The sequence below is a fragment of the Streptomyces bullii genome (genome assembly GCF_042657145.1).
Taxonomy (GTDB): Bacteria; Actinomycetota; Actinomycetes; order Streptomycetales; family Streptomycetaceae; genus Streptomyces; species Streptomyces bullii.
In genome coordinates, this window is sequence record NZ_JBHSNY010000002.1 from 396,129 (window position 1) to 623,615 (window position 227,487).

Genomic DNA, 227,487 nt, shown 5'->3' on the forward strand with positions numbered 1-227,487 from the left:
GTGGCAGCAGGAACGGGAGCGCTCCACCGATGACCTCGGGGTCGAAGAGCGCGCTGTTCGGGATCAGTTCGACCAGTTCTCGTGCGGTGGTGGTCTTCCCCGCACCGAACGCACCGTTGATCCAGACGACGGTCACAGGTCCCCCTCTTCTGTTGGCCCCCTGTGGCTTGCCCGCTCCACCCTGCCACGGAAACCAGCCCCAGTTGAGGGCGCACGACAACGGCGCCGACGCCCCGCCGTACGGGGGCGCCGGCGCCGTGGGACCGGAAGGTCGGGCCCGTCAGCCGGACTTGCCCGTCTTGCCCGGCTTACCGGGCTTGCCGCTGCCCTTCCCCTTGCCGTTGTCGGGCTTGTTCTCCGGCTTGCCCTCCTTGTCGTCGACCAGGGAGAGGCCGTCCTCGGCGTTGAGGGTCTTGTCGAGGGTGCCCAGGGCGTTGTCGACGTTGAGGCCACCGAGTCCCTCACCGACGGCGTGCGACGGGGTGACCGCCGCGACGACGAAGCCGGTGGCGAGGGAGGCGATGGCGAGCATGCTGCGCTTCTTCATGACGGGCACAACTGCGGGACCGGCCTCGGGGTCACGCATGTGCCGCCGTCCGGGGCCGGTTCACCCGCCGCAGGGCGCCGGAACGTCCACCCGCCCAGGTGGAGGCGCCGTTGGGCGGCCGAGCACAGCGAAGAGATGCCCGTCGGGGCTGAAGGCCGCGTCCCGGGACGCCTGCCGGTACCGGGCGTGGCGCGCGCCGCCGTACGTCCCGCAGTTCGACGGTCCCCACTGCCGGGCGAGCAGCCACCTGCCGTCGGGGCTCGCGGTGAGCGGCCCGTACCCGAGAGCGGATGCCGCCTCTCCCGTGGGCAGGTCGGCGGCCGGGTCGAGCCGCGTCGCGTCCCGGTGCGGCGACGACTGCACCGCGCGCACTCCCGTGACCTGCTCCCGAAGGCGACTCCTGCAAGTTACAGGGGCGTTGGGTGTCGCCGGCGATCTCAGTACAGCGGGGCGTACTCCAGAAGTCCGCGCCAGCCCCCGGTTCTGCCCTCCGCGCGTCCGTGGAGGTAGTTGCTGCCGCGCATGCTCTCCCTCAGCGACGCGGGCGTGGCCTCGTCGCGGAAGAGGTCGTCCAGCCAGCGGGGTTTGGGTCTGAGCTGTGCGGCGGCCGACACGACGGGAGCGCAGTAGGCGGGCTCGTTCAGCATGCGGCGCACCAGGCGCTCCTGGTCGGCGGGGGCGAGCCGGGTGCACAGCTCTCCCAGGAACACCGCCCAGACGCGGGCGATGTCCCGTTTCCACTTGACGTCGGCGGGCTGGATCCGGTGCATCGCCTCGACGACGGTCGCGGTCAGCCGGGCCGCCCCGGAGGGGTCCTCCGCGACGAGCCGCTCCATGAGGAATCCGAGGGGTCTGAGGATTCCGCTGAGCGTGTGGCTGCCGAGCTGGGTGGCGACGTCGTAGCCCGCGCGCTCGGCCAGGCAGAGGACGAAGGCGACATGGGCCTCGGCCCTGTCGAGCGATCCGAGGTGGGCGTGGGCCTGGGCCAGCAGCATGCGGGCGTTCGACTCGTGGCTGATCACCTGCTCGGTGGCGCGCGCGGGCGGCTCCTGCCGCGCCTGTCCGCCGGTCTTGAGCAGGGGCCTGAGCAGGCGCAGGAGCCTGGTGGGGGCCGTGTCGTCCCACACCCGCGCCGGGACCGTCACGGCCGCCAGCTCCAGGATCGCGTTCCGCAGGTCCTGCGCGGCGGCGTCCTGCCACGCCGCCACGATCTCGTCGACCGTGGGGAAGTCGTCGACGCCGAGTTCGAGCAGGACCTTCCACAGGATGAAGCCGTGCCGGCGGAGGTGGGGTTTCCGGTCGCCGATCAGGGTGCGCCGGTGGCCCGTCAGGGTCTGCCGGTGTGCCTCGGGGACCGGCGGCCGGGCCGTCGGTGCCGGTCCGCCTTCCGTCCGCGCGTTCTTGACGAGTTCGCCCAGGGTCTGGTGGAGGACCTCCGGCTGCGCCGCGGTCAGCGCGTAGGTGATCAGATGGTCGAGCAGCGGGAGGTGGCGGGGTACGGCGTACTGGAGGCGGCCCACCATGTTCTCCAGGGCGGCTCGTCCGGCCTTGGTGCCCTCCAGCGCGCGCTGGACCTCCCGGTCGCCGGCGAGTGCGTCGAGGGCCAGCCGGGCTTCGGTGTGCCCGGCGAGGGAGCCGGAGATCAGGAAGGAACTCAGGCCGGTGTTCCGCAGCCAGAGCGACCGCGCCGGGTCGGCGGGCAGGTCGCCGGCCGGGGGCAGCAGGTGCAGCAGGGCGTCCGGTGGGAGCGCCGCCTCCTGGAGGGCGTTTCGCCACAGCCACCTGGGGTCCTTGCCGCCGAGGGGCGAGTTCTCCTCGCACGGCAAAGCGCGCAGCGCCTGCGCGCAGCGGCGCCGCGCCTCCACCGTCAGGGGGTTCTCCGTGTCGGGCGGCGTGGGGCCCGTCCCGCGCGGATCGGTCTCGAAGCGTGCGGCACGGCCGACGAGCGCCTCGGTGAGCACGCCGTAGCACACGGCGAGCTGGCGCTGCGGGTCCCGGGTGGCGAGCACGGTGTCGAGGAAGGCGGCCGCGTCGACGCAAAGGCCGTTCATCACGGCCGCCGTGTGCATCCGCAGGGTGGTCCGCAGCACCAACGGGCTTGCGTGGCCCTGCCGTTCGGCCGCCGCGGGGCTCGGGTCCCCGGCGGTGCCGAGCACGGCACGCAGGTGCGGCAGAACGCTGTCGGCCCTGGGCGCGCTCCTCAGGAAGAACCGGCTGAAGGCCCGTTCGAAGGGGACGGTGTCCTGCTTGCCGGGCCGGATGCCCGCGAGCCCGCGCAGAAATTCCTTGACCGCCTTGCGGACCAGGCGCGGCGGAAGATGCCAGTCCGCCATGCGGACGACGAGGTCGGTCTGCAGGCTCAGCTGCCCCGTCCGGGCGGCCGCGCGCCAGAAGTCCAGGGCGAGGCCGACGGCGCGTTCCTGGTCGGCGGTCACCAAGGCGTCCAGCAGGCGGAAGGCGAGGCGTTCGTGGTGGTGGAGTTCGTTCGGGGGCCAGGACTTCAGCCACTCGAAGCAGCCGTGCCGCCGTGTGAAGGCCTCGACGGCCCCCACGTCCTGCGTCGCCAGCCGCACCAGGGCCTCGATCACGCCCTTCCTGACCCGTTTGCCGTCCTTCCGTCGCGTGGCCCACAGCCGGGCGAGGTCCCGCAGCGGCCGGTCGAGTTCCTCGTGCGTCACGGAGGGAAGCAGCCGCAGGAACCGGTCGATCGTCGGCGTGTCCGCGCGCTCCAGCGCGTCCGCGGCGCTGCTGAGCACCAGGGGCCCGGGGATCTTGAGCTTGGCGTAGACGCGCAGCCCCATGCCCAGCAGGGCCGGATCGCGTGCCGCGAGCCAGCCGGCGAGGGTGGCGTCCGCCCGGTCCGGCGAGTAGGTGTCGCCGCTCGCCTCCGGGAGCCGTCCCGCCATGAGCAGCACCTCGCTCGCCACCTCGCCGAAGTACAGGTCCCCCGGGTCCTGGGCGACCCTGGTCATCAGGTCGTCGACGGCGGCGCTGCCGCAGGCGAGCACCCCGCGGGCCGCGGCGTGCTCGAAGAACGTCTGGTGGAAGAACCACAGATAGCCGGTCTGGTCCCGGATGGTGAGCACCCCCCGCGACCGCAGCGCCTCCAGGGCCGCACCCACCTCGGGACCGTCTGGCAGTACCGGTGTCCGCGTGCGGGCCAGCTGGTACTCGATACGGGACTCCAGCACCGCCCGCTGCGCGTCGATGCGGCTCGACGAGAGCATCAGGCGTGCGGCGGCCCTGGCGTACGGCGAGAGGTCGACGGCCGGCAGGGCGGTCCCGTCCGTCCGCCAGGCCCGCTGGTCGCTGACGACGCGCCTCTTCCAGAAGCGGTCGTACAGGCCGGGGGTGTCCACGTCCTCGTCGGGCACCGCCGGGGCGTACAGCTCGAACAGCAGGCGCAGGGCGAACGGGTTGGCGCACACCTCTCGCAACGCCCGCCCCAGGGAGGCGGCGTTCACGACGCGGTCGACGACCAGGTCGGCCGGCGGCGCGCCGTCGACCCCGTCGTAGTAGCCGTGGGCGTAGCTCCTGACGGCCTTCGGCCACTCGGCCCCGTCGTAGGCGGCCAGGGCCTTGGTGCGGATCTCCACTCCGGCCCGTTCCGCGGCGCTGGCCAGGCGGTGCGCCTCCACCGGACGGCAGGTCAGGAGGGTGGGCAGGTCCAGGCGGTCCGCCGACTGCAGCACCTCCACGACGAGGGCGCAGGCGTCGTCGCTGTGCATGAGCAGATCGACCGTGTCGATCAGGAGCACCGTCGTCGGCTCCCGCCGTGCGGCCTGTTCGAGGGCGCGCAGCACCACGTCGGGCACCAGGACGCCGGTCCTGCGGCGCGTGGCTCCGTCCCGCGGTGGCTCGTACAGGCCGGACAGCAGACTGCTGGCCCGGATGAACAGGGGGCGGTGCCCGCGTTCGGCGAAGCGCCGGTGCACGCTCCAGACGAGGCTGGTCTTGCCGAACCCGGCCTCTCCGACCACGGCCGTGCAGCCCGGCGACTCCAGGGCCGCGACGACGTCCTTCTCGATGCCGCGCTCGATGTACAGCCCTTCGGAGAGCAGCAGTTCCCGCCCCGACGGGTGCAGGCCGACCGTCTCCGCCTCACCGGCGGAGGCCTGCGAACTCCTCCAGACCTCCGCCAGTTCGGGCGGCAGGGCGTCCCCGGGGCCGGTGTCGCCGGCGCCGCCGGCGTGCTCACGGGTCGGGAACCGGGGCCGCGGGCCGAGCCGCGGCTCTCGTAGTGCCGGCTCCTTCCACAGGTACCGGATGAGGTCTTCGGCGCCCTCGACGGTGATCGGGTCGACGGTGAAGTGGCTGACGGTGTCGCCGCCGAGGTACGCCGGAAGGTCGCCGGGCGACCCACCGGGCAGGACGACCTTGAGTACACGCCGGAACCAGCCTGCGGACTCCCCGTAGACGTACTGCCTGAGGAACCCGGCCTCCCAGGTCACCCCCTTCCCGACGCCGGGGGTCTCGGTGCCCTCGGCCCTCCGCTTGTAGGCGGGCGAGGCGATCACCAGGACGAAGTCCGCCGTCACGAACTGACGTTGCATCCACAGAGTCCAGTCCTGTGGCTCCTGGGCGGCCAGGACGTCCAGTTGGGCGTCGACACCCCCCTCTTCGCGCAGCAACCGGTACAGCTCGAACACCCGCCCGGCGTGGGCACCACCGTCGTCCTCGTGCGCGTAGGAGATGAACACGCGTGGTCGTGCGTCCGGTCGAGTGTCCGCCGTCTCGCCCCCGTCGTTCCCCAGCACGACAAGAACCTTACCGGCTGGGGCACTTGAGCGAGGAAGGACTCCTTGCCGGCAGGGCACCGTACGGGGCCGTACCGGCAGGCGGGCGCCCAAAGGGCCGCGGCTACGTGTCGGTCCGTTTCTCCAGGCGGCTGCCGCGTGGCAGCGTGACGGACATGATGTCGCTGGGGGCGTCCAGCGCGATGCGGTGCCAGCGCCCGCGCGGCACGACGACCGCGGTCCCCGCCGTCAGACGGATCTCCTCCTCCTCGTCTCCCGGCCGCTCCGGCCGGAAACAGAGGCGTATCCCGCCCGTGAGGCAGGAGACGACCTCGTCCGCCTCGGGGTGCAGTTCCCAGTGGTCGGCGTGCACGTCGGCGTCGGTCTCCACACGGAAGGCCATCACCTGCCAGCCGTCCCGCTCGGGGTCGAACACCGGCTGCTCGGCGCGTACGTGACCGCCCTCGCGGAGATGGATGAAGGTGGCGAACAGGTCGATCGGGGCAACGGTCATGCCGGGACGTCCTTCCTGAAGTGATCTGTCAACGGGCGGGCCGGGGCGTGGCGGTCGGGCCGGTCGGCCGCGGCCGCCTCACTCGGCCAGGGCACGGCGCAGGGCCGCGGCGAGTTCGGCGATCTGCCGCTGGGAGACGTCGGCGGACAGGATCGCCTGCGACCCGTGGAACGTGCCGGGCCACTGGTGCAGTTCGACCGACACGCCCGCCTGCAGCAGGCGCAGCGCGTAGGTGATGCCTTCGTCGCGGTTCGGGCAGAACTCCGCGGTGGAGATGTAGGCGGGTGGCAGACCGGACAGGTCGGTGGCCCGCGCGGGCGCGGCGTACGGTGTGGCGGGTGTGGAGCCCAGGTAGTGCCGCCAGGTCGCGGCGACCTTGTCCCGGGTCATCCAGGGCGTGTCGGTGAAGTTCCGCGCCGACCAGGTCTCCTGCCGGTCGTCGAGCTCCGGCTGGTTGAGGATCTGCAGGCGCACCGGCGGCCCCTGCTGGTCACGGGCGCGCAGCACGACCGCCGCCGCGAGCCCCGCGCCGGCGCTGTGGCCTCCGACGGCCGTCCGCTCCGGGTCGATGCCGAGCTCGGCAGCGTGCTCGGCCGTCCAGGCCAGCGCGGCGTAGGCGTCGTCCAGGGCGGCCGGGAACCGGTGCTCGGGGGCGAGGCGGTAGCCCACCGAGACCACCACCGCGCCGGAACCTGCCGCGAGCCGGGCGGCCCACGGGTGTTCGGTGTCGAGGTCACCCATCACGAATCCGCCGCCGTGCAGCCAGACGATCGCGCCCCGCGCCCGGTGCGGGCGGTAGATCCGCACCGGCACCTGCGGATCGGCGGTCACCGTGCGGTCCTCGATCTTCATGTCCGTGGTGTCGGGGGGCGGCACCGCGGCCGCCAACCGGGCGAGCTTCCCGCGCTCGGCGACCGGGTCGGTCAGGTCCGAGCGGGGGAACAACGGGAGAAACGCTTCGAGTTCGGGGTCCATGCCGGTCATCCTCACGGTCGCCGCTCCGCGAGGTCATCCGCCATCCGTCGGGCATTGCGCCCGGATCACGCACCGAACGGCGTCTATCCTCCTGGCATGGAGGCACTGGCCGTACGGCTGTCGCAACTGGACGCGCAGGTCGAGGGCGCGATACGCGTCGTGATGTTCTACGACACGCTGATACGCCGCCGGGTGGATCTCACGGCGCTCGCCCGGGCCTCGGCGGCCCTGGCCGAGTGCGTGGCCGGGGTACGGATCCACGGCACGGGGCGGACGATCCGCAGGGCGCCCGACGGCGGGGAGGCGTCCGCCCCGCCACGGCCCCCGTCCAGCATGGCGCCGGTCACCCTCGACGAGGAGGAGATCGGCACGGTGTGGCTGGAACGCCCCGGCCCGCCGGGACCGCTCGACGAACTGCTGCTGGAGCGGCTCGCCATCGCCGTCGCCGCGGTCGTCGAGAGGTACGGTCCGGCCCGTACCACCCTGGCCGACCCCGCCCTCGTCGAACTGGTCGTCAGTGCCGACAGCGACGAGGCGTCCCGGGCGCGGGCGTTACGGCTCCTCGGATTCGCCGCCGATCTGCCGGTCCGGGTCGTCGCCGTACGGTCTCGGCTTCCCCTCGACCGGATCGGCGGTCTGCTCTGTCCGGCCCGCCCGGTGAAGGCGGCACTCCTCGCCGACGTGGGCGTCATCCTGGCCACCACGGTGGATCCGGCCCGGCTGCCGGCGGGTGTACGTGCGGGCATCGGCGCCGCCGACAGCCCCGACCGGTCCTGGCGCGAGGCCCGCACCGCCCTGCGCTTCACCACCCCGCACCAGCCGGTCGTCCACTACGACGGCCTCGGGGCGCTGGCGCTGCTCGCCCAGGTGCCCCAGGACGCCGCGCGGGAGAACGCCGACGTGGCCGCGGTCGACCGGCTGGCCCGCAACCCGGGAGACCTGGAGACCCTGGACACCTACTGCGCCGCCGGCTCCCTGCGCAGGGCCGCCGACGTTCTCCACCTGCACCACAGCAGTGTCGCCCGTCGAGTGGAGCAGATCGGGAAGACCCTGGGCGTCGACCTCACCGAGCCCGCCGGACTGCTCCGCGCCCGGCTCGCCCTCACCGCCTGGCGGCTGCTCGACGAGTGAGGGCTCCTGAACTGCCCCACCTGGACGCGTAAACGTTCCTGCAGGAGCCGTTCACACCGCCGCCGCGGCCGCGCCCTTCGCTCTCCCGGCCAGTGCTGCCGCCGCCGCGCCCACCAGCCCGGCGTCCGTGCCCATCTGGGCCGGGGTCACGGTCAGACGCTGGACGAAGGACAGGGTCGCGTAGTCGGTGAGGGCCTTGCGGAGGGGAGTGAACAGGACGTCGCCCGCCTTGCCCACTCCCCCGCCGATCACGGCGATGTCGATCTCGACGAGGGTCGCGGTGGCCGCGATGCCGGCGGCCAGGGCCTGGGCGGCGCGTTCGAAGGAGGCGACGGCGACCGGGTCGCCGGCCCGCGCCGCCGCGGCCACCGCGGCGGCGGAGGCGTCACCGTCCGGGCCGGGCCGCCAGCCGTTCTCCAGCGCGCGCCGGGCGATGTGGGGGCCGCTCGCGATGCGCTCCACGCAGCCGCGTGCCCCGCACGGGCAGGGGTCGCCGTCGAGGTCCACGCTGATGTGGCCGATGTGGCCGGCGTTCCCGGTCGGGCCGGGGTGCAGCCGGCCGTTCAGCACCAGCCCGCCGCCGACGCCTGTGGAGACGACCATGCACAGCGCGTTGTCATGGCCGCGCGCCGCCCCCTGCCAGTGCTCGGCGGCCGTGATCGCCACACCGTCGCCGATCAGCTCGACGGGCAGATCACCGGCGGCGGCGCGGACGCGCGCGACGAGCGGGTAGTCGCGCCAGCCCGGCACGTTCACCGGGGACACCGTGCCGGCGGAGGCGTCCACGGGACCGGCGCTGCCGATGCCGACGGCCGTGGCGCCGCCCCACAGCGGCGAGGCCGTGAGCTCGCCGAGCACCTCCTCCACGGCACGCATCACCGTCTCGCCGTCCTCCCGCGCGGGCGTCGGCCGCTGGGCGCGGACCAGGATCCGGCCGTGGCCGTCCACGAGGGCTCCGGCGATCTTGGTGCCGCCGATGTCGAGCGCCGCCACGAGGTCGGTGTGCATCAGTGTCTGATCTCCCCGTCAACCAGGAGGAACGATGGGCAAACGTGCGGAAACAGCCGGCCGGTCTCGCGGTGGGGACGCGGGCCGGAGAGTGCGGTGGACAGTGTCTCCCGCATCTGACAACGTTGTCCAGGCTCTATGCTCGACGCCACATCCTCATACAAACCCATGGACCGACGCATCCCCGTGGACGACAGGACAGGACACCCCACCGTGCCCGAGACGACCCGCCGAGCAGACCGCCTCTCCGGGACCCGCTACGGCAACCGTCCCACCATGAAGGACGTCGCCGCTCGCGCCGGTGTCGGACTGAAGACCGTCTCCCGGGTGGTCAACGGCGAGCCCGGGGTCACCCCGGAGACGGAGCGGCGCGTCCAGGAGGCCATCGACGCGCTCGGCTTCCGCCGCAACGACAGCGCGCGGGTGCTGCGCAAGGGCCGTACGGCGAGCATCGGCCTGGTCCTGGAGGATCTCGCCGACCCGTTCTACGGGCCGCTGAGCCGCGCGGTGGAGGACGTGGCCCGCGCCCACGGCTCCCTGCTCATCAACGGCTCCAGCGCGGAGGACCCGGACCGGGAGCAGGAGTTGGTGCTGGCGTTGTGCGCGCGGCGCGTGGACGGGCTGGTGGTGATCCCGGCCGGTGACGACCACCGGTATCTGGAGCCCGAGCTCAAGGCGGGCGTCGCCACGGTGTTCGTGGACCGGCCGGCCGGGAAGATCGACGCGGATGTCGTCCTGTCGGACAACTACGGCGGGGCCCGGAGCGGAGTGGCCCACCTCATCGCGCACGGGCACCGCAGGATCGGCTTCGTCGGCGACATGCCGCGCATCCACACGGCCGCCGAGCGGCTGCGCGGCTACCGGGCCGCCATGGAGGACGCGGGCATACCGGTGGAGGAGTCCTGGATGTCCCTGGGCGTCACCGATCCCGAGCGGGTGCGCCGGGCGGCCGAGGACATGCTCTGCGGTCCCCGTCCGGTCACCGCCATCTTCTCGGGCAACAACCGGGTGACGGTCACCGTGATACGGGTGCTCGCCGAGCACGCGCGCCGGGTCGCCCTCGTCGGCTTCGACGACATCGAGCTCGCCGACCTGCTCCAGCCGGGCGTGACGGTCGTCGCGCAGGACGCGGCGGCGCTCGGCCGTACCGCCGCCGAGCGCCTGTTCCGCCAGTTGGACGGCACGCCGGCCGCCCCGGAGCGCATCGAGCTGCCGACCCGGCTGATCACCCGCGGCTCGGGCGAACTCCCGCCGGCGGACTGAGCGGTCCGTACCGGTGGAGGACCGCACCCTTCGCGCCCTCGGCCCCGCCGAGGCGCCGCGTGTGCATCCGCTGCGGTATCCGGACGCCTGACCCGCGAGCTCCGGGCTCCCCCCTGTATCGGCGTCGCCGTTCAACGCCCCCGCGCGGCGGACGGGAGTTGTTCGTGCCCTGGCTCGACGCCGAGCAGCTCGCGGTGATCGACGCGAGCGTGGGCGTGCCGCTGCGCACCGGCAACCACGACCGGGCCCGGCTGCCCGCGCCGGGCGGGCGCATCGAGCCGGCCGACGGCACCTCGCTGCCCGGCGCCTGCGCGTACGTCAACCGCCACGGGGTGCTGCACGACACGGCGATGCCGAGCGTACGGACTCCCGGGCGGCCGTGGCAGCACCTGCCGGTGGTGGCCGAGGTGACGGCCGGGCCGCTCCGGGAAGCGCCAGGCAGACGCCGCGACCCCCGGGCCGCTCCACGTCAGCGAGGGTCAGGCGGACGCCGTCAGGTCCCCCCGGCGCGGCGCCGCGAACCCCTCCAGGTCGGCGCGGGTCAGGCCGCTCAGCCGGGCGACCTCGGCGATGTCGAGGGCGCCGCAGTCCAGGCCGCGCAGGAGGTAGCCACTGAGGGCCTTGGCGGTGGCGGGCTCGTCCATGACGTCGCCGCCGGCGCGGTTGGCGTAGCGGGCCAGGCGGGCGGCGGCCTGCTCGAAGCCCTCGCGGTAGAAGGCGAACACGGCCGCGTAGCGGGTCGGGATGTGGCCGGGGTGCATGTCCCAGCCCTGGTAGTAGGCGCGGGCCAGGGCGCGGCGGGTGAGGCCGTAGTGCAGGCGCCAGGCGGCGTGCACCTTCTCGGCAGGGCCGACGGGCAGGACGTTGGTGGAGCCGTCCGAGACGCGCACGCCCGTCCCCGCCGCGGCGACCTGCATGATCGCCTTGGCGTGGTCGGCGGCAGGGTGATCGCTGGCCTGGTGGGCGGCGGAGACGCCGAGGCAGGCGCTGTAGTCGAAGGTGCCGTAGTGCAGTCCGGTGGCACGGCCGTCGGCGGCCTGGATCATACGGGCGACGGTGGCGGTGCCGTCGGCGGCGAGGATGGCCTGGCTGGTCTCGATCTGGATCTCGAAGCCGATCCGGCCGGGTTCCAGCTCGTGTGCCTTCTCGAAGGCCTCCAGCAGCCGCGCCATGGCGGTGACCTGCTCGGCGTACGTCACCTTCGGCAGTGTGAGGACCAGCCCGTCGGGCAGGCCGCCCGCCTCCATCAGGCCGGTGAGGAAGATGTCGAGGGTGCGGATGCCCCGTTCGCGTACGGGTGCCTCCATGCACTTCATGCGGATGCCCATGTACGGCGCCGCGGTTCCGTCGGCGTACGCCTCGGCGATCAGCCGGGCCGCGCGGGCGGCGGTCTCGTCCTCCTCGGCGTCGGGGCGGTTGCCGTAGCCGTCCTCGAAGTCGACGCGGAGGTCCTCGATCGGCTCGCGCTCCAGCTTGGCCCGCACGCGCGCGTAGACGGGCTCCGCCAGATCCTCGGACAGCCCGAGGACGGTCGCGAACGAGGCCGCGTCCGGGGCGTGTTCGTCGAGCAGGGCGAGGGCCTGGTCGCCCCAGGAGCGCAGGGTGTCGGCGGCGAAGGCGTCGCCGGGGACGTAGACGGTGTGGACGGGCTGGCGGGTGCCGGGGTCTCCGGGGTAGCGGCGCTCGAGCTCGGCGTCGACCGGGGCGAGGGAGGCGCTGATCTCCTCACTGACGGCGCCCGCGAGGCTCGTCGCCACCTTCTCCTGCTGGCCCTGACCCATCCCAGACCCTCCTATTTTCCGCTCTACGGAATCAACAATCCGTAGAGCGAAGCTATCGGGCGACCTTCGCGCTGGTCAACACCCTGTGACGACCCGATCCCCTCCCACATCTCGGCATGTTCACGTCCATCTGGCACCGTTTCACACGGAAGCACACACAACTCCGCATCACCTCCGCACGACTCGTCCGAAGAACCGCCCCAGCGCCACAGAAGGAGCTCCTGTGCCGAACCACAGCCGCGTCACGCGCCGCCTGGGCATGAAGACCGCGTTAGCGGCCGCGGCCGCCCTTCCGCTGTCCAGTACAGCACTCTCCCCCGCACCCGCCTCGGCGGAGGAGCGCCTGCGCGGCCCACTGGAGGTCATGTCGTTCAACCTGCGCTACGCGAGCACGGCCGAGCCCAACAGCTGGGCGGCCCGCAGACCGGTGATGCGCGATCTGCTGCGCCGCGAGCGCCCCCATGTGATCGGCACCCAGGAGGGCCTCTACCAGCAGCTCCGTGAGATCCGGACCGACCTCGGGGCGCACTGCGACTGGATCGGCACCGGACGCGCGGGCGGCAGCCGCGACGAGTTCATGGCGGTCTTCTACGACACCCGCAGGCTCGCGCCGCTGGAGTACGACCACTTCTGGCTCTCCGACACACCGAACGTGATCGCCTCCAACACCTGGGGCAACGCCTCGATCCGCATGGTCACCTGGGTGCGGTTCCGCGATCTGCGCGACGGCGGCCGGGAGTTCTTCGTCCTCAACACCCACCTGGACAACGCGAGCCAGTACGCACGCGCCCGTGCCGCGTCGCTGATCTCCCAGCGCATCACCGGACTCGCCCGGTCCCTCCCGCTGGTCGTCACGGGCGACTTCAACGTCGCGGCGCACCAGAACCCGGTCTACGACACCATGCTGGGCGCCGGCCTGGTCGACACCTGGGACGCGGCGGCCGAGCGGAGCGAACCGTACGGCACGTTCCACGGGTACAAGCCGCTGGTGCCCGGCGGCGCCCGGATCGACTGGATCCTCGCCACGCCGGGTGTCACGGTGCACCGGGCCTCGATCGACACGTTCGCGGTGAACGGGCAGTTCCCGAGCGACCATCTGCCGGTACTGGCGTCGCTGAGTCTCTGAGGCCATGAGGCCGTCGGACAGCACAGGCCCCTGTGACCGACGTGCGGTCACAGGGGCCTCGTACGGCTGAGGGAGCCGGTCAGCCCTTGCGGGTCTTGATCTCCTCGGTCAGCTGCGGGACGACGTCGAACAGGTCGCCGACGACGCCGTAGTCGACCAGGTCGAAGATCGGGGCCTCGGGGTCCTTGTTGATGGCCACGATGGTCTTCGAGGTCTGCATACCAGCGCGGTGCTGGATCGCGCCGGAGATGCCGGAGGCGATGTACAGCTGCGGGGACACGCTCTTGCCGGTCTGGCCGACCTGGTTGGTGTGCGGGTACCAGCCGGCGTCCACCGCGGCACGCGAGGCGCCGACGGCCGCGCCGAGCTGGTCGGCGAGCGCCTCGATGATCGCGAAGTTCTCCGCGCCGTTGACACCGCGGCCGCCGGAGACCACGATCGCGGCCTCGGTGAGCTCGGGGCGGCCCGTCGACTCACGCGGCGTGCGGCCGGTGATCTTCGTGCCGGTCGCCTGGGCGGAGAAGGTCACCGACAGGGCCTCGACCGCGCCGGCGGCCGGGGCGGCCTCCACGGCGGCCGAGTTGGGCTTGACCGTGATGACCGGGGTGCCCTTGGTGACACGGGACTTGGTGGTGTAGGACGCGGCGAACACCGACTGGGTGGCCACCGGGCCCTCGTCGCCGGCCTCCAGGTCGACGGCGTCGGTGATGATGCCGGAGCCGATGCGCAGCGCCAGACGCGCGGCGATCTCCTTGCCCTCCGCGGAGGAGGGGACGAGGACGGCGGCCGGGGAAACCTGCGCGTGGGCGGCCTGCAGGGCGTCCACCTTCGGCACGACCAGGTACTCGGCGTACTCGGACGCCTCGTGGGTGAGGACCTTGACGGCACCGTGCTCGGCGAGCGTGGCGACGGTGTCGGCGGCGCCGTTGCCCAGCGCGACGGCGACCGGGTCACCGACGCGGCGGGCCAAGGTCAGCAGCTCCAGGGTGGGCTTGCGGACGGCACCGTCCACGTGGTCGACGTAGACGAGAACTTCAGCCATGGGATTGCTCTCCTGCGGATTGCGAAGTCTGAGGGCGGTAAGGGTGTGGAGCCGGAAGCGGGGCCGGTGGCCCTCAGATGAACTTCTGGCCCGCGAGGAACTCGGCGAGCTGCTTGCCGCCCTCGCCCTCGTCCTTGACGATCGTGCCGGCCGTGCGGGCCGGACGCTCGGCCGCGGAGTCGACCTTCGTGTAGGCGCCCTCGAGACCGACCTCCTCGGCCTCGATCTCCAGGTCGTCCAGGTCCCAGGACTCCACCGGCTTCTTCTTGGCCGCCATGATGCCCTTGAAGGACGGGTACCGCGCCTCGCCCGACTGGTCGGTGACGGACACGACCGCCGGCAGGGAGGCCTCGAGCTGCTCGCTCGCGGCGTCGCCGTCCCGGCGGCCCTTGACGGTGCCGTCCTCGACGGAGACCTCGGAGAGCAGGGTCACCTGCGGCACGCCGAGACGCTCGGCGAGCAGCGCCGGTACGACGCCCATGGTGCCGTCGGTGGAGGCCATGCCGGAGATGACCAGGTCATAGCCGGCCTTCTCGATGGCCTTGGCCAGGACCAGGGAGGTGCCGATGGCGTCGGTGCCGTGCAGGTCGTCGTCCTCGACGTGGATGGCCTTGTCGGCACCCATGGACAGCGCCTTGCGCAGCGCGTCCTTGGCGTCCTCGGGGCCCACCGTCAGAACGGTGATCTCCACGTCGTCGTCGGAGTTCTCGGAGATCTGCAGCGCCTGCTCGACCGCGTACTCGTCCAGCTCGGAGAGCAGGCCGTCCACGTCGTCCCGGTCGACGGTCAGGTCATCGGCGAAGTGCCGGTCGCCAGTGGCGTCGGGCACGTACTTCACAGTGACAACGATCCTCAAGCTCACGCCGGCTCTCCTACTGCATCGTCATTTCTCGGCTGCCTGCCTGCAGGCAGCATAGGCGCCTCAAGCGGCCCGTCCCGGTCGGGGCGACCCACGCTCCGAGCGAAATATTACTCGTCAGTACACCCCGTTCGTTCCCGCTAAGCAAGCGCTTTGAACTGTGACCTTCGCAACGCAGCGTAACCGGAACTCGACGGTCGCGCAGCAGGAGGTGCGGGCGGATCAGTCGCGCAGGCGGTTGAAGCGGCCCTGGTGGTACAGCAGCGGCCGTCCGGTGCCTGCGGGGTCGCCGAGGAGGACCTCGGCGAGCACGATGCGGTGGTCCCCGGCGGGCACGCGCGCCACCACCCGGCACACCAGCCAGGCGAGGACGTCGTCGAGCAGGGGCACGCCCGCGGGTCCGTCGCGCCAGGCGGTGGCCGGACCGAAGCGGTCGGCGCCGCTGCGCGCGAAGGTGGCGGCGAGCTCCTGCTGGTGCTCGCCAAGGATGTGCACCCCGACGTGCTCGGTGGTCGCTATCGCCGGCCAGCTGGAGCCGCCCGTGCCGATTCCGAAGGAGAGCATGGGGGGCTCGGCGGAGACCGAGGTGAGGGAGGTGGCGGTGAAGCCGACCGGGCCGCTCTCGCCGCGGGCGGTGATCACCGCGACGCCCGCCGCGTGCCGCCGGAAGACGGAGCGCAGCAGTTCGGGCGTGGCGAGCCCGGAGGTGGTCAGGTCGGTGGTGGCCGTCATGGAACTGTCCTTCTGCGGGGGATGACGATCGGGTGCGCGGCTGCTCACCAGCCCGGACAGCGCACGCGCGCGGTACGGACGGGGGCCACGGCCCGACGCGTGCCCCGCCCGGGCGGAAGGAGTTCCGAAGGCATGACGTCAGGCTGACGATAGGTGGTGGGCACAGTCAAGCCGATTCCGGCATGTGGGAGATGGCTCACGGCCGGCGTCGCCTCCGTCACACCGCCTCCCCGAGCGCGGCGATCACATCGGCCTTGCGCGGCTGGCCGGTGGCCCGCCGTACGACGCGGCCGTCGGCGTCGAGGACCAGCACGGTGGGTGTCCTGAGGATCTCCAGCCGCCGGACGAGGTCCAGATGGGCCTCGGCGTCGATCTCGACGTGCGTCACGCCGGGGACCATGCCGGCGACCTCGCCGAGAATCCGCCGGGTCGCCCGGCAGGGCGCGCAGAACGCGCTGGAGAACTGCACGAGGGTGGCGCGCTCGCCGAGGTCCGTGCCGAGTTCGGCCGCGTCGAGCCGCTTTCCGTCGTCCCGCCCGCGCACCCGTACTCTCCCGCTCCGCCGCTGTCGCAGCACTCCGTAGGCGCTCGCCGCCGCGAGCACCAGCACGCACACCACCAGTCCGGTCATCACCTGCTTCAACCATTCACGAGACCGCGAAGATTCCCGTCTCCCCGAACGCGCATCCCTGCGGAATCCTTGATCCATGGATATCGATGCGAGGGGGCCGCGTTTCGGGGCGGCCGTGACGACCGTCGTCCTGGCGGTGGTTCTGGTGACCTCCAGCGCGTGGCTGCTGGCGTGGCAGACCCTGGCGTTCGCGCTGGGCGCCGCGGGCGGGGTGGTGCGCTCGCCGTACGGCTGGCTGTTCCGGAAGGCCGTACGGCCCCGGCTCGGGCCGCCGACCGGGTTCGAGGCGCCAGAACCGCCGCGTTTCGCCCAAGCGGTGGGGCTCGTCTTCGTCGGCCTGGGGCTGGTCGGCTACACGCTGGGGCCCGAGTGGCTCGGTCTCGCCGCGACCGGTGCCGCGCTCGCGGCGGCCTTCCTGAACGCGGTGTTCGGGTACTGCCTGGGGTGCGAAATGTACCTGCTGGTACGGCGGATGACGGTGCGGGCGGAGTAACGGCGGGGCAAAAGCCCGAGGTGGCTCACAGGTTCGACGTGACGAGAATCTCGCCGCCCGCGGGCACCAGGACTGGCTACCAAGCCGTTCTTGGGGCACGATCTGCGACAAGCCGAAAACCTACGGCTGCGTAACTTGTCCGCTGGGAGTCCCCTTCCCAGGCGAAGCAGGAAGGGTCCACACCGCCCATGGCAGAACTCGTCTACCGTCCCGTCGTCGGTCTCGCCCGCACGCTGTTCAAGGTGTGGGACCTCAAGATCGACTGTCGGGGTACGGAGAACATCCCGCGCTCGGGCGGCGCCGTTCTGGTCAGCAACCACATCAGTTACCTGGACTTCGTCTTCAACGGCCTCGCGGCTCTGCCGCAAAAGCGTCTCGTTCGCTTCATGGCGAAGGAGTCCGTCTTCCGGCACCGCATCTCCGGTCCGCTGATGCGCGGGATGAGGCACATCCCCGTGGACCGCGAGCAGGGCGAGGCCGCCTACGCGCACGCCCTGGACTCGCTGCGGTCGGGCGAGATCGTCGGGGTCTTCCCGGAGGCGACGATCTCGCAGTCGTTCACGCTGAAGAGCTTCAAGTCCGGTGCCGCGCGCCTGGCCCAGGAGGCCGGCGTGCCGCTGATCCCGATGGCGGTGTGGGGCACGCAGCGACTGTGGACCAAGGGGCATCCGCGCAACTTCAAGCGCAGCCACATCCCCGTCACCATCCGGGTCGGCGAGGCGATCGAGGCCTCCCGCGACAAGTACGCCGGGGCGATCACCCGGCAGCTGCGCGAGCGCGTGCAGGAGCTGCTGGAGGCCGCGCAGCGGGCCTACCCGGTCCGGCCCAAGGGCCCGGACGACACGTGGTGGATGCCGGCCCACCTGGGCGGTACGGCTCCGACCCCGGAGGAAGTCCGCGCGGCCGAGGCACGCTGAGACGGGTTCGTCCCCGCGCCCGCCCTTCGGCCGGCTCGGCCCCGGTGTCCAACGGCCGGTGGTGCTCCGGTCACGACAGCTCTTGCCCGCCGACCAACGGCCGGTGGTGCTCCGGTCACGACAGCTCCAAGCCACCGGCCCACGGCCCCAGTTTCCCGTCCCACCGCACGCCGTCTCGGGCGGCGCGGACCTCCGCCGCCGCCCGGCCGCGGAGCGCCTGGCTCCGGAACGCTCTGGTCGCTCCGCGCTCAGGGCATCGGCACCGCCGTACCGCTCACCCTGACGCGGCGGTCCGTGGGGCGTAGCTCCACCGCGAGGGTCGAGGGGCGGCCCATGTCGTGGCCCTGGTGGAGGGTGAGGCGGGCGTCGGGGGTGACGGTGCCGAGTTCGCGCAGGTACGCGCCGAAGGCCGCTGCGGCCGCGCCGGTGGCGGGGTCCTCCACCACACCGCCCACCGGGAACGGGTCGCGTACGTGGAAGACCGTCTCGGACTCGCGCCACACCAGCTGAAGGGTCGTCAGGTCCAGGCGCTGCATCAGCCGCAGCAGCCGTTCGAAGTCGTAGTCGAGGGCGGCGAGACGGGCGCGGTCGGCGGCCGCGAGGACGAAATGGCGGGCGCCGGCGTAGGCGATCCGGGGCGGCAGGGCCGGGTCCAGTTCGGCCGGCTGCCAGTCGAGGGCGGCAAGCGCCTCGGTGACGTCGGCGTCCTCGGCCTCGGTGACGTGGGGCTCGACGCTGGTGAGCGTCGCCCGCAGGGCACCGGTGCCGTCCGCCGCGACCGACACCGGGACGGCCCCGGCCGGGGTGTGGAAGAGCAGGTCGCCCGGTCCGATCCGCTCCGCGAGGGCGACGGCGGTCGCGACGGTGGCGTGCCCGCAGAACGGCACCTCGGCCTTGGGGCTGAAGTAGCGGGCCGTGAACACCCGGCCGGGCTCACCGTCCAGGTGCTCCGGCGCGGCGGTGAGGAAGGCCGTCTCCGAGTAGCCGATCTCCGCGGCGAGGGCGAGCATCGTGTCGTCGTCGAGTCCGCTCGCGTCGAGCACGACTCCGGCCGGGTTGCCGCCGGCCGGGTCGAGGGCGAAGGCCGTGTAGCGCAGGACCCGGGCTGTCGTGTTGCTGATCGCCGTCATACGCGATGCAACGCGCCACGTGTGGTGGATGTTCCCGCTCAGGGCCTGGTGCCTTCAGTCGCGCGGCGGGACCGGCGAGTGCCCGGTGTCCGGGCTCCCGGGCTGAACTTCTCCAGGGGTTCGGCCAGTTCGGCAGCGGCCGACATCACGTCCGCCACCGGCATGGGCGCCACGCTCTCCAGCAGGAAGATGCCCGAGGTCGTCTGCTCGGTGAGCCGGGCGCGCGGGCCCTGGCGCCGGTTCCAGCGGCGGCAGGTCACGCCCGCGTCGTCGCGTCACACCACCACCCCGGCGTCGGGGTGCTCGACGACCTCCGCGCCGCCGGCGACGGTCACGAAGTCCTCCTGGCAAGTGGCCGCACAAGGCGCATCCCACCCTGTACGCGGTCGACGTCCTCGCCGCCGACGGGGATCAGGTGGGCGACGCTGACGGCGTTGTAGAGGTCGACGAGGAGGTCGGTGCGGGGCAGGCCCGCTTCCGACAGGGCGCGCTTCGCCCACGCATCGGCCGAGTCGCGGGTGCGGGACGGCTTGGAGCCGAACGCCGTGCAGACCTAGCGCCACGCGGCCATGTGCGGATCCTCGTGCGGGGCACGCCCGTCCAGGCGTACGGCGAGCCGGCGGGCGGCGTCGTCGAGAAGCACGGAACTGGCGCTGCTGCTGGCGCCGTTGACCAGGTCGTACGCCGCGACGGCCACGTGCGTGAAGCCGGGCGCGAGGCGCGCACCTCGTCGGGCACGGTCAGCGTAAGAGTCATGGGTGCGCGTTGCCTCTACAGCGCGGTCGGGAGCGTCCGCCACAGGGACGGCAGGTCGGGCGCGGCCTTGAGCACGTTCAGTACGGCCGGGTGCCCTGTTCGAGCACGTCGGAGGCGCGCCAGGTGACGCGCGGGTCACCGGAGTCCTGCGAGTGCGGGATGGTGTCGCGGACGAACTCGAAGGCCGCCTGTGCATACCCATACGAGTCCACGACCCCACGGGCGAGTCGCGCCGCCGTCTCCCGGACCAGGGGATAACCGTCGTCGATCGCCTGTCAGCGGTCAACTAGGCGGAAAAGTCAGAAGTTTGCTGGATCAGCCGCATGCCCGGAGAGCGTAGGGATACGACCGATCGAAGGTCAATGCATTTTCGATCGGCCGTATCTCTATGCAGTACCGTGGGGTGTGCGGCCCGGGTCAGCGGGCCATCTCCTCCTTGAGGGCCGCCACGAACGTGTCGACGTCCTCCTCGGTGGTGTCGTAGGAGCACATCCAGCGGACGTCGCCCGCGGTCTCGTCCCAGAAGTAGAAGCGGAACCGCTTCTGCAGGCGCACGGTCACGTCGTGCGGCAGGCGGGCGAAGACCGCGTTGGCCTGCACCGGGTGGAGGATCTCCACACCGTGCACGGCCCGTACGCCCTCGGCGAGGCGCTGGGCCATCTCGTTGGAGTGCCGGGCGTTGCGCAGCCACAGGTCCCGGGCGAACAGGGCCTCCAGCTGCACCGACACGAAGCGCATCTTGGAGGCGAGCTGCATGGACAGCTTGCGCAGGTGCTTCATGTGGCGGACGGCGTCCTGGTCGATGACCACGACCGCCTCGCCGAACAGGGCGCCGTTCTTCGTGCCGCCCAAGGAGAGGAGGTCGACGCCGGCCGCGTTGGTGAACGCCCGCATCGGCACGTTCAGGGAGGCGGCGGCGTTGGCCAGCCGGGAGCCGTCGAGGTGCACCTTCATGCCGCGCGCGTGGGCGTGCTCGCAGATGGCGCGTATCTCGTCCGGCGTGTAGACCGTGCCCAGCTCGGTGGCCTGGGCGATCGAGACGACCTGCGGCATCGCGCGGTGCTCGTCGTCCCAGCCGTACGCCTGCCGGTCGATCAGCTCGGGCGTGAGCTTGCCGTCGGGCGTCGGCACGGTGAGCAGCTTCAGTCCGCCGACCCGCTCCGGCGCCCCGCACTCGTCGACGTTGATGTGCGCGCTCTCGGCGCAGATCACCGCACCCCAGCGGTCGGTGACGGCCTGCAGCGCGACGACGTTGGCGCCGGTGCCGTTGAAGACCGGGAAGGCCTCGGCGGTGGCGCCGAAGTGGCTGCGCATGACCTGCTGGAGGTGCTCGGTGTACGCGTCCTCGCCGTACGCGACCTGGTGCCCGCCGTTGGACAGGGCCAAGGCGGCCAGCACCTCCGGGTGGGCCCCGGCGTAGTTGTCACTGGCGAAACCGCGCACCTGCGGGTCGTGGTGGCGACGCGCGTCGGTCTTCGGGGGGTTCACGGCTTCTCGGTCAGCCACAGACGGTTTCCGTTCACTTCCGCGGCGGGCTTCTCCCAGACTCCGGCGATGGCCTCGGCGAGGTCGCTGACGTCCGTGAAGCCCGCGAACTTCGCGTTGGGGCGCTCCGCGCGCATCGCGTCGTGCACCAACGCCTTCACCACCAGGATGACAGCCGCGGAGGTCGGCCCCTGCTCGCCCCCGGCCTTGCGGAAGTAGTCGGCCAGGGCCAGCGTCCACGCCTCGGCGGCGGCCTTGGCGGCGGCGTAGGAGGCGTTGCCCGCGGTGGGCTTGGTGGCGCCGGCGGCGCTGATCAGGACGTACCGGCCGCGCTCGCTGCGCTGCAGCGCCTCGTGGAAGGCGAGGGAGGTGTGCTGCACGGTGCGCACCAGCAGCATCTCCAGGAAGTCCCAGTCGTCCAGGCTGGTCCGGGTGAAGGTCTCGCTGCCGCGCCAGCCGCCGACCAGGTGCACGAGCCCGTCGATGCGGCCGAACTCCTTCTCGGTGCGCGCGGCCCAGTCACGGGTGGCCTGCAGGTCGAGCAGGTCGACCGTCTCGCCGGTGACGGTCGCTCCGCCGTGCCCGTAACGCGCGGCGTCCACGGCCTCGGCGAGCCGCTGCGGGTCGTTGTCCGCGCCGACGACGGTCGCTCCCGCCTCGGCGAGCCTGACCAGTGCCGCCCGGCCGGCGGGACCGCCCGCCCCGGCCACCGCGATCACCGCACCGCTGAGCGCCCCGTTCCCCGCCATGATCTTCGCCTCCTGAGCAGTGGTGTTGTCGCGGTCGCTCACGCGGCGACCCGCTCGGCGCCGTCCGCCGTGATGCCCTTGGTGGAGGCGATCACGTTCTTCAGCTTCTTGGACAGTGCCTCATAGAACATGCTCAGCGGAAACTCGTCCGGAAGCACGTCATCGACGAGTTTCCGCGGCGGCTGCGTCAGGTCGAGGGCGTCGGGCCCCTTGGCCCACCTGGAGCCCGGGTGCGGGGCGAGGTAGGTGGAGACCAGCTCGTACCCGGCGAACCAGTGGACGAGCTTGGGGCGGTCGATGCCGTCGCGGTACAGCTTCTCGATCTCGGCGCACAGCTCGTTGGTGACCTGCGGGGCGCGCTGCCAGTCGATGGACAGCTTGTTGTCGGTCCAGCGGACCACGTCGTGCTTGTGCAGGTAGGCGAAGAGCAGCTGGCCGCCGAGGCCGTCGTAGTTGCGCACGCGGTCGCCGGTGACCGGGAAGCGGAACATGCGGTCGAAGAGCACCGCGACCTGCACGTCACGGGCCTGCGGTACGCCGTCCTTCTCCAGTTTCACGGCCTCCTTGAAGGCGGTGAGGTCGCAGCGCAGCTCCTCCAGGCCGTACATCCAGAACGGCTGGCGCTGCTTGATCATGAACGGGTCGAACGGCAGGTCGCCGTGGCTGTGGGTGCGGTCGTGGACCATGTCCCACAGCACGAACGCCTCCTCGCAGCGCTTCTGGTCGTGGACCATCGCGGCGACGTCCTCGGGCAGCTCCAGGCCCAGGATGTCGACGGCGGCGGCGGTCACGCGGCGGAAGCGGGCGGCCTCGCGGTCACAGAAGATGCCGCCCCAGGTGAACCGCTCGGGTGCCTCGCGCACGGCGATCGTCTCGGGGAAGAGGACGGCGGAGTTGGTGTCGTACCCGGCCGTGAAGTCCTCGAACTTGATGCCGCAGAACAGCGGGTTGTCGTAGCGGGTGCGCTCCAGCTCGGCCAGCCAGTCCGGCCAGACCATGCGCAGCACGACCGCTTCGAGGTTGCGGTCGGGGTTGCCGTTCTGCGTGTACATCGGGAAGACGACCAGGTGCTGCAGCCCGTCCTCGCGGTTCCGGGCCGGCTGGAAGGCGAGCAGCGAGTCGAGGAAGTCGGGCACCTTGAAGCCGTCGTCGGCCCAGCGGCGCAGGTCCTTGACCAGGGCCTCGTGGTAGGCGCGGTCGTGCGGCAGCAGCGGGGAGAGCTCCTCGACCGCGTCGGCGACCTGGCGTACGGCCAGCTCGGCGTCGGCGGGGTCGGGGGCGTGCTCGGCGTCGAAGTCGATCGAGCCGTCCTTGGCCTGCCAGGGCCGGATCCGCTCCACGGCATCCTTGAGCACGGGCCACGCCGGGTGCTCCACCACCCGGGTCGCCGGAGAAACCCGCTCCTCCGTACCCACCTGCACAAGAATTTCCGTCATGTCCCATCCTCCACAGGAGAACCTCGCGTAAGGCGACCGTATACGCACGAGGTTTCTCTCAGCAAGAGGAGACTCCGGAAATCGTCCTGCACAGCCCCCGCCTTCACCGCATTTTTTCCTGTCGGTCACCAGGTTGGCCGTCACTGCGCCGAACGGGTCACGCCCTGCGCGTCGCCACCGGCGCAGGCGATACGGTCCAGGAGGGCCGCAGGGCCGCGGCCCGCTCACATCGCAGCCGTCGACGGAAGCGAGTCCCGTCTTGAACCTCCTCACCATCGGACACCGCGGAGTCATGGGTGTCGAACCCGAGAACACGCTCCGGTCCTTCGTCGCCGCCCAGGCGGCGGGCCTGGACGCCATCGAACTCGATCTGCACCTGAGCAAGGACGGCGCCCTCGTCGTCATGCACGACCTGGACGTGGACCGTACGACCGACGGCAGCGGACCGATCGCCGAGAAGACCCTCGAGGAACTGCGCGCCCTGGACGCGGGCGGCGGCGAGCGGGTCCCGGTCTTCGAGGAGGTGCTGGACGCCGTTCAGGCACCGCTGCAGGCCGAGATCAAGGACGTCGCCGCGGCGCGGGCCCTGGCCGAGGTCATGCGGGAGCGCGACCTGACCGGCCGGGTCGAGGTGTCCTCGTTCCACGACGAGGCCATCGCCGAGATCGCCCGGCTGGTGCCGGGCGTGCGCACCGCGCTCATCGCGAGCCGGTACGGCCTGGACATCGTGGACCGCGCCGTGGAGGCGGGCGCGGCGACCGTCTGTCTGAACATCCGCCGGCTCTCCCTGGAGGTCGTGGAACAGGCGCGCAGGGCGGACCTGCGGATCATCGGCTGGGTGGTGAACACGCAGGAGCACCTGGGGCTGGTCCGGGCCTTCGCCCTGGACGGCGCGACGACCGACTACCCGGAGATCAAGCGGGCGGCGGCCGCCACCGCGTGACGACGCCTGCCTAGGCCAGTTCCTTGACCAGCAGCTCGAACTCCAGGTCGTCGCGCCGTGGGACACCGAAGCGCTCGTCGCCGTACGGGAACGGGGTCGTCCTGCCCGTACGGCGGTAGCCGCGGCGCTCGTACCAGGCGATGAGGTCGTCGCGGACGGAGATCACGGTCATGTGCATCTCCGTCACGCCCCATGTCCGGCGGGCCTGCCGCTCCGCCTCCGCGAGCACGGCCCGGCCGAGGCCGCCGCCCTGGAGGCCGGGGCTGACCGCGAACATGCCGAAGTAGGCGTGGTCACCACGGTGTTCGAGCTGGCAGCAGGCGACGATCCGGCCCTCCAGCTCCATGGTCAGCAACCGGCTGTCGGGCGACTTGATGACCTCCAGCACGCCCTCGGGGTCGGTGCGCTGCCCTTCCAGGATGTCCGCCTCGGTGGTCCACCCGGCCCGGCTGGACTCCCCCCGGTAGGCCGACTGGATCAGCGTGACCAGTTCGTCCACGTCGGCGTCGGTGGCGTCGCGAAGGGTCGGTCCGGTGGCGGCGGTCTCCATGAGAGCAACTCCGAATGCTCGGGCGAGGCGGGCAGGGACGAGGGTAACCCCGCCGCTCGGCAGGGCCTAAGCTCCGGGTGCATGGTGCACGTACTCAGCAGCCGGATCCTGCTCCGCCCCACCGACCCCGAGCGCTCCCGCGCCTTCTACGGCGAGCAACTGGGCCTCGCCGTCTACCGGGAGTTCGGCACGGGTGCGCAGCGCGGCACCGTCTACTTCCTCGGCGGCGGATTCCTGGAGGTCTCGGGCCGCTCCGAGACGCCGCCGTCCCCGGCCGCACGGCTGTGGCTGCAGGTCGCCGACGTGTCGGCGGCGCACGAGGAGCTGCGGGCGAAGGGCGTGGAGATCGTACGTCCCCCGGTGCGGGAGCCGTGGGGGCTGGTCGAGATGTGGATCGCGGACCCGGACGGCACGCCGGTCGTGCTGGTGGAGGTGCCCGCGGACCATCCGCTGCGGTATCGGCCGGGGATCTAGCCCCTCCCGGTGCCTCACCCGGGCCGGTGCTCCCACCCCCGGTCCGTGCGGGTCAGTTCGCGGAAGCCCGCACCGGTGAGGTGGTCGAGCATCGTCCGGTCGGTCTCCGTCTCGTACGCGACCAGGCGGTCGACGTCGCACAGGCGGAGCCAGTCGGCGGCCCGGGCGAGGAGCCGGCGCTCCAGGCCGGTGCCGTGCTCCGCGGGGTCGACGTGGAGGTTGCCGATGTCGGCGAGGCCCGCTGCGCGCACATGGCGCTCGGGGCGTTCCAAAGACGTGCCGACCTCGATGAAGCCGAGGGCGTGGCCGTCGGCGTGCGCCGTGAAGCGGGTGCCGCACTCCCCCAGCGTGCGCTCGATCGTCAGGCCCGGTGGAAGCGGGTCGTCCGGCAGGTCGGCCACCCGGGCCAGCAGGATCACCTCCGTGTCGCCGACGTGCCGGAAGCCCGCGCGGGCGTAGGCGGCGCGGACGTGCGGCCAGTTGCGGGGCAGTCCGTAGATCACGGGTGCGGGAAGGTCGCCCGAGGCGTAGCGGGCACGGACGTTCCAGCGGGCGAGCCGGGTCAGGCAGGCGGACATCAGCAGGTCGGCGGCCTCCTCGGAATCCGGCCAGTGGGACGCCGGCGGCTGGAACACGAACCAGTCGATCTCGCCGACGCCCTGGTACGACGCGCCCACCTCGGCGTCGGCGCGGTAGCGCAGCAGATGCGCCCCGGCGACGACGGAGCCGCGCTGCTCGGCGACGAGCGTCGTCCGCTCGGCGACCCAGGGGTCCGTGACGGGCTCGCCGGGCTGACGCTCCAGGTCGCTCAGGACGGTGTTGACGGAGACGGAGACGCCGGGGACGACGGCGGCGACGTGCGCGTTGCCCAGGTCGGTGAGCTGGTCGCGGTCGGCGCGGCGGAAGGGACGCACCTCCAGTGCGGGCATGGGTGTACCTCCGGGCACGGGGAAGGAGCTGGAGGCCGCCACGCGGTGCGGTACGGGGCGAGGGTACGTCGGGGCCGGTGCCGCGCACCAGTGGGTTTCACCGGACACCAGTGGGTTCCACGGGGCACCAGTGGGTTCCACGGGGCACCACCCGCTCCGGGCGGACACCAGTGGGTTCCACCGGATGCCGGGGTCCGGGCCGCGGCCTAGCGTGCTGGAGGGGACACGTCCACGGGGGCTGTCGTCGGAGGGAACGCCATGAAGCTCGACGCGCCGGTGACCGGCGGGCCCTGCTGGACCGAGCTGAGCACCAGCGACCTGGAGGCGGCCAAACGGTTCTACACCCGACTGTTCGGCTGGCGCCCCGAGACGGATCCGCGTCAGGAGGCGGGCGGCTACACGGTCGCGCATCTCGGGGACGCGGCGGTCGCCGCGCTCACACCGCTGTACCAGGAGTCCCAGCCGGTCGCGTGGAACCTGTCGTTCGCGGTGACCGACGCGGACGCCGCCGTGCGGGAGGTGACGGCGGCGGGCGGAACGGTGCTGCTCGGCCCGATGGACGTGTTCGACGTGGGCCGCTTCGCGGTGGCCGTCGATCCCGCCGGCGCCGCCTTCCAGCTGTGGCAGGCGGGCACCTTCCCCGGCGCCGGGCTCTTCAACGCGCCCGGCACCCTGGGCTGGGTGGAACTGCTGACCCGCGCCCCCGAACTGGCCGTGGACTTCTACACCACCGTGTTCGGCTGGGGCGTCGAGGCGGAGCGGCACTACACGCAGTGGAGCGTCGGCGGTGCCGACTTCGGCGGCATGGTGACGATGGACGACAAGTTCCCGCACGAGGTGCCCGCGCACTGGCTGCCGTACTTCGCGGTGGAGGACGTGGACGACGCCGCGGCCGTCGCGACGCGGGTGGGCGGCACCGTGCTGATGATGCCGACGTCCGTGCCGGACGGACCGCGGATCGCGGTGCTGCGGGATCCGCAGAGGGCCATGTTCGGGGTGTACCGGGCGGCGGACGACAGGTGACGGCGGCTTGCCCTGGAGTGCGCTCCACCGCCTAGCGTCGGACCCACGACCTGCTCGGAGGGGAAGACACGGTGCGTTACACACTGTTCGGCAAGACCGGTCTGCGCGTGAGCGAACTGAGCCTGGGCGCGATGACCATGGGCGGTGACCCGGGGTGGGGCGCCGACAGGGAGACCAGCGCGAAGATCCTCGGCGCCTACGCGGACGCGGGCGGCAACTTCGTCGACACCGCCAACATCTACACCGGCGGCGAGTCGGAGGAGATCCTCGGCGACCTGCTCGACGGGCGGCGCGACGAGTTCGTCCTCGCCAGCAAGTACACGTGCGGCATCCGCGAGGGCGACGTCAACGCCGCGGGCAACCACCGCAAGAACCTGCTCCAGTCGGTGGAGGCGAGCCTGCACCGGCTGCGCACCGACCGGCTGGACGTGCTGTGGGTGCACGCCCGGGACAACTTCACCCCGGTCGAGGAGGTCATGCGCGCCCTGGACGACCTGGTGCGCACCGGGAAGGTGCTGTACGTCGGTGTCTCGGACTGGCCGGCCTGGGAGATCGCACAGGCCAACACCCTGGCCGAGCTCAGGGGCTGGACGGCGTTCGCCGGGTCGCAGCTGCGCTACAACCTGCTGGAGCGCACACCGGAGCGTGAACTGCTGCCGCAGGCACGGGCGTTCGACCTGGCCGTGCTGGCGTGGGCGCCGCTCGCGGCCGGGAAGCTGACGGGGAAGTACCGGCGCGGCGAGTCCGGGCGGCTCGGCTCCGGCGAGGGGGACCAGCGCGAGGACCCGCGCGAGGAGGCGGTCGTCACCGCCGTCCTGGAGATCGCCGAGCAGGGCGGCTGGAGCCCGGCGCAGGTGGCGCTGGCCTGGCTGCTGTCCCGGCCCGGCAACGTCGTCCCGATCGTCGCGGCCACCAGGGAGAGCCAGCTCGCCGACAACCTCGGTGCCGTCGACGTCCGGCTGGACGCCGACGCCCTCGCCCGGCTCGACGAGGTGAGCGCGGCACCGCAGGGCTTCCCGCACGACTTCCTGCGGGACCCGGCCGTCACACGGACCGTCTACGGCGACCGCTGGCAGGACATCGACGACCGCCGCTCCACGTACCGCCGCACGGCGCACGACGTGCTGTGAACCGAACTTCCCGGCCCGAGCGGGCCTGGCGTTCCCGCGCCCCCACCCACCTTGTCCCCGCTCCCCGTGTCCGTCGCGACCGCCTCCGCCGCGCCCGCCTTGCCCGCTGAGCCCGCCCTGCCCACCGCGCCCACCGCGCCTGCCCCGTCGTCGCCGCTCGCCGGCCGCCCATCGGTCGCCGTCTTGGCCGTGCGTCCTCCGTTCTCGTCTCCGCTTCCGCGCCCCGGTCACGGAGCGGTCCCTGGCCTCGTACCGCCGCGGCGAGCGCACGGTGTCCGGCCTGCTCGGCGGGCACGACCCGCTCCTCGGCTGGGCGCGTTGCTGTAGGAGACCGCCCGACCCGCAGAAGGCCGGACGGCGGGAAGCGCCGGGCGGCGGGGCGGTGGCGGGGGGCGCACTGCTCACGGGACAGAACATCAGCAGGTGTCCTGCTCGTGAATCGTATGCGCTGACCTGCGGGCTCCGCCGAACGCTCCCCTGCACTCCCTTGCGCTCGCGTGCGCGCCGCCGGGCCCGGGCATCCCTTGACCGACCGTGGAGCGGGTCGAGCGGGGGGGGTGCGTGTGCACGGACCGGCATCGTCCGGCTGGCTGCTGGTCGCGCTGTGCGCGGCGACCGGCGCCTACTGCCTGCTGCGGATGCGCAGCACCGTGGAGGAGCAGCGCAGCGCCGCGGGCGACGAGGCGCTCATGGCGTTCGGCATGGCTCTCATGGCCGTGCCGGCGGCGGTGTTCAGCCCACCGACGTGGGTCTGGCCCGCCTACGCCGCGGTGTTCGGCGCGGCGGCGGTGCGCGCGCTGTGGGTGGCGCGGACGGGTGCCCACCACCTGCACCATCTCGTCGGGGCCACGGCGATGGTCTACATGGCACTGGTCATGGACGGCTCCGCCGGGCACGGTCACGGACACGGGACCGGCGGCTCCGGGGTCCCCTTGCTGACCGGGGCGCTGCTGCTGTACTTCGCCGGATACGTGCTGCTGACCGGCGTGCGGCTGGTACCCGTCACCGCCGTCGCCCGGTCCGGCGGCGGGGCCGCCGGGTGGGCCGACCGGCCCGAGGTGGCGCGGGCCTGCCGACTGTCCATGGGGATCGCGATGCTGGCGATGCTGTTGACCGTGTGAGTCAACACCGTACGAGCCGTAAGTCAGCTCCGTGCGGCCGTGAGCCAGGACCGACCGGGCTGTGAGCCAGGTCCGCACGGGCCCGTTGCCTGCGTCACTTTGCACGGGTCGGCCGTACCCCTGAGCGGCACCCCGCTCATAGGCTGCACGCATGATGCTCCCCGCGGCGCTGCTGCTGCTCGGCGCCCTGACCGCCGTCGCCGCTCCCCGGCTGCTCGCCCGGGCCGACTGGGCGGACCGTGAGCCGGTGGTGGCGCTGTGGGTGTGGCAGTGCGTGATCGCGGCCGTGCTGCTGTGCTGCGCGCTGTCGATGACCCTCAGCGCGGCGGCCGCCTGGCAGGCGGTGGGCGGCCGGGTGTTCGCGTCGGCGCCGAGCCCGGTGGTGGATGCCTACGCGCTCGGTACGGCGGGTCCCTGGGCGGCGGCCACGGCGGTCGCGCTGGCGTGCGGCGGGCTGTGGAGCGGGGCGATGCTGGTCCGTGAGGTCGTACGGGCACGCGCCCGGCGGCGCCGCCACCGGGCCGACATCCTGGTACGGGCCCCGCTGCTGCCGGGCGAGGAGCCCACGAACCGGCTCGTCGTGCTGGAGGGCGAGCGACCCGACGCCTGGTGGCTGCCCGGCGCTCCGTCCCAACTGGTCGTCAGTACGGCCGCGTTGCGCCGGCTGAAGGGCCGGCAACTGGACGCCGTGCTCGCCCATGAGCAGGGGCACGCGCAGGCGCGGCACGAGTGGCTGCTGCACTGCTCGGCCGCGCTGGCGAGCGGTTTTCCTCAGGTGCCGGTGTTCGCGGCGTTCCGCGACGAGATGCACCGGCTGGTCGAGCTCGCCGCCGACGACATGGCCTCCCGCCGCTTCGGCCGCCTGACCACCGCGCTGGCGCTGGTGGAACTCAACGAGCACCGGGGGGTCTTCGGCCCCTGCCCGACACCGCAGGCCCATGTGCGGCAGCGGGTGCACCGGCTGCTCACTCCCCCGGACCGGCTGCCCGCCCTGCGTCGGCTGCGGCTGACGGCGGCGGCCGCGCTGGTGCCGGTGATCCCGGTCCTGGTGGCGTTCGTCCCGGGACTGAGGGCACTCGGGTAGTGGCGGTGGCGAACCGGGGCCGCCGCATCCGCGCCCGCGCCCGCGCCCGCGCCCGCAACGGAAACGACCCAGAACCGGCCCGGGTTGGATCCTCACCCTCCATGTGAGCGAGGATCGCATCATGCACACCCCCACGGTCGAGTCCCCGCCCCGCCCGCCGGCCCACCGCACGGCCGCCCGGTTCGCCGGGGTCCTGGCGCTGTCCTCCGTGCTGCTGCTGGTGCTCGTGACCGCCCAGTGGCGCCCATTGATCACGATGGACGGCGATGTCTCCCGCACCACGCACCGGTGGGCGGTCGACGAACCCGGCGTGACGCACGTGTGCCGCATCCTGACGGACTGGGTGTGGGACCCCTGGACGATGCGCCTGCTGTGCGGGGCGGTGGCCCTGTGGCTGGCGTGGCGGTGCGCGGCCCGCTGGACGGCTCTGTGGCTGGTGGTGACCTGCGCGCTGGGCACGCTGCTGCAGCAGTCGCTGAAAGTGGTGGTGGGCCGCTCCCGCCCGGTCTTCCCCGACCCCGTCGACTCCGCCCACTACGCGGCCTTCCCGTCCGGGCACGCCATGACCGCCATGGTCGTCTGCGGCCTGCTGCTGTGGCTCCTGCACCGCCGGGGCGTCGGACGCGCCCTGTGGAACACGGCCCTGGTGGTGGCGGTGATCTCGGTGGCCGGCGTCGGCCTGACCCGTGTGTGGCTGGGCGTCCACTGGCCCACGGACGTGCTCGGCGGCTGGCTCCTGGGCGCCCTGGTGGTGGTCCTGGCCGTCCGGGTCCACCAGCTGCGACGGCCCTGAGCGTGCGGGAACGGGCCTGACCGGCCTTTCGGCTCACCCGAGTTGGGCCCCCTGGGAGGGACACGGCCTTCTAGGATCTCCGCATGACCGCCGTGCTGTTCGACTTCTCCGGGACGCTCTTCCACATCGAGTCCGCCGAGTCCTGGCTGCGGGGGGCGCTGGCCGAGGCCGGCGTGGACCTTCCCGAGGCGGGGGTGACGGCGGTCGCCGAGGCGCTGACGAGGGCCGGGGCCCTGCCGGGCGGCGCCCAGCCCGTCCAGCTGCCGGGGGACCTCGCCGAGCTGTGGCTCGTCCGGGACCGCAGCGCCGAACTGCACCGTGCCGCCTACACCGGCGCCGCCCGCCGCGTCCCGCTGCCCGACCCCGCGTTGTACGACGCGCTGTACGACCGTCACATGACTCCGGCCGCATGGGCTCCGTACCCGGACGCCGCCGAGGTGCTCCGCACGCTGCGGGAGCGGGGCGTGCGCGTCGGTGTGGTCAGCAACATCGGCTGGGACCTGCGGCCGGTCTTCCGTGAGCACGGCCTGGACCCGTACGTCGACACCTACGTCCTGTCGTACGAGCACGGTGTGCAGAAGCCCGACCCGCGGCTGTTCGCGACCGCCTGCGCGGCGCTGGACGCGGATCCGCGCGGGACGCTGATGGTCGGAGACGACCGGCGCGCCGACGGCGGGGCGGCCGCCTTGGGCTGCGCCGTGCACTTCGTGGACCATCTGCCGGTGGCCCACCGGCCGGACGGGCTGCGGCCCGTACTGGACCTGGTCGGCTGAGCCCGCCGACGGCACCACGGCCGGGCGGCATGAAGTAGCCCGAGGACACCACTGGTCAAAGTCCGCCTCGGACGATCCCCCGCGTCGCCCGAGGCGGACTGCACCCGGAGCAGGCCACGCGAGCCCGACCGGAGTCATGAGTATAGTTGGCTGGCAGCCAGCCAACGCAGGAGTTACAGGATGTCCCCGCGCAGCGCCTCGGTCAACGAAGAATTGCGCAGGCGTTCCCAGGAGCGGCTTCTGCAGGCGGCGGTCGAGCTGGTGAGCGAGCGCGGGTACGAGGCGACGACGCTCGGCGACATCGCCGACCGGGCGGGCTCGGCGCGCGGCCTGGTGTCGTACTACTTCCCCGGCAAGCGCCAGCTGGTGCAGTCCGCGGTGCACCGGCTGATGCACCGCACGCTGGAGGAGGCGCTGGAGCGCGAGCCGCGCACCGAGGACGGCCGGGAGCGGATGGCACGGGCCGTCGACGCGGTTCTGGGCCTCGCCCGTGACTATCCCCTGCTGATGCGCCAGCACATGGCCGGGCTGCTGCAGGCGGAGGGTTTCCTGCCGTGCCCGGAGCAGCGGCGGCTGGCCGAGCTGCTGCGCGACACCGTGGCCCGGCACGGCTCACGGGATGTGGACAGCGACTATCCGATGCTGCGCGCGCTGCTGATGGGGGCCGTGTACGCGGCCCTGGTGCCGGGGGCGTCGATGCCTCTGCCGGTGCTGCGCGCCGAGTTGTTCAAGCGCTACCGGCTCGACTGGGAGATGGGGGTCCCGCCGGACACCGGGGTGCCCGGCGGGACGTGCGACACGGATCTGTCGCGGTTCTTCGCGACCGGGGCCGCACCGGGGTGCGGGCCGGAGGGTCAGTCGAAGTAGTCCGGCTGCGTCTGCACGTTGAGCTCACGCAGGTGGACCCACTTGGCCGGGTCCGTGCGCCGGTCGTTGATCTTCAGGACGTCGAAGCCCTTGGCGATGTCGTTCGAGTAGACGTAGCCGTTGTAGTAGTACGCCGACCAGGAGCCGCCGGTGACGATCTTGTCGGTGGTCAGCGGACCACGCTCGAAGTAGGCGATCTCCTTGGGGTTCGAGGAGTCGGTGAAGTCCCAGACGGAGACGCCGCCCTGGTACCAGGCCTGGACCATGAGGTCCTTGCCCTTGACCGGGATCAGCGAGCCGTTGTGGGCCACGCAGTTCTCGGTGTCCGCCTGGTGACGCGGGATCTTGAAGTAGCTGCGGAAGACGAGCTTGCGCTGGTCGCCCTTGCCGACGATGTCGTAGATGCCGTCGGCACCACGGTTGGGGCCGATCGCCGCGTTGCAGGTGGCGCCGCTGCCGCCGCCCAGCTCGTCGGTGAACACGACCTTGTTGGCCTTCTGGTTGAAGGTCGCCGAGTGCCAGAACGCGAAGTTGACGTTGTCCTGCACCTGGTCGATGATCTTCGGCCGCTCCGGGTCCTCGATGGACATCAGGATGCCGTCGCCCATGCAGGCGCCGGCAGCGAGGTCCTTGGAGGGCAGCACGGTGATGTCGTGGCAGCCGGTGGTCTTGGACACGCCCGGGTTGGTGGGCGCGCCCGGGTTGCCCCCGCCGTCCGGGCCCTCACCCGGGAAGAGCACCGGGAAGTCGATGACCGCGGCCTTCTCCGGGGCGTGGCGCGGCACCTTGATGATGGAGATGCCGTCGTGCGGCGGCTGGCAGTCCGGGTACGCGGCGTTCGGCGAGTACGAGGACACGTACACGTAGACGTTGCGGCGCTCGGGCACCAGCGTGTGGGTGTGCGAGCCGCAGGCGGTCTCGACGGCCGCGACGTACTTCGGGTTGCTCTTGTCGCTGATGTCGAAGACCTTCATGCCCTCCCACGAGGACTTCTCGGTCGCCGGCTGCGTGGTGCTGTTGCAACTGCTGTCGCTGCGCGAGGAGTCCGTGGACAGGAACAGCAGGTTCCCGGAGACGGAGACGTCGTTCTGCGAGCCGGGGCACAGCACCTGGGCGACCGTCTTCGGCGCCTTCGGGTTGCTGATGTCGAAGATGCGGAAGCCGTCGTAGTTGCCCGCGAAGGCGTACCTGCCCTGGAAGGCCAGGTCCGAGTTGGTGCCGGGGAGCACGTCCTTGGGGACGTTGGCGACGTGCTGGATGTTGGCGGAGTGGACGATCTCGTCCTGGGCGGGTATGTCACCGCTCTGGATGGCTTCCCTGGCCTCGGCCTGGGCGCTCTTGGAGACCTCCTTGGGCTTGGCCGGAGTGTCCCCGGGGTCAGGGATCGCGGCGGCCGGGGCGGCCGTCAGGAGCGCGGCCAGCAGTCCGCCCGCTGCCGCCGCGACTCCCAGGCGTCTGCGCCGTGTTCGGGGGTCGTTCAACAGGATCACTGTTTCCTCCCTCTGTTCCGTTCACCTCGGAACGGTTCACGCAACCCGAAGTATTGTCTTGACCATGCACAGTCCAACAGAGGGCAACAGGAACGCAATGAAGTTTTTCGATCAGTAACCCCCGGAAGCATGCTAGGACTTCACTCACACTCACAAGGTGTCCTTCAACCCGCCTGCCACAGGAGGTCGTAGTGCTCTTCCGCCGTGCGTTCCGCGCGCCTGTCGTCGCGACCGGTCTGACCGCCCTGGTCGTGCTCGGACTTGGAGCATGCGACTCCGGTTCTGACGCCGAGTCGGCCGCGGAGAGCGGGCCCTCGGTCATCGCCCCGGGCAGACCCGGGGAGGCCAACCGCACCCTGTCCGCCGAGGACGCCGCGGAGCAGCGCGCGGAGGACGACTCCCCCAACTCGGCGGACGTCTCCTACGCGCGCATGATGATCGTGCACCACGCCCAGGCCCTGGAGATGACCGAACTGGCCCCGAAGCAGGCCGAGTCGACGCAGGTCAAGCGGCTCGCCGAGCGGATCACTGCCGCCCAGAAGCCCGAGATCGAGGCCATGAGGGGCTGGTTGAAGAAGCACGGCAAGGCGGAGAAGGACGACGGGCACGGCCACGGACACGGCCACGCGGCGATGCCCGGGATGGCCACCGAGGCCCAGCTGAAGAAACTCCGCACGGCGCACGGCAAGGCCTTCGACCAGCTCTTCCTCACCCTGATGATCACCCATCACGAGGGCGCGATCACCATGGCCACGGACGTGAAGGCGCAGGGCAACAACATCCAGGTCGAGGAGATGGCCGACGAGGTGATCGCCCAGCAGACGAGCGAGATCACGCGGATGCGGGACATGCTGTAGGAGCCGCGGGCGGCCGGGGCCCTGCCGGCTGCCGGTGACCGGCGCGCGTGGCTCAGCGTCGCGCGCGGCGGCGCGTCAGGAAACCGGCGTCACGCGCCTCGCCGATCAGCCGGAGCGCCTCGCGGCGACTGTGCCCCGTCGCGCACATCACGGCGAGAACGGGGTCGGCGCCCTCCTCCTGGGCCGCGCGGTACTCCCGCGCCGCCAGCCACCGCCCCTCCATACCGCGCGGCAAGGCCGCCCGGGCCCGACGCGATCCCCCGCCGCCACCACCGTCCGGCCCGGTCTGCGCACCGCACGCCTCGCCGAGCGGCCCCTCGATCCAGTCGGCGAGCACCGCAAGGTCGTCCAGGGACAGTGCCGGCTCGGCCCGGACGTCCTCGAGGCTCACGCACCCCGCGCACTCCACGGCCAGCACGTCGACCCGGGCCCCGTCCGCGAAGGCCAGCCGCACCTCGAACCAGCGCGCCGTGCTCCCGCCGTCCCGCACCTGCCACGCGGGCCGCACGGACACCGCGCCGTCGGCCGGAGAGCGGTCCGACAGATGAAGAAAAGATGCTTCCAGCACACACGCAACGTAACCGCATGATCACATTCCATACGAACGGACACGCATGCTCATACGGCGCACGGCACCCTGTCAGCGGAGCCGCGGCGGTGCGATGCTGGAGGCATCTACGATCTCGTGAAGATCCCCCGGGATCCCTCGAGCAAGGAGTTCCGCCGTGCTGCGAGTCGCCGTCGTAGGCTCCGGGCCGAGCGGGTGCTACGCCGCCCAGAGCCTGGTCCAGCAGGACTCCGAGGTGCGCGTCGACGTCCTGGACCGGCTGCCGTGCCCGTACGGGCTGGTCCGTTACGGGGTGGCGCCGGACCACGAGAAGATCAAGTCGCTGCAGAACAACCTGCGCACGGTGCTGGAGCACGACCGGGTGCGTTTCCTCGGCGGTGTGCAGGTCGGGCCGGGCGGGGTTCCCGCCGCCCGGCTGCGGGAGCTGTACCACGCGGTGGTGTACTGCGTGGGTGCCGCCACCGACCGGCACCTAGGGATCCCCGGCGAGGACCTGCCGGGCAGCTGGTCGGCGACCCAGTTCGTGTCCTGGTACAGCGCGCATCCCGACGCGGTCGACGACGGTTTCCTGCTCGGCGCGCGGTCGGTCGTGGTCATCGGCGTGGGCAACGTCGCCGTGGACGTGACCCGGATGCTGGCGCGCGGCCCGGCCGAGCTGAGCCCGACGGACATGCCGCAGGCCGCGCTGACCGCGCTGGGCGCCAGCCGGGTGACCGACATCCACATGGTGGGCCGGCGCGGCCCGTCCCAGGCCCGTTTCACCACCAAGGAACTGCGCGAGCTGGGCACCCTGCCGGGCGCCGGCATCGGCGTGGACCAGGCGGAGCTGGCACTGGATCCGGCGTACGAGGACCCTTCCGCACTGCCCGCCGCGCAGCGCCGCAACGTGGAGGTGCTGCGCGGCTGGGCCGGGGCCCCGCCGAGGGACACGCCTCGGCGGATCCGGCTGCGGTTCTTCCTGCGCCCGGTCGAAGTCCTCGCCGACCAGGGGCGCGTGGGCGCCGTGCGCTTCGAGCGGACGGTGCCGGACGAGCAGGGAGGGGTGACGGGCACCGGCCGGTACGAGGACATCGAGGCGCAGGTGGTGCTGCGTTCGGTGGGCTACCGCGGGGTGCCCCTGGAGGGGCTGCCGTTCGACGCGGGCAGCGGCACCGTCCCGAACCTGGCCGGGCGCGTACTGCGCGAGGGCGTCGTCACGCCGGGCGAGTACGTGGCGGGCTGGATCAAACGGGGCCCGACGGGCGTCATCGGCACCAACCGGCCGTGCGCGAAGGAGACGGTGCTGTCCCTGCTGGAGGACGCGCCGGTCCTGGAGCGCAAGGAGGTCCCCGATGACCCGCTCCCGGTGCTGCGCGCCGAGGGGGTCGAGCCGGTCGAGTGGTCCGGGTGGCAGGCGATCGAGCGGGCCGAGGCGGAGCTCGGGGCCTCACTCGGACGGAGCGTCGTCAAGCTGCCCGACTGGGAGTCGCTGCTGGCGGCGGCGCGAGCGGTCCGCCCGTAGGGTCGGCCCACCTCTCTGTGGGCATGACACACAGCGGCAACAGTCCGGTAATCAACAAACTGTTCAAGCCCCTTACGGTCTCGGACTGTTCGCGCATCCCGCCGCCCAGGAGTGTTCATGGCCACCACCGCGCCCGTTCATCCCGTCGACGAGGTCCCGCCCGTACGGCAGTTGGCCGCCTTCGGGCTGCAGCACGTGCTGGCGATGTACGCGGGGGCGGTGGCCGTTCCGCTGATCGTGGGCGGTGCGATGAAGCTGCCGCCCGCGGATCTGGCGTATCTGATCACCGCCGACCTGCTGGTGTGCGGGATCGCCACCCTCGTCCAGTGCATCGGCTTCTGGCGCTTCGGCGTACGGCTGCCGATCATGCAGGGCTGTACGTTCGCTGCCGTGTCGCCGATGGTGCTCATCGGGACGACGGGCGGCGGGCTGCCCGCCATCTACGGTGCGGTGATCGTCGCCGGGCTCGCCATCGTGCTGCTGGCGCCGGTCTTCGGCAGGCTGCTGCGCTTCTTCCCGCCCCTGGTCACGGGCACCGTCATCCTGATCATCGGCGTCTCGCTGCTGCCGGTGGCCGGCACCTGGGCCGCGGGCGGCGCCGGCGCCGAGGACTTCGGGGAGCCGCGGAACCTGGCGCTGGCCGCGTTCGTGCTGGCGGTGGTGCTGGGCGTGCAGCGGTTCGCGCCGGTGTTCCTGAGCCGGATCGCCGTCCTGGCCGGTATCGGGGTGGGGCTGGCGGTCGCCGTGCCGTTCGGCTTCACGGACTTCGGCGGGGTCGGTGACGCCGACTGGCTGGGGATCAGCACGCCGTTCCACTTCGGGGCGCCGACGTTCGAGGCCTCGGCGATCGTCTCGATGCTGGTCGTCGCCCTGGTGACGATGACCGAGACGACCGGTGACCTCATCGCGGTCGGCGAGCTGACGGACCGCGCTGTCGAGCCGCGCTCCCTGGCGGACGGCCTGCGCGCCGACGGACTGTCGACCGTCCTCGGCGGCGTCTTCAACACCTTCCCGTACACGGCGTACGCGCAGAACGTGGGTCTGGTCGGGATGACCCGGGTGCGCAGCCGCTGGGTGGTGGCCGCGGCGGGCGGCATGCTCGTCCTGCTCGGCCTGCTGCCCAAGCTGGGCGCGGTGGTGGCGGCGATCCCGGCGCCGGTGCTGGGCGGCGCGGGACTGGTGATGTTCGGGACGGTGGCCGCGAGCGGGCTGCGGACCCTGGCGCGGGTGGACTTCAGGGGCAACCACAACCTGACCGTGGTGGCCGTGTCGGTGGCCGTGGGCATGCTGCCGGTCGGTGTGCCGACGGTCTACGAGAGGTTCCCGGACTGGTTCCAGACGGTGATGAACAGCGGTATCAGCGCGGGCTGCCTGACGGCGATCGTGCTGAACCTGCTCTTCAACCACCTCCCCGCGCGGGCGGGTTCAGTCGGTGCCGACGCGGGCGGCCTGCCGGTCGGCGGCGGCGAGGAGGGCGTCGAGAAGCCCCGGGAAGAGATCGTCTAGGTCGTCCCGGCGCAGGCCGTTCATCTTGGCGGTGCCGCGGTAGGTCTGCCGGATCACCCCGCTCTCGCGCAGCACCCGGAAGTGGTGGGTGGTGGTGGACTTGGTGACCGGCAGGTCGAAGTGCGAACAGGACAGCTCGTCGCTCCCGGCGGCGAGCTCGCGCACGATCCGCAGCCGCATGGGGTCGGAGAGCGCGTGCAGGATCCCCTCCAGCCGGATCTCGTCGTGCGCCGGGTGGGGCAGTTCTCGGCTGCTGGTGGCGGGGGCGGCGGTCGTCACGGCGGCGGCTCCACATTCGTCCGGGAGTCCCCATTGTACGAGACCTCTCGAAATTTTTGTACGAGAACCATCGTAGTTTGACAACCCCCGTACTACGGTGTCTACCGTACTACTCGACCGCCGGTCCTGTGATGAATGGAGTCCGCCGTGAGCGCACTGTTCGAGCCCTTCGCCCTGCGCGATGTGACGATCCCGAACCGGGTGTGGATGCCCCCGATGTGCCAGTACTCGGCCGCACCGGAGGGCCCGGACACCGGCGCCCCCACCGACTGGCACTTCGCGCACTACGCCGCCCGCGCAACCGGCGGCACGGGCCTGATCGTCGTGGAGGCCACCGGCGTCTCGCCGGAGGGCCGGATCTCGCCGTACGACCTCGGCATCTGGAACGACACCCAGGTGGCGGCGTTCCGCCGCATCACGGGCTTCCTGGCCGCCCAGGGCACGGTTCCGGCCATCCAGCTGGCGCACGCCGGCCGGAAGGCCTCGACCGACCGGCCCTGGAAGGGCGGCGCGCCGGTCGGACCCGAGGCGCACGGCTGGCAGCCGGTGGCGCCGAGCCCGCTCGCCTTCGCCGAGGGGCACCCGGTCCCGACGGAGCTGACGGTGGCCCAGATCCAGGAGATTGTCGGCCAGTTCGCGGCCGCGGCCCGCCGCGCGCTGGACGCGGGTTTCGAGATCGCCGAGATCCACGGCGCGCACGGCTACCTGATCAACGAGTTTCTCTCCCCGTACTCCAACCGCCGCACCGACGCCTACGGCGGCTCGTACGAGAACCGCACCCGCTTCGCCCTCGAAGTGGTCGACGCGGTACGGGAGGTGTGGCCGGACGACAAGCCGCTGTTCTTCCGCATCTCGGCGACGGACTGGCTGGACGACGAGGGCTGGACGGCGGACGACACCGTCCGCTTCGCCGCCGACCTGAAGGCCCACGGCATCGACCTCCTCGACGTCTCCACCGGCGGCAACGCCTCCGGCGCCCCCATCCCCGTCGGCCCGGGCTACCAGGTGCCGTTCGCGGCCCGCGTGAAGGCGGAGACGCCCCTGCCGGTCGCCGCGGTGGGGCTGATCACCGAGACCGAGCAGGCGGAGAAGATCCTCGCCAACGGCGAGGCGGACGCCGTGCTGCTGGGCCGCGAACTGCTCCGCAACCCCTCCTGGGCCCGGCACGCCGCACGTGAGCTCGGTGCCGAGGTGCGGGTGCCGGAGCAGTACCACCGGTCGATGTGACCCCGGCGCCCACCCCGGCCCCGCACAGGGGCGTCAACGGGCCGTGCAGGCCGCCCCGTTGAGCGTGAAAGCCGCCGGTGCCGCGCTGTTCCCGCCGTGGTTCGCCTGGTAGCCGACGCTCACGCTCGCGCCGGGCGCGATCGTGCCGTTGTAGGAGACGTTGGTCGCGGTCACCGCGCCGGACGACGGCGCGTACGTCGCGCCCCAGCCGCCCGTGATGGTCTGGCCCGCGGGCAGGGTGAAGCCGAGCTTCCAGCCGTTGATCGCCGTCGTACCGGTGTTGCTGACGGTGACGGAGGCGGTCAGGCCGGTGTTCCAGGCGTTGGTGGTGACCGTCACCCGGCACGCGCCCGGCTGGGGCTGGGGCGCCGGGCCCGAGCGGTCCAGGCCGAAGAAGGTGAGCACCCGGGACGCCATGCCGTACGCGTACAGGTTGTGACCCACCCCCTGGAGGCTGACCGCCTCGACGGGGGCCCGGTCACCGGTGCCGCCGTAGCGGGTGCGGGTCCAGCCGGACTGGGGCGAGTCGGTGGCGGCCGGGGTCTGGCTCACCCCGTGCACATTCGTCCACTGCTTGATCATCTCGTTGAAGTTGGGATAGCGCAGCACGTCGTCCTCCGTGCCGTGCCACAGCTGCATGCGCGGCCGGGGACCGGTGTAGCCGGGGTACGCGCCGCGGACCAGGTCGCCCCACTGCTGCGGGGTACGGGTCACGGTGCCGTTGGCGCAGGCACTGTTCCACTCGGAGCCGTCGGTGGTGGCGAAGCAGCCGAACGGGACACCCGCGAAGGCGGCGCCCGCCGCGAACACGTCCGGATAGACGCCGAGCAGCACGTTGGTCATCATCGCGCCGGAGGAGATGCCGGTGGCGAAGATCCTGCCGGTGTCGGCGTTGTGCGTGCGCACCACCCAGTCGACCATCGACTTGATGCCGACCGGGTCGCTGCCGCCGCCGCGGCGCAGCGCCTGCGGTGAGGAGACGTCGAAGCACTTGCTGGCCCGGGTCACGGACGGATAGACGACGATGAACCCGTAGCGGTCGGCCAGCGAGGCGTACTCGGTGCCGTTGAACATCGCCGGGCCGGAGCCCGTGCAGTAGTGCACGGCCACCACGACCGCCGGGTTCGGGGTGACGTTGTCCGGCACGTACAGGTACATCTGCAGGTTGCTCGGGTTGGCGCCGAAGTTGGTGACCTCGGTGAGTGCCGCGGTCGGGGCCGCCTCGGCACGCGCCGAGGCGGATGCCGCGGGCGCGGCCAGCACGCCGGCCGCGAGCAGCGGCAGGAGCGCGGCGAGGAGCGCGAGGAGCGCCCTGACCACTGTGGCGCGGCGGTGCACCGGGGTGAACACCGGCCCGTCGGCGAACGTACGCATGTGCGGAGTCCTCATGACCCGCCCTCTCAGGAAAGGGAAGCGTCCGATCGCATGGTGACATGCACATGGCTTACGTGGAAGCGCTCCCACAACCTCGACCCCCTCCGACCAGGCCGACTGAACGCGTTCCGCGCGAACCGTTGACTAGAAAGCGCTTGCCGCCTACGGTCCGTTCAGCAGTGTGACCGACCCGAGCCGCTCCGGGCCTGAAAGGTCATGCTGACTGAGCGCAGCGTTCCAGTGCACATACACGAGTCATGTACATGTACGACCTAGCGCTTCCGAAAGGACGCACCCGCATGCGCACTCTCCCCCCACGTACGCAGGCGCAAAGATCCGCACCGGTGGCCGCGGCGGCCGCCCTCGTGACGACGGCGGTCCTCGCCGTTCCGCAGTCGGCCGGGGCGGCCGAGAGCTCCCCGGTCGGCTTCGGCGCGGGAACGACCGGCGGCGGCAGCGCCTCGGCGGTCACCGTCTCCTCGCTTGCGGCCTTCGAGGCGGCGGTGGCCGGCAACACGGCCAAGGTCGTGCGGGTCGACGGCCTGATCTCGCTCAGCGGTCAGATCGACGTCGGCTCCAACACCACGGTGCTCGGCCTCGGTTCGTCCTCCGGGTTCACGGGGGGCGGGCTGCGGCTGAAGAAGGTGACGAACGTCGTCATCCGCAACCTGAACATCAGCAAGCCGGTCGCGCCCGCCGACGGCATCACCGTCGAGGCGTCCACCAAGGTGTGGATCGACCACAACTCCTTCTCGGCCGACCGCGACCACGACAAGGACCACTACGACGGTCTGCTGGACATCAACCACGGCGCGGACAACGTCACGGTGTCCTGGAACACCTTCCAGGACCACTTCAAGGGCTCGCTCGTCGGCCACAGCGACGACAACGCCGGGGAGGACACCGGCCACCTGAAGGTGACGTACCATCACAACCACTTCAACAATGTCTACTCGCGCATCCCCAGCCTGCGCTTCGGCACGGGGCACTTCTACAACAACTACGTGGAAGGCGCCGACACCGCGTGCCACTCGCGCATGGGCGCCCAGATGCTGGTCGAGAACAACGTCTTCCGTTCGACGAAGGTTGCGGTCACCACGAGCCGCAGCGGCGACGTCGACGGATACGCCAACCTGCGCGGCAACGATCTCGGTGGAGCCGCGACCGAGATCTCGCGGGTCGGTGGCTTCACCAGCCCGCCGTACGGCTACACCGCCGAGCCCGCCTCGTCCGTCGTCTCCTCGGTGACGCCGGGCGCCGGCGCGGGGAGGCTCTGACACCCCCCACCACAGATGAACCCCCCACCACGACAGAAGGAATCGGGACATGACTTCTGCGACACGACCGCGCGCCCGCAGGCGTGCGCTGACCGGCGCGCTGGCCACGCTCAGCCTCTCGGTTGGCATGATCATGACCATCAGCCCCGCGGCGAGCGCCGCCACCTGGCCGACCCCCAACGGCAGCCAGGGGACCTCCTCCACCATCTCCGTGTCCGGCACCAAGGACTACGGCATGAAGCGGTTCTACGGCACCGGGAACCTGGCCGGTGACGGCCAGGAGGAGGGCCAGGACCCGATCTTCAAGCTAGCGGACGGCGCGGTGCTGAAGAACGTCATCCTCGGTGCCCCCGCCGCCGACGGCATCCACTGCCTGGGCAGCTGCACGCTGCAGAACGTCTGGTGGGAGGACGTCGGCGAGGACGCGGCCACCTTCAGGGGCGGCAGCGGCGCCACGTACCACGTGATCGGCGGCGGTGCGAAGAAGGCGGCGGACAAGGTCTTCCAGCACAACGGCGGCGGCACGCTGAACGTCTCCAACTTCGCCGTCCAGGAGTTCAAGACCCTGTACCGCTCCTGCGGTGACTGCTCCACGCAGTACACCCGCAAGGTCAACCTCAACACCATCGACGTGACCGGGACGGGCACCACGGCCCGGCTCGTCGGGATCAACGTCAACCGCAACGACGTGGCGACGCTGCGCGGCATCACGATCCGCAACGACGCGAGCCGCAAGGTCATCCCCTGCCAGAAGTACAACAACAACACCGCCGTCGGGACGGGTCCCGACAGCACGAACTGCCTGTACTCCAGCTCCGACATCACCTACAGGTAACCCCCGCGGGTACCCCCACGGTGAACGCGGCCGTACGAAGCGCCCCGGCGCGGCGCTTCGTACGGCCGCCGCGCTCTGTCCCGCGCACGCGCGCGCGTACCTCCCCGATCAGCTCCTGCTGCTAGCCGGCGCACGCGGCGCGCAGGTCCCCGCCCGGCCGGTCGGCGGGCAGCAGCTCCCGGGGCAACACGGTCGGGGAACGTCAACGCCCTGGACGTGCTGCGGGCACTCGGCCGCGCCCCCGGCGCCGTCGAGGCGCTGTTCGCCGGCACTCGTCCTGGCCCGGGGGCCGACGCCCGGCTGGACGCGGCCGTCACCCGGCTCGAGGACCGGCTGGCCGGAACCTCCCCGGCGGGTGCGCGCCGACCGGTGGAGCCGATGGCGCTGACACTCCAGGCCTCCCTCCTGGTCCGGCCCGCCCCGGCCGCGCTCGCCGACGCGTTCTGCGCGACCCGGCTCGGCGACGACGGGGACCACGCGTTCGGGACGCCGCCCGACGCGGCGACTCTGGGCACGGTCCTCGGGCGGGCGCTCCCCGACGGGGACCGACGCTCTTCCGGCCATAGGGCCGTACGGTTCGCGCACCGTCACCTCCCGATTCCGCTTCGTTGTCAGTGCCGTGGTGCAGACTCCCGATCAGTTGGCACTCGCCTGGGGAGGACAACGTGTTGACGGGGATCGACGAGGTCGACTGGGCCTCGCTGCGGCATGCGTACGGCAGTGCGGAGGACGTGCCCGGGTTACTGCGGGGACTGGCCTCCGCCGACCCCTTCGAGCGGGAGACCGCGCTCGACGGGATGTACGGCGCCGTGCACCACCAGGGAGATGTGTACGACGCGACGCTCGCCTGTGTTCCGTTCCTCCTCGCGCTCGTGGTGCGCGAGGAGGTCAGGGACCGGGCGGGCATCGTGGAACTCCTCGTCAGCATCGGCGGGGAGGCGGAAACGGGCGGGCGCGACCCGCTCGCCGAGCGGGCCCGTGCCGCGGTCCGGGCGGGCGGGGAGGTGTTCGCCCGGCTGACGGGGGACGCGGACGCCGACGTCCGCCGCGCGGCACCGGCCGCGCTCGTACGGTTCCTCGACGAACCGGCCCGCGTGCTCGCCCTGTTGCGTCAGCGGCTCACGGTGGAGCGCGACGACCGGGTCCTGCTCGCCCTGACCGAGAGCCTGGGCCTGTTCGCGCGGCGGCATCCCGGGCACGCGGCCGAGGCACTGGACCTCCTGACCACGCACAGCGCACCGCCGTACGCTCCCGGGCTGAGACTCGCCGCGCTGGGGCAGCTCGCGGGCCACGCGCCCGAGCGGCTTCCGGCCGACCTGGTGCCGACGGTCGTACGGCTGCTGCGGGACCGGTCGCAGGAGCGGGCCGGCGTACGCGACGCCCCGCAGCCGTCCGGCACGGACACGCTCGTCGGCCGGCTGCGGCGGCTGCGCCCGTCGGACGAGGAGGGCTCCCACCTGCTGCGCACCCTGCACAGCGCGCTGGACGGCCGGGTGGCCGACCGGGTCGCCCTGTTGTGCGGTCAGTTGCGCTGTCCGGATCCGCTCGACCGGTGCAACGCGGTGTGGATGTCGGCGGGCCTCTTGCGTGAGTGGCGCGCCGACCACTTTCAAACCGTCGCCCTGATCGGCGCCCAACTGGGCGCGGACGAGGACCGGTTGCGGGACGCGGCGGTGTCCGTGCTGGGGGACCTCTTCGAACTGGCCGCGCCGGCCGCGAATCCCCTCCACGCGCTGGTGTCCGCCCGCCCCGACGGATGGACCCGACGCTGGGAGCGCGGGGCGCCGACGCTGGGCGGTGCCCTCAAGGCGCTGGCCAGGACCGGGGATGCCCGGGCGACACCGGTGCTCGCCCAGGTGCTGGCGGGTCCCGTCGTCCCCGACGACCTCGGGTGGGTGGTGCCTCACCTGGGCCGGGCCGCCGCGCCGCTCGCGCCCGCGCTGCGGCGCAGGCTCGCCGTGATCACCCTCGGCTCCCCCGACACACAGGCGCGTGCCGTGCCCCTGCTGGCGGCGCTCGCGGCGCTGGGCGACACGGAGTCCGTGCCGGTGATGCTGCGGCTGCTGCACGGCGCACCCGACGGGCCGCGTCCGTGGGAGACCGCCGTGGCGCCGACGGTGCGGGCCCTCGGCGCGCTCGGGGTCGGCGCGCGCGAGGCGATACCGGTGCTGCGAGGGCTGCTGCGGACGGAGCACGCGGTCGCGGCGGCGGGCGCGCTCTGGTCGGTCGAGCAGGACGCGGAGGCCGTACTGCCCGTCCTGCTGCGGGCGGTCGCGGACCCGGGCGTGCGCTGCCGCGAGGAGGCGGCCGAGGTGCTGGCGCGACTGGGACCGCCGGCCCGGCCCGCGCTGCCCGCGCTGCGGGGGATGGCCGGTTCGGCGGACGTGTGGGAGCGGACGGCGGCGGCGTGCGCGGTGGGGCGCGTCACCGGGGATCCGGGACCGGTGCTGGGGACACTGCGCGCCGCCTGGGCGGATCATCCGCACACCCGCGTCCGCATCGCCGCGTGCGTGGCGGCCCTGGGGCCGTCGGGAGCGCCGCTGCACGATCTGCTCCGCGCGGAGATCGCCGCGCCACGGCGTCATCGGGCGGACACCGGCGGGTACGGGAGCCATGACGTCCATGAGGACGAGCGGTTGCTGCGACTTTGCCGGGAGGGGTTGGTGGGGCCTTAGAGCTGGTGGGGTGAGGCTGCCGGTTGCCGGGCCCGCTTCCGGCTCGGGGCTCCGGCCATGAGGCGTCTCCCGTGCGTGCCCGGCCTTGGGACTCCGGCTCGGTCGTCGTGCTGTTACGGGGTGTCCGTCGCTGCTCGGCGTCCTCGGGTGTGCCGCGAGGCGCTGGCGCGCCTGGACCGCGATGGGCTGGTGGCAAGCACCCAGCTACCGAGCACGACCCAGGCCTCCGCCTTGTCCGCGCGGCGCTTGAGCGGGTTGCCCCGCCGGCGCCACAGCCACGCCTTCGGACCCCGTAACGCCATCGAGGGCACCCTCCTCACACGCTCTGTCCCGGACCGTCCTCCCCCTACGCGGAACGGCCGTCGGCTGCTCACGGCACCCGCCTCACATTCCGCGCGCCCGGCCGACGACACGGCGCTGACCTGCGGCGCGGCCCGTTCCAGAGGTGACTGTCAGTGGTGGGGTGCAGACTGGCCCGTGTCTGAGACGAGGGCGTCGACGATGACGTCACGGAGGTGATCGGCATGACCGAGGTACTGCTCGCCGTGGGGACGCGCAAGGGCCTGTTCATCGGGCGGCGGCGGGGTGGTGGCACCTGGGAGTTCGACGAGAGTCCGTACTTCAACGCGCAGGCCGTGTACTCGGTCGCCATCGACACCCGCGGCGACACCCCGCGCCTGCTGGCCGGCGGCGACAGCTCGCACTGGGGCCCGTCCGTGTTCCACTCCGACGACCTGGGCCGGACCTGGACGGAACCGGCCCAGCCGGCCGTCAAGTTCCCGAAGGAGACGGGGGCTTCGCTGGAGCGCGTGTGGCAGCTGCACCCGGCCGCCGCGGAGCCGGACGTGGTGTACGCGGGCACGGAACCGGCCGCGCTGTACCGCTCCGAGGACCGCGGGGAGACGTTCGAACTGGTAAGGCCGCTGTGGGAGCACCCCACACGCTCGAAGTGGGTGCCGGGCGGCGGCGGTGAGGGCCTGCACACGGTGCTCACCGACCGGCGCGACCCGAACGCCGTGACGGTCGCCGTCTCGACCGCGGGCGTGTTCCGCACCACCGACGGCGGCACGACCTGGACACCTTCCAACTCCGGTGTCTCCGCGGTGTTCCTGCCCGATCCCAACCCCGAGTTCGGCCAGTGCGTGCACAAGGTCGCACGGGACGCGGCGAACCCGGACCGGCTGTACCTGCAGAACCACTGGGGCGTCTACCGCAGCGACGACGCGGGCGGGCACTGGAGCGACATCGGCGAGGGTCTGCCGTCCACGTTCGGCTTCGCGGCGGCCGCGCACCCGCGCCGCGGGGACACGGCGTACGTGTTCCCGATCACCGCGGACTCGGACCGGGTGCCGGCCGACCGGCGCTGCCGGGTGTTCCGCACCGCCGACGCGGGCAAGAGCTGGGAGCCGCTGACGGCGGGGCTGCCGCGGGAGGACCACTACGGCACGGTGCTGCGCGACGCGCTGTGCACCGACGACGCCGACCCGGCGGGCGTCTACTTCGGCAACCGCAACGGCGAGGTGTTCGCGTCGTCCGACGACGGGGACAGCTGGCGGCAACTCGCCGCGCATCTGCCGGACGTGCTGTGCGTGCGGGCCGCGGTCGTCGGTTGAGCAGGACGGGCCCGCGCGCGGTCGCGCCCGGGTGCGCTCGCATCCGAGGTGACGCGCTCGCATCGGACGCGCGTGCGCCGGCGTCGGACAAGAGGGGCCTTGGCCACCGGTTGATCCCCGCTGCCTGTACGGCAGTAGGGTGACGCCCGTGGCACCACGACCCTTGCATGAAATCGTCGAAGCGGGCTGGGCGAAGGCCCTGGAACCGGTGGCCGGACGGATCGCCGCGATGGGTGACTTCCTGCGCGCGGAGATCGCCGCGGGACGCACCTATCTCCCGGCCGGGCCGAATGTTCTGCGGGCCTTCCAGCAGCCCTTCGACGAGGTTCGCGTCCTGATCGTCGGCCAGGACCCCTACCCGACGCCGGGGCACGCGGTGGGGCTGTCCTTCTCGGTCGCACCGGAGGTGCGGCCGCTGCCCGGCAGCCTCATCAACATCTTCCGGGAGTTGAACACCGACCTGGGCCTGCCCCAGCCGTCCAGCGGGGACCTCACGCCGTGGACCGAGCAGGGCGTGCTGCTGCTCAACAGGGCGCTCACCACTGCCCCGCGCAAGCCGGGCGCCCACCGCGGCAAGGGCTGGGAGGAGGTCACCGAGCAGGCGATACGGGCGCTGGCCGGGCGCGGCAAGCCGCTGGTGTCGATCCTGTGGGGCCGTGACGCCCGCAATCTGCGTCCGCTGCTCGGTGAGCTGCCCGCGGTGGAGTCGGCACACCCCTCACCGATGTCCGCGGACCGCGGTTTCTTCGGGTCCCGTCCCTTCAGCCGCGCCAACGACCTGCTGATCCGGCAGGGCGGCCAACCGGTGGACTGGCGCCTGCCGTGACCGGGGCGCAGACCGGGGGCGAATCCGGCTTTCTCGCCGTGGACTCGGGCGGCTCCGGCCTCCGTGCCGTCGTCGGCACCGCCGGGCGCGGCCTCCTGGCGCGGGGCGCCGCGCCGGAGCCCGTCCGCACCGGCGCGCGGGGCATCGATGCCGGTCATCTCCTGGCCCAACTGGTGCCCCTGGCCCAGGCCTTGACCGACCAGGCCGGTGTGGACCGGCTGGAGACGGCCGTCGTCGGTGCCGCCGGGTTCGCCACCCTGGGCGACGCGCTGCGCGCCGAACTGCCGGGCACCCTGGCGCGTGAACTGGGTGTGCGGCGCGTCGCGCTGGCCGCCGACGCCGTCACCGCCTACGTCGGCGCCCTCGGGCCACGGCCCGGTGCCGTGGTCGCCGCCGGCACGGGCCTGATCGCGGTCGGCACGGACCTGACGGAATGGCGGCGTGCGGACGGCTGGGGTCATCTCCTCGGCGACTGCGGCGGCGGCGCGTGGATCGGCCGGGCCGGACTGGAGGCCGCGCTGCGCGCCCACGACGGGCGGAAGGGCGGTTCCGCCCGGCTGCTGGCCCGCGCGCGGGAGCGGTTCGGGCCGATGCCGGGGCTGCCCGTGCAGCTGTACCCGCGCCCGGACCGCCCCGCCGTGCTGGCCTCCTTCGCCCCCGAGGTGGGCGCCTGCGCGGACGAAGACCCCGTCGCCGCGGGCATCCTGCGGGCGGCCGCCCGGCACATGGCCGACTCCGCCGCCGCTGTCTGCCCGGCCGGCGGGGAACCCCGGGTCGCCGTCACCGGCGGCCTTCTGTCGATGGGCGACCCGCTCGTCGTCCCGCTGGACGAGGAACTGACGAAGCGTCTGCCGCACGCCCGGCGGGTCGCGGCCGACGGCGATCCCCTGCACGGCTCGGTACGCCTCGCCAGGGACCTGACGGCCGGCACGCTCACCGTTCCGGGTGATGCGTCGCTGTTGCACGTGATCGTCGGAGAGGGCGGCTGAACGCGCCCGGCGCCGATCACATGCGACGGATATGTCACTCCATCCGTACGTAACTCATCAGACAAAACAGGACGGATACCGCTCACCTGCACCCTCCCCGAACTGGGGAGCCCAGGAAGCCACTAACATGCAGCGCCATGAGCTCCCCCACTGGGCCCGCGTCCGGCCTGCCAGTACGAATGCCGCGCCCCCGCCAGCCCGGACGGCACCGCCGTCCCGAACCGCTGGTGGCACCCGACGGCGCGCCCGCGCTCGTCCTCGCCGTGCCGGGCACGCCCAGTAGCGCCACGCGCAGCCTCGCCGAGGAGGTCGTGAGCATCGCCCGCTCCGAGCTGCCCAGCCTCGACGCGCGCATCGGATACCTCGACGGGGACGACGCCGAGTTCACCTCCTTGCAGTCCGTGCTCTCGCACGCCGCGCAGGAGCGCACCGCCCGCTTCGAGCAGGCCCGTGCCGCCGGGATGGACGTGAAGGAGCCCGACGGTCCCGTCGCCGTCGTCGTGCCGCTGCTCGCCGGCCCGGACAGCGCGCTGCTGCGCCAGGTCCGCCAGGCCGTGATGGACAGCCGGGTGGCCGCCGAGCTGACCGATGTGCTCGGTCCGCACCCACTGCTCGCCGAGGCGCTGCACGTCCGCCTGTCGGAGGCCGGCCTGGCCCGCGCCGACCGCGCCCGTCTGTTCACCGTGGCCACCGCCGCGGACGGCATCATCCTGGCCTCCGTCGGCGGCGACGAGGCCGTCCAGGCGGCCGGGATCACGGGCATGCTGCTCGCCGCGCGCCTGGCCGTGCCGGTGATGGCGGCGGCGCTGGACCAGGAGGGCTCCATCGCCTCGGTCGCCGAGCAGCTGCGCTCCTCGGGCTCGCAGCAGCTGGCGCTCGCGCCGTACCTGATCGGCCCGGAGATCGACGCGGCCCTGATCGAGGAGGCCGCCAAGGAGGCGGGCTGCTCCGCCTCGGAGGCACTCGGCCCGTACCCGGCGATCGGCAAGCTGGCCCTGGCCAAGTACACGACAGCGCTGGGCATCGCCCCGCAGCAGCCGCAGGGCGCGCCGGTGCGGTGACGCGGGGCACGTCCGCGCGTACGATCCAAGGGCCCGTTCCCGGTGGGGAGACGGGCCCTTCATCGTGCATGGAGCGCCCAGCCGGGCCTGGGGCGCTCAGGACGGGCCTGGGGGCCGGCCAGGGCGCCGTCCAGGTGCGCCCGAACACGTCTCCACGCCGACGGCCCGGACACACCTCAGCCGATCACCACGCAGGACGCCGCGGCCACCGCGATCGAGCCGCCGCGGCGCGGTACGCCCGTGCGGGGGTCGACGGTGAACCAGGTCACGTCTCCGGAGTGTTCGTTCGCGACGTAGAGGAAACCGTCCGACTCCGCGAGCGCGCGCGGCCAGCGGCCACCGCTGGGCACCGTCGTGACCAGGCGCAGGCCCTCTCCCTCCACGGCGAACACGGACAGGACGTCCTCGCCGCGTGTGGCGGTCCATACGAAGCGGCCGTCGGGTGAGGCGACGACGCCCGACGGGTACGCGTCGCCTGCCGGGGCCCCGGGCAGGACGGGCGTCTCGGACAGCGGCTCCAGCGAGCCGTCGGCGGCGTGCCACCGGCAGACGGTCAGGGTGGGGGTGAGTTCGTTGACGACGTAGGCGTGCCGGCCGTCGGGGTGGAAGGCGAGGTGGCGCGGGCCCGAGCCGGGGCGCAGGGCGATCTCGCGGTGCGGGCGGAGGGCGCCCTCGGTGAGGGTGCACACTCGTACCGAGTCGGTGCCTAGGTCGACGCTGAGGGCCCAGCGGCCGGTCGGGTCGGGCCGCACCTGGTGGGCGTGCGGCCGCTGCTGGCGTGGCGTGTGCGGGCCCGAGCCGGTGTGCCGGAGCACGCCGGAGGGGGCGGGGGCGAGGCTGCCGTCGGCGCGGAGGGGGACGGCGGTGACGCTGCCGCAGCCGTAGTTGGCGGTCAGGACGTGTCCGTCGTACAGGCACAGGTGGGTCGGTCCGCTCGCGCCGACCGGCACCGGGGGTCCGGCCGGCTCCGGGGTGTCCGCGGTCACCCGGTAGGCGGCCACCGCGCCCTCGGCCGTCTCACTGACCGCGTAGAGCGTGTCCCCGTCGGGCGACAGGGCCAGGTACGAGGGGTCGGGTACGCCGTCGACGCCGCCCAGGACGGTCAGTGCGCCGGTGTCCGCGGCCACGGCCGCCGTCACGATGCCGGGGCCGCCGGCCGCCGTGAACGACCCGATGAACGCCCGCCGTCTGTCGCCGTGTGCCACCGCAGGTCCCCTCTCACTGTGCCGTCGAGGGCGACGGTAACAGAAAGGTCTAGACCATGAGGGGTTACTCGGCGGTCTTCGGTCGGCGCGTCCGGACTCAGGCTCCGACCAGCGGCGAGCCGGACGGTGCGCGCAGCGGCTGGGCCAGCTCGGCGAGGGCCCGCTCCAGGCCGTGCAGATGCGCCAGGACGGGTTCCGACGCCGACGCCTCGGAGGGTGTGACGGCGGCCTTCTGGGCGTCGCCGCCGGTGAGTGCCTCGACCGCCGCCTGCACGCGCCAGCAGGCCGCGGCCAGGCGGGCGTCGTGGGAGGCCTCCGGGTCGGCGGCGACGGCGACCAGGCCGCGGATCTCGCGGGCGCAGTCGTCGAGCAGGCCGAGCACCCGGCGGGCGCGGCGCTTGCGGCCGAGCATCGGGTTGAGGGGGTGTACCAGCGGGGCGACGGAGAGCCGTACCCGGCCGAGCAGCTGCTCCAGTTCCGCCACGCGCGGGGCGGGGTCGGCGTCGGCGACGCCCGCGAGGCGCGCGGCCGTCTCGGCCGTGCAGGCGTGGACGCAGCGCAGGGCCCGCTGGATCCAGTCGTCCGTGACGCTGTGCGTGGTCACGGGCAGGACGAAGAGCACGGCCAGTGCGGCGCCGAGCGCCCCGACGCCGGTCTCGGCGAGGCGCAGGGCGAGCAGGCCGGGGCTGAGCACGCCGAGGAGGCCGTAGAGCAGTCCGGCGAGCAGTGTCACCCACAGCATCATCCAGGTGTAGGACACGGCGGCCGTGTAGAAGATGCCGAAGACGCACACGGCGACCAGGGCGGCCGTCGCGGCCGGGTCCCCGTCCACCGGGACGGCCACGAGCAGGCCGAGGCCGATGCCGAGGACCGTGCCGAGCAGCCGCCGGAACCCGCGGACCAGAGTCTCGCCACGCGAGGTGGTGTTGACGAAGATCCACCAGGTGGCGCCGACGGCCCAGTACCAGCGCTGCCCGGACACCAGCTGGCCCACGACCAGGGCGAAGCCGGCCCCGGCGGTGGCCTGGATCGCCTGCCGAGTGGTCACGCGGGCCAGGCCCGTACCGCCGGGCGGGGCGGGCACGGGGGCCGGGGGCAGGCGGCGTTCGTAGCACCACAGCCCGAAGCGCACCGCCGAGGCAGCGAGCACGGACAGCAGGACGGAGGCGCACAGCTCGGGCAGCTGGTCGGTGGTCGCGTGCAGGAACTGCGCCACGAAGAAGGTCATGAACGCGAACACGCCGAGGCTGTGCCCGCGCGGGCCCCAGCGCCGGGCGTACACGCCCGCGCCGACCACGGCGAGGAAGGCCAGGTCGCGCGCCACGGGGTGGTCGTGCAGTTCGGCCGCGGCGGCGAGCACGGGCAGCCCGACGACGGGCAGCAGGGCCGTGGTGACCGCCTGGCCGCGCACGGTGACATCGGTGACGGTGAACAGGGCGAGCAGCGCGGCGAGGCCGCCGGTGACGGCGCCCACGAGGGAATGTCCGGCCAGGCCGCACACGAGGACCGCCAGCCCGACACCGAGCACGGCGCGCGCGGCGAAGCGCAGCCGTGTCCGGCCCGGGTCCGGAGCCGTGAACACCCTCTTCAGCAGCACTGATTACCGCCCCTTTCGCACGCTGACAGGACCACCGGCGGCACACCGGCACGGAAAAGGCGCCGCGGGGTCCGCAGCGCCATCGACCCCCCTATATCAGCATCACTGCCACCACTGGCTCAACAGGCTCCTTTTACACTGGGCCATTGGCACAGTGACAAGCACGGAAGAGTGCCCACCGGAGAGCCAACGGACGAGGAGGCCGGGCAGCATGGCCGTGGACGAGCTCGACACCCGCATCCTGCGGCTGCTGCTGGAGCAGCCGCGTACCAGCGTGCGCGAGTACGCCCGCATCCTGGGCATCGCCCGCGGCACGCTCCAGGCCCGTCTCGACCGGCTGGAGCGCGACGGGGTGATCACCGGCACGGGGCCGGCCCTCTCCCCCGCCGCGCTCGGCCACCCCGTGCAGGCCTTCGTGCACATCGAGGTCACCCAGGGGCATCTCGACGACGTCGGGGACGCCCTGGCCGAGGTGCCGGAGATCGTCGAGGCCTTTTCGATCACCGGCGGCGGGGACCTGCTCACCCGGGTCGTGGCGCGGGACAACGCGCACCTGGAGGACGTGATCCAGAAGCTGATCAGCCTGCCGGGCGTGGTCCGTACCCGCACCGAGGTGGCCCTGCGCGAGCGCGTCCCGTACCGGCTGCTGCCGCTGGTGGAGTCGATCGGGCGGTCGGCCCGCCGATGACCTGTGCATCATGGCGCCTGAAATCATTGGCGCCATGAGCAATCTCCACGGCATCTCGGTCATCTTCGATCTCGACGGAACGCTCGTGGACAGCGAGCCGAACTACTACGAAGCAGGCCGGCAGACGCTCGCCGAGCACGGCGTCCCGGACTTCACCTGGTCCGACCACGAGCGGTACGTCGGGATCAGCACCCAGGAGACGGTCGCGGACTGGAAGGACCGCTACGGCCTGCGGGCGTCCGTGGAGGAACTGCTCACCGCCAAGAACCGCCGCTATCTGGAGCTGGCCCGCAGCTCCACGCGCGCGTACCCGGAGATGCGGACGTTCGTCGAACTGCTGGCGGAGGAGGGCGTTTCCATGGCCGTGGCCTCGGGTTCCTCGCCGGAGGCCATCGCGGCGGTGCTGACCGGCACCGGCCTGGACGCGCACTTGCGCACCGTGGTCTCCGCGGACGAGGTGGCACAGGGCAAACCCGCCCCCGACGTCTTCCTGGAGGCGGCTCGGCGGCTCGGCGCGGCACCGTCCGACTGCGTGGTGCTGGAGGACGCGGCGCCGGGGGCCGCCGCCGCGCACGCGGCCGGCATGCGCTGCATCGCCCTGCCCTACGTCGCCGAGCAGGCCGACGCCCCGGAGTTCGCCACCGCCGGTCTGCTGCTGCGGGGCGGGCAGCGGGAGTTCACGGCGCGGGCGGCGTACGACTGGCTGGTGCGGTCGGCTCCCTCGGCGTGACCTCTCGCCGCAGGTGCGGGTACAGGGCGGTGACGTACCGCACGGCGCCGCCGTACGCCTGCGGACGCTCGGCGGCTCGGCGGCTCGGCGGCTCGGCGGCTCGGCGGCTCGGCGGCTCGGCGGCTCGGCGGCTCGGCGGCTCGGCGGCTCGGCGGCTCGGCGGCTCGGCGGCACGCCCCGGCCGAGCCGGGAGTTCCCGGCCTGGAGTTGGAGGGAGCGGCACGGCTCGGCTACCGCAAGGAGCGCGCCGCGGTCGTGGGCCCCGCCGAGTGGGACCGGGCCTTCGCGGCACGCGTCGCGGGGTACGAGCACAGCAGGGCTGTCGGCACGGCGGCCGCGCTGGAGATCGACGCGGCGCTCGATCCGGCCGGGTCTCGGGTCCTGATCCCGGCGGCCAGGGAGGGGTGCCCCGAAGTGCCGCCGGGCCACCGGCCGTTCGTCGACACCCGGCAGGCCGGGCCCTGCTCGGCGGGCACCGGACCCGACGGCCGGAACTGGACCGTCCCGACCCATTGACGCCCTCCCGGCCCCTCCCTATCGTCTGGTCGATCATCCGCACATCGTTCGTCATTTCGAACATGGAGGAGCATACATGTCCCCGCCCCTCTCCAGACGAGCCCTTCTGCAGGCCGCGACCCTCGCGGCAGCCGCACCCGCGGCCTCCTATGCGGCGAGCGGGCGAGCCGTCGCGGCGGTGCCTGGGATGCCGTCCGCCGCCGCGCCCACCACCTGGTCCGTGCGGCCCTTCGGGCTGGAGGACGTGACGCTCGGCCGGGGCGTCTTCGCCGACAAGCGGCAGTTGATGCTCGACCACGCCCGCGGCTACGACGTGAACCGGCTGGTGCAGGTGTTCCGCGCCAACGCGGGGCTCCCGACGGGCGGCGCGGTCGCGCCCGGTGGCTGGGAGGGGCTGGACGGCGAGGCCAACGGCAACCTGCGGGGCCACTACACCGGCCACTTTCTGACCATGCTGGCGCAGGCGTACCGGGGCACCAAGGAGCAGGTGTTCGCGGACAAGATCCGCACCATGGTCGGGGCGCTGACCGAGGTGCGCGAGGCGCTGCGACGCGATCCCGTAGTGCTGAGCAGCGAGGGGAAGTTCGGCAGGGCGGCGGAGAACGTCCGCGGGTCCTACCAGTACGTCGACCTGCCGGCCGCGGTGCTCGGCGGAGCCTCGGCGATCACCCTGTCGGCCTGGGTGAAGCCCACCCATGACGCCAACTGGACGCGGATCTTCGACTTCGGCAACGACACCACCCGCTACATGTACCTGGCCGCCCGCAACCAGAGCGGCGTGCCGCGCTTCGCCATCACGACCTCGGGGCCGGGCGGCGAGCAGGGCCTCAACGGCACGGCGCCGCTGCCGGTGAACCGGTGGAGCCACGTGGCGGTGACGATCGCCGGCGGCACCGGCACCCTCTACGTCAACGGCACGGCCGTGGCGCGCAACGCGTCCATGACGCTGACCCCGGCGGCGCTCGGCACGCCGCGGAACAACTGGCTGGGCCGTTCCAACTTCTCCGCCGACCCGGTCTTCGCGGGCGCCTTCGACGAATTCAACGTCTTCTCACGGGCCCTGACCGCCGCCGAGGTCGGCGAGTTGCAGGGCCGCCGCGCCGCCGAGGCGTCGACGGGCCGGGGCGACCTGGCGTCGTACGCCTTCGACGAGACCAGCGGCGGCACCTTCGCCGACGCGTCCGGGCGCGCTCTGACCGCCACCCTGCGCCGCACCTGGGGCGGGCCCAGCCACCCCGGCTTCCTCGCGGCGTACCCGGAGACCCAGTTCATCCAGCTTGAGTCGATGACCAGCGGCGACTACACCAAGGTGTGGGCGCCGTACTACACCGCCCACAAGATCCTGCGGGGCCTGCTGGACGCCCATCTCGCCCTCGACGACGCCCGGGCGCTCGACCTGGCGTCGGGGATGTGCGACTGGATGTACTCCCGCCTGTCCAAGCTGCCCGACGCGACGCTGCAGCGCATGTGGGGAATCTTCTCCAGCGGCGAGTTAGGCGGCATCGTCGAGGCCATCTGCGACCTGCACACGATCAGCGGCAAGGCCGAACACCTGGCGCTGGCGAAGCTGTTCGACCTCGACCGGCTCATCGACTCCTGCGCCGCGAACACCGACATCCTCGACGGGCTGCACGCCAACCAGCACATCCCGATCTTCACCGGGTACCTGCGGCTGTACGACGCGACCGGCGAGACGCGCTACCTGACGGCGGCGAAGAACTTCTGGGGCATGGTCGTACCGCACCGTATGTACGGCATCGGCGGCACCAGCACCCAGGAGTTCTGGAAGGCCCGGGGCGTGATCGCGGGCACGATCAGCGCCACGACCGCCGAGACGTGCTGCGCGTACAACATGCTCAAGCTGAGCCGGACCCTGTTCTTCCACGACCAGGACCCGAAGTACATGGAGTACTACGAGCGGGCCCTGTACAACCAGGTGCTCGGCTCCAAGCAGGACAAGCCGGACGCGGAGAAGCCGCTCGTCACGTACTTCATCGGGCTGACGCCGGGTCATGTCCGGGACTACACGCCGAAGCAGGGCACGACCTGCTGCGAGGGCACCGGCATGGAGAGCGCCACGAAGTACCAGGACTCGGTGTACTTCGCGAAGGCAGACGGCAGCGCGCTGTACGTCAACCTCTACAGTCCGTCCACGCTGACCTGGGCCGAGAAGGGCGTCACGGTCACGCAGACCACCGACTTCCCCAAGGAGCAGGGCAGCACGCTCACCTTCGGCGGCGGGCGTGCTTCGTTCGCGCTGCGGCTGCGGGTGCCGTCGTGGGCGACCGCCGGGTTCCGGGTGACCGTCAACGGCGACAGCGTGCCGGGGACCCCGAAGCCGGGGAGCTACTTCAGCGTGTCCCGGACCTGGCGGGCCGGCGACACCGTACGGATCACGATGCCGTTCCGGCTGCGGGTGGAGAAGGCCCTGGACGATCCGTCCCTGCAGACGTTGTTCTACGGACCGGTGAACCTGGTCGCCCGGAACGCGGCCACCGAGTACCTGAAGGTCGGTCTCTACCGCAACGCCGGTCTCTCCGGCGACCTGCTGCCCTCGTTCACGCCCGTGTCCGGCAAGCCGCTCCACTACACGCTGGACGGCACCGAATGGGCGCCCTTCTTCGAGGGGACCGAGGACCCGACGCACGCCTACTTCCGGCGCTCGGAGCCGAAGGTGGTCCTCGGCGGCAGGGACTCCGGCGTCGCCAACCCGGCGAAGGCCGACGGGACGACGCTCCTGGACGAGATCTGGGCCGGGGCGCCGTTCAGCGGCAAGGGCACGCTGGTGACGCGTGTGCGCTCGACGGTGGACGCGTGGGTGTCCGCCGGGCTGCTGAGCCGGGCCGACGGGGACAAGGTGGTGAACACGGCGCAGGCGGCCTCGTACGCGCCCTGACGCCGTGGCCGGGGCCGCCACCACCCGGTGGCCCCGGCTGCCCAACGCCCCGGCGGTCCGGGGTTCCGGCGCCTCCGGCGCAGGGCGTCCGGAAGAGCGTGCGAAATTTTTCGCCGGAGAGATGATTACCTCGGGCTTGCCGTCCGTACTTCCTGGTGTTGGGCAGTTCTCATCCCAGGAGGCACGATGCGCATCTCGCGCAGCACGGCAGGAACCGCGTTCGTGGGCGGTGCCATGATCCTCACGCTCACCGCGCTCGCCTACCCCGCCATGCTCGGCGTGGAGAACACGGCCACCTCCCAGGACCGCATCATCGCCAACACCAAGTACGGCCCGCTGACCGAGGCGGACCGCGACTTCGTGGTCAGGGTGCGCGCGGCCGGGTTGTGGGAGTACCCGCTCGGCAGCCTGGTGCTGCAGCGGAGCACGGCGCCGGCCATGAAGGAAGCGGGTGAGCATCTGCTCGTCGGGCACGGCCGGCTCGACGCGACCTGCCGCAGGGTCTCCCAGGAACTGGGCATCACCCTGCCCAACGAACCGTCACCGCAGCAGCAGCAGTTCGTGGCCACGGCGGAAGGCACCACCGGCCAGGAGTTCGACTCCACGGCGGTGAACATCATGCGCATGGCGCACGGTTCCATCTTCCCCACGGTCGCCAAGATCCGCGCGAACACCCGGAACAGCCTCGTGCGGCAGCTCGCCGACCAGACCAACGACACCGTGCTCGACCACATCTCGGTCCTGGAGAAGACCGGTCTGGTCAACCACGAGCAGGTCACCTTCCAGCAGACCAACCCGGCCAAGCTGCCTCAGGACCAGACGACCCCGCCGCCTCCGCAGCCGGGTGCGCCGGTCCGTGTGCTGGAGATTCCCGAGGACCTGAAGGATCTGGAGACGGTCGCTCCGAATCCGTCCTACGGGGCCCAGCCGGCCGGGTGAGCGACGAGAAGCCCCTGCGGGGAGGCCGTGGAGAAGCCGTCGGCGAACGGGCCGCGCACCGGAGCCGCCGGGCCGACGACCGACCAGGACCCCGGCCGACGACCGACGAGGGCCCAGGCCAACGACCGACTACGGCCCGGGCTGTCCGGCCGCGACGGCCCGGGGCACGTCCTGAGCGCCACCCGACTGCCGCGGCGTCCCCGCACTACGACCGGCGGCGAGGCCTGCCGCGCCTGGCTCCCGCGGCGCCTCGCCGCGAGGCGGCTCCGCCCGCGCCTCGCCGAGGCGCCGCGCCGGTCTGTTTGCCCGTCTCCGATCTGTGCGGGGCCCCTGGCTTCTTCGTCCGCTCGGTCTTCTCCTCGGGCTGGGCCGGCCTGCGGCCCCGTGTGCTGTTGACGGTCCGACCGCGGACGATGCCGATGAAGTCCTCCACCAGGTCCGTCGTCGCGTCCTGCGGCCACGCCAGCGCCACGCTGGACTCGGGGGCGTCCCGCAGGGGCCGGTACGTGAGGTCCTTGCGGTGGTACAGGCGGGCCAGGGACAGCGGTACGACGAGCACGCCGATGCCGGCCGCGACGAGTTCCACGGCGTCGGGCGTGGTGGCGGGGCGTTCGAAGGCGGGTCGGCCCGGGAGGGACTCCCAGTCGAGGACGTCGTCGAGCGGGTGCAGCACGATCTCGTCGGCCAGGTCCTCGGGGGTCACCTCGTCGACCGCCGTGACCAGGTGGTCCTTCGGGACGACGACGACCGTTTGCTCGGTGTAGAGGGGAATCGCGCTCAGGACGGTCTTGTCGACGGGCAGGCGGACGAGCCCCGCGTCGGCGCCGCCGCCGAGCAGCAAGGCGCTCGCCTCCCCGGCCGGCACCTGCTCCAGGGTCAGCGGGACGTCGGGCTGCCGCTCGTTCCAGACGCGCACCCACTTGTCGGGCGTCACCCCGGGGACGTACGCCAGCCGGAACGAAGGCGGTGCCGCCGGGGACGGGGTTACTTCCGAGCCTGTCACCTGGCCAGGCTACCGGCCGTGGTCGGGGGTCGCGCACATGCTCGATACGCTGGACCCCATGACGTCGCACCAGAACACCCAGACGATGAAGCCCGCCACCGCGGCGAAGAAGCTGGGTGTGTACCTCGAGGCCACGCCCGCCGAGTTCCGGGAGGGCGTCGTCTCGCGCGCCGAGCTGAACGCGCTCCAGGCGGACCCGCCCGAGTGGCTGCGCGAACTGCGGCGCAACGGCCCGCACCCCCGCCCGGTGGTCGCGGCGAAGCTGGGCGTCTCCATCGCGGGTCTCGCGCGCGGCGGCATCACGGAACCCCTCACCACGGAGCAGATCGAGGCGCTGAAGCGGGAACGCCCCGAGTGGCTGGAGCGGGAACAGGCCACGCAGGCGGAGGTCCGCAAGGAGGAGGCGCGCATCAAGAAGCGGAACGCGGAGCGCGCGGCTCGCCAGCCCTGACGCGTCTCGGCGGTTCCGCGTCCTCTGCCTGTCGGCCTCCGGCCTTCTGTTCGCCCTCCTCCCGCCCGGTGCTTGGGACCTTCAAGCCCCTCGGACAGCAGGGCGGGCTGCCCCGGTTCCCGTCCCATGGAAGCCGAGCCGGTGCAGCAGGGGCCGTCCGGCGTCCGTCGCCGTGCCCGGGCGGCTCGCGGCCCGGAAGCCGGCCGCCGGGCGCCCCGGGCGATCCGGCACCCCGGTGACCCGGCGCACGATCGCGCCCAAGGGGGCGTCGCGCGCCCGCTGCCGTAAACGCCAGACCGCGCCACCCCTTCCGGCGCCCAGCGACATCTACCAGCATGGCTACACCGGCGGCCGGCGCGCGGATCTCCGCGGGCCGTCGTCTCGTGTCCAGCGCGCCCGTCCGGGCGTGGCCGACCGCGACCGGGGTGTGGACCATGTCGAACGTCATGTGGCAGCAGGCCGTCGAGTGGCTGGCCGCGGCCGCCATAGACCCCCAGGAGTGCAAGCGCGAGTGGGACCACGGCACGGGAACCGTGCTCCTGGAGGCCGGACGGTTCTGGGACGTCCTCACGGTTCCGGACCGCCTGGGCCTGCTCGCCCTGGACATCATGTGGCGCAACCCCCTGGACGTGCCCGGGCCCACGCTGGTGGACTGCGCGGCCGGCCGGGTCGGCTTCTTCCTGCCGCCCGATCCGGTGAGCGAGTGGGTCGGGTGCGGGGTGCGGCACGTCGGCAGGGGCTCCTGGGTCGCCGTACCGCCGCCGTACCGGCCCGCCGGCCGTCTGGAGTGGCTCGTCCCGCCCGACGGGGCCGGCACGCTGCACACCCCCGGCACCCTCGAAGCGGCCCTGCGCGAGGCCACCGGCACCCTCGCCGTCCTGGCACCGGTCAGCGCGGAGCAGGCCGGGCCGGAAGGGCGGGAGTGGCGTTGAACCGACGGGAAGCCGCTGCCAGGGCGACGCGGGGCCGTACACCGGTCGCGAGGAGCGACCGGGGAGCACTCACCCGTCCGCAGCCGAAGCCCGGCGGAAGACCGACTGCGACGCGGCGGTGGTGGTCGGGCGACGGTGTCGTCCACACTGACCCCACTGACGTCATCGCGGACAAGGGCCGGCACCGGCGGTCCCCGGTTCGACGGCTCGCGACGACAGGGGAGGACATGTCACAGCGCACCGACCTCCGGCAGCGCAGGGCCGTGCTGGAGCACGAGTGGTCCCGCTGGGTGCCGCGGTTGAGGACCTCCGGCGGGAACCCGGTCGGCAGCCGGGCGCTGCGCCGCGAGGTGACCGAGTCCTGGGTGCGGTCGCTGAGCAGCGTGGACCCCGGCCGGGACTGCGCCCCGGTCACCGACGGCGGCCTGGTGCACCACCGGTGGACGTCCTCGCCGCTGCGGGGTCCGATCACCGACCTCGCCGACGAGCTGCACAGCATCGCCGACGACGCCGGGTTCGTCACCGCGGTCACCGACGAGTCCGGCACGATCCTGTGGACGTGCGGCGGGCCGACCATGCGCCGCCGCGCCGAGCGCGTCAACTTCGCGCCGGGCGGCCGGTGGGACGAGCAGGCCATGGGCACCAACGCCCTGTCGCTCGCGCTGCGCACCGGCCGCCCCAGCTCCGTCTTCTCCGCCGAGCACCTGGTGACGGCCCTGCACGGCTGGGTCTGCTACTGCGCCCCCATCCACGCCCCGGACGGCCGGGTGCTCGGCGTCCTTGACCTGTCCACCACCTGGGACCGCTCGCATCCCCTGGCCATGTCCACCGTGCGCACCCTGGTGTCCACCATCGAGACCCGCCTCGCCACGGACCCGCCCCGGCCGGCCACGGCCCCCCTCCGCCTCACCTGCCTCGGCGCCGAACGGGCCGTACGCGACGGTCAGCCGCTGCCCCTGCGGCCCCGCCAGCTGGAGATCCTCACCCTGCTCGCCCTCGAACCGGACGGCTTCGTGCCGGACCGGCTGCGCGACGCCCTGTACGGCGACCGGCCGGTGACCGCCTCCACGTTCAAGGCGGAGATCTCCCATCTGCGCCGCGCGCTGGGCGGCGGCATCGCGCCCCGCCGCTACGCCCTGACCACCGACGTCTCGTGCGACGCCGTCGACGTGCTGCGCGCCTTGGAGAACGGCGACGCGGAGACCGCGCTGCGCCTGTACCGCGGCCCGCTGCTGCCCCGTTCCGAGGCGCCGGGCGTCGAGGAGTGGCGCACCCGCCTCGAAGTCGCCGTTCGCGAAGCGGTGCTGGCCAGCGCCCGTCCCGAACACGCCCTGCGGTACGGCGAACGTGCCCCGTACGACGCGGAGGTGCACGCGCACGCGCTGCGCCTGCTCGGCCCCGGCGACACCCGCCGCGCCATCGCGGCCGGCCGGCTCACCACGGCCCTGCGCGACTGACGCGGCCCGCCGGGCGTGCGGCACCAACCTCGCGCCAACCTCCGCGGAGCACAGTGAGCGGCGTCACGACGGCGTGGGCCGTCGGACGTTCGTACTCGCTCCACACCGAGGAGAGCCGCCATGGTGTACGCGCAGCCCGGAACGGACGGCAGCATCGTCAGCTTCGCCCGCCGCTACGACAACTTCATCGACGGTGACTGGGTCGCCCCCGTGGAGGGCCGCTACTTCGAGAACCCGACGCCGGTGACCGGCAAGGTGTTCTGCGAGGTGGCCCGCTCGTCCGCCGCCGACGTCGACCTGGCCCTGGACGCCGCCCACCGGGCCGCCGACCAGTGGGGCCGCACCTCCACCACCGAGCGCGCCAACATCCTCAACAGGATCGCCGACCGCATCGAGCAGCACCTGGAGGAGATCGCCGTCGCGGAGACGTGGGAGAACGGCAAGCCGGTCCGCGAGACCCTGGCCGCCGACATCCCGCTGGCCGTGGACCACTTCCGGTACTTCGCCGGCGCGGTCCGGGCGCAGGAGGGCAGCATCGCGGAGATCGACGCCGAGACCGTCGCGTACCACTTCCACGAGCCGTTGGGTGTGGTCGGGCAGATCATCCCGTGGAACTTCCCCATCCTGATGGCCGCGTGGAAGCTGGCTCCGGCGCTGGCCGCCGGCAACTGCGTGGTCATCAAGCCGGCCGAGCAGACCCCGGTCAGCCTGCTGTACGTCATCGAGCTGATCGCCGACCTGCTGCCGCCGGGCGTCGTCAACGTCGTCAACGGCTTCGGCGTCGAGGCGGGCAAGCCGCTCGCCTCCAGCCCGCGTGTGGCCAAGGTGGCGTTCACCGGCGAGACCACGACCGGCCGCCTGATCATGCAGTACGCGAGCGAGAACATCATCCCCGTCACGCTGGAGCTGGGCGGCAAGAGCCCGAACATCTTCCTGCCCGACGTGATGGCCGCCGACGACGACTTCCTGGACAAGGCCGTCGAGGGGTTCGTGATGTTCGCCCTCAACCAGGGCGAGGTGTGCACCTGCCCGTCCCGCGCGCTGGTCCACTCCTCCGTCTACGACGAGTTCATGGCCCGGTGCGTCGAGCGCACCAGGGCCGTCGTCAGCGGCGACCCGCTGGACCCGGCCACCATGATCGGCGCGCAGGCCAGCAACGACCAGTACGAGAAGATCCTGTCCTACATCGACATCGGCAGGAAGGAGGGCGCGGAGCTGCTGACCGGCGGCGGCCCGCGCACCGTCCCCGGCCTGGACGGCGGTTACTACATCGAGCCGACCATCTTCCGCGGCACCAACGACATGAGGATCTTCCAGGAGGAGATCTTCGGGCCCGTGGTGTCGGTGACGACGTACGACTCGGTCGACGAGGCCCTGAAGATCGCCAACGACACGCTGTACGGCCTCGGCGCGGGCGTGTGGACCCGGGACGGCAACACCGCCTACCGCCTGGGCCGGGAGATCAAGGCGGGCCGGGTGTGGACCAACTGCTACCACGCCTACCCGGCCCACGCGGCGTTCGGCGGCTACAAGAAGTCCGGCATCGGCCGCGAGACCCACAAGATGATGCTCGACCACTACCAGCAGACCAAGAACCTGCTGGTGAGCTACTCGGCGAAGAAGCTCGGGTTCTTCTGATGGGCGCTCGGGCGACGCGGGTGACGCGGGTGGAGCTGACACCGGCCGCCGAGGACCTGCTGCGGCAGCTGACCCGTACGCACGGCCCGGTGATGTTCCACCAGTCCGGCGGCTGCTGCGATGGCAGCGCCCCGATGTGCTACCCGCGCGGCGAGTTCCGGGTCGGCGCCTCGGACGTGCTGCTCGGGCACGTGGCCGGCGACACGCCGTTCTGGATGAGCGCGGACCAGTACACGTACTGGTCCCACACCCACCTCACCGTCGATGTCGTCCCCGGCCGGGGCAGCGGCTTCTCCCTGGAGGCCCCCGAGGGCGTCCGCTTCCTGCTCCGCTCCCGTCTGCTCACCGACGAGGAGCTGAAGCGGGCCGAGGCGGAACCGCCGCTGCCGACGGGGGCGGAGGCGACCGGGTGACATGAGGGTGACCGTGGGGCCGGACCCGCCAGGTCCGGTCCCACGGCTCGGTTCGCGGCCCAGGTGGCCCCCTGTGGACACGACGCAGGTCTCCGGTCACGTCGACGTGCACCACGACAATGGGACCGGCACCCGCCCGGCGTCGGCGAATCCGGCACGCTACGTCGAGGCCAGGGAACGGTCTCAGCTCGTGCAGGCGACACCTCATCCCGGTGCGGTCGACGCCTGAGGAACGATGAAGCCGGACCGGATTTCCGCTGTGTCCCTTCCGGCGGCGCGCACAGCGCTAGCCTCGGGTCCCGTGATCGTATGGCTCAACGGCACCCACGGCGCAGGCAAGACGACGACCAGTGCGCTCGTACAGCGGCTGATCCCGGATTCACGGGTGCTCGACGCCGAGAAGGTCGGCGAGACGCTCATGGACATCACGCCCGGGCTGCCCGGGACGGACAACTTCCAGCACTGGCCGCCGTGGCGGCAGCTCGTGGTCGAGACCGCCCGTCGCGTACTGGACTACACCGGCGGCACTCTGGTGATGCCGATGACCGTCCTGGTCGAGGAGTACTGGCGCGAGATCAGCACGGGCCTGGCCCGACACGCCATCCCCGTACGGCACTTCGTCCTGCACGCCGACCAGGACACCCTCCGCAGGCGCATCGAGGAGGCCACTCCCGTCCCCTCGCCGTTCCGTCTCACATACCTTGAGCCCTACGCGGAGGCGGCCCGGACGTGGCTGCACGCCGAGGCCGAGGTCGTCGACACCACGCACCTCACGCCCGCCCAGGCCGCTTTGCAGATCGCAGAGGCCGTCAAGAGGTGAGGTTCCCCCCTCCCGCGACAACAGGCACAGGTGGCTCCCTCCGGCGGAGGCGGATTCCCGCTGCGTCCGCGGTTCCCGAGGCCTCGTAGGGCACTGCGAGCATGTCGCCTCGTGTGGTCCCGCGCGGTGCGTCGGGGGGCGGCGCGCCGGAGGCCGGCGCCCTCCGGGCCGCGATCGCCGTGTCGACGGCCGACGCGCCATGTGGCTCCGGCCCGCCTCACGGGCCAGGAGGACCGGGGCCGCGTCCCCGCCGGATGTGACGCACCTCATTGCCGACGAAGGCGTACATATGCGGACACTGAGGAGCCGTAGCCCCTCGCGGAGAGCCGAAGTCATGAGTCAGCACGTTCACGTCCGCATCAGTGACGGCATCGCCGTGTCGGAGGACGGCGAACTGGTCGAGCGCTCCCGCTGCCGTTGCGGAGCCACCTGGATCAGGACCTACCCGGCCGACGAGGGTGAGCCTGGCCGGCAGTAGGCCCAGCGCTCACCTCAGTACCGCCGTCGGACCTCGTACGGATATGGACGTCTCCCGCGAGACTCCTCTAAGGTGCCGCGAGCAAGCGCTTTCTGCCCTGCCCATGCCAACTCGCGCCGATACCGCTTCCGCGTTCCGAGGGTCTGGCGCGGAAAGGTAGAGCCTCGTGCCGCACAACGAGCCGCACAGCCCGTCGCCCTCATGGACCCGCAAGTCGTTCTTACGGGGCATGGCCGCCGCCGGTGTCGCCCCGCTGCTCCCGGGCCTCATGCCCGCGACCGCCGCCCAGGCCGCACCCACCGGCCGGCCCGGCTTCCCCCTGGTGGCCGGCGGCACCGCCGTCGACCTGTTCGTCGATCCGGCGGACGACCCCGCCGTCCTGCGCGCGGCCGGCGACCTCCAGGCCGACGTCGAACGGGTCAGCGGCGTCCGCCCCCGCCTGCTGCACACCCTGCCGGAGCGGGCCGAGCACCTCGTCGTGGTGGGCACCATCGGCGCGAGCCCGGCCGTCGACCGGCTGATCACCCGAAGACGCCTCGACGTCGCCCGTGTCCAGGGCCGCTGGGAGGCCTCGGTCACCCAGGTCGTGGACCGCCCGCTGCCCGGCGTGGACCGCGCCCTGGTGATCGCCGGCAGCGACCGGCGCGGCACCGTGTACGGCGTCTACGACACCTCGGAGCGCATGGGCGTCTCGCCCTGGTACTGGTGGGCCGACGTCCCCGTCGAGCACCGCGACACCGTGACCCTCCCGGCGGGCCCCCTCAAGCGGTACGAGCCCTCCGTCCGCTACCGGGGCATCTTCGTCAACGACGAGCAGAACCTGACCACCTGGTCGCGCCGCACCCAGGAGCCCGACAAGAACATCGGCCCGAGGACGTACGAGCGGATCTTCGAGCTGCTGCTCCGCCTCAAGGCCAACTACCTGTGGCCGGCGATGCACCCGTACTCCGACTTCTTCAACGAGCACCGCGAGAACCCGGAGCTGGCCGACCGGTACGGCATCGTCGTCGGCTCCAGCCACCCCGAGGCGCTGCTGCGCAACGGCGTGCACGAGTGGCAGCCGTGGGCCGAGGAGCACAAGAACGCGGACGGCACCCTGCCGCTGTACGACTACACGGTCAACCCGGCCGTCATCTCCGACTACTGGCGGGCCCGGGCGCGGCAGAACGCCGGCTACGAGAGCAGCTGGACGCTCGGCATGCGCGGTCTGCACGACAGCGCGCTGGAGACCAAGTACGCCACCACGATCCCGGAGAAGGTCGCGGTGATGAACGACATCATCGCCGACCAGCGCCGCATCCTGGCCGAGGAGGTCGGCGCCGCCGCCACGCCGCAGATCTTCATCCCGTACAAGGAGGTCCTGGAGCTGTACAACGCGGGCGTCCAGGTCCCCGACGACGTCACCCTGATCTGGCCGGACGACAACCACGGCAACATGCGCCAGCTGCCGGACGCAGCGGAGCGGCGGCGCGCGGGCGGCAACGGCATCTACTACCACCTGTCCTACTGGGGCCGGCCCAGGAGCTATCTGTGGCTGGACACCACACAGCTGAGCAAGGTGTGGCAGGAGCTGCGCCGGGTGTACGACCATCAGGCCGACCGGATGTGGATCTTCAACGTCGGGGACATCAAGTCGATCGAGACGGGGCTGTCCTTCTGCATGGACATGGCCTGGGACGTGGACCGCTGGGGTCCGGACGACGTCGGCGAGTTCCTGGTGGCGTGGGCCGGGCGCCAGTTCGGCCGGCGGCACGGCCCGGAGATCGCCGCGATCCGTACGGAGTACTACCGGCTCGCGGCCGAGCGGCGCCCGGAGTTCATCGACCGCGGCGTGTTCTCCACCGTCCACCACGGTGACGAGGCGGGCCGCCGCATGGCCGCGTACGGCCGGCTCCTGGAGCGCACGCGACGGCTCGGTGCCAGGCTGCCCGAGGCCTGCCGGGACGCCTACTACGAGCTCGTCGAATACCCGGTGCACGGCGCCTACTCGATGAACCTGAAGTACTACTGGGCGGACCGCAACGCTCTCGCGGTCCGGCAGGGACGCGGGACGGGCACGAACCGTTACGCCGACCTGGCCGAGGCCGCGCACGCCGAGGAGCAGGCGATCACCCGGCGCTACAACGCCGAGATCGCGGGCGGGAAGTGGGACGGCATCGTCAACCCGTACCCCTCCCAGATCCCGAAGGCGCCGGGCCGGCCGAGCGTCACCCGAGTTCCCCGCCAGGAGACTTCGGGGCTGGGGGTGGCGGCCGAAGGGAACGACACGGGAGCGGACCGGCCGCCGTCCTTCTCGTCCCTCACCCGTGACCGCCGCTTCGTCGACGTCTTCAACACCGGTTTCCTGCCGCTGGACTGGACGGCCGAGGCGAGTCACCCGTGGATCCGGCTGAGCACGGCGGGCGGCCGTCTCACCGAGCAGGCCCGTGTGTGGGTCGAGGTCGACTGGGCGCGGGCGCCCGAGGGCACGCACACCCCGTCGGTGACGTTCACCGGAGCGGGGCGGAGCGTCGAAGTGCCGCTGCGGGTGGTCAACGAGGGGGAACGGGCCCGGCGCCGGGCGCGCGGCTTCGTCGAGGCGCACGGGTACGTCTCCCTGGACGCGGCGCACTTCGAGCGGCGGGTGCCGCGCGGCGGGGCGCACTGGCGGGTCGTCCGCGGGCTGGGCCGCCGTACGGCCGCCGTGGAGGCGGTGCCGGCGGCCGCGCCGCCGATCACCGAGGACATCGCCGCCCGGGCGCCCGAGCTGCGCTACCGGGTGCTGTTCAGCAGCACCGGCACCTTCCCCGTGACTGTCTTCCGGCTGCCCTCGCTGGACGAGCGGGGCCGGCGCAGACTGGCCGTCGCCCTCGACGACCAGCCGGTCGCCGTCCTGTCGGGCCAGGCCGTCGCCACCGGGAACCGGGGTGACGCGTGGGCCCGCAACGTCGAGGAGGGCGTCGAGAAGCTCACCGCCACGATCACGGTGACCGAACCCGGCGAGCATGTGCTGCGGCTGTTCATGGTCGATCCCGCGATAGCCGTGGACCAGATCGTCGTCGACACCGGCGGCCTGCCCGCGAGTTACCTCGCGCCGCCGGAGAGCTACCACCCCGTCTTCAACCCCGCCCCGGTCACCGAGCCGGTCCTGGAGGAGCCGGCGGCGCCGGGCCGGTAGCCGGTAGCGGGTCCACGCATGCGGTGAGGGAGCACGGAGATCAGCGGAGGCCGTCCAGTGACACATGGAGAAGGTGGGCCGGTTGTGCACCTGGGCGGCGATTCCCGTGATGCCCCTCCGTGCTCCCGTGCGCCCCCTCGCAAAAAGGGTTCGGCACACGAGCGGCAGGTTGGACTTGGGCAGGAGATGCTTCAAGCGCCAACTCGGTGGAACGTCACCGAATTCCGTGTGTCGACTGAGACAGGTGGTTTTCGATGAGCGACTCCGTTCCCGGATCAGAGCGAACCTGGACAGTGGGGACTGCTCCAGGCATATTCCCGTCCATCAGCCACGGTATCGCTCTCTTCCGTCGGCCGCTGGAGTTTCTGAATTCCTTGCCCGCGCATGGGGATCTGGTCGACATACGCCTGGGTCCGCAGCGCGCCTGGATGGTGTGTCATCCGGAACTGGTCCAGGAGATGCTCAGGGACTCGCGCACCTTCGACAAGGGCGGCCCGCAGTACGACAGGCTCCGTCTGCTGATGGGGGACGGCGTCGTCACCTGCCCCCACGGCGAGCACCGGCGGCAGCGCAGACTGCTGCAACCCGACTTCCGCGCCTCCCGCGTCGCCGATCACACGGAACTGATGGGCCAGGAAGCCGCGTCGGTGCACCGCGGCTGGCGGGCCGGAGAGCAGATCGACGTCAGCGCGGAGATGATGACGCTGACCACGCGGGTGATGGGCCGTGTCCTCTTCTCGGACTCGCTCGACGCGGCGACGGCCACGGAGATACGCCGGTGTCTCGGCGTCGTCGTCCGCGGTCTGTTCGTCCGTACGGTCGTGCCGGTCGACGCCGTGTTCCGTCTCCCCACCCCCGCCAACCGGCGTTACGGACGCGCTCTCGCCCGCCTGCACACGCTCGTCGACGCGCTCGTCGCCGAGCGGCGGCGCGGGCCCGACCGTGACGATCTGCTGGGGACCCTGCTCCGGGCCGCGCGCGGCGGCGCGGACGAGGCGGTCACCGAGCGGGAGATGCACGACCAGCTCCTCACGCTCCTGCTGACGGGAGTCGAGACGACCGCGCTGTGCCTGGCCTCCGCCTTCAGCCTGCTGGCCCGCAATCCGGAGGCGGAGCGGCGTCTGCACACGGAGGTCGACTCCGTTCTCGCCGGACGGGCCCTGCCCGACGTCGACGACCTGCCGCACCTCGTCCGCACCCGCTGCGTGATCACCGAGACGCTGCGCCACTCACCACCCGGCTGGCTCTTCACCCGGATCACCACGCGGGCCACCGAACTCGCCGGGTGCCGCCTGCCCCGCGGCGCGACGGTCCTGTACAGCCCGTACCTGCTGCACCACGATCCGGCGTCCTTTCCCGACCCCGACGCGTTCCTGCCCGACCGCTGGCTGCCGGGCGGGGACGGGGCGCGGCGGGACGGCGCGCTGATCCCGTTCGCCGCCGGAAGCCGCAAGTGCCTCGGCGACGCGTTCGCCGTGACGGAGGCCACCGTGGCCCTCGCGTCGATCGCCGCCCGCTGGCGCCTGCGTCACCGGCCCGGGCCCGTCGAGTCGCCGCGCCCCGCGGTCACGCTGGGCCCGAGGTCGCTGACGATGATCTGCGAACCGCGTACGCCCCGAGCAACCACGGGGTCCCTTTTACCTGACTCACGAACGGCAGGTGACAACGGTGTCAACGACGCGTGAGGACATACCGGCAGTGCCGCACGACGGCATTTCCGCCTCCAGTCTGCGGGACTTGATCGACGCCCAGCTCTACATGCCCTACCCCTTCCAGCGGAATCCGCATGAGGCGGAGGCCGCGGCGGGGGTGGAGAAATGGCTGCGTGATCGCGGGTTGACCGACGATCCGGCGGTGGCGGAAATGATCGCCCGCACGCGGCCGGCGCAGCTCGCTTCCTTCAACAGCCCGACCGTGGATTCCGGAATTCTCCAGATCGTGGCCAACCAGATCGCCTACCAATTCATCTTCGACGATTGGGCGGAAGAGGTCGGCCGGAAGCGGCCCGAGCGCCTGCTGCCCATGCTGTGCGAGAGCGTCGGCATCCTGCGGGACGGCGAGCGGCCGAGCACGCCTCTCGGCGCCGCGCTGGCGGATCTGCTGGGACAGGTGACGGCGCGGTGCACTCCCGCGCAGGCCGCGCGATGGGCGTGGGCGGGCCGCGAGTACGCACACGGACTGCTGTACGAAGCGGTCGCGCAGACCGGCTCCGCCCGCGTGGGGACCGGGCTGTGCACCTCGATCCGTGCGCTCACCGCGGGCATCGAACCGTTCTACCCGTTGTACGAGGCGGCCCAGCCCGTCGAGCCGCCCCCGGAGGAACTCCACCATCCCGCCGTGCGGCGTCTGAGGCGCCTGTCGGTCGACGCGGCCGTGTGGACGGCCGACCTGTTCTCCGCGGCGAAGGAGCGGCAGGCCGGAGAGCTGATCAATCTGGCTCTCGCCCACCAGCGGGCCCACCGGTGCTCCCTGCCGAGGGCCATCACCCTGGCCATCCGCCAGATCAACGACGCGATCCACGAGTTCGAGCGGCTGCACGCGGAGATCGCCCCGCGGTTGAGCCCCGCCGGCCTCGGTTACCTCGACGGCATGATCGGCTGGATACGTGGCTGCTACGACTGGTCCCGCACGGTTCCCCGGTACAGCGAGACGGTGACGACACCGGCGCTCCCGTGAGGTGGCTCGTCCGTCGGCGACCGGACCTCTGGAAGGAGGCCATTCAAGCCACGTTACCCGGGGAGCGGGCCACCAACCCGCTCCAGCGCCCGATTCACCCTTCCCTGTCGTCCTCCCGCCGTAACGCGGTCTTCCGGCCGTTTTCCCGGCGTAACCTCGCCTCTGCCCGTGAGGACCAACGACAGGAAGCGGTAGAGCACATGGCGCTTGGTTCACGGCAACCGCTCCCCGACTCCCGGCCCCTGCTCGAGCGCGAGCACGAACTGCGCGCGCTCGACACCGCCCTGTCGGACCTGCGCGCCGCGGCGGACGGCGGGCCGGGAGCACCGCACCGCGGACTGCTCGCCTTCACCGGCCCGGCGGGGAGGGGCAAGACGGCGCTCGTCACGGAAGCACGCGCCCGCGCCGCGGCACACGGCTTCAGGGTGCTGTCCGGCCGGGGCGGCGAGACGGAACAGGAGCTGGCGTTCCGCGTGGTGCGCCAGCTCATCCAGCCCGCCCTGGCCGCGATGAGCCAGGCGGAGCTGCGGACGTTCCTGGGCAGTTGGTACGACATCGTCGCGGCAGCCCTCGGTCTGGAGGCGGCGGACACCACGCACGTACCGGATCCGACCGGGGTGCGCGACGGCCTCGACTGGGTCATGACGCGTCTGGCGATGCAGCAGGCGCCCGTCGTCCTGCTCCTCGACGACCTGCACTGGGCGGATCCGGAATCCCTGGGCTGGCTCGCCTCGTTCGCTTCGCGCGCCGCCGACCTGCCGCTGCTGATCGTCGTCGCCTACCGGCCCGACGAACTGCCGGACGAGGCGTCCGGCTTCCGCGCCCTCGGGGAACGTCACGGCAGCCGCCCCTACCCACTCGCGCCGCTGTCCGCCGCCGGCGTCGCGGAGATCGTACGGGCCCATGTCGGCGAAGAAGCCGAGGACGCGTTCTGCGAGGAGTGCTGGACGGTCACCGGCGGCAGCCCGTACGAGGCCGTCGAGCTGGCGATCGGGCTCCGCGAACGGAACCTGAAGGGGACCCGGGCCGACCTGCCGGTGATGCGGGACCTCGCCGCGGCGGCCAAGGGACCGGGGCTCATCGAGCGTCTCCACCGCCTCGGCACGACCACCGTCCGCTTCGCGCAGGCCGCGGTCGTCCTGGGCGCGCCGTTCTCCCCGGAGCTCGCCGCGGCCCTCGCGGTGATCGGCAGGGAGGAAGCGGCCGAGGCGACCGAGAGGCTGCGCACCGCGCGGATCCTGGCCGAGGGGCACGGGCCCGGTGGCGTACTCGACTTCGTCCACCCGGTGATCGCCACGACGATCTACCGCAACATCCGGTCGGGTTTCCGGGTCGGCCTGCACAACGCGGCCGTGGAGGCCGTCCGCGCCGCGGGGCTGGGCCCCACCGCCGCCGCCCGGCACCTGCTGGAGGTGCCCTGCGAGGGAAAGCCCGAGGCAGTGGCGTACCTGCGGGAGGCCGCCCGGGAGTACCTCCGTGCCGGGGCGCCGGAGGCCGCCCGTCGCCTGCTGACCCGAGCCCTGCAGGAGCCGCCTCTCCCGGAGGAGCGGGCCGCGCTCCTGCACGAACTGGCCTGTTCGACGTTCCTGATCGAGCCCACGGCCACCGTGAAGCATCTTCGGGCGGCGCTGGCGGAGCCCGGGGTCGATCCCGAGCTGCGGGCCTCCATCGTCTACCGGCTGGCCCAGGCGCTGGCCCACACCGACCGGCTGGCCGAGGCCGCGACCGTGGCCGCCGACGAGGCCCGCAAGGCCGTCAATCCCCGCACCCGGCTGCGCATGCAGGCCGACCACTTCGTCTGGAGCATGTTCCGCACGGACGAGTCCGACTCCTCCGCCCGCTCCCGCAGGCTGGCACGGCTGGCCGAACGACTGACCGCGCGCGGGGGACCGACCGGTCGCGGGCTGGAGGAGCGCTGCATCCTGGGCCTGCGGGCGTGGGACGCGCTGCTGCGGGGTGAGCCGCGTCAGACCGTTCTGACGTTCGCCGAGGACGCCCTGCGCGGAGGGATGAGCTGGACCGACGAGAACCGGGGCTTCGAGGTGCCGGTCTCGGTGGCCCTGTCCTTCATGTACTGCGACCAGCCCCGGCAGGCCGAGGAGCTGTTCACCCGGGGCATGGCCGAGTGCGAGGCGAAGGGGTGGTGCGGCTCCCACCTGGCCGTCGGCCAGACGCTGTACGGCTACATCCGCTACCGCCGCGGCTGCCTCGCCGAGGCCGAGAACCTGGTGTGGGAGGGCCTGCGCACCGCCGAACGCGTCGAAGGGGCGCTGCCCGCCCAGTGGTTCGCCATCGGCATCCTCATCCAGACGCTGGTGGCCCGTGGCCGGCTCAACACCGCGCGTCGCCTCGCCGACAAGTACCACTACGGCGACGTGATCCCGAACGCCGTCGTCTACCCCGATCCGCGGACGGTGTACGCCGAACTGCTGTTGGCGGAGGAGCGGCACCTGGAGGCGGCGCGGCTGTTGTCGGCCGTCGGCGACTGGCTGGACGCGCGGGGCTGGCGCAACCCGTCCTGGTGCCCCTGGCGGCTCGACCTGGCCCACGCGCTGGCCCGCACGGCTCCCGACCGCGCGGTCCGGTACGCCCAGGAGGCCGTGAAGCACGCCCGGGACTTCGGCGCCGCGTCCGTCATCGGGCAGAGTCTGCACACGCTGGCCGAGGTGACGGGCGGTTCCGCGGCGCTCGATCTGCACGCGGAGGCCGTCGACCACCTGGAACGGTCGCCCGCCTCCTACGAGCTGGCCCGCGCGCGGGTCGGTTACGGTGCCGCCCTGTCCCGCAACGGCCGGCTCACGGAGGCCGCCGACCGGCTCTACCAGGGGCTGGAGGGCGCCGTGCACTGCGGTGCCGATGCCCTGGCGGCCCGGGCCCGGGAGGAGCTCTCCGCCGCCGGGCTGCGGCCGTTGCCCCTGCGGTACGCGCAGACGGACACGCTGACAGCTCCGGAGCGCACGGCCGCCGAACTGACGGCCCAGGGCCACCCGGCGGCCGTGGTCGCCAAGGAACTGCGTCTGACCGAGCAGGGCGTGCGGCAGCTGCTGTCGTCGGTGTACCGCAAGGTCGGCACCGACGCCACCGGCCTCGCCCCGGCCCTGAAGACCTTCCCCCGCCAGGGAACCTGAGCCGGGACTTGGACCGTCCCCTTGTCACCCGGGGATGAAACCCCGGGCCGGAGGACTCAACTCCCCCACACAGACGGGCGATCCGCCTCCGCCGCGTCGCTGCCGTATTCGGCAACCACTTCGGAGGTGGTTGTGACCATGGAGGCGACGACATCCGGACCGGGGGACACTTCGCCGCACGCGCCCGAGGGCTCCTCCGCGCGCATCGCCGCGCTGGCGCACCGTCAGCGGCAGGCGCTGCGGCCACCGGCGCGGCCGCGTTCGCGATGGGGCGGACCCAGGCGCCCCCCAGGTGCCGTCCGGCGGACGGCCTCCACCTGCGGCTCCTCCCGCTTCGGACCAGCACCCGGCGCCGATGTCTTGACGCGTAAATGACAACGATGGCTTGATGTCCTCATGGGAGCGCTCCCACCTCGCCAAGGGAAGGGAACACCATGCGCAGCACCCGCCGAACGCCGCACTTACGGATCACGCTGATTCTCGGCTTCCTGGCCGCCCTGCTCCTGCCCTACGGGCTGACGGCCGCCCCGCGCGCCGCGGCCGCTCCGGCGACGGACCCGGTCCGCGTCATGCCGCTGGGCGATTCCATCACCGGCTCCCCCGGCTGCTGGCGGGCGCTGCTGTGGAACCGGCTGCAAAGCAACGGGTACACGGGCATCGACTTCGTGGGCACCCTCGGCCCGCAGGGCTGCGGACAGCCCCACGACGGCGACAACGAGGGGCACGGCGGCGAACTGGTGACCCGTGTGGCCGACCAGAACCTGCTCCCCGCCCGGCTCGCGGCGACCCGTCCGGACATCGTTGTCATGCACTTCGGCACGAACGACGTGTGGAGCAGCATCGCCCCCGACCGGATCCTCGCCGCCTACACCGAGCTCGTCACGCAGATGCGGGACAGCAACCCGGACATGAAGGTCCTCGTCGCCCAGCTCATCCCGATGAACCCCGCCAGTTGCCCGGCCTGCGCGCAGCGCGTGGCCGACCTCAACGCGCGGATCCCCGCCTGGGCCAGGGCGACGAGCACCAGCCGCTCTCCCGTGACCGTGGTCGACCAGTGGTCGGGGTTCAGCACGGCCACCGACACCTACGACGGCGTCCACCCCAACGCCTCCGGCGACCAGAAGATCGCCGCCCGCTGGTATCCGGCCCTGGCCGCGCTTCTCGACGCGACGGACCCCGGCGGTCCGGGTGATCCCGGCGACCCCGGCGACCCGGGCGGCGGTGAGTCCGGCTGCACCGCGTCCTTCCGGGCCGTGTCCGTCTGGCAGGGCGGCTACCAGGGCGAGGTGACGGTGACCAACACCTCCGCCTCCGCCGTCCGGGGCTGGACCACGACCGTCGTGCCGGCCGGCGGCGCACGGGTCGCGCAGGTCTGGAGCGGAACCCTCACCACGGCCGCCGACGGCACGGCCACCGTCGGCAACGCGGCGTGGAACGGCGCCCTGGCGCCGGGCGCGAGCGCCACCTTCGGCTTCCTCGCGACCGCCCCGGCCGCGGCGGGCACGCCGTCGGCGAGCGTCACCTGCGCGCCGAAGACCTCCTGAAGCGCGTCCCTCACCCCACTCCTGGAGCCGCCATGAGATCCCCCACCGCCCCGCGCGTGGCCGCCGTCGCGGCCGCCCTTCTGGGGCTGCTCCTCTCCCTGCTGTCCGCCGCCACGCCGTCGGCGCACGCGGCGCCCACCGGGTTCCGCGTCGCGAACGGCCGGCTGCTGGAGGCCTCCGGCAACGACTTCGTGATGCGCGGCGTCAACCACGCCCACACCTGGTACGCGGACCGGATCAGCTCCCTGGCCCATATCAAGGCCAAGGGCGCCAACACGGTCCGCGTGGTCCTCTCCAGCGGTGACCGCTGGACCCGCAACGACACCGCCGACGTGGCGAACGTCGTCGCCCAGTGCAAGCGGAACCGGCTCATCTGTGTGCTGGAGGTGCACGACACCACGGGCTACGGCGAGCAGAGCGGAGCCGTCACCCTCTCCCGTGCCGCCGACTACTGGATCAGCGTGCGAAGCGCCCTGGCGGGCCAGGAGGACTACGTCATCGTCAACATCGGCAACGAGCCGTACGGCAACACCGACTACGCGAACTGGACGGCCGACACCAAGGCGGCCATCCAGAAGCTGCGAGGCGCCGGATTCAACCACACGATCATGGTCGACGCGCCCAACTGGGGCCAGGACTGGGCGTTCACGATGCGTGACAACGCGGCGTCGGTGTTCGCCGCCGACCCGGACGCCAACACGGTGTTCTCTATCCACATGTACGGCGTCTTCGACACCGCCGCCGAGGTCAGCGACTATCTGAACCGTTTCGTCGCCGCGGAACTGCCCATCGTCGTGGGCGAGTTCGGCCACGACCACTCGGACGGCAACCCCGACGAGAACGCCATCCTGGCCGTGACGCGGCAGCTCGGCCTCGGCTACCTCGGCTGGTCCTGGAGCGGCAACGGCGGCGGGGTCGAGTACCTGGACATGGTGACCAACTTCGACCCGAACCAGCTCACCCCGTGGGGCCGGCGGATCTTCGACGGGGCGGACGGCATCGCGGCCACCTCCGAGGAGGCCGACATCTACTCCTCCGGCGGGGGCGGCGACACCACGCCCCCGACCGCTCCCGGCACCCCGACCGCCTCGTCGGTGACTTCCTCGTCGGTGACCCTGACATGGGCCGCCTCCACGGACGCGACGGGCGTCACCGGCTATGACGTCGTCCGCGTCAGCGGCGGCACCGAGACCGTCACCACGACCACGGCACGCACCTCCGTCACCCTCACCGGCCTCGCCCCGTCGACCTCCTACACCTTCGCCGTCTACGCCCGTGACGCCGCCGGCAACCGCTCGCCGCGCTCCGGCACGGCCGCGGTCACCACCGCGCCCGGCGGCACATCGGCGGGCTGCGGCGTGACCTACCGGGTGACGGGCGAGTGGCCCGGCGGCTTCCAGGGGGAGATCGTCCTGCGCAACACGGGCAGCTCGGCGATCAACGGCTGGACGCTGCGCTGGACGTTCCCCGACAGCCAGCGCATCACGAACCTGTGGGGCGGCACGGCCACGCAGGCCGGCTCGGAGGTCACCGTCACCTCCGCGTCGTACACGGCGGCGATCCCGGCGGCGGGCTCGGTGACCCTCGGCTTCACGGCCACCAAGGGCTCCGCGAACCCGGCCCCCGGCGCGTTCACGCTCAACGGTTCCGCCTGCACGGCGGGCTGACCCGAAGGGCCCAGGGCGAGGGGTCCGGCCTCACAGCGGGCCGGACCCCGCACCGCCCTTGAGCCGTTCCAGGTCGGAGGGGCGGACCTGGACGGCGACGACGGCGATCAGCGCGGCGAGGACGGTGAAGACGGCCGCCATGACGAAGGCGGCCGAGACCCCGGCGGTGAGCACCTCGTCGGCCCAGCGTCCAGGGAGCTCCCCGGTGCGTTGGAACCGCAGCCGTTCGGCCGGTGTGGCCTGCTGCAGGAAGCGCGGGACCTGGTTCTCCGCCTCGTTCCTGCTGGCCGTGCCGAACATCGTGACCAGGATGGACAGTCCGAGGGAGCCGCCGACCTGCTGGGTGACGTTGAGGAGCCCGGAGGCCGCGCCCGTCTCCCGTGTGGGGACGTGGGAGAGCGCCATCAGGGTCAGCGAGACGAACTCCATGCCCATGCCGAGGCTGAACACCAGCATCGGGCCGAGGACGCTGCCCGCGTAGGTGGAGTGCACATCGGTCAGCGTGAGCCAGGCCAGGCCCGCCGCCGCCAGGATCGCGCCCACCACCATGAACGGCTTGGGGCCGAGCACGGGCAGGAACCGGGAGGCCAGCCCGGCGCCGATCGCGATGACCGCGCTGACCGGCAGGAAGGCGAGCCCCGCCTGCAACGGGCTGAAGTCGAGCACGTTCTGCACGAAGAGCGTGAGGAAGAAGAACATGCCGAACATCGCGGCGGCCAGGCACAGCATGATGCCGTACGTGCCCGCGCGGTTGCGGTCGGCGAACATGTGCAGCGGCGTGATCGGCTGCCTGGACCTGCGCTCCACGAGGACGAACACCGAGAGGACGACGACGGCCGTGGCGAACGACACCAGCGTGAGCGTGTCCCGCCAGCCGTCCTGCGCGGCCCTGATGAACCCGTACACCAACAGCACCATGCCGATGGTGGAGGTCAGCGCGCCGGTGATGTCGAAGTGTCCGGGGTGGCGTTCGGACTCCCTGATCCAGCGGGGCGTGGCCAGGGCGACGAGCAGCCCGATCGGGACGTTGACGAACAGTACCCAGCGCCAGTTCAGCCACTCGACGAGCATCCCGCCCGCGAGCAGCCCGATCGCGCCGCCGCCGGCCGACACCGCGGCGAAGACGCCGAACGCCCGGTTGCGTTGGGGTCCTTCCCGGAAGGTCGTGCTGACCAGGGAGAGCGCGGTCGGGGACGCGATGGCGCCGCCGACGCCCTGCAGGGCGCGCGCGGCGAGGAGTTGACCGGCGTTCTGGGCGAACCCGCCGAGCAGGGAGGCGAGTACGAACAGCAGCACGCCGAAGACGAACACGCGGCGTCTGCCGAGGATGTCACCGGCCCGGCCGCCGAGCAGCAGCAGACCGCCGAAGGTGAGTGTGTAGGCGTTGACCACCCAGGACAGGCTCGTGGTGGAGAAGTCCAGGGACCGCTGGATGTGCGGCAGCGCGATGTTCACGATGGTGATGTCCAGCACCACCATCAGCTGGCATGACGCGATGACCAGCAGCGCCATCGCGTTTCCGCCACCGCCGGCTTCCTGGGCGGTGGTCTGCGGTGCGGAGGTCGGCTGGGGTCGGCTGCTCATGGCATGTCGCCCTTTCGGGGGGCCACCGTTCGACCGTACGCCCGGCCCGGGTGCGGGACCACTCGATCACCGCCCGTCCCCTGTGCGCTCCTTCCGTGTCCCCGGTGCACAGACTCTGTGCCTTTTCGGTCATCGTCATGACGTGCACCTGTCCAAACCACGCCGCTGATGGCACGCTGCCCTCCGCACTGCGCAGTGACACCCCTGTCTGCCCCGGGCGGACGTTTCCCGCCGCCCGGGCCCCACCGCAGAAGGAGACCGCGTGATAGGCAGCCTCCGCAGACTTCGCTCATCCGACGGCCCGCGTGCTCGTCGCACCGTGCTCGGCGCTCTGGCCGGCGTGACCGCACTGCTGGCCACGGGCGTCACCGCCGGGCCGGCGAGCGCCGCCGGACCGGAACCGGGAGCGGTGGCGCTCTCGGCCCAGGAACGCGCCCTCAACTTCTGGACCCCTCAGCGGATGCGTCAGGCCAGTCCGCTCGACGTCCTGTCCGTCGACCGCTCCGACGTGCGGGCGTCGACCCCGCGCAAGGGCAAGAAGACCCTCGTCGCGCCCAGCGCGCCGGCCTCCACCGTCGGGACCCTGGCGTTCCCCCACAGCGGTGGCCCCTGGACCGGGGGCGGGGCCGTGGTGCAGACCGCGGGGCGGGTGTTCTTCACCTACCAGGGCCGCACCGCTTCCTGCTCCGGCAACGCGGTCACCAGCGCCAACAAGAGCACGGTCATGACCGCCGGCCACTGCGTGAAGCTGGAGGGCTCCTGGCACACCAACTGGGTGTTCGTACCCGGCTACCACGACGGTCAGGCCCCGTACGGCAAGTGGGCGGCGGCCAAGACCCTGTCCACGCCGCAGTGGACGGCCAGTGAGGACATCAACTACGACATCGGCGCGGCCGTGGTCGCCCCGCTGGAGGGCAAGAGGCTGACGGATGTCGTCGGCGGCCAGGGCCTGGCCTTCAACACCGGCTACAACAAGGCCATGTACGCCTTCGGCTTCCCCGCCGCCGCTCCCTACGACGGCGAGAAGTTCATCTACTGCAGCGGCACCACGTACCGGGACTTCCTGCTGTCCAGCGACCACGGCCTGACCTGCGACATGACCGGCGGGTCCAGCGGCGGCCCGTGGTTCACGCAGTTCGACGAGGCCACCGGGCGAGGGCTGCAGTCCTCGGTGAACAGCTTCAAGTACAACTTCCTGCCGACCGCCATGTACGGCCCGTACTTCGGAGCGGACGCGCAGAAGCTGTACCAGACGGCCCAGTCCTCCTGAGCCGCCGGCGCGCCCCGCACGGGAGCCGTCCGGCTCCCGTGCGGCACGTCGTCAACCGCCGAACCTGGCGGTGCGACCCGCCTGGGGTGGCCCCGCGGACCCTCGCCCGCCACGTGGCCAGGAATCAGCGGCCGGCGCGGATCAGCCCCGTGAGGTACCGCCACAGCGACGACCGCTGCCGGGCGGACGCGTCCGGCACCACAGCGGCGGCCTCGGGTTCCGGTTCGTCCCCCGCCGGCTGCCCGGCCTGCGCGGCGAGTTCGTACCGTACGGGCAGCGAGCGCAGGCCGCGCATGAACGGCGAGGAGCGCCACGGCAGCTGGTCGGCCGGGAGGGCGAGGTCCAGGTGGGAGAACCGCTCGAAGACGCGGGCCACGCCGACCGCCGCGACCGTCGAGGCCAGCTCGCGGGCCGGGCACTGGCGGCTGCCCGCTCCCCAGGACAGGTGGGCCCGGGTGCTGATCGCGCTGCCCGCCGCCACGTGGTCGGCGAAGAGCGGGTCGGCGTGCGCGGCGGCGGAGGAGACCCACACCGGGTCGCCCTGCCGGATCGTGTAGTTGCCGAGCGGGGTGTCCTTGGCGGCGAAGCGCGGCACGAAGTTCACCAGCGGCGGCTTGCGCATGACCACCCGGTTCATGGTCTCCCTGACCATCCCGGCGGACAGACTGGCGCGTACGCCGCCCTCACCGGAGATGACCTCGACCACGGTGTTGGAGATGAGGATGCCGACGTGGTCGGACGTCATGCCCAGCAGCATGAACAGCTCACGGGCCAGTTCGTCCAGGGACAGGTCGGGGTGCGCCTCCAGCAGGTAGGAGGGGAAGTCCTCCCCCGGCTCCCTCAGCTTCACCGCCGCCAGTTCCGCCAGTGTCGCCAGCAGCCGGTCCAGGGCGGGTTCGGCGTCCGGGCCCGCGTCGAGCACCCGCCACATGTCCATCAGGGCGTCGTCGCCCTGTGAACCGGGGAAGCCGAGCAGATGGCTGGCCACCATCAGCGGCAGCGGCCGGGAGAACTGGGCGGACAGGTCGGCCACGCCCGTGCCGCCGCCCTGCCCCATCAAGGTGATCAGTTCGTCGGCGTAGGCGGTGACGGCCGTCCGCAGGCGCTTCGCCTGCGGGTGACCCGGGTCCTGGAACGGCTTGAGGGCCGCGTCCCACGCCGTGCGCAACTGCCGGTAGCCGGGGCCGCCCTGGATCAGTACGTGGTTGACCTCGAGAGAGGGGCCGAGGGGCCAGTCGGCCGGCACTCTGCCCTCGGAGCGGGCCCGCCAGTTCTCCAGTCCCTTCGGCCACCCGTCGTCGTCCTGGAGCACCTGGAGCGCCTCGCGGTAGCCGAGAACCAGCCACGCGGGGACACCCAGCAGGTCGACCGGCGCGACCGGACCGTGCCGCTGCCTCAGCCGCTCGTACACGAGTGAGGGGCGCGTCTCGTAGTCGCGGGTCAGCAGCGGTTCGGGAGCCAGCTCCTCCAACCGGGTGTCGTCCACGTCCACGCTCTCACCCAACCGGGATTCCATCCTCTTGCCGCCCTCCGACACTCCCCGTACCTGGTTCACTACCAGGCGGTGGCTGGAAACGGTGGGGACCCTACCTCAGGGTGTCCGCACGGCGAACGACGGGGGCGGGACTCAGGGTTGGGCACAGGATGACGGTTTGTCCGGAGTGTGCGCCGGTGCCGGGCAGCTCGCCGGAGAGCCGGCACCGAAAGGCACGCGGGGCGGGCGGGCCCGGACATGAGATCCGCACAGATCGCCCATCCGGAGCTCACATTCCCACCCCTGCGGCCGACCGATTCCCCTGACCCCTTCTTCTGCCCCATTTCCCGCTCAACCGAGGAAGCTCAACCGCACCTTGCGGTCGGGGTTGTCCCGGTTGGTGTCCACGAGGCACACCGACTGCCATGTCCCGAGCTCCAGCCGTCCGCCGACCACCGGCAGAGTCGCGTGCGGCGGGACGAAAGCCGGGAGCACGTGGTCGCGGCCGTGGCCGGGGCTGCCGTGGCGGTGCTGCCAGCGGTCGTCGGCGGGCAGGAGGGTGTGCAGGGCGGCCAGCAGGTCGTGGTCACTGCCCGCGCCCGTCTCGATGACGGCGATGCCGGCCGTGGCGTGCGGGACGAAGAGGTTGAGCAGGCCGTCGCGGCCCGAGGCGACCTCCCGCAGGAAGGACTCGCAGTCGCGGGTGAGGTCGACGACCCGCTCCTTCGAACCGGTGGTGACGTTCAGGACTCGGGTGGTGAAGGCATCAGACATGCTTCCATCCTGGCGCACCCGTCGGGCCGCGACCGGGAGCGGGCGCCCGGTCGCGACAGCGGCCCTGCCCCGGGCGTCTGCGGCCGCCGACGCCTCGGGAAGATCACGCGCCGCGAGCGTCGACGCCTCGGGAAGATCCACGCACCCGGCATGGTTGGTAGAAGCGTGAACAACACTGAGGTCGTCGTCATCGGCGCCGGTCAGGCCGGACTGTCCAGCGCCTATCATTTGCGCCGCACCGGGTTCGAGCCCGGAGGCGACTTCGTCGTGCTGGACCACTCCCCCGGCCCGGGCGGCGCCTGGCGGTTCCGCTGGCCGTCGCTGACGTACGGCAAGGTGCACGGGATGCACTCGCTGCCCGGCATGGAACTGACGGACGCCGACCCGGCGCGGCCCTCCGCCGAGGTGATCACCGAGTACTTCGACAGGTACGAGCGCACCTTCGACCTGCGGGTACGGCGTCCCGTCGACGTACGGGCCGTGCGTGACGGCCTGGACGGACGGCTGCTCGTGGAGACTTCCGACGGCGTGTGGGCCACCCGGGCGCTGATCAACGCGACCGGCACCTGGGGCCGGCCGTTCTGGCCGCGCTATCCGGGTCAGGAAACCTTCCGGGGGCGGCAGTTGCACACCGCGCAGTACGCGGGGCCCGAGGAGTTCGCCGGGCAGCGGGTCGTGGTGGTGGGCGGTGGCGCGTCCGGCACGCAGCATCTGCTGGAGATCGCCCCGTACGCGGCGGCCACCACCTGGGTGACCCGGCGGCCACCGGTCTTCCGGGAGGGTCCCTTCGACGAGAACGCGGGCCGGGCGGCCGTCGCGCTCGTGGAGGAGCGGGTGCGGCAGGGGCTGCCGCCGAAGAGCGTGGTCTCGGTCACGGGGCTGCCGCTGAACGACGCCGTCCGGCAGGGCATCGCGGACGGTGTCCTGGACCGGCAGCCCATGTTCGACCGGATCACACCGGCCGGGGTGGAGTGGAAGGACGGGCGGCGCGTCGACGCCGACGTCATCCTGTGGGCGACCGGCTTCCGGGCCGCCGTCGACCACCTCACACCGCTCAGGCTGCGCGAGCCCGGCGGCGGCATCCGGGTCGAGGGAACACGGGCGGTGGCCGATCCGCGGATCCACCTCGTCGGCTACGGGCCGTCCGCCAGCACCATCGGCGCCAACCGGGCCGGACGTGCGGCCGTGCGGGACATCAGGCGGCTGCTGGCCGGGGAGCCGGCCGCCGCCGCGTGAGGCCCCGCCCGGTCACCTCGCCGGCGGTGTGCTCTTCTGCTGGGCGTTGAACTCGGCGACGTTGCGCTGGCGTTCCGCGTAGTTCGCGGTGAAGCGGGTGTCGCCCGGCTTGACCGTGACGAAGTACAGCCAGTCGCCCGGCGTCGGGTTGATCGCGGCCCGCAGGGCCTCCTCGCCGGGGTTGGCGATGGGCGTGGGCGGCAGTCCCATGCGCTGGTACGAGTTGTAGGGGCTGTCGATCCGGGTGTCACCGGCGGTGGTCCTGAGGGTGGAGCGGTTGAGGGCGTAGTTGATCGTGGAGTCCATCTGGAGCGGCATGCCGCGTTCGAGACGGTTGAAGATCACCCGGGCCACCTTGCCCATGTCGGCCTTGGTCGCGGCCTCCGCCTGGACGATGCTTGCGATGGTGACCGCCTGGTAGACGTTCATCGCGTTGCGCTGGGCGCCGGCGGCGATGGGGGCGCCGTTGAACTTCTTGTTGGCGGTGTCGACCATGAGCGACAGCAGCTTCTCGGGCGTCGCCCTGTCGTCGAGCGGATAGGTCGCCGGGAAGAGGTAGCCCTCGGGGTTGCCCTCGGCGTCGTTCGGCAGCTTCAGATCGGCCTTGGCGAGGGACTTCCTCGCGGTGCCCGGGGGCAGGGCGAGGGCCTTGTCGACGGCGGCGTACACCTGGCTCGCACGCCAGCCCTCGGGGACGGCCAGCGTGGTCGGCCTGGCTTCCTCGTCGCCGCCCAGCGTCAGCAACGGCACCGCCACGGCGGTACCGGCCACGACGGCCCCGGTCGCGATGAGGACGAGACGGCCCCGGCGGGTCAGTCGGATCGTGCTCCTCGTGCGCCTCGTGCTCCGTGGCGGAATGTTCGTCTGCATGCGGGCACGGTAACTCGCATACCGCCACAAACCCGGCATATCTTCATCTTGTCGGTTCGAGTTGAGCGTCCCGGCGTACGAGGGCCGCATAGCGCCCCTCCCGATCCAACAGCTCCTCGTGCGTGCCCCGTTCGACGGCGCGGCCGGAGTCGAGGACCACGATCTGGTCGGCACTCCGAACGGTGGACAGCCGGTGGGCGATGGTGAGGGTGGTGCGATTGGCCGACAGCGCGTCGATGGCCTTCTGGACGGCGGCCTCGGTACGGGTGTCCAGTGCGCTGGTGGCCTCGTCGAGGATGAGGACCGGCGGATCGCGCAGAATGGTGCGGGCGATGGCCAGGCGCTGCTTCTCGCCGCCGGAGAAGCGGTGGCCGCGCTCGCCGACGACCGTGTCGTAGCCGTCGGGCAGGGAGGCGATGTGGTCGTGGATCTGGGCGGCCTTCGCGGCCTCGTGCAGTTCCTCGTCGGTCGCGTCGGGCCTGGCGAAGCGGAGGTTCTCGGCGACCGTGGCGTGGAAGAGGTACGTCTCCTGCGACACGACGCCGACCGCGCGGGCCAGGGTGTCGAAGTCCAGGTCGCGCACGTCGACCCCGTCGAGGGTGACCCGGCCGCCGGTGACGTCGTACAGCCGTGGCACCAGATAGCCGAGCGTGGACTTGCCGGCGCCGGTGGGCCCGACGACCGCGAGGCTGCCGCCGGCCGGGACGGTGATGTCGATGCCGTCGAGGACGGGTGCCTGTTCCTCGTCGCTCCCGGCGTCGTAGTGGAAGGTGACGTTCTCGAAGCGGATCTCGCCCTTGATCCGGTCGAGGTGGACCGGGTTCTCGCGCTCGGTGATGTCGATCGGCAGGTCCAGGTACTCGAAGATGCGCTGGAAGAGCGCGAGCGAGGTCTGGATCTGGACGCCGGTGGACAGCAGGCTCACGGCCGGGCGGAACAGACCCTGCTGGAGCGAGACGAAGGCGACGATGGTGCCGATGGAGACCTGCGGGCCGCCGAACTGGAGGGCCAGGCCGGCGGTCCAGTAGATGACGGCCGGCAGGGCGGCCATCACGATCGTGATGACGGCCATGCGCCAGCGGCCGGCCATGTTGGAGCGCACCTCGAGATCGACCAGTTGCTCGGACTCCTCGGCGAAGGAGCGCGTCAGCGAGTCCGAGCGGCCCATCGTGCGACCGAGCAGGATGCCGCTCACGGACAGCGACTCGGTGACAGTGGCCGCCATCGCGGCCATCTGCTTCTGGCGCCGGGTGGTGATCTTCTTGCGTTCGTCGCCGACGCGGCGGCTGATCCACACGAACACCGGCAGCAGGAGCAGCGAGACGACGGTCAGCCGCCAGTCGAGGGCGATCATCGCGACGATCGTGGCGATCACGCTGGTGGCGTTGGAGACGAGGGAGGTCGCGGTGGAGGTGACGGTCGCCTGCATGCCGCCGATGTCGTTGGCGATGCGGGACTGCACCTCGCCGGTCCGCGTGCGCGTGAAGAAGGCGAGGGACATGCGCTGCAGCCGTCCGTAGACGGCGGTGCGCAGGTCGTGCATGACGCGCTGGCCGACCGTCGTGGAGATCAGGGTCTGCAGCACGCCGAAGACGCTGGTGAGCACCGCGCTGAGGATCATGCCGAGCGCGAGCAGGGTGAGCAGGCCCGTCCGCCCTTGGGGGATCGCGACGTCCAGGATCTCCTTCAGCAGGAAGGGCGTGGCGACCGAGACCAGCGACGAGGCACAGACGAGCAGTCCGACGACGGCGAGACGGCCCCGGTAGGGGCGGAAGAGCCGCAGGATGCGGCGCACCTGCCGGGGTTGTTCCTCGGCGTCGGCGGGTGGGGTCCAGGCGGGTTCGTGATCGGGGTGCATGGGCTCCTTCGAGGGTGGGGCGTCGGGTGGCTTCCGCGAGCTGACGGAGCCTAGCTCATTGTTACCTATACTCACAATGAACGGCATCCTGATATTGTTCCCGCATGACCACCCCCGACCCCGACGGCCTGCTCGCCGAGCAGTTGCTGCGGCTGACGCGCCGGGTGCACCGCATCCAGAAACGCCATCTGGAGCGGCGCGACCTCGGCATCACCCCGGCGCAGTCCCGGCTGTTGCGTACCCTCGCGCACTACGGCTCGCCGCCCCGCATGGCCGATCTGGCCGAGCGGCTGGAGGTGGTGCCCCGGGCCGTGACGACGCTGGTCGACGGGCTGGAGACGAACGGCAAGGTGCGGCGGGTCCCGGACCCGGCCAACCGGCGGGTGATCCGCATCGAGCTCACGGACGACGGGCGCAAAGCCCTGCGCGAGCTGCGCGCCGCGCGCAGGTCCGCCGCGGAGGAGATCCTGGCCCCGCTGACGGACCAGCAGCGCGAGGTGCTCGGTGGCCTGTTGGACACCCTGATCGACGGAGCTCCGGCACCTTCCTGCTGACACCGGGCCAGTCGTCCGACCGGCCGCCCGAACACGCCGACCCAGCATGCGCGACGGGCCGCGGCCACCTCCCCCGTCACCGGAGCGGTGGCCGCGGCCCGTCGAAGAACCTCAGCCGGCTTCGGGCGCGGGCTCCTTCGCCTTCTGAGCGGGGATGGGTGACTCCGTGGCGTCTCCGCTCACAGCACCGTCGCGCAGGCCGTCTCCACCCGCGACGCCGTCGGGCACGGCACGGTGGCGCACGCCGCCCTCACCCGCGCCGTCCCCGTCCACGCCGCCCCGGCCGCCTGTGCTTGCGTCGCGGTTGCCGCTGTCGCCGGCGTCCTTGTCGTCCACCTTGCCGTCGCCGTCGCCGTTGCCGTCGTCGGGTGCGGCCACCCTCTCCCCGTCCAGCGCCTGCTTCGCCCGCACCGTGTCCAGTGCGCCCTCCCAGCGGGACACCGCGAAGACGGCGACGCAGTTGCCGAGCAGGTTCGTCACGACGCGCATCGAGTCCATGATGCGGTCCACGCCGAGCAGGAGGGCGACGGCTCCGGCGGGGATGGCACCCAGGGACGAGGCGGTCGCGGACAGAGCGAGGAACGCCGAACCGGGAATGCCCGCCATGCCCTTGCTGGTCAGCATCAGCACCAGGATCACGGTGATCTGCTGGCCCGGACTGAGGTCCACGCCCACCGCCTGGGCGATGAACAGCGTGCCGATGGACAGGTAGAGCGACGCGCCGTCGAGGTTGAAGGAGTAGCCGGTGGGCAGCACCAGACCCACGGCGTCGTCGCGAGCGCCGGCCCGGCGCAGCTTCTGCATCACGCGCGGCATGACGGACTCGGTGGAGGCGGTGCCGAGCGCGAGCAGCATCTCCTCGCGGATGTAGCGGAGGAACTTCCACAGGCTGAGCCCGGTGACCGCCTTGAGGGCGACGGCCAGCAGCACGACGAACAGGGCCGCCGCCGCGTAACACAGCACGATGAGCTTGGCGTACGTCTTCATCACGCCGAGCCCGTACTGGCCCACGAGGTGGGCCATCGCGCCGAACACCGCGAGCGGTGCGAGGCGCATGATGAACCCGACGACAGCGAAGATGATCTCCTGGGCCTGCTCCACGGCGGGCAGGATCTTCGGCACCCTGGTGTGACCGAGGTGCAGCAGGGCGGCGCCCACCAGGCAGGCCAGGACGAGGACTTGGAGCAGCTCGTTCTCGGCGAAGGCGCCGATGAAGCTCTGCGGAAGCGCGTTCAGGACGAACTCGGTCGTCGAGGGCAGATGGCCCCCGCCCGTCGTCTGTTCCACCGCCGAGGCGTCCAGGCGGGCCGGGTCGACGTTCATGCCCTTGCCGGGACCGACGAGGTTCGCGGCGACGAGACCGATGACGAGGGCGGCCGTGGAGGCGACCTCGAACCAGATCAGGGCCTTGACCCCTATCCGGCCGAACGCCTTGAGGTCACCGGCCTTGGCGATGCCGACCACGACCACGCAGAAGACGAGCGGTGAGATCACCGCCTTGATGAGCCGGGTGAAACCGTCGCCGAGCGGCTGGAAGGCCGTGGCCGCGTCCGGCCACAGCTTCCCGACGACGATGCCGAGCACGAGTGCGCAGGCGACCTGCGCGAAGAGAGAGGTACGCAGTATGCGTGCGACGCGTCGCGGCAGGGACGGGACGGACGGCGGCACGGGCACTCCTTGGGGAACAGGGACACGCACAGAAGCCGGAGAGGACTTTTGCGATACGGAAAGGGGATTCCGTGCCGATCACTGTGGAGGTGTTCTTGATCCCGCAGAAGACCTCGGTGTTTCCATCGTGTAAATCAGGTCCCGGGCGACGCGCTGCACAGCACCGGCCTCAGCAGGCCCTGCGGTCCTGCGTGAGCACGCCCTGCACGGTGGTCAGCGCGCGGCCGTAGCAGCCGAACGAGCTGTGCAGCCGGTAGCGCTCGCTCGTCGTGCCGACCGCGCGCCGCTGGTCGCGCGGGACGTTCACCGTGTACGTGGCGTCGCCCGTGTACGTGGCGTCGCCCGTGTACGTGTCGTCGAGCCGCCACCAGGAGGTGCGCCGGCCGCCGGACGACTCGACGGCCGTCGCGCGGTCGCCGAGGGTCAGGACGGTGGGCAGCCGGTCGGCGGCACCGAGGGTGGTCGTGCCGTCCATCGTGTACGTCCGGCGTGTGCGCGTCGTACGGGCCGGGCCACGGCCGTCGACGATCACCGACTCGTCGTCGGTCCAGTGGCGTCGAGCCCGTCCGTGGTCTCGCCGTCGGTCCAGCAGTGCGCAAAGGTGTTCGCCAGCGAGCGGCTGACGGTGGTGGTGACGCGGCCGTGCGAGGTGTCCACGTATCCGGTGACGGTCAGCCGGTGGCGGCCCTCGGTGTCCACGCGGTGTTTCTCGTTTCCCGAACCGGGCGTATAGCTGGAGGAGTTGGTGAGGTCGCCCGCCCGGTGCCCGGTGAGCTTCCCGGTGACGTGCGCCCGGTGCGCGTCCTGCCAGACGAGCACGTTCACGGGTGCGCTCCAGCCGCTCTGCCCCTCGGGCACGCCGACGACGGACACCTCGACGCGGTGCGGGCGGCCGTCGTTGAGGATCCCGGCGAAGGGCGTCAGGTCGTAGGTGATCGGCTTGATGTCGAAGGCGCGCGGGCCGGGAATGACGTACCACAGGAAGGGGGTGGACCAGCCGCCGGTCCACACCGTCGGGAACGGCGCGGTGATCCCGGCGAGCCGGCCGTCCACCGTGATCTGGACCTCGCGGTAGGGGCCCGTGCGGGCCTTGCACGAGCAGGGCGCCGGATCGGGCACCGTCAGGTACCAGTACTCCTCGCATCCGCTGCCGGATCCGGTGGCGTACACCTCGGCGACGATGCGTTCGCGTTGCGCGGAGTGGTCAGGGTCGTCTCCCCGTCGGCGCCGTGGGAGAGGGTGAGGACGCGGTCGGGCGTCGCGGCGGGCCTGCCCTGATAGAACGTCAGTGTGACCTTGACGTCGATGATCCCGGTGTACGTGTCGTCCACGACGTTCCCGATGAGCATCTCCACGTCCTGCGCGCCGCGGAACGTGTCGCTGTAGCGGTGACGTCCTTCTCGACGGACCACTCGATGCCGTCGGGCGAGGGCTGCGGCGTGGAGGTGCGGAGGATCTCGACGCCGCCGACGCGCAGCTGGCCGAGCCGGTCGTACTGCCGCCCCTTGACCTTGCCGTCGAGGCGCAGCACGACCTTGCTCCAGCGGTCACCGCAGCCGCGCGGGGGTGTGTACGTCCCCTGGTACGGCGTGAAGTCCCGGAACCTCACCTCGGCGAGCGCCACCCGACAGGACTCGCCGGCGGGCCTGGTGACCGGCGGGGACGCGGTCAGGGGGTCGTGCCAGTCGGTGCCGAACTCGGCGGGAGGGTCCGCCGCTCGGGCCGGGCTGGCCCCCAGGAGGGTGCCGGCGAGGAGAGCCCCCGGCGAGCATGGAGACGACGATCCGTCTCTTCATGGCCGCTTTCTACGGGGTCGGACACGGCCGCGCAACGGCGCACCCGCCTGCCGCTAGGACCGGGACTTCAGTTGGGCCCTGTCCCCCATCACCACCACGGGATGCCGCTCCGGGTCGAGCCTGCGCAGCAGGTACTCCATCGCCGGCCTGGACAGGCTGATACAGGCCGACGTACCGCTGCCGTGGTCCAGGTGCAGCCAGATGCCGCCCCCCTTGTGCCGGCCTTCGGGACGGGTCGGGTCGTTCGGTGGAGTGCCCTTGACGCGGTTGTAGTCGATGGCGATGACGTAGTCGAAGTCGTGCCAGTACGACTTGGCCCACCAGCGCGGCGCGGCGAACGAGTCGGACCGTGTGTACGGCAGCTTCGCGCCCGGATCCGGCAGCACGCCGCCCGCGTCGCTGAGGGTGAACACCCCTACGGGGCTGCGGTTGTCGCCCTCGTGGTGGTCGGTGGTCCAGCCCTTCTTGCCGTTGTGCGCGGCCCAGTCGCGGGCCCGGTGCCAGGTGTCACCGTGCTTCGTGTACAGCACGACCGTGGAGTCCGCCGAGTTCCTGCCCTCGCCGTAGACCGCGACGACCTGGCGGGTGTCGGACGGGATCCGCCGCTGGAGCCGGTCGCCCAGGCCGGGGATGCGGGCCGGATCGGCGGCGGCCGGGCGGGTCGGGGCCGCGTCGGCCCCGGTTCCGGCTCCCGCGCCGCCGTGTCCGGCACCCTCACAGGCCGTCAGAGCCGTCAGAGCCGTCAGAAGAGAGGCCAGGGTCGCGGCCGCGACCACCGCCCGCCGTGCAGCACCGTTCATCGCCCCATGCTCGCACCACGGGCCCCTCGGCCGGGTGACGCGGGGCAGCCGGTTCTGTGCGGTGGTGCGGAAAACCGTTTGCTTATGACCACGGGCCGACGCCAACCTGTCACGGTTTGCTGCCCCGTTTGGGGTCGTCATCCCTTCTCACCCACCCCGCTCCCCTGCCCTCCCCCCTTTCCTCTCCCCACTCGACCCTGACACGAGCCACTGGGACGTCATGCAGATTCAAGACCTTCCGTTCACCGACCCGGGAGTGCCGGACGCGCGCTCGGGTCCCCGATTCCTGTGGTGGCTCTTCCGGAATCAGCTGGGCGGACAGCTCAAGTCGCTGGCCTGGGGGCTGCTGCACTTCGCGGCCGTCGCCGCCCTGCCGTTCTGTGTCGGCCTCACCGTCCAGTCCGTCGTCGACCGCTCCGGCGGACGACTCGCCCTGACGGGCGGGCTGCTGGCGCTGTGCGGTGCCGCCATCGCCCTCGGCGAGACCTGCCTGCACCGCGCCGCCGTCACCAACTGGATCACCGCGGCGGCCCGCGTCCAGCAGCTGCTGGCGCGCAAGGCCGCCCGGTTGGGCTCGGCGCTGACCCGGCGCGTCGCGGCCGGCGAGGTCGTGGCCGTCTCCACGGGCGACGTGGAGAAGATCGGCTGGTTCGTGGAAGCGCTGTCCCGGTTCACGGCGGCGGCCCTCACCGTCGTCCTGGCCTGCGTGAGCCTCGTCGTCTACCAGCCCGCGCTCGGCGTGGTCGTCGCCGCCGGCCTGCCCGTGGTGGCGCTCGCGGTGCTGCCGCTGCTGCCCCCCGCGACCCGGCGCGCCGACATCCAGCGCGAGAAGGCCGGACGCGCCACGGAACTGGCCTCCGACACCGTCGCCGGCCTGCGCGTCCTGCGCGGCATCGGCGGCGAGGAACTGTTCCTCGACCGCTACCGCCGTGCCTCCCAGGAGGTCCGCCACGCGGCCGTGCGCAGCGCCCGCATGTGGTCCCTGATCTCCGCCGTCCAGGTCCTGCTGCCGGGGCTGCTGCTGATCGCGGTGGTCTGGTACGGCGTCCACCTGGCCCGGCAGGGCCGCGTCACCGTCGGCGAACTGGTCACCGTCTACAGCTCGGTGATGATCCTCACCTACCCGTTGCGGCACTTCGAGGAGATCGCCATGGCGTACTCCTTCTCACGGCCCTCCGCCAAGCGGGCCGCGGGTGTACTGGCACTGGAGCGGGCCACCGACACCACGGGCTCACGCCCGGCCGGCGTCCCCTCCGGTGACCTGTACGACCCGGCCACCGGTCTGCTCGCGCCCACCGGCGGGCTCACCGCCGTGGTCTGCGGCGACCCGGACGCGGGCGGACGGCTGGCGGAGCGGCTGGGCGGCCACCCCGCCGAGGAGGAGGGTCCCTCGGTGCTGCTGGGCGGCGTGCCGCTCGACGAGTTGCCGCTGGACACCGCCCGTACAGCCGTCCTCGTCCAGGACAAGGACCCGGTGCTGCTGTCGGGCACACTGCGCGACCTGCTCGACGTACCCGCCTCCGGTGACGTCGAGGCGCGCGAGGCCCTGGCGGCCGCGCAGTGCGACGACGTGCTGGTGGCGCTCGCGCAGAGCTCGCTGGACGCCGAGGACCCGATGGACGCCCGGATCACCGAGCGCGGCCGGTCCCTGTCCGGTGGCCAGCGCCAGCGGCTGGCCCTGGCCCGGTCGCTGATCACGGACCCGGAAGTACTCGTCCTGGACGAGCCGACCTCGGCCGTCGACTCGCACACCGAGGCGCGCATCGCCCAGGGCCTACGGGACCTGCGCGCGGGGCGCACGACCGTGGTCTTCACCTCCTCCCCGCTGCTGCTGGACCACGCGGACCGCGTCGTGTTCCTGCACGGCGACGAGGTGGTGGCGGTCGGCGCCCACCGCGACCTGCTCAACACCGAGCCCCGGTACCGGGCGGTCGTGACACGCGAGACCGACGACGAGGCCCCGGTCCGCGAACGGGCCGGGCTCGTCGACGTACTGGAACTGGAAGAGATCGAGGAGACAGCATGATCGGCGTGGCGCCACCGGAGTACGACCCGGCGGCCCCGACGACGGCCGGCACCCTGCCCGTCGGCGCCCCCGCGACCGTCCGCGCCTACGTGGCCGAGCTGCTGCGCCGGCACCGCCGGGCCCTCCTGCTCCTCGTCACCGTCAACACGGTGGCGGTGGTCGCCTCGATGGCGGGCCCGTACCTGCTGGGCGGACTGGTGGAGCGGGTGTCCGACGGAGCCGTGGCGCGGGAGCTGCACCTGGAACTGACCGCCGGGCTGTTCGTCGCCGCGCTGGTCGTCCAGGCCGTGTTCGTGCGTCAGGTGCGGCTGCGCGGCGCGATGCTCGGTGAACGGATGCTGGCCGACCTGCGCGAGGACTTCCTCGTCCGGTCGGTCGGACTGCCGCCGGGCGTACTGGAGCGGGCCGGGACGGGCGACCTGCTGTCGCGGATCACGACGGACATCGACCGGCTCGCCAACGCGATGCGTGAGGCCGTGCCCCAGCTGACGATCGGTGTGGTGTGGGCCGGGCTGCTGATGGGCGGCCTGGCCGTCACGGCGCCGCCGCTCGCACCCGCGGTGCTGCTCGCCGTGCCGCTGCTGGTGGTCGGCTGCCGCTGGTACTTCCGGCGGGCGCCCGCGGCGTACCGCTCGGAGGCCGCCGGGTACGCCTCCGTGGCCGCCGCGCTCGCCGAGACCGTGGACGCCGGCCGCACCGTCGAAGCCCACCGCCTCGGCGACCGCCGCATCGCCCTGTCCGAGCGGCGCATCCGGGAGTGGACGGCCTGGGAGCGCTACACCCTCTGGCTGCGGTCGGTGCTCTTCCCCATCGTCAACCTCACCCACGTGACCGTGCTCGCGTCCGTCCTGATGGTCGGCGGTGTGTTCGTCCTTGAGGGGTGGATCGGCGTCGGTCAGCTGACGACGGGCGCGCTCATCGCCCAGATGCTGGTCGACCCGGTGGGGCTGATCCTGCGCTGGTACGACGAGCTGCAGGTCGCCCAGGTCTCGCTGGCCCGGCTGGTCGGCGTCCGGGACATCGAACCGGACGCCGGTGACCCCGCGCTGGTTCCCGACGGGCGTGACGTGCACGCCGACCGCGTGCGCTTCGGCTACCTGGAGGGCGTGGACGTCCTGCGCGCGGTGTCCCTGGAGGTCGCACCGGGCACCCGGCTGGCGTTGGTCGGCCCCTCCGGCGCGGGCAAGTCCACCCTGGGCCGGCTGCTCGCCGGGATCTACGCGCCCCGTAACGGCCGGGTCACCCTGGGCAGCGCCGAGCTGTCCCGGATGACCGCGGAGCGGGTGCGTTCCCACGTGGCCCTCGTCAACCAGGAGCACCACGTCTTCGTGGGCTCCCTGCGCGACAACCTGCTGCTGGCGCGCACCGGTGCCACCGACGCGGAGCTGTGGGCGGCACTGGGCGCGGTCGACGCGGACGGCTGGGCGCGGGCGCTGGACGACGGACTGGACACCGAGGTCGGCTCGGGCGGCACGGCGCTCACCCCCGCGCAGGCCCAGCAGGTCGCGCTGGCCCGCCTGGTGCTGGCCGATCCGCACACGCTGGTCCTCGACGAGGCGACGTCCCTGCTCGATCCGCGGGCCGCCCGTCACCTGGAACGGTCCCTGGCCCGGGTCCTCGACGGCCGCACCGTCGTCGCCATCGCCCACCGCCTGCACACCGCCCACGACGCGGACGTCATCGCCGTCGTCGAGAACGGCCGCATCAGCGAGCTGGGCAGCCACGACGAGCTGGTCGCGGCGGACGGGGCGTACGCGGCGCTGTGGAGGTCGTGGCACGGGTGACCGGTGCGCGGTCGCGGCACAGGTGATCGGCACGCCGCCGCGGCACAGGTGACGGGTCGCGGCGGGAGGGCCGGACGCGGTCGCGGCACGCGGTGACTGGTCACGGTCGCGGCGCGGAGGACCGCCACGCGGTAACCGGCACGCGGTCGCGGCGGGAGGGGACCGGTCCGCGATCGTGGCACCGGTGGCCGGTACCCGGTCATGGCACCGGTGACCGGCACGGGCTGAGTGCAAGGCCCGCCGTGGGGATCGGCCCAGGCGCCGCGGCACTGGTGACCGGCACGCCGTCGCGGCACGCAGGATCGGCACGGCCGGTGTTCGGGGCCCGGGTGGGGATCGGCACGGCCGGACCGGGCCGACGGGCGTGCCGTTGCGCGGTCCCGAAGCGGGGTGGAAGTCTGGAGTCAGGCACCGGCTCGGGGAGCGCCCGGAACGATGCGGTTCGGCGACGGGTGGCGCCTGTGCCCCCGTGTGGCGCGGACCCGGTGCGTGCCTCGGTGACCGCGGGCCCGCCCCCACCCCCTGGAGGTAGCCGTGAACAACGCCGACGGAGCCGACGGATGGGGAGACGACGTCTACCAGCCCGGTCAGGAAGACCAGAAGGACGACACGGGGCTGCTCGACACCGAGGACACCCTGGCGTTCGAGGGCGTCGACGACCCTCTCGACCCCGGCTGGTCCCCACCTGAGCGACCCTGGGCCGTGAACCACGTCGGAGTGACGGCGGCGGAGCGACTGCGGGGCGAGACGCTGGACCAGCGGCTCGCGGAAGAGCTGCCGGACACCGCCGTGCCCGACGGCGACGGTCTCGGCGACGTCCAGGGCACCGACGGCGAACTGCTGGACAAGGAGGTCGGGGCCGTCCGCTCCGGCCGTCTCGTGGCTCCGGACGAGGGGGTGCACGAGGACGAGGAGCCGGCGCTCGTCGCCAGGGACGTCGGCATCGACGGTGCGGCCGCCTCCGCCGAGGAGGCCGCGGTGCACATCGTCGACGAGGACGCCCTGCCGGCCGACCCGCCCGGCTGACCACGCCGCTGCCCCCGCGCCGTCGCCCCGTCCGGCCGGCCGCGCCCCCGCGGTCACCCCCGTCCGACCGCGCCTTCCCCTGCCGCCCCAGTGCGGCAAGCCGTCCGAGGAGCAGCCATGCAGCAGGACAAGCACCCCGACTACCACCCCGTCGTCTTCCGCGACCGGGCCGCCGGATACGCTTTCCTGACCCGGTCCACGGCCACCAGCGACCAGACCATCGAGTGGGACGACGGCGAGACCTATCCGGTCGTGGACGTGGAGATCTCCTCGGCGAGTCACCCCTTCTACACAGGCAGGGCGCGCACGGTGGACTCGGAGGGCCGCGTCGCCCGCTTCGAGCGCCGGTACGGCGGCGGGTCGCAGTAGGCCGCCGGGGACGGCGGGACCGCCCGAGCCGCGCCGCGAGGTCAGATCACATTGAGGGCCGCCGCGCAGCCGACCCCGCCCAGCACCATGAACGCCGGCATCAGCACCTTCAGCTCGACCCAGCTGCCCGCGCGGAACCGCATGGCCTTCGGCGGCCCCACCGGGTACCAGCGCTTGCGGCCCACCGGGATCGGCCACAGGACCGGGCAGCCGGACACGGTCAGCGCGTCCCCGATGTCGTGCACCAGCGCGCCCAGCACCACCGGCAGGCCCAGCCACAGGTACTCCTGGCCCGGCGCCGTGAACAGCCAGTCGGCGCCGTTGCCCGGCTTGTCCAGGACGCCCGCGAGGATCCACGCGCTGGCCGCGGCGAGCAGCCAGACCAGGACGTCGCTGCTGGAGCCGCGGGTCGCCCGCCACAGCAGTCCCTCGATGGCCAGCACCATGTGCACGAAGAGGATTCCCAGCACACCCCACCGGTCGCCGGTGATCGCCACCACCGAGGTCCCCACGCCGATCAGGACGGCCCACAGCCAGGTGTGGGTGAGTGTGCGGTGCCCGCCGGAGCGCCGCGGGTCGCCCTGCTTCTTCGTCGCCTTGTAGACGGCGTAGGACAGCTTGTCGACGATCTCGCACAGCCAGCGCGACAGCGGTCCGAAGGCCCGCGAGATGGTCGCCGCCTTGTGGTCGAGGTCCGGGGCGAGGGCAGCGCCGGCGCAGATCAGGGCACCGACGAGGAGGACGGGCCAGGGCATCGGATGCCCGGCCGCGGCGGCCGCGGCACCGGCGCCGAGCCAGGCGGCGGCGCCCGAGAGTGAGTGTGCTGGTCCCATCATTGCCGTTGCCCGCCCCATTCCTCGCGTGCCGCTGTCCAGTTGACCGGGTGCGTTGACGCTCCGTCGGCGACACAGCGTAGCGGTCGCGATCTTCGTACCCGTATCCGATTCCCGGATCGGGCGGGGGGCCAGGCAAGATGGGTCCGTGACCCTCATCGATCAGCTGCCGCCGACCGCCGACCCCGACGACCTGTACGAGGCCTTCGAGTCGTGGGCCCAGGAGCGTGGTCTCACGCTCTACCCCCACCAGGAGGAAGCGCTGATCGAGGCGGTCTCCGGCGCCAACGTGATCGTGTCGACGCCCACCGGCTCCGGCAAGAGCATGATCGCGGCGGGCGCGCACTTCGCCGCCCTGGCCCGGGACGAGGTCACCTTCTACACGGCGCCGATCAAGGCACTGGTGTCGGAGAAGTTCTTCGAGCTGTGCAAGATCTTCGGCACGGAGAACGTCGGCATGCTGACCGGCGACGCCTCCGTCAACGCCGACGCCCCCGTCATCTGCTGCACGGCCGAGGTGCTCGCGTCGATCGCGCTGCGTGACGGCAAGGACGCGGACGTCGGCCAGGTCGTGATGGACGAGTTCCACTTCTACGCGGAGGGCGACCGCGGCTGGGCCTGGCAGATCCCGATCCTGGAACTGCCGCAGGCGCAGTTCGTCCTGATGTCGGCGACGCTCGGCGACGTCTCCTTCTTCGAGAAGGACCTCACCCGCCGCACCGGCCGCCCCACGGCGGTGGTCCGCTCGGCGACCCGCCCCGTGCCGCTGTCCTACGAGTACCGGTACACGCCTCTCACGGAGACGCTCACCGACCTGCTGGAGACCCGGCAGGCACCGGTGTACATCGTGCACTTCACGCAGGCGCAGGCCGTGGAGCGGGCGCAGGCGCTGATGAGCATCAACATGTGCACCCGCGAGGAGAAGGACCGGATCGCCGAACTCATCGGGAACTTCCGCTTCACCACCAAGTTCGGCCGCAACCTCTCCCGTTACGTCCGGCACGGCATCGGGGTCCACCACGCCGGCATGCTGCCCAAGTACCGGCGCCTGGTGGAGAAGCTCGCCCAAGCGGGCCTGCTGAAGGTGATCTGCGGCACGGACACGCTCGGCGTGGGCGTGAACGTCCCCATCCGCACGGTGCTGTTCACGGCCCTCACCAAGTACGACGGCAACCGTGTACGCACCCTGCGCGCCCGCGAGTTCCACCAGATCGCGGGCCGCGCCGGACGCGCCGGCTTCGACACGGAGGGCTTCGTCGTCGCGCAGGCGCCCGAGCACGTCATCGAGAACGAGAAGGCGCTCGCCAAGGCCGGTGACGACCCGAAGAAGCGGCGCAAGGTCGTCCGCAAGAAGGCGCCGGAGGGCTTCGTCGGCTGGACGGAGAAGACCTTCGAGAAGCTCATCGAGTCCGAGCCGGAGCCGCTGACGTCCCGCTTCCGGGTGACGCACACCATGCTGCTGTCGGTGATCGCCCGGCCCGGCAACGCCTTCGCGGCGATGCGGAGCCTGCTGGAGGACAACCACGAGCCGCGCAAGCAGCAGCTGCGGCACATCCGGCGGGCCATCGCCATCTACCGCTCGCTGCTGGACGGCGGCATCGTCGAGAAGCTCGACGAGCCGGACGCCGAGGGCCGCATCGTCCGACTCACCGTCGATCTCCAGCAGGACTTCGCGCTCAACCAGCCGCTGTCGACCTTCGCGCTGGCCGCGTTCGAGCTGCTGGACCCCGAGTCGCCGTCGTACGCCCTGGACATGGTGTCCGTGGTGGAGTCGACGCTGGACGATCCCCGGCAGATCCTCGCCGCCCAGCAGAACAAGGCGCGCGGCGAGGCCGTGGCCGCGATGAAGGCGGACGGCGTCGAGTACGAGGAGCGCATGGAGCGTCTCCAGGACATCACGTACCCAAAGCCCCTGGAGGAGCTGCTTTTCCACGCGTATGACACGTACCGCAAGAGCCACCCCTGGGTCGGCGACCATCCGCTGTCGCCGAAGTCCGTGGTCCGCGACATGTACGAACGGGCGCTGTCCTTCACCGAGTTGGTGTCCTTCTACGAGCTGGCCCGCACCGAGGGCATCGTGCTGCGCTACCTCGCCAGCGCCTACAAGGCCCTCGACCACACCGTCCCCGACGACCTCAAGTCCGAGGATCTCCAGGATCTGATCGAGTGGCTCGGCGAGATGGTGCGCCAGGTCGACTCCAGCCTGCTGGACGAGTGGGAGCAGCTCGCCAACCCCGAGGAGATGACCGCCGAGGAGGCCCAGGAGAAGGCCGACGAGGTCAAGCCGGTCACCACCAACGCGCGCGCCTTCCGCGTCCTGGTCCGCAACGCCCTGTTCCGCCGCGTCGAGCTCGCCGCCCTGGACCAGGTCGAGGAGCTGGGCGAGATGGACGCCGACTCCGGCTGGGACGCCGACGCGTGGGGCGAGGCGATGGACAAGTACTGGGAGGAGTACGACGACCTCGACACCGGCCCCGACGCGCGCGGCCCCAAGCTGCTCGTCATCAAGGAGGAGCCGGAGAGCGGGCTGTGGCGCGTCCGCCAGATCTTCGACGACCCGAACGGCGACCACGACTGGGGCATCAGCGCGGAGGTCGACCTGGCCGCCTCCGACGCGGAGGGCCGCGCGGTCGTCCGTGTCACCGACGTCGGCCAGCTGTGAGCAGCCGGCCGACCGCGAGCACAGGAGAATCCCACTCATGACGAATCCCGCCGAGAGGCTTGTCGACCTGCTCGACCTGGAGCAGATCGAGGTCAACATCTTCCGTGGCCGCAGCCCGCAGGAATCCCTGCAGCGGGTCTTCGGCGGGCAGGTGGCGGGCCAGGCGCTGGTCGCCGCCGGCCGCACCACGGAGGGCGACCGGCCCGTGCACTCGCTGCACGCGTACTTCCTGCGCCCGGGCCGGCCGGGCGTGCCGATCGTGTACCAGGTCGAACGGGTGCGGGACGGGCGGTCGTTCACGACCCGCCGGGTCACCGCGGTGCAGCAGGGCCGCACGATCTTCAATCTCACCGCCTCCTTCCACAAGCCTGAACCGGGCAGCTTCGAACACCAGTTGCCGCCGGCTCGCAAGGTCCCGGACCCGGAGACCCTGCCGACGGTCACGGACGAGATCCGGCAGCATCTGGGCACGCTGCCTGAGCAGTTGGAGCGCATGGCCCGCCGCCAGCCCTTCGACATCCGCTACGTGGACCGGCTGCGCTGGAGCGACGAGGAGGTCAAGGACGCCGAGCCGCGCAGCGCGGTGTGGATGCGCGCCGTCGGGCCGCTCGGCGACGACCCGCTGGTGCACACCTGCGCCCTGACCTACGCCAGCGACATGACCCTCCTGGACGCCGTACGCATCCCCGTCGAGCCGCTGTGGGGCCCGCGGGGCTTCGACATGGCGTCGCTGGACCATGCCATGTGGTTCCACCGGCCGTTCCGGGCGGACGACTGGCTGCTGTACGACCAGGAGTCGCCGATCGCAGTCGGCGGGCGCGGGCTGGCCCGCGGCCGGATCTACGACCGCGAGGGCCGGCTGGTCGTGTCGGTGGTGCAGGAGGGGCTGTTCAGGGCCCTGTAACGCCGCGGTTACGAGCCTCCGCGCCGCAGCCAGCTCAGCAGACCACGTGAGCGTGGGGCTTCCTCCCCTGCGGGCGGCTCCGGTTCGGACAGCGGTGGTGGCGCGGTCGGCTTCGGTTCCGGCCGGGGTGCTCGGGCCTCCTCCACCGTCCGGGCCAGATCGGCGCGGAGCCAGGCGACCTCGTCCGGTTCGTGCGCCGTCATGAGTGTCTCGGCGAGTTCCGCGGCGGGTGAACCGGGCGCGCCGTGCACCGGGAGCCGGGGCCGAAGGCTCTCCAGTCGGGCGCGTTCGTACGGATCCTCGACGATGTCCGCCACGTCGGCGGGATCGAGCAGGCAGGTCACGGCCGCCGCCCGCGCCCAGTGGTCCTCCCCGGCCTGCCGCAGCAGAAATCCGAGGTGACGCACCCGCCAGTTGCGGGCCCGCCGGTCCACCCCCGCCTCCAGCTGCTCCCGCAGATCCGCCGGCATACGGCCTTGCAGCAGTCGCTCGTTGTCCGCGTCGGCCGCGAAGTGCCGCAGTTCTTCGGCCAGGTAGAGCCAGATCACCGTCCTGTAGCGGTTGAGGTAGAAACGTACGGGCACGATCCGGCCCAGGCGCGCGAGGCGTGTGAACCTGGTGGGTGCCACATCGACGAGCAACGCGCCTTCCTTGGTGCCCACGGTCGTCACACGGTCGCGCAGCGCCTCGGTCAGGCCGTGTCCGGCGCGCAGGCGGTCGAGCTCGGCGCGGGTGACCCGGCCGCCTCCGCCGCCTTCGTCGGGGACGGTGCGGATGAAACCCAGGTTCACCGCGAGATCGAACTCGCCGCGCTTCAGTCTGAGTTCGCGGGCGGCGCGGCTCGGCGTGCAGGTGCGGTGGTCGGGTTCCGTGAGGATGGTGCGGGACATGGTCGGTCTCCCCCGTGGAGTCAGCGGCTCGCGCCGTGTGCGCTCACCGTGAAAAAACCGTAGCCGTTTCCGCGGATCACGTGGCCAGCCTGTGGATAACTCCACGGGGGACGACGAACGCCCAGGTCAGATGTCTGCGACCGGCTTTCGTTCGGGCTGCCGGGCATCCACGTCGAGATGTTCGCCGACCCGGTTGACCAGGAGCGTCATCTCGTACGCGATCTGCCCGATGTCGGCCTCGGCCCCGCTGAGGACGCACAGGCAGCTGCTGCTGCCGGCCGCGGTGACGAAGAGCACCGCGTCGTCGAACTCGATCATCGTCTGGCGCACCCGGCCCGCGCCGAAGTGGCGTCCCGAGCCCTTGGCCAGGCTGTGCAGCCCGGAGGACACGGCGGCCAGGTGCTCCGCGTCCTCCCGTCGCAGTCCCGTACTCGCCCCCGTCACCAGACCGTCGTTGGACAGGATCAGTGCGTGCCGCACGTGTTCGACGCGCTCGGTCAGGTCGTCCAGCAGCCAGTCAAGTCCCTGGTTGTGCGCCATGTTCCGGTCTCCCCGTGTTCTCCCCGTACGTGTCTCCTCCTGACCGGAGGATCTCCACGCCAGCCTTCCCCACGACCGCAACTCGGGCAAGGAGGATGGAGGCATGGCACAGAAGATGACCGAAGCGCAGTGGCGGGAGTTCGTCTCGTGCGGCACCCGCACCGGAAAACTCGCCACTGTCCGTCCCGACGGCAGTCCGCACGTGACCCCGATCTGGTTCCTGCTCGACGGGGACGAGGTGGTGTTCAACACCGGCAAGCAGAGCGTGAAGGGCCGCAATCTGGTCCGGGGACGGCCGGGTCGCCCTGTGCGTGGACGACGACCGGCCGCCGTTCGGCTTCGTGATCCTGCAGGGACGCGCCAGGGTTTCGGAGGACCTAGGCGAACTGCGGCACTGGGCCGCGCTGATCGGGGCCCGGTACATGGGCGAGGACCGCGCCGAGGAGTTCGGCGCCCGCAACGGTGTTCCGGGTGAGCTCCTCGTCCGCGTCACCATCGACAAGGTCCTCACGGAGCAGGGCGTCGCCGACTGACACGGGCGTCCGGCGCTCATCCCACCGAGTCGAGCAGCCGGGCGGTGTGCATCCGCCCCGCGTACTCGACGAGCCGGATGAGCACTTCCTTCCCGGAGTCGCGGTCCCGGGCGTCGCACAGCACGACGGGCGTTCCCCGGTCGAGGTCCAGGGCGCGTGCGACGTCCTGGGCTCCGTGACGCCGGGCGCCCGCGAAGCAGTTGACGGCCAGGACGAACGGGATGCGCCGGTGCTCGAAGTAGTCCACCGCCGGGAAGCAGTCCTCCAGCCGCCGGGTGTCCGCGAGGACCACCGCGCCGAGAGCTCCCTGCGACAACTCGTCCCACAGGAACCAGAAACGGTCCTGGCCCGGTGTGCCGAAGAGGTAGAGGGACAGCCCGGAACGGATCGTGATGCGGCCGAAGTCCATGGCGACGGTCGTCGTGACCTTGTGGTCCACGCCGTCGGTGTCGTCCACCGACTGCCCTGCCTCGCTGAGCAGTTCCTCGGTGCGCAGCGGCCGGATCTCGCTGACGGCGCCGACCAGGGTGGTCTTGCCCACGCCGAATCCGCCGGCGACCAGTATCTTCAGCGCCAGGGCGGTGCTCTCGCCGCCCTCGGCATCGGTGTGCTCGTGCTCGGAGACCATGGATCACTTCTCTCGGGAGTGCCGGTAACGCTCGGCGTGGGACGGTGGTGCGTGCCGCGGCCCGGCGTTGCGTCCGGGCGCGGCAGGTCCGCGGGAGTATTGGGAGCGGCCGTCTACAGCGCCCGCAGTCCCGCGATGACCTCGCGCAGAATCCGTTCGTCGGGCAGCTGCGCGGGCGGCACGGGACGGCTGACGGTGACGCCGCCGAGTTCCACGAGGTCGCCGAGGAGGACCCTGACGACGCCCACGGGCAGGTCCGCGCCCGCGGCGAGCTCGGCGACCGACTGGGTCTCCGTGCGGCACAGCTGGAGCAGGACCCTGTGTTCCGGCCCGAGTGCGGCGTCGTCGAGACCGGGCGCGCCCGGATCCAGGGTGACGAGCGCGATCAGATCGAAACGGACGCCGGTGGGGCCGGGCCGCGTGCGGCCGCCCGTCAGCGCGTACGGGCGGACGAGAGGGCCGGCCTCGTTGTCGTACCACTGGCTGCCCTGCTCGTGCGGGCCGGCCGTCATGTCCTCGGTCATCTGCGCGGACCGCCTTCGCGTCTCATCCTGCGGCGGGCGGTCGCGCGTCGGCGCGCGGCGCCGTGCACAGATGCTCGCCGACGCGTTTGACCAGCCGTGCCATCTCGTAGGCGACCAGGCCGATGTCGGCGGTGGCGGCGGTGAGGACGGCGAGGCAGGAGCCGTCACCGGCGGCGGCCACGAAGAGGAAGCCGTCGTCCATCTCGACCATGGTCTGGCGTACGCCGCCGGCCCCGAAGTGCCGACCCGCGCCCTTGGCGAGGCTGTGGAAGCCGGAGGCGACCGCGGCGAGGTGTTCGGCGTCCTCGCGGCCGAGGTCGCTGGAGGCGCCCACGGCCAGTCCGTCGTTGGACAGCACCACGGCGTGCCGTACTTCACGCACGCGGAGCACCAGGTCGTCCAGCAGCCAGTCGAGTTCGCCGGACCGCCGGGCGGCCCTCATGCTCGGGTCCTGGATCATGCGGGGTCTCCTTCGCTGCCGTCACTGCCCGCCTGGGCGCCGGGTGTGGCTCCGCGGCCGGGTTGCCTGCCGCCGCCCCGCGTCCATCCGTCGCGGTAGGCCGCCATGCGGTCCCGTACGAGTTCGGGGGTGCGCTCGTCGTCGCCTCGGGGCGTGGACACGGGCGGCGGGTCCTCGGGGCGGCCGTCGCGCAGCTGGGGGGCGAGGCTGGCCTGCCGAACGCGGCGTGGGAGGTCGTCGGAGCCTTCGGGTTCCTCCTCCGGTCGGTGCAGACGCAAGGTGGCGACTCCTGGTGGTGGGCTCGGGGAGGCGGTTCCCGCCGCGGCCGGGACGGGGGCCACCAGCGCGCGCCGGTCGGCCGGGGCCGGGACGGCGTCCTGGTACGGCTCGTGCGGTAGGTCGCCGGGCACGCGCGCGTGGGCGCGTCCCTCGGGCTGCGATGCCTGGGCCGCCTCTGGAGGGGAACCTTCCGTCGCGCCGCTGTGCAGCAGGGCGGTGGGCAGCAGGACGACCGCGGTGGTGCCGCCGTACGGCGAGGTCCGCAGGTGCACCTTGATGCCGTGCCGGGCCGCGAGCCGGCTGACGACGAACAGGCCGAGCCGGTCGCTGTCGAACAGGTCGAGCGCCTCGGACTCGGCGATGCGGCGGTTGGCCTCGGCGAGGCTCTCCCTGCCCATGCCCAGGCCGCGGTCCTCGACCTCCAGGGCGTAGCCGTTGCCGACGGGTTCGCCGGTGACGCGCACGCGCGTGTGCGGGGGCGAGAACTGGGCGGCGTTCTCGATGAGTTCGGCCAGCAGGTGGGTGAGGTCGGCGACGGCCGCGCCGATGACGGAGGCCTCGGGGAGTTGCCGTACCTCCACGCGCGCGTAATCCTCGACCTCGGAGACGGCCGCGCGGACGACGTTCGTCAGGGCGACGGGCAGGCGCCAGGCCCGGCCGGGTGCCGCTCCGGAGAGGATGATCAGGCTTTCCGCGTGGCGCCGCATGCGGGTGGTGAGGTGGTCGAGCCGGAACAGGTCGCTGAGCTCGTTCGGGTCGTCGGAGCGGCGTTCCATGCTGTCCAGGAGGCCTAGCTGGCGGTGGACGAGGACCTGGCTGCGCCGGGCGAGGTTGACGAACACCCCGGAGATGCCGCTGGCGAGTTCAGCGCGCTCCACGGCGGCGCGCAGCGCGGCGCGGTGCACCGTGCCCAGGGCCTCGGCGACCTGGCCGGTCTCGTCGTCGGCGGGTGGTCCGGGCGGGGCCTCGGCCCTGAGGTCGATCTCCTCGCCGGCGCGCAGTTTCCGCATGGCCTCGGGGAGTTTGCGCCGGGCGATCTCCAGGGCGCTGTTGCGCAGGCTCACCAGCTCGACGACGAGGCCCCGGCCGATGCGTACGGAGATGACGAGGGAGGCGGCCACGGCGGCGAGACCGAGGAGGACGGCCGCGCCGGCCGGCGTGAGCAGCCCCTGGGCGAACGGGTCGGCCCGGTCGGCGACGCCGTGTCCCGCCTGCTCCTGGATCGTCCGCATCCCGCTCTGCACGCGCGCGTGTGCCGTCTCCCAGGTGTCCTCGGGCACGGCGTCGACCGCGCGCGCCCCGGGGCCGGCCGCGAGGACCTTGTCCTCGACGGCACCCAGCGTGTCGTAGGCGCCGGTGCCGGCGAGGCCGTTCCAGGCGGCGCGTTCGGTGCCGCGCAGGTCGGGGACGGCGGATTCGGTGAGCGTGCGGCGCAGGTCGACGGCGCCGGTGAACAGCCGCAGCCGTTCGCCGGTGAGGCTCCCGGCCAGCCTGGCGCTGCCCAGCACCACGTCCTCCTGGGCCAGCGCCTCGCTCGCGCGGGCGAACTCCATCAGCACGCGCGTATCGGAGCCGAGATCGGCGTCCTGGATGCCGGCCAGGGCGCCGCCCACGCCGAAGGCCGTCGCGATGGTCCGCGTGTACCGCCCGTACGTCTCGTCCCAGTCGACGCGCCCGTCGAGCACGGCGGTACGCAGCGGCCGCAGCCGCTCCGCGCCGGTGACGAACGCCTCCAGCCGCCCGGCCACCCCGGCGGGCAGGTCCTCGCCGTCGGCGACGGTGTGGTTCTCACCGAGCCGCAGTCGCGCGACGGCCCGGTCGGTGTGCCGCGCGAGCTTCCTGAGGTCGTCGGCCCGTACGGCGGACGGGTCGGTGGAGTGGCGTACGGCGGCGGAGCGTTCGGCCTGGAGGGCGGTGACGGCGGCGGCGACGGGGGCGCGGACCGTGGCGTCGGCGCGTTGGATCTGGCGCAGCCGGGAGACGTCCTGGGCGGTGGTGACGGTCGCGTACGCCCACAGGGCCAGCAGGGAGACGACCGGCACCATGAGAAGGCAGATGATCTTGGCGCGCACGGTGCGGGGGCGGACGCCGTGCCGCCACGCGCGCGTGGCGGCCTCGTTCGGGGTGGCTTCCCTGCGGCCTTCGTTCGCCGGCGGTCCGGCATGCGCCCGGCGGCCGCGCACGGGGCTCTGGGGCGGCGCCTCGGCGCCCGGGGTGGGTGTCCTACGGGGTGTGCGCATCGACTCCTCGCTCGGGAGTGGTTCGGGGCGTACCGTCCGGGTTCTGAGCGCGCGGTCCGCAAGTACAGGGGATCCGGCCCGGGCCCCGTACGGCGGGCTGCCGCATCTGGGCCTTCCCTGTCCGGGGCTTCCTGTCTGGGCCGTCCCGTCCTGGGTGTCCCGTCCGGGCTTTCCCGTCCGGGGTATGCCGTCGGGGGGTCCGTCAGGGCCGCGCGTGGTCGCGGCTAAGGGACGGCGGTCCCGGCCGTCCGCTGGGCCGAGGCGGACGCCGCGTGCTCCCCGCCCGTCGGCGACAGCGCGACGAAGGCCGAGGTCAGGAAGAGATAGGACCCGAGGCCGACGGCGAGGGGGAAGATGAACTGCATCGCCGTGGCCCCGGGCAGGACCTCGCTGGAGGGCGTGACCCGCACGCTCACCGCGAACATGCCGGTGTAGTGCATGCTGCTGACCGCCGCGCCCATGATCAGGGACGCGACGGTGACCGCACCGGGCGACTTGATGTTGAGCGCCGCCCACAGGGCCGCCGTCGCCGCGACGACGGCGATCAGCACGGAGAGCGCGACCAGCACCGGGTCGTAGCTCACGTCGCCGTGCAGGCGGACCGCCGCCATGCCGAGATAGTGCATGCTCGCGACGCCGAGCCCGGTGGTCAGTCCGCCGAGCAGCAGCGCCCGGCCCCGGTCGCGGCTGTGCCCGACTGCGAAGACGCCGACGCAGACCACGACCATCGCCACCAGCAGGCTCACGAGGGTGAGCGGCACGTCGTAGCGGATGTCGGTGCCGCCGACGGCGAAGCCGAGCATGGCCACGAAGTGCATGGTCCAGATGCCGGTGCCGATCGCCGAGGCGGCGGTGACGAGCCAGTTGCGGCGCGCGCGACCGGTCGCGCCGAGCGCCCGGACGGTGCAGCGCAGCCCCAGGGCGGCGCCAGTGCAGGCCATCGCGTACGACAGCACGGGGGTCAGCCACCCCAGGGCGGCGTGGTCCAGGTGTCCCATGGCCCCGGGACGCTAGTCCCGACCCGGGCGCACAACGGGGGCGCATTACGAAAGGTAGTGCAATATGACCCGGACAGGCAGCGGAACGATCGCGTCACGCTCGAACGTGCGCACTGCGATGTCCACCGAACGTGTGCTCCGCGTCGCCGGTACTGGTGAGGGATCATGCGAACATGAGCGACGACCACACACGTGTGCAGGAGTTCTTCACCGCCCGCGCGGCCGACTGGGACAGCCGGTTCCCCGACGACGGTCCCGCCTACGCGGCCGCGGTCGCCGAGCTGGGGCTCCGCGAGGGCGATCGCGTGCTGGACGCGGGCTGCGGCACCGGACGGGCCCTGCCGCCGCTGCGGGCGGCCGTGGGGGCCTCGGGAGTGGTCGTGGGGGCCGATCTGACCCCGGCCATGCTGGAGGCGGCCGTACGGGCCGGACGGGACCGCGCCGGACGCCTGCTGCTCGCCGACGTGGCGGCGCTGCCGTTGCGCGACGGGTCACTGGACGCGGTGTTCGGCGCGGGGCTGATCTCGCACCTGCCGGATCTGGCGGAGAATCTGCGGGAGTTGGCCCGGGTGGTGCGTCCGGGCGGCGTGCTGGCGTTGTTCCACCCGATCGGCAGGGCGGCGCTCGCCGCACGCCAGGGCCGTCGCATCACGCCGGACGACCTGCGGGCCGAGCCGAACCTCCGTCCGCTCCTGGCCGGTTCCGGGTGGCTCATGACGTCGTACGTCGACGAGGACGACCGTTTCCTTGCGCTGGCGGTCCGCGAGGGCTGAGACCGGGACGGCCTCCGCAGTCCTGTCCCGCGGGCGACGCCGCTGCTGCCCGCACGGCCTTCCGACCGTTCGCGCACACCCCGCCCCGGGCCGATCTCATCCGACCGCGGAAGGCCCCCGCCTCACTCGGCCTCTGAGGCGTTCCCGACGTGGCGTACGGGGCAGCCGCGGGCGCCCGGGACCGGACGGGTGCCCAGGTCCGCCAGCCGGTAGCCGTTCGGGTAGCTCTTGATCTCCCAGTTCTGCCGCGCGAAGTGCGGGGCGCGACGCGGCGGCAGCAGCCGGACGAGTCGTCCGCGCAGCCGTACCGCGCGGCGCACGCACGCGCGCGTGGTGGGGCCCGGCGGGATGTAGCGGAACGCGCGCAGGAGCGGGTCGTCGAGCAGGGCGAGCGTAGCGGTGCGCAGCAGGGGCGCGAGCGGGCGCGGGTACCAGGACGTCATCAGGGCGAGGGTGGCGTCCGAGACCCGCCGCGCGTCCTCGTCCCAGTCGAAGTGGGCTTCCTCGTAGGCGTCGAGGCAGGTCTCGAACTCCTCGTAGGTCTCCGGGACGTCCTTGATGCCCATGTGCCGCCCGAGCGTGCGGTAGTGGACCGTGCTCGCGACGATCTCGTGGCGTGACATCCTGCGCCACCCGTAGGCGTCGATCCACCGTTTGGGCATCACGACGAACGTGCACAGCACATACCGCATGTCATCGTCGCTGATGGCGTAGCTGCGGTGCATCTGGTTGATGCGACGGACCGCGGTCCTGCCCTGGTCGCTGCCGAAGCCGTGCTCGACGATGGCGTCCAGCAGCAGTGAGGTGTCGTCGTACCGCCTCTGCGCCCGCTCCGTGAGCTCCGCCGTCGCCGCGAGCAGCCGGCCGATGCTCGGGACGGCGTAAGTGCGGTAGAGGGCCAGTTCCAGGGACCGGGTGAAGTCCCAGGGGAACTCGTAGGCGACGCTGAGCCGGTAGATCTCCGTGGCCTGCCGGTACGGATCCATCCGCCGGATCTGCCGCAGCCGCGCGAAGCGCTCCACCTCGCCGTCCCCCTTCTGCCGTCGGACTTCTGCCGTCGGAGCTTCAACTCTACGTTGAGGGGGAGGAGATGAAGGACCGATCAGGGCAATCGCAGCAGGGGGAAGGCGGTCGGCATGTGGGGCAGGGTCCGCAAGTCCACAGGCAGACTTCTCGGCGCGTTCCGCGCGGAGACGCAGCCACGTCGGGACGAACGTCCGCACAACCTCTTCGAGGCCGCCGCGGCCTACGTCTCGGCGTGCGCGGAGAACGACCAGGAGCGGATAGACGAGGCGGCCGGATGGGTGTCCCCGGAGGCGCTGTCGTTCGGGGTGAACGAACTGGCCTGCCGGGCCGTCATCGCGCTCGCGCGGGAACGCGGCGAGTCGCCGCGGACCGTGGCGCGTGCGCTGCTGGGCCTGCCGGCGGCCTGACACGGCGGGCGACGGTCGGTCGATTCGCCCCGTCGAGTCGGAAAACTGCAGCTCCCGGTGCGCCTGCGAGGTCGTGACAAGCGGCTTCCGGTCGCACTAGGGTGCGCGCCGTTGGACCAACCGATGGGGAGGCTGGGATGGCCGGGACGGACGAGGGCGCCGTCGCCGCCGAGGACGACGCGCTCTATGTGCTCACGGCGGTACTGCTCACGCCGGCGAAGTTCCCGAGTGTGCTGGGCGACGACTACCCGGAGGCGTGCGCGGCCCTCGGTCTGGCGCCGCTCGCCGACGGGTACGGGCTGGTGCTCGGCCAGGACGGCGACGGCGCGCGCTGGACCGTCGTCATCGACGACGTCTCCCTGGTCGCCGTGGCGATCGCGTCCTGGGACTGCGGCATGGAGTACGACCTGTCGCCCGACGAGCGCACGGTCGTCGCCGCTCTGCCCGGATGGCCCCTCGCGGTCGCCGTCGCGGCCCCGGGGGTGCCCGCGCCGCACGACCCCGGTCCCGAGGACGCCGACCGGCCTGCCCTGGCTCCGCCGGACACCACCACCTGGGGGCCCGCCCAGCGGCGCCTGGGAGCGGACGAGATCGCGCTGCAGTGGGCGCTGTGGCGGGAGCAGGTGGACGACGCCGACTTCGTGCGGCCGGACGCCGGAGCCGATTCCGCGGACGGTACGGGCGGGGACGCGGCGAACGGGGCGAAGGGCGCGGACGGAGCCGCCACGGACGCGCGGAAGGGCCACAGCGGCATTCGGCGCGTCCTCGCGGAGGCCCGCTCCTACATCGACACACCGCCGCCGCTGGGCCGGGTCCGGTCGTCCTTCGCGACGGGCGACGCGCGCACCCTGCGCGCCGACGGTCCCGGCTGGTCCCTCGTGGCCAGGACCGACGACATCGCGTTCGTGCTGCTCGACGAGGAACCCGGCGAGGTGCTCCCGGTGGGCCGGGGACCGGAGCTGCCGGGTCTCCTGGAGGCCCTCGACAAGATGGCAGTACGCCCGAGCTGACGTGGCGCGCTCCTACGGCCCCCGGGGCGTACGGCCCGGGGGCCGGACCGGGGGGTACGACGGCCGCGGTCCGGTTCCGTGCCGCATCACGCCCCGGGCGGCTCCGGGCCGACGAGCAGCGCGGCCATCGCGGTGTCCGGGTCGGCGTGGGCGCGCAGCGCGTCGAGTTCCGCCCGCCACTTCGGCGCCCAGTCGGTCGCGTGTCCTGCGGCGCGCACCAGGAACAGCGCCAGCGAACCGGACACTCCGGTTCCCCGGGCGCGCAGGGTGCGCGCCAGGGTCAGCGCGGCGGCACGCACGCGTGGCCGGCTGAAGTCCGCGGACATGTGAGGGTTCTGCGGACAGCGTCCGGTGCCCGCCTCGCACAGCCGCACCAGCCGGTCCCACGGGTGCCACTCGTGCTTGCCCTGCCGTACGGAGTCCACGGCGGCCTCCCAGCTGAGACGTGCCGCGTCGGCGTGCAGGCCGACGGCCTCCAGGGTGTCGGCCAGCATGTCGAGGACGGGCAGTGTCTGCCAGGTCGACTCGGACGGTCGCACGACATCCGTGCAGCCGTGCAGGCGGCGCAGCGCGTCGACGCGTACCCCCGGATCATGCGCGCGTGCGCGCTCCGCCAACGCATCGAAGGCACCTCGGAGGACCGACTCGGTGGCCGGCCCGGACGGGAGCCGGACGAGCTGGCGCGCCGCCACGCACCACACCGAGCGGGGCCTCTCCGGGTCCACCGCCGCGTCGACCAGCACTCTCACCGCCTCGGCGCAGTCCGAGGTGAGCCAGGACGGCAGCGCCCGGCACGCGGCGGCGACGGTCTCCTCGTCGCCCTGAACGACCAGCCGTGTCAAGAACGCCGTGTACGCCTCCCGCTCGGCGTCGGGCACCGCCCGCACGCGCGCGTGCACGACGGCGTCACGGACGGCGGGTTCGTGCGCCGCGCGCACGAGCCGGCCGGCTACATCGGGGCGGCCGACCTCGGGCAGCAGCGCCCAGGCCAGTACGGCCCGGACGTCGGGATGCTGCCGGGGTGCGTCCCAGGCGGCGAGCAGCGCCCTGAAGGCGCCCTCCCCGGGCAGGGCTCTCAGGGCCCGTGCCGCCTCCTTGCGGCTGCCGACCGGGGCGTCGACGGCGGACGCCACCGGCGCCAGGAGTCTCACGGCGTCACCGTCGGGCATGCGCTCCAGGAGGCGCCCGAGGGCGGCCATGGCGGCCCTGCCACGCACTCCGCCGGTGGCGGCATGCCGCAGCAGGTGCTGGGCGTGACGGGAGCTCTCCGGGGCGTCCACGGCCGGCCCCGCGGCTTCCTCCGGGCCGTCGCCCCCACCGGTCGCCGCACCCTCGCCCCCACCGGTCGCCGCCCACTCGCCCACGCCTGTCTCCGCACCCTCTCCAACACCCGCCCCCGCAACCACTCCCACGCCCGTTCCCGCAACCTCTCCCAGAGCCGTGAGTGCCGCCGCCGCGACCGGCTGCGGGGCCTGCTCGACGAGCATGGTCAGCCGTTGCGGGTCCCGGAGGAGTCTGGCCGCGTCGGCGCGCGCGTGCAGCGGAGCGGCGTCGTAGGCCGCCACGCGCGCGTGGTGCTCCGCCCAGGCGTTCCGCTGGCTCGCGAGCCACCGGCCGGTCACCTCGGGGCACAGTTTCGGCGTCCAGGGGACGGAGCGGGGGCGCAGGCGTCCCGTGAAGCCCCCGCGCGCGGCGGCGAGCAGGGGATCGAGCAGGTCGGTGCGGCGGGCGGCGAGAGTCCGCAGGACCACCGGCACGGTCGCGAAGGTGGCGTCCACAGCGATCAGTTCGGCGCAGCGCTCTTCCCGCAGATGCGGGGGCCGGACCCAGGCCGCCGCGGCCCGGGCCGCGAGCCGCGGGTCGTCGCAGTCGACGGCGACGCGCCGTGTCTCCGCGTCGAGGCCGGGCAGCGCGGCAAGGTGCGGGCCGAGGAGCTCGGCGAGGGCGGTGACCGCCGCGGGCTGCCGCTCCGTCGGGGACAGCGCCGTCCACAGGGCCCGGGCCGCCGTCTCGTCCACTCTCAGGGCGGACAGGACGGGAGTCGTGTGCCGGGGCGCCGCGACGAGGTCGCCGAACAGTCCGGCGGCGTGCGCGGCGCGCTCGGTCCGCCCGGCGGCCGCGGCCCGTTCGACGACCCGGTACAGCAGGCGTTCGACGGCACGGAGGGTGGCCGCCGTCGAGTCGCGTGACTGGACGGCGGTGAGAACGGCGTCGCGCAGAGCTCGTTCGGGCACGGCGTCGAGCAGCCGGGGTGGCGCGCCGGCGAGCTGTTCGAGGGCCGGGCGGCGTACGTCGTCCTGGTCGTGCCAGGCCCGCTCGCAGGTGGCGATGACCCGGGCGAACTCCTGCGGGTCGCCGTCGAGTTCCGCGCAAGCCAGCAGAGCGGGCCAGGCCGTCGCACGGTGGTGGAGGCGGTGGTTGCCGGCGAGTTCGCGCAGCAGGGGTTCGCCGTCGGCCAGGGGCAGGGCCGCCGCGACGCGGGGCCTGTTCCAGAGGCTGCGCCGGTACCGCTCCAGCCACGGAGTGACCAGTTCCGTCCGGTCGGACGGTTCCAGGGCGGCGAGTGCGCTCAGTGCGGTGGTGCTCAGCCAGCGGCGGGCCGCCGGTCGGCCGTCGAGGACGCGCCGCCGTTCGGCGGGCGGAAGAAGCCGCAGGAGCCCGTCAGGCGCTGTCTCCAGGCGGCCCGTGGCGCGCTGTCCGCTGACCGTGGAGGTGCAGTGCTCGGCGAGGACCACGAGGTCCCGCACGGGCAGTTCGGCCAGGGCCCGCCGCAGGGCCGGCGGCACCGGGCCGCCGGGGATGAAGTGCCGCCGCCGGGCGCCTTCCGGGTCGGCCGGTGCCGTGCGCAGCACGGCGAGTGCCTCGGCGGGCCGGTGCAGTGCCCGGAGCATGCCCTGCGGGGTGAGCAGGCGGGGGGCGCGGTCCAACAGCAGGAGCGCCGCGCGCGGATCACGGCGCGCGGCGACCGAGGCCGCGGCGAGATGCCGGCGGACGAAGCGGTGCGCCTCCTGCGGCGCGTACCGCTCGTGTTGCTCGGCGAGGTACGCGGCCGTGGCACACGGTGCGGTACGCGCCAGGGAGTGGAGTGTGCCGGGGCCCGTCTCGACACGTGGCAGCCAGGCCGCGACGGTCTCCTCGGGGCAGGCCGGAAGCAGCGCCGCCGCTTCCCGGGCGCCGTGGCGTTCGTGGACCGCCGGCAGCAGCCTGGCCGCGAGTGCCCGGCGGCGACTGAGCCTGAGGAGCCGGTAGGCGTCGTACCGCGTGGCCCGGATGTCGCTCAGCGTCAGGCGTTCCAGGGCCTGTTCGGGCACGGGCAGCCGGAGGGCGGCAGCACGGGCGCGGCGGCCGAGCAGGGGATCGGTGAGGGCTTCGGCCACACGGTCAAGGTCGCGGCGTACCACGGCCAGGAACAGGGCGGTATGCCGCTCGTCGGGATCACCGGCGGCCAGGGCGTGGCGCAGGGTTGCGTAGGCATCCGGTGTGAGGGAGCGGGCGTAGCGTGCCAGGGCGCTCCTGCGCGCCGGGAAGGGCAGGGGATCGAAGTGGGCCCTCAGCCAGGCGGGCGTCAGGGGCGCGGGCGGGGTCTGGGGCTGTCGGGACGGCGTCTGCGACGCCTCGTGTCCGGCCATCAGCGCTCACCGTGGAGTCGCTGGGCCTCCTTTCCAGAGGTCATGCCGGTCATGGTGGGGTGCGGCCGATCGAGGCGCAAACGATTTTGGGGGCAAGCTCCCCATTCACCTGCGCCCCAGGGAAGTCACGCTGTCTCGGCCCCCTACATGGAGGCGCCACTCCATGTGGCCCCAACCCATGGTTGACGCAGGAACGGGCCCGCACGATGGGCAGGCCCGGGCCACTCCCCTGCTGTCCCCGCCGGTCCTGTCGTGCCCTGTCCGCCTTCTGCCCCCTGCCTCTCCTGTCCTGCCCTGTCCCCCCTCAGCCCCCTCCGCCCCTCTCTCGTCCTCTCCTCGCCACTCGCCCACCAGAAGTGGAGGCGTCATGCGTCCGCCCCGAGGTGTTCCCTTCCTCGCCGCCGTCCTCATGGCAGCGGCCCTCACCGGCCCGGCTCCCGCGGCGGCCGCAGGGGCCGACGACGGGCCCTGCGCACGCCAGGAACACGTGCGTGTGCCGGGGGCGGCCTTTCAGCGCAGTGCCTGTCTGGCCGATCTGACCACCACGGGGCTCGCCGGAACCCCGTACACGGACACCGCCGACCAGGCCGGGCTGACCGCCCGGGCCACCCGCACCCCGTCCGGGGTGCCCGGGGTGCAGATCGACGGCTACTTCCCGGACTCCTCGCGTTTCAACACCACACACGGCTGGCGGCACGACGCACAGTTCGTGATCCGGCTGCCGGACCGCTGGAACGGCGGGCTCGTCGTCACGGGCGCGCCGGGCACGCGCAAGCAGTACGCGACCGACAAGGCGATCTCCGACCAGGTGCTGGCCCGGGGGTACGCGTACGCCGCGACCGACAAGGGAAACAACGGAGTCGACTTCTACCACGACGGCTCCCGGCCCGGGGACGCGGTGGCAGAGTGGAACGCGCGGACGACGCAGCTCACCCGGGCGGCGCGGCAAACCGTGGCCCGGCACTACGGTCACGCCCCGCGCCGCACGTACATCACCGGCGTCTCCAACGGCGGCTACCTCACGCGCTGGCAGCTGGAGAACCACCCGGAGCTGTACGACGGCGGCGTGGACTGGGAGGGTGCGCTGTGGACCGCCGTCGGTCCGAACCTGCTCACCTCTCTGCCGACGACGGTGGCGCGGACGTTCGGCACGGCACGGGACGAGGACCTGTACGCGGTGGGCTTCGCGCGCGGCTCCGAGTTCCTGTGGGACTACCACGAGAAGGCGTACTGGGGCCTCACACAGAAGATCTACCGCGCCGAGTTCGACCCGGCGTACGACGCCGGCTGCCCCGGCCCCTCCGCCGGAACCACTCCCGAGCAGATCCTGGCACCGTGCCCTGCCGACGCCGCCTATGACTACGCCTCCCGGCCCGCCTCCGTGCACCGTGCCGTGGCCCGGGTGGCGCTGACCGGACGCGTCGCCCGCCCGCTGATCACGCTGCACGGGGACCTGGACGCGCTGCTGCCCAAGGCCGCGGACTCCGACGTGTACGCGCGCATGGTGGAGGCGAACGGACGGGGGGCGCTGCACCGGTACTACACGATCGAGGGCGGTACGCACGTCGACGGGCTGTACGACTCGTATCCGGACCGGCTGCGGCCGATCCTGCCCTGCTACCGGTCGGCGTTCGACGCCCTCACCGCATGGGTGGAGCGAGGCGTGCGGCCGCCCGCGGACCGGACGGTCGGCAGGCCCGCGGACGGCGACGTGGTCGACTCCTGCGCGCTGGACGGCGGGGCCGTTTCGGGGCGTTGACGCCTCAGCGGCCGAGTTCCTTGCGGGTGACGCGGCGCAGCCTGCGCCGCTGGGACGGGTCGAGCGTGAGGTACGCGGCGGCCGGAACTCCGAGGATGATCAAAAGCGCGGCCCACCAGGGCAGCCAGATCAACAGGATGAGTCCGGCCGCCACACCCCCCGCGGCGATCTTGGCGTTGTTCGACATTGAGTGTCGCCTCCTTCGCGGCCCTTGCCGCTCTCTGTCGTGAAAACGGGCCCGCGCTCCCGCCGGTTCCGGACCGCGACCCTGAGACGACCCTGAGGTTGCGCCCCTGAACGCCCCTGAGAGCTCGCCGCTGATCCGCCCTGCCGGCACGCCGCCACATCTGCATGGTGACGGGTGTCACAGCCCAGGCCTACCCGGCGGACCCACTCGGTGCTGTACCCTCCGCGACTCCGACCACTAGTCAAATTTGAGGAACACGTCATTCCTGAACAGACGTCTCCCCCGCCCACGCTCTTCGAGATCGCCGAACTGGTCCGGTGCCGCGCCGTGTTCCTGCCCGGTGACCCGGCCCGCACCGGCAGGGTCGCCTTCTGGCGGCCGGACGGCACGGCTCCATCGGCCGTGGCGTCGGCGCCGGCCCCCGTCGCGGACCTGACCGTCGTCCTGCCGGGCGACGACGGGGTCGAGGCGGTGACCGTCCCCGCCGTCCTGCTGCCGGTGAGCACGGCCCTGCCGGTGCTCACCCGCGCGCGTGCCCATCCGCGCGCAGACCGGACCACCGCGTTCTGGGGCGCGGCGGCCCTGCACGCGCTGCAGCTCGTGGCGCGCGGCCTGTTGCTGCCCGGCCTGTCCCCGGACGATCACGACGCCTGGCGGGCGGGCCCGCTGAGCGCGGCGGACGTCGAGGCCGTGCGTCGTCTGGCCGCCGCGACGCCGCCCGAGGCGCACGCCGTGCCGGTGGACGACGCCGAGCCGCCGCGCCTGCCCGACCCGGAGAAGCTGCTGCGGGCCTTCCTGGACTCGATCGCCGACACGCTGCCCCGCTCCCCCGCCGCGCACCTCGTCACGGGCGGCGCGGCGTATGCCGCGCCGGAACCGCTGCGCCTGCCGGAGCACCGTGCCTGGGCCGCCGACGTCGCCGCGGGCCACGACGCGGGCGTGCGGCTGTCGCTGCGCATCGAGGTGCACGGACTGACGGACGAGGCGCCCGACGAGGCGCAGGTGACGTTCCGGGCCGTGCCGCAGGTGCACGACGTGAGCGATCCGGCGCTCGTCGCGGACGCCGCCGTGGTGTGGGCCGGTGACTCCGGCGCGGCCTTCGGCCCACGCGCGCGGATGGACGCCCTGCTCGCCCTGCGCCGGGCGGCGCGGGCCTGGCCCCCGCTCACGCTGCTGCTGTCGGCGGCCGTGCCGGACGCGGTCGACCTCGCCGCCGAGAAGGTCACCGACCTCCTCGGCGAGGGCGCCAGGGCGCTGGCCGACGCCGGCGTCGACGTGCACTGGCCCAAGAAGCTGGCGCGCGAGCTGACCACCCGGGCGGAGGTCGGTCCTCCCGACGACGAGCCGGGGCGCGGCACGGCCGGCTCCCCTGCCCTGCCGTCGTTCCTGTCCGCCGACGCGCTGCTCGCCTTCAGTTGGTGGTGCACGCTGGGCGGCCAACGGCTCACCCGTGAGGAGCTGAACCGTCTCGCCGAGGCCAACCGCCCCGTCGTGCGGCTGCGCGACCAGTGGGTGCTGATCGACCCTCAGGAGGCGCGGCGCGCCCTGGACCGGCAGGACCACAAGGTCACGCCCGTCGACGCCCTCGGCGCGGCGCTGACGGGCTCCGTCGAGGTCGACGGCCACCGGGTCGAGGTGCGGCCCACGGGGTGGCTGGCGGCGCTGCGGGAGCGGCTGGCGCACCCCGAGACGCAGCAGCCCGTAGAGCAGCCGGCCGCCCTGGCCGCCACCCTGCGGGACTACCAGCGGCGCGGCCTGAACTGGCTAACCTCCATGACCTCGCTGGGCCTGGGCTGCTGCCTGGCCGACGACATGGGCCTCGGCAAGACGATCACACTGATCGCCCTGCACCTGCACCGGCAGACCGACCCGTCGTCGGCCGGACCCACCCTCGTGGTCTGCCCGACTTCCCTGATGGGCAACTGGCAACGGGAGATCGAGCGGTTCGCGCCCGGCACGCGCGTGCACCGCTTCCACGGCGCACGCCGCAGCCTGGACGACCCGGCCGACGGCGCGTTCGTGCTCACCACGTACGGCACGATGCGCCTGGACGCCGCGCGGCTCGCCGACGTGCCCTGGGGCATGGTCGTGGCGGACGAGGCCCAGCACGTGAAGAACCCGTACTCCTCGACGGCACGGCAGCTGCGTTCCATCGGGGCACGCGCACGCGTGGCGCTCACCGGCACCCCCGTGGAGAACAACCTGTCGGAGCTGTGGGCCATCCTCGACTGGACGACTCCCGGGCTGCTGGGCCGGCTCGGCACGTTCCGCAGTCGGTACGCGGAGGCCGTCGAGGGCGGGCAGGATCCGGCCGCCGCCGATCGCCTGGCCCGGCTCGTACGGCCGTTCCTGCTGCGCCGCCGCAAGTCGGATCCGGGGATCGCGCCGGAGCTGCCGCCGAAGACGGAGACCGACCACGCGGTGTCGCTCACGGCGGAGCAGACGGCTCTGTACGAGGCCGTGGTGCGCGAGGCGCTCGCCGAGATCTCCGGCGCCGGCAGCATGGCGCGGCGGGGCATGATCGTGAAGCTGCTGACCGGGCTGAAGCAGATCTGCAACCACCCGGCGCAGTTCCTCAAGGAGGAACGGCCGGTGATCGCCGGGCGGTCCGGGAAGCTGGAGCTGCTGGACGAGCTGCTCGACACCATCCTCGCCGAGGAGGCCGGCGTGCTGGTCTTCACACAGTACGTGCGCATGGCCCGGCTCCTCGAACGGCACCTGGCCGGCCGCGGCGTGCCCTCGCTGTTCCTGCACGGCGGCACGCCGGTCGCCGACCGGGAGGCGATGGTGCGGCGGTTCCAGGACGGCGAGGTGCCGGTGTTCCTGTTGTCGCTGAAGGCGGCGGGCACCGGGCTGAACCTCACGCGGGCCGAGCACGTCGTGCACTACGACCGCTGGTGGAACCCGGCCGTCGAGGCACAGGCCACCGACCGCGCGTACCGCATCGGCCAGACCCGTCCCGTGCAGGTGCACCGGATCATCGCCGAGGGAACCGTCGAGGACCGGATCGCCGCGCTGCTGGCGCGGAAACGAGAGCTGGCCGACGCCGTCCTCGGCTCGGGTGAGGCGGCGCTCACCGAACTGACGGACGCGGAGCTTGCGGAGCTGGTCGAACTGCGAGGGGGCACGCGATGAGCGGACACACCGGTGACTACGACAGCGACGCCGAGCGGACGTTCGCCGCGCTGCCGCCGGAGCGGGGCCGCGGCTTCGCGCGGACCTGGTGGGGGCAGGCCTGGCTGAAGGCCCTGGAGGACACGGCGCTTGACTCCGGACAACTCAAGGCCGGTCGCCGGCTGGCCCGCGCGGGAGCGGTCGGCGCGGTCACGGTCCGCCCGGGCCGCGTCACGGCGGTCGTCCAGGACCGGGGCCGTACGACACACCGGGCGGACGTCCTGCTGGAGGAGCTGACCGGTGACCAGTGGGACCGGTTCGTGGACATGGCCGGCGCACGGGCCGGGCATGTCGCGGCGCTGCTGGACCGGGAGATGCCGCCGCACCTGGTCGAGGACGCCGAGACCGCGGGCATCGACCTGCTGCCGGGCCTGGGCGATCTGGAGCCGGAGTGCGGCTGTGACGCCTGGGACCACTGCGGGCACACGGCGGCGCTCTGCTACCAGATGGCGCGACTGCTGGACGAGGACCCGTTCGTCCTGCTCCTGATGCGCGGCCGGGGCGAACGCGCCCTGCTGGACGCCCTGCAGTCGCGCACCGGCCCGCCCTCCGACGGGTCCCCGCGGCCGGAGGGCGTGGACGCCGCCGAGGCGTACGCGGCCGGCGGGATCCTGCCCCCGCTGCCCACGCCGCCCGCGCTGCCCGACGAGCCCGGTGTGCCGCCGTCCCTGGACACCGAGGCGGCGCCCGCTCCGGGGATCGATCCGGCCGCCCTGGAGTTCCTGGCCGCCCGGACCGCGGCACGGGCCCACCGCATGCTCGCGGAGGCCCTGCGGGACGGTCACGGACAGCACGCGCCCGAGGCGGAGCCGACGGTCCACCAGGACGCCGTGCGGCTGGCGGCGGGCGAGCCGGACCGTACTGTGGCGGACCGGCTCGCCGACGGCTCGGGACGGGGCCGGGAGGGGCTGGCCGTGGCGGTACGCGCCTGGCGCCACGGAGGCGGGGCGGCGCTGTCCGTGCTCGACGAGGAGTGGCCGGTGGAGGGCGAAACGCTCGCACGCGCGCGTGCCGCCCTTGAGACGGCCTGGGACGAGGACGAGCGGCCCCGGTTCCGGGCAAGCGGCAACCGGTGGACCGCTCTCGGCACTGCCGGCCAACTGCGGCTGGGGCGCGACGGCAGATGGTGGCCGTACCGGAAGGAAGGGGACCGCTGGGTGCCCGCGGGGCCCGCGGCACAGGACCCGGCGACGGCGCTGGCCACGGCGGAGCGCAGCGCGGCCGACGAGTCCGACAGCGGACGCCCGAAGGGATGATGCGCGGAGGGCGGTCGTGCGGAGGGCCCGCGAGGTCCAGCAGGCGGCCCGGACCCCTGGAAGGCGGTCGAGGCGACTGAGGCCGACGGGGCCCGGCGCAAGGGGACCCGGTGACCACAGCCGCCCACACCGGTGACCGTGGCCCCACGCGCGCGTGGCCGCCCGGCGGCGCCCTCCGCTAGGCGCCCGGCAGACCGCTCCCCCGCAACAACCGGCAGCACGTGGTCCTGGAGTGCGGGTGAGAGCCGGAGATGCCCCTCGTCGCCCGCGATCCAGCGCATGTCCGCTGTTTCGGCGGCGGGCCTGGGGTCCTGGTCGATGCGCGCCTCGAAGACCGTCAGCTTCATGGGGACGCCCTCCAGGGCCGCCACCGCCTCCACTTCCGCCAGGAGCCGTGGCTCCGACGGCCGTACCCCCAGCTCCTCGTCGAGCTCGCGGAACAGCGTCTCCAACGGCTCCTCGCCCTCGTCCGGCTTGCCACCCGGAAGATAGAAGACCTCGGGAGCCGCCTGCTTGCTCACGACCAGCAGACGCCCCTCCCGCACGATCACCGCCGCCACGACGACCAGCGGTTCACCGCCGTGACGCCCGCGCGGAGCGGCGCCGACCCCACCGTTGTGTGTCATACGGGCCATTGTCACGACGTCCGGAGGCGTACGGCGTAGGGGGAACCGGTCAGGGCAGCAGATCGTCCGGCAGGGACGGGACGAGCGACTCCAGGTCGCTCGGCACACCGCTCGGCAGTGCGCTCGGGAGGTCCGACGGCAACCGGCTCGGCAGCTCGACCGGAAGGCTCGGCGACGGACGGGGCGAGCGGCTCGTCCCGCTCTCGGCGGGCGTACCGCCCGGCGAGTCGTCGCTCCCAGAGGAGGCCATCAGCACGACGGCGCAGACGGCCAAGACCGCCACCAGGACGGCGAGGAGGACGAACAGCGGGTTCCGGCGCCCGCCAGGCCCGTCGCCCTGCCCCGGAGGCAGCGCGTCGTTCGGCGGACCGGGCGGCTGGGAGGGTGGAGGCGGCAGGGCCATACCGACCAGCGTCACCCCCGCCCCCCACTACATGCGAGCCCCGCACGGAAGTTGATACGGACTCATGGCATGGATCGCATGGTTCCGGCGTATTCCGTGCGGAGCCCGCTCAGGCAGGTGCGCGCGCCGAACGGCCCGCACGCGCGCGTGCGGTTCAGCCCCGCGCGCCCAGCAGATGGTCCATGGCGAGCTGGTCGAGGCGCTCGAAGGCCATGCCGCGCGCGGCGGCGGCCTCGGCGTCGAACTCCTCGAAGGCCGACCGGTCGGCGAGCAGCGCCTGGAGCCCGTCCGCGGCCGTCGGCAGGGCCAGTTCGTCCAGCCGGGCCGCGCGCAGCGCCTCCTGCACCTCCGGGTCGGCGCGGAAGGCCGCCGCCCGCTCCTTGAGGATCAGGTAGTTGCGCATGCAGCCGGCGGCCGAGGCCCACACCCCGTCCAGGTCCTCGGTGCGCGGCGGCTTGAAGTCGAAGTGCCTCGGACCGCTGTAGCCGGCCGACTCCAGCAGGTCGACCAGCCAGAACGCCGCGCGCAGGTCACCGGCGCCGAAGCGCAGGTCCTGGTCGTACTTGATGCCGGACTGGCCGTTGAGGTCGATGTGGAACAGCTTGCCCGCCCACAGGGCCTGCGCGATGCCGTGCGGGAAGTTCAGGCCCGCCATCTGCTCGTGCCCGACCTCCGGGTTCACGCCGTACAGCTCCGGGCGCTCCAGGCGGTCGATGAACGCCAGGGCGTGGCCGACCGTCGGCAGCAGGATGTCGCCGCGCGGCTCGTTCGGCTTCGGCTCGATGGCGAACCGCAGGTCGTAGCCCTGGGAGACGACGTACTCGCCGAGCAGGTCGAAGGCCTCCTTCATACGGTCCAAAGCCACGCGGACGTCCTTGGCGGCGCCGGACTCGGCGCCCTCCCGGCCGCCCCAGGCCACGTAGACCTGGGCGCCCAGCTCGACGGCGAGGTCGATGTTGCGGATCGTCTTGCGGAGCGCGTAGCGGCGGACGTCACGGTCGTTGGCGGTGAACGCGCCGTCCTTGAAGACGGGGTGGGTGAAGAGGTTGGTGGTGGCCATCGGCACCTTCATGCCGGTGGCGTCCAGCGCCTGCCGGAACCGCTTGATGTGCGCCTCGCGCTCGGTGTCGCTCGACCCGAAGGGGATCAGGTCGTCGTCGTGGAAGGTCACACCGTGGGCGCCCAGCTCGGACAGGCGCTGCACCGTCTCGACCGGGTCCAGGGCACGCCGCGTGGCGTCGCCGAAGGGATCCCGGCCCTGCCAGCCGACGGTCCACAGGCCGAAGGTGAACCTGTCCTCGGGGGTGGGCTGGTAGCTCATGCCGCGGCTCCTCGCTCGCTGGGACTATTTCGTCATGGCGATTTACAAATTAGTATGCGAGCGCGTCCCTGGGAAGGGACAACAGGGTCCGGAGGCCCTGGGGACCACATCCCGCTGAGCGGCGGAAGAGGGAGAAACCCGATGTCAGAAGCCGAGGGTCCGCTGGTCGTCGGCGTGGACTCGTCCACCCAGTCCACCAAGGCGCTGGTCGTCGACGCGGCCACCGGCCGGGTCGTGGCGAGCGGCCAGGCGCCGCACACCGTGTCCTCCGGGGCGGGCCGCGAGAGCGATCCGCGCCAGTGGTGGGACGCCCTGTGCGAGGCACTGCGGCAGTGCGGTGAGGCGGCGCACGAGGCCGCCGCGGTGTCGATCGGCGGACAGCAGCACGGTCTCGTCACGCTCGACGAGCGGGGTGAGCCGGTCCGTCCGGCCCTGCTGTGGAACGACGTGCGGTCGGCGCCCCAAGCCCGCCGTCTGACCGAGGAACTGGGCGGCGCGAAGGTCTGGGCCGAGCGCACCGGCAGCGTCCCCGCCGCCTCGTTCACGGTCACCAAGTGGGCCTGGCTGACCGAGCACGAGCCGGAGGCGGTCCGCGCCACCAGGGCCGTGCGCCTCCCGCACGACTACCTCACCGAGCGGCTCACCGGGCAGGGCACGACCGACCGCGGCGACGCCTCGGGCACCGGCTGGTGGGCGTCCGGGGCGGAGGCGTACGACGAGGAGATCCTGGCCCACGTCGGGCTGGACCCGGCCCTGCTGCCGCGGGTGGTACGGCCCGGTGAGGTGGCGGGCACCGTGCGCGACAGCCACGACCTGCCGTTCTCCAGGGGCACGCTGGTGGCTCCGGGCACCGGCGACAACGCGGCCGCCGCGCTCGGCCTCGGCCTGCGCCCGGGCATGCCGGTCATGAGCCTCGGCACCTCGGGCACGGTGTACGCCGTGTCGCGGCGGCGGCCCGCCGACCCGACCGGCACCGTGGCGGGCTTCGCCGACGCCCGGGGCGACTGGCTGCCGCTGGCCTGCACCCTGAACTGCACACTCGCCGTCGACCGGGTGGCGACCCTGCTGGGCGTGGACCGCGAGGCCGTCGAGCCCGGCACCACCGTCACGCTCCTGCCCTACCTGGACGGCGAACGCACCCCGAACCTGCCGAACGCCTCCGGTCTGCTGCATGGCCTGCGGCACGACACGACCCCCGGCCAGCTGCTCCAGGCCGCCTACGACGGTGCCGTCCACTCCCTGCTCGGCGCCCTCGACCTGGTCCTCGACGCGGACGCGGACCGCTCGGCGCCCCTGCTGCTGATCGGCGGCGGCGCACGGGGCACCGCCTGGCAGCAGACCGTACGACGGCTGTCGGGGCGGCCGGTGCAGGTGCCGGGGGCCAAGGAGCTGGTGGCGCTGGGTGCTGCCGCGCAGGCGGCCGGGCTGCTCACCGGCGAGGACCCGGCGGCGGTCGCCCGGCGCTGGAACACGGCCGCGGGCCCGGTGCTGGACGCGGTGGAACGTGACGAGGAGGCACTCACTCGGATCGCCGGGGTACTCTCCGACGCTGCCCCACTGCTGGACCGGCGCGCGGACACCTCCTGACGAGGCCGTGGCGCCGCCCTCGACGGGAGCGGCCGGGGGCGCCCGCGAGGGCTCCGTCGCACGAGCCGCCACCGTCGGCAGGCACCCGGGGCACGCCGCTGGTAAGCGGGCGGGGGCGCCTGGCGGCCACCGGCCCACGGCACCCGCCAAGGGCATCGGCACGGCCCGCCGACGGACGCCGCAAGGCGCACTCGTCGGCGCCACCGGCACCAGCGCGAACCGACCGACGCCACCGCGAACCGACCGTGGACGACCCGCACCGACCGTGGACGACCCAGCGAACCGACCGAGGACTGACGCAGGCATGACTGCACCGCTGCACGAGGCACACCCCGCAGGCCCCGGGCGCGCCACGCCGGACACCCAGCAGGGCATGCGCCGCCGCAACCTCGCCCGCGTGATGCACGCCGTCAGCGCCGAGGGACCGCTGTCCCGCGCCGCCGTCGCCTCACGCATCGGTCTGACCCGGGCGGCGGTGTCGACCCTCGTCGACGAGCTGATCCGCACCGGGCTGCTGGAGGAGCTGGGCCCCGAACGGCCGGGCCGGGTCGGCCGTCCGGGGTCGGCGCTCGCCGTCAGCGGGCACGGCCCCGCCGGGATCGGCGCGGAGATCGGCGTCGACCACCTCGCGGTCTGCGCCGTCGACCTGCGCGGACAGGTGCGCGCGCGGGCCGTGCGGCACGGCGCCAACCGGGGACGCTCCCCCGCACCGGTGCTGGAGGAGGTCACCGCGCTGATACGCCGGGTCGTCGCCGAGGCGGAGGCCGAGGGGCTGTGGCCGGCGGGGCTGGCCGTGGCGGTGCCCGGGCTGGTGGCACGCGACGCCCGGACCGTCGTACGCGCCCCGAACCTCGACTGGCACGACACGGACCTCGGCGGCCTGCTCCCGGCGGACCTTCCGCTGACCGTGGACAACGAGGCCAACTTCGGCGCGCTCGCCGAACTCTGGCTCGCGGATGGCACCCCGCGTGACTTCCTGCACGTGTCGGCGGAGATCGGCATCGGCGCCGCGCTGGTCGTGGACGGAGGGCTGCTGCGCGGCACACGCGGGTTCGCGGGCGAGCTGGGGCACGTGCCGGTCCGTCCGGACGGGCCGCGGTGCGCGTGCGGCGGGCGCGGCTGCCTGGAGCAGTACGCCGGTGAGGAGGCGGTGCTGCGCGCGGCCGGTCTGGAGCCCGGCGAGGACCGCGTCGGCCTGCTCGCCGGCCGCGCCGAGGCGGGCGACGAGGCCGTACGACGTGCCCTGCGCGACGCGGGCGAGGCACTCGGCATCGCTCTGACCGGGGCGGTCAACCTGCTGGACCCCGAGGGCGTCGTGCTGGGCGGCGAGTTGTCCGGGCTCGCGCCGTGGCTGCTGCCGTCCCTGCGGGACGAACTGGCCCGGCGCACGGCGGGGCCGGTCTGTCCCGTCACCGTGTCGCGGCTGGGGCCGCAGGGCCCGCTGCTGGGCGCGGCCCACGCGGTGGTACGGGCCGTCCTGGACGACCCCGCGGCGGTCGCCCGGCGACACTGAGCCGGCGAGAGCACTGGCTGGTCGCCGCGGCTCCTCTCGGCGCCCCGCTCACTGGTTGCGCCGGAAAGACCTCACATCCCGGTTACAAAACGCTCAACTTCCGGTTGCGGCACGGTGATCCGGCGACGATGAGAGCATGACTCTGGCCCAGCGCGCCTTGGACCGACTGGCGACTTGGCAGGACCTCTCGGCGGGTCCGGCCAGTTGCGGCACCGGGCGGGCGCTCCGCGGTGTCCGCGCCGAGATAGCCCACTTCCACTCGGAGCGGGACGTCGACCTCCACCTCACCCGCCGGGCCGTCCAGCGTTTCCACTACGACCTCGGCGACTCGAGCGCGATCCACCTGGTTCCCGGCTCGGGTTGGGTGACCGTCCACCTCGACTGCGAGGCGGACGTCGACCTGCTGCTGAGCCTGGTGAGCATCGCCCTCAAGGCTCACGAGACACGGCCCTTAACCGAGCACCTCCCGCTCGACAGGTGCAACTTCCACCGGGTCGCGGTGCTGCCGCGCAACGCCACGGCGGAAGGATGACCGGATCCGGGGAGTCGGCCAACGCCGGCGCCTGGCAGGCGTACGGCGCGCACCACCTGCGGCGCGGCACTCAGGTGCCGGAGGCCGAGCGGATCGAGTGGGGGCCCGGAGGTACCGGACCGGGTACGGAGGTGCTCGGTGCGCCGGCGGGACGGCGCGTGCTGGACCTCGGGTGCGGCCCGGGCCGGCACGCAGCTCATCTGGTCCGCGACCACGGCGCGCTGGTGGACGCGGTCGACGCCTCGGCCGGCCAGTACGCACGGGCCCGCGACCGCTACGGATCGCTGCCCGGGCTGCGGCTGATACTGGCCGACGCGGTCGAACACCTGCGGACGGCGGAGCCGTACGACATCGTCTACTCCGTCAACGCCGTCCCGTACATCGACCCGTACCGCCTGCTGCCCGCCCTCGCCGACGCGCTGAAACCGGGCGGAAGGCTGTGCTTCACGGTGCTCCACACCAACTCCCACGGCGACGGCCCCTCCTCCACCGTCACCGCCCGGCCCGAGATCCTGCGGCTCGCGGACGGCGGCGACCTGACCGTACGGATGTGGGTGCTCACCCAGGGCCTGTGGACCGAACTGCTCACCGAGCACGGCCTGCGCGTGGAACACGTCGACGTCCTGGACGCGCCGGAGACCGGCAACCAGGCCTCGTACCGGCTCTTCCGAGCGACCCGGCCCGCCCGGCTCGCCTCCCGCCCGCGCACGCCCCGGCCGCCCGTGGCGCACGCCGCGCTCGGTGTCGGGGCGATCCTGCACGGGCCCCGGGGCCTGCTGCTGGGCCGCCACCGCCACGGCACCTGGGAGCTGCCCGGCGGGACGGTGGAGCCCGGGAGTCACTCGCGGAGGCGGTCGTACGGGAACTCGCCGAGGAGACCGGGATCACCGCGCGTCCGGCCGACGTGAGTCTGCTGGGCACACTGCTCGACGACGCCGGGGGCGGTGTCGTCCGGGTGACCGTGGCCGCCCGGGTCACCGCCTGGCACGGTGACCCGGCCGACCAGCCCGGCGAGAGCGTCGGACGCTGGCGCTGGTTCCCCCTGGACCGACTGCCGGACGAGTTGTTCGTGTGCAGCGCCCAAGCCCTCACCGCCTGGCGGCCCGGCCTGCCGATCGACCACGTACCGGCCCACTTCACCGCGTACGGCACGGGAGGGGAGCCGACGGCCCGGCCGTGACGTCGTCCCGGTCGCCGGGGCGGTCAACAAGGCGCGTCTGCTCACCCGTTCCCGTGCAGTCGGCGCCCGGCCCCCCTCGGTCACTGCCATCTGGTGCACTTCCCTGACACGGTGGACAGTTGACGGGACCTCAGGGGGGACTGTGACACGTCGTCGGCGGCGGATCTCGGCGGGCGGAGCGGCGGGCAGAACGGTCGTGGCGGCTCTCGTGGCGTGGGGCACGCTGGCCGGCGCGGCCCTGGCGGGCGCGGCGCCGGCCGGTGCCGCTCAGGAGGCCGTCACCCTCGCACCGGGCGTCACCTACCAGGAGTTCGACATCCGGGCGACCGCCGGGACGGCGCACGCGCACGTGGTGACCGTCGACCTCGACGACCCGCGGGTCCGGGTCGGGCTGCTGCATCCGGGCGCGGTGGCCGCGCGGGCTCCCGTCTCGCGCATGGCCGACGCCCGGGGGGCCGTCGCGGGTGTCAACGGCGACTTCTTCAACATCACCGAGACCCAGCACCCGGGTGTGGAGGCGACCGGCGCGAGCGTGGGCCCGGCCGTCGCACGGGGCAGGGTGCTGAAGGCGGCCGTGCCGAACGGCCAGCGGTTCGGTCCCCCACTGCCGCCGGGCACGACCACCGAGGACGTGCTCGGGGTGGGCGTCGACCGGCGGGCCCGCCTCGACCGACTGGCTCTCGACGGCTCGGTCCGCACGCCCGGGGGGCGGCTGCCGCTCGGCGGACTCAACCAGTACGCGCTGCCGGTGGACTCCATCGGCGCGTTCACCACGGCGTGGGGCAGCGCCTCACGGGTGCGCGCCACCTGCGGCACGGACATGGACCGCGCCGCGCCGTGCAGCACGGACACCTACGAGGTGACGGTCCGTCATGGCCGGGTCGTGTCGGCGGCCGGCACACCGGGCAGCGGCCCGATCGCGCAGGGGACCACCGTTCTGGTCGGCCGGGAGGCGGGGGCGCGACAACTGCGGAAGATCGACGCGGGTGAGCCGGTGAGCGTGCGGCACCGGCTGGTGGCCGCCGCGTCCCGGATCCCGTACCGCTTCGCCGTCGGCGGCTACCCGGTCCTCACCGGTGGTCGGCCGCTGCCCGGGCTCGACGGCAGGACCTCGGCCGTGCGCACCGCCGTCGGTGTCGCGGACGGCGGGCGGCGTCTGCTGCTGCTGGCGCTGGACGGCGCTCCCGCCTACCGCAGCGGCCTGACGATCGCCGAAGTCGCCGACGTCATGCGGCGGTCGGGCGCGGTCGACGCCTTCAGCCTGGACGGCGGCGGGTCGACGACGCTGGTCACGCGAGAGCCGGGCGCGGCCACGGTCTCCGTACGCAACCACCCCAGCGGCGGTGCGGAACGCGCCGTCCCGAACGGCATCGGAGTCTTCTCCCCGTCGTAGTGCTGGCCGGAGCCCTCCGCGCAGCCGTGCGTCTCAGGGCCTGAGGCTCGCGACGATGTCCGCCGTCGCCGTGAGACCGCTGTGGATGGTGGGGGCGATGCTCGTGCTGGCCAGGTAGAACCCGAGCAGCAGGCAGACCAGCGCGTGGGAGAACTTCAGCCCCCCGTTCCGTACGAAGATCACCGCCAGGATCGTGAGCAGCAGCACCACCGAGATGGAAATGGCCATCGTCAACCTCCTCCGCCACGCCGCCACGTCCGGTTCACGGCGTTCGGCCGCAAGTGTGGCGTAGCGGAGGGTTCGTCCGTGCGGCTGTCCTGTCCTCCGAACGTGTGGTGTCTACGCCGGGTGGGCGTCCAGGAAGGCCTTCAGTCCGGCGAGGTCGTCGGTGTTGAGGAGGTCGACGCCGGCGGCGAGCAGCTCGGACCACAGGGCGTCGCGGGCGGCGCCGGGCGCGTCAGGGGTGGCCCAGAACCGCACCCGCTGTCCCCGGGCGTGCGCGTCCCGCACGACGCGCCGCAGCTTGTCCCGCTCGGTGTCCGGGAACGCGCCCTCGCCCCGCCAGGTGAAGTTCAGCGTCCAGTTGTCGCTGATCAGCGGGATGAGGCAGGCCGGTGCCGGGCCGCCGAGGTCGGCGAGCCGGCCGTCGTAGAAGGCGCGGCGGACGGTCTGCGCCTCCATGGGTGCCCGGGCGGCCCGGTCACCGGAGACCACGGCGGTGACCGGGCCGGTCAGGACCCGGCCGTGGGCGTACGTGGTGAACAGGTGACGGTAGCGGCGCAGGTGGCGGTCGAGTTCCAGGTACGTCGAGGCGCCCTCGGTCTTGATGTCGATGAGGAGGTGCAGCGGCCTGCGGTCTCCCCGGTACACCGAGCCGTGGTGGGCCTTCACGCGGGCGGCGAGCGGGTCGAGGTAGAGGGATTCCAGGGTGCGCGCCGGGTCGAGGTCCTCGGGGTCGTGGGCGACCAGGAGTTGGCCTCCGACCAGGAAGACGTCGGCCTCGACGCTGCCGAAGCGGTGGTCGAGGGCGTCGAACAGCGGACGCGGGTGCTCGTAGTCGTTGTGGGCGTGGGCGCGCCACAAGGGCCGTGGGCAGGGCCGGTGTTCACCGGCCGACGCGCGGGGCGCGGGCAGGGCGACCGTGCCGGCGAGGGCGGCGCCGAGGGTGGTGAGGGCTCTGCGACGGGTGGTGAGGGCCATGCTCTGCCTCCCTGGATGTGCCGGTCGGGACCCCTGCGAGTATGGGGTCGCGACCGGCCCGAGAGGCAGGCGCGTACGGGGAGTTGGCCGGACTGCCGCCCGGTGTTCACCGCCGTCGCATGGGGCGCGCCGAAAGGCCCGCCCTACGTCGGGCGGGCCTTTCCCAGGCTGGCTGTCAGGGTGCGGGCTGTGCGTCGGGGGCGCGCAGATCGACCAGTTCGGCCAGCGCCGCACGGTGCGCGCCCGCCGTGCCGTACGCGATCGAGTCGGCCTTGGCGCGCTTGAGGTAGAGGTGGACCGGGTGCTCCCAGGTCATGCCGATGCCGCCGTGCAGTTGCAGCGCCTCCTCGGCGGCACGGACGGCGACGGGCGCCGCGTAGGCCTGGGCGACGGCGACCGACACGTCGACGTCCTCTCCGGTCGCGAGCGCGTCGGCCGCGCCCCGGGCCGCGGCCCGCAGGCTGACGACCTCCAGCCACAGCTGGGCGAGCCGGTGCTTGAGCGCCTGGAACCCGCCGACCGGCCGGTTGAACTGCTTGCGTTCCTTCAGGTAGCGGACGGTTTCGGCCAACGCCCAGTCGGCCAGCCCGAACTGCTCGGAGGCGAGCAGTCCGGCTCCGGCGCGCAGGGCCCGTCGTACGGCGGGCTCCGCGTCACCCAGGAGGCGCCCGGCGGCGCCGTCCAGGACGATCCTCGCCACGGGACGGGTCAGGTCGAGCGAGGTCTGGGGCGTGACGGTCACGGCCTCCGCCCGCACCGCGTACAGTCCGCCGTCGTCGGCCAGCACCAGCAGGACGTCGGCGACGGCCGCGTCCGCCACCGCGGTCAGCTCGCCGTGCAGCGCACCGCCGTCATGCCGTACGACCGGGTAGGCGGCGCCGGGGGCCACGTGCAGTCCGACGGCGAGTGCGCCGACCGTCCGGCCGGACGCCAGCTCGGCGAGCAGGTCGTCCGCCTCGCAGGCCAGCAACGCCTCGGTGGCGACGACCGCGCTGGTCAGGAACGGCACGGGGGCCACGGCCCGCCCCAGCTCCTCCAGGACGACGGCGGCTTCCCGGTGGGTGGCGCCCTGGCCGCCCTTGTCCTCGGGCACCAGCAGGCCGGCGAGGCCCATGCCGTCGGTGAGCGCCTTCCACGCCGACCGGTCGTGCGGGGCGTCCGACTCGACGCGGGCGATCACGCCGGCCGCGTCGCAGTGGTCGGTGAGCAGGTCCCGTACGGCGGCGCGCAGTGCCTCTTCCTCCTCCGAGTAGAGCAGGTCCGGCTGGGTGCTCCCACGGCTCGCGGTGCTCACAGGGCTCATCGGGCGAGGTCCTTCCAGGCGACGTCCTTGTCGGTGCGCGGCTCGGCGGGCAGGCCCAGGACCCGCTCGGCGACGATGTTGAGCAGGACCTCGCTGGTCCCGCCCTCGATGCTGTTGCCCTTGGAGCGCAGGTAGCGGTAGCCGGCCTCGCGGCCGGTGAAGTCGACCAGCTCGGGGCGGCGCATGGTCCAGTCGTCGTACAGCAGGCCCTCACCGCCGAGGAGTTCGACCTCCAGGCCGCTGATCTCCTGGTTGAGGCGGGCGAAGGCGAGCTTCATCCCGGCGCCCTCGGGGCCGGGCTGGCCCGCGACGAGCTGCTGGCGCAGCCGCTCGCCGGTGAGCCGGGCGACCTCGGCCTCCACCCACAGCCTCAGCAGCCGCTGGTGCAGATCGTGGGTGCGCAGCTCGGGGCGTTCCCGCCAGGTCTTGGAGACGGGTCCGATCATGCCGCCCTCGCGGGGCAGACGCATGCCGCCGATGGCGACGCGTTCGTTGTTCAGGGTGGTCTGCGCCACCCGCCAGCCGTCGCCGATGTCGCCGAGGCGGCGGGAGTCGGGAATGCGGACGTCGGTGAGGAACACCTCGTTGAACTCGGCCTCGCCGGTGATCTGCCGCAGCGGCCGCACCTCGACGCCCGGGTCGGTCATGTCGCAGACGAAGTACGTGATGCCCCGGTGCTTGGGCACGTCCGGGTCGGTGCGGGCGATGAGGATGGCCCAGCGGGCCACATGGGCGCTGGACGTCCACACCTTCTGCCCGTTGACCACCCAGTCTCCCTCGCTCCCGGCTTCGCCGGAGCCGGACGCGCCCCCGTCCTCACGGACGGCCCGGGTACCGAGTGCCGCCAGGTCGGATCCCGCTCCCGGCTCGCTGAACAGCTGGCACCAGACCTCCTCCCCGGTCCACAGCGGCCTCAGATAGCGCCGCTTCTGCTCCTCCGTGCCGAACTGGAGGATCGTCGGCGCGGCCATCCCGAGGCCGATGCCGATGCGCCGGGGGTCGTTGTCGGGGGCTTTGGCGGCCTCCAGTTCGGTGTCCACGACGGCCTGGAGGGAGCGCGGGGCGCCGAGCCCGCCGAGACCTTCCGGGTAGTGCACCCAGGCGAGTCCCGCGTCGAAGCGGGCCCGCAGGAACTCCAGGCGATCGGTGGCGGCCGGCGGGTGGGCCGCCAGGAACTCCCGGGTGCGGCGGCGCAGTTCGGCGGCGTCGGTCATGCTGCCTCCTCCATCACGACGGCGATCCGGCCGGTGGTCACGCCGTCGGCGACCTTCTGCACGGCCGCGGCGGCCCCGCCCAGCGGCACGCGCTCGCTCACCAGCGGCTTGATCGCGCCGCGGGCGGCCAGCTCGGTGAGCTGCTCGTGGCAGTGCTGGACCAGCTTCGGGTTCTTGGTGTTGTACAGGCCCCAGTGCAGGCCGAGGATCGAGTAGTTCTTCACCAGGGCGTGGTTGAGCGCCGGGCTGGGGATGGTCCCGCCGGCGAACCCGACGACGACGATCCGTCCCTCGAAGGCGACGACCTTGGCGGACTGGGCGTAGGCCTCCCCGCCGACCGGGTCGTAGACCACGTCGGCGCCCCGGCCGGCGGTGGCCTCCTTCACGGCGGCGACGACGTCCTCGCCGTGCCGGTCGATCACCACGTCGCAGCCCAGCTCGCGGGCGACGGCCGCCTTGCCGGGGCCGCCGACGACACCGATGACGGTGGCGCCGGCGGCCTTCCCGAGCTGCACGGCCGCGCTGCCGACCCCTCCGGCGGCAGCGTGGACGAGCAGCGTCTCCCCGGCCTCCAGACCGGCCCGGCGGTGCAGACCGAACCAGCCCGTCTGGTAACCGATGTGCAGCGCGGCGGCCTCCGCGTCGTCCAGCGACGCGGGCGCGGGCAGCAGGGCGGCGGCGTCCGCGACGGCGTACTCGGCGAACCCGCCGTACGGCAGCGCCGGGTTGGCGATCACCCGGCGGCCGTCCTCGGTCTCGCCGCAGATCTCCACGCCCGGTGTGAACGGCAGCGGCGGCCTGACCTGGTACTGGCCCCGGCACAGCAGCGCGTCCGGGAAGTTGATGTTCGCGGCGCGCACCCTGAGCAGGACCTGGCCGTCACCGAGCGTGGGCCGCTCGACGTCCTGGAGCCGCATCACCTCGCTCGGCTCGCCGTTCTCGTGCACTTGCCATGCCTGCATGCGGGGCCTCCACGGACTGCGTCGTCTGACCGGGGTCCACCGCATACTAAGCGGTCGCTTGCTCTGAGGGAACAGTCATCCCAGCACCCCTTACCGGGGAACCGTCACACGGGTCACCTGCGGGCGGGCTTGGCGCGTACGTGCATCCGCTCCCCCTGCGGCCCGAACAGGCTCAGAAACTCGACCGGCCCCTCGCCCGTCGACCCGAACCAGTGCGGCACGTGCGTGTCGAACTCGGCGGCCTCCCCGGCCGTGAGCACCACGTCATGCTCACCGAGGACGAGCCGCAGCTTCCCGGACAGCACGTACAGCCACTCGTAGCCCTCGTGGGTGCGCGGGTCCGGCTCGACGGTCCGCTGAGGCTCCACCATCTTGTAGGCCTGGAGCCCGCCCGGCTGCCGGGTCAGCGGATACAGGGTCCGCCCGTGCCGCGTGAGGGGCTTGGCCCGTACCCGGGGGTCGCCGACCGGAGGTGCGCCGATCAGCTCGTCCAGGGGCACCTGATGGGCCCGCGCGATCGGCAGCAACAGCTCCAGGCTGGGTCTGCGCAGGCCGGACTCCAGCCGCGAGAGGGTGCTGACGGAGATGCCGGTCGCCTCCGAGAGGGCGGCCAGGGTCACCTCTCGCTCCTTGCGGATATTGCGCAGCCGGGGGCCGACGCCCGCGAGAACCTCGTCCGTGGTCATGGACGCATTGTGCGGCATGCTTTGCGGAATCAGCAAAGAAGTTTGTCGATCCGGCAGGACCGGGGCGAGGGTCTCGGTGGAGGTGGTCACCATGACCGAGAGAACCGAGAGGACCGAGACGTACGACGTGATCGTCGTGGGAGGCGGCGCGGCCGGTCTGTCCGCCGCACTCGTCCTCGGCCGGGCCCGGCTGCGCACACTCGTCGTCGACGCGGGCGAGCCGCGCAACGCGCCCTCCTCGCACATGCAGGGCTATCTGTCGCGGGACGGCATGTCACCGGCGGAGTTCCTGGCGGCCGGCCGGGAGGAGATCGCCCGATACGGCGTCCAACTCGTCCGCGACCGGGTGGTGGACGTCGGCAGGGCGGAGGACTTCGCGGTGACATCGGCCGGCGGGCGGACCGCGCACGCCCGGCGGCTGGTCGTCGCCACGGGCCTGAAGGACGAGCTGCCGGCGGTGCCGGGCGTCGCCGAACGATTCGGCCGTGACGTGCTGCACTGCCCGTTCTGCCACGGCTGGGAGGTGCGCGACGAGCCCTTCGGCGTGCTCGCCACCAGCCCCGCGAGCGTGCACCAGGCCCTGATCGTGTCGCGGTGGTCCAAGGACGTGCGGCTCTTCCTGCACACGGTCGCCGAGGAGGAGCTGACGGACCAGGACCTGCGCCGGCTCGCCGCGGCCGGGGTCGACGTGGTGCCCGGGGAGGTCGCCGGGCTGATGGTCGAGGACGACCGGCTGACCGGGGTGCGGCTCGTGGACGGCACGACACACGCCCGGTCGGTGCTGTACGTGGCCCCGCGTGCGGTCCCGCGCACCGGACTGCTGGAGAAGCTGGGCGCCGAACTGCGCGAGACCCCGTTCGGCGCGTACCCGGTGGTCGACCCGACAGGGCTGACGACCGTGCCCGGGGTGTGGGCGGCGGGCAACGCGATCGGTTTCGCCGAGCAGGTGGTGCACGCGGCCAGCGGCGGCTACCGGGCGGCGGCCGCGATCGTCGGGGACCTGCTGATGACCGACCTCGACGCGGCCGTGCGGGAGGACGTCCCGCAGGCGTAGAGGTGTAGAGGCGCCCCCCGCGGTGCACCATGGCTGCATGCTGCTGCACCGGCTGGCCCGCGTGTCCCAGGAGGTCGCCGCCACCTCGGCGCGGTCCCGGAAGATCGCCCTGCTCGCCGAGCTGTTCCGGGACGCCGAGGCGGACGACGTGCCGATCGTCATCCCCTACCTGGCCGGACGGCTGCCGCAGGGGAGGATCGGCGTCGGCTGGAAGGTGCTCGGCCGCCCGGTCGCCCCGGCCGCCGAACCGGCCCTGACGGTAGGCGAGGTCGACGCCCGGCTCACCGAGCTCGGCAAGGTCTCCGGCCCCGGCTCCCAGGCCGAACGGTCCCGGCTGGTCGGCGGGTTGATGGGCGCGGCCACCGAGGACGAGCAGCGCTTCCTGCTCGGGCTGCTCACCGGCGAGGTCCGGCAGGGCGCCCTGGACGCCGTCGCGGTCGAGGGGCTGGCCGAGGCGACGGGCACACCACCGGCGGACGTACGGCGGGCGGTGATGCTCGCGGGTTCCCTGCAGACGGTGGCGCAGGCCCTGCTCGCGGACGGGCCGGCCGCCCTGGAACGCTTCCGGCTCACCGTGGGCCGCCCGGTGCTGCCGATGCTGGCGCACAGCGCCTCCTCGGTGGCCGAGGCGGTCGACAAGCTCGGCGCGTGCGCGGTCGAGGAGAAGCTGGACGGCATCCGCGTCCAGGTGCACCGGGACGGCGACAGCGTACGGATCCACACCCGCACCCTCGACGACATCACCGACCGCCTGCCGGAAGTGACCGCGGCGGCGCTGGAGCTGCGGGGCGAGCGGTTCATCCTGGACGGCGAGGTGATCTCCTTCGACGAGGACGGGCGGCCCCGGTCGTTCCAGGAGACGGCCGGGCGGGTCGGCTCCCGCGTGGACGTCGCCACGGCCGCCCGGGCGGTCCCCGTCTCCCCCGTCTTCTTCGACGCGCTGTCCGTCGACGGCCGCGACCTGCTCGACCTGCCCTTCGCCGAACGCCACGCCGAGCTGGCCCGGCTGGTCCCCGAGCCGATGCGGGTGCGGCGCACGGTGGTGAACGGGCCGGAGGACGGCCGGGCGGCGGAGGAGTTCCTCGCCGAGACCCTCAGGCGCGGCCACGAGGGCGTCGTCGTCAAGGCGCTCGACGCCCCCTACAGCGCGGGCCGGCGTGGCGCGTCCTGGCTGAAGGTCAAGCCCGTCCACACCCTCGACCTCGTCGTCCTGGCCGCCGAGTGGGGCCACGGCCGCCGCACCGGCAGGCTGTCCAACCTGCATCTCGGCGCCCGCACCGCCGACGGCGGCTTCGCCATGCTGGGCAAGACCTTCAAGGGCATGACCGACACGATGCTCCAGTGGCAGACCGAGCGGCTGCGGGAGCTGGCCGTGCGGGACCACGGCTGGGGGGTGACCGTACGCCCCGAACTCGTCGTCGAGATCGCCTACGACGGCCTGCAGCGGTCCACCCGCTACCCGGCAGGGGTCACCCTGCGCTTCGCCCGCGTGGTCCGCTACCGCGAGGACAAACGGCCGGAGGAGGCCGACACGGTGGAGACGCTGTTCGCCGCGCACCCGGAGGTGCGTCCGTGACCGGCAGGCGCAGCGCGGGGCTGTTGCTCTTCCGGCACACCGATCGGGGGCTGGAGGTGTTGCTCGCCCATATGGGCGGGCCCTTCTTCGCCAAGCGGCACGCCGGGGCATGGACCGTTCCGAAGGGCGAGTACGGCCCCGACGAATCCGCCTGGGCGGCCGCCCGCCGAGAGTTCGAGGAGGAACTTGGGCTGCCGCCGCCCGACGGCGAGGCACTCTCCCTCGGTGAGGTCCGGCAGACCAACGGCAAGATCGTCACGGCCTGGGCGATCGAGGCCGACCTCGACCCGGCGACGATCGCCCCCGGCACCTTCCGGATGGAGTGGCCGCCGAGGTCGGGGCGGATCGCGGAGTTCCCGGAGGTGGACCGGGTGGACTGGTTCGGCCTGGACCGGGCCCGGGAGGTGATCGTCGGGGCGCAGGCGGCGTTTCTGGACCGCCTGGCGGAGCACTCGCCCTGAGGAGCCTCCCCGCGTTGCGGTGCTCTGCGCCGCGCGGGAAGGTCGAAGCACAGCCCGTCCCCAGGGAGGTCAGCCATGCCCATCGCAACGGTGAACCCGGCGAACGGCGAGACGCTCAAGACGTACGAGGCCATGGGCGAGGAGGAGATCGAGCGCCGGCTCCAGCTCGCGGAAGCCACCTTCCGCACCTACCGGACGACGGGCTTCGACGAGCGGGCCCGTCTGCTGCACAGGGCCGCCGACCTCCTGGAGGAGGACCAGCGGGACATCGGCCGCGTGATCACCACCGAGATGGGCAAGCCGATCAAGCAGGCCCGCGCGGAGGCCGCGAAGTGCGCCAAGGCGATGCGCTGGTACGCCGACCACGCCGAGGAACTCCTCGCCGACGAGGAGCCCGCCGACTTCGACGTCAAGGACTCCGGCGCCTCCCGCGTCCGGGTCCGCTACCGGCCGCTCGGCCCGGTCCTCGCCGTGATGCCGTGGAACTTCCCGCTCTGGCAGGTGATCCGCTTCGCCGCGCCCGCGCTGATGGCGGGCAACGTGGGCCTGCTCAAGCACGCCTCGAACGTCCCCCGGACCGCGCTGTACCTGGAGGACCTGTTCCACCGGGCGGGCTTCACCGAGGGCTGCTTCCAGACCCTGCTCATCGGCTCCGCGCAGGTCGACGACATCCTGCGCGACGAGCGTGTCAAAGCCGCCACCCTCACCGGCAGCGAGCCGGCGGGCCGCGCGGTCGCCTCCACCGCCGGGGAGATGGTCAAGAAGACGGTGCTGGAGCTGGGCGGCAGCGACCCGTTCGTCGTGATGCCGTCGGCCGACCTCGACCGGGCCGCCGAGGTCGCGGTGAACGCGCGGTGCCAGAACACCGGGCAGTCGTGCATCGCCGCCAAGCGGTTCATCGTGCACACGGACGTCTACGACGCCTTCGCCGAGCGGTTCGTGCAGGGCATGCGGGCGCTGAGGATCGGCGACCCGATGGACGAGGAGACGGAGGTCGGGCCGCTGTCCAGCGAGCGGGGGCGGGCCGATCTGGAGGAACTGGTGGACGACGCGGTGCGCGGCGGCGCCCGGGTCCTGTGCGGCGGCGAGCGCCCCGACCGGCCCGGCTGGTACTACCCGCCGACCGTGCTGGCCGGCATCACGCGCGAAATGCGCATCCACCGGGAGGAGGCGTTCGGGCCGGTGGCCACGCTGTACCGGGCGGGCGACCTGGACGAGGCGGTGCTGATCGCCAACGACTCGCCGTTCGGGCTGAGTTCGAACGTGTGGACACGGGACGAGGCCGACGTCGACCGGTTCGTCCGCGACCTGGAGGCGGGCGGCGTGTACGTCAACGGCATGACGGCCTCCCACCCGGCGTTCCCGTTCGGCGGTGTGAAGCGGTCCGGGTACGGGCGTGAGCTGTCCGGGCACGGAATCCGCGAGTTCTGCAACATCACGACGGTTTGGCACGGTGCGTGAGCGCCGCGCGGCTACCATCGCGTCTGTGAACCGCGAAGTGACTCTGCCTCTCATCGTCGACGACCGCGGGACCCTGCAGGTGGCGGCGGCCGACGTCAGCAAGCTGCTGCGGACGGTGGGCGGACGATGGCTGCGTCTCGTGGAGGCCGGGGAGGAAGGGCTCGACGAGGACACGGTCGCCGCGCTGACGATCGAGCTGGCCAAGCTGGCCGACCGGATCGATGTGGCGTGCATCGCGCACAGCAGCGGGGGTGCGCCGTAGGGGTGCGGTTCGCAACCGCGTGCGGTGACGTGTGGCTGCTCGCGCCGTTCCCGTGCCCCTAGAGGGCCGACCAGAACATCGCCTCGTAGGTCTGCAGCAGGCGTCCGTATCGACGGGCGAGTTCCTCGTTCAGCCGGCCGCCGTCCAAACCCGCCTGTACCGCCGCCGTCGCCTGCTCGTCCACGTCGGGCGCGGGCTCGGCGAAGAAGTCGAAGAAGCCGCACGCCTCGTCGGAGAAGCCGTAGTGGCTCCGCAGGGCCTCCGCGATCGTGGCGCAGTAACCGCCCCACGCCGAGAAGTTGGCCGTCAGGGACAGGACGGCGTCCGGTGGCGACGCGTTCAGGGCCAGCCAGGCCACGTACGCCGGGTACGCCTGGCAGCCCGGGAGCGGGTCGTGGGCGGCGGCCCGCTCCCCGTCCACGCCGCAGGCCGCGGCGAAGGACTTCAGCCGCTCGGCCGCCAGGGCCTCTCCGTCCGCGAGCGTGCGGAAGAAGGCGGCGGACTGCGGGGCGCCGTCGGCGGCGGCGCGTTCCGCCAGGTGGAGGAAGGACCGGCGGTCGGCGGCGATGACCCCGTGCTGTTCGAGGGCGAGGGCGGCGAGCGTGTCGCGGCTCGCCGCGCCCCGTGCGATGAGCGGGACCAGGCGGTTGGCCTGCGGGTCCGGGGCGAGTTGGGCGGTGGTGGTGGCCAGCAGTTCCCGGGCCGTACGCCTCATGGGTCCTCCGTCGGTCGCGGCGCTACCGGATCGGCATACCCGAAAGCGTCCGCGCGATCACCAGGCGCTGGATCTCGCTCGTGCCCTCGAAGATCGTGTAGATGGCCGCGTCCCGGTGCATCCGCTCCACCGGGTACTCCCGGGTGTAGCCGTTGCCGCCGAGTATCTGGATCGCCTGGGCCGTGACCTTCTTCGCCGTCTCGCTCGCGAAGAGCTTGGACATCGAGCCCTCCGCGGCCGTGAACTGCTTGCCGTTGATCGCCATCCACGAGGCGCGCCACACCAGCAGGCGGGCCGCGTCGATCTGGGTGCGCATGTCGGCGAGCTGGAAGGCGACGCCCTGGTTGTCGATGATCGGCCGGCCGAACTGCTCGCGGGTCTTGGCGTAGTCGAGGGCCACCTCGTACGCGGCACGGGCGGTGCCCACCGCCATGGCGCCGACCGCCGGACGCGACGCCTCGAACGTGGCCATCGCGGCGTTCTTGACGCGCTCGCCGCCCTTCTTCGCCCTCTCACGGGCGCGGGCCAGGCGCTCGTCGAGCTTCTCCTTGCCGCCGAGCAGGCAGGAGCCGGGAACGCGCACGTTGTCGAGAATCACCTCGGCGGTGTGCGAGGCGCGGATCCCGTGCTTCTTGAACTTCTGCCCCTGCGACAGTCCCGGCGTGTTCGGCGGGACGATGAACGAGGCGTGGCCCTTGGAGCCGAGCTCCGGGTCGACCACCGCGACCACGACATGGACGTTGGCGATGCCGCCGTTGGTCGCCCAGGTCTTCGTGCCGTTGATCACCCACTCGTCCTTGGCCTCGTCGTACACGGCGCGCGTCCGCATGGAGGCCACGTCCGAGCCGGCGTCGGGCTCGGAGGAGCAGAACGCGGCGACCTTGACATCGTTGGCGTCGCCGTACATCTGGGGGATCCAGGTGCCGATCTGCTCCTCGGTGCCGTTGGCGAGGACGCCGACGGCGGCCAGACCTGTGCCGACGATCGACAGGGCTATGCCGGCGTCGCCCCAGAACAGCTCCTCCATCGTCATGGGGATGCCGAGGCCGGTGGCGTCGAAGTACTGCTGGGCGTAGAAGTCGAGGGAGTAGATGCCGACCTTGGCGGCCTCCTGGATGACCGGCCAGGGAGTCTCCTCACGCTCGTCCCATTCGGCGGCCGCGGGGCGGATCACATCGGCGGCGAAGCCATGGAGCCAGTCCCGGACCTCCTTCTGTTCGTCGTTGAGCTCCATGGTGAACTCGGCCATGTCCCCTCCAGCGGCGGCACATCTAAATGTTACTTGCGGTAACAGCAGTCTGTTACCGGCGGGTAGGAAAAGTCAACTCCCGAGGCCCCCTCGGCAGCCCGTTCGATGCCGGGAGCAGGCCGAAGTGTTAGTTTGCGCAGGCGTCACCGAATCAGCACGGGTGGGGAGAGCACATGGACACCACGCAGCGGACCGACCAGCAGCGGTCCGCCGACCGCCGACGGCGCGAATTGCTGGAGGCCGCCGACCGGGTGGTGCTGCGCGACGGCCCGCAGGCCTCGATGAACGCCATCGCGGCCGAGGCCGGCATCACCAAGCCGATCCTGTACCGGCACTTCGGTGACAAGGGCGGCCTGTACGCGGCCCTCGCCAAGCGGCACACGGACGCGTTGCTGGACTCGCTGCGGGCGGCGCTGGACGCACCGGCGGACCGGCGTGAGCGTGTCGAGTCCACGCTGGACACGTACCTGGCCGCGATCGAGGCACGGCCGCAGGTGTACCGCTTCCTGATGCATCCGGCGGAGGGCTCGCCGAGCGATCAAGGGTTCGACGTCGGCAAGCACTCAGCTCCGCTGCTGCGGCGCATGGGCGAGGAACTCGCCCAGGTCATCGAGGAGCGGCTGGATCTCGGGCCGGAGGGGCAGCGGCTCGCCCGGGTGTGGGGGCACGGGATCGTCGGCATGATGCACGCCGCCGGTGACTGGTGGCTCGGGGAACGGCCCTGTTCCCGGGCCGAGTTGGTGCGGAGTCTGGCGGACCTCTTGTGGGGGCGCCTCGCCGCCGCCGGGGACAGGATGGGGGGGCCGGGGTTCTGAGCGGCTCCGCTCACCGGCGCCAGGAAGCCCTGGCCACCTGGCGCATCAGCTTGCGGTGGCGCCAGCCCGTCAGGTGGTCCGCGTAGATCCGGCCCTCCAGGTGGTCGCACTCGTGCTGGAGGCAGCGGGCGAAGAAGCCGGTGCCGTGGACGGTGACCGGCTCGCCCGTCACCGTGAAGCCCTCGACCACCGCGTGGTCGTGGCGTTCCGTGCCCGCCTCCAGGCCCGGCAGGGACAGGCAGCCCTCCGGGCCCCGCAGTACCACGCCGTCCGCCTCGACGAGCCGTGGGTTCACCATGTGACCCAGATGACGGTTCTCCTCGTCGTCCGGGCAGTCGTACACGAAGACCCGCCACGGGACGCCGATCTGGTTCGCGGCCAGGCCCACGCCCTGTGCGGCGTACATGGTCGCGAACAAGTCCTCCACGAGCGCCGCCAGTTCGGGGCCGAAGTCGGTGACCTCCACGCAGCGGGTGTGCAGGACCGGATCGCCGAGCAGGGTGAGGGGTCTCACGCGGCCTCGGGTGCCGGGGATGGGGCCGTGACGCATGACCGCAAGAGTACGGTCCTTGCTGCACCGCTCGTCTCACTGTGGTGCCGAGGTTCAGGAGTGCGAATGGATCTCGATAGGCTGAGGTTCACACCACGTGGCCGTCAGGCTTCAAGGCGCGGCGCGTACGCAAGGAGGATCGAGAACTGATGGCAGGCAACTCGGACCCGCTCACGCCGCGGGCCAAGCTGGCCGTGACCGCGGGCAAGGCGGTCGCAGCGGCATCCCGCGCCGCGGGACGCGGCAGCGGTTCGGTGATCGGTGGCCGGGTGGCCCTCAAGCTCGACCCCGACCTCCTGCGCCGACTCGCCCAGAATCTGGACGTCACCCTGGTCTCGGCGACCAACGGCAAGACGACGACGACCCGGCTGATCGCCGAGGCGCTGCGGGCCGCGGGCCCGGTCGTCTCCAACGCGCTCGGCGCCAACATGCCGGCCGGCATCACCTCGGCGCTGGCGGGCGGCTCGGACGCCCGCTACGGCGTCATCGAGGTCGACGAGAAGTACCTCGCCGGCGTCGCCCGGGACACCGAACCCAAGTGCATCGCCCTGCTCAACCTCTCCCGCGACCAGCTCGACCGGGCCGCCGAGACCCGCATGCTCGCCGAGAACTGGCGGGAGGGCCTGGCCGGCTCCAAGGCCGTCATCGTCGCCAACTGCGACGATCCGCTGGTGGTGTGGGCCGCGTCCTCCTCCCCCAACGTGATCTGGGTCGCCGCCGGGCAGATGTGGAAGGACGACGCCTGGTCCTGCCCGTCGTGCGGCGGCGTGATGCAGCGCCCGGGCGACGACTGGTTCTGCGGCGAGTGCGGCTTCCGCCGGCCGACGCCGAGCTGGGCGCTGTCCGGCGACCACGTCCTCGATCCGCACGGCTCGGCCTGGCCGATCCACCTGCAGCTCCCGGGCCGCGCCAACAAGGCCAACGCCGCCAGTTCCGCGGCCGTCGCCGCCGTCTTCGGGGTGCCGCCGCAGGTCGCGCTGGAGCGCATGTACCAGGTCCAGGCCGTCGCCGGGCGCTACGACGTCGTCCAGTTCGAGGGCCGTGACCTGCGGCTGCTGCTGGCGAAGAACCCGGCCGGGTGGCTGGAGACCTTCTCGCTGATCGACCCGCCGCCCACCCCGGTGATCCTGTCGGTGAACGCGCGCTCCGCCGACGGCACCGACACCTCCTGGCTGTGGGACGTCGACTACACGCGTCTGAGCGGCCATCCGATCTGCGTGATCGGCGACCGCAGGCTGGACCTCGCGGTCCGCCTGGAGGTCGCGAACCAGCAGTTCCAGGTGTGCGAGAACCTCGACCAGGCCGTGCAGCTGTGCCCGCCGGGCCGCATCGAGGTCATCGCCAACTACACCGCGTTCCAGGACCTGCGCCGCCGCGTCGGCAACTGACAAGCACTCAGGGGACTTTTGTGAGCGACAACCAGCTGCGGGTCGTCTGGATCTACCCGGACCTGCTCAGCACGTACGGCGACCAGGGCAACGTCCTCGTCGTGGAGCGCCGGGCGCGACAGCGGGGCCTGGACGTGGCCCGGCTCGACGTGCGCAGCGACCAGCCGATCCCGACCTCCGGCGACATCTACCTGATCGGCGGCGGCGAGGACCGCCCGCAGCGGCTCGCAGCCGAGCGGCTGCGCCGGGACGGCGGTCTGCACCGGGCCGTGGACAACGGCGCCATCGTCTTCTCGGTGTGCGCCGGCTACCAGATCCTCGGCCAGGAGTTCATCAACGACCTCGGACAGCGCGAGCCGGGGCTCGGGCTGCTGGACGTGGTGTCCGTGCGCGGTGAGGCCGAGCGGTGCGTCGGTGACGTGCTCGCCGACATCGACCCGCGGCTCGGCCTGCCCCCGCTGACCGGCTTCGAGAACCACCAGGGCGTCACCCACGTCGGTTCCGGCGCCCGCGCCCTCGCCCAGGTGCGCCTGGGCAACGGCAACGGCACGGGCGACGGCACGGAGGGCGCGTACAACGGCACCGTCTTCGGGACGTACATGCACGGCCCGGTGCTGGCCCGCAACCCGCTGATCGCGGACCTGCTGCTGAAGCTGGCGCTCGACGTCAACGCGCTGCCGCCCGTCGACGACCACTGGTACGAGGCCCTGCGCAACGAGCGCATCGCGGCTGCGCAGCAGCCTGCGTGACACGGCTGCGCAGCAGCCTGCGTGACACCGCTGCGCAGCAGCCGGTGTGACACCGCTGCGTGGTGGCCCGTGACACCGCTGGGTGGCGGCCTGCTGAAACCCCACGTCAACCGGTTGGTCAACAGCCCGTCTGACGGCCCATCCGCACAGGTGAGCGGGGTCGTCCAGCAGGCGGACGCATGGTTCGGACCCGCCCCCTGATGCCGCTAGGGTGGCGGGGATCGAGCCGGACAGCGCGGTCCGGTCCCATGCCCACGTTGAGAAGGTATTTCGGGCTATGCGCATTGGTGTCCTCACGTCCGGCGGCGACTGCCCCGGCCTGAACGCCGTCATCCGGTCCGTCGTGCACCGTGCCGTCGCCGACCACGGCGACGAGGTCATCGGCTTCCGGGACGGCTGGAAGGGCCTTCTGGAGTGCGACTACCTCAAGCTCGACCTCGACGCGGTGGGCGGCATCCTCGCCCGCGGCGGCACCATCCTCGGCTCCTCCAGGGTCCGTCCCGAGCACCTTCGGGACGGCGTGTCCCGGGCCAAGGGCCACCTTCAGGAGCTCGGCCTCGACGCGATCATCCCGATCGGCGGCGAGGGCACGCTGAAGGCGGCCCGGCTCCTGTCGGACAACGGCCTGCCGATCGTCGGCGTGCCGAAGACCATCGACAACGACATCGCGGTCACGGACGTCACCTTCGGCTTCGACACCGCCGTCGGTGTGGCGACCGAGGCCCTCGACCGGCTGAAGACCACCGCCGAGTCCCACCAGCGCGTACTGATCGTGGAGGTCATGGGCCGCCACACCGGCTGGATCGCGCTGCACTCCGGCATGGCGGCCGGCGCTCACGCCATCGTCGTGCCCGAGCGGCCCTTCGACATAGAGGAACTGACCGCCAAGGTCGGCGAGCGGTTCTCGGCGGGCAAGCGGTTCGCGATCGTCGTCGCGGCCGAGGGCGCCAAGCCCAAGCCCGGGACCATGGAGTTCGACGAGGGCGGCAAGGACATCTACGGCCACGAGCGGTTCGCCGGCATCGCCCGGCAGCTCTCCGTCGAGTTGGAGCGCCGCCTCGGCAAGGAGGCCCGGCCGGTGATCCTCGGGCACGTCCAGCGCGGCGGCACGCCCACCGCGTACGACCGGGTGCTGGCGACGCGGTTCGGGTGGCACGCGGTCGAGGCGGTGCACCGGGGCGAGTTCGGGCAGATGACCGCGCTGCGCGGCACGGACATCGTCATGGTGCCGCTGGCGGAGGCCGTGGAGACGCTGAAGACGGTGCCGGAGGCCCGCTACGCCGAGGCGGAGTGCGTCCTGTAGGACGTACTACGCCGAGGCGGAGTGCGTCCTGTAGGACGTCGGGCATTCGACGGGCGCACGTCGGCCGGAACGCCCCCGGTGACCGCGGTCGCCGGGGGCGGTTCTACTCTTGGGGCGGACACAAAGCACCCAACCCCCACGAATCAGGAGCCGGCGGATGGATCACAGCGGGCACGGCACGATGACGGATCTGCCGCCGTTCACGCTGGGACGAGGCCTGGAGTGGTCCGCGGACCCGTTCTTCCTCCTCGCCTGCCTGCTGGGGCTGGCGCTGTACGGCTGGGGGGCCGTCCGGCTGGCGCGGCGCGGCGACAAGTGGCCGGTGGGGCGGACGGTCGCCTACGTCCTCGGTGTGCTGAGCATCGGGCTCATGATGTGCACCAAGCTGAACGACTACGGCATGGTCATGTTCAGCGTGCACATGGTGCAGCACATGGTGATCAGCATGGTGTCGCCGATCCTGATCCTGCTGGGCGCCCCGATCACGCTGGCGCTGCGCGCGCTGCCCCCGGCCGGCCGCGGCCGCAAGGGCCCCCGTGAGCTGCTTTTGATGCTGCTGCACAGCCGCTACATGCGGATCGTCACGCACCCCGCGTTCACCATCCCGCTGTTCATCGCGAGCCTGTACGGCCTGTACTTCACGCCGCTGTTCGACTTCCTCATGGGCTCCAAGGCGGGGCACATCGCGATGATGGTGCACTTCCTCGCCGTCGGCCTGGTCTTCTTCTGGCCGATCATGGGCGTGGACCCGGGTCCGCACCGGCCGGGTTACCTGATGCGGATGCTGGAGCTGTTCGCGGGCATGCCGTTCCACGCGTTCTTCGGTATCGCGCTGATGATGGCGTCCGCGCCGATGGTCGAGTCGTTCAAGAACCCGCCCGCCTCGCTCGGCATCGAGGCGCTCTCCGACCAGAACGCGGCCGGCGGTATCGCCTGGGCGTTCAGCGAGATCCCGTCCGTGCTGGTGCTGGTGGCGCTGCTGTTCCAGTGGTACGCCTCCGAACAGCGGCAGGCCAGGCGCACGGACCGGGCCGCCGACCGGGACGGGGACAAGGAACTCGAGGCGTACAACGCCTATTTGGCGTCACTGCACGCACGTGGCCACTGAAAGGCCTTCCCATTCAGTAGCATGAGGCGCGTCGGGGGAACCGCCGGGGGGAGCGGTGATGGTACTGCGCGCGTTCGTGCACGAGTTCGGGAAAACAGCGATTCGACACATCGCCGTCCTGCTGGCACTCGTTCTCGCGGTCAGCGGATGTGACAGAGAAGCGCCGTTGCTCGCGGTGAAGGCGGTGGCTGCGGGGGTTCCCTCGCTCGCCCCCTTCTTCGACGAGAGCAGCGGACTCGGACGGGACGCCGACGTACGGTCGCGGCCGGCGCGCGGCGGCCTTCAGCAGGGCGATTCCCCTGGTCTGTACGGCGGGACCAGGCAGCCGACGATCTGTGACGTCGACCGGCTGGAGCGCTATCTCACCGATCCCAGGAATCACCGCAAGGCACAGGCGTGGGCGACGGCGCGCGGAATTCACACGGGCGGGATTCGCGAGCATCTCGACCGGCTCACTCCGGTCCTCCTGCGCCACGACACCCTCGTGGAGAACCACGACTACAAAAAGGGAAAGGCTGTTCCCTTTCCTGCGCTCCTCCAGGCGGGAATCGCGATTCTCGTAGACGAGCGAGGACTTCCGGCCGTGAAGTGCTCATGCGGAAATCCCCTGCGCCCCTTCCAGGGGGACGCCGAGCGGATTTCGGTGACGTTCGAGGACGGCAACAAGAAATGGAAGGGATACGACCCTTCCTCCGTGGTGGCGGTACGGCCCGCGCCCCGGAAACTGGAACGGCTCGCCCTCGTCGACGTGGAAGACCCGGACCGGGGCATCGAGCGTCCCGTCGGCACGACGGGCGAGGCCGACTCCCTGTTCGACACGCGGGAGCGGCGTGCGGTGCCCCGGGTCGCCGGGACGACGTTCGGGACGGCGAGCCGGCGGCTGACCGACGCGGGACTGGCGGTCGTCCACGACGGGGCGGGGCTGCCGTCCGACGGTGCGCGGGTCACCGCGTCCGACCCGGCGGCCGGGACACGGCTGCGGTTCGGGGCGTACGTGACGCTGAGCGTGGCCGGGGGCGCGGGCGGGGACACCTCGCCGGGCACCTCTCGTGACGACCCCGGTGGGACCGACACCTCCCCGGGCTCGGGGTCGTCCCGGGCGGTGCCGCCCACGTCGACGTCGTCGTCGGGTCCGGACAGTCCTGGGCCGACGGATTCCGGATCCACACCGTCCGGGCCCACCGATTCCGGGCCGTCCGGTTCGGGGCCCGCGGAATCCGGCTCCACCGGCCCCACCGGACCCGGGTCGACGGATCCCGGCCCCACCGGTCCCGGGCCGACGGATTCCGGTCCCACGGGTTCCGACCCCACGGATCCGGGGTCGACCGACCCCGGGCCGCCGGATTCCGGCCGGACGGATCCCGGGCCGACGGATTCCCGGCCGACGGATTCGGGGGAGCCGACGGTTTCCGCGCCGACCCGTGAGGAGCCGAGCAGGGAACCGCCCCCTCCGCCCGGTGCGCCGCCCAGCTCCGAGCCGCCGCCCCCGTCGAACGCCGCGCCGCGTTCCAGCCCGCCGTCCACCGCGGCCGGCTCACCCCCGGCGGCCACCGGCTCACCGCCCACGGGCGACCCCGTGACCGGCAGCGCACCACCACCCCTGAGCAGCGTCACGGCCAGGAGAACCCCGGCGGCCACCGCCACCGTCCCCGCGTCCGGCACCCCCGCCGGCGATGCCCCCGTCGTCTGAGCTTCCGCCGGCTCACCATCGTCCAGAAACCCCCTTTTGGTCCCCCGCCGACACCCGGGAGTCACCAGATGTCTTCAGGATCACCGACGTCGGGAGCGGGCCGGGTCATCGCCGGCCGTTATCTGCTGCTGCGCCGGCTCGGCAGCGGCGGTATGGGACACGTCTGGCTCGCCCACGACCAGCGGCTCGCCTGCGAGGTCGCGCTGAAGGAGATCGTCTTCCGCGACGGGTCCGAGGCCGGGCCCGAACGGGAGGCCCGTGTCGCCCGGGCCCGCGCGGAGGCCCGGCACGCGGCCGGTCTGCGCGGTCATCCGCACGTGGTGACCGTGCACGACGTGCTGGAGCACGAGGGGCTGCCCTGGATCGTCATGGAGTACGTGAGGGACGCGGTCGACCTGCGTGAGCTGGTCGACCGGCGCGGTCCGCTCGCCCCCGCCGAGTGCGCCCGCATCGGTCTGGCCGTCCTGGACGCGCTGGCCGCCGGGCACGAGCGGGGCGTCATGCACCGGGATGTGAAACCGGCCAACATCCTGCTCGCACCGGACCGCACCGGCGCACCGTACGGGCGGGTCCTGCTCGCCGACTACGGCATCTCCGTGCAGCCGGACGCCGACGAGACGCGGTACACGATGGCGTCCGTGCTGGTCGGCACGGCGGGCTACCTGGCGCCGGAACGCGCCTCGGGCGGCCCGCCGACCCCGGCCGCCGACCTGTTCTCCCTGGGCTGCACGCTCTACTACGGCGTCGAGGGCCGCGGCCCGTTCGAGCGCGCGTCATACGTCGCGGCGATCACCGCGGCGGTCATGGAGGAGCCGCGTCCGCCGGCGCGGGCCGGGGCACTGGAGCCGGTGCTGCGGGGACTGCTCGTGAAGGACCCGCACCTGCGGATCACGCCGCTGGAGGCGGAGGCGGCGTTGTCGCTGATCGTCACGCCGCAGTCCGATGCCTACGAACGGACGCGGACCGATCCCGGCTCTCCCTCGCCCTGGGAGGCGCACGCGCCCGGCGCGGGCGTGCCCGCGTTCGGGTCGGCACCGGTGCCGGAGGTCTCGACCCCGCCCGGCGCGGACGGATTCGGCCCCACGTGGACGCCGGACCTTGCGCTCACGCCCGGCTGGAGCGTGCGCGGGCCCGGGCCTGGTACGGGCGGTGCCGGGGCCGCCGTGTCCCCGCCGGCCTACCGGCGGCGTCCGCGCCGCCGCCTCCTGCGGGCCGCCCTGGCCGGCGGCCTGGGCGTGGTCCTCGCCCTGAGCGGCGTCTGGTACGCCCTCGCCGACCGTACGAGCGACGGCACGGCGGCGCCGTACGGGGAGGCCGTGGGGCTCGTCGAGCCGCTCCAGGACGGTGACTGCGTGCTCGCCGACTGGCCCGGCGCCGTCCGCTTCTCGGGCACGCCCCGGCTCACCCTGGACCCCACCTGCCGCGAGCAGGCACCCGACGGGCAGGTGGTGGCGTTCGTCGAGGCCGCCTCCGCGGACGAGGCGCGCGAGCAGGGGCCGGCCCGGTGCGAGGAGCGGACGCGGGAGCTGCGCGACCGGCTCGCCGACGTCCGCAGTCATGCCGTCGTACCGACCGAGGCGGGGTTCGGGGCGGCCGGCCGGCGCACCGCCTGCCTGGTGCTGGGCGCGCACGGTCCGGTGTACGGGCCGCTCGGGGAGCGCCGGAGGTTCGGGACGCCGTTCGCCGACATCTCGACCATGCAGCGGCGGGACTGTCTGGACGTACGGACCAACCGGGACGCGCGGCTGGTGGCGTGCGGCGGTCCGCACGACGAGCAGGTGCTCGGATTCACCCGGCTGGGTGATGGCGTGACGCTCGCCGAGGCGCGGACGGAGTCGGACGCGGCGTGCGCGCGGGACGTGCCGCCGCGCGACTACGGCTTCGATCCGTCCGTCTACGAAGCCGGGTCCTGGACGAGCGCCGGCCCCTGGAAATCAGGCACACATGTCGTCGTCTGCACCGTACGGAAGCAGAACGGGGGCACCATGGAGGGGACCGAACCATGAGGAGGGTGTTGCGATGCCCAGTTCGTCCGGTTCATCTGGTTCCATGAATGGTTCGACCAAGACCATGGGGGCGCTCACCATCGGCGGACTCGTCGTGGTGACGGCCTACACGGTGGCGCTCGGCAGCAACGGCTGGCTCTGGTTCGGGTGGGTGGTCCTGGGGCTGATCACCCTGGGCATGGTCGCCACCCGCGGCTGAGGCTCACTGCCGGCTGAGGCGCCCGGCCGAGTGGACACCCGGCTGGTACTTCGGCAACCGGACGGTGATCTTCATGCCCGCGCCGACGGCGGTCTCGATGACGAGGCCGTGGTCGTCTCCGTAGACCTGGCGGAGCCGGTCGTCGACGTTGGACAGTCCGATGCCGCCCGACGGGCTGACCTCGCGCGCCAGGATGCGGCGCAGCAGGCCGGGGTCCATTCCGGCGCCGTCGTCCTCGATGACCACCAGCGCCTCGGCGCCCGCGTCCTGTGCGGTGATCTGGATGTGGCACTTGTCGGCCTTGCCCTCCAGACCGTGCTTGACGGCGTTCTCCACGAGCGGCTGCAGGCACAGGAAGGGCAGGGCGACGGGCAGCACCTCCGGGGCGATCTGGAGGGTGACGGAGAGGCGGTCGCCGAAGCGTGCCCGTACGAGCGCCAAGTAGTGGTCGATGGCGTGGAGTTCGTCGGCGAGGGTGGTGAAGTCGCCGTGCCGGCGGAAGGAGTAGCGGGTGAAGTCGGCGAACTCCAGGAGCAGTTCGCGGGCGCGCTCGGGGTCGGTGCGCACGAACGAGGCGATGACCGCGAGCGAGTTGAAGATGAAGTGCGGGGAGATCTGGGCGCGCAAAGCCTTGATCTCGGCCTCGATGAGCCGGGTGCGGGACTGGTCGAGGTCGGCCAGTTCGAGCTGCACGGAGACCCAGCGGGCGACCTCTCCGGCCGCCCGGACCAGCACGGCGGACTCGCGGGGCGCGCAGGCTACGAGGGCGCCGTGCACCCGGTCGTCGACGGTGAGCGGGGCGACGACCGCCCACCGCACCGAGCAGTCGGGGGTGTAGCAGGTCAGGCGGAAGGCTTCGCCCCGGCCGGTCTCCAGGGGGCCGGCGAGGCGTTCCATGATCTCGGTGCGGTGGTGGGCGCCCGCGCCGTCCCAGACGAGGACCTGTTCGTTGTCGGTCAGGCACAGGGCGTCCGTGCCGAGCAGGGAGCGCAGTTTGCGGGCCGACTTGCGGGCGGTCTCCTCCGTCAGGCCCGCCCGCAGCGGGGGCGCGGCGAGGGTGGCGGTGTGCAGGGTCTCGAAGGTGGCGTGCTCGACGGGGGTGCCTAGCCCGGCCAGGCTGGTGGGCCGGGCGGTGCGGCGGCCCAGCCAGAACCCGGCGGCCAGCAGCGGGAGCACGGCGACGCACAGGCCCGCCAGGAATCCGCTCACGCCGGTACCTCCGTCCGCAGTTCCTCGGGCAGGTGGAAGCGGGCCAGTACCGCCGCCGTGCCGGGCGGTACACGGCCTGGGGTGGCCAGGGACACCAGGATCATGGTGAGGAAGCCCAGCGGCACCGTCCACAGCGCGGGCCAGGCGAGCAGGGCGTGCAGTGCCCCTGCGCGGGGGAAGCCGGTCATGGTCGCGGCGACGGCGAGCAGCGCGGAGCCGCCGCCCACCAGCATCCCCGCCGCGGCGCCGGGCGGTGTCAGCCGCCGCCACCAGATGCCGAGCACGAGCAGCGGGCAGAAGGAGGACGCGGACACCGCGAAGGCCAGCCCCACGGCGTCGGCCACCGGCAGACCTCCGACCAGGACACTCGCCAGGAGCGGGACGGCCATGGCGAGCACCGTACCGAGCCGGAAGTGCCGTACGCCGCGCGCCGGCAGCACGTCCTGCGTGAGCACACCCGCCACGGCCATGGTCAGCCCGGAGGCCGTCGACAGGAACGCGGCGAAGGCGCCCCCGGCGATCAGGGCGCCCAGCAGGTCGCCGCCCACTCCCCCGATCATGCGCTCGGGCAGCAGCAGCACGGCCGCGTCCGCGTCGCCGCTGAGGGTGAGTTCGGGGGCGTAGAGGCGGCCGAGCGCGCCGTAGACCGGGGGCAGCAGGTAGAAGGCGCCGATCAGGCCGAGCACGGCGACGGTGGTGCGGCGGGCGGCGACCCCGTGCGGGCTGGTGTAGAAGCGGACCACGACGTGCGGCAGGCCCATGGTGCCGAGGAAGGTGGCGAGGATCAGCCCGTACGTGGCGTACAGCGGGCGTTCCTCGCGGCTCTCGGCCCGGGACGGCGACAGGACGCCGCCGCTGCTGCGGTCCGCCCGCGGGACGGGGGCGCCCTCGGCGAAGGTGAGGCGGGTGCCGCGTTCGATGCGGTGGGTGCCGGCGGGGAGTTCGATCCGGGTGTCGGCGTGCGTCCGGCCTTCGACGGTGCCGCTCACGGTGACCGCCAGGGGCCGGTCGAGCTTGAGGTCGAGGCTGTCCTGGACGCGGACGACGCGCTGTTCGCGGAAGGTGGCCGGTTCGTCGAATGCGTGGCGGGGCGCGCCGTCGCTCTGCCAGGCGAGGATCAGGAAGAGGGCGGGGACGAGCAGGGCGGTGAGTTTGAGCCAGTACTGGAAGGCCTGCACGAAGGTGATGCTGCGCATGCCGCCGGCGGCGACGGTGGCGGTCACGACGACGGCGACGATCACCCCGCCCAGCCAGTCGGGCGCCCCGGTGAGCACGGTCAGCGTCAGCCCGGCGCCCTGGAGCTGGGGCAGCAGGTACAGCCAGCCGACGCCCACGACGAAGGCGCCCGCCAGCCGCCGCACCGCCTGGGAGGCGAGCCGGGCCTCGGCGAAGTCGGGGAGGGTGTAGGCGCCGGAGCGGCGCAGCGGGGCGGCGACGAACAGGAGCAGGACCAGGTATCCGGCGGTGTAGCCGACGGGGTACCAGAGCATGTCGGGGCCCTGGACCAGGACGAGGCCGGCTATGCCCAGGAAGGAGGCGGCGGAGAGGTACTCGCCGCTGATGGCAGCGGCGTTGAGGCGGGGGCCGACGGTGCGGGAGGCGACGTAGAAGTCGGAGGTGGTGCGGGAGATGCGCAGGCCGAAGGCGCCGACGAGGACGGTCGCCACGACGACGAGGGCGACGGCGGGAACGGCGTAACTCGGGTTCACGGCGGGACTGTCCTCGCTCTGCTCAGCGGTCTTCGACGAGTCGTACGAAGTCGCGTTCGTTGCGTTCCGCGCGCCGCACGTACCAGCGGGCGAGCAGGACCAGCGGGGCGTACAGGCCGAAGCCGAGGACCGCCCAGGCCAGGCGGCGGGACTCGGGGGTGACCGCGAAGAGCAGCGGCAGGGGCCCGACGAGCAGGGCGAGGACCGCGAACACGGCGAGGCCGGCGCGCAGTTGGGTCCGCATCAGGGAGCGGACGTAGGTGTGGCCGAGGGTGGTCTGCTCGTCGATCTCGGTGCGCGGGCGGTAGTAGCCGGAGGTCCGGCGGGCCTGCCGGGGCGGGCCGGTGACGACGACGCGGCGTTCGGTCGGATCCTGGGGCACGGGTGCTCCCCCTAGCTCGTGGTGCGGCGCATCAGCAGGTCCCGCAGTTCGCGCGCGTGGCGCCTGCTGACCTGGAGTTCCTCGGAGCCGACCAGGACGCTGACGGTGCCCGCGTCGAGTCGGAGTTCGCCGATGTGGCGCAGGGCGACCAGATGGCGGCGGTGGATGCGGACGAAGCCGCGGGAGTGCCAGCGCTCCTCCAGCGTGGACAGCGGGATGCGGACGAGGTGGCTGCCCTTGTCGGTGTGGAGTCGGGCGTAGTCGCCCTGGGCCTCGACGTGGGTGATGTCGTCGACGGCGACGAACCGGGTCACGCCCCCCAGCTCGACGGGTATGTGGTCCGGGTCCGGTTCGTGCACGGGTATGCGCGGGGCGGTGCCGCGCAGTTCGGCGGCGCGCCGTACGGCCTCGGCGAGCCGTTCCTTGCGGACGGGCTTGAGCACGTAGTCGACGGCCTTGAGGTCGAAGGCCTGGACGGCGAAGTCCTCGTGGGCGGTGACGAACACGACGAGCGGCGGCCGGGCGAACCCGGTGAGCAGCCGGGCCAGGTCCAGTCCGTCGAGACCGGGCATCTGGATGTCGAGGAAGACGACGTCGATCGCCTCCGGCCCGTCCGGCCCGGACTCCAGCGCGCGGTTGATGCGCCGCAGGGCCTCGGTCGCGTCGCCGGCGCCCTCGGCGCTGCCGACGCGGGGGTCCGCGTTCAGCAGGTAGAGCAGTTCCTCCAGCGAGGGGCGTTCGTCGTCGACGGCGAGGGCGCGCAGCATGAACGTGGAGTGTAGGTGGAATCCGAACGTGTGGACATGTGCTGGTCGTGGACGTCACCACCGGCCACGGTGGCCGCGTTCGCGCTGCCCACGGTGCGTGGCGCGGTGGATACAGTGCCCGCATGAACAGCAGGCCCACGCCGTTCGACGAGCTCGACCGGAAGATCATCACGGCGCTGACGGCGAACGCCAGGACGTCGTTCGCGGAGATCGGCGCGGCCATCGGCCTGTCGTCGACGGCGGTCAAGCGCCGGGTGGACCGGCTGCGCGAGACGGGCGTGATCACCGGGTTCACGGCCACGGTGAAGCCGTCCGCGCTGGGCTGGCGCACGGAGGCGTACGTCGAGGTGTACTGCGAGGGGGCCGCCCCGCCGAGGCGGCTCGCGGAGGTCGTCCGCAACCACCCGGAGATCACGGCGGCGATGACGGTGACGGGCGGCGCGGACGCCCTGCTGCACGTGCGGGCGCGCGACGTGGAGCACTTCGAGGAGGTGCTGGAGCGGATCCGTGCGGAGCCCTTCATCCGGAAGACGATCAGCGTGATGGTGCTGTCCCACCTGCTCCCGGAGAGCCCGGAGGCGGGCACCAGCCAGCCGGCACCGGAATGAGAGCCGGGGCCCGGCAGCCGGCACCGGAACGAGAGCGCGGAGACCGGCGCCGGTCGGCCAGCGCCGCATGAGAGCCCGGGGGCGGGCACCAGTCGGCCAGCGCCGGGATCCGAGCTCCGAGGCCGACACCGGGCGGCCCGCGCCCGCATCAGGACCCCGGCCGACACCGACCGGTCCGCGCCCGCATCCGAAGGGAGCGCCCGGGGCGGGCGGGGACGAGCCGACGTACCCGGAGATGAGAGCTCAGGGACGCGCAGCGAACGTGCGTCGACCTGCTCGAAGACGCAGCATTGCTGCGCGAACACGCAGCCGTTGTTCCTTGTCGGCCGTCTCCCTCCCTTCCTACCGTGGTGTCAACCCCCAGTCACTCACCGTCAGGAAGCGGAGGGACCCCTCTGTGCCCGACTCCCGTGTGCCGCGCCGGCGGCGCTTCCTCGTCTGCGAACCCAGACACTTCGCCGTGCAGTACGCGATCAACCCGTGGATGCGTCCCGACGAACCCGTCGACGTGATCCGCGCGCTGGACCAGTGGCAGGCGCTGGTCGACACCTACCGTGCCCACGGACATACCGTGGACACCGTGAAACCGGTCCCCGGCCTGCCCGACATGGTGTTCGCCGCCAACGCGGCGGTCGTCGTCGAGGGCCGTGTCTTCGGCTCCCTCTTCCACGCGCCCGAGCGCCGCCCGGAGTCCGTGCCGTACGAGGCGTGGTTCAAGGCGGAAGGCTTCGAGGTGTACCACCCCGAGTCCGTCTGCGAGGGCGAGGGCGACCTGGTCCAGGCCGGGCGCTGGATCCTGGCCGGCACGGGCTTCCGTACCACCCGTGAGGCACACCGGGAGGTGCAGGAGTTCTTCGGGCTCCCGGTGATCAGCCTGACGCTGGTGGATCCGTACTTCTACCACCTGGACACGGCGCTGTTCGTCCTCGACGACGACAATGTGGCCTACTACCCCGAGGCCTTCTCGCCCGGCAGCCGGGAGGTGCTCGCGCGGCTCTACCCGGACGCGGTGATCGCGACCCGTGAGGACGCGATGGCCTTCGGCCTGAACTCCGTGTCCGACGGGCGCCATGTGTTCGTCTCACCGGGGGCGACGGCCCTCGCCGACCAGCTCGCCGAGCGTGGTTACGCCCCCGTCCCCGTCGACCTGTCCGAGTTCCACAAGGCAGGCGGCGGCATCAAGTGCTGCACCCAGGAAATCCGGGAGAACCGTTCATGACCGCACCCGCGCACACCCGTGGCTCCGCCGAGCTGATCGAGGCCGAGGAGCCGGTCCTCGCGCACAACTACCACCCGCTGCCCGTGGTGGTCGCCCGCGCCGAGGGCGCGTGGATGGAGGACGTGGAGGGCCGCCGCTACCTCGACATGCTGGCCGGCTACTCGGCCCTCAACTTCGGCCACCGCCACCCCGCGCTGATCGAGGCCGCCCACCGGCAGCTGGACCGTCTCACCCTCACCTCGCGCGCCTTCCACAACGACCGGCTCGCCGGGTTCGCCGAGCGGCTGGCCGCGCTGACCGGCCTGGACATGGTGCTGCCCATGAACACCGGCGCGGAGGCGGTGGAGAGCGGCATCAAGGTGGCCCGCAAGTGGGCGTACGACGTCAAGGGCGTCCCGGCCGACCGGGCGACGATCGTGGTCGCCGCGGACAACTTCCACGGGCGTACGACGACGATCGTCAGCTTCTCCACGGACGAGACGGCCCGGTCCGGCTTCGGTCCCTTCACCCCGGGCTTCCGGATCGTGCCGTACAACGACCTGGCCGCGCTGGAGGCGGCGATCGACGACACGACGGCGGCCGTGCTCATCGAGCCCATCCAGGGCGAGGCGGGGGTCCTCATCCCGGACGACGGCTACCTGACCGGCGTACGGGAGCTGACCCGGAGGGCGGGCTGCCTGTTCATGGCGGACGAGATCCAGTCCGGACTCGGCCGCACCGGCCGCACGCTGGCCGTCGAGCACGAGTCGGTCGTGCCGGACGTCGTCCTGCTCGGCAAGGCGCTGGGCGGCGGGATCGTGCCGGTGTCCGCGGTGATCGCCCGCCGGGAGGTGCTCTCGGTGCTGCACCCCGGTGAGCACGGCTCCACGTTCGGCGGCAACCCGCTGGCAGCGGCGGTCGGCACGGCAGTGGTCGAGCTGCTGGAGACGGGAGAGTTCCAGCGCCGGGCGTCCGAGCTGGGCGTCCTCCTGCGCGAGGGACTGGAAGGCCTGGTCGGCAGGGGCGTGGTCGGCTTCCGCTCGCGCGGCCTGTGGGCGGGCGTGGACATCGACCCGGCCCTCGGCACGGGACGCGAGATCAGCGAACGCCTCATGCGGGAGGGAGTGCTGGTCAAGGACACCCACGGCTCGACGATCCGCATCGCACCACCCCTGACGATCACGGGCGAGGAGCTTCAGGAGGCGCTCGGGGTGCTGGAGAAGGTGCTGGTGCGGGGGGTGTGAGAGCCGCGGGCGGTGGGGCGGTTTCCCGGGCCGCCCCGCCGCCCTGCCCGCCCGGACGGGACGATGCCCTGTCTCCTCGGACCGGGTCACCGCCCGGCGCCCCGCCCGGGCCACGCTCGACCGTTCCCCCGCCCCGCCAGGTGCTCCCGCCCGAACACAACCGTTCCCCCGCCCCGCCAGGTGCTCACGCCCGAACACAACCGTTCCCGCGCACCCCAGGTGCTCCCGCCCGAGCACCGCTCGACCGTTCCCCCGCCCCACCAGTGCTCCCGCCCGAGCACCCACGCAACCGGCCCAAGGTCCCCGCCCGGACCGCGTTCGACCCGCGCTCCTCCCGGAGGAGGGGTGAAGATTGAGACAGGTGGTGGTAGACCACTCTCAGCTACAGAGAGGTCGACCGTGGGCGCACACGAGGAGCACGGCGTTGCCCGGCAGCGGTTCGACGTGGCCGATGCCGCGCCCCTGTTGCTCGACGCGCAGGGCGTGGTGACGAGCTGGACGAGGGACGCGCAGCGACTGCTGGCGTACACGGCCTCCGAGGCGGTGGGCAGGAAGCTGGCCGACCTGCTGGCCGAGGAGGACGCGGCACGGGTGCCGGACCTGGTCGAGCGGTGCCGCAGGGACGGCGGCTGGGCGGGCCTTCTGACGGCCCGCGCCCGGGACGGTCAGCCGGTCGGGGTCGCGGTGCGGATCACCCCGACCCAGGAGGCGAACGGCCGCTCCCAGTGGCTGGTGCTGCTGTCGGAGCTGGCCCAGGCCCCCGGCTGGGACATGAGCCGCATCGTGCTGGAGCAGATGGTCGCCGACTCGCCGGTCGGCATCGCCATCGTGGACACCGACCTGCGCTTCGTGTGGTCGAACCCCGCGCTGGAGCAGTTCGGCGGGGGACCGGCGCACCAGCGGCTGGGACTGCGGCTGCGGGACGTCCAGCCGGGCCTGGACTCCGAGTCCATCGAGAGGCAGATGCGGTACGTGCTGGAGACCGGTGAACCGGTGGTCGGCTACGAGCACGTGGGCCGCGCACGGTCGGCGCCGCTGCGGGAGACGGCGCACATGATGTCGTTCACCCGGCTCGAGAACGAGCAGGGCCGCCCGATGGGCGTCTACTACACCGTCCTGGACATCACCGAGCGGCACCGCGCCCGGCAGCGGCTGGCCCTGCTGGACCGGGCCGGTGAGCACATCGGCCGCACCCTGGACATCATGCGGACCGCTCAGGAGCTGGCCGACGTGGCCGTGCCGGGGCTGGCCGACTTCGTCACCGTCGACCTGCTGGAGACGGTGCTGCGCGGCGGCGAGCTCCCACCCGGGCCGCTCGCGGACAGTGACACGGTGACGCTGCGCCGCGCGGCTCACCGCTCGGTGGACGCCAGTGTCCCCGAGGCCGTCGTCGAGATCGGAGGCGTGGCGACCTACCAGGCCGGAGCGCCCCCGATCCGCTCCCTGACCACCGGCCGGTCCTGGCGCCGGGAGCACCTCGACCCGCTCGCCCGGCACTGGGCCACGGACACGCCGGGCCGCCAGGAGGCCACCTTCCTGGAGCTGGGCCTGCACAGCGTGATGATCGTCCCGATCCGGGCGCGGGGCACCACCCTCGGGGTGACCACGTTCTTCCGGCACCGCCGGCAGGACCCCTTCGACGACGGCGACCTGAACCTGGCCGAGGACCTCGTCTCCCGCGCGGCCGTCTGCGTGGACAACGCCCGGCGCTACACCCGCGAGCGCGACGCCGCGCTCGTCCTGCAGCGCAGCCTGCTCCCGCACCGGCTGCCCGAGCAGGACGCGGTGGAGGTGGCGGCCTGCTACCAGCCGGCCGACGAGCTGACCGGTCTCGGCGGCGACTGGTACGACCTGATCCCGCTGTCCGGGGCGCGGGTCGCCCTCGTCGTGGGCGAGGTGCCCGGGCACGGCATCGACGCCGCCGCGGCCATGGGACAGCTGCGGACCGCCGTACGGACCCTCGCGGCCCTGGATCTGCCTCCCGAGGAGGTGCTCGCCCACCTCGACGACCTGGTGGCCCGCTCGGCGCGGGACGAGGGCTTCGAGGTGGGGGCGGGCACCGACCGTACCCAGGCGGGGTCGGGATGCGTGTACGTCGTCTACGACCCCGTCGACGGGCGGTGCACCATGGCCGCCGCGGGCCATCCCGCGCCCGCCGTGGTGAAGCCCGACGGCACGGTTGCTTTCGTCGAGCTGCCGCAGGGGCCGCCCCTCGGGGTGGGCGGCCCGCCGTTCGAGGCGGTGGAGCTGGCGTTGGCGGAGGGCAGCACGCTCGCGCTCCACACCGACGGGCTGCTGGCCCGCGGGGACAGCTGGGTGGTCGACGCCGGCCGGGAGCGGCTGCGCGGGGCACTGGAGCGAACCGCGTCCTCGCTGGAGCTGCACTGCCGGGCCGTGATCGACGCCCTGGTCCCGGCCCGCCCGTACGACGACGTGGCGCTGCTGATGGCCCGGACCAAGCGGCTCGGCGCGGAACAGGTCGCTGCCTGGGACCTGCCCGCCGACCCGGCCGTCGTCGCCGAGGCCCGCAGGTCGGCCAGCCGGCAGCTGTCACGCTGGGGCCTGGAGGAGCTGGTCTTCACCACTGAGCTGGTGGTCAGTGAGCTCGTCACCAACGCCATCCGGCACGCCGCCGGCCCGATCCGGCTCCGGCTGATCCGCGAACGGGCCCTGGTCTGCGAGGTCTTCGACGGCGGTGCCACCGCACCCCACCTGCGCCACCCGCGCACCACCGACGAGGGCGGGCGCGGGCTGCTGCTGGTCTCCCAGCTCACCCAGCGCTGGGGCACGCGCTTCCTCCCCGACGGGAAGATCATTTGGGCGGAGCAGTCGCTGACGGAGCCGCCGGAGTGAGGGAACCGACGTCCTGACGAGCCCCATCAGGACCGTTCCGACACTGCTCAGTCCGTACATAACGTGCGAAACTGGTGCGACCCCGGCGGGGAGGCGACAGCCATGACCGATGCGGCGATCGACTACACGGCGGTGTTCCACGGCCTGCCCGGCATGGTGGCGCTCCTGACGCCCGAGCTGGTGTTCGCGGACGCCAACGATGATTACCTCCGCATGTCCGGGCGCACCCGCGAGCAGCTAGTGGGCCGCTACCTCTTCGACGTCTTCCCGGACAACCCGGGCGACCCGGCCGCGAACGGCATGCGCAATCTCGAGGCGTCGCTGTACCGGGTCCTGGCGACCGGCGAGCGCGACGCCATGGCCCTGCAGCGCTACGACGTGGAGGCCCCCGGCCGGTCCGGCGAGTGGGAGGAGCGCTACTGGAGCCCGGTGAACGCGCCGGTGCCCGGTCCCGACGGGAAGGTGGCGCTGATCGTGCACCGCGTCGAGGAGGTCACGGAACTGATCCGGGCCCGCGGCGGTCACCGCACGGGGCGGCCCCGGGCCTTGGAGGCCGAGCTGTACACGCGCGCCCGCGACCTTCAGGAGCTCAACGAACGCCTGCGCGACGCGCACGCCCGGGAGCGCGAGGTGGCGCTGGCCCTGCAGGAGGCGATGCTGCCCGCGCCCCGGCAGGTCGGCCACCACCAGGCCGCCGTCCGCTACCGCCCGGCGGTGGGCGCGCTCAATGTGTGCGGGGACTGGTACGACCTGGTGGACCTGGTGGGCGGGAACCGCATCGGTGTGTCCGTGGGAGACGTGGTCGGCCACGGGCTGGCGGCGGCCGGTGTGATGGGCCAGCTGCGCAGCGCGCTGAGCGCCGCGTCCCGCGTCGCCGCCGGGCCCGGGCAGGCCCTGGACGTCCTCGGGCGCTACGCCCACGTGGTCGACGGCGCCGAGTCGGCGACCGCGGTCACGACCTTCATCGACCACGACCGCCACACCATCACCTACAGCAGCGCCGGCCACCCCCCGCCCGCGCTGGTCGCCCCGGACGGCCACATGGAGTTCCTCGACCGGGCCACCGACACACCGCTCGACGCCCGCCCCGACCCGATCCCCAGACCCCAGGCCGTCACCACGTACACGAACGGCGCCACCCTCGTGCTCTACACCGACGGCTTGATCGAACGGCGCCGGGAGGACATCGACACCGGTCTGGCCCGCCTGGCCGACTCCCTGCGCCGCCACCGGGGCCAGGATCCCGAGACCCTGGCCGACGCGATGCTGCGGGAACTGCTGCCGCCCGGCGGCGCCACCGACGACACGGCGCTGATCGTGGTGCGGCTGTGATCCCAGGAGGGCCTAGGAGGGGTGCCTCTCGTGGGCGAGCCGGCCGACGCGGTCCACGTTCTCCCGGTCCTCGGCGTCCGTGCTGGGCTCTCCGGCGAACCAGGCGTCGAGGATCTCCTTCAGCAGCGGCTCCGACGTCAGACGCAGGCTGAGGGCCAGCACGTTCGCGTCGTTCCAGCGGCGGGCCCCGTCCGCCGTGTAGGCGTCCGTGCACAGGGCGGCCCGTACGCCGGGCACCTTGTTGGCGGCGATCGAGGCGCCGGTGCCGGTCCAGCAGCACACCACCGCCTGGTCCGCCGTCCCGTCGGCGACCTCGCGGGCCGCCGCCTGCGAGCACGCCGCCCACTGGGGGTCGTCCCCGGGGCGCAGGGCGCCGTGCGGCAGCACCTCGTGCCCGCGGTCGCGCAGCTCGGCGACGAGGCGGCGGGCCACGGGTTCGTCCATGTCCGAGGAAACAGAGATCCGCATGGTTCGGAGACTACTCGGCGTGGCGGCGATGGCCACCTCGGGCGGCTGCCCGCCGGGCTGATGTGGAGTCAGTACATCGGCAAAGGATCGGCCGGGTAGGCGCGGGCGTGGTGCCGGGCCACCGCGCCTGCACCTACACTGGCAGCCCACGACATGCCGGTCGACCTGCTGGAACGCGGCGACCCCGCCCACCCGCACGAGTCGAGGAGCGCCCTTGTTCTACCACTTGCTCAAATACGTGCTGCTGGGTCCCCTGCTGAGACTGGTCTTCCGGCCTCGGATCGAAGGCCTGGACCATGTGCCGGAGTCGGGCGCGGCCATCGTCGCGGGCAACCATCTGTCGTTCTCGGACCACTTTCTGATGCCCGCGGTCCTCAGGCGCCGCATCACCTTCCTCGCCAAGAAGGAGTACTTCACGGGTCCCGGGATCAAGGGCCGGCTGACCGCGGCGTTCTTCCGCAGCGCCGGGCAGATCCCGGTCGACCGCACCGGCAAGGACGCGGGCCAGGCCGCGATCCGCGAGGGTCTCGGCGTGCTGAGCAAGGGAGAGCTGCTCGGCATCTACCCGGAGGGCACGCGCTCGCACGACGGGCGGCTCTACAAGGGCAAGGTCGGCGTCGCGGTGATGGCCCTCAAGGCAGGGGTTCCGGTCATTCCCTGCGCGATGATCGGCACCTTCGAGGCCCAGCCGCCGGGCAAGGTCATCCCCAGCATCCACCCCGTGGTGATCCGCTTCGGCGAGCCCCTCGACTTCTCCCGCTACGTCGGCATGGAGAACGAGAAGGCCGTCCTGCGGGCCATCACCGACGAGATCATGTACGCCATCCTGTCCCTGTCCGGGCAGGAGTACGTCGACGAGTACGCGGCCGTGGTGAAGGCCCAGGAGGCCGAGCAGAAGGCGGAGAAGGACCGCCGGTTCCCGCGGATGCCGCTGAGCTGAGGTCTGCCGTCGGCAGAGCACCGTGGTGGGTTTCCGCCGGCCGTAGGGTCGCGGAGTGCGACATGCTGTGGTGATCGGGGCGACGGGCCAGATCGGCCGGCCGGTGGTGCACGCTCTGGTGCGGGACGGCTGGGAGGTGACGGCCGCGTCGCGCGGCGGGGGCCGGGACGAGAGCTGGCCCGGCGAGGTACGGGCGGTGCGCCTGGACCGCGAGGACGACGCCGCGCCGGCCGCGCTGATCGGCGGCGGCTGCGACACCGTGGTCGACATGGTCGCCTAAGGGGCGCGCCATGCACGGCAGTTGAGGGCCCTTGCCGACCGCATCGGCTCGGCGGTGGTGATCTCCACCGTGTCGGTGTACGAGGACGGCAAGGGACGCGACTTCGACACGATGGGCGAACCGGACGGCTTCCCGGCGTACCCCGTGCCGATCCCGGAGGAGCAGCCGACGGTCCCGCCGGGGGACGCCACGTACAGCACGGGCAAGTCGGCCCTGGAGCGGGAACTGCTGGCGGCGGGCGACCGGTTGCCTGCGACGCTGCTGCGCGCGGGCGCGGTCCACGGCCCGCACTGCCCGCTCCCCCGCGAGCTGTACTTCGTGACGCGCAACCTCGACGGCCGCCGCCGGAGGGTGCTCGCCCACGGCGGCCGGAGCAGGTTCCACCCGGCTGCCGCCCGCAACATCGCCGAGCTCGTCCGGCTGGCGGCGGCCCGGCCCGGCTCCAGGACACTGAACGCCTGTGACCCCGAGGCGCCGACGGTGGCCGAGATCGGCGCGGCGGTCGACACGGTGATGGGCGTCGAGACCGAGACGGTGGTGGACGGGCCGGAGCCGTCGCCGTCGGTGGGCCGCTCGCCCTGGTCCGTCCCGCTTCCGGTGGTGTGCGACAGGTCGGCGGCGGAGCGGGAGTTGGGCTACCGGCCCGTCGTGTCGTACGCGGAGAGCCTGCCGGAGACAGTCGACTGGCTCGCCGCGCACCTCTCCGGGCGGGACTGGCGGGAGGCGTTCGCGACCCTCGCGAGGGCTTACCCCGACCTCTTCGACTACGCGGCGGAGGACGCCTGGTTCGCGGCACGAGCGACATGAGTGAGGGGTGGCCGGTGCACCGGCCACCCCTCACCACCGTACGGTGGGCGCCTACGGCTTCGGCGTGGCGTGCGGCGCGCACGTCACGTCCGCGCCGTCCAGCTTGCCGGTGAGCAGGTAGGTGTCCACGCGGGTGTTGACGCACGGGTTGGTCAGGCTGGTGACCCCGTGGGAGCCCGCGTCCTTCTCGGTTATCAGTCGCGAGCCCTTGAAGCGCTGGTGCAGTTCGACGGCGCCCTCGTAGGGGGTGGCCGCGTCACGCTCCGCCTGGACGATGAGGACCGGCGGAAGTCCCTTGCGGGTCTTGACGTTCAGCGGCGTCTGCTGCTTGACGGGCCAGGTGGCGCACGGCAGGTTCATCCACGCGTTGGCCCACGTCATGAACGGGTGGTCCTGGTGCAGCCGCGTGTTGTCCCGGTCCCACCTCTGCCAGTTGGTGGGCCACTTGGCGTCGGCGCACTCCACGGCCGTGTAGACGGCGTTGCCGTTCTCGGAGGCGGCGTTGCCCGCGGTGTCGGACAGGTCGGGGGCGGCGGCGTCGACGAGCGCCTGGGTGTCGCCGGCGACGTACTTGCTGAACACCGTCGCGACCGGAGCCCACGAGGAGTCGTAGTACGGCGCGCTCTGGAAGAAGGAGATCAGCTCGGCCGGGCCGACGACCCCGCCGATGGGGTTCTTCTTGGCGGTGGCGCGCAGTTCGAGCCACTTGGCCTGGACCTCTGCGCGGGTGTCGCCGAGGTGGTAGGTGGCGTCGTTCTTGGCGACCCAGTCCTGCCAGTCCTTCCAGCGCGTCTCGAAGGCGACGTCCTGGTCGAGGTTGGCCTGGTACCAGATCTTCTCCTGGGACGGGTTGACGACGCTGTCGACGACCATGCGGCGCACATGGCCCGGGAAGAGGGTGCCGTAGACGGCGCCGAGGTAGGTGCCGTAGGAGACGCCGAGGAAGTTGAGCTTCTTCTCGCCGAGCGCGGCGCGGATGACGTCGAGGTCACGCGCGGTGTTCGGCGTGGTCATGTGCGGCAGCATCGCGCCGCTGCGCTCGTAGCAGCCCTCGGCGTACTCGCGGGCCAGCTTGCGCTGGGCGAGCTTGTCGGCCTCGGAGTCGGGCACCGGGTCCATCTTGGGTGCCTTGACGAACTCCTGCGGGTCGACACAGGAGATGGGCGCGGACTTGCCGACGCCGCGCGGGTCGAAGCCGACGAAGTCGTACGCCTTGGCCACGTTGGCCCAGAGCGGGTTCTTGGTGGTGACCCGGCGCGGGAAGCGCAGTCCGGAGCCGCCGGGGCCGCCCGGGTTGTAGACGAGCGCGCCCTGGCGCTCCGTCTTCGTCCCGGTGTGGCCCACCCGGTCGACGGCGAGCTTGATCTGCTTGCCGTACGGCTTGGCGTAGTCGAGCGGGACCGTCACCCAGCCGCACTGGATCGGCTTCTCCAGCCCCCAGTCGGCGGGACAGTCCTGCCAGTCGACCCCGGTCTTCGCCGCCCGGGCGGCGGCGATCGCGACGCCCCGGGCCTCGCGGTCCTGCTGGTGGCCGGTGGCCGCCCCGGCGGTGGGTGCGGTGACGGCGCCGGCGATGAGGGTGGCGGCGACGATGGTGCCGGCCGAACCGAGCGCCAAGGCCCGGCTCTTCGGTCTCGTGTCCCTCAAGGGGACCTCCCCGTACATGGTGACGAATGGGTACGGGGATCCTCGCGGCTGCAAGGCGTCCAGGGACAGAGGGTGTTGGCCTTCTTTGCCAATCCGATAAGCGGATAGGGATTTCCCGATATCCGGATAGGGATTTCCCTCCGACGGTGTGTCAGCCGAGGGAGTCGAGGGCCTCATTCAGCATCCGGCGCAGCAGCCGTGCGTCCGGCGCCACCGCGGTCACCAGCGCCGCGGGCCCGGCGAGCGGCATCACGGCGGCGCCCTCCTCCAGTGTCCGCGCCGTCACCGGACGCTCCAGGAACTCGGGCCGCACCACGACGAGTTGTCCGACGGCCCGGTGTCCCGCGAGCACGGCGGGCCCGTCCCAGCCGCCCGGGGCGCCGGGTCCGCAGGCCAGTTCCTGGTCGAGGACGGTGTGTCCGGCGCTCCGCACGGTCAGCCGGCTGGTGAGCCGCCCTGGCTCCTCACCGGCCCGCCCCAGCACCTGCTCCTCGCGCAGCACGAGCCGGGCCGCGGCCCCCAGGTCGGCCCGTGTGGTGACGTACAGGTCGCTGCCGCGGGCGGAGATCAACTGCTCGGGGAGCCAGTGCAGTTCGGCCCCGTCGGCGACGGTGAGCCGTACGTCGTAGCGGGCCTCCCCCTTGGCCTGGCCCGGCAGCGCGATGGTGGCGGCGGCCGATCCGACGCGCAGTCGTGCCCCCTGTGCCACGTCCGCCGCCACGGCGAAGTGGTCCCCGCCGAGGGGCCCGCTCATGGCCCCGACCAGCATGACCCGCGCCTCGTCGGCGCTGCCCCGGGTCCGCCGCAGCGCCAGCGGTCCGTCGCTCTCCAGCACGGGCAGGTCGGTCCCGCCCCGGCCGTCGGCCCGGGCAAGGATCCGCGCGGCGGCCCGTACCCCGGTCGTCCCGGTCGTCCCGGTCGTCCCGGTGGTCCCGATGGTCCCGGAGGTCCGGGGAGTACCGGGAGCCCCGGTGCTCCCGGGCGTCCGGGTGGCACCGGCAGCCCCGGTCGCGCCGGTTGCGCCGGTCCCCCCGGTCGGGCCAGCCAGCCCGGCTGCCTCCGCCACGCCGGTCACGCCGGTCACGCGGTCCACGCGGCGAGCCGCGCGCGCACCCAGTCGGCGACGTCCCGCACGCCCGTCTCGCTCCGCAACGACTGGAACACAACCGGCAGTTGGGCCCGCTGCGCCTTGGCGTCGGCCGCCATCCGCGCGAGGTCGGAGCCGACGTACGGCGCCAGGTCCGTCTTGTTGACGACGAGCAGGTCGGCCGTGGTCACGCCGGGCCCGCCCTTGCGCGGAATGTCGTCGCCGCCGGCGACGTCGATGACGAAGATCTGCGCGTCGACCAGCCCCTTGGAGAAGGTGGCGGTGAGATTGTCGCCACCGGACTCCACCAGGATCAGGTCCAGCGGCCCGACCGCGTCCTCCAGGTCCTCCACGGCCTCCAGGTTGGCGGAGATGTCGTCCCGGATCGCGGTGTGCGGGCAGGCCCCCGTCTCCACGGCGGTGATCCGCTCGGGCGGTAGCACGGCCTCCCGGAGCAGGAACTCGGCGTCCTCGCGGGTGTAGATGTCGTTGGTGACGACGGCCAGGGACAACTCGTCGCGCAGGGCCCGGCAGAGGGCGGCGACGGTCGCGGTCTTGCCGGAGCCGACGGGGCCGCCGAGGCCGATGCGCAGCGCACGGCGGCTGCCGTCGGGCCGCTGGGCGTCGGCGCTGAGAGCGGCCGGGCCGTCGTGGGTGTGGGTGTGGTCGAGGTGCATGGGGCGGCTCCTGCTTCTCTGTGCCTACGGTGCTTCTCGGCCGGCCGTTGTTTCGGGGCCGTTGATGACTTGTCGGCCGACCGTCTCGGGACGGCGGGTGGCCTCCCGGCCGGCCGTCTCGGGACGGTCGGGTGGGCGAGGTCGGGGGTCGGGGGGCCGAGCCCCCGGCGGGGTCGAAGGGGCGGAGCCCCTGGAGAGGGGACGGGTAGGGGGGCGGTGGGGGCGAGCACCGCTACGACGCGAACAGACGTACAGCCCAGGCCGCATGCACCTCCGCGCCGATCTCGAGCAACGGAGCGGAGGCCGCGGGCAGCACGTCGACTCCCCCGTCGACCACCCGCCGCGCCGCCTCCACCGCACGGTCGGCCACCAGGTCCGTCTCCGGCGCCAGCCGCGCGAGCACAGCGGTAGCGTCGAGGGGGTCCAGGCTCAGCAACCGCACCGTCGCCGTCGCCGGCCCGCTGACGCTCTCGTAGGCCGCGCAGTACGCGGCGTCGAGGGGGCCCAGCCCGGCCGCCCGCGCCGCGAGTCCCAGCACCACCGGCTGATGGGCGCCCTTGGGGAACTCCCGTGCCAGGGCGTCGAGTTGTCTCGACGGCCAGGTGGCCCGCGCGGCCCGCATCAGCTGCCGTCCCAGTCTGCGGGCGGCGGCGCGCAGGGCGGGCGACGGCGTACGGGCGTCCGCGGCCGCGTCGAGGGCGACCGGGTCGGTCCCCAGGGCCGCCGCCGCGGCCAGTGAGGCCGACACCAGCCCTGCCGTGTGCAACCGCCCCCGGCAGAAGTCCGCGAGGCTCGCCGCCCCGGTGACACGCCCGGCCTTGACGGCGGCCTCGGCCCCGCCGGAGTGCGCATGCCCTCCGGCGGGAAAGCGGCCGTCGGCCAGGACGAGGAGTGCTGCTCGTGACATCACAACGTCCTCGGCGCCGTCAGAAGAGGAAGTACCGCTGGGCCAGGGGCAGTTCGGCGGCGGGAGCCGCCTCGACCAGCTCCCCGTCGATGTGCACGGCGAAGCTGTCCGGGTCGATCCGCACCTCGGGTCGTGTGTCGTTCTCGCGCATGTCGGCCTTGGTGACGCGGCGCGTGGAGTCGATGGCCACGAACCGCTTCCCGAGCCCCAGCCGTTCCGGCAGCCCGTCCTCGATCGCCAGCGGCGCCACGAAATTGAAGGAGTTGGACGCCGGCGCCCGCCCGATCGCCCCGTACATCGGCCGTGGGAGGATCGGCTGCGGGGTCGGGATGGAGGCGTTGGCGTCGCCCATCTGCGCGTACGCGATCTGCCCGCCCTTGAGGACGAGCTGCGGCTTGACGCCGAAGAACGCCGGTTCCCACAGCACCAGGTCGGCGAGCTTGCCGGACTCTACGGAACCGATCTCACGCGCCAGTCCCTGCGCGAGCGCCGGGTTGATCGTGTACTTGGCGACATAGCGACGTACCCGCCGGTTGTCCGCGCGCCCGTCCCCCGGCAGCGCGCCCCGCCGCCGCTTCATCACATGGGCCGTCTGCCAGGTCCGCATGACGACCTCACCGACGCGCCCCATGGCCTGCGAGTCGGACGAGATGATCGAGATGGCGCCGAGGTCGTGGAGGATGTCCTCCGCCCCGATCGTGGACGGCCGGATCCGGGACTCGGCGAAGGCGAGGTCCTCCGGCACCGCCGGGTTCAGGTGGTGGCACACCATCAGCATGTCGAGGTGTTCCTCGGTGGTGTTGACGGTGAACGGCCGGGTCGGGTTGGTCGAGCTGGGCAGCACGTGCGGCTCGGAGACGACGGTCATGATGTCCGGGGCGTGCCCGCCGCCCGCGCCCTCGGTGTGGTAGGCGTGGATGCCGCGCCCGGCGATCGCGGCGAGCGTGTCACCCACGAATCCGGCTTCGTTGAGGGTGTCGGTGTGGATGGCCACCTGGATGCCGGTCTGCTCGGCGACGGTGAGCGAGGCGTCGATGACGGCCGGGGTCGACCCCCAGTCCTCATGCAGCTTCAGACCGAGTGCGCCGCCCCGGATCTGGGACAGCATCGCCTCGTGGGAGACGGTGTTGCCCTTGCCGAGCAGGCCGACGTTGAGCGGGTAGGCCTCCATCGACTCCAGCATCCGGGCCAGGTGCCAGGGGCCGGGTGTGACGGTGGTGGCCTTGGAGCCCTCGGCCGGTCCGGTACCGCCGCCGACGAGCGTGGTGATGCCCGCGGAGAGCGCCTCGTCGGCGATCTGCGGGCAGATGAAGTGGACGTGCGCGTCGATCGCCCCGGCGGTCAGGATCCGACCGTTGCCCGCGATGATCTCCGTCTCCGGGCCGATGACCAGGTCGGGGTGGACGCCGTCCATGGTGTCGGGGTTGCCGGCCTTGCCGATGCCGGTGATCCGGCCGTCGCGGATGCCCACGTCGGCCTTGACGATGCCCCAGTGGTCGACGATGACCGCTCCGGTGACGACGGTGTCCGGTGTGCCGTCCGCGCGCGTGGCACGCGCCTGGCCCATGGACTCGCGGATGACCTTGCCGCCGCCGAAGACGGCCTCGTCACCGGCGCGGCCGGGACCGCCGGAACGGTCCTCCTCGATCTCGATCAGCAGGTCGGTGTCGGCGAGCCGGATACGGTCGCCGGTGGTCGGTCCGAACAGGTCGGCGTACGCGGCACGGGAGATCTCAGGCATCGAGGGCACCTCCGGTCTCCCCGCGCAGGCCGGGGACGACCCGGGCGCCGGTGAGCGGGACGAGTTCGACGTCGACGGGGATCCCGGGTTCGAAGCGGACGGCGGTGCCGGCGGCGACGTTCAGCCGCTTGCCGCGCGCTGCGGCACGGTCGAACTCCAGACCGGGGTTGGCCTCGGCGAAGTGGTAGTGGGAGCCGACCTGCACGGGCCGGTCGGCGGCGTTGAGGACGGTCAGCCGGGTGACCTCGCGGCCCTCGTTGTAGGCAATCGGGTCCTCGGCGAACAGGATTTCTCCGGGAATCACGGCGCGGCCTCCCCGTCAGACGATCGGGTCGTGGACGGTGACGAGCTTGGTGCCGTCCGGGAAGGTGGCCTCCACCTGGACGTCGTGGATCATCTCCGGGACGCCCTCCATGACGTCGTCCCGGGTGAGCAGCTTGCGCCCGGAGGACATGAGTTCGGCCACGGTACGGCCGTCACGCGCGCCCTCCAGGATGTGCGAGGTGATGAGCGCGACGGCCTCCGGGTGGTTGAGCTTGAGCCCGCGGGCCCGGCGCTTCTCGGCGACGTCGGCCGCCACGTGGATCAGCAGCCTCTCTTGCTCGTGCGGGGTCAGTTGCACGTCCCACCTCACAGTCCTCGCTCCGGACCGTGCGGGTCCGGTTGCCGCGGCCACGGGGCAAAGTGCCTGGTGGCGTGGATCGGCAGGCTAGTTGGACCTGATTTCAGGCACGTTAACCAAGCTGTGATCCACACGGGCCTCGAAGCCCGGGCCGGTCTGCGCTGCGGCAGGGCCGGAGCGCGGGGCGAGCCGTGCTCCGCGCGGGCCGCACAGCGGCGACGACCTCGGCCCCTCGCAGGCCTTACGGCACGCGGCGCCCCGCACCCCGCAGAAGACCTCGCAGCGCGAGCCGAGCCGACCCGCAGCCCCAGCCCCAGCCCCAGGAGACCTCGCAGCCGGCCGCACCCCGCAGGAGACTTCACAGCCCGGCCGGCCCGCCCGTGCGCGTTCAGTTATCCGCGCGCGGGTCCCGCACGCTCATCAGTGCCCGGACGCCGTTCCTCAGGACCTCGGGGGGCAGTTCACCGAACACGGCCATCTGCGCCGCGAAGCCCTGCGCAATGGCGATCATCGTGCGGGCCATGGCGTCGGCGTCGACGTTCCCGGCGATGAGGTCCGCCGTCTTGTACCCCTCCACGACCCTCGCCCACGCGGCACGGACCTTGTCGTAGCCGGTTCCGAACGTGGCCGCCAGGGTCTCGTTGCGCAGGGTCTCGGCCCAGACCTGGAGCATCAGCCGGGGGAAGATCCACTCGCCGTGGTCGACGACCCCGGGCCTGACCTCCTTCAACCGCGCGAGGACCCGGGGGATCATCTCGTCCGGCAGCGGCGGAGGGGACTGCTGCGCCGCGCTCTCGAAGACGCCGCCCACCACGTCGAGCACCTCACCGACGATCGCGCCGATCAGCTCCTCCTTGCCGCTGAAGTAGCGGTAGACGGCGCCTGCGGACAGGCCGACCTCCTTCAACACGTCCTGCATGGACGTGGCATGGAAGCCGTTGCGGGCGAAGACGAGCGCGGCGCCGTCGAGGATCTGGCGGCGGCGGGCGTCGAGGTGTTCCTGGGAGACGCGGGCCATGCCGCCCAAGCTAAAACGAACATTCCTTCTTGACAAGCCGGCCCGGACGGGTCGACGGTGGAGAGACAGCAAAACGAACGATCCTTCTTTTTAGGTCACAGCTACGTCGCACCCCGAGGAGACACCTCATGTCCTCCCCCTCCACCGCGCCGACCAGGACGCCCGTCCGCCGCCTTATCACCGTCGTCCTCCTCGTCCCCGTCCTCGCCGCACTGGCCCTGTGGGCCTTCGCCTGGCCGGCCGCCCGTACCGCTCCCCGCGACGTCCCTCTCGGTGTGGCCGGGCCCGCCGCGGCCACGGCTCCGATCGAGAAGCGACTCGGGGAGCGTGAGGGCGCCTTCGAGATCCACCGCTACGCCGACGAGGCCGCCGCCCGGGAGGCCATCCAGGACCGAACGGTCTACGGGGCGGTCGTCGCCACGGACCGGGGCCCGAAACTGCTCACCGCGTCGGCCGCGAGCCCGACCGTCGCCCAGCTGCTCCAGCGGACCGTGGCACCACAGGCGGCGTCCGGGGGCGCGCAGATCGACACGGCGGACGTGGTGACCGCCCCGGCGAACGACCCGCGCGGCGCGGCCCTGAGCGCGAGCGTCCTGCCGCTGGCGCTGGCCGGCATCGCGGCGGGCTCGATGGTGACCGCGCTGGGCCCGCGCGGCGTGCGCGCCGCGGTCGCACTGCTCGGCGCGGCCGCGCTGGTGGGCGTGGTCGCGGCGGCCGTCGCGCACAGCTGGCTCGACGTACTCACGGGCGACTGGTGGGCCGAGGCCGCCGCGTTCGGACTGTCGACACTGGCCGTCGGTGGCGCCGTGGCCGGACTCGGCGCACTGGCCGGCACCGCCGGTGCCGGGATCATGGCGGCTGTGGTGATGCTGTTGGGCAACCCGTTCTCGGGCGCCGCCTCGGCTCCGCACATGCTGCCGGAGCCGGCCGGCGCGATCGGCCAGTGGCTGCCGCCGGGCGCGGGGGCGACGCTGCTGCGTTCGGTGGCGTACTTCGACGGCGCGGCGGCGACCGGCCCCGCCCTGACGCTGGCCTGGTGGGCCGCCCTGGGGCTGGGCGCGGTACTGCTCGGCGGCACGCTCGGCGCCCGGGCGGCGAACCGGGCCGACACCGCCGACGAGAAGAAGCTCGCGCCCGTCACCTGACCCGCCCCTCCCCCGCCGCACGACCGTGCGTCCCCGCCGTGACGACGGGACGCACGGTTTCGCTGTCCGGGACCCGCCGCGCGAACCCTGCCGGGCGGCTACGAAGGACCCGTCCCCCGGTGCTCGGCCGCGATGCCGAAGCGCTGCTGTTCGCGCGGAGCGGACGCGACCTCGCGGACGGTGGAGACCGCGCTGAGCACGTGCTCCTCCGCCAGCTCCTGGTGTTCGTCGAGTCGTCGCAGGTCATCGGCGGAGACAAGGGCGACGAGGGGCTTGCCGTGCCGGGTCACGACGACGCGCTCACCGCCGTACACCACACGGTTGATCAGGTCGGCGAGCTCAGCCCTCGCTTGCGTCACCGGAATCTCGTAGGCCATGAAGCCATCATAACGTCATGTACGTCCTGTACATTTTTGACAGACGCCGATGCTCTGCGAGGAGGGGTTCGCCATGACCCGACCGTCCGCCCGTCACGTCCTGCCGGAGTTCACGGAGCGCACGGGCTCCGGGCAACGGACGATGGATCCGTACTCGAAGCTGATGGAGGAGCGGATCGTCTTCCTCGGCACGCAGATCGACGAGACGTCGGCGAACGACGTGATGGCCCAGTTCATGCACCTCGAACACCAGGCCCCCGACCGGGACATCTCGCTGTACGTCAACTCCCCCGGCGGCTCGTTCCACGCGATGGCGGCGATCTACGACACGATGCGGTACGTCACCTGCGACGTGGAGACGATCTGCCTGGGCCAGGCCGGCGCGGCCGCCTCCGTGCTGCTGGCGGCGGGCACCCCTGGCAAGCGATTCGTACTGCCTGGCGCCCGCCTGGTGCTCCATCAGCCCCGGCTGCCCGAACCGGTGCGCGGGCAGGCGAGCGATCTGGCGATCCAGGCCGACGAGCTGACGCGCGTTCGGGCCCGGATGGAGGACCTGCTCGCGCGCCATACGGGCCGGACGCGCGAGCAGGTCAGGGCAGACATCGAGCGGGACAGGATCCTCGACGCCGAGGAAGCGGTCGAGTACGGCCTGGCCGACCGGGTCGTCCCCAGCCGCAAGGGCGCGCAGCCCGGCCCCGCCGCGAAGTGAGCCGCCGATGCTGCCACCGGAACTGCCGCCCCTGCCCGCCCTGACGCGCGCCGAGGCGGAGTTGATCGATCGTTACCTCGACGTGGTCGACCTGCTCGGCCGCATCAACCCGGCGCTGCCCGGTGACACCTACCGCGGACTGCGGGCCGCACAGGCGCTGGTCACGAAGGCGGTCGCCCTGCGCGACGCCCTGGCCGTGATGCACCAGCGCGGCGAGAGCGAACTGCACGCCGCCACGCTGGCCCGGGCACTGCGGGTGCTGGACGGCGAGCGGCGCACCGCGCGCGTCACCCTCCCCCCGGAGTCCGGAATCTGACGGTCCCCCACCGGGTCCGGACGCCCGTCCCGTGGACGTCGCGTCCGGACCCGAGACGAAACGGGCTGAACGGCGTACCCCCTTTGGGAGTATCCCTAGCTACTTTTTTCGGCCCTCCGGGCTTGCGCACCCCGCCTGACCCGGGGACGGAACGGGGTATTCCGTCGCTGGTCCGAGGCTCCCCGAGTCTCTGGACGGTGACTCGAACACGAGGGTGTCCACCCGAACGGGTGAGTGGTGAGTAACAACACAAATCCCCGGTTGCGTTGGGATTTTCCGACATCCATGGGTGAAGATCCCTGTCTGACGACAAGCCCCCGCCACCGCGGCGGGGCGGTCCGGGCGGACGCCGAGTCCTGCCGCCGCCCGGATGACCGGTCGACAGGAGTGGATCGGCAGGAGTGGAGGACCCAAGCATGACGGGCCGCCGGAGCGTCAGTTCCGAGCAGTCCTTGGGGTGAAGCCGCGAGCTCGCTCGCGGCCGGGCAACTTCGCCAGCCCGAATCCGACAGGTCATCCTTCACAGGCGGCTGACGAAGGGTTGCGCATGACTGCGCTCAATCGTGTCCCGTCGCTCATGGCCCGGGCCGGTACGGCCTCGGCCCTGACCATCGCCGCCGTGGGCGGCTCGATCGTGGCCCCCGGCTTCACCTCGGAGGCCCAGGCCGCCTCGCCCGCGACGAAGGCACTTCAGGTCGCGGCCTCGAAGAAGGGCTCGCCCTACAAGTGGGGCGCCACCGGACCGCACAGGTTCGACTGCTCGGGGCTCACGCTCTACTCGTTCAAGAAGGCAGGCAAGAAGCTGCCGCGCACGGCGGCCCAGCAGTACAACAAGACGCGCCACATCTCCTCGACGAACCGCAAGGCCGGGGACCTGGTGTTCTTCCACTCGGGCCGCAACGTCTACCACGTCGGCATCTACGCGGGTAAAGGCAGGATCTGGCACGCACCCAAGTCCGGGGACGTGGTGCGGCTGCAGAAGATCTGGACCAAGAGCGTCTGGTACGGCCGGGTGAAGTGATCCACTGATCGACTGATCCGTGCGGGCGGCAGCACATCGGGGTGCCGCCGCCCGCACGGGGCACGACGGCCCGCCCGGGGCATGACCGCCCCACCCGGGGCATGACGGCCCCGCCCGGGCGTGACGCTCCACGGGCACGACGGCCCGCACGGCACGACGGCGCACGGGCGTGACACGGGCTCAAGTGGTTACCCGTCACCGCATGGCCGAGCACCGTCCCTGCACCGCACGCAACGAGACGCCGCTGGAGAGAGCCGACCGCAACTTCGTCGAACTCCTCCAGGAACTGCGCGTCACCCAGACGGGCGTACAGATCCTCTTCGCCTTCCTGCTGTCGCTGGCCTTCACCTCCCGCTTCGGAGAACTCGACACGGTCCAGCGCGCCACCTACGTCACGGCTCTCCTGCTGGCCGTCCTCGCCGCGGCGCTCTTCACCGCGCCGGCCGCGCTGCACCGCTCGCTGTTCCAGCAGGGCGCCAAGCCGCGCATCGTGCAGGTCTCCTCGCGGCTGGCCACCGTCGGTCTGGCCGTGCTGGTGTTCGCCTTCAGCGGCTCGGTCATGCTGGTCGTGGATGTGACGACCGGCCGGGCCGGCGGCCTCGCCGCGGGTGCGGCGACCTTCCTGGTCTGTGTCGGCCTGTGGGGACTGCTCCCCCGGCTCGTACGACGCGCGGGCCTGGGCGAGGAGGGGCGCGAGAGCGAGCAGGACACCGAACCGGCGCACAGCACCGTCAGGCTGCCCCGGCCGTCGGTTCGAGGAGGAGAGCCGCGCCGAGAACCGTCAGTGCGGTACCGGTGACGCCTTCGACGACCCGTCCGGCCCGCGGGCCGCGCAGCCACCGGCCGAGGCGGTCCACCAGCAGCGCCACCACGGGGAACCACACCAGGGCGAGTACGACCACGATCAGCGCGAGCAGCAGCGTCCGGGGCACGGCGGGACTGCCCGCCGGCACGAACTGCGGCAGCAGGCTGAGGAACGTGATCGGGGCCTTGGGGTTGAGGGCGTTCGTCACGAAGCCCTGCCGCAGGGGCCGTGCCGCGGACCCGCCGTCGTCCTGAACGGCCCCGGTCCGCGGCCGCCGCAGTGACCACAGGGTTCGTACGCCCAGGTACAGGACATAGGCGCCGCCCAGCAGTCGGAGCGCGTGGAAGAGCGCCGGCACGGCCGTCAGCACCGCAGCGACCCCCGCCACCGCCAGCGCCGTGTGCACGAGCAGCCCGGCCGCGATGCCGAGCGCGCACGCGACGCCGGCCCGACGGGAGACCAGGGCGTTGCGCACGACCACGGTGAAGTCGGCGCCCGGCATCGCGATCATGCCCGCCGCGACACCCGTGAACGTGATGAGCTGTGCGTCCATGCGCCCAGCCTGCCGGGACCCGGCCTTCAGAAGGTATGTCGAATATGCTGCCCAGCCCTTAAGCGATTCTTTGGGCTGCGGAGGTCCGGCATGTACGACCCGACCCGACTGGCCGCGCTGGTCGCCGTCGCCGAGGCCGGCTCGATCACCCGGGCCGCCGAACGCCTCGGCTACACTCCGCCCGCGCTCTCCCAGCAACTGGCCAAGCTGGAACGGGAGGCGGGCACGGCCCTGCTGGTCCGCCACCACAGAGGGACGCGGCTGACGGGCGCGGGCGAACTGCTGGTGACACGGGCCCGGCGGGTGCTGGACGAACTGGAGCGGGCCCGGCACGAACTGGCACGGCTGACCGGCCTCACGGGCGGCACCCTCCGGCTCGGCACCTTCCAGACGGCGGGCATCCACCTGCTGCCGCCGGTGCTCAGCGCGTTCCGCCGGGCGCATCCGGACGTGGCACTCACCGTCGCCGACTACGAACCGCCGGCCGGCATCGCCGCGGTCGCCGCCGGCGAGATCGACCTGGCGCTGACGCACACGTACCAACCGCCGATCCGGCCCCGCTTCCCGCCACCGTGCGCGCGGAACCCGTGCTGGTCGAGGAACTGGTGCTGGTGACCGCCCCCGGTCATGTCCTCACCGGCGGTACGTCCCGGCTGCCTCTGGCGGAGCTCGCCGGGCAGCCGCTGATCAGCATGGCACCGGACCATCCCGCCCGGCAGGGCGTCGAGACGGCGCTGGCCCGGGCCGGGGCCGCCCCGTCGGTGGTGGTCGCCACCCCCGGGTACGCGCTGGTGTGCGCGCTGGTCAGTGCGGGCCTGGGAGTCGGAGTCGTACCGGAGATGGTGGCGCGGACGGCGGCCACCCCGGTCGGTACGCGCCCGCTGGATCCGGGAGAGCTGCGCCGTACGATCGCGGTCGTCCACCGTGCCGAGGAAGCGGCACCGGCCGCCGACGCCTTCCGGGCCTTGTTGCGCGGCGCGTTCGGCCGTGCCCGGCAGACCCACCCGGCGTGAAGCCCACGGTTGCTGCCCGTAGGACCGGGCATCCGTGGCCCTACGGTTCCTGCCGGCCGACCGTCGGGACCGGCTCCGCCGGGGTGCTCCACGGCAGTTCGATGGAGACGGTCTTGCCGCCCTCGCGGGTGGGGCGGACGCGCAGTCTTCCACCGCACTCCGCGGCCAGACAGCGGATGATCACCATGCCGCGGCCGTTGTCCTGCTGGACGGCGGCGGGCAGCCGCTTGGGGAAGCGCGGGTGGCTGTCGGTGACGCCGACGCGCAGCCGTTCGTCGCGGTCGAGGGCCACGGCCACCGTGAAGGTCGGCGACTGGCCGAGGGTGTGCTGGACGGCGTTGGTGGCGAGTTCGGAGACGATGAGCCGGATGGTGTCGGACACTTCCGTGCCCGCCGCGAGGCCCCACTCCGCCAGCGTGCCCACCACATAGGCACGAGCGGCGGAGACCGAGGCGGGATCGCTCGGCAGAGTGACGGATGCTTCCAAATGGTCTGCCATGGCGACGTCGTCCCTTTCCCACGGGACCGCAGTCCGACACGGAGCGGAAGGTTCGAGTACGGTCCCGGACTGGTGCTTCGCCCGCCAGACTGCCATCACCACGCCGGTGAAGGACGGCGATCCACCAAGATATGCATATATCTGTCGCTCAAAGCGGTGAACTCTGCGACGCGAGACCGTATTTGGGCGCCTCATAAGGAGTAAGGAGGAGCGCATGCAACACGGTCCCGCGGTGCGCCGCCGGAAGCTGGGCGCCGAACTGCGCGCGCTGCGCACCTCGGCAGGGCTCACCAGTGGCGAGGCGGCCCGATTGGTGGGATGGCACCAGTCGAAAGTGAGCCGCATCGAAACCGGCACCAGCGGTGTGAAACCGGCCGATGTGCGGTTACTGCTCGACGCGTACGGAGTGAGCGACTCCCAACTACGGGAGTTGCTGATGATGTTGGCGGGATCCGACGACACCGGCGGTCGGCATCACTGGTGGCACGCGTACCGGGGGGTGCTGCCGCCGACCTACCGCGACTTCATCAGCCTGGAGTCCCAGGCCAGCGCGATGCGCACGCTGGAGACCACCGTCGTCCCCGGGTTGTTGCAGACGCCCGAGTACGCGCGGGCGGTGACGAGGGCCGCGGTGGAGGGCCTGTCGGAGGAGCGGCTCGACACGCTGGTGGAGGTGCGGCTGGCGCGGCAGGACGTGCTGCGTGCCGATCGGCCACTGGTGCTGAACGCCGTGCTGGACGAGGCGGTGCTGCGCCGGGAGGTCGGGGGTCCAGGGGTCATGGCCCGGCAGCTGACGCGGCTGGTCGAGGCGGCTCGGCTGCCCCAAGTCCGGCTCCAGGTGCTGCCGTTCGCCGCCGGCGCGCACATCGGCGTCACCGGGCCTTTCGTAATCTTCTCATTTTCGAACACTTCTGATCTGGATGTTGTCGTACTCGACCACTTGACGAGTAGCCTCTATCTCGAACGGAAAGAAGACCTCCAGGCCTACACGGAGGCCTTCAACGCCCTTCAGATCCACGCCCTTTCGCCCGAGGAATCGTTGGATTTCATCGCCGGGACAGCTGCCGGCGCGTAAGGAGGCACCATGCGTGCACTGCCTCGGACCATCCCTTCCAGCACCGAACTGCACGACGTGCGGTGGCTGCGCAGCAGCTACAGCACCGGCGCGAACAACTGCGTCGAGACGGCCCGTCCGGCCTCCGGACCGTGGGCCGGACTGCTCGCCGTGCGCGACTCCAAGGACCCGGCCGGCCCCGCGCTGCTCTTCTCCCCCGACAGCTGGGCGGAGTTCACGGCGGCGATCGGCTGATCCCCGACCGGTCCGGTCGGCCCGACCGGTCGCTCAGGCCGACCGGTCGCTCAACCTGAAACCGCCCCTCGACCCCATCTGTCCGTCAGCCGCGAGGCACGGCCGTGCACGCCGACTCATGGCCGCGTTTCGCCGATCACCCGTACAGCGCGTGCGATCTGCTCCCCGGAGAGGTCCGCACGGGCGGTCAGTCTCAGCCGTGAGATGCCGTCGGGCACGGAAGGAGGTCGGAAACAGCCCACGGCCAGCCCGGCCGCACGGCACTCGGCCGCCCATCGCACGGCCCCCTCCGGGGAGGGCGCGCGCACGGAGACGACCGCGGCGTCCGGACGGACCGCCTCCAGACCGGCGGCGGTCAGCCGGGCGTGCAGGTCGGCCGCCACCGCGCGCGCCCGCGCCGCCCGCTCCGGTTCGCGGCGCAGCAGCTTCAGCGCCGCCAGGGCACCGCCCGCCGCCGCCGGGGCGAGGCCCGTGTCGAAGATGAACGTGCGGGCCGCGTTGACCAGATGGTCGATGACCCGGGCGGGGCCGAGGACGGCTCCGCCCTGGCTGCCGAGCGACTTGGACAGCGTGACCGTCACGACGAGGTCGTCGGCGCCGGCGAGCCCCGCGGCGTGCGGGGCTCCTCGGCCGCCGTCGCCGAGCACGCCCAGGCCGTGGGCGTCGTCGACCACCAGTCCCGCGCCGTGCTCCCGGCACGCCTCCGCGAGTGCGGCGAGCGGGGCCGCGTCGCCGTCGACCGAGAAGACCGTGTCGGACACGGCGATCGCGGGCCCGTCGTGCGTGCGCAGGGCCTTGCGCACGGCATCCGGTTCGGCGTGCGCCACGACCTGCGTGCTGCCCCGGGCCAGTCGGCAGCCGTCGATCAGTGAGGCGTGGTTGCCGACGTCGGAGACGATCAGCGAGCCGTGCGGCGCCAGCGCGGTGACCGCGGCGAGGTTGGCCGCGTAGCCGGAGGAGAAGACGAGGGCCGCCTCGGCGCCGCAGAAATCGGCCAGTTCCCGTTCCAGCTCGGTGTGCAGTTCGGTGGTGCCGGTGACCAGCCGGGAACCGGTCGCGCCGCCGCCCCAGGTCCGCGCGGCCCGTGCGGCGCCCTCGGTGACCTCCGGGTGGCGGGCCAGACCCAGGTAGTCGTTGCTCGCCAGATCGAGGAGCGGAGAGTCGGCCGGGCGCGGGCGCAGAGTCCGTACGAGGCCGGCGCGGCGGCGCAGTTCCGCCTGCTCGTCGATCCAGCCGAACACCATGGGTCCTCCGGGGGAATTTGTAGGCAGTGCACAGACACTAGCGGCCTGGTCGGCAGGCCAGGATGTGGCAATACCCACACGTCGAAGCGCCTGTGTTGTGCGAAGTCTCCTTGGCCCGGGACGGGTCCGTACGACAGGATCAGCTCCCATGGACCTGCTGAAGACGCTGGTGGACAAGGGGCTGCGGCGCGAGCTGCCGACCCGCGAGGAGGCGCTGGCCGTCCTCGCGACTTCCGATGACGACCTGCTCGATGTGGTGGCCGCGGCCGGGAAGGTGCGCCGGCACTGGTTCGGCCGACGGGTGAAACTCAACTACCTCGTCAACCTGAAGTCCGGCCTGTGCCCGGAGGACTGCTCCTACTGCTCCCAGCGGCTCGGTTCCAAGGCCGACATCCTCAAGTACACCTGGCTGAAACCCGAGGAGGCGTCCCAGGCCGCGGCGGCCGGGCTCGCCGGGGGCGCCAAGCGGGTGTGCCTGGTGGCCAGCGGCCGGGGTCCGACCGACCGCGACGTGGACCGGGTCTCCGAGACCATCAAGGCGATCAAGGAGCAGAACGAGGGCGTCGAGGTGTGCGCCTGTCTCGGGCTGCTCTCCGACGGCCAGGCGGAGCGGCTGCGCGAGGCCGGCGCGGACGCCTACAACCACAACCTCAACACGTCCGAGGCGACGTACGGGGACATCACGACCACGCACACCTACGCCGACCGGGTGGACACGGTCCACAAGGCGCACGCGGCCGGGCTGTCCGCCTGCTCCGGGCTGATCGCGGGCATGGGCGAGAACGACGAGGACCTGGTGGACGTGGTCTTCTCGCTGCGTGAGCTGGACCCGGACTCGGTTCCGGTCAACTTCCTGATCCCGTTCGAGGGCACCCCGCTGGCCAAGGAGTGGCACCTCACCCCGCAGCGCTGCCTGCGCATCCTGGCGATGGTCCGCTTCGTCTGCCCGGACGTCGAGGTGCGCATCGCGGGCGGCCGCGAGGTTCATCTCCGTACGATGCAGCCGCTCGCCCTGCACCTGGCCAACTCGATCTTCCTCGGCGACTACCTCACCAGCGAGGGCCAGGCGGGCAAGGCCGACCTGGAGATGATCGCGGACGCCGGGTTCGAGGTGGAGGGCACCGACCAGGTGACGCTGCCCGAGCATCGCGCCGCCGGCGGATGCCACGAGGGCGGCGGGTGCGGCTCGGGCCAGGACGGCGGAGTCTGCGGCCCCGCACCTGCGCCGCGTGTCGACGAGCCCAGGCCCGACCTGGTCGCCGTACGCCGCCGGGGCGCCGGAACGGATCTCGCGCCCAATGCCTGAGCTGAGCGTGCCCGAGCTGCTCGCACTGGACCGGCGGCATGTGTGGCATCCGTACGGCCCCATGCCCGGCCGCCAGGAGCCGCTCGTCGTGGAGTCGGCGAACGGCGTGCGCCTGAAGCTGGCCGACGGCTCGGGCGAGCTGGTCGACGGCATGTCGTCCTGGTGGTCGGCGATCCACGGCTACAACCACCCGGTGCTCAACGAGGCCGCGCACGAGCAGCTCGGGCGCATGAGCCATGTGATGTTCGGCGGGCTCACCCACGAGCCCGCCGTACGGCTCGTGAAGCACCTTGTCGACATGTCGCCCGACGGGCTGGAGCACGTCTTCCTCGCCGACTCCGGGTCCGTGTCGGTCGAGGTGGCCGTCAAGATGTGCCTGCAGTACTGGCGTTCGCTGGGCCGTCCGGGCAAGCAGCGGCTGCTGACCTGGCGCGGCGGCTATCACGGCGACACCTGGCAGCCGATGTCGGTGTGCGACCCCGAGGGCGGGATGCACCAGCTGTGGACCGGTGTGCTCCCGCGCCAGGTGTTCGCCGGACCGCCGCCCGCCGAGTACGAGGAGCCGTACGCCGACCATCTGCGCGAGCTGATCGGACGGCATGCCGGTGAGCTGGCCGCGGTCGTGGTCGAGCCGGTGGTGCAAGGGGCGGGTGGGATGCGGTTCCACTCCCCCGCCTATCTGCGGGTGCTGCGCGAGGCGTGCGACGCCCACGACGTCCTGCTGGTGTTCGACGAGATCGCCACCGGGTTCGGGCGGACCGGCGCGCTGTTCGCGGCGGAGCACGCGGGTGTGGCGCCCGACGTGATGTGTGTGGGCAAGGCGCTGACCGGCGGCTATCTGACCATGGCGGCGACGCTGTGCGCCTCCCGGGTGGCCGAGGGCATCTCGCGGGGCGAGGTTCCGGTGCTCGCCCACGGGCCGACGTTCATGGGCAATCCGCTGGCGGCTGCCGTCGCCTGCGCCTCCATCGAGCTGCTGCTGGGCCAGGACTGGCGCGCGGAGGTCAGGCGGATCGAGACGGGCCTGCGGGAGGGCCTCGCGGCGGCCTCGGATCTTCCCGGTGTGAAGGACGTACGCGTCCTGGGAGCCATCGGGGTCGTCCAGCTGGACCACCCCGTGGACATGCGGGCCGCCACGGAGGCCGCCGTCCGCGAGGGCGTGTGGCTGCGGCCGTTCCGGGACCTGATCTACACGATGCCGCCGTACGTGACGGGCGACGCGGACGTGGCGCGGATCGCGCGCGCGGTGTGCGCGGCCGCGCGGGAGGGATGACATGCCGGTACTGGTGATCACGGGGACGGGCACGGAGATCGGCAAGACGGTCGTGACGGCCGCCGTCGCCGCGACCGCGCTGGCGGCCGGCCGGTCGGTGGCCGTGCTGAAGGCGGCGCAGACGGGTGTGGGGCAGGACGAGCCCGGGGACGCCGCGGAGGTCGCGCGGCTCGCCGGTGCGGTGACGGCGGCGGAGGTCGCCCGGTTCCCCGAGCCGTTGGCGCCGGGCACGGCCGCCCGCCGGGCCGGTCGCGCGCCGGTCCATCCGCACGAGGTCGCGGAGACCGCCGCGAAACTGGCCACGGAGCACGACCTGGTGCTGGTCGAGGGCGCGGGCGGACTGCTCGTACGGTTCGACGCGGCGGGCGGCACCCTGGCGGACGCGGCCCAGCTGCTCGCGGCGCCGGTGCTGGTCGTGGCGCCCGCGGGCCTCGGCACGCTGAACATGACGGAACTGACCGTACGTGAACTCCGCTACCGGCAGTTGAGGGTGGCGGGGATCGTGATCGGCAGCTGGCCCGCCGAGCCGGACCTCGCCTCGCGCTGCAACCTCGCGGACCTGCCGGAGGTGGCGGAGGCACCCCTGCTCGGCGCCGTACCCGAGGGAGCGGCGGCCCTGGACCCCGCCGACTTCCGCGCCGCGTCACCCCACTGGCTGGCTCCCCGCCTCGACGGCACGTGGGACGCGGAGGCGTTCCGGGTACGGCAGGCACCCTGATCGCCGGCGCGTGATCCGGCAGGGCTCCGTCCGAGGAACGGTGGGGCGGGTTTGTCGCTCGGCGACGGGGCGCGCGGCTCGTTGAGGCCGGCGTTCCGAGCGGCCGTGCCGGCGCGAGGGGGATGGGCCGGGCCCGGGCGGGGGAGAATCGCCGTGAGGCCTGTCCTGTCGAGGAGGTCGCCATGCCGCTGCGGTCCGCCGGACGAGTGCGGGATGCCGTGCATCACCCGCTGTTCGCCCGCTACTACGCCCGGGTCAGCGTGACCGCCGAGCACCGGATGGGCATGGCCGGCGTGCGCCGGACGCTGCTTGCCGGGCTGTCGGGGCGGGTGATCGAGATCGGCGCCGGCAACGGCCTGAACTTCGCGCACTACCCGAGCACCGTCGCGGAGGTCGTCGCCATCGAACCGGAGCGTGTGCTGCGCCGGTTGGCGGTGGAGGCGGCGCTGCGCGCCGACGTCCCGGTCGATGTGGTGCCGGGGGCCGCGGAGGCGCTGCCGGTCAAGAGCGAGGGCTTTGACGCGGCGGTGGTCTCGCTGGTGCTGTGCAGCGTGCGCGACGTGCCGCGCGCGCTCGCGGAGCTGCGGCGGGTGCTGCGGCCGGGCGGCGAGGTGCGGTTCTTCGAGCACGGTGCGGGCGGCGGCCGGCTGATGGCCTTCACCCAGCGCGCGCTGGACCGGACGCTGTGGCCGCCGCTGAACGGCGGCTGCCACCTGTCCCGCGACCCGGTCGGGGCGCTGCGGGACGCCGGGTTCGCGCTCGGCCCCTACCGGCGGACGCTGATGCCGGAGAAGGGGCCGACGCTCCCCACCTCCTACTGCGTGCTGGGCACGGCCTGGCGGCCCGGGCACGAGGAGGAGCCCGCGGAGTAGCTCACAGGCTCCACCGGCGCAGTTCCCGCGCGATGTCCTGTACCGACGCCTCGCCGCTCTTGACCAGCCGGGCGAGATCGCGGACCTGCTCGGGCGAGGTGACGACCTTCTCGCCGCCGGCGACGAGGTACGCGTAGGCGACGGCGGAGGCGAACAGGGCGTTGGAGCGTTCCAGCGCGGGGACGTGGAGCAGGAGTTGCAGCAGTGCGGCGGCGCGGGCGTGCGGGGAGTCGTAGACGGGGACGCCGAATATCTCGGCCTGATGGCGTGCGACGGCGGCGACGAGGGCACCCCAGTCGGTGACCTGGGGGTCTCCGGGGGTCTTCTGCTCGGCGAGCATCAGCAGCCAGGCGAGGTCGATTCTGAGGTTCTCCAACGGATCAGCGGCGACCTTCGCGCGCGCCCTCGCGGTCCGCACCGGCTCCCGACGCCGCCCGGGCGGAGGTCCCTCCGTCGAACTCCTCGGCGAAGACGGCCTCGTACTGCTTCATGAAGTCGGCGGCGGCCTCCACGAACGTGTGGCCGACCTCCCCGGTGTCCTGTCTGACCAGCTCCTCGATGTAGCGGTTGACGCTCATGCCGCGGGCCAGCGCGCGTTCGCGGGCCGCGCGGGCGGTGTCCTCGTCCACGCGCACGTTCAGCTGGGTCTTCGCCATACCTCGACGCTAGCGCCGGGGCGCTAGCACCGGCAAGGGCGGGACTCCGACCCAGGGAGGATACCGAGTGTGCGCCACGTCACATTACGCTCGACCGGGACAAGGAAGACATGGACGACAGCGGCACCTTTCCACCACGAGGAGGCGGCCTTGTCCACACCTGCTGCGGAGCACGCCCCGGGCCTGGCGTCGGACGACGGGATCGCGGCCCGCGCCCGCGGTCTGACCAAGGTGTACGGCTCGGGCGAGACGGCGGTGCTCGCCCTGGACTCGGTGGACGTGGACATCGTGCGGGGCCGTTTCACCGCGGTGATGGGGCCGTCGGGCTCCGGGAAGTCCACCCTGATGCACTGCCTCGCGGGGCTCGACACGGTCTCGGCCGGGCAGGTGTGGATCGGTGACACCGAGATCACGGGGCTGAAGGAGCGGGACCTGACCCGGCTGCGGCGGGACCGGATCGGGTTCATGTTCCAGTCGTTCAACCTCGTCCCGACCCTGAACGCGCTGGAGAACATCACCCTGCCCATGGACATCGCCGGCCAGAAGCCCAACGAGAAGTGGCTGGACCAGGTCATCGACACGCTGGGGCTCAGGGACCGTCTGCGGCACCGGCCGTCCCAGCTGTCCGGCGGGCAGCAGCAGCGCGTGGCCTGCGCGCGGGCGCTGGCCTCCCGGCCCGAGCTGATCTTCGCGGACGAGCCGACCGGCAACCTCGACTCGCGCGCCGGCCTGGAGGTCCTCGGCTTCCTGCGGGAGGCCGTCGACGACCTCGGGCAGACGGTCGTCATGGTCAGTCACGACCCGGGCGCCGCCGCCCACTCCGACCTGGTGCTCTTCCTCGGCGACGGCCGGATCGTCGACGAGATGCGGCGGCCGACGGCGGAGGCGGTGCTGGAACGGATGAAGCGCTTCGACGTGATCCGCGCCCAGTTCGACGACGGCGGCCCGGCGCCACGCGACGGCGGCCGGCCGCCCGACGACCGAGGTCCGGTGCCCCACGACGGCGCCTCGGCGCGCGGCACCGTCCCGGTGGACGGTCCGCCTTCCGAGGGGAACTGACCGGTGCTCAAGGCGACGCTCCGCAGCTTCCTCGCGCACCGGGGCCGGCTGCTGCTGTCCGCGCTGGCCGTCGTCCTGTCCGTGGCGTTCGTCGCGGGCAGCCTGATCTTCTCCGACACGGTCAGCCGCACCTTCGACCGGTTGTTCGCCTCGACCGCCGCCGACGTCACGGTCAGCCCGAAGGAGACCCTCGACGAGGCGGTGCCCTCCGGGGCGACGGCGACGCTGCCCGCCTCCGTCGCGGACCGCGTGGCGCGGATCGACGGCGTGGCCGCCGCGCGCGTGGACGCGGAGACCCGGAACATCACCGTCGTCGACGAGGAGAACGAGCCCGTGGGGCCGACCACCGGCGCCCCCACGATCGGCACCAACTGGGACCCGACCGAGCGCAGCCCCGTGGAGCTCACCTCCGGCCACGCCCCGCGCGGGCCGGCCGAGGCGCTGATCGACGCGGACACCGCCGGCCGCCGCGACGTGCGCGTCGGCGACACCCTCACGGTGATCGCGGCGCCCGGCTCGTTCCGGGTCGAGGTGGTCGGCATCGTCACGTTCACCACGACCAACCCCGGGGCTGCCCTGCTGTTCCTCGACACCCCGACCGCCCAGGCCAGGCTGCTGGGCGACCCGAAGGCGGCCACCAGCATCTCGGTCGGCGCGGCGCAGGGCGTGAGTGACGCGCGGCTCAAGCAGCGCGTGGCCGCGGCGCTCGGCACCGGCTCCTACGACTACCGCACGGCCGGCGAGCAGGCTGAGTCGGACGTCCAGCAACTGGGCGGGTTCCTCGACATCATCAAGTACGTGATGCTCGGCTTCGCCGGGGTCGCGGTGCTCGTCGGCGTGTTCCTGATCGTCAACACCTTCGCCATGCTGATCGCGCAGCGCACCCGGGAGCTCGGCCTGCTGCGGGCGCTGGGCGCCGACCGGCGCCAGGTGCGGCGCTCGGTCCTCGCCGAGGCGCTGCTGCTCGGCCTGGTCGGCTCCACGCTGGGCCTGGCCACCGGCATCGCCCTCGCCGCCGGGCTTATCGAGCTGATGGGCCTGCTCGGCATGAACATCAAGGCCACCGAGATGGTCATCGGCTGGGTGACCCCGGTCGCGGCGTACGTCGTCGGCGTCGGTGTCACCTTCGTCGCCGCGTACCTGCCCGCCCGGCGCGCGGCGGGCGTCTCACCGATGGCCGCCCTCGCGGACGCCGAGGTGGCCGGGGTGGGCAGACCGCTGCGGCTGCGGGCGGTGGTGGGCGCGGTCGTCGGTGCGGCGGGCGCCGCTGCGCTCGCGGGATGCGTGGTGTCGTCGCGGACGTCGTCGGCGGCGTCCCTGCTGGGGCTCGGGATCGTGCTGACGCTGATCGCGACCGTCGTCGCGGGCCCGCTCCTGGTCCGTCCCGTGATCCGGGTGCTGGGGGCGGCCTTTCCGGCCCTGTTCGGCGCGATCGGCCGGATGAGCCAGCGCAACGCCCTGCGCAACCCCCGCCGTACCGGGGCGACGGCCGCGGCGCTCATGGTGGGCCTGGCCCTGGTGGCGGGCATGTCGGTGGCGAGCGCCTCGATGACCAGGTCGTTCGACCAGCAGATCGACAAGACGCTCGGCGCCGACTTCGTGATCCAGAACAGCAACTTCGTGCCCTTCCCGCGGGAGGTCACCGACGCGGTGCGCGCCACCGACGGCGTGGGACTCGTCGTACGGTCGAAGTTCACGCCGGTCGCGGTGCGCCTCCCGGACGGGGACCGGGTCGAGACGACCGCGGCGGGCTACGACCCGCGGCTCGACGACGTCGCCAACATCACCTACGCGCGGGGCGGCACCGCGGCGGCGCTCGCACAGGGCCGGATCGGCATGGACGTGGACTTCGCGCGGGACCACGGGGTGCGCCCCGGAACGGTCGTCCCGGTCGAGTTCCAGGGCGGGCGCCGGGCGGAGCTGACCGTGGGCGCCCTGACCGACCAGGAGTCCGCCGAGGGCTTCGGCACGCAGGGCGGGCTGTACTTCGGCATGGCCACCCTGCAGCGGTACGCGCCGGGCGGGCAGGACTCCGTGCTGTACGTCAACGCCGCGCCCGGCACGGACCCGGACGACCTGCGTACCGCTCTGGACGGCACCCTGGACCGGTATCCGCAGGTGCAGGTGAGGGACCTCGCCGACTACAAGGACCTGGTGCACGACCAGATCGCCGTCCTGCTGTACCTGGTGTACGCGCTGCTCGGGCTGGCGATCATCATCGCGGTGCTCGGCGTGGTCAACACCCTCGCGCTGTCGGTCGTGGAGCGCACCCGGGAGATCGGGCTGCTGCGGGCGATCGGTCTCGCCCGGCGGCAGCTGCGCCGGATGATCCGGCTGGAGTCGGTGGTCATCGCGGTGTTCGGCGCGGTCCTGGGACTCGCGCTGGGGCTGGTGTGGGGGCTGTGCACCCAGCAGGTCCTGGCGTTGCAGGGCATGACGGCGCTCGCGATCCCGTGGGGCACGATCGTCGCGGTCGTCGTCGGCTCGGCGGTGGTGGGGGTAGCGGCGGCGCTGCTGCCCGCGTTGCGTGCATCACGCATGAATGTGCTGGCGGCCATCGCGCACGAGTGATTGACTCTCCGGCTACCTCAAGTCACTTGCCTGTCAGGGGAGGTCATGTCGCGCGCGTCCGCTTCGGTGTCAACCTGCTGAGTTCCGCGCCGGCGGACGAGTGGCGCGCCAAGTGCCGTCGGGCCGAGGAACTGGGCTACGGCGCGCGAACGCCACGTTTTCTCCTACCTGACCGTCCTGGAGCCGTACATGGAGGAGTTCGCCCCGGTCATGGAGCGCCTGCGCGACGCGTGACCGTCCGTGTCCCCTGACGGTCCGGATGCCGTGACGGTCCATGTGCCGTGACCGCCCGCGCCCCGTTGCCGCCCGCGCCCCGTTGCCGTCCGTGTCCCATTGCCGTCCGTGGCCCGTTGCCGTCCGTGTCATCGCGACCGTCCGTGTTCCGTGGCCGCCCGCCTCCCGTACGGCCCGTCCCCCGCGACCGTCCGTCCGCATCGCGGAATCGCATGTCCGGGACTCCGGCGCGTGATGGGATCTCCGCATGACCGATCTGCGCGTACGGGCCGCCGGGCCCGAGGACCTGGACACCGTGCTGGCCTTCTGGAAGGTGGCCGCCGAGGGGACGAGCATCAGCGACGACCGGGACGGCGTCGAACGGCTGGTCTCCCGCGACCCGGAGGCGCTGATCCTGGCCGAACGGCCGGGCGGCGAGCTGGTCGGCACGGTGATCGCGGGCTTCGACGGCTGGCGCTGTCATCTGTACCGGCTGGCCGTGCACCCCGACCACCGACGTCAGGGCATCGCCTCCGCACTGCTCACCGCAGCCGAGGAGCGCTTCGTACGGCTCGGCGGGCGCCGCGCGGACGCCATGGTGCTGCGGCGCAACGAGACGGCGCACCATGCCTGGGGCGCTGCCGGGTACGCGCCTCAGGAACAGTGGCGGCGCTGGGTGAAGCCCCTCTCCGACTAGACCGGCGCCTTTTTGCTCATCCTTTGCCCGGGGAGGGCCACTCGGTCCCCCATGAAAGGTTGTGAGCGTCCTGCGGTGGGCGAGCCCTCCTGCCGGCGACATCGCGCACTCGGCCCCGTCCTGACCGACCATGGGACGGAGGTGACCCGATGACCGAAGTGCTCCTCCTTCTGGTGGCGGTCCTGCTCTCACTCGCCTGTGGTGCCTTCGTGGCGGCGGAGTTCTCCCTGACCACGGTCGAGCGGGGGGAGCTGGAGCGGGCCGCGGAGCGCGGCGAGCGGGGCGCGCGGGGGGCGCTGAAGGCCGTACGGAACCTGACCTTCCAGCTCTCGGGTGCGCAGCTCGGCATCACGGTCACCAACCTGGTGGTCGGCATGCTCGCCGAGCCGTCGATCGCCGCGCTGATCGCGGGCCCGCTGGAGGCGGTCGGCGTCTCCCGCTCGGCGGCGTCCTCCCTCGCGCTGGTCATCGGCACGGGGTTGTCGACCGTGTTCCTGATGGTCGTCGGCGAGCTCGTGCCGAAGAACTGGGCGATCTCCTCGCCCCTGAAGGTCGCCAAGACCGTGGGCAACGCGCAGCGCTGGTTCAGCGCCGCGTTCCGGCCCTTCATCACCCACCTGAACAACACCGCGAACCGGGTGGTGCGCCGCGTCGGCCTGGAGCCCGCCGAGGAACTGGCCTCCGCGCGCGGGCGGCAGGAGCTGGCGGCGCTCGCCCGGCACTCCGCCAGGGAGGGCGTCCTGGAGGCCGACACCGCCGAGCTGTTCGTACGGACCCTGAACCTGGCCGACCTCACCGCGGAGAACGTGATGACCCCGCGGGTCCAGGTCATCGCCCTGGACGCCCAGGCGACCTGTGAGGACGTGGCGAACGCGACCCGGGCTACGGGGCTGTCCCGGTTCCCGGTCTACCGGGGAACCCTCGACTCGGTCGTCGGTACGGCCCACGTCAAGGACGTGCTGGCGGTGCCCGCGGAGCGGCGGCCCCGGGTGCCCGTCTCCGAGCTGATGCGCGAACCCTTGCTGGTCCCGCAGTCGCTCACCGTCGAACGGCTCCTGGACCGGCTCTCCGGGAAGCGCACCATGGCGGTCGTCATCGACGAGTACGGCGGAACGGCGGGGGTGGCCACGCTGGAGGACATCGTCGAGGAGGTCGTCGGCGAGGTCCGTGACGAGCACGACCCCCACGAGGCGCCCGATCTGGCCCCGGCCGGTACCGACGAGGACGGCCACGCCCTGTACTCGGCCGACGGCTCGGCCCGCGTCGACCAGCTCGCCCGGGTCGGCCTGCGTCCGCCGGAGGGGCCGTACGAGACGCTGGCCGGGCTCGTGGCCACGCAGCTCGGCCGGATCCCCGCCGCCGGTGACACCCTCCAGGTCGACGGATGGCGCCTGGAGGTGCTCGACGCCACGGGCCGCCGGGCGGCGCGCGTCCTGCTGCACGCGCCCCTCGACGACGAGCGGAGCGAGGAGAGGGGGGCGGAGCGGTGACCGCCGTACAACTGCTGATCGGTCTGGCGACCCTCGTCGTGAACGCCTTCTTCGTGGGCGCCGAGTTCGCGCTGATCTCGGTGCGCCGCAGCCAGATCGAGCCGTACGTCGAGCGGGGCGACCGGCGGGCGAAGAGCGTGCTGTGGGGCCTGGAGCACGTCTCGGCGCTGATGGCGGCGGCGCAGCTCGGCATCACGCTGTGCACGCTGGTGCTGGGTGTGGTCGCCGAACCGGCCATCGCGCATCTGCTGGAGCCGGTGTTCCACGCGGTGGGCGTGCCCGAGGGCGCGGGGCACGCGGTGTCCTTCGTGATCGCGCTGACCCTGGCGACGTATCTGCACATGCTGCTCGGCGAGATGGTGCCGAAGAACGTCGCGGTCGCCGAGCCGGTGCGCAGCGCCCTGGCCCTCGGTCCGCCGCTGGTCGCGCTGTCCCGGGCACTGCGCCCGGTGATCTTCACGGTGAACGCCTTCGCCAACGCGCTGCTGAAGCTGCTGCGGGTGGAGGCCCGGGAGGAGGTGTCAGCCACCTACTCGGACTTCGAGCTGGCGCAGATCGTGAAGGACTCCAGCGAGGCGGGACTGATCGACGACCGTGCGCAGGAGCGGCTGCACGACGCGCTGGAACTGGGCCGCCGGCCGGTCCGGGACGTCGTGATGCCGCTGGAACGCGTCGTGTACACGCGCGTGGGCGTCACGCCGGAGCGGCTGGAGCAGCTGTCGGCGGAGTCCGGGTACTCGCGCTTCCCCGTGGTGGACGAAGGGCGGCGGATCGTCGGCTATCTGCATGTGAAGGACGCCCTGGACGCGCCCGCGCGGAACGTGCCGTTCCGGCTGCGGGACATGCGGCCGATCGCGCGGGTGCGGGAGAGTACGCCGCTGGACGACGTCCTCACGGCGATGCGGGGCAGCAGTACCCATCTCGCGGCCGTGATCGGGGCCGACGGGCGGCTGGCCGGACTGGTGACCATGGAGGACGTGCTGCGGGAACTGTTCGGGCAGCGGGCGTGAGCCGCGTTCCGGTCCAGGGCGGTGGGCGCCGGGCGACGGATGGTCCGGGACGGCGGGTGTGAGCCGCCGCTCACACTCCGGGGCCGACCGACCGCTGGGTATGTGCACGGGATACCATCCCTGACGCCATGCTGACGAACCCCACCCACACCAGCCTCGTCGCGGTCGGCGACTCCTTCACCGAAGGCATGTCGGACCTGCTGCCGGACGGCACGTACCGCGGCTGGGCCGACCTTCTCGCCGCGCGGATGGCGGCCGTCACCCCGGGCTTCCGGTACGCCAACCTCGCGGTGCGCGGCAAGCTGATCGGGCAGATCGTCGCCGAGCAGGTGGACGTGGCGGCGGCCATGAACGCCGACGTGGTGACGCTGGTCGGCGGGCTCAACGACACGCTGCGGCCCAAGTGCGACATGGGCCGGGTGCGCGGTCTGCTGGAGGAGGCCGTCGAGAGGCTGGCCCCCTCCTGCAAACAGCTGGTGCTGATGCGCAGCCCCGGCCGCCAGGGCCCGGTCCTGGAGCGCTTCCGGCCCCGCATGGAGGCGCTGTTCGCCTGCGTCGAGGACCTCGCCCGGCGGCACGGCGCACTCGTCGTCGACCTCTACGGGGCGCCCGCGCTCGCCGATCCGCGCCTGTGGGACGTGGACCGGCTGCACCTGACGAGCGAGGGGCACCGCCGGGTGGCGGAGGCCGTGTGGCAGACGCTGGGCTACACACCCGAGGACCCCGACTGGCACGTCCCGCCGCCGGCGTCGGCGCCGCCCGGCTGGCTCTCCCGCCGCACCGCGGACGCGCGGTTCGCCCGGCGGCACCTGCTGCCCTGGATCGGCCGACGGCTGACGGGCCGCTCGTCGGGCGACGGCCTGCCGTCGAAGCGACCCGAGTTGCTGCCTTACGAAGGGCCGGGGACGTAGCTCTCCCCCACTGGTCGAAGCGACCCGAGTTGGAGCCGGACGAAGGACCGGGGACGTAGCTCTCCCCCCTGACGGCCGTCGGACCTGCGGCCCGTCGCGGACCGACGGCCGAGGCGCCCGCGGCGGAACGGCCCCCGCACGACGACCGGACCGGCATGCCGGTGGGCGCGCCCGGCGGGCCGGCAGACACGGCTGCGAGACGACGCCCAGCCGGCCCTGGTCGGAGACGTGCGCCACGGCTGCGAGGCGGCCTCCCGACCGACCCTGGTCGAACTGCGGGGCGGCCCGACCCTGGTCGAACTGCGGGGCGGCCCGACCCTGGTCGAACTGCGGGGCGGCCCGACCCTGGTCGAACTGCGGGGCGGCCCGACCCTGGTCGAACTGCGGGGCGGCCCGACCCTGGTCGGACTGCTGGGCGGCGCCCGGCCGACCCCGGTCAGGACACGCGCGCCACGGTCGTGAGGCGGTGGCGCGGACCGGTCGGTGACACGCCGCCGGATGGCCCATCGGACCGGTTCGGACGCATTCCGGACCTACCGTTCCATATATGATCAAACGCCACTTCGCCTATCTGGCATGCGCCGCGGCAGTCGTCGGCACGGGTATCGGGGCCGCTCCCCCGCTGGAGAGCTCGAAGACCCATGTGGTCCGTCCCGGGCAGTCGATCCAGAAAGCGGTGGACGCCGCACGGCCGGGCGACACCGTTCTGCTGTCTCCTGGCACCTATCACGAGAGCGTCCGGGTGACCACGTCCGGGCTCACCCTGCGGGGCACGGGGAAACGGCCCGTCGTCATCCGTCCCGCCACGACCAAGGCCGCCAACAGCTGTGCCCAGGCCGGCAACGGCATCTGCGTGGAGGGCACGTCCAGCCGCCCCGTCGAGGGCACCACCATCACCGGCCTCATCCTGACCGGCTTCGCCAAGAACGGCCTGTGGGCATCCCACACCGACCGGCTCACGGTCCGGCGGGTGACCGCCGAGAAGAACGGGCAGTGGGGCATCGCCCAGCAGCGTTCCGTGCGGGGCCTGTTCACGTACAACACGGCCCGGAACAACGGTGACGCGGGCGTGTTCCTCGCCAACACGGTCACGGAGGAGGGCGGCGCCACCGACTCGCTGGGCGCGGTGGTCGCCCGCAACCGTCTGGAGGGCAACCGGATCGGCCTCACCGTACGGCGTCTGCGGAACATGACCGTCGCCTACAACCACGCCACCGGCAACTGCGCGGCCGTGTTCGTCGTCGGCGACGAGACGCCGCCGCGGGCCGGCGCCCTGACCGTGCGCGACAACCGGATCCTCGCGAACAACAAGCACTGCCCGAAGACGCCCCGGCTGCCCTTCCTGCAGGGCTCGGGCATCGTACTGACCGGCGCCGAGGACACGCTGGTGACGCGGAACGAGGTCGCCGACAACAAGGGCACCTCGCCGCTCTCGGGCGGGGTCGTGCTCTTCAAGAGCATGGTCGGCGCCAAGAACGAGCGGAACCGGATCACCGACAACACGCTGCGGAACAACTCCCCGGCGGACCTGGTCAACGCGGACACCGCGAAGAACAACACCTTCCAGGGCAACACCTGCACGGTGTCCAAGCCCGCGGGCCTGTGCTGACCGGTCGTACCCACCTGTGAACCCACGAAGGAAAGGCGGCACATGACGACCGCAAACCCTGCCCCACCGCCGTCCATGCGGCTGAGGGAGCTCGTGTTCGGGGCGGCGTGTGCCGCCGCCCTGCGTGCGGCCGCCCGGCTGGGCGTGGCCGACGCGCTCGGGGACGGCCCCATGACCGTGGAGGACCTCGCTGCCGCGGTGAAGACCGAGCCGCAGCCGTTGCGGCGGCTGCTGCGGGCCCTGTCCTGCCACGGCGTCTTCGCCGAGCAGGAGGACGGCACGTTCGCGCACACCGACATGTCCCGGCTGCTGCGCGAGGACGCCCCGAACAGCCTGCGCGACATCACCCTGTGGTGCACCGAACCGTGGACCTGGGACGCCTGGCCGCTCCTGGACGAGGCGGTGCGCACCGGCCGGAACGTCGTTCAGGACCTGTACGGCAAGGAGTTCTTCACCTACCTCAACGAGGACGCGCCCGAGTCGGCCGACGTCTTCAACCGGGCCATGACGACCTCCAGCCGGCAGTCGGCGCGGGACGTCGCCGAGCTCCTGGACCTGTCCGGGGCCTCGTCGGTGGCCGACATCGGCGGCGGCCAGGGGCATGTGGTGGCGAGCCTGCTGGAGAAGTACCCGGCCATGCACGGCACCCTGCTCGACCTGCCGCGCGTGGTGGAGAACGCCGACCCGCGACTGCGGGACGGCGGTCCGCTCGCCGACCGGGTGCGCATCGTGCCCGGCGACTGCCGCGCGGCCGTTCCGGTGCGGGCGGACGTCTACGTCATCAAGAACATCCTGGAGTGGGACGACGAGAGCACGTCCCGGCTGCTGCGCAACGTGATCGAGGCGGGCGGTCCGGGCACGCGCGTGGTGGTCATCGAGAACCTCGTCGACGACACCCCGTCGATGCGGTTCAGCACCGCCATGGACCTGCTGCTGCTGTTGAACGTCGGTGGCGCCAAGCACACCACCGACAGCATGGTCCGCCGGCTGACCGCCGCCGGCCTGGTCATCGACGACATCAGCCCGGTCAACGCCTACCTGCACGCCTTCGACTGCACCGTGCCGGAGTGATGTCGCAGGTCCCAGCGGGGCGCCCGGTGCCCGGCCCTCGACGGGCCGGGCACCGGGCGCCGGACCGGGCCCTTCGCAGTCGTCAGACCTCCGGCGCCCGACCGGTCAGGCCTTCCAGGCCCGACATCAGGCTGCCGGCACCCGGCGGCTAGACCTCCGGCGCCAGACGGTCGGTGACGAGGTCCATGCGGGCGAGCGCCAGCAGGCGCCGCAGGTCACCCCCGGCGCTACCGTCACCGTCGAGGAGTGTCGTCAGCTCGGCCACCTGCCCGGCGTCCGCCAGGCCGAGAGCACGGGCGGGGTCGGCGTCCAGTGCGCCCCGTACGTCGATCAACCGCACCACGACGTCACCGCGCTGGAAGATCGTGCTGCGCACGACCGGCGCGTGCGGGTCGTCGGCCGCCGCCTCGTCCTGCTGGGCGAGCAGCTCGGCCAGCCGCAGGCCGCTGCCCGGCCGGGCCGGGTAGTACAGCGCATGCCGCTCGCCCTCGGCGCCCTCCTCGCCCGCCGCCATGTGGTGCACGGCCGGCAGCGCCGCCCGGGTGAAGAAGGCCCGGGCGGACTCGGGGTCGTCGAGGTCCCGGTGCTGTTCCAGATGGGGGTTGAGGGCCTCCTCCACGGCGCGCACCTGCGGCTGCCGCGCCACGTGCCGCAGCGCCGCGAGCAGGTCGCCGCGCACCTCGATGGCCCGTACGACCCGGTTGCCGTGCATGAACAGGGAGGTGCGGCACAGCCGGGTGGTGTCGTCGACCCGCGGCTCGGGCGGGGCGTAGTCGGCGAGGATGGCGGCGACGGCCCGTTCGCTGCCCGGCCTGACCGTGAAGGTGAGGGCGTGCCGGGTCACGCCGTCCCCGATCCGGGGGGACGCCTGGTTGCGGCCCTGCGCGGCGGCCCCGGCGGCCGGCCGCCCGGCCCCGGTCTCACGGACGACGTGGAACCGCAGCGACCGGGTGTCCCGGACACAGCCGTGCAGCGGCTGCACCATCCGCACGTGGTCCTCGCTGTTCACCCACGCGAGGAACGGCGGGGCGCTCTCCCACTCGCTGGTGATCAGCCACTGGGAGGGGTTCTCGATCGACTGGCACAACTGGTCGCTGACGTGCCCGGGCACGGACGCGACCTGGTTGGAGAGCTGCTCGTACGCCTCCAGGAACTGCTGCTGGGCGCCGTCGTGGACGTCCACCAGCAGGACGACCCGAAGCCGGGAGCCGTCGAACACGGACTGGGAGACCCGCTGCGACACCTGCCGCGCCGGCGGTCGATCAGAGGTGGTGGTCATCCTGCGCACGTCTCCTTAACGGAACCTTGTCACGGGTCCTTCGCGGGACAGTGGGGAACGCCGGCCGCCGGCACCGCGACGCCGACCTCCGTCGATCCTCGGCCGGTCCGTCGGCGTCCGCGACTTGTACGGACCACGCGGGTGAGCGGCCGGGCCCACGGGCCGGTACCGGTCCGTCGGGTCTGGCCTGCGGGTTTCGGGCGGCGGGCGCGCCCCGGAACGCCCGGCGGAGCTCTACCGGCATGGGTGGGCCGCACCGCCGTCGCAACGCCGGCCGAGTGGTCAGAGAGGAACGACCAGGTCTGGGATCCGACACGGCCGTCCGCCACGATGTCGGCACACCGTTGGAAGCTCCTGACCGCGCTTCGGGTCGCACGGCCGAATCGCACGGCCGAATCGCCCGTCCTCATCCAGGCCGGCATCGACAGCCTCATTCAGAAGCGGGAGCCGGCGGCGGGCAGTTGATGCGGCCAGTGAGGCGCCGTCTCACACCCGTCTCTCACACCTGCCGACCTGCGCGGGTCGGAGCACGTCTCACCTGCCGGTCCGGACTGCATGGACGTTCCGGGGGCGCCCTGCTCGCCGGGTAGACTCCGTGCACGTGACTGCTGCGCCCGCCAAGCCCCGTATCCCCAACGTCCTCGCCGGACGCTACGCCTCCGCCGAGCTCGCCACGCTCTGGTCGCCCGAGCAGAAGGTGAAGCTGGAGCGGCAGCTCTGGCTCGCCGTGCTGCGGGCGCAGAAGGACCTCGGGATCGAGGTGCCGGACGCGGCGCTCGCCGACTACGAGCGCGTCCTCGGCCAGGTCGACCTGGCCTCCATCGCGGAGCGCGAGAAGGTCACGCGGCACGACGTCAAGGCGCGGATCGAGGAGTTCAACGACCTCGCCGGGCACGAGCACGTGCACAAGGGCATGACCTCCCGCGACCTCACCGAGAACGTCGAGCAGCTGCAGATCCGGCTGTCGCTGGAGCTGGTGCGCGACCGCACGGTGGCGGTGCTGGCCCGGCTCGGGAAGCTGGCCGGGGAGTACGGCGAGCTGGTCATGGCCGGCCGCTCCCACAACGTGGCCGCGCAGGCCACCACCCTCGGCAAGCGTTTCGCGACCGCCGCCGACGAGCTGCTCGTCGCGTACGGCCGGGTCGAGGAGCTGCTGGGCCGCTACCCGCTGCGCGGCATCAAGGGCCCGGTCGGTACGGCGCAGGACATGCTGGACCTGCTCGGCGGGGACGCGGAGAAGCTGGCCGAGCTGGAGCAGCGCATCGCCGGTCACCTGGGCTTCTCGCAGGCGTTCACCTCGGTCGGCCAGGTCTACCCGCGCTCCCTGGACTACGAGGTCGTCACCGCGCTGGTGCAGCTGGCGGCGGCGCCGTCGTCGCTGGCGAAGACGATCCGGCTGATGGCCGGGCACGAGCTGGTCACCGAGGGCTTCAAGCCGGGCCAGGTCGGTTCCTCGGCGATGCCGCACAAGATGAACACCCGCTCCTGCGAGCGCGTCAACGGCCTGATGGTGATCCTGCGCGGCTACGCCTCGATGACCGGCGAGCTGGCGGGCGACCAGTGGAACGAGGGCGATGTGTCCTGCTCGGTGGTGCGCCGGGTCGCGCTGCCGGACGCGTTCTTCGCACTGGACGGTCTGCTGGAGACGTTCCTGACGGTGCTCGACGAGTTCGGCGCGTTCCCGGCGGTGGTCTCCCGGGAGCTGGACCGCTACCTGCCGTTCCTCGCCACCACCAAGGTGCTGATGGGCGCGGTGCGCGCGGGCGTCGGCCGGGAGGTCGCGCACGAGGCGATCAAGGAGAACGCCGTCGCCACCGCCCTGGCGATGCGTGAGCAGGGCGCCGAGCGCAACGACCTTCTCGACAAGCTCGCCGCCGACGAGCGCCTGCCGCTCGGCCGCGACCAGTTGCAGGCGCTGATGGCGGACAAGCTGTCCTTCACGGGTGCGGCGGGCGACCAGGTCGCCGCCGTCGTCGCGCGGATCGAGGAGATCGTCAAGCAGCACCCCCAGGCCGCGGGCTACACGCCCGGGGCGATTCTCTGACGCGCCGCACGGCATGGCGCGCTTCACCCCGCAGGAGCTGGAGGCCGCCCGCGACCGGCTGGTGCCGGACGTCGTCGCGGACGGTCTCCGCGTGCTGTTCTGCGGCATAAACCCGGGGCTGATGACGGCCGCGACGGGCCATCACTTCGCCCGCCCCGGCAACCGCTTCTGGCCGGTGCTGCACCGCTCCGGGTTCACGCCGAGGCTGCTGAAGCCGGCGGAGCAGCGGGAGTTGCTGTCGTACGGGCTCGGCATCACCAACGTCGTGGCCCGGGCCACCGCGCGGGCCGACGAGTTGAGCGCGGAGGAGTACCGCGAGGGCGGGCGGCTGCTCGCCCTGAAAGTGGCGCGGCTGCGGCCCCGCTGGCTGGCCGTGGTCGGCGTCACCGCGTACCGGGCCGCGTTCGACGACCGCAAGGCCACGGTGGGCCCCCAGGCGCGGACGATCGGTGACACGCGCGTGTGGGTACTGCCCAACCCGAGCGGGCTGAACGCGCACTGGACGGTGGAGACGATGGCGGAGGAGTTCGCCCGGCTGCGGGAAACTGCGGAGGCGTAGCGGTCAGCCCAGCCGGTGGCCCGTAGACGGTCGGGGCCAGCCGGTGGCCCGTAGCCGGTCGGACGGTGCCGGTCAGGCTTCCGCAGGTCACACTTCCCCAGGCCGCACTCTCCGGTCCGGTCCCGCCGGTCGGGCGTTGCCGGTCAGGCCCGCCGGTCAGCCCCCCGGTGTCAGCCCGCCACCCGGTCAGGCCCGGCCGGTCAGTGCGCTGCCGGTCACGGCGGGGCTGTTTGCGTGACCACGGCCAGGAGCTCGACCTCGTCGGTCTCGTCGCGGTCGGCGACGGCAACGGCGACCCAGCGGCCGGTCCCCTCCACCTCCCACAGGCAGGCCACGGCGGCGCGTGCGCTGAGGGTGGCCCACGGCTCGGGTATCTCCTCGCGTTCGGTGCGCAGCAGGACGGTCCCCAGGTTGTAGGGGTCGGTGTCTCCCCAGCGTGAGGCCAGGAACTCGTAGACGGCGTCCCGGTCCTTCTCGTACTGGTCGACGGTCACGTGCCGGTCCGCCGGGTCGCCGTCCGTCGCGCGCTCTAACACGGCGACGTGGTAGCCGGGTCCCGAGTCGCCGACGTCCGACGGGCCGTGCTCCGCCGGAAAGGGGCGGAAGCACAGCTCGTCGATGAGGGCGATGTGCTGTGCGATGTTCATGCGATCCAGTAAACCCGCCACCACTGACAGTTGGCGGTCCCTCAGCCGGGCACGGTGGTCAGGCGTCCCGGCGGCGCAGGCTCCAGGCTCCCGCCCCGAGGGCGGCGACGGCCCACAGCGCGGTCACCGCGAGTCCCGTCCAGGGCCCCGGAGATCCCTCGTACGACTGGTGCATGACCACGTGTCCGGCCCTGTCGGGCATGTAATCCACGACAGCACCCGCCGCGTCGCCGATCACGAACGACACCACGAGGATGAACGGGATCAGGAGGGACAGCGCGCCCATGCCGCTGCGCAGCAGGGTGGCGAGTCCGGCCGCGAGCAGCGCCATCAGCATGAGGTAGATCCCGCAGCCCACGACAGCGCGGGCCTGCTCGCCCAGGGTGAGATGGTCCGCCGTGGCGCCCAGCCCCGCCCGGCCCACCAGAAGCGCGGCGCACGCGGTCACCAGTCCCACGAGGAGAACCGGTACGGCGACGGCCGTCGCCTTGGCGGCGAACCACCTGCCGCGCTGCGGCACCGCGGCCAGCGAGAGCCGCAGCCCGCCCCCGTGGAACTCGGCCGAGACGGCCAGGGCCCCGAAGGAGATCGCGGCGATCTGGCCCGGCAGGACACCGGACAGGGCCGTGAACAACGGATCGAAGTCCGCTTCGGACGTGTCGGAGACACCGGCCAGCGCCGAGAACACCGTGGTCGCGGCGAACAGCGCCAGGAGGGCTCCGGGGAGCGAGCGCAGCGTGCGGATCTTCAGCCACTCGGCGCGCAGGACGGGCGCGAACTCCATGATCAGGCCTCCTTGGACTGGGCGGCGAACTCGGCTTCGGCCGACGTGAGGTCGAGGTAGGCCTGCTCCAAGGTGCCCTCGTGCGCGGTCAGTTCGAGCAGAGGGACACCCGCGGCGGAGGCGAGCCGTCCGATGTCGTCCACGTGCGCGTGCTGCACGATCCAGTGGCCGTCCTCGTGCTGCACGGCGTCGTGACCGTGGCGGGCGAGGGCGCTCTTGAGGGCGGTGGGGTCCGTGGTGCGAACCCTCACCCGTGGCTGCACGCGCGCGTGGATGAAGTCCCGCATCGAGGTGTCGGCCAGCAGGCGGCCCCTGCCGAGGACCACGAGGTGCTCGGCGAAGGAGGCGGTCTCGTTCATCAGGTGGCTGGAGACCAGGACGGTGCGGCCCTCCCCCGCGAGGCGGCGCAGCAACTGGCGGATCCAGACGATGCCTTCGGGGTCGAGGCCGTTGGAGGGCTCGTCGAGCATGAGGACCTCCGGGTCGCCGAGCAGGGCTGCGGCGATGCCGAGCCGCTGGCGCATGCCCAGGGAGTACGTCTTCACGCGGCGGCCGGCCACCGAGGACAGGCCGGTCTCCCCCAGCACCTCCTCGACCCGGCGGTCCGGGATGCGGTGGGTCGCCGCGAGGACGCGCAGATGGTCGCGGCCGGTGCGGGAGCCGTGCGCGGCCTGCGCGTCGAGCAACGCGCCCACATGACTCAGGGGTTCGCGGAGCGTGACGTACGGACGGCCGCCGACGGTGGCGTAGCCGGCCGTCGGACGGTCGAGCCCGAGCACCAGCCGCAGGGTGGTGGACTTCCCGGCGCCGTTGGGGCCGAGGAAGCCGGTGACGCGGCCGGGCCGGACACGGAAGGTCAGGTGGTCCACGACTCGCCGGGTGCCGTACTCCTTGGTGAGGTGGTGGACGTCGATGCTGGTCATGTCAGCAGCGTGGCCGGTCGGCCAGGGCCGGGGCCTCCCCCGCCGGTGGAGATCGTCTCCCCCGTGCGGGGGAGGTGTGATGTCAGTGGCGGCTGCCACGATGACGACATGGTCCGCATCCTGCGCCCCTTCACGCGGGCGGTGACGTACACACGGTGGCTGCATCTGTTCATGGCCGTCGTGTGGCCGGCGATGTGGCTGTACATCTTCGCCGCCCGCTGGGCGTACGCCACCGCGGTCGTGCTGCTGGTCCTCGCCGGGCTCGTGCCGGCGATGCGGACCGTGGAGGGACTGCAGGCGCGGCTGCTGCTGACGGGACATCGGCCGGACGGCGCGTCCTCGGAGATCGTGGTCGCCCCGGCCGCCACAGGGCGCGACCGGGGCCGCACGGTCGTCTGGCTCCAGTCGCGGCTGGCACTCGGGGGTGCCGTCGCCTTCCTCACCGTCCAGTTGCCCATGCTCACCGACGACCTGGTGAGCACGGCCCGGGGAGGCAGCCCCGACGAGGCCACCTTCCTCCAGGTCCCCGGCCACCACTGGTGGTACGTGCTGCTCGCACCGCTGCCGTTGATCGTGCTGGCCGCCGCCGTGGTCGGCTCGGGCGCGCTGATCACCGTCCTCGCCCGCCGTCTTCTCGGCCCCTCCCCGGCCGAGCGCCTCGCCGCGCTGGAGGAGCGCACCGAGCAGCTCCTGGAGCGCAACCGCATCGCCCGCGAACTGCACGACTCGATCGGTCACGCGCTGACCGTGGCCGTCGTCCAGGCGGGCGCCGCCCGGACGGCGGGCGATCCCGCCTTCACCGACCGGGCGTTGGGCGCCATCGAGGAGACCGGCCGCGCCGCCCTGGAGGACCTGGAACGGGTGCTCGGTGTGCTGCGCGAGGCGGGAAAGCCCGTGAGCAGCCGGCCGACGCTCACGGACGCCGACCGGCTGCTGGAGTCCGCGCGTGCCTCCGGGGCGAAGGTGGACGCCGAGATGACCGGCCCTCTGGCCACCGTGCCGGGCCCCGTCTCCCGCGAGGGCTACCGCATCCTTCAGGAGGCGCTGACCAATGTGCTGCGGCATGCGGGCGCGGTGCCCGTGCGGGTCCGCGTCCATGTCGCCGCGGGCATCCTCGTGCTGGCGATACGCAATCCGCTGACGGCGGGCCCACCCGGTCCCGGACGCGGCAGCGGACTGCGCGGCATACGCGAGCGCGCCGCGCTGCTGGGAGGCCGCGCCCGCACGGGGCCCGACCAGGGTGACTGGCAGGTGCACGTCGAACTGCCGCTCGGTTGATCTACGCTGGCCGGATGCCGGTCACCGTTCTCCTCGTCGACGACGAGCCCCTCGTGCGCGCCGGTCTGCGGGCCGTGCTGGAGGCGCAGCGCGACATCGAGGTCGTCGGGGAGGCGGCCGACGGAGCGGCGGTCATCCCACTCGTACGGCGACTGCGGCCGGACGTGGTCGCCATGGACGTACGGATGCCGCTCCTGAACGGTATCGAGGCCACCCGGGCGCTGCTGCGTACGGTCGACGCGCCGCCGAAGATCCTCGTGGTGACGACCTTCGAGAACGACGAGTACGTGTACGAGGCGCTGCGCGCCGGCGCCGACGGGTTCCTGCTGAAGCGGGCCCGGCCGGCCGAGATCGTGCACGCGGTGCGGCTGGTCGCCGAGGGCGAGTCGCTGCTGTTCCCGGCCTCGGTGCGGCAGCTCGCCGCCGAGTACGGCGACGGCGGCGGGAACCGCGCGGCGCGGGCCGTGCTGGAGCGGGCGCAGCTGACCGAACGGGAGGCCGAGGTGCTGCGGCTGATGGCCCGGGGCCTGTCGAACGCGGAGATCGCCGCCCGGCTCGTCGTCGGCACGGAGACCGTGAAGTCGCATGTGAGCGCCGTGCTGGCGAAGCTGGGGGCGCGGGACCGCACGCAGGCGGTGATCGCGGCGTACGAGTCGGGGTTCGTGTCGCCGGGGTGACCGGTCCGGGTGGGCTGGCCGCGGGCCGGTCCGGGTGGGCGGACCGCGTGGCCGGTCCGGGTGGGCGGACCGCGTGGCCGGTCCGGGTGGGCGGACCGCGTGGGCGGCCGCCATTCGCCGGGGTCGGCCGTGCCGAGTACGATCCGGCCAACACGCGCACGAGCGGGAAGGACGGACGGTGGGGCGGCTGACCGGCGGGGATCCCTCGCTGCTGCGCAGGATCAACTCGGCGGTGGTGCTGCACGCGCTGCGGGCCACCGACTGCGCCACGCTGACCGAGATCACCCGGGTGACGGGGCTGTCCCGGCCGACCGTGGAGGGCGTCGTCGAGGGGCTCATCGAGGCGGGCCTGGTCGTCGAGAAGGCCGCCGACGAGAGCGTCGTACGGCGTCAGGGGCGGCCGGCGCGGCGGTTCCGGTTCCGGGCCGAGGCCGGGCATCTGCTGGGCCTGGAGATCGGCGCGCGCCGGGTGGCCGCGCTGCTGGCCGACCTGGACGGGCGGGTGATCGGCTCCCAGGTCAAGGACGTGGACGAGACGGCGCCGGCCGACGAGCGGCTGGAGCGGGCGCGCATCGCGGTCGCCGAGCTGCTGCGGCGGGCCGGTGTGGCGCGCGGTTCGCTGCGGGCGGTCGGCGTGGGCACGCCCGGGATCGTCGAGGCGGACGGCACGGTGCGGCTGGGCACCGCGCTGCCCGGGTGGACCGGGCTGCGGCTGGGCGAGCGGCTGAGCCGTTCCTTCAAGTGCCCGGTCCTGGTGGAGAACGACGCGAACGCCGCCGCTGTCGCCGAGCACTGGAAGGGCTCCGCCACGGAGTCCGACGATGTGGTGTTCGTGCTGGCGGGGCTCAGCCCGGGTGCCGGTTCACTGATCGGCGGGCGGCTGCACCGGGGGTTCGGCGGTGCGGCCGGCGAGATCGGGGCACTGCACCTGCTGGGCCGAGAGGCGGCACCGGAGGCCCTGCTGTCCACCACGGACGAGCCGCTGCACCCGCTCGACGAACAGGCCGTCGCGAAGGTGTTCGCGCAGGCGCGTGAGGGCGACCGGCGGGCTCGCGACGCGGTCGACCGTTTCATCCGGCGACTGGTGCACGACGTGGCAGCGCTGGTGCTGGCGCTCGATCCGGAGCTGGTCGTCATCGGCGGCTGGGCGGCGGGGCTGGACGGCGTCCTCGATCCCCTGCGCCGTGAGCTGGCCCGCTACTGCCTGCGCCCGCCGAAGGTCGCCCTGTCCCTGCTCGGCGAGGCGGCGGTGGCGACGGGGGCGCTGCGGCTGGCCCTGGACCATGTGGAGGAGCAGTTGTTCGCCGTCGAGGGCACGGTGACGGCCCGCCGGTAGACCGCGTCGGCACAAGCGTCGCGCCCCGGCACACGACCGGGGCGCGACGGAAGAGCGGCGGGGACGCGGCGGGTCAGGACGCCCGGCGCTGCGGTCCGTGGTGGATCTGCACGCCGCCGGAGTCCCCGAAGGTCAGTCGGCAGGTGTCGGCGCGGTAGGTGGCGACGGAGAGCGCCGCCGTGCGGCCTCCGGCGACGAAGCGGGTCGTGACGACGAGGACGGGCGCGCCGGGCAGCCGGTCCAGTTCCCTGGCGTCGTCCGCGCGGGCCGAGCCGAGTTCGACGGCATTCTCCTGCCGCTCCAGCTCCAGGTGCTGCAGTTCGCGCAGCACCGCACGCGCGCGTGCCGCTCCGGACGGGGCGTCGATGCCGGACAGCTCGGGCACCGACGACGGCGGGATGTAGAGCAGTTCGGCGGCGACGGGCTGCCCGTGCGAGACCCGGGAGCGGCGGACGGTGTGCACGGGCTCGTCGCGGCCGGTGCCCAGGGCGTCGGCGACGGCCGCGGGCGGCACCGCCATCGTGCAGTCGACGGACTGCCAGGCGTCCTCGGGACCGCCCGGCCAGACGTGCTGCGCCGTACCGACGGAGACGCCCATGCGCGGAGGGGCGACGGTCGTACCGACGCCGCGGCGGCGCTGGAGCCGGCCTTCGAGCTCGAGCTGTTCCAGGGCCTGGCGGAGCGTGGCGCGGGCGACGCCGAAACGGGCGGCGAGGTCACGTTCGTTGGGCAGGATCTCGCCCACCGAGAACTCCGAGTCGAGCGCCTCACTGAGCACGGTCTTGAGATGCCAGTACTTCGGTTCCGGCACCGTTTCCAGCTGCGTGGTCCCCACCCTGTCCTCCGCATTCGCCGTGATCCGGCGGCGTTTTCGCGCCCTTGTTTATTAAAGGTTGTTGCACTTCTCTGCGACCATAGGGCGGCCCCCACCCTTGGTCAAGACCAATCGCGATCCCCCAGGCAGTAGCGTGGCGGCACGTGTCAGTGGCGGGGACAGGGCCCGACCGAGCGCCGGTTGCCGGCGGACGGGACGGGACGGGGGCGCAGGGCCGTCGTCAGGTGTGCCCGGCCGGACCACCGTCCCGGCCGCACCGCACGCGGCCTCCCGGTGAGGCGTCCTTCCGCTCAGCCCTGCGCCGCTCCCGGCCCGTCCTCGGCCCCGTCCTCCACCTCGGCCAGCGACCGCAGTTTGTCGGGGTTGCGGATGATGTAGATCGCCTGGATGCGGCCGTCGGCGACGTCCAGTTGGAAGACGGAGTCGGGCTTGTCGCCGGAGAGCGCCAGGACCGCCGGGCCGCCGTTGAGTTCCAGGATGCGGGCGGACAGACCCGGTACGCCCTTCCGCGCGGCACCGACGAGGAAGCGGCCCACCTTGTCGGCACTCTCCAGCACCCGCAGCGGCGCCCGCGCCTTGCCGCCGCTGTCGCCGACGAGCCGGACGTCCGGAGCCAGCAGTTCCATCAGGCTCTCCAGGTCGCCGCCCGCCGCGGCGGCCAGGAACCGCTCGGTGAGGTCGCGGCGCTGCGCGGGGTCCACCTCGTAGCGCGGCCGGCGCTCCTCGACGTGCCGCCGGGCCCGGGTCGCGAGCTGACGGATCGCTGGCTCCTCGCGATCGAGCATGGCCGCGATCTCGGCGTACGGGAAACCGAAGGCCTCCCGCAGCACGAACACCGCGCGCTCCAGCGGCGACAGCGACTCCAGGACGACGAGGACGGCGAGGGAGACGGAGTCGGCGAGCACGGCCCGCTCCGCGGCGTCGGGGGCGGTGTCCCCGAAGTCGGTGACGTACGGCTCGGGCAGCCACGGGCCGACGTACGTCTCACCGCGCGCCTTGATCTGCCGCAGTCGGTCGATGGCGAGGCGGGTGGTGATGCGCACCAGGTAGCCACGCGACTCGCGCACGTTGCCGTGGTCGGCGCCCGACCAGCGCAACCAGGCCTCCTGGACCACGTCCTCCGCGTCGGCCACGCGGCCCAGCATGCGGTAGGCGACTCCCAGGAGGACGGGACGGTGCTCTTCGAAGACGGCGGTCGCGGTGTCGGTGGTCACGGCACCATCCCAGCCGACGGGTGCGGCTGTGTCCAGGCGGGGCCGGGTGGGGCATACGTGTCCCCTCCGGGGGTGCGGCGAGCCAGGCGGGGCGCACGTCTCGCCACCCGGGGTGCCGACGTGCCGGGTGGGGCATACGGGTCTCCACCCAGGGGCTACCCGTCAGTAGTAATTGCTGACAAGCTGTCTACGGCGTCCGTCGGCCCGTACCGCCGGCCCGTCAGCCCGTCCGTCAACCCGCCGGCCCCGCCTGCCCGTCCTGCTCAGCGAGTCCCCAGACGAGGAGCACCTCCATGTCCGCCACCGTCTCCTTCAAGGTCGCCTCACCGCACGGCCCGAGGCCCGTGACCGTGTCGTACCTGCGTGTGGGCAGCGGCGAACCGTTGCTGCTGCTGCACGGCATAGGTCACCACCGGCAGGTGTGGGACCCGGTGATACCCGCCCTGGCGGCCGAGCGCGACGTGATCGCCATCGACCTGCCCGGGTGCGGCCGGTCCGAGGCGCTCCCGGACGGCATGGCGCACGACCTGCCCACGATGAACGCCGTACTCGCCGCGCTGTGCGAGGCCCTGGAGATCGACCGGCCGCATGTGGCGGGCAATTCGCTGGGCGGGCTGCTGGCCCTGGAGCTCGGCCGGGCCCGGCTCGTCCGGTCCGTCACCGCACTGTCCCCGGCCGGGTTCTGGAGCGAGGCCGAGCGGCGCTACGCCTTCGCGATGCTGATGACGATGCGGCAGATCGCCCGGCGGATGCCGCGGCCGCTGGTCGAGCGGCTGGCCCGCCCGGCGGTCGGCCGTACGCTGCTGACGAGCACCATCTACGCCCGGCCGGGCCGCCGTTCTCCCGAGGCCGTGGTCGCCGAGACGCTGGCGCTGGCCGGAGCCCAGGGGTTCACCGAGACGCTTCGCTCGGGAAAGACCGTCCAGTTCACCGAGGACGTCGTCGGCGTGCCGGTCACCGTGGCGTGGGGCGACAAGGACCGGCTGCTCGTGCCCCGGCAGGGCGTGCGCGCCAAGGGCGTCATGCCCAAGGCCCGGCTCGTGCGGCTGCCCGGCTGCGGCCACGTCCCGATGAACGACGACCCGGCGCTGGTGGCCCGGGTCGTCCTCGACGGCAGCCGCTGACCGCGGCCGGGGCCCGGCGCGGAGCACCCGGCCGGGGCGGTGTCCTTCTGCGAGGTGCCTCTAGAGTCCGGACCATGACGTCATCGCAGACGGGTCCAGCCGGGCACGGCGCCTCCGCCGCCTGGGAGTTGCTGCTGCCGGCCGCCTCGGCTCCGGCCCGCACGCGCGGCCGTTCCCTCCAAGCGGCGCTGCGGGAGGCCGTCCGCTCGGGCCGGCTCGCGCCGGGCACCCGGCTGCCGTCCAGCCGGGATCTGGCCGCCGACCTCGGCGTGTCGCGCGGGCTGATCACGGAGGCGTACGAGCAGTTGACGGCCGAGGGCTACCTGCGCAGCGGCCGGGGCGCCGGGACCTGGGTGGGCGGTGCCGTACGGGCCGCCCGGCCCCGCGCGCACGACCTCGCTCCGCGCTCCCCCGGCGCCCGCGCCGACTTCGTGCCCGGCACCCCGGACCTGTCGCTGTTCCCCCGCTCCGCGTGGGCCGCGGCGCAGCGCCGCGTCCTGGCGGAGCTGCCGCACCAGGAGCTCGGTTATCCCGATCCGCGCGGCCTGCCCCGGCTGCGCACGGCGCTGGCCGAACTGCTCGCGCGGCGGCGCGGCGTGGTGGCCGATCCGGAGCGGATCGTGGTCGTCTCGGGGGTGGCCCAGGCGACCGCGCTGCTCGGTTTCGTGCTGCACGCGCGCGGGGTGCGCACGGTCGGCGTGGAGAGCCCCGGCAGCCCGCAGCACGACGCCCTGTACGCCTCGACCGGGGTCACCGCGGTGCCGCTGCCCGTGGACGGCGAGGGAGTCGTCATGGAACCGCTGCGGGCGTCGGGCGTACGGGCCGTCGTGGTGACGCCCGCCCACCAGTTCCCCACGGGCATCGCCTACTCGGCGCGGCGCCGCGCGGAACTGCTGGACTGGGCGCGGTCGGTGGACGGGGTCGTCCTGGAGGACGACTACGACGGCGACTTCCGCTACGACCGTGCCCCCGTGGGCGCGCTCCAGGGACTCGACCCGGAACACGTGGCCTACACGGGCTCGGTCAGCAAGTCCCTCGCACCGGGGCTGCGGCTGGGCTGGCTGCTGGTTCCGCAGTCCTGGGCCGACGAGATCGTCGAGCGCAAGCGGACGATGGATCTCGGCCATCCGACCCTGGACCAGGCAGTGTTCGCCCGGTTCCTGGAGCACGGCGACTACGACCGCCAACTGCGCCGCTGCCAGCGCGCCTACCGGGAGCGGCGCGACACGCTGGTCGCCGCCCTGGCGGAGCACTTCCCCGGCGCGGAGGTGTCCGGGATCGCCGCGGGGCTCCACGTGATCGCCGCGTTCCCGGAGCGCTACGGGCCTGAGGACCGGTTTCTGGCGCGGCTGGCGGCGGCCGGGGTGGCGGTGCGCCCGCTGACGGACTGCGCGCACGCGCGTGCCGACGACCCGGGCACCGGCGGCAAGGGAGTGCGGCTGGTGATGGGGTACGCGCACGTGCCGCCTGCCCGGATCCGTGCGGGCGTACGACTGATGGCCGAAGCGATGGCCGGCTGAGCGCCGCACGCCGGTTCCCCGGCCCCCGCGGTCAGTTGTTCACTTGGGGTTTGCGTGCGTGCCGCGCGGCACGCGTAGTTGTGGCACCGCACACTGGCCGGATCACGTCCGTGGAGGCGCATCCATGTCACACCGTCCCCTGCCCGGTCGCCGCAGCGTCCTGCGCGGCTCCCTCGCCGCGTCGGCGGCCCTGACCCTGCCCGGCGTCCTCGGCACGGCACCGGCCTTCGCCCTGTCCGGGCGTCCGAAGGCGGAGTGGGGCGTGCAGACGGGCGACGTGACGTCGAACTCCGGTCTGGTGTGGGTACGCTCGGACCGTCCGGCCCGGATGATCGTCGAGACGTCGGCCACCGAGTCCTTCCGCAACGCGCGCAGATGGCACGGTCCGCTGCTCGGCGCCGGCACGGACTTCACCGGCACGACCCGGCTGCGCGGGCTGCCGCCGGGCGAGCAGATCCACTACCGGGTGCTGCTCGCCGACCCGGACGACCCGCGCCGGATGGGCGAGCCGGTCACCGGCACCTTCCGCACCGTGCCGGTACGGCGGCGCGACGGGGTGCGCTTCGTGTGGTCCGGCGACCTGGCGGGGCAGGGCTGGGGCATCAACCCGGACATCGGCGGCTACCGCATCTACGACGCGATGGCCCGGCTCGACCCGGACTTCTTCCTCTTCAGCGGCGACACCGTCTACGCCGACGGCCCCATCGCGGCGACCGCTCCCCTGCCGGGCGGTGGCACCTGGCGCAACGTCACCACCGAGGAGAAGTCCAAGGTGGCCGAGACCCTGGCCGAGTTCCGCGGCACCTTCCGCTACAACCTGCTCGACGCGAACATGCGCCGCTTCAACGCCCAGGTGCCGTCGATCGTGCAGTGGGACGACCACGAGGTGCGCAACAACTGGTACCCGGGCCAGGTCATCGCCGACACGGACACCCGCTACACCGAGAAGAGCGTCGACGTGCTGACGGCCCGGGCCCGGCGCGCGTTCAGCGAGTACTTCCCGATCTCCACGCTGCGGCCTGGCGCGCGGGAGGGCCGTGTGTACCGCGTGCTGCGGCAGGGGCCGCTGCTCGACGTGTTCGTGCTGGACATGCGGACGTACCGCGACGCCAACTCGCCCGGCACCGAGACCGTGGACCCGCAGGGCATCCTGGGCCGCGAGCAACTGGAGTGGCTCAAGCGGGAGCTGGCGGCGTCACGTGCGGTGTGGAAGGTGATCGCCGCCGACATGCCGCTGGGCCTGGTCGTGCCGGACACCTCGGAGGGCAGGCGGAACATCGAGGCCGTGGCGCAGGGCGACCCGGGAGCACCGCTCGGCCGTGAGCTGCAGATCGCCGAGCTGCTGCGGTTCGTCAAGCACCGGCGGATCACCGGCACGGTGTGGCTGACGGCCGACGTGCACCACACCTCGGCCCAGCACTACCAGCCGTCGCGGGCCGCCTTCACCGACTTCGAGCCGTTCTGGGAGTTCGTCTCCGGGCCGCTGAACGCCGGTGCCTTCCCGGCCAACGCGCTCGACGACACCTTCGGTCCCGAGCGGGTGTTCGTGAAGGCGCCGACCACCGCCAACGTCTCGCCCGCCGGCGGCTACCAGTTCTTCGGCGAGGTCCACATCGACGGCGACAGCGGCGAGCTGACGGTGCGGCTGCGGGAGCAGGACGGCACGGTGCTGTTCACCAAGGCCCTGCGGCCGGGTTTGGTCGGCCAGTGACTCCCCCGTCCGCGGCGCCGCCCGGCCCGCGGCTCCCCTAGCACGGGGACGTGCCGCGCACCGGTGCCATCCCCGTGCGCGGCACGTCCCAGACACCGTCAACTCGCCCTCCATAAAGGCTGTTTCCGCAGGTCAGGGCCGATTGTCAGTGGTGGACCGTACGGTCTTCACATGACGCGATCTTTGCAGGCCGTGGCCTATCGACGACCCTCCGTGCTGGAGTCCGCTGCGGGCGGACCCCGCCTCGGGCTGGAGACCTCCCGGGGTGCCACACCTTCGGGCACGGTGGACCATCCGCGGTTCTTCACCGGCTTCCTGACGTCGCCTCAGGTGGCGTCGGCGGGACTGCTGGCGGTGGCCGACGTGGCCGCCGCGCGGTACTACCAGCCGCAGTTGCGCGCCTCGCTGGACCCGGTGGTGACGGGCAACGGCGACCGGTTGCGGTTCGAGTCCTTCTCCGGCTGCGGCGGGGTGTACGCGCGTCTGGACGTGCTGGCGGGCGGCCTGGACGGCGACGAGGTGGGGCACGGCACGACCAACGTCGACGTCAACAACCCGCTGCGCGAGGCGCTTTCGCGTATCGGCGCGCACGACCCGCTCCATCTGCGGGTCGGGCCCGAGGAACTCGCCGTGACCACCCTGGACGGTCCGGTCGTGGAGAAGAAGGTGCCGCTGCCCAACCGGTGGCTGCGCGGCTTCGCCGAGGCGCAGGTGACAGCGGCCGGTTTCGATCTGCGGGCCGAGCTGACCGCCGCCGAGGCCGTGCGGTTCCTGCGCGCGCTGCCCCGGGGCGGGGCACGCAGCGTCTCCGCGCCCCCGCGCTGGGTGGTGCCGGCCGGGCACGTGCTGCGGCCGACGACGCGTGCGGTGCCCGGCGCGGTGTGCCTGCCGGGCCCGGAGCGGCTGGCCGCGCTCCAGCGGGTCCTGCGGCACGCGACGGCGCTGCGGGTGTACGGCCCCGCCGTGACCTCGGGCGCCGCCGCCACGGCCTCCGCCTGGGAGGCGGTGCTGCCGGGCATGCGGCTCACCCTGACCCTGTCGCCCGACGCCTCCCGCGGCTTCTCCGGGGAGGGCGGTGTGCTCGACGCGCTCGCCACCGACGAGGCCGCCGGGGACGCCGAGCTGATCGCGGTGCTCCTCGCCTGGGAACCGCGCATCGACGTCGCCGGCCTGGCGGCCGGATCGGGTCTGACGGCCGAGCGCGTCCGCGCCGCCCTGGTCCGCCTGGGCACGTCGGGCCGGGTCGGGTACGACACGGCGGAGGCGGCCTACTTCCACCGGGAGCTGCCGTACGACGCCGACCGCGCGGAGCGGCACAACCCGCGGCTGCGGTCGGCCCGCGCGTTGGTGGCCGCGGGCGCGGTCGCCCTGGACGGCGAGCTCGGGACGGTGACGGCCGAGGACGATCATGTGCACCGGGTGCGCGACGCGGCGGGTGTGCTCAGCTGCAGTTGCCTGTGGTGGGCCCGCTACCGGGGCGGGCGTGGTCCGTGCAAACACGCGCTGGCGGTGCGCATGGTGCGGCGGGGCGCCGCGGTGGAGCAGGGCACGGTACGGGTCGACGGGGGTGTGCGATGAGTGCGCTGATGGACGCGGTGCGGGCCGGGCGGACGGCCGACGTGGTGGAGCTGCTCGACGGGCTGACGGACGCGGAACGACGCGCGTACCTCCCCGAGTTGAAGGCGCTGCGCAAGGATCTGAGGGCGGAGCCGTGGAGCGCGGAGTCCCGCCGCGCCTATCCCGCCCTGCACGCGGCGGGGGCGGCGTGCCAGACCGGTGCGGCGGGCGTGGCCGGCTGGCTGGCGGCCACGGACATGCGCTGGTCGCAGGCGTCTCCCGGGGTGCTGCTGCACGTCCTGGGCGACCGCGACTCCGACTGGCTCGCCGACGTCACGCACCGGCTCGCGCAGCGCCCGGTGAGCGCCCGTGTGCCCTTCGAGCTGATGTCCGGTCTGGTGCGGCTGTCGGGCTGCCCGGTGCCGACGACGGACGCCTATGTGCGGGGCTGGCTGGGCCATGTCGGCGGTACCTGGCACCTCGGGGGCACGGTGTGCGACCGTCTCCGGCGGGATCCGCACGTGACCGAGCTGGTCGCGGCGCTCTTCGAGACGGACGACATCGGCTCCCTGTTCGCGTGGCTGTCCGGTGAGGGACCGGACAGCTGGCCGTCGGCCATCGCCCGGCTGACCGTCGAGGGCGTGCTCGACCGGAAGGCGACGGTCGACGCGTGTGTGGCGCGGCTCCTGCGGGGTGGCCCGTTGGCCGATCAGCGCCTGTTCCTGAGGGTGTTGCGGGCACTGGACCTCCACCGCCACGAGGAGCGGGAGCGGACGGCCGACTGGCTGGCGCTCGCCTCCGACGCCGTCGCCGTGGTCGCCTCGCACGCCCAGTCGGTGCTCGGCGCCCTCGCGCTGGACGGGGAGCTGACGGCGCGGCGGCTGGCGGAGATGTCGAGCGGGGTGCTGTTCCGCACGGAGAAGAAGCTGGTGCGCGCCCAGCTCGTCCTGCTGGGGAAGGTACTGGCGCGTGACGCGTCCGCGGCCGGGGAACTGCTGCCGGTGGTGGCGCAGGCCTTCGGGCACGAGGACTCGGACGTGCAGGAGCGGGCGTTGAAGCTGGCGGAACGGCACGCCGGGAAGATCGGCGCGCAGGAGGTGCGGGACGAGCTCGCGGTCGCGGCGGAGCAGTTGGTCCCGGTCCTGCGCAGCCGGGCGGTCCGGACGCTCGGCGCCACCCCCTGGACGCCGGAGCCGGTGCCGTACGAGGAGGTGCTGCCGCCCGCTCCGCAGGCGGTGCGGCTCTCGGCCGCGCCGGGGTCGGTGGCCGAACTGGCCGAAGAGGTCGGGGCGTTGCTGGCGTCCGGTGGCGACGTGCCAGTGTTCGAGCGCACCCTGGACGGTCTGGTCCGCCATGCCCACCGGGACCGCGACGCGCTCGTAGACGCGCTCGGGCCGGTGGTGGCACACCGGTGGTGGGTCACCGCCGATCCCGTCCACTTCCGGGCGAAGGACTACTTCGACCACGCGCCGCAGAACCTTGAGGTGGTCCTCGCGACGCTGCTGGGGAAGGTGCCCACCGCCACGCTGCAGGCCGCTGTCCAGCAGGGCTCACCGACGTTCGGCTGTGTCCACGCAGCCCTCTGCAGGGCCTTCGCCGCGCGCCTGTGGGAGGTGGCGTACCGGATCCGCACCGAGCCGCTGCCGTTCCTGCTGTCGACGCCCAGTTGGAGCACGGGCCTGCTGGAGCCCGGCGAGCTGGTGGACCGGCTGGAGGCGTACCGGCGCCTGGGCGCCCGGGTGTCGGAGGCCGATTTCGCGCAGGCGCTGCTGCGGGTCGGCCGCGCCGACCGTGCGGCGGCCGCGGCCGCCGCGGAGCGTGCCGCGGCGCTCGGCACACGGGAGGGGACGCGGCTCGCCCGGTGGCTGACCTCCGACGCTCCGGCGCTGCCGACGTCCAGGCTGCGGACCTCCGGGCCCCGCGTCCTCGTCGAGCTCGGCGAACTCACGGAGTTCCAGGAGGACTTCCCCCCGGAGTTCCGGCACCTGGGCCGTCCGGTGAGCGTCTTCGCGGACCGCTGGCGCTGCTACCACTGGGACGACGGCATACGGCAGCACTGGACGGCCCTCCTCCCCGAGCGGCGCGAACTCGTGGCCGCGCGGATGCTGCACGACCTGTCCGCCCTGGCCGTGGACGACACACGGGGTGCCGCCTCGATCCTGCCCGGGCTCGCCGAATCCGGCGGCGAGGCGGGCGAGGCCCTGCACCTGGGGCTGGCGTACGGGCTCGGCGCACGGCACCCGGAGGACCGGCTCGCGGCCGTGGACGCACTGCTGGTGCTGGCGGCGTGCGGCCGGCTCGACGCGGGCCGGCTGGGCGCGGACCTCGGGCTGCTGGTGCGGCGCGGGGCGGTGAAGCCGCTGCGGCTCGCCGAGTCGGTGCGCACGGCGGCGGCCACCGGTGCGCACGCCACCGTCTGGAGCGTGCTGCGGCACACCCTGCCCGTCATGCTGGCCGCTCTCGCCGCCGACGGTGCCTCCGTCGCGGCCCGCGGGCTCGGGGACCTGCTGGCGGTGGGCGCCGAGTGCGCCGAGCGGACGGGTGCCAAGGACGAGCTGCCGCACCTGGCGCAGGCGGCGAGCCGGCGCGGCTCGTCCCGGCTGGTCACCCAGGCCCGCCGCCTGCGCGACGCGCTCGCGGAGGAGAGAGCGGCATGACGTGATCCCGTCCGGTGCGCCAGGTGCGCCCCCACCGCACCGCATTCGTCAAAACGACAACAAAAAGGCACAGAAGGCCTCTTTACCCATCAGTCACAATGCGTTCGTGATCACGCAACACGATTCCTTCACAGTGGCTGCATGAGTCGAGACATGTCTGATGTGACGCGCACGAACAACGGTTGCCTCACGCACCACTGGCAGCGGATGGCCACGGCCTTCCGCGCCTGGCGGGAACGGCGCCACGACCACGCACCGCCGAGGCTCGATACCGGTGCCCGGCCGCTGTCCGCCGTTCAGCAGGCCGGGCCGTCCGCCCCGTCGGCCCCGGTCACCGCCGGGGAGACCGTGCTGTGGCGGATGCGGACGACGGTGAAGGACGCACCGGGCTCGCTGGCCGCGCTGTGCACGGCCCTGGCCGAGCGTCGGGTCGACATCCTGAGTCTGCAGACGCATCCGCTGGCGGCGGGCACGGTGGACGAGTTCCTGCTGCGTGCCCCGGGCGAGCTGGCCGCCGACGGGATCACCGACGCGGTGTCAGCGGCGGGCGGCGCCGACACCTGGATCGAGCGGGCCGATGCCCACGACCTGGTCGACGCCCCGACCCGCGTGCTGGACCTGGCCGCCCGTACCGCCCTGGACGCGGCGGAACTGCCGCTGGCGCTGCGGCAGTTGCTGGGCCGGTGCACGATCCGTTCGCTGCCCGCCGAACCGGTCCACGGCCGGGCGCCCGAGGGGGTGCCGGTCGAAGGGGCCCTGGAGGACACCGTGATGCGGCTGCGTGCCCCGGAAGGCGGAGTGATCACCGTGGAGCGGCCGTATCTGCCGTTCACGCCGACCGAGTTCGCCCGGGCCCGGGCGCTGGTGGAGCTGGACTCCCGGCTCGGCCCGCGCCTGCCGCGCGGCCGGGACGTGCTGACGCTGCCCGAGGGCGGTGACATCACCGTGCGCCGGGCCGACACACGCGATCTCCGGGCCGCGCGGGAGATGCACGAGCGGTGCTCGGAGCGGACCTTGAAGATGCGGTACCACGGGCCGGTCGGCGACGCGGACCGCTATCTGAACCACCTGCTCAGCCCGCGTTTCGGCCGCACCCTGGCGGTGCAGACCGCCTCGGGGCGCGTCGTCGGCCTCGGTCATCTCCTGTGGGACGGCGACGAGACGGAGGTCGCGCTCATCGTCGAGGACGCCTGGCAGCGGCGGGGCATCGGCGGAGAACTCCTCAACCGGCTGGTGGCGATGGCGGCGGAGGCGGGCTGCGCCAGTGTGTACGCCGTGACGCAGGCGTCCAACACCGGCATGGTGGCCGCGATGCGCGGCCTCGGTCTCCCCCTCGACTACCAGGTCGAGGAGGGCACCCTGGTGATCACGGCCCGGCTGGCGGCGGCCCCGGTCACGGCGGGCCTGCCGTACGACACCGAGCGGATCGGGCGCGACTAGTCCCGGGAAGGTGACGGCCCGGCGGAACGCGCCGGGCCGTCGTCCGTTCAGGCTCCGAGCGCCGCCAGGGCGGACCGCTCTCCCAGCGCTCCGTCCAGGTCGGCCCACAGGTCGTCGACGTCCTCCAGCCCCACCGACAGGCGCAGCAGCCGGTCGCTCACGCCGGCCTCGCGCCGGTCGTCGGCGTCGACGATGCGGTGGCTGATGGACGCCGGGTGCTGGATGAGCGTGTCCACGCTGCCGAGACTCACGGCCGGGGTGATCAGACGGACCCCGGCGATGATCTCGTGCGGATCGCCGTGCACCTCGAAGGAGACCATCGCGCCGCCGATGCTCGGGTAGTGGACACGGGCCACGCGCGGGTCGGCGGCCAGACGGCGGGCGAGTTCGGCGGCGTTCGCGGAGGCGGCCCGCACCCGCACCGGCAGCGTCGAAAGGCCCCGCAGGAGCAGATAACCGGCCAGCGGATGCAGCACGCCGCCCGTGGCGAACCGCACCTGCCGCAGCCGTCCCGCGAACTCCTCGTCGCAGGCCACCACGCCCGCCAGCACATCCCCGTGCCCGCCCAAATACTTGGTGGCGCTGTGCAGCACCAGCCGTGCCCCCTGCTCGGCGGGCCGCTGAAGGACGGGCGTGGCGAAGGTGTTGTCGACGAGCAGCGGCACGGATCCGCAGGCGTGGGCGACGGCCCGCAGATCGATCTCGGCCAGGGTCGGATTGGCCGGGGACTCGACCAGCACCAGCCCGGTGTCCGGACGCAGCGCGTCCGCGATGCCGGCCGGATCGGTCCAGGTCACCTCCGAGCCGAGCAGCCCGGCGGTCAGCAGATGGTCGCTGCACCCGTACAGGGGCCGTACGGCCACGACGTGCCGCAGTCCCGTCGAGGCCCGGGCCAGCAGCACGGCGCTCAGCGCGGCCATGCCGCTGGCGAACGCGACAGCGGCCTCGGTGCCCTCCAGCCGGGCCAGCGCGGCCTCGAACCGGGCCACGGTCGGATTGCCCAGCCGCCCGTACACCGGCGGGCCGTCCGGCTCCGCGCCGGTGGTGGCGAAGGCGTCGATGCGGGCGGCCTCGCCGCGGCTGTCGTACGAGGGGTAGGTGGTGGACAGGTCGATCGGCGGGGCGTGCAGCCCCTGTCCGGCGAGGTCGTCCCGGCCGGCGTGCACGGCCTCGGTGGCGAGTGCTCTCGATGCGGTACGTACGGCGTCGTGGCTGCGTACGTCGTCGTGGGTGCCTACGCCGTCGTAGGCGCCCCTGCTCACGGTCTCCATGGACGGAAGGGTGAACACCGACCGGGTCAGAGGGTGCGCGGCCCGTGCTACGTTCGGCCAGTGGCTGAATCTGTCGTACTGGATCCGGTGGATCTCCATCTGTTGCGGCTGTTGCAGAACGACGCCCGGACGACCTACCGGGACCTCGCCGCGCAGGTGGGGGTGGCGCCGTCGACCTGCCTGGACCGGGTGACCCGGCTGCGCCGCTCGGGCGTGATCCTCGGGCACAGGCTGAAGCTCGATCCGGCCAAGCTGGGGCGGGGCCTGGAGGCGCTGCTGTCGGTGCAGGTCCGGCCGCACCGGCGGGAGCTGGTGGGGCCGTTCGTGGAGCGGATCCGCGCGCTGCCGGAGTCACGGACCGTCTTCCACCTGACCGGGCCGGACGACTACCTGGTGCATGTCGCCGTCGCGGACATGGCGGACCTGCAGCGACTGGTCCTGGACGAGTTCACGGCCCGGCGCGAAGTGGCGCGCGTGGAGACCCGGTTGATCTTCCAGCAGTGGGACTGCGGCCCCCTGCTGCCGCCTTCGCCCACGGCTCAATCCGGGTGACGTCCAAAGGTCGGCGTACGAGGATGGTCGGCATGTCAGAGATCACCAGCACGCTGCCCCGTCAGGTCGCCGACACGTACGTCGACGAGCTCGTCGCCCTCGATCCGATCACCGGTACGTTCCTCGGCGTGCAGGAGAGTTCCAGCCGTCTGCCCGACACGTCGCCGGCGGGCCAGGAAGCGCTCGCGGAGCTCCAGCGGGCCACCCTCGCGCGGCTCGACGAGGCCGAGCGGCGGCCCGGCGCGGACAGTGACATCGAGCGCCGGTGCGCGCGCCTGCTGCGGGAGCGGCTCACCGCGGAACTCGCCGTGCACGAGGCCGAGGAGGGCCTGCGCTCCGTCAGCAATCTGAGCTCCGTCGCGCACTCGGTGCGCCAGGTGTTCACCGTGACGCCGGTGCGGACCGAGGAGGACTGGGCGGCGGTCGCCGAGCGGCTGCGCGCGGTCCCGGCCGCGCTGGAGGGCTACCGGGAGTCCCTGGCGCTGGGTCTGGAGCGGAAGCTGTACGGCGGGCCGCGCGCCACCGCCACGTTCGTCGGGCAGCTCGGCGAGTGGGCGCCCACCGACGGGGCCGGGCCCGGCTGGTTCGAGCAGTTCGCCTCCGCCGGTCCCGAGGCGCTGCGGTCGGAGCTGGACGCGGCGGCCCGCTCGGCCACCGAGGCCGTCGTCGGGCTGCGCGACTGGATGCGGGACGTGTACGCGCCCGCCGTCGAGGGAGCCCCGGACGTCGTGGGCCGTGAACGGTACGCCCGCTGGGTCCGCTACTTCAACGGCACCGACCTCGACCTGGACGAGGCGTACGCGTACGGCTGGTCCGAGTACCACCGGCTGCTCCGCGAGATGAGGCAGGAGGCCGAGAAGATCCTGCCGGGCGCGGCCACACCGTGGGTGGCGCTGGCGCACCTCGACGAGCACGGCACGCACATCGAGGGCGTCGACGAGGTGCGGCAGTGGCTGCAGTCCCTGATGGACGAGGCGATCGACGCGCTCGACGGCACCCACTTCGACCTGGCCGAGCGGGTGCGCCGGGTGGAGTCCCGCATCGCCCCTCCGGGCAGCGCCGCCGCGCCGTACTACACGCCGCCCTCCGACGACTTCTCCCGACCGGGCTGCACCTGGCTGCCGACCATGGGCGAGACGCGCTTCCCGGTCTACGACCTGGTGTCGACCTGGTACCACGAGGGCGTGCCCGGCCACCACCTGCAGCTGGCCCAGTGGAAGCACGTCGCCGAGGACCTCTCCCGCTACCAGGCCAGCGTCGGCATGGTGAGCGCCAACGCCGAGGGCTGGGCCCTGTACGCGGAGCGCCTGATGGACGAGCTGGGCTTCCTGACGGATCCGGAGCGCCGGCTCGGCTACCTGGACGCGCAGATGATGCGGGCCGTGCGCGTCATCATCGACATCGGCATGCACCTGGAGCTGACGATCCCGGGCGACTCGCCCTTCCACCCCGGCGAGCGCTGGACACCCGCGCTGGCACAGGAGTTCTTCGGCGCGCACAGCAGCCGCCCCGCGGACTTCGTGGAGAGCGAGCTGACCCGCTACCTGTCCATGCCGGGCCAGGCCATCGGCTACAAGCTGGGCGAACGCGCCTGGCTGCTGGGCCGGGAGAAGGCCCGCGAACGGCACGGCGACGCCTTCGATCCGAAGGCCTGGCACATGGCGGCCCTCTCGCAGGGCTCCCTGGGCCTGGACGACCTGGTGGACGAGCTGTCGCAGCTCTGACACCCCCGGACCGGACCGGCGGCGACAGCCGCCCTCCGGGTCGAGGCCCTGCCCGGCGCCCCGCTCCGCCTCGTCCGTGGTGAGCCACGCGAGGAGGCGGGCGGGGGTCGTCCTCACGAACCGGTGCTTCCACTGCCCCGTGTGCGCGACGTCGTCGCCGGCGAGCAGGCGCGGGAAGTGCGATGTGCCCGAGCCGTCGGAGCCTGAGGGGCTGGCGGCGTCGGGCGGGCGCCGCGACCACGGCCGCCGCGACCGCATCGGCCCCCAGCGTGCCGGCCTGGGAGCACCCGCCGGGCTGAGGCCCGCGGCTTGCCGGGCTATCGGTGCGCGAGCCGGCGTAGTTGGACGAGCCCCAGCCAGGTCTCCGGGCCGGGCCGCACCTGGGCCGCGCGGACGGTGTACCTGCCGGGCTCCAGGACCACCCGGACGTGGTCGGTGTGCGGGGAGTCGGCGCCGGGCCAGGCCGCGTCGAACAGCAGCACCGCGCCCGGCACGTCCCAGCGCACCTCCGGTTCCCACTCCGCGGAGTGCAGGGCCGCGGGCACCCGGGCCAGCAGCTCGTCCTCGGAGTCGCCGGCGCACCACCGTACGAAGGTGCCGTGGTCGGGCAGGAAGGCGGTGGAGGCGGGTTCGTCGCCCAGCACCAGCGCGGTGGCGTCGCCGACCGGGAGGAGCCCGACGTGTCCGTCCACCTCGCAGGCCCGGTCGTAGTCCGAGGCCGTCTCCTCGCCGTCGGCGCCCGTCCAGAACGGCAGGACCGTCTCCGGCACCGCGACGAGCGGCCCGCCGCCCGACTCGACCCACTCCACCGTGCCCGGCTCCGCGTATCGCACCATGCGGCAGAACCTACAGGGCCGACACCCTTGGCCCGCGCGCGGGTTCAGCAGCCGCGACGCCGCGCGCCGAGGGGGCGGTCAGCGGGTCGACGACGCTGTGCGGCACCCGTCGTCCTTCAGCAGGCAGGCCGGTCAGCCGTCCTCGCTCACCGCCGCGTCGAGGAGCGGGCCGAGTTCCCGGGCCACGGCCGTCAGCGCACGGACGTCCCGCTCGGCCCGGGCGATGAGGATGGCCCCCTCCAGAGCACTGATCATGAGTGTGGCGAGCGCCCCGGCCCGCTCCTCGGGCACGCCCATGTCCGCCAGGGCCCGGGCGACCGCCCCGGTCCAGGTGGCGAACGCGGCGGACGCGGCCTCCCGTGTGGAGGGGACCGACTCCGCGCAGTCCACCGTGGCCGCCGCCACCGGGCAGCCGCCCGCGAAGCCGGCCGTCTCGTACTCGTCGGTCCACTGGCGCACCATCTCGGCGAACAGCCCGCTCGGCGTCGGCTCGGGCAGCGCGGCCAGGAAACGGGCGACACGGCCTCCCGCGTACCCGCCCGCCCAGCCCACCGCCTCGTTGACCAACTGCACCTTGCCGCCGGGGAAGTAGTGCTGGAGCGACCCGCGCGGCGCGGCGGCATCCGCGGCGACCTCACGCATGCCGGTGGAGGCGACCCCCTCGCGCCGGATGAGCTGGGCCGCACTGAACACCATCCGCTCGCGCGGCCCTCGCCCGGCCACCGCCATCGTCGACCTCCCGCCCACCCTGTCGCGTGTGTTCGGGCACCACTCTATGACCGCCGTCATGACATCCCCTACTATGACCGCTGTCATAGTCAGTGGCGACAGCGACAGCGACAGCGGCGGCTCGGCCTCGGGGTGAGCGGCGTGAGCCAGGAAAGGCGGCACATCGTGGCGTACGTGGGTTTCGTCGGCCTCGGGGTCATGGGACAGCCCATGGCGCTCAACCTCACCCGCGCGGGGACACCGCTCGTCGTCTGGAACCGCACCGCCGGCCGATGCGAGCCCCTGCGCGCGGCCGGCGCCGAGGTGGCGGCGAGCCCCGCCGAGGTCTTCGACCGGGCCGGCACCGTGATTCTGATGCTGGCCGACGAGGCCGCGATCGACGCGGTGCTGGGACGCGGCGGCCCGGACTTCGCCGCGCGCGTCGCCGGACATCTGGTCGTCCACATGGGCACGACCTCGGCCGAGTACTCGGGCGGCCTCCAGGACGACATCCGGGCGGCGGGCGGACGGTATGTCGAGGCCCCGGTCTCCGGCTCCCGCGTCCCGGCCGAGCGGGGCGAGTTGGTGGGGATGCTGGCGGGCGACGACGATACGGTGGCGGCCGTACGTCCCCTGCTCGCTCCCATGTGCCGCAAGACGTTCGTATGCGGCACGGTCCCGGGCGCGTCGCTGATGAAGTTCTCGGTGAACCTGTTCCTGATCACGCAAGTCACGGGGCTGGCCGAGGCGTTCCACTTCGCCGGCCGGCACGGGCTGGACCAGCGCCTGCTGCGGGACGTCCTGGACGCGGGTCCGATGGCCAGTGCCGTCTCCCGGGTCAAGGCCCCGAAGCTGCTGGACCGCGACTTCACCGTCCAGGCGGCGGCCGCGGACGTGCTGAAGAACAACCGCCTGATCGCCGAGGCCGCCCGCAAGGCCGGCGCGGCCTCCCCGCTCCTCGACGTCTGCCACGCCCTCTACGGCGAGACCGTCGACCAGGGCCACGGCGGCGCGGACATGGTGGCCGTGCTGCGCGCCCTGGAGGCCCGGACCGAGGGCACCGCACCACGCCGCTGACCCGCGCCTGCCGCTCCTGGCCGGCGAACGGCGGCCGTCCCGTCCGGGTCACGCGGGCGGGGCCGTGGTGCCACGCACGACGAGGCGTGGGGTGAGGACGACCTCGCGGGGCTGGGTGCGTCCTGATCTAGGCGTTCGACGGCGGCGGTCACGGCGTGCCGGGCCTGTTCCCGGACGCTCTGGCTGACCGTGGTCAGGTTGAAGACTCCGGCCGGCCATGCCGGCTCCGATCACCGCGACGGAGAGGAGTTGGGCGGACGTGGTCATGGCGGTCCCCCGGCGCCGACATCCGCGGCGTGCTCGACACCTCCTTCACCCGCGTGCCCGCCGACGCCCCGGCAAGGTGCCCACCGGCTACGGCTTCTGGTGCAACGCCTGGCCCGAGAACCCGGCGTGGAAGTTCGTCGCCGTCGGCCTCGGCAACGACGTGCCCTTCTGGACGGAGTTCCTGCGCGCCCTCGCCGAGATCGACC

Annotated in this window: 199 protein-coding genes, 10 pseudogenes and 1 riboswitch (1 of these 210 cut by a window edge); of the genes and pseudogenes, 121 read left to right on the forward strand and 88 right to left on the reverse strand. The window is 72.8% G+C overall.

Features of this window, described 5'->3' with window-relative positions:
- From ACFPZJ_RS05910 to ACFPZJ_RS05935, 6 genes are all read right to left on the reverse strand, one after another.
- On the reverse strand, positions 1–136 hold the start of the coding sequence (locus ACFPZJ_RS05910; protein ID WP_381018190.1) for an NUDIX hydrolase. The gene continues 902 nt to the left of window position 1, outside the view; 136 of the gene's 1,038 nt are visible here — the first part of the coding sequence; it begins with the start codon at positions 134–136; its stop codon lies beyond the left edge, outside the window.
- A gap of 144 nt (positions 137–280) precedes the next feature.
- Complete coding sequence (locus ACFPZJ_RS05915; protein WP_381019012.1) at positions 281–547, reverse strand: hypothetical protein; 267 nt, start codon at positions 545–547, stop codon at positions 281–283.
- A 60-nt stretch (positions 548–607) separates the two neighbouring features.
- Entirely contained in the window at positions 608–910 is a 303-nt protein-coding gene (locus tag ACFPZJ_RS05920; RefSeq protein WP_381018192.1) for a hypothetical protein, read from the reverse strand.
- A gap of 74 nt (positions 911–984) precedes the next feature.
- Positions 985–5,304 carry a hypothetical protein gene (locus ACFPZJ_RS05925; RefSeq protein WP_381018195.1) on the reverse strand — a complete coding sequence of 1,440 codons (4,320 nt, stop codon included), beginning with the start codon at positions 5,302–5,304 and terminating at the stop codon, positions 985–987.
- Between the two features lie 103 nt (positions 5,305–5,407).
- A complete protein-coding gene (locus ACFPZJ_RS05930; RefSeq protein ID WP_381018198.1) occupies positions 5,408–5,797 on the reverse strand; it encodes a cupin in 390 nt (129 codons plus the stop codon).
- A 78-nt stretch (positions 5,798–5,875) separates the two neighbouring features.
- Entirely contained in the window at positions 5,876–6,772 is an 897-nt protein-coding gene (locus ACFPZJ_RS05935) for an alpha/beta hydrolase (RefSeq protein WP_381018201.1), read from the reverse strand.
- Positions 6,773–6,868: 96 nt separating this feature from the next.
- Here ACFPZJ_RS05935 and ACFPZJ_RS05940 point away from each other — a divergent pair, with 96 nt between their 5' ends.
- The gene (locus ACFPZJ_RS05940; protein WP_381018204.1) at positions 6,869–7,903 is read left to right on the forward strand and encodes a PucR family transcriptional regulator; all 1,035 of its coding nucleotides are present in this window, start codon (positions 6,869–6,871) and stop codon (positions 7,901–7,903) included.
- Positions 7,904–7,954: 51 nt separating this feature from the next.
- On the opposite strand, the gene ACFPZJ_RS05945 is transcribed toward ACFPZJ_RS05940, so the two are convergent.
- Positions 7,955–8,911 carry an ROK family protein gene (locus ACFPZJ_RS05945; protein ID WP_381018206.1) on the reverse strand — a complete coding sequence of 319 codons (957 nt, stop codon included), beginning with the start codon at positions 8,909–8,911 and terminating at the stop codon, positions 7,955–7,957.
- A gap of 168 nt (positions 8,912–9,079) precedes the next feature.
- Here ACFPZJ_RS05945 and ACFPZJ_RS05950 point away from each other — a divergent pair, with 168 nt between their 5' ends.
- A complete protein-coding gene (locus ACFPZJ_RS05950) occupies positions 9,080–10,174 on the forward strand; it encodes a LacI family DNA-binding transcriptional regulator (protein ID WP_381018209.1) in 1,095 nt (364 codons plus the stop codon).
- Between the two features lie 479 nt (positions 10,175–10,653).
- Here ACFPZJ_RS05950 and ACFPZJ_RS05955 read toward each other — a convergent pair whose 3' ends face one another.
- A complete protein-coding gene (locus tag ACFPZJ_RS05955) occupies positions 10,654–11,955 on the reverse strand; it encodes a DUF6986 family protein (RefSeq protein WP_381018211.1) in 1,302 nt (433 codons plus the stop codon).
- Between the two features lie 223 nt (positions 11,956–12,178).
- Between ACFPZJ_RS05955 and ACFPZJ_RS05960 the strand changes: the two genes are divergently transcribed.
- Positions 12,179–13,081, forward strand: coding sequence for an endonuclease/exonuclease/phosphatase family protein (locus ACFPZJ_RS05960; protein WP_381018214.1), 903 nt, complete (start codon positions 12,179–12,181; stop codon positions 13,079–13,081).
- A gap of 79 nt (positions 13,082–13,160) precedes the next feature.
- Here the strand turns inward: ACFPZJ_RS05960 and ACFPZJ_RS05965 are convergent, their stop codons facing one another.
- The 4 genes from ACFPZJ_RS05965 to ACFPZJ_RS05980 form a co-directional block, all read right to left on the reverse strand.
- Positions 13,161–14,123, reverse strand: coding sequence for an electron transfer flavoprotein subunit alpha/FixB family protein (locus tag ACFPZJ_RS05965; protein WP_381018216.1), 963 nt, complete (start codon positions 14,121–14,123; stop codon positions 13,161–13,163).
- A 73-nt stretch (positions 14,124–14,196) separates the two neighbouring features.
- A complete protein-coding gene (locus ACFPZJ_RS05970; RefSeq protein WP_381018219.1) occupies positions 14,197–14,985 on the reverse strand; it encodes an electron transfer flavoprotein subunit beta/FixA family protein in 789 nt (262 codons plus the stop codon).
- Between the two features lie 219 nt (positions 14,986–15,204).
- Positions 15,205–15,714 (reverse strand): flavin reductase family protein, encoded by a 510-nt coding sequence (locus ACFPZJ_RS05975; RefSeq protein ID WP_381018222.1) that lies wholly within the window; start codon positions 15,712–15,714, stop codon positions 15,205–15,207.
- Positions 15,715–15,931: 217 nt separating this feature from the next.
- Positions 15,932–16,345: a TlpA family protein disulfide reductase gene (locus ACFPZJ_RS05980; protein ID WP_381018985.1), complete on the reverse strand. Its 414-nt coding sequence runs from the start codon at positions 16,343–16,345 to the stop codon at positions 15,932–15,934.
- A 76-nt stretch (positions 16,346–16,421) separates the two neighbouring features.
- Here ACFPZJ_RS05980 and ACFPZJ_RS05985 point away from each other — a divergent pair, with 76 nt between their 5' ends.
- Complete coding sequence (locus ACFPZJ_RS05985; RefSeq protein WP_381018225.1) at positions 16,422–16,838, forward strand: DUF4395 domain-containing protein; 417 nt, start codon at positions 16,422–16,424, stop codon at positions 16,836–16,838.
- A 188-nt stretch (positions 16,839–17,026) separates the two neighbouring features.
- On the forward strand, positions 17,027–17,755 hold the full coding sequence (locus ACFPZJ_RS05990; protein WP_381018227.1) for a lysophospholipid acyltransferase family protein: 729 nt from the start codon (positions 17,027–17,029) through the stop codon (positions 17,753–17,755).
- A gap of 248 nt (positions 17,756–18,003) precedes the next feature.
- On the opposite strand, the gene ACFPZJ_RS05995 is transcribed toward ACFPZJ_RS05990, so the two are convergent.
- The 6 genes and pseudogenes from ACFPZJ_RS05995 to ACFPZJ_RS06020 all read right to left on the reverse strand — a co-directional run bounded on the left by ACFPZJ_RS05995 (position 18,004) and on the right by ACFPZJ_RS06020 (position 23,311).
- Positions 18,004–18,885 carry a PhzF family phenazine biosynthesis isomerase gene (locus tag ACFPZJ_RS05995; RefSeq protein ID WP_381018230.1) on the reverse strand — a complete coding sequence of 294 codons (882 nt, stop codon included), beginning with the start codon at positions 18,883–18,885 and terminating at the stop codon, positions 18,004–18,006.
- A gap of 38 nt (positions 18,886–18,923) precedes the next feature.
- A pseudogene (locus ACFPZJ_RS06000) lies at positions 18,924–19,641 on the reverse strand (B3/B4 domain-containing protein).
- Positions 19,642–19,730: 89 nt separating this feature from the next.
- Positions 19,731–19,927, reverse strand: a pseudogene (locus ACFPZJ_RS06005) (transglutaminase); the annotation flags it as partial.
- Positions 19,928–20,058: 131 nt separating this feature from the next.
- The gene (locus tag ACFPZJ_RS06010; RefSeq protein WP_381018233.1) at positions 20,059–21,129 is read right to left on the reverse strand and encodes a threonine aldolase family protein; all 1,071 of its coding nucleotides are present in this window, start codon (positions 21,127–21,129) and stop codon (positions 20,059–20,061) included.
- Positions 21,126–21,875 carry an SDR family NAD(P)-dependent oxidoreductase gene (locus ACFPZJ_RS06015; protein WP_381018987.1) on the reverse strand — a complete coding sequence of 250 codons (750 nt, stop codon included), beginning with the start codon at positions 21,873–21,875 and terminating at the stop codon, positions 21,126–21,128. The genes ACFPZJ_RS06010 and ACFPZJ_RS06015 overlap by 4 nt, the downstream gene beginning before the upstream one ends.
- A 38-nt stretch (positions 21,876–21,913) precedes the next feature.
- On the reverse strand, positions 21,914–23,311 hold the full coding sequence (locus ACFPZJ_RS06020) for a DUF6421 family protein (protein ID WP_381018236.1): 1,398 nt from the start codon (positions 23,309–23,311) through the stop codon (positions 21,914–21,916).
- A gap of 259 nt (positions 23,312–23,570) precedes the next feature.
- Between ACFPZJ_RS06020 and ACFPZJ_RS06025 the strand changes: the two genes are divergently transcribed.
- Entirely contained in the window at positions 23,571–24,254 is a 684-nt protein-coding gene (locus tag ACFPZJ_RS06025; RefSeq protein WP_381018238.1) for a glycerophosphodiester phosphodiesterase, read from the forward strand.
- 10 nt (positions 24,255–24,264) lie between these two features.
- On the opposite strand, the gene ACFPZJ_RS06030 is transcribed toward ACFPZJ_RS06025, so the two are convergent.
- Positions 24,265–24,804, reverse strand: a complete 540-nt coding sequence (locus ACFPZJ_RS06030; RefSeq protein ID WP_381018241.1) for a GNAT family N-acetyltransferase — start codon at positions 24,802–24,804, stop codon at positions 24,265–24,267.
- An 81-nt stretch (positions 24,805–24,885) separates the two neighbouring features.
- Here ACFPZJ_RS06030 and ACFPZJ_RS06035 point away from each other — a divergent pair, with 81 nt between their 5' ends.
- Positions 24,886–25,278, forward strand: coding sequence for a VOC family protein (locus ACFPZJ_RS06035; RefSeq protein WP_381018244.1), 393 nt, complete (start codon positions 24,886–24,888; stop codon positions 25,276–25,278).
- Positions 25,279–25,292: 14 nt separating this feature from the next.
- Here ACFPZJ_RS06035 and ACFPZJ_RS06040 read toward each other — a convergent pair whose 3' ends face one another.
- Positions 25,293–26,207, reverse strand: coding sequence for a GNAT family N-acetyltransferase (locus ACFPZJ_RS06040; protein WP_381018246.1), 915 nt, complete (start codon positions 26,205–26,207; stop codon positions 25,293–25,295).
- A gap of 258 nt (positions 26,208–26,465) precedes the next feature.
- Here ACFPZJ_RS06040 and ACFPZJ_RS06045 point away from each other — a divergent pair, with 258 nt between their 5' ends.
- The 7 genes from ACFPZJ_RS06045 to ACFPZJ_RS06075 all read left to right on the forward strand — a co-directional run bounded on the left by ACFPZJ_RS06045 (position 26,466) and on the right by ACFPZJ_RS06075 (position 32,998).
- Positions 26,466–27,230, forward strand: a complete 765-nt coding sequence (locus ACFPZJ_RS06045) for a VOC family protein (RefSeq protein WP_381018249.1) — start codon at positions 26,466–26,468, stop codon at positions 27,228–27,230.
- A gap of 71 nt (positions 27,231–27,301) precedes the next feature.
- Complete coding sequence (locus tag ACFPZJ_RS06050) at positions 27,302–28,360, forward strand: aldo/keto reductase (protein WP_381018252.1); 1,059 nt, start codon at positions 27,302–27,304, stop codon at positions 28,358–28,360.
- A 563-nt stretch (positions 28,361–28,923) separates the two neighbouring features.
- Positions 28,924–29,481: a DUF5134 domain-containing protein gene (locus ACFPZJ_RS06055; protein WP_381018254.1), complete on the forward strand. Its 558-nt coding sequence runs from the start codon at positions 28,924–28,926 to the stop codon at positions 29,479–29,481.
- Between the two features lie 151 nt (positions 29,482–29,632).
- Positions 29,633–30,565, forward strand: coding sequence for a M56 family metallopeptidase (locus tag ACFPZJ_RS06060; RefSeq protein WP_381018256.1), 933 nt, complete (start codon positions 29,633–29,635; stop codon positions 30,563–30,565).
- Between the two features lie 121 nt (positions 30,566–30,686).
- Entirely contained in the window at positions 30,687–31,358 is a 672-nt protein-coding gene (locus tag ACFPZJ_RS06065) for a phosphatase PAP2 family protein (RefSeq protein WP_381018259.1), read from the forward strand.
- 83 nt (positions 31,359–31,441) lie between these two features.
- The gene (locus ACFPZJ_RS06070; protein ID WP_381018262.1) at positions 31,442–32,131 is read left to right on the forward strand and encodes an HAD family hydrolase; all 690 of its coding nucleotides are present in this window, start codon (positions 31,442–31,444) and stop codon (positions 32,129–32,131) included.
- Between the two features lie 180 nt (positions 32,132–32,311).
- Positions 32,312–32,998 (forward strand): TetR/AcrR family transcriptional regulator, encoded by a 687-nt coding sequence (locus ACFPZJ_RS06075; RefSeq protein ID WP_381018265.1) that lies wholly within the window; start codon positions 32,312–32,314, stop codon positions 32,996–32,998.
- Here ACFPZJ_RS06075 and ACFPZJ_RS06080 read toward each other — a convergent pair.
- Positions 32,986–34,488 (reverse strand): LVIVD repeat-containing protein, encoded by a 1,503-nt coding sequence (locus ACFPZJ_RS06080; RefSeq protein ID WP_381018268.1) that lies wholly within the window; start codon positions 34,486–34,488, stop codon positions 32,986–32,988. The genes ACFPZJ_RS06075 and ACFPZJ_RS06080 overlap by 13 nt on opposite strands.
- Positions 34,489–34,679: 191 nt before the next feature.
- Between ACFPZJ_RS06080 and ACFPZJ_RS06085 the strand changes: the two genes are divergently transcribed.
- Entirely contained in the window at positions 34,680–35,345 is a 666-nt protein-coding gene (locus ACFPZJ_RS06085; protein ID WP_381018271.1) for a DUF305 domain-containing protein, read from the forward strand.
- Positions 35,346–35,397: 52 nt separating this feature from the next.
- Here ACFPZJ_RS06085 and ACFPZJ_RS06090 read toward each other — a convergent pair whose 3' ends face one another.
- Complete coding sequence (locus tag ACFPZJ_RS06090) at positions 35,398–35,859, reverse strand: DUF6214 family protein (protein ID WP_381018989.1); 462 nt, start codon at positions 35,857–35,859, stop codon at positions 35,398–35,400.
- Positions 35,860–36,070: 211 nt separating this feature from the next.
- On the opposite strand from ACFPZJ_RS06090, the gene ACFPZJ_RS06095 reads away from it, so the two are divergent.
- Together ACFPZJ_RS06095 and ACFPZJ_RS06100 are read left to right on the forward strand one after the other, a co-directional pair.
- Complete coding sequence (locus ACFPZJ_RS06095; RefSeq protein ID WP_381018273.1) at positions 36,071–37,414, forward strand: FAD-dependent oxidoreductase; 1,344 nt, start codon at positions 36,071–36,073, stop codon at positions 37,412–37,414.
- A gap of 117 nt (positions 37,415–37,531) precedes the next feature.
- On the forward strand, positions 37,532–38,920 hold the full coding sequence (locus ACFPZJ_RS06100) for a nucleobase:cation symporter-2 family protein (protein WP_381018276.1): 1,389 nt from the start codon (positions 37,532–37,534) through the stop codon (positions 38,918–38,920).
- Here the strand turns inward: ACFPZJ_RS06100 and ACFPZJ_RS06105 are convergent.
- The gene (locus ACFPZJ_RS06105) at positions 38,840–39,199 is read right to left on the reverse strand and encodes an ArsR/SmtB family transcription factor (protein WP_381018279.1); all 360 of its coding nucleotides are present in this window, start codon (positions 39,197–39,199) and stop codon (positions 38,840–38,842) included. The two genes, ACFPZJ_RS06100 and ACFPZJ_RS06105, sit on opposite strands and share 81 nt — an antisense overlap.
- A gap of 147 nt (positions 39,200–39,346) precedes the next feature.
- On the opposite strand from ACFPZJ_RS06105, the gene ACFPZJ_RS06110 reads away from it, so the two are divergent.
- Positions 39,347–40,426, forward strand: coding sequence for an NADH:flavin oxidoreductase/NADH oxidase (locus tag ACFPZJ_RS06110; RefSeq protein ID WP_381018282.1), 1,080 nt, complete (start codon positions 39,347–39,349; stop codon positions 40,424–40,426).
- 33 nt (positions 40,427–40,459) lie between these two features.
- On the opposite strand, the gene ACFPZJ_RS06115 is transcribed toward ACFPZJ_RS06110, so the two are convergent.
- A complete protein-coding gene (locus tag ACFPZJ_RS06115) occupies positions 40,460–41,800 on the reverse strand; it encodes an extracellular catalytic domain type 1 short-chain-length polyhydroxyalkanoate depolymerase (protein ID WP_381018284.1) in 1,341 nt (446 codons plus the stop codon).
- Positions 41,801–42,099: 299 nt separating this feature from the next.
- On the opposite strand from ACFPZJ_RS06115, the gene ACFPZJ_RS06120 reads away from it, so the two are divergent.
- The 8 genes and pseudogenes from ACFPZJ_RS06120 to ACFPZJ_RS06155 all read left to right on the forward strand — a co-directional run bounded on the left by ACFPZJ_RS06120 (position 42,100) and on the right by ACFPZJ_RS06155 (position 51,076).
- Complete coding sequence (locus tag ACFPZJ_RS06120) at positions 42,100–43,077, forward strand: pectate lyase family protein (RefSeq protein ID WP_381018287.1); 978 nt, start codon at positions 42,100–42,102, stop codon at positions 43,075–43,077.
- 49 nt (positions 43,078–43,126) lie between these two features.
- On the forward strand, positions 43,127–43,912 hold the full coding sequence (locus ACFPZJ_RS06125; protein ID WP_381018290.1) for a pectate lyase: 786 nt from the start codon (positions 43,127–43,129) through the stop codon (positions 43,910–43,912).
- A gap of 192 nt (positions 43,913–44,104) precedes the next feature.
- Positions 44,105–44,449, forward strand: a pseudogene (locus ACFPZJ_RS06130) (DNA alkylation response protein); the annotation flags it as partial.
- 128 nt (positions 44,450–44,577) lie between these two features.
- The gene (locus tag ACFPZJ_RS06135; protein WP_381018293.1) at positions 44,578–46,587 is read left to right on the forward strand and encodes a HEAT repeat domain-containing protein; all 2,010 of its coding nucleotides are present in this window, start codon (positions 44,578–44,580) and stop codon (positions 46,585–46,587) included.
- Positions 46,588–47,102: 515 nt separating this feature from the next.
- Positions 47,103–48,200, forward strand: a complete 1,098-nt coding sequence (locus ACFPZJ_RS06140; RefSeq protein ID WP_381018296.1) for a WD40/YVTN/BNR-like repeat-containing protein — start codon at positions 47,103–47,105, stop codon at positions 48,198–48,200.
- 148 nt (positions 48,201–48,348) lie between these two features.
- Positions 48,349–49,026 carry a uracil-DNA glycosylase gene (locus ACFPZJ_RS06145; protein ID WP_381018298.1) on the forward strand — a complete coding sequence of 226 codons (678 nt, stop codon included), beginning with the start codon at positions 48,349–48,351 and terminating at the stop codon, positions 49,024–49,026.
- Positions 49,023–50,015, forward strand: coding sequence for an N-acetylglucosamine kinase (locus ACFPZJ_RS06150; RefSeq protein WP_381018301.1), 993 nt, complete (start codon positions 49,023–49,025; stop codon positions 50,013–50,015). Before ACFPZJ_RS06145 ends, ACFPZJ_RS06150 begins: the two co-directional genes overlap by 4 nt.
- A 137-nt stretch (positions 50,016–50,152) precedes the next feature.
- Entirely contained in the window at positions 50,153–51,076 is a 924-nt protein-coding gene (locus ACFPZJ_RS06155) for a sirohydrochlorin chelatase (RefSeq protein ID WP_381018304.1), read from the forward strand.
- 176 nt (positions 51,077–51,252) lie between these two features.
- Here the strand turns inward: ACFPZJ_RS06155 and ACFPZJ_RS06160 are convergent, their stop codons facing one another.
- The gene (locus ACFPZJ_RS06160; RefSeq protein ID WP_381018306.1) at positions 51,253–52,281 is read right to left on the reverse strand and encodes a lactonase family protein; all 1,029 of its coding nucleotides are present in this window, start codon (positions 52,279–52,281) and stop codon (positions 51,253–51,255) included.
- Positions 52,282–52,378: 97 nt separating this feature from the next.
- On the reverse strand, positions 52,379–53,875 hold the full coding sequence (locus ACFPZJ_RS06165) for an FUSC family protein (protein ID WP_381018991.1): 1,497 nt from the start codon (positions 53,873–53,875) through the stop codon (positions 52,379–52,381).
- 214 nt (positions 53,876–54,089) lie between these two features.
- Between ACFPZJ_RS06165 and ACFPZJ_RS06170 the strand changes: the two genes are divergently transcribed.
- From ACFPZJ_RS06170 to ACFPZJ_RS06190, 5 genes are all read left to right on the forward strand, one after another.
- Positions 54,090–54,566 carry an Lrp/AsnC family transcriptional regulator gene (locus tag ACFPZJ_RS06170; RefSeq protein WP_381018309.1) on the forward strand — a complete coding sequence of 159 codons (477 nt, stop codon included), beginning with the start codon at positions 54,090–54,092 and terminating at the stop codon, positions 54,564–54,566.
- Positions 54,567–54,600: 34 nt separating this feature from the next.
- On the forward strand, positions 54,601–55,296 hold the full coding sequence (locus tag ACFPZJ_RS06175; protein WP_381018312.1) for an HAD family hydrolase: 696 nt from the start codon (positions 54,601–54,603) through the stop codon (positions 55,294–55,296).
- Between the two features lie 207 nt (positions 55,297–55,503).
- Positions 55,504–55,812: a hypothetical protein gene (locus ACFPZJ_RS06180; protein ID WP_381018315.1), complete on the forward strand. Its 309-nt coding sequence runs from the start codon at positions 55,504–55,506 to the stop codon at positions 55,810–55,812.
- 76 nt (positions 55,813–55,888) lie between these two features.
- A complete protein-coding gene (locus ACFPZJ_RS06185; protein WP_381018317.1) occupies positions 55,889–58,708 on the forward strand; it encodes a beta-L-arabinofuranosidase domain-containing protein in 2,820 nt (939 codons plus the stop codon).
- 186 nt (positions 58,709–58,894) lie between these two features.
- Entirely contained in the window at positions 58,895–59,647 is a 753-nt protein-coding gene (locus ACFPZJ_RS06190; protein WP_381018320.1) for a DUF4142 domain-containing protein, read from the forward strand.
- A 205-nt stretch (positions 59,648–59,852) separates the two neighbouring features.
- Here ACFPZJ_RS06190 and ACFPZJ_RS06195 read toward each other — a convergent pair whose 3' ends face one another.
- Complete coding sequence (locus ACFPZJ_RS06195) at positions 59,853–60,650, reverse strand: LysR family substrate-binding domain-containing protein (RefSeq protein WP_381018323.1); 798 nt, start codon at positions 60,648–60,650, stop codon at positions 59,853–59,855.
- 58 nt (positions 60,651–60,708) lie between these two features.
- Here ACFPZJ_RS06195 and ACFPZJ_RS06200 point away from each other — a divergent pair, with 58 nt between their 5' ends.
- The 14 genes from ACFPZJ_RS06200 (at position 60,709) to ACFPZJ_RS06265 (ending at position 79,011) form a co-directional block, all read left to right on the forward strand.
- The gene (locus ACFPZJ_RS06200; RefSeq protein ID WP_381018326.1) at positions 60,709–61,101 is read left to right on the forward strand and encodes a DUF5997 family protein; all 393 of its coding nucleotides are present in this window, start codon (positions 60,709–60,711) and stop codon (positions 61,099–61,101) included.
- Between the two features lie 434 nt (positions 61,102–61,535).
- On the forward strand, positions 61,536–62,033 hold the full coding sequence (locus tag ACFPZJ_RS06205; RefSeq protein WP_381018992.1) for a hypothetical protein: 498 nt from the start codon (positions 61,536–61,538) through the stop codon (positions 62,031–62,033).
- 227 nt (positions 62,034–62,260) lie between these two features.
- On the forward strand, positions 62,261–63,490 hold the full coding sequence (locus ACFPZJ_RS06210) for a GAF domain-containing protein (protein WP_381018329.1): 1,230 nt from the start codon (positions 62,261–62,263) through the stop codon (positions 63,488–63,490).
- A gap of 120 nt (positions 63,491–63,610) precedes the next feature.
- A complete protein-coding gene (adh, locus tag ACFPZJ_RS06215; RefSeq protein ID WP_381018332.1) occupies positions 63,611–65,128 on the forward strand; it encodes an aldehyde dehydrogenase in 1,518 nt (505 codons plus the stop codon).
- A complete protein-coding gene (locus ACFPZJ_RS06220) occupies positions 65,128–65,541 on the forward strand; it encodes a DUF779 domain-containing protein (protein WP_381018335.1) in 414 nt (137 codons plus the stop codon). The genes adh and ACFPZJ_RS06220 overlap by 1 nt, the downstream gene beginning before the upstream one ends.
- Before the next feature lie 73 nt (positions 65,542–65,614).
- A complete protein-coding gene (locus tag ACFPZJ_RS06225; protein ID WP_381018338.1) occupies positions 65,615–65,770 on the forward strand; it encodes a hypothetical protein in 156 nt (51 codons plus the stop codon).
- A 72-nt stretch (positions 65,771–65,842) separates the two neighbouring features.
- Entirely contained in the window at positions 65,843–66,361 is a 519-nt protein-coding gene (locus ACFPZJ_RS06230) for an AAA family ATPase (protein ID WP_381018340.1), read from the forward strand.
- Between the two features lie 334 nt (positions 66,362–66,695).
- Positions 66,696–66,839 carry a hypothetical protein gene (locus ACFPZJ_RS06235; RefSeq protein ID WP_381018342.1) on the forward strand — a complete coding sequence of 48 codons (144 nt, stop codon included), beginning with the start codon at positions 66,696–66,698 and terminating at the stop codon, positions 66,837–66,839.
- A gap of 229 nt (positions 66,840–67,068) precedes the next feature.
- Positions 67,069–69,996 carry a glycosyl hydrolase 115 family protein gene (locus ACFPZJ_RS06240; RefSeq protein ID WP_381018345.1) on the forward strand — a complete coding sequence of 976 codons (2,928 nt, stop codon included), beginning with the start codon at positions 67,069–67,071 and terminating at the stop codon, positions 69,994–69,996.
- 254 nt (positions 69,997–70,250) lie between these two features.
- Complete coding sequence (locus tag ACFPZJ_RS06245) at positions 70,251–71,681, forward strand: cytochrome P450 (protein WP_381018347.1); 1,431 nt, start codon at positions 70,251–70,253, stop codon at positions 71,679–71,681.
- Entirely contained in the window at positions 71,665–72,672 is a 1,008-nt protein-coding gene (locus ACFPZJ_RS06250; protein ID WP_381018349.1) for a (-)-alpha-amorphene synthase, read from the forward strand. Before ACFPZJ_RS06245 ends, ACFPZJ_RS06250 begins: the two co-directional genes overlap by 17 nt.
- A 200-nt stretch (positions 72,673–72,872) precedes the next feature.
- On the forward strand, positions 72,873–75,800 hold the full coding sequence (locus ACFPZJ_RS06255; protein ID WP_381018352.1) for an ATP-binding protein: 2,928 nt from the start codon (positions 72,873–72,875) through the stop codon (positions 75,798–75,800).
- 434 nt (positions 75,801–76,234) lie between these two features.
- Positions 76,235–77,344 (forward strand): GDSL-type esterase/lipase family protein, encoded by a 1,110-nt coding sequence (locus tag ACFPZJ_RS06260; RefSeq protein WP_381018354.1) that lies wholly within the window; start codon positions 76,235–76,237, stop codon positions 77,342–77,344.
- Positions 77,345–77,376: 32 nt separating this feature from the next.
- Positions 77,377–79,011, forward strand: coding sequence for a cellulase family glycosylhydrolase (locus ACFPZJ_RS06265; protein WP_381018356.1), 1,635 nt, complete (start codon positions 77,377–77,379; stop codon positions 79,009–79,011).
- A 30-nt stretch (positions 79,012–79,041) separates the two neighbouring features.
- Here ACFPZJ_RS06265 and ACFPZJ_RS06270 read toward each other — a convergent pair whose 3' ends face one another.
- Positions 79,042–80,595 (reverse strand): MFS transporter, encoded by a 1,554-nt coding sequence (locus tag ACFPZJ_RS06270; protein WP_381018359.1) that lies wholly within the window; start codon positions 80,593–80,595, stop codon positions 79,042–79,044.
- A 262-nt stretch (positions 80,596–80,857) separates the two neighbouring features.
- Between ACFPZJ_RS06270 and ACFPZJ_RS06275 the strand changes: the two genes are divergently transcribed.
- Positions 80,858–81,865, forward strand: coding sequence for a trypsin-like serine peptidase (locus tag ACFPZJ_RS06275; protein ID WP_381018362.1), 1,008 nt, complete (start codon positions 80,858–80,860; stop codon positions 81,863–81,865).
- Between the two features lie 124 nt (positions 81,866–81,989).
- Here the strand turns inward: ACFPZJ_RS06275 and ACFPZJ_RS06280 are convergent, their stop codons facing one another.
- On the reverse strand, positions 81,990–83,381 hold the full coding sequence (locus tag ACFPZJ_RS06280; protein ID WP_381018365.1) for a cytochrome P450: 1,392 nt from the start codon (positions 83,379–83,381) through the stop codon (positions 81,990–81,992).
- 309 nt (positions 83,382–83,690) lie between these two features.
- Positions 83,691–84,113 (reverse strand): secondary thiamine-phosphate synthase enzyme YjbQ, encoded by a 423-nt coding sequence (locus ACFPZJ_RS06285; RefSeq protein WP_381018367.1) that lies wholly within the window; start codon positions 84,111–84,113, stop codon positions 83,691–83,693.
- Between the two features lie 165 nt (positions 84,114–84,278).
- Between ACFPZJ_RS06285 and ACFPZJ_RS06290 the strand changes: the two genes are divergently transcribed.
- On the forward strand, positions 84,279–85,349 hold the full coding sequence (locus tag ACFPZJ_RS06290; protein WP_381018370.1) for an NAD(P)-binding domain-containing protein: 1,071 nt from the start codon (positions 84,279–84,281) through the stop codon (positions 85,347–85,349).
- A gap of 12 nt (positions 85,350–85,361) precedes the next feature.
- Here the strand turns inward: ACFPZJ_RS06290 and mltG are convergent, their stop codons facing one another.
- Positions 85,362–86,219, reverse strand: coding sequence for an endolytic transglycosylase MltG (gene mltG / locus ACFPZJ_RS06295; RefSeq protein WP_381018373.1), 858 nt, complete (start codon positions 86,217–86,219; stop codon positions 85,362–85,364).
- A gap of 43 nt (positions 86,220–86,262) precedes the next feature.
- Entirely contained in the window at positions 86,263–88,077 is a 1,815-nt protein-coding gene (locus tag ACFPZJ_RS06300; RefSeq protein WP_381018376.1) for an ABC transporter ATP-binding protein, read from the reverse strand.
- Positions 88,078–88,181: 104 nt separating this feature from the next.
- Here ACFPZJ_RS06300 and ACFPZJ_RS06305 point away from each other — a divergent pair, with 104 nt between their 5' ends.
- Positions 88,182–88,631 carry a MarR family winged helix-turn-helix transcriptional regulator gene (locus ACFPZJ_RS06305; RefSeq protein ID WP_381018379.1) on the forward strand — a complete coding sequence of 150 codons (450 nt, stop codon included), beginning with the start codon at positions 88,182–88,184 and terminating at the stop codon, positions 88,629–88,631.
- A 111-nt stretch (positions 88,632–88,742) separates the two neighbouring features.
- On the opposite strand, the gene ACFPZJ_RS06310 is transcribed toward ACFPZJ_RS06305, so the two are convergent.
- The 3 genes and pseudogenes from ACFPZJ_RS06310 to ACFPZJ_RS06320 all read right to left on the reverse strand — a co-directional run bounded on the left by ACFPZJ_RS06310 (position 88,743) and on the right by ACFPZJ_RS06320 (position 92,895).
- Positions 88,743–90,299 carry a cation:dicarboxylate symporter family transporter gene (locus ACFPZJ_RS06310; protein WP_381018381.1) on the reverse strand — a complete coding sequence of 519 codons (1,557 nt, stop codon included), beginning with the start codon at positions 90,297–90,299 and terminating at the stop codon, positions 88,743–88,745.
- 169 nt (positions 90,300–90,468) lie between these two features.
- Positions 90,469–92,095 (reverse strand): annotated as a pseudogene (locus ACFPZJ_RS06315) (peptide-N4-asparagine amidase).
- Positions 92,096–92,148: 53 nt separating this feature from the next.
- Positions 92,149–92,895, reverse strand: a complete 747-nt coding sequence (locus ACFPZJ_RS06320; RefSeq protein ID WP_381018384.1) for a L,D-transpeptidase family protein — start codon at positions 92,893–92,895, stop codon at positions 92,149–92,151.
- Positions 92,896–93,115: 220 nt separating this feature from the next.
- Between ACFPZJ_RS06320 and ACFPZJ_RS06325 the strand changes: the two genes are divergently transcribed.
- The 4 genes from ACFPZJ_RS06325 to ACFPZJ_RS06340 all read left to right on the forward strand — a co-directional run bounded on the left by ACFPZJ_RS06325 (position 93,116) and on the right by ACFPZJ_RS06340 (position 98,100).
- Positions 93,116–94,921 (forward strand): ABC transporter ATP-binding protein, encoded by a 1,806-nt coding sequence (locus tag ACFPZJ_RS06325; RefSeq protein WP_381018387.1) that lies wholly within the window; start codon positions 93,116–93,118, stop codon positions 94,919–94,921.
- On the forward strand, positions 94,918–96,705 hold the full coding sequence (locus ACFPZJ_RS06330; protein ID WP_381018390.1) for an ABC transporter ATP-binding protein: 1,788 nt from the start codon (positions 94,918–94,920) through the stop codon (positions 96,703–96,705). Before ACFPZJ_RS06325 ends, ACFPZJ_RS06330 begins: the two co-directional genes overlap by 4 nt.
- A gap of 534 nt (positions 96,706–97,239) precedes the next feature.
- Positions 97,240–97,731 (forward strand): DUF5709 domain-containing protein, encoded by a 492-nt coding sequence (locus ACFPZJ_RS06335; protein ID WP_381018392.1) that lies wholly within the window; start codon positions 97,240–97,242, stop codon positions 97,729–97,731.
- Positions 97,732–97,848: 117 nt separating this feature from the next.
- Positions 97,849–98,100, forward strand: a complete 252-nt coding sequence (locus tag ACFPZJ_RS06340; protein WP_381018395.1) for a type B 50S ribosomal protein L31 — start codon at positions 97,849–97,851, stop codon at positions 98,098–98,100.
- 41 nt (positions 98,101–98,141) lie between these two features.
- Here the strand turns inward: ACFPZJ_RS06340 and ACFPZJ_RS06345 are convergent, their stop codons facing one another.
- The gene (locus ACFPZJ_RS06345; protein WP_381018398.1) at positions 98,142–98,936 is read right to left on the reverse strand and encodes a metal-dependent hydrolase; all 795 of its coding nucleotides are present in this window, start codon (positions 98,934–98,936) and stop codon (positions 98,142–98,144) included.
- 145 nt (positions 98,937–99,081) lie between these two features.
- Here ACFPZJ_RS06345 and ACFPZJ_RS06350 point away from each other — a divergent pair, with 145 nt between their 5' ends.
- Positions 99,082–101,595, forward strand: coding sequence for a DEAD/DEAH box helicase (locus tag ACFPZJ_RS06350; protein ID WP_381018401.1), 2,514 nt, complete (start codon positions 99,082–99,084; stop codon positions 101,593–101,595).
- A gap of 37 nt (positions 101,596–101,632) precedes the next feature.
- On the forward strand, positions 101,633–102,499 hold the full coding sequence (locus tag ACFPZJ_RS06355; protein ID WP_381018403.1) for an acyl-CoA thioesterase: 867 nt from the start codon (positions 101,633–101,635) through the stop codon (positions 102,497–102,499).
- Positions 102,500–102,507: 8 nt separating this feature from the next.
- Here ACFPZJ_RS06355 and ACFPZJ_RS06360 read toward each other — a convergent pair whose 3' ends face one another.
- Positions 102,508–103,389 (reverse strand): DUF6397 family protein, encoded by an 882-nt coding sequence (locus ACFPZJ_RS06360; protein ID WP_381018406.1) that lies wholly within the window; start codon positions 103,387–103,389, stop codon positions 102,508–102,510.
- Between the two features lie 126 nt (positions 103,390–103,515).
- Positions 103,516–103,929 carry a roadblock/LC7 domain-containing protein gene (locus tag ACFPZJ_RS06365; RefSeq protein WP_381018409.1) on the reverse strand — a complete coding sequence of 138 codons (414 nt, stop codon included), beginning with the start codon at positions 103,927–103,929 and terminating at the stop codon, positions 103,516–103,518.
- Positions 103,930–104,032: 103 nt separating this feature from the next.
- On the opposite strand from ACFPZJ_RS06365, the pseudogene ACFPZJ_RS06370 reads away from it, so the two are divergent.
- Positions 104,033–104,462 (forward strand): annotated as a pseudogene (locus ACFPZJ_RS06370) (PPOX class F420-dependent oxidoreductase).
- A gap of 16 nt (positions 104,463–104,478) precedes the next feature.
- Here ACFPZJ_RS06370 and ACFPZJ_RS06375 read toward each other — a convergent pair.
- From ACFPZJ_RS06375 to ACFPZJ_RS06395, 5 genes are all read right to left on the reverse strand, one after another.
- On the reverse strand, positions 104,479–105,090 hold the full coding sequence (locus ACFPZJ_RS06375) for a GTP-binding protein (protein WP_381018412.1): 612 nt from the start codon (positions 105,088–105,090) through the stop codon (positions 104,479–104,481).
- A 113-nt stretch (positions 105,091–105,203) separates the two neighbouring features.
- On the reverse strand, positions 105,204–105,614 hold the full coding sequence (locus ACFPZJ_RS06380) for a DUF742 domain-containing protein (RefSeq protein WP_381018415.1): 411 nt from the start codon (positions 105,612–105,614) through the stop codon (positions 105,204–105,206).
- Positions 105,615–105,636: 22 nt separating this feature from the next.
- Positions 105,637–106,074, reverse strand: coding sequence for a roadblock/LC7 domain-containing protein (locus tag ACFPZJ_RS06385; RefSeq protein ID WP_381018418.1), 438 nt, complete (start codon positions 106,072–106,074; stop codon positions 105,637–105,639).
- Entirely contained in the window at positions 106,071–108,593 is a 2,523-nt protein-coding gene (locus tag ACFPZJ_RS06390; protein ID WP_381018421.1) for a sensor histidine kinase, read from the reverse strand. Before ACFPZJ_RS06390 ends, ACFPZJ_RS06385 begins: the two co-directional genes overlap by 4 nt.
- Positions 108,594–108,817: 224 nt before the next feature.
- Positions 108,818–109,591: an MHYT domain-containing protein gene (locus ACFPZJ_RS06395; protein ID WP_381018424.1), complete on the reverse strand. Its 774-nt coding sequence runs from the start codon at positions 109,589–109,591 to the stop codon at positions 108,818–108,820.
- Between the two features lie 173 nt (positions 109,592–109,764).
- Between ACFPZJ_RS06395 and ACFPZJ_RS06400 the strand changes: the two genes are divergently transcribed.
- A complete protein-coding gene (locus ACFPZJ_RS06400; RefSeq protein WP_381018427.1) occupies positions 109,765–110,364 on the forward strand; it encodes a class I SAM-dependent methyltransferase in 600 nt (199 codons plus the stop codon).
- A gap of 122 nt (positions 110,365–110,486) precedes the next feature.
- Here the strand turns inward: ACFPZJ_RS06400 and ACFPZJ_RS06405 are convergent, their stop codons facing one another.
- Positions 110,487–111,386 (reverse strand): oxygenase MpaB family protein, encoded by a 900-nt coding sequence (locus ACFPZJ_RS06405; protein ID WP_381018430.1) that lies wholly within the window; start codon positions 111,384–111,386, stop codon positions 110,487–110,489.
- Positions 111,387–111,500: 114 nt separating this feature from the next.
- Between ACFPZJ_RS06405 and ACFPZJ_RS06410 the strand changes: the two genes are divergently transcribed.
- Together ACFPZJ_RS06410 and ACFPZJ_RS06415 are read left to right on the forward strand one after the other, a co-directional pair.
- A complete protein-coding gene (locus tag ACFPZJ_RS06410; protein ID WP_381018432.1) occupies positions 111,501–111,797 on the forward strand; it encodes a hypothetical protein in 297 nt (98 codons plus the stop codon).
- Between the two features lie 137 nt (positions 111,798–111,934).
- A complete protein-coding gene (locus tag ACFPZJ_RS06415; RefSeq protein WP_381018435.1) occupies positions 111,935–112,807 on the forward strand; it encodes a hypothetical protein in 873 nt (290 codons plus the stop codon).
- An 86-nt stretch (positions 112,808–112,893) separates the two neighbouring features.
- On the opposite strand, the gene ACFPZJ_RS06420 is transcribed toward ACFPZJ_RS06415, so the two are convergent.
- A complete protein-coding gene (locus tag ACFPZJ_RS06420; protein ID WP_381018437.1) occupies positions 112,894–116,436 on the reverse strand; it encodes a hypothetical protein in 3,543 nt (1,180 codons plus the stop codon).
- 367 nt (positions 116,437–116,803) lie between these two features.
- Between ACFPZJ_RS06420 and ACFPZJ_RS06425 the strand changes: the two genes are divergently transcribed.
- Positions 116,804–118,195, forward strand: a complete 1,392-nt coding sequence (locus ACFPZJ_RS06425) for a tannase/feruloyl esterase family alpha/beta hydrolase (protein ID WP_381018440.1) — start codon at positions 116,804–116,806, stop codon at positions 118,193–118,195.
- Positions 118,196–118,199: 4 nt separating this feature from the next.
- On the opposite strand, the gene ACFPZJ_RS06430 is transcribed toward ACFPZJ_RS06425, so the two are convergent.
- Positions 118,200–118,382 (reverse strand): hypothetical protein, encoded by a 183-nt coding sequence (locus ACFPZJ_RS06430; protein WP_356202787.1) that lies wholly within the window; start codon positions 118,380–118,382, stop codon positions 118,200–118,202.
- A 261-nt stretch (positions 118,383–118,643) separates the two neighbouring features.
- Here ACFPZJ_RS06430 and ACFPZJ_RS06435 point away from each other — a divergent pair, with 261 nt between their 5' ends.
- Together ACFPZJ_RS06435 and ACFPZJ_RS06440 are read left to right on the forward strand one after the other, a co-directional pair.
- A complete protein-coding gene (locus ACFPZJ_RS06435; protein WP_381018993.1) occupies positions 118,644–121,517 on the forward strand; it encodes a DEAD/DEAH box helicase in 2,874 nt (957 codons plus the stop codon).
- Positions 121,514–122,812 (forward strand): SWIM zinc finger family protein, encoded by a 1,299-nt coding sequence (locus ACFPZJ_RS06440; RefSeq protein WP_381018443.1) that lies wholly within the window; start codon positions 121,514–121,516, stop codon positions 122,810–122,812. Before ACFPZJ_RS06435 ends, ACFPZJ_RS06440 begins: the two co-directional genes overlap by 4 nt.
- 266 nt (positions 122,813–123,078) lie before the next feature.
- Here ACFPZJ_RS06440 and ACFPZJ_RS06445 read toward each other — a convergent pair.
- From ACFPZJ_RS06445 to xylA, 3 genes and pseudogenes are all read right to left on the reverse strand, one after another.
- A pseudogene (locus tag ACFPZJ_RS06445) lies at positions 123,079–123,447 on the reverse strand (NUDIX hydrolase); the annotation flags it as partial.
- A gap of 40 nt (positions 123,448–123,487) precedes the next feature.
- The gene (locus ACFPZJ_RS06450; protein WP_381018446.1) at positions 123,488–123,841 is read right to left on the reverse strand and encodes a hypothetical protein; all 354 of its coding nucleotides are present in this window, start codon (positions 123,839–123,841) and stop codon (positions 123,488–123,490) included.
- Between the two features lie 154 nt (positions 123,842–123,995).
- A complete protein-coding gene (gene xylA, locus ACFPZJ_RS06455; protein WP_381018449.1) occupies positions 123,996–125,162 on the reverse strand; it encodes a xylose isomerase in 1,167 nt (388 codons plus the stop codon).
- Positions 125,163–125,303: 141 nt separating this feature from the next.
- On the opposite strand from xylA, the gene xylB reads away from it, so the two are divergent.
- The 5 genes and pseudogenes from xylB (at position 125,304) to ACFPZJ_RS06480 (ending at position 131,367) form a co-directional block, all read left to right on the forward strand.
- Complete coding sequence (xylB, locus tag ACFPZJ_RS06460) at positions 125,304–126,749, forward strand: xylulokinase (RefSeq protein WP_381018452.1); 1,446 nt, start codon at positions 125,304–125,306, stop codon at positions 126,747–126,749.
- 304 nt (positions 126,750–127,053) lie between these two features.
- Positions 127,054–128,262, forward strand: coding sequence for an ROK family protein (locus ACFPZJ_RS06465; protein WP_381018455.1), 1,209 nt, complete (start codon positions 127,054–127,056; stop codon positions 128,260–128,262).
- Positions 128,263–128,398: 136 nt separating this feature from the next.
- Entirely contained in the window at positions 128,399–128,794 is a 396-nt protein-coding gene (locus ACFPZJ_RS06470) for a luciferase domain-containing protein (protein WP_381018458.1), read from the forward strand.
- A pseudogene (locus ACFPZJ_RS06475) lies at positions 128,791–129,974 on the forward strand (bifunctional class I SAM-dependent methyltransferase/NUDIX hydrolase). The gene ACFPZJ_RS06470 and the pseudogene ACFPZJ_RS06475 overlap by 4 nt, the downstream one beginning before the upstream one ends.
- Positions 129,975–130,116: 142 nt before the next feature.
- Positions 130,117–131,367 (forward strand): phosphodiester glycosidase family protein, encoded by a 1,251-nt coding sequence (locus ACFPZJ_RS06480; RefSeq protein WP_381018461.1) that lies wholly within the window; start codon positions 130,117–130,119, stop codon positions 131,365–131,367.
- A 33-nt stretch (positions 131,368–131,400) separates the two neighbouring features.
- On the opposite strand, the gene ACFPZJ_RS06485 is transcribed toward ACFPZJ_RS06480, so the two are convergent.
- The 6 genes from ACFPZJ_RS06485 to ACFPZJ_RS06510 all read right to left on the reverse strand — a co-directional run bounded on the left by ACFPZJ_RS06485 (position 131,401) and on the right by ACFPZJ_RS06510 (position 136,732).
- On the reverse strand, positions 131,401–131,595 hold the full coding sequence (locus ACFPZJ_RS06485) for a hypothetical protein (RefSeq protein WP_381018463.1): 195 nt from the start codon (positions 131,593–131,595) through the stop codon (positions 131,401–131,403).
- Between the two features lie 111 nt (positions 131,596–131,706).
- Positions 131,707–132,567, reverse strand: a complete 861-nt coding sequence (locus ACFPZJ_RS06490; RefSeq protein WP_381018465.1) for a phosphatidylinositol-specific phospholipase C/glycerophosphodiester phosphodiesterase family protein — start codon at positions 132,565–132,567, stop codon at positions 131,707–131,709.
- 175 nt (positions 132,568–132,742) lie between these two features.
- Positions 132,743–133,870, reverse strand: coding sequence for an acyl-CoA dehydrogenase family protein (locus ACFPZJ_RS06495; RefSeq protein WP_381018468.1), 1,128 nt, complete (start codon positions 133,868–133,870; stop codon positions 132,743–132,745).
- A complete protein-coding gene (locus tag ACFPZJ_RS06500; RefSeq protein ID WP_381018471.1) occupies positions 133,867–135,084 on the reverse strand; it encodes an acyl-CoA dehydrogenase family protein in 1,218 nt (405 codons plus the stop codon). The genes ACFPZJ_RS06495 and ACFPZJ_RS06500 overlap by 4 nt, the downstream gene beginning before the upstream one ends.
- Positions 135,081–136,046, reverse strand: a complete 966-nt coding sequence (locus ACFPZJ_RS06505) for an NADPH:quinone oxidoreductase family protein (RefSeq protein WP_381018474.1) — start codon at positions 136,044–136,046, stop codon at positions 135,081–135,083. Before ACFPZJ_RS06505 ends, ACFPZJ_RS06500 begins: the two co-directional genes overlap by 4 nt.
- 113 nt (positions 136,047–136,159) lie before the next feature.
- Positions 136,160–136,732: a helix-turn-helix domain-containing protein gene (locus ACFPZJ_RS06510; RefSeq protein ID WP_381018477.1), complete on the reverse strand. Its 573-nt coding sequence runs from the start codon at positions 136,730–136,732 to the stop codon at positions 136,160–136,162.
- 91 nt (positions 136,733–136,823) lie between these two features.
- Between ACFPZJ_RS06510 and ACFPZJ_RS06515 the strand changes: the two genes are divergently transcribed.
- The 5 genes from ACFPZJ_RS06515 to ACFPZJ_RS06535 all read left to right on the forward strand — a co-directional run bounded on the left by ACFPZJ_RS06515 (position 136,824) and on the right by ACFPZJ_RS06535 (position 141,546).
- Positions 136,824–137,786, forward strand: a complete 963-nt coding sequence (locus tag ACFPZJ_RS06515; RefSeq protein WP_381018480.1) for an NAD(P)/FAD-dependent oxidoreductase — start codon at positions 136,824–136,826, stop codon at positions 137,784–137,786.
- Positions 137,787–137,823: 37 nt separating this feature from the next.
- Positions 137,824–139,362, forward strand: a complete 1,539-nt coding sequence (locus tag ACFPZJ_RS06520; RefSeq protein ID WP_381018484.1) for an ATP-dependent DNA ligase — start codon at positions 137,824–137,826, stop codon at positions 139,360–139,362.
- Entirely contained in the window at positions 139,359–139,823 is a 465-nt protein-coding gene (locus ACFPZJ_RS06525; protein WP_381018486.1) for an NUDIX hydrolase, read from the forward strand. Before ACFPZJ_RS06520 ends, ACFPZJ_RS06525 begins: the two co-directional genes overlap by 4 nt.
- Positions 139,824–139,898: 75 nt before the next feature.
- Positions 139,899–141,284: an NADP-dependent succinic semialdehyde dehydrogenase gene (locus ACFPZJ_RS06530; RefSeq protein ID WP_381018489.1), complete on the forward strand. Its 1,386-nt coding sequence runs from the start codon at positions 139,899–139,901 to the stop codon at positions 141,282–141,284.
- Between the two features lie 25 nt (positions 141,285–141,309).
- Entirely contained in the window at positions 141,310–141,546 is a 237-nt protein-coding gene (locus tag ACFPZJ_RS06535) for a DUF6213 family protein (protein WP_365670205.1), read from the forward strand.
- Between the two features lie 58 nt (positions 141,547–141,604).
- Here the strand turns inward: ACFPZJ_RS06535 and ACFPZJ_RS06540 are convergent, their stop codons facing one another.
- Together ACFPZJ_RS06540 and ACFPZJ_RS06545 are read right to left on the reverse strand one after the other, a co-directional pair.
- Entirely contained in the window at positions 141,605–142,261 is a 657-nt protein-coding gene (locus ACFPZJ_RS06540) for a transcriptional regulator (protein WP_381018491.1), read from the reverse strand.
- A gap of 22 nt (positions 142,262–142,283) precedes the next feature.
- Positions 142,284–143,510, reverse strand: a complete 1,227-nt coding sequence (locus ACFPZJ_RS06545; protein WP_381018493.1) for an acyl-CoA dehydrogenase family protein — start codon at positions 143,508–143,510, stop codon at positions 142,284–142,286.
- A gap of 173 nt (positions 143,511–143,683) precedes the next feature.
- Here ACFPZJ_RS06545 and ACFPZJ_RS06550 point away from each other — a divergent pair, with 173 nt between their 5' ends.
- Positions 143,684–144,325 carry a TetR/AcrR family transcriptional regulator gene (locus ACFPZJ_RS06550; protein ID WP_381018496.1) on the forward strand — a complete coding sequence of 214 codons (642 nt, stop codon included), beginning with the start codon at positions 143,684–143,686 and terminating at the stop codon, positions 144,323–144,325.
- Positions 144,326–144,335: 10 nt separating this feature from the next.
- Here ACFPZJ_RS06550 and def read toward each other — a convergent pair whose 3' ends face one another.
- Positions 144,336–144,875 (reverse strand): peptide deformylase, encoded by a 540-nt coding sequence (def, locus tag ACFPZJ_RS06555; protein WP_381018499.1) that lies wholly within the window; start codon positions 144,873–144,875, stop codon positions 144,336–144,338.
- Between the two features lie 149 nt (positions 144,876–145,024).
- On the opposite strand from def, the gene ACFPZJ_RS06560 reads away from it, so the two are divergent.
- The 7 genes from ACFPZJ_RS06560 (at position 145,025) to ACFPZJ_RS06590 (ending at position 153,318) form a co-directional block, all read left to right on the forward strand.
- Positions 145,025–146,263, forward strand: a complete 1,239-nt coding sequence (locus ACFPZJ_RS06560) for a MurT ligase domain-containing protein (protein WP_381018502.1) — start codon at positions 145,025–145,027, stop codon at positions 146,261–146,263.
- Between the two features lie 20 nt (positions 146,264–146,283).
- Positions 146,284–147,012 (forward strand): type 1 glutamine amidotransferase, encoded by a 729-nt coding sequence (locus tag ACFPZJ_RS06565; protein ID WP_381018504.1) that lies wholly within the window; start codon positions 146,284–146,286, stop codon positions 147,010–147,012.
- A gap of 277 nt (positions 147,013–147,289) precedes the next feature.
- Positions 147,290–148,315 carry a 6-phosphofructokinase gene (locus tag ACFPZJ_RS06570; RefSeq protein WP_381018507.1) on the forward strand — a complete coding sequence of 342 codons (1,026 nt, stop codon included), beginning with the start codon at positions 147,290–147,292 and terminating at the stop codon, positions 148,313–148,315.
- A gap of 157 nt (positions 148,316–148,472) precedes the next feature.
- Positions 148,473–149,423, forward strand: coding sequence for a cytochrome c oxidase assembly protein (locus ACFPZJ_RS06575; RefSeq protein WP_381018510.1), 951 nt, complete (start codon positions 148,473–148,475; stop codon positions 149,421–149,423).
- A 175-nt stretch (positions 149,424–149,598) separates the two neighbouring features.
- Positions 149,599–151,113 (forward strand): DUF6777 domain-containing protein, encoded by a 1,515-nt coding sequence (locus ACFPZJ_RS06580; protein WP_381018995.1) that lies wholly within the window; start codon positions 149,599–149,601, stop codon positions 151,111–151,113.
- 68 nt (positions 151,114–151,181) lie between these two features.
- Positions 151,182–153,119, forward strand: coding sequence for a serine/threonine-protein kinase (locus ACFPZJ_RS06585; RefSeq protein WP_381018513.1), 1,938 nt, complete (start codon positions 151,182–151,184; stop codon positions 153,117–153,119).
- Positions 153,120–153,162: 43 nt separating this feature from the next.
- Positions 153,163–153,318, forward strand: coding sequence for a hypothetical protein (locus ACFPZJ_RS06590; protein WP_381018516.1), 156 nt, complete (start codon positions 153,163–153,165; stop codon positions 153,316–153,318).
- Between the two features lie 3 nt (positions 153,319–153,321).
- On the opposite strand, the gene ACFPZJ_RS06595 is transcribed toward ACFPZJ_RS06590, so the two are convergent.
- From ACFPZJ_RS06595 to ACFPZJ_RS06610, 4 genes are read right to left on the reverse strand one after another with little or no spacing between them, the layout of a single operon-like run.
- Positions 153,322–154,527, reverse strand: a complete 1,206-nt coding sequence (locus ACFPZJ_RS06595) for a sensor histidine kinase (RefSeq protein WP_381018519.1) — start codon at positions 154,525–154,527, stop codon at positions 153,322–153,324.
- A complete protein-coding gene (locus ACFPZJ_RS06600) occupies positions 154,524–156,236 on the reverse strand; it encodes a sodium/solute symporter (protein WP_381018521.1) in 1,713 nt (570 codons plus the stop codon). Before ACFPZJ_RS06600 ends, ACFPZJ_RS06595 begins: the two co-directional genes overlap by 4 nt.
- 22 nt (positions 156,237–156,258) lie before the next feature.
- Complete coding sequence (locus tag ACFPZJ_RS06605) at positions 156,259–156,618, reverse strand: hypothetical protein (protein WP_381018524.1); 360 nt, start codon at positions 156,616–156,618, stop codon at positions 156,259–156,261.
- Between the two features lie 11 nt (positions 156,619–156,629).
- Complete coding sequence (locus ACFPZJ_RS06610) at positions 156,630–157,385, reverse strand: LytR/AlgR family response regulator transcription factor (RefSeq protein WP_381018527.1); 756 nt, start codon at positions 157,383–157,385, stop codon at positions 156,630–156,632.
- A gap of 122 nt (positions 157,386–157,507) precedes the next feature.
- Between ACFPZJ_RS06610 and ACFPZJ_RS06615 the strand changes: the two genes are divergently transcribed.
- The 5 genes from ACFPZJ_RS06615 (at position 157,508) to ACFPZJ_RS06635 (ending at position 164,620) form a co-directional block, all read left to right on the forward strand.
- Positions 157,508–157,993, forward strand: coding sequence for an Lrp/AsnC family transcriptional regulator (locus tag ACFPZJ_RS06615; RefSeq protein ID WP_381018530.1), 486 nt, complete (start codon positions 157,508–157,510; stop codon positions 157,991–157,993).
- 397 nt (positions 157,994–158,390) lie between these two features.
- Positions 158,391–159,212 (forward strand): dimethylargininase, encoded by an 822-nt coding sequence (gene ddaH / locus ACFPZJ_RS06620; protein WP_381018533.1) that lies wholly within the window; start codon positions 158,391–158,393, stop codon positions 159,210–159,212.
- Positions 159,209–160,435, forward strand: a complete 1,227-nt coding sequence (gene rocD, locus ACFPZJ_RS06625) for an ornithine--oxo-acid transaminase (RefSeq protein ID WP_381018535.1) — start codon at positions 159,209–159,211, stop codon at positions 160,433–160,435. The genes ddaH and rocD overlap by 4 nt, the downstream gene beginning before the upstream one ends.
- A gap of 399 nt (positions 160,436–160,834) precedes the next feature.
- Positions 160,835–163,288 carry a SpoIIE family protein phosphatase gene (locus ACFPZJ_RS06630; RefSeq protein WP_381018538.1) on the forward strand — a complete coding sequence of 818 codons (2,454 nt, stop codon included), beginning with the start codon at positions 160,835–160,837 and terminating at the stop codon, positions 163,286–163,288.
- Between the two features lie 102 nt (positions 163,289–163,390).
- Complete coding sequence (locus tag ACFPZJ_RS06635; RefSeq protein WP_381018540.1) at positions 163,391–164,620, forward strand: PP2C family protein-serine/threonine phosphatase; 1,230 nt, start codon at positions 163,391–163,393, stop codon at positions 164,618–164,620.
- Between the two features lie 12 nt (positions 164,621–164,632).
- On the opposite strand, the gene ACFPZJ_RS06640 is transcribed toward ACFPZJ_RS06635, so the two are convergent.
- Positions 164,633–165,088, reverse strand: a complete 456-nt coding sequence (locus ACFPZJ_RS06640) for an RpiB/LacA/LacB family sugar-phosphate isomerase (RefSeq protein ID WP_381018542.1) — start codon at positions 165,086–165,088, stop codon at positions 164,633–164,635.
- Positions 165,089–165,302: 214 nt separating this feature from the next.
- Between ACFPZJ_RS06640 and ACFPZJ_RS06645 the strand changes: the two genes are divergently transcribed.
- Positions 165,303–166,028: a lysophospholipid acyltransferase family protein gene (locus ACFPZJ_RS06645; protein ID WP_381018544.1), complete on the forward strand. Its 726-nt coding sequence runs from the start codon at positions 165,303–165,305 to the stop codon at positions 166,026–166,028.
- A gap of 67 nt (positions 166,029–166,095) precedes the next feature.
- Positions 166,096–167,115 (forward strand): annotated as a pseudogene (locus ACFPZJ_RS06650) (NAD-dependent epimerase/dehydratase family protein).
- 51 nt (positions 167,116–167,166) lie between these two features.
- Here ACFPZJ_RS06650 and ACFPZJ_RS06655 read toward each other — a convergent pair.
- From ACFPZJ_RS06655 to ACFPZJ_RS06690, 8 genes are all read right to left on the reverse strand, one after another.
- Positions 167,167–168,762, reverse strand: coding sequence for an alpha/beta hydrolase (locus ACFPZJ_RS06655; RefSeq protein ID WP_381018547.1), 1,596 nt, complete (start codon positions 168,760–168,762; stop codon positions 167,167–167,169).
- Positions 168,763–168,913: 151 nt separating this feature from the next.
- On the reverse strand, positions 168,914–169,699 hold the full coding sequence (locus ACFPZJ_RS06660; protein WP_381018996.1) for an urease accessory protein UreD: 786 nt from the start codon (positions 169,697–169,699) through the stop codon (positions 168,914–168,916).
- Between the two features lie 143 nt (positions 169,700–169,842).
- Positions 169,843–170,526, reverse strand: a complete 684-nt coding sequence (gene ureG / locus ACFPZJ_RS06665) for an urease accessory protein UreG (RefSeq protein ID WP_381018550.1) — start codon at positions 170,524–170,526, stop codon at positions 169,843–169,845.
- A gap of 232 nt (positions 170,527–170,758) precedes the next feature.
- Positions 170,759–171,433 (reverse strand): urease accessory protein UreF, encoded by a 675-nt coding sequence (locus ACFPZJ_RS06670; RefSeq protein ID WP_381018552.1) that lies wholly within the window; start codon positions 171,431–171,433, stop codon positions 170,759–170,761.
- Positions 171,434–171,452: 19 nt separating this feature from the next.
- Positions 171,453–173,174, reverse strand: coding sequence for an urease subunit alpha (locus ACFPZJ_RS06675; protein ID WP_381018554.1), 1,722 nt, complete (start codon positions 173,172–173,174; stop codon positions 171,453–171,455).
- Positions 173,167–173,478: an urease subunit beta gene (locus tag ACFPZJ_RS06680; RefSeq protein ID WP_215122868.1), complete on the reverse strand. Its 312-nt coding sequence runs from the start codon at positions 173,476–173,478 to the stop codon at positions 173,167–173,169. Before ACFPZJ_RS06680 ends, ACFPZJ_RS06675 begins: the two co-directional genes overlap by 8 nt.
- Before the next feature lie 15 nt (positions 173,479–173,493).
- Positions 173,494–173,796, reverse strand: a complete 303-nt coding sequence (locus ACFPZJ_RS06685) for an urease subunit gamma (protein ID WP_037890687.1) — start codon at positions 173,794–173,796, stop codon at positions 173,494–173,496.
- Positions 173,797–174,184: 388 nt separating this feature from the next.
- On the reverse strand, positions 174,185–174,814 hold the full coding sequence (locus tag ACFPZJ_RS06690; RefSeq protein WP_381018557.1) for a TetR/AcrR family transcriptional regulator: 630 nt from the start codon (positions 174,812–174,814) through the stop codon (positions 174,185–174,187).
- Positions 174,815–174,942: 128 nt separating this feature from the next.
- Here ACFPZJ_RS06690 and ACFPZJ_RS06695 point away from each other — a divergent pair, with 128 nt between their 5' ends.
- Positions 174,943–175,959: an ABC transporter permease gene (locus ACFPZJ_RS06695; RefSeq protein WP_381018559.1), complete on the forward strand. Its 1,017-nt coding sequence runs from the start codon at positions 174,943–174,945 to the stop codon at positions 175,957–175,959.
- A gap of 98 nt (positions 175,960–176,057) precedes the next feature.
- On the opposite strand, the gene ACFPZJ_RS06700 is transcribed toward ACFPZJ_RS06695, so the two are convergent.
- On the reverse strand, positions 176,058–176,336 hold the full coding sequence (locus ACFPZJ_RS06700) for a type II toxin-antitoxin system Phd/YefM family antitoxin (protein WP_381018561.1): 279 nt from the start codon (positions 176,334–176,336) through the stop codon (positions 176,058–176,060).
- Between the two features lie 73 nt (positions 176,337–176,409).
- On the opposite strand from ACFPZJ_RS06700, the gene ACFPZJ_RS06705 reads away from it, so the two are divergent.
- From ACFPZJ_RS06705 to ACFPZJ_RS06720, 4 genes are all read left to right on the forward strand, one after another.
- A complete protein-coding gene (locus ACFPZJ_RS06705; RefSeq protein WP_381018563.1) occupies positions 176,410–177,045 on the forward strand; it encodes an ATP-dependent Clp protease proteolytic subunit in 636 nt (211 codons plus the stop codon).
- A gap of 7 nt (positions 177,046–177,052) precedes the next feature.
- The gene (locus ACFPZJ_RS06710; RefSeq protein ID WP_381018566.1) at positions 177,053–177,361 is read left to right on the forward strand and encodes a hypothetical protein; all 309 of its coding nucleotides are present in this window, start codon (positions 177,053–177,055) and stop codon (positions 177,359–177,361) included.
- A gap of 350 nt (positions 177,362–177,711) precedes the next feature.
- Positions 177,712–177,905, forward strand: a riboswitch (cyclic di-AMP (ydaO/yuaA leader).
- A 3-nt stretch (positions 177,906–177,908) separates the two neighbouring features.
- Complete coding sequence (locus tag ACFPZJ_RS06715; protein ID WP_381018569.1) at positions 177,909–178,382, forward strand: C40 family peptidase; 474 nt, start codon at positions 177,909–177,911, stop codon at positions 178,380–178,382.
- Between the two features lie 202 nt (positions 178,383–178,584).
- Positions 178,585–179,181 carry a DUF6328 family protein gene (locus ACFPZJ_RS06720; protein WP_381018571.1) on the forward strand — a complete coding sequence of 199 codons (597 nt, stop codon included), beginning with the start codon at positions 178,585–178,587 and terminating at the stop codon, positions 179,179–179,181.
- Here ACFPZJ_RS06720 and ACFPZJ_RS06725 read toward each other — a convergent pair.
- A complete protein-coding gene (locus ACFPZJ_RS06725) occupies positions 179,114–179,740 on the reverse strand; it encodes a LysE family translocator (protein ID WP_381018573.1) in 627 nt (208 codons plus the stop codon). The genes ACFPZJ_RS06720 and ACFPZJ_RS06725 overlap by 68 nt on opposite strands.
- 90 nt (positions 179,741–179,830) lie before the next feature.
- Here ACFPZJ_RS06725 and ACFPZJ_RS06730 point away from each other — a divergent pair.
- A pseudogene (locus tag ACFPZJ_RS06730) lies at positions 179,831–180,753 on the forward strand (LysR family transcriptional regulator).
- Positions 180,754–180,793: 40 nt separating this feature from the next.
- Here ACFPZJ_RS06730 and ACFPZJ_RS06735 read toward each other — a convergent pair.
- Complete coding sequence (locus ACFPZJ_RS06735) at positions 180,794–181,252, reverse strand: ATP-binding protein (RefSeq protein ID WP_381018576.1); 459 nt, start codon at positions 181,250–181,252, stop codon at positions 180,794–180,796.
- Positions 181,253–181,466: 214 nt separating this feature from the next.
- Between ACFPZJ_RS06735 and ACFPZJ_RS06740 the strand changes: the two genes are divergently transcribed.
- Together ACFPZJ_RS06740 and ACFPZJ_RS06745 are read left to right on the forward strand one after the other, a co-directional pair.
- A complete protein-coding gene (locus ACFPZJ_RS06740; RefSeq protein WP_381018579.1) occupies positions 181,467–182,327 on the forward strand; it encodes a helix-turn-helix domain-containing protein in 861 nt (286 codons plus the stop codon).
- A 9-nt stretch (positions 182,328–182,336) separates the two neighbouring features.
- Entirely contained in the window at positions 182,337–182,561 is a 225-nt protein-coding gene (locus ACFPZJ_RS06745; protein WP_381018581.1) for a DUF397 domain-containing protein, read from the forward strand.
- A 116-nt stretch (positions 182,562–182,677) separates the two neighbouring features.
- Here ACFPZJ_RS06745 and ACFPZJ_RS06750 read toward each other — a convergent pair whose 3' ends face one another.
- Positions 182,678–183,805 (reverse strand): 8-amino-7-oxononanoate synthase, encoded by a 1,128-nt coding sequence (locus ACFPZJ_RS06750; protein ID WP_381018584.1) that lies wholly within the window; start codon positions 183,803–183,805, stop codon positions 182,678–182,680.
- Between the two features lie 148 nt (positions 183,806–183,953).
- Between ACFPZJ_RS06750 and bioB the strand changes: the two genes are divergently transcribed.
- From bioB to ACFPZJ_RS06770, 4 genes are all read left to right on the forward strand, one after another.
- Complete coding sequence (gene bioB / locus ACFPZJ_RS06755) at positions 183,954–185,111, forward strand: biotin synthase BioB (RefSeq protein ID WP_381018587.1); 1,158 nt, start codon at positions 183,954–183,956, stop codon at positions 185,109–185,111.
- Complete coding sequence (locus ACFPZJ_RS06760) at positions 185,104–186,384, forward strand: adenosylmethionine--8-amino-7-oxononanoate transaminase (protein ID WP_381018590.1); 1,281 nt, start codon at positions 185,104–185,106, stop codon at positions 186,382–186,384. Before bioB ends, ACFPZJ_RS06760 begins: the two co-directional genes overlap by 8 nt.
- 1 nt (position 186,385) lies before the next feature.
- Positions 186,386–187,102 carry a dethiobiotin synthase gene (bioD, locus tag ACFPZJ_RS06765; RefSeq protein ID WP_381018592.1) on the forward strand — a complete coding sequence of 239 codons (717 nt, stop codon included), beginning with the start codon at positions 186,386–186,388 and terminating at the stop codon, positions 187,100–187,102.
- A 182-nt stretch (positions 187,103–187,284) separates the two neighbouring features.
- Positions 187,285–187,974 (forward strand): class I SAM-dependent methyltransferase, encoded by a 690-nt coding sequence (locus tag ACFPZJ_RS06770; protein WP_381018594.1) that lies wholly within the window; start codon positions 187,285–187,287, stop codon positions 187,972–187,974.
- A gap of 1 nt (position 187,975) precedes the next feature.
- Here ACFPZJ_RS06770 and ACFPZJ_RS06775 read toward each other — a convergent pair whose 3' ends face one another.
- Both ACFPZJ_RS06775 and ACFPZJ_RS06780 read right to left on the reverse strand, forming a co-directional pair.
- Positions 187,976–188,350: a fic family toxin-antitoxin system, toxin component gene (locus ACFPZJ_RS06775; RefSeq protein ID WP_381018597.1), complete on the reverse strand. Its 375-nt coding sequence runs from the start codon at positions 188,348–188,350 to the stop codon at positions 187,976–187,978.
- Between the two features lie 4 nt (positions 188,351–188,354).
- Positions 188,355–188,630 (reverse strand): toxin-antitoxin system HicB family antitoxin, encoded by a 276-nt coding sequence (locus ACFPZJ_RS06780; RefSeq protein ID WP_381018600.1) that lies wholly within the window; start codon positions 188,628–188,630, stop codon positions 188,355–188,357.
- Positions 188,631–188,780: 150 nt separating this feature from the next.
- Between ACFPZJ_RS06780 and ACFPZJ_RS06785 the strand changes: the two genes are divergently transcribed.
- The 9 genes from ACFPZJ_RS06785 to ACFPZJ_RS06825 all read left to right on the forward strand — a co-directional run bounded on the left by ACFPZJ_RS06785 (position 188,781) and on the right by ACFPZJ_RS06825 (position 199,261).
- Positions 188,781–189,689, forward strand: coding sequence for an ABC transporter ATP-binding protein (locus ACFPZJ_RS06785; RefSeq protein ID WP_381018602.1), 909 nt, complete (start codon positions 188,781–188,783; stop codon positions 189,687–189,689).
- 3 nt (positions 189,690–189,692) lie between these two features.
- Positions 189,693–192,260 carry an ABC transporter permease gene (locus ACFPZJ_RS06790; RefSeq protein ID WP_381018605.1) on the forward strand — a complete coding sequence of 856 codons (2,568 nt, stop codon included), beginning with the start codon at positions 189,693–189,695 and terminating at the stop codon, positions 192,258–192,260.
- Positions 192,261–192,741: 481 nt separating this feature from the next.
- A complete protein-coding gene (locus ACFPZJ_RS06795) occupies positions 192,742–193,170 on the forward strand; it encodes a GNAT family N-acetyltransferase (RefSeq protein WP_381018607.1) in 429 nt (142 codons plus the stop codon).
- Between the two features lie 149 nt (positions 193,171–193,319).
- Positions 193,320–194,660, forward strand: coding sequence for a hemolysin family protein (locus ACFPZJ_RS06800; protein ID WP_381018610.1), 1,341 nt, complete (start codon positions 193,320–193,322; stop codon positions 194,658–194,660).
- Positions 194,657–195,670 (forward strand): hemolysin family protein, encoded by a 1,014-nt coding sequence (locus ACFPZJ_RS06805; RefSeq protein ID WP_381018613.1) that lies wholly within the window; start codon positions 194,657–194,659, stop codon positions 195,668–195,670. The genes ACFPZJ_RS06800 and ACFPZJ_RS06805 overlap by 4 nt, the downstream gene beginning before the upstream one ends.
- Positions 195,671–195,798: 128 nt before the next feature.
- Entirely contained in the window at positions 195,799–196,581 is a 783-nt protein-coding gene (locus tag ACFPZJ_RS06810; RefSeq protein WP_381018616.1) for an SGNH/GDSL hydrolase family protein, read from the forward strand.
- 228 nt (positions 196,582–196,809) lie between these two features.
- Positions 196,810–197,043 (forward strand): hypothetical protein, encoded by a 234-nt coding sequence (locus ACFPZJ_RS06815; RefSeq protein ID WP_381018618.1) that lies wholly within the window; start codon positions 196,810–196,812, stop codon positions 197,041–197,043.
- Between the two features lie 85 nt (positions 197,044–197,128).
- Positions 197,129–198,190, forward strand: coding sequence for a right-handed parallel beta-helix repeat-containing protein (locus ACFPZJ_RS06820; protein ID WP_381018621.1), 1,062 nt, complete (start codon positions 197,129–197,131; stop codon positions 198,188–198,190).
- 42 nt (positions 198,191–198,232) lie between these two features.
- Positions 198,233–199,261 carry a methyltransferase gene (locus ACFPZJ_RS06825; RefSeq protein WP_381018624.1) on the forward strand — a complete coding sequence of 343 codons (1,029 nt, stop codon included), beginning with the start codon at positions 198,233–198,235 and terminating at the stop codon, positions 199,259–199,261.
- Between the two features lie 148 nt (positions 199,262–199,409).
- On the opposite strand, the gene ACFPZJ_RS06830 is transcribed toward ACFPZJ_RS06825, so the two are convergent.
- Both ACFPZJ_RS06830 and ACFPZJ_RS06835 read right to left on the reverse strand, forming a co-directional pair.
- Complete coding sequence (locus tag ACFPZJ_RS06830; protein WP_381018627.1) at positions 199,410–200,540, reverse strand: SchA/CurD-like domain-containing protein; 1,131 nt, start codon at positions 200,538–200,540, stop codon at positions 199,410–199,412.
- 29 nt (positions 200,541–200,569) lie between these two features.
- On the reverse strand, positions 200,570–200,974 hold the full coding sequence (locus tag ACFPZJ_RS06835) for a peptidoglycan-binding domain-containing protein (protein ID WP_381018628.1): 405 nt from the start codon (positions 200,972–200,974) through the stop codon (positions 200,570–200,572).
- A 167-nt stretch (positions 200,975–201,141) separates the two neighbouring features.
- Between ACFPZJ_RS06835 and purB the strand changes: the two genes are divergently transcribed.
- Both purB and mug read left to right on the forward strand, forming a co-directional pair.
- Entirely contained in the window at positions 201,142–202,584 is a 1,443-nt protein-coding gene (purB, locus tag ACFPZJ_RS06840; protein ID WP_381018630.1) for an adenylosuccinate lyase, read from the forward strand.
- A 13-nt stretch (positions 202,585–202,597) separates the two neighbouring features.
- Positions 202,598–203,143, forward strand: coding sequence for a G/U mismatch-specific DNA glycosylase (gene mug / locus ACFPZJ_RS06845; protein WP_381018632.1), 546 nt, complete (start codon positions 202,598–202,600; stop codon positions 203,141–203,143).
- A gap of 215 nt (positions 203,144–203,358) precedes the next feature.
- Here mug and ACFPZJ_RS06850 read toward each other — a convergent pair whose 3' ends face one another.
- Genes ACFPZJ_RS06850 through ACFPZJ_RS06860 form a run of 3 tightly spaced genes read right to left on the reverse strand, consistent with a single transcriptional unit; the run spans position 203,359 to position 205,497 of the window.
- Positions 203,359–203,790: a hypothetical protein gene (locus tag ACFPZJ_RS06850; RefSeq protein WP_381018634.1), complete on the reverse strand. Its 432-nt coding sequence runs from the start codon at positions 203,788–203,790 to the stop codon at positions 203,359–203,361.
- Positions 203,791–203,848: 58 nt separating this feature from the next.
- The gene (locus ACFPZJ_RS06855) at positions 203,849–204,574 is read right to left on the reverse strand and encodes an ABC transporter permease (protein WP_381018636.1); all 726 of its coding nucleotides are present in this window, start codon (positions 204,572–204,574) and stop codon (positions 203,849–203,851) included.
- Positions 204,575–204,576: 2 nt separating this feature from the next.
- Positions 204,577–205,497, reverse strand: coding sequence for an ABC transporter ATP-binding protein (locus tag ACFPZJ_RS06860; protein ID WP_381018638.1), 921 nt, complete (start codon positions 205,495–205,497; stop codon positions 204,577–204,579).
- A 108-nt stretch (positions 205,498–205,605) separates the two neighbouring features.
- On the opposite strand from ACFPZJ_RS06860, the gene ACFPZJ_RS06865 reads away from it, so the two are divergent.
- The 3 genes from ACFPZJ_RS06865 to ACFPZJ_RS06875 all read left to right on the forward strand — a co-directional run bounded on the left by ACFPZJ_RS06865 (position 205,606) and on the right by ACFPZJ_RS06875 (position 208,788).
- Positions 205,606–206,775, forward strand: coding sequence for a sensor histidine kinase (locus ACFPZJ_RS06865; protein WP_381018639.1), 1,170 nt, complete (start codon positions 205,606–205,608; stop codon positions 206,773–206,775).
- Positions 206,776–206,789: 14 nt separating this feature from the next.
- The gene (locus tag ACFPZJ_RS06870) at positions 206,790–207,452 is read left to right on the forward strand and encodes a response regulator transcription factor (RefSeq protein ID WP_381018641.1); all 663 of its coding nucleotides are present in this window, start codon (positions 206,790–206,792) and stop codon (positions 207,450–207,452) included.
- A 178-nt stretch (positions 207,453–207,630) separates the two neighbouring features.
- On the forward strand, positions 207,631–208,788 hold the full coding sequence (locus ACFPZJ_RS06875) for an ROK family transcriptional regulator (RefSeq protein WP_381018643.1): 1,158 nt from the start codon (positions 207,631–207,633) through the stop codon (positions 208,786–208,788).
- Between the two features lie 73 nt (positions 208,789–208,861).
- On the opposite strand, the gene ACFPZJ_RS06880 is transcribed toward ACFPZJ_RS06875, so the two are convergent.
- Both ACFPZJ_RS06880 and ACFPZJ_RS06885 read right to left on the reverse strand, forming a co-directional pair.
- Positions 208,862–209,623 carry a GntR family transcriptional regulator gene (locus ACFPZJ_RS06880; RefSeq protein ID WP_381018645.1) on the reverse strand — a complete coding sequence of 254 codons (762 nt, stop codon included), beginning with the start codon at positions 209,621–209,623 and terminating at the stop codon, positions 208,862–208,864.
- Between the two features lie 290 nt (positions 209,624–209,913).
- Positions 209,914–210,837: an RNA polymerase sigma-70 factor gene (locus tag ACFPZJ_RS06885; RefSeq protein ID WP_381018646.1), complete on the reverse strand. Its 924-nt coding sequence runs from the start codon at positions 210,835–210,837 to the stop codon at positions 209,914–209,916.
- Positions 210,838–211,130: 293 nt separating this feature from the next.
- On the opposite strand from ACFPZJ_RS06885, the gene ACFPZJ_RS06890 reads away from it, so the two are divergent.
- The 6 genes from ACFPZJ_RS06890 to ACFPZJ_RS06915 all read left to right on the forward strand — a co-directional run bounded on the left by ACFPZJ_RS06890 (position 211,131) and on the right by ACFPZJ_RS06915 (position 220,846).
- A complete protein-coding gene (locus ACFPZJ_RS06890) occupies positions 211,131–211,961 on the forward strand; it encodes an alpha/beta fold hydrolase (protein ID WP_381018647.1) in 831 nt (276 codons plus the stop codon).
- A gap of 74 nt (positions 211,962–212,035) precedes the next feature.
- The gene (pdxR, locus tag ACFPZJ_RS06895) at positions 212,036–213,481 is read left to right on the forward strand and encodes a MocR-like pyridoxine biosynthesis transcription factor PdxR (protein ID WP_381018649.1); all 1,446 of its coding nucleotides are present in this window, start codon (positions 212,036–212,038) and stop codon (positions 213,479–213,481) included.
- A 124-nt stretch (positions 213,482–213,605) separates the two neighbouring features.
- A complete protein-coding gene (locus ACFPZJ_RS06900; RefSeq protein WP_381018651.1) occupies positions 213,606–215,192 on the forward strand; it encodes an alkaline phosphatase D family protein in 1,587 nt (528 codons plus the stop codon).
- 171 nt (positions 215,193–215,363) lie between these two features.
- A complete protein-coding gene (locus ACFPZJ_RS06905; protein ID WP_381018652.1) occupies positions 215,364–216,770 on the forward strand; it encodes an SWIM zinc finger family protein in 1,407 nt (468 codons plus the stop codon).
- On the forward strand, positions 216,767–219,406 hold the full coding sequence (locus ACFPZJ_RS06910) for a DUF7824 domain-containing protein (RefSeq protein ID WP_381018654.1): 2,640 nt from the start codon (positions 216,767–216,769) through the stop codon (positions 219,404–219,406). Before ACFPZJ_RS06905 ends, ACFPZJ_RS06910 begins: the two co-directional genes overlap by 4 nt.
- Before the next feature lie 153 nt (positions 219,407–219,559).
- A complete protein-coding gene (locus tag ACFPZJ_RS06915) occupies positions 219,560–220,846 on the forward strand; it encodes a GNAT family N-acetyltransferase (RefSeq protein WP_381018656.1) in 1,287 nt (428 codons plus the stop codon).
- A 47-nt stretch (positions 220,847–220,893) separates the two neighbouring features.
- Here the strand turns inward: ACFPZJ_RS06915 and ACFPZJ_RS06920 are convergent, their stop codons facing one another.
- A complete protein-coding gene (locus ACFPZJ_RS06920; RefSeq protein ID WP_381018657.1) occupies positions 220,894–222,117 on the reverse strand; it encodes a trans-sulfuration enzyme family protein in 1,224 nt (407 codons plus the stop codon).
- A gap of 60 nt (positions 222,118–222,177) precedes the next feature.
- Between ACFPZJ_RS06920 and ACFPZJ_RS06925 the strand changes: the two genes are divergently transcribed.
- Together ACFPZJ_RS06925 and ACFPZJ_RS06930 are read left to right on the forward strand one after the other, a co-directional pair.
- Entirely contained in the window at positions 222,178–222,669 is a 492-nt protein-coding gene (locus tag ACFPZJ_RS06925; RefSeq protein WP_381018659.1) for an Lrp/AsnC family transcriptional regulator, read from the forward strand.
- Positions 222,670–222,701: 32 nt separating this feature from the next.
- Positions 222,702–224,393 carry a DUF885 domain-containing protein gene (locus ACFPZJ_RS06930; RefSeq protein WP_381018660.1) on the forward strand — a complete coding sequence of 564 codons (1,692 nt, stop codon included), beginning with the start codon at positions 222,702–222,704 and terminating at the stop codon, positions 224,391–224,393.
- Between the two features lie 317 nt (positions 224,394–224,710).
- On the opposite strand, the gene ACFPZJ_RS06935 is transcribed toward ACFPZJ_RS06930, so the two are convergent.
- Together ACFPZJ_RS06935 and ACFPZJ_RS06940 are read right to left on the reverse strand one after the other, a co-directional pair.
- Positions 224,711–225,229: an immunity 21 family protein gene (locus ACFPZJ_RS06935; RefSeq protein ID WP_381018662.1), complete on the reverse strand. Its 519-nt coding sequence runs from the start codon at positions 225,227–225,229 to the stop codon at positions 224,711–224,713.
- Between the two features lie 132 nt (positions 225,230–225,361).
- Entirely contained in the window at positions 225,362–225,958 is a 597-nt protein-coding gene (locus ACFPZJ_RS06940; protein ID WP_381018997.1) for a TetR/AcrR family transcriptional regulator, read from the reverse strand.
- Positions 225,959–226,123: 165 nt separating this feature from the next.
- Here ACFPZJ_RS06940 and ACFPZJ_RS06945 point away from each other — a divergent pair, with 165 nt between their 5' ends.
- Positions 226,124–227,014 (forward strand): NAD(P)-dependent oxidoreductase, encoded by an 891-nt coding sequence (locus tag ACFPZJ_RS06945; RefSeq protein ID WP_381018999.1) that lies wholly within the window; start codon positions 226,124–226,126, stop codon positions 227,012–227,014.
- A 48-nt stretch (positions 227,015–227,062) separates the two neighbouring features.
- Here the strand turns inward: ACFPZJ_RS06945 and ACFPZJ_RS06950 are convergent.
- A pseudogene (locus tag ACFPZJ_RS06950) lies at positions 227,063–227,217 on the reverse strand (substrate-binding domain-containing protein); the annotation flags it as partial.
- Positions 227,218–227,487 lie beyond the last annotated feature (270 nt).

Bases quoted from the DNA above. Each gene is read 5' to 3' on its own strand.
- ACFPZJ_RS06060 (WP_381018256.1), top strand. From the start codon at position 29,633: ATGATGCTCCCCGCGGCGCTGCTGCTGCTCGGCGCCCTGACCGCCGTC.
- ACFPZJ_RS06610 (WP_381018527.1), bottom strand. From the start codon at position 157,385: ATGCTGCGCGCCCTCGCCGTCGACGACGAACGCCCCTCGCTGGAGGAA.
- def (WP_381018499.1), bottom strand. From the start codon at position 144,875: ATGCGTCACGGCCCCATCCCCGGCACCCGAGGCCGCGTGAGACCCCTC.
- ACFPZJ_RS06330 (WP_381018390.1), top strand. From the start codon at position 94,918: ATGATCGGCGTGGCGCCACCGGAGTACGACCCGGCGGCCCCGACGACG.
- ACFPZJ_RS06440 (WP_381018443.1), top strand. From the start codon at position 121,514: ATGAGCGGACACACCGGTGACTACGACAGCGACGCCGAGCGGACGTTC.
- ACFPZJ_RS06725 (WP_381018573.1), bottom strand. From the start codon at position 179,740: ATGGACGCACAGCTCATCACGTTCACGGGTGTCGCGGCGGGCATGATC.
- ACFPZJ_RS06425 (WP_381018440.1), top strand. From the start codon at position 116,804: ATGCGTCCGCCCCGAGGTGTTCCCTTCCTCGCCGCCGTCCTCATGGCA.
- ACFPZJ_RS06720 (WP_381018571.1), top strand. From the start codon at position 178,585: ATGGCCGAGCACCGTCCCTGCACCGCACGCAACGAGACGCCGCTGGAG.
- ACFPZJ_RS06590 (WP_381018516.1), top strand. From the start codon at position 153,163: ATGAATGGTTCGACCAAGACCATGGGGGCGCTCACCATCGGCGGACTC.
- ACFPZJ_RS06935 (WP_381018662.1), bottom strand. From the start codon at position 225,229: ATGGTGCGATACGCGGAGCCGGGCACGGTGGAGTGGGTCGAGTCGGGC.
- ACFPZJ_RS05945 (WP_381018206.1), bottom strand. From the start codon at position 8,911: ATGCACACCGACCTCGTGGCGGCGCTCGACATCGGCGGCACCAAGATC.
- ACFPZJ_RS06915 (WP_381018656.1), top strand. From the start codon at position 219,560: ATGTCTGATGTGACGCGCACGAACAACGGTTGCCTCACGCACCACTGG.
- ACFPZJ_RS06265 (WP_381018356.1), top strand. From the start codon at position 77,377: ATGAGATCCCCCACCGCCCCGCGCGTGGCCGCCGTCGCGGCCGCCCTT.
- ACFPZJ_RS06075 (WP_381018265.1), top strand. From the start codon at position 32,312: ATGTCCCCGCGCAGCGCCTCGGTCAACGAAGAATTGCGCAGGCGTTCC.
- ACFPZJ_RS06560 (WP_381018502.1), top strand. From the start codon at position 145,025: ATGGCAGGCAACTCGGACCCGCTCACGCCGCGGGCCAAGCTGGCCGTG.
- ACFPZJ_RS05950 (WP_381018209.1), top strand. From the start codon at position 9,080: ATGGACCGACGCATCCCCGTGGACGACAGGACAGGACACCCCACCGTG.
- ACFPZJ_RS06575 (WP_381018510.1), top strand. From the start codon at position 148,473: ATGGATCACAGCGGGCACGGCACGATGACGGATCTGCCGCCGTTCACG.
- ACFPZJ_RS06430 (WP_356202787.1), bottom strand. From the start codon at position 118,382: ATGTCGAACAACGCCAAGATCGCCGCGGGGGGTGTGGCGGCCGGACTC.
- ACFPZJ_RS06390 (WP_381018421.1), bottom strand. From the start codon at position 108,593: ATGCGCACACCCCGTAGGACACCCACCCCGGGCGCCGAGGCGCCGCCC.
- ACFPZJ_RS05935 (WP_381018201.1), bottom strand. From the start codon at position 6,772: ATGGACCCCGAACTCGAAGCGTTTCTCCCGTTGTTCCCCCGCTCGGAC.
- ACFPZJ_RS06760 (WP_381018590.1), top strand. From the start codon at position 185,104: ATGCCTGAGCTGAGCGTGCCCGAGCTGCTCGCACTGGACCGGCGGCAT.
- ACFPZJ_RS06155 (WP_381018304.1), top strand. From the start codon at position 50,153: ATGAGCTCCCCCACTGGGCCCGCGTCCGGCCTGCCAGTACGAATGCCG.
- ACFPZJ_RS06740 (WP_381018579.1), top strand. From the start codon at position 181,467: ATGCAACACGGTCCCGCGGTGCGCCGCCGGAAGCTGGGCGCCGAACTG.
- bioD (WP_381018592.1), top strand. From the start codon at position 186,386: ATGCCGGTACTGGTGATCACGGGGACGGGCACGGAGATCGGCAAGACG.
- ACFPZJ_RS06495 (WP_381018468.1), bottom strand. From the start codon at position 133,870: ATGAGCCCTGTGAGCACCGCGAGCCGTGGGAGCACCCAGCCGGACCTG.
- ACFPZJ_RS06750 (WP_381018584.1), bottom strand. From the start codon at position 183,805: ATGGTGTTCGGCTGGATCGACGAGCAGGCGGAACTGCGCCGCCGCGCC.
- ACFPZJ_RS06505 (WP_381018474.1), bottom strand. From the start codon at position 136,046: ATGCAGGCATGGCAAGTGCACGAGAACGGCGAGCCGAGCGAGGTGATG.
- ACFPZJ_RS05990 (WP_381018227.1), top strand. From the start codon at position 17,027: ATGGCAGAACTCGTCTACCGTCCCGTCGTCGGTCTCGCCCGCACGCTG.
- ACFPZJ_RS06745 (WP_381018581.1), top strand. From the start codon at position 182,337: ATGCGTGCACTGCCTCGGACCATCCCTTCCAGCACCGAACTGCACGAC.
- ACFPZJ_RS06120 (WP_381018287.1), top strand. From the start codon at position 42,100: ATGCGCACTCTCCCCCCACGTACGCAGGCGCAAAGATCCGCACCGGTG.
- ACFPZJ_RS06520 (WP_381018484.1), top strand. From the start codon at position 137,824: ATGCTGCTGCACCGGCTGGCCCGCGTGTCCCAGGAGGTCGCCGCCACC.
- ACFPZJ_RS06470 (WP_381018458.1), top strand. From the start codon at position 128,399: ATGACTCTGGCCCAGCGCGCCTTGGACCGACTGGCGACTTGGCAGGAC.
- ACFPZJ_RS06640 (WP_381018542.1), bottom strand. From the start codon at position 165,088: ATGCGGATCTCTGTTTCCTCGGACATGGACGAACCCGTGGCCCGCCGC.
- ACFPZJ_RS05940 (WP_381018204.1), top strand. From the start codon at position 6,869: ATGGAGGCACTGGCCGTACGGCTGTCGCAACTGGACGCGCAGGTCGAG.
- ACFPZJ_RS06245 (WP_381018347.1), top strand. From the start codon at position 70,251: ATGAGCGACTCCGTTCCCGGATCAGAGCGAACCTGGACAGTGGGGACT.
- ACFPZJ_RS06355 (WP_381018403.1), top strand. From the start codon at position 101,633: ATGACGAATCCCGCCGAGAGGCTTGTCGACCTGCTCGACCTGGAGCAG.
- rocD (WP_381018535.1), top strand. From the start codon at position 159,209: ATGACCGCACCCGCGCACACCCGTGGCTCCGCCGAGCTGATCGAGGCC.
- ACFPZJ_RS06690 (WP_381018557.1), bottom strand. From the start codon at position 174,814: ATGGCCCGCGTCTCCCAGGAACACCTCGACGCCCGCCGCCGCCAGATC.
- ACFPZJ_RS06900 (WP_381018651.1), top strand. From the start codon at position 213,606: ATGTCACACCGTCCCCTGCCCGGTCGCCGCAGCGTCCTGCGCGGCTCC.
- ACFPZJ_RS06700 (WP_381018561.1), bottom strand. From the start codon at position 176,336: ATGGCCTACGAGATTCCGGTGACGCAAGCGAGGGCTGAGCTCGCCGAC.
- ACFPZJ_RS06855 (WP_381018636.1), bottom strand. From the start codon at position 204,574: ATGGAGTTCGCGCCCGTCCTGCGCGCCGAGTGGCTGAAGATCCGCACG.
- ACFPZJ_RS05985 (WP_381018225.1), top strand. From the start codon at position 16,422: ATGGATATCGATGCGAGGGGGCCGCGTTTCGGGGCGGCCGTGACGACC.
- ACFPZJ_RS05965 (WP_381018216.1), bottom strand. From the start codon at position 14,123: ATGGCTGAAGTTCTCGTCTACGTCGACCACGTGGACGGTGCCGTCCGC.
- ACFPZJ_RS06170 (WP_381018309.1), top strand. From the start codon at position 54,090: ATGGCCGTGGACGAGCTCGACACCCGCATCCTGCGGCTGCTGCTGGAG.
- ACFPZJ_RS06930 (WP_381018660.1), top strand. From the start codon at position 222,702: ATGTCAGAGATCACCAGCACGCTGCCCCGTCAGGTCGCCGACACGTAC.
- ACFPZJ_RS06780 (WP_381018600.1), bottom strand. From the start codon at position 188,630: ATGGCGAAGACCCAGCTGAACGTGCGCGTGGACGAGGACACCGCCCGC.
- ACFPZJ_RS06345 (WP_381018398.1), bottom strand. From the start codon at position 98,936: ATGATGGGACCAGCACACTCACTCTCGGGCGCCGCCGCCTGGCTCGGC.
- ACFPZJ_RS06260 (WP_381018354.1), top strand. From the start codon at position 76,235: ATGCGCAGCACCCGCCGAACGCCGCACTTACGGATCACGCTGATTCTC.
- ACFPZJ_RS06920 (WP_381018657.1), bottom strand. From the start codon at position 222,117: ATGGAGACCGTGAGCAGGGGCGCCTACGACGGCGTAGGCACCCACGAC.
- ACFPZJ_RS05980 (WP_381018985.1), bottom strand. From the start codon at position 16,345: ATGACCGGACTGGTGGTGTGCGTGCTGGTGCTCGCGGCGGCGAGCGCC.
- ACFPZJ_RS06485 (WP_381018463.1), bottom strand. From the start codon at position 131,595: ATGGCCATTTCCATCTCGGTGGTGCTGCTGCTCACGATCCTGGCGGTG.
- ACFPZJ_RS06450 (WP_381018446.1), bottom strand. From the start codon at position 123,841: ATGGCCCTGCCGCCTCCACCCTCCCAGCCGCCCGGTCCGCCGAACGAC.
- ACFPZJ_RS05915 (WP_381019012.1), bottom strand. From the start codon at position 547: ATGAAGAAGCGCAGCATGCTCGCCATCGCCTCCCTCGCCACCGGCTTC.
- ACFPZJ_RS06320 (WP_381018384.1), bottom strand. From the start codon at position 92,895: ATGAACGGTGCTGCACGGCGGGCGGTGGTCGCGGCCGCGACCCTGGCC.
- ACFPZJ_RS06530 (WP_381018489.1), top strand. From the start codon at position 139,899: ATGCCCATCGCAACGGTGAACCCGGCGAACGGCGAGACGCTCAAGACG.
- ACFPZJ_RS06300 (WP_381018376.1), bottom strand. From the start codon at position 88,077: ATGCACCCCGATCACGAACCCGCCTGGACCCCACCCGCCGACGCCGAG.
- ACFPZJ_RS06670 (WP_381018552.1), bottom strand. From the start codon at position 171,433: ATGTCACGAGCAGCACTCCTCGTCCTGGCCGACGGCCGCTTTCCCGCC.
- ACFPZJ_RS06675 (WP_381018554.1), bottom strand. From the start codon at position 173,174: ATGCCTGAGATCTCCCGTGCCGCGTACGCCGACCTGTTCGGACCGACC.
- ACFPZJ_RS06070 (WP_381018262.1), top strand. From the start codon at position 31,442: ATGACCGCCGTGCTGTTCGACTTCTCCGGGACGCTCTTCCACATCGAG.
- ACFPZJ_RS06190 (WP_381018320.1), top strand. From the start codon at position 58,895: ATGCGCATCTCGCGCAGCACGGCAGGAACCGCGTTCGTGGGCGGTGCC.
- ACFPZJ_RS06210 (WP_381018329.1), top strand. From the start codon at position 62,261: ATGTCACAGCGCACCGACCTCCGGCAGCGCAGGGCCGTGCTGGAGCAC.
- ACFPZJ_RS06125 (WP_381018290.1), top strand. From the start codon at position 43,127: ATGACTTCTGCGACACGACCGCGCGCCCGCAGGCGTGCGCTGACCGGC.
- ACFPZJ_RS06220 (WP_381018335.1), top strand. From the start codon at position 65,128: ATGGGCGCTCGGGCGACGCGGGTGACGCGGGTGGAGCTGACACCGGCC.
- ACFPZJ_RS06940 (WP_381018997.1), bottom strand. From the start codon at position 225,958: ATGGCGGTGGCCGGGCGAGGGCCGCGCGAGCGGATGGTGTTCAGTGCG.
- xylA (WP_381018449.1), bottom strand. From the start codon at position 125,162: ATGAGCTACCAGCCCACCCCCGAGGACAGGTTCACCTTCGGCCTGTGG.
- ACFPZJ_RS06270 (WP_381018359.1), bottom strand. From the start codon at position 80,595: ATGAGCAGCCGACCCCAGCCGACCTCCGCACCGCAGACCACCGCCCAG.
- ACFPZJ_RS06820 (WP_381018621.1), top strand. From the start codon at position 197,129: ATGATCAAACGCCACTTCGCCTATCTGGCATGCGCCGCGGCAGTCGTC.
- ACFPZJ_RS06065 (WP_381018259.1), top strand. From the start codon at position 30,687: ATGCACACCCCCACGGTCGAGTCCCCGCCCCGCCCGCCGGCCCACCGC.
- ACFPZJ_RS06695 (WP_381018559.1), top strand. From the start codon at position 174,943: ATGTCCTCCCCCTCCACCGCGCCGACCAGGACGCCCGTCCGCCGCCTT.
- mltG (WP_381018373.1), bottom strand. From the start codon at position 86,219: ATGCAGACGAACATTCCGCCACGGAGCACGAGGCGCACGAGGAGCACG.
- ACFPZJ_RS06510 (WP_381018477.1), bottom strand. From the start codon at position 136,732: ATGACCACGGACGAGGTTCTCGCGGGCGTCGGCCCCCGGCTGCGCAAT.
- ACFPZJ_RS06870 (WP_381018641.1), top strand. From the start codon at position 206,790: ATGCCGGTCACCGTTCTCCTCGTCGACGACGAGCCCCTCGTGCGCGCC.
- ACFPZJ_RS06710 (WP_381018566.1), top strand. From the start codon at position 177,053: ATGCTGCCACCGGAACTGCCGCCCCTGCCCGCCCTGACGCGCGCCGAG.
- ACFPZJ_RS06115 (WP_381018284.1), bottom strand. From the start codon at position 41,800: ATGCGTACGTTCGCCGACGGGCCGGTGTTCACCCCGGTGCACCGCCGC.
- ACFPZJ_RS06305 (WP_381018379.1), top strand. From the start codon at position 88,182: ATGACCACCCCCGACCCCGACGGCCTGCTCGCCGAGCAGTTGCTGCGG.
- bioB (WP_381018587.1), top strand. From the start codon at position 183,954: ATGGACCTGCTGAAGACGCTGGTGGACAAGGGGCTGCGGCGCGAGCTG.
- ACFPZJ_RS06030 (WP_381018241.1), bottom strand. From the start codon at position 24,804: ATGGAGACCGCCGCCACCGGACCGACCCTTCGCGACGCCACCGACGCC.
- ACFPZJ_RS06705 (WP_381018563.1), top strand. From the start codon at position 176,410: ATGACCCGACCGTCCGCCCGTCACGTCCTGCCGGAGTTCACGGAGCGC.
- ACFPZJ_RS06825 (WP_381018624.1), top strand. From the start codon at position 198,233: ATGACGACCGCAAACCCTGCCCCACCGCCGTCCATGCGGCTGAGGGAG.
- pdxR (WP_381018649.1), top strand. From the start codon at position 212,036: ATGACGTCATCGCAGACGGGTCCAGCCGGGCACGGCGCCTCCGCCGCC.
- ACFPZJ_RS05955 (WP_381018211.1), bottom strand. From the start codon at position 11,955: ATGGGTCAGGGCCAGCAGGAGAAGGTGGCGACGAGCCTCGCGGGCGCC.
- ACFPZJ_RS06770 (WP_381018594.1), top strand. From the start codon at position 187,285: ATGCCGCTGCGGTCCGCCGGACGAGTGCGGGATGCCGTGCATCACCCG.
- ACFPZJ_RS06615 (WP_381018530.1), top strand. From the start codon at position 157,508: ATGAACAGCAGGCCCACGCCGTTCGACGAGCTCGACCGGAAGATCATC.
- ACFPZJ_RS06550 (WP_381018496.1), top strand. From the start codon at position 143,684: ATGGACACCACGCAGCGGACCGACCAGCAGCGGTCCGCCGACCGCCGA.
- ACFPZJ_RS06585 (WP_381018513.1), top strand. From the start codon at position 151,182: ATGTCTTCAGGATCACCGACGTCGGGAGCGGGCCGGGTCATCGCCGGC.
- ACFPZJ_RS06540 (WP_381018491.1), bottom strand. From the start codon at position 142,261: ATGAGGCGTACGGCCCGGGAACTGCTGGCCACCACCACCGCCCAACTC.
- ACFPZJ_RS06360 (WP_381018406.1), bottom strand. From the start codon at position 103,389: ATGTCCCGCACCATCCTCACGGAACCCGACCACCGCACCTGCACGCCG.
- ACFPZJ_RS06490 (WP_381018465.1), bottom strand. From the start codon at position 132,567: ATGGCCCTCACCACCCGTCGCAGAGCCCTCACCACCCTCGGCGCCGCC.
- ACFPZJ_RS06255 (WP_381018352.1), top strand. From the start codon at position 72,873: ATGGCGCTTGGTTCACGGCAACCGCTCCCCGACTCCCGGCCCCTGCTC.
- ACFPZJ_RS06045 (WP_381018249.1), top strand. From the start codon at position 26,466: ATGAAGCTCGACGCGCCGGTGACCGGCGGGCCCTGCTGGACCGAGCTG.
- ACFPZJ_RS06905 (WP_381018652.1), top strand. From the start codon at position 215,364: ATGACGCGATCTTTGCAGGCCGTGGCCTATCGACGACCCTCCGTGCTG.
- mug (WP_381018632.1), top strand. From the start codon at position 202,598: ATGGCGCGCTTCACCCCGCAGGAGCTGGAGGCCGCCCGCGACCGGCTG.
- ACFPZJ_RS05930 (WP_381018198.1), bottom strand. From the start codon at position 5,797: ATGACCGTTGCCCCGATCGACCTGTTCGCCACCTTCATCCATCTCCGC.
- ACFPZJ_RS06515 (WP_381018480.1), top strand. From the start codon at position 136,824: ATGACCGAGAGAACCGAGAGGACCGAGACGTACGACGTGATCGTCGTG.
- ACFPZJ_RS06200 (WP_381018326.1), top strand. From the start codon at position 60,709: ATGACGTCGCACCAGAACACCCAGACGATGAAGCCCGCCACCGCGGCG.
- ACFPZJ_RS06175 (WP_381018312.1), top strand. From the start codon at position 54,601: ATGAGCAATCTCCACGGCATCTCGGTCATCTTCGATCTCGACGGAACG.
- ACFPZJ_RS06865 (WP_381018639.1), top strand. From the start codon at position 205,606: ATGGTCCGCATCCTGCGCCCCTTCACGCGGGCGGTGACGTACACACGG.
- ACFPZJ_RS06280 (WP_381018365.1), bottom strand. From the start codon at position 83,381: ATGGAATCCCGGTTGGGTGAGAGCGTGGACGTGGACGACACCCGGTTG.
- ACFPZJ_RS06835 (WP_381018628.1), bottom strand. From the start codon at position 200,974: ATGAGGCTGTCGATGCCGGCCTGGATGAGGACGGGCGATTCGGCCGTG.
- ACFPZJ_RS06635 (WP_381018540.1), top strand. From the start codon at position 163,391: ATGACCGATGCGGCGATCGACTACACGGCGGTGTTCCACGGCCTGCCC.
- ACFPZJ_RS06185 (WP_381018317.1), top strand. From the start codon at position 55,889: ATGTCCCCGCCCCTCTCCAGACGAGCCCTTCTGCAGGCCGCGACCCTC.
- adh (WP_381018332.1), top strand. From the start codon at position 63,611: ATGGTGTACGCGCAGCCCGGAACGGACGGCAGCATCGTCAGCTTCGCC.
- ACFPZJ_RS06910 (WP_381018654.1), top strand. From the start codon at position 216,767: ATGAGTGCGCTGATGGACGCGGTGCGGGCCGGGCGGACGGCCGACGTG.
- xylB (WP_381018452.1), top strand. From the start codon at position 125,304: ATGTCAGAAGCCGAGGGTCCGCTGGTCGTCGGCGTGGACTCGTCCACC.
- ACFPZJ_RS06035 (WP_381018244.1), top strand. From the start codon at position 24,886: ATGGTGCACGTACTCAGCAGCCGGATCCTGCTCCGCCCCACCGACCCC.
- ACFPZJ_RS06020 (WP_381018236.1), bottom strand. From the start codon at position 23,311: ATGACGGAAATTCTTGTGCAGGTGGGTACGGAGGAGCGGGTTTCTCCG.
- ACFPZJ_RS06415 (WP_381018435.1), top strand. From the start codon at position 111,935: ATGGCCGGGACGGACGAGGGCGCCGTCGCCGCCGAGGACGACGCGCTC.
- ACFPZJ_RS06465 (WP_381018455.1), top strand. From the start codon at position 127,054: ATGACTGCACCGCTGCACGAGGCACACCCCGCAGGCCCCGGGCGCGCC.
- ACFPZJ_RS06285 (WP_381018367.1), bottom strand. From the start codon at position 84,113: ATGTCTGATGCCTTCACCACCCGAGTCCTGAACGTCACCACCGGTTCG.
- ACFPZJ_RS06235 (WP_381018342.1), top strand. From the start codon at position 66,696: ATGAGTCAGCACGTTCACGTCCGCATCAGTGACGGCATCGCCGTGTCG.
- ureG (WP_381018550.1), bottom strand. From the start codon at position 170,526: ATGCACCTCGACCACACCCACACCCACGACGGCCCGGCCGCTCTCAGC.
- ACFPZJ_RS06380 (WP_381018415.1), bottom strand. From the start codon at position 105,614: ATGACCGAGGACATGACGGCCGGCCCGCACGAGCAGGGCAGCCAGTGG.
- ACFPZJ_RS06100 (WP_381018276.1), top strand. From the start codon at position 37,532: ATGGCCACCACCGCGCCCGTTCATCCCGTCGACGAGGTCCCGCCCGTA.
- ACFPZJ_RS06015 (WP_381018987.1), bottom strand. From the start codon at position 21,875: ATGGCGGGGAACGGGGCGCTCAGCGGTGCGGTGATCGCGGTGGCCGGG.
- ACFPZJ_RS06375 (WP_381018412.1), bottom strand. From the start codon at position 105,090: ATGGTCTCCGAGCACGAGCACACCGATGCCGAGGGCGGCGAGAGCACC.
- ACFPZJ_RS06830 (WP_381018627.1), bottom strand. From the start codon at position 200,540: ATGACCACCACCTCTGATCGACCGCCGGCGCGGCAGGTGTCGCAGCGG.
- ACFPZJ_RS06400 (WP_381018427.1), top strand. From the start codon at position 109,765: ATGAGCGACGACCACACACGTGTGCAGGAGTTCTTCACCGCCCGCGCG.
- ACFPZJ_RS06205 (WP_381018992.1), top strand. From the start codon at position 61,536: ATGTCGAACGTCATGTGGCAGCAGGCCGTCGAGTGGCTGGCCGCGGCC.
- ACFPZJ_RS06395 (WP_381018424.1), bottom strand. From the start codon at position 109,591: ATGGGACACCTGGACCACGCCGCCCTGGGGTGGCTGACCCCCGTGCTG.
- ACFPZJ_RS05975 (WP_381018222.1), bottom strand. From the start codon at position 15,714: ATGACGGCCACCACCGACCTGACCACCTCCGGGCTCGCCACGCCCGAA.
- ACFPZJ_RS06795 (WP_381018607.1), top strand. From the start codon at position 192,742: ATGACCGATCTGCGCGTACGGGCCGCCGGGCCCGAGGACCTGGACACC.
- ACFPZJ_RS06715 (WP_381018569.1), top strand. From the start codon at position 177,909: ATGACTGCGCTCAATCGTGTCCCGTCGCTCATGGCCCGGGCCGGTACG.
- ACFPZJ_RS06545 (WP_381018493.1), bottom strand. From the start codon at position 143,510: ATGGCCGAGTTCACCATGGAGCTCAACGACGAACAGAAGGAGGTCCGG.
- ACFPZJ_RS06850 (WP_381018634.1), bottom strand. From the start codon at position 203,790: ATGAACATCGCACAGCACATCGCCCTCATCGACGAGCTGTGCTTCCGC.
- ACFPZJ_RS06040 (WP_381018246.1), bottom strand. From the start codon at position 26,207: ATGCCCGCACTGGAGGTGCGTCCCTTCCGCCGCGCCGACCGCGACCAG.
- ACFPZJ_RS06800 (WP_381018610.1), top strand. From the start codon at position 193,320: ATGACCGAAGTGCTCCTCCTTCTGGTGGCGGTCCTGCTCTCACTCGCC.
- ACFPZJ_RS06385 (WP_381018418.1), bottom strand. From the start codon at position 106,074: ATGATCCAGGACCCGAGCATGAGGGCCGCCCGGCGGTCCGGCGAACTC.
- ACFPZJ_RS06500 (WP_381018471.1), bottom strand. From the start codon at position 135,084: ATGACCGACGCCGCCGAACTGCGCCGCCGCACCCGGGAGTTCCTGGCG.
- ACFPZJ_RS06860 (WP_381018638.1), bottom strand. From the start codon at position 205,497: ATGACCAGCATCGACGTCCACCACCTCACCAAGGAGTACGGCACCCGG.
- ACFPZJ_RS06810 (WP_381018616.1), top strand. From the start codon at position 195,799: ATGCTGACGAACCCCACCCACACCAGCCTCGTCGCGGTCGGCGACTCC.
- ACFPZJ_RS06420 (WP_381018437.1), bottom strand. From the start codon at position 116,436: ATGGCCGGACACGAGGCGTCGCAGACGCCGTCCCGACAGCCCCAGACC.
- ACFPZJ_RS06570 (WP_381018507.1), top strand. From the start codon at position 147,290: ATGCGCATTGGTGTCCTCACGTCCGGCGGCGACTGCCCCGGCCTGAAC.
- ACFPZJ_RS06240 (WP_381018345.1), top strand. From the start codon at position 67,069: ATGGCCGCCGCCGGTGTCGCCCCGCTGCTCCCGGGCCTCATGCCCGCG.
- ACFPZJ_RS05995 (WP_381018230.1), bottom strand. From the start codon at position 18,885: ATGACGGCGATCAGCAACACGACAGCCCGGGTCCTGCGCTACACGGCC.
- ACFPZJ_RS06890 (WP_381018647.1), top strand. From the start codon at position 211,131: ATGTCCGCCACCGTCTCCTTCAAGGTCGCCTCACCGCACGGCCCGAGG.
- ACFPZJ_RS06735 (WP_381018576.1), bottom strand. From the start codon at position 181,252: ATGGCAGACCATTTGGAAGCATCCGTCACTCTGCCGAGCGATCCCGCC.
- ACFPZJ_RS06340 (WP_381018395.1), top strand. From the start codon at position 97,849: ATGCAGCAGGACAAGCACCCCGACTACCACCCCGTCGTCTTCCGCGAC.
- ACFPZJ_RS06365 (WP_381018409.1), bottom strand. From the start codon at position 103,929: ATGGCGCACAACCAGGGACTTGACTGGCTGCTGGACGACCTGACCGAG.
- ACFPZJ_RS06410 (WP_381018432.1), top strand. From the start codon at position 111,501: ATGTGGGGCAGGGTCCGCAAGTCCACAGGCAGACTTCTCGGCGCGTTC.
- ACFPZJ_RS06325 (WP_381018387.1), top strand. From the start codon at position 93,116: ATGCAGATTCAAGACCTTCCGTTCACCGACCCGGGAGTGCCGGACGCG.